Here is a 230,686-nt window from a genome sequence, read left to right on the forward strand (position 1 = left end):
TAAAGCTGATCCAGAGCAAATTGACCTTGAAGTTATTCAGGACTTTATACTTAGCGGCCTGGCGCCGCGCTTTGACGACATGCAGTATGACTTTTTGGAAATTACAGAGCGTTTGGCCGACGGAGATACCTATCTAAAGATAGCTGCTGATGTTGGTATGGGTGTGGGTGTGTTTGTGGTTATGGTGGATGAATACCGGAAGCGGGTCGCGCCGATGGCTGCCAAGTGGGATGAATGGCGCAATGGCCAAGTCAATACAGTGCCGCCGAAAGCTGACGAGTTATTAGAAGGTCAGCCAGATGATCGACAAAATGACGATCAGCAGGAAAACCAAGATGAAACAAATACAGATTCGTCCGAGGAGTCTGGAGAAAATGTATCCGATGATAGTGACAAGTCAGAGGCTGATCAAAATCCTGCTACTGACACAGATTCTGAACCGGTAGTCGATAAGGAGGAACTGGAGGAATACATTTTGAAAGCCCGTCCTACCTTTGAGGATATCCCTGTTGATTTCCCTACATTGCTTCAACAGCGTCGTGAAGAAGGCAAGACGTGGATGCAGATTGCTAAAAGCATCGGTTTGACCAGCGGCCAGATCACTACAAAATGGACGGCTTACAAGAAGAAGGTTGCTAAACAAATGAAAAATGGTGGGGCGGCGTAAGCCGGCCCTTTAATAAAGCAGCGTAGCCCCTCCCTTCACGGGCTACGGCGGCTACCTGCATCTATAAAACGGAACGTACGATCTTATTTCATCCCGAAAGGACGATATCCATGAGTGAATCTATGAAAAATCAGATCCGTGAGAAGCTGGAAAATCTGCTTCCACAGATTAAAAAAGTTACTCACATGATTACTGACGCGGAGGAAAGTTGGACTGACCATTATGACCGGAATGATCCTGACGACCTGTATCTGCGCCGGATGTTTTACAGTATCGGTGATGTGTTGGATGATGCAGGACAGCTTATCAAGCGGACCACTACGCAGGCTGGCCATGAAGGCGTTCTGTACAAACGACCTGATAGCAGATATGGGCTCGGGGATATGTATTTTACGACCGGTCAATCTGTTGAGTTTTACCGCACTGATCCAGATGATGGTGACCGCTGGGAGCCGTCAAGGATAGATCATGACGGCCATGACTATTACCTGGCGGTTGATCGTAATTTACCGCTGGAAGGGCTGCGCGTTCGGATCAAGTACATTCCACGCTGAGAAAGGGTGATATTGATCTTGGCTCAAATAAGAATTGCTGAATTAGATAGAGCCCTCAAGAAAATAGCGGGTAAGCGAGTTGGTGTGTCACCTGAAGAATTTAAAAAGGCAGAATACCTGCTTTCAATAAATCCTCAAATATTAAGAATAGTCAGAGACTATGAGTTTGCTGTAAAGTCTAGCATCTCTCTGAGTAGTTATGAGGGTTCTAAAGGTCATGTTAGGCAAACGAGGGCTACAATCCTTAAATATAAGCGTCCAGAGTGGTACTTCCTATACAAAACGCTCTCTCAAATTATACAGAGTTCCATTAACAACTTAGTTAATCCGTACGAGCGAACCATTTTGGAACTTTTGTATATCAAAGGTACGAGGTACCTTATAGCGCAGTCATATATGGGGAAAGGTTACCGGAATGACATGTACCCAATTAGTGGGAGTACGTTTGCTGAACGCAGAAGGGCAGCGATAAAAAAGATAGCTCATAGCTTCCAAATACTCGGCTTGTTAGATTTGGTTCAAGCTGAATATCGAATTGGAGAACTGTCTAACTTGCAGTTTTTGGAGTTGAGACCAAGTGAGCTTGTATGAGTCAGATTATAGGGGCTTTCCCCTTTGGAGGTGTGAACCTTGGCAAATGTTAACGCCGCGATAGAGTGGCTACTGGATATGCGTTTGGAGCTGGATGATACGATACGACTGCTCGGTTTTGACCCGGAAGCATCGGACCGCCAGCAGGCAGGGACGAACGAGCGTGTGTTGCTTCATTTACAGGATATATACGATGTGTTGGATGCTCCGAGACCAAATGGGGACTACGCGAAGCAATTGGTGCAAGAAACGATGAAAATTGCAAAGGAAGAGATGTAATGCTGTTCTTCTTCGACAAGAATACAAACAACCCCCGCATTCCTTGGCCGGGCTCGCGGGGGTTAATAGCTTCAAACCTTCACCAAATTATAACACGGTGAGGGGAAAGCGATAATGGGGAAGAGAAGGAAAAACAACTTACAATTAACGTTCAATATTCTGCCTGTCGACGAGAAAGCGACCCGCCTTGCGGTGGAGGAATATTTGGAGACGATTCGGCAGTATCGGCAGATTGGTTTTGTTAGGCGTGAGGCTGCTATAACGCAGTGCTATACTTATAGAGAGCATCAATCCACCAATGCGATCAGCAAGCAGACGGAGGACGTTGCCACTTATAACGTAGATAAAGAGGCGGAGCTTCAAGCAAAGGATAAGCTGCTGGAACTGGCGATGAGTAAGCTGTCCAGCGTTCAGCGAGAGGTTATTCAACGGAGCTATTTGGACGACGATGGTGAGTTTGATTATATCATTGCCGGGGAACTGCATATGAGTGATCGTAGGTTAAGAGAGATTAAGCAGACAGCACTGGACACACTTGCCGGAATGCTCCGCTTAACCGTCCTTGTTGAAAACTCAGTTCCAGCAAGCTCAGTTGTGTAAAAAGAGGTTCCGGTTTTTTGCCAGAATCTTGCCGTTTTGTTGCCGTTCGTTAGACTTTTTACGTGATATATTTGTACTGTGGAAATCGGGCGAGAATGAAGCGCACGGCCGCAAAAGGCGGCACATGACCGGGCGTTCCTCTTCTTGCCTTTTCTTTGTTTTCTTTGAATAGGAGATTAGCATCGTATAATATATTAAGAATGAGTTAATAAAATTAATACGAAAGTTAGGTGCTCCTACGTGAAGAAGTTGTTATTTGTAACAGACCTTTACTATCCAGCTAAAGGTAGGAACTATTATGAAGAAGACCTCTACCTCACTTCCCAACTTAGAGAAGAGTTTGATTTGGTAATTTGCCATCCGGAGGATATAGAGAGCTTCGAGGATGTTATCGATTTAATCGTCTTTCGAAATGCAGGCCCTGTTGCAAACTTTAAAGAAAAGTATGAAGCTTTTCGAAAAAGAATAGTGGGCAAGGGATTAAATACTTACAATTCATTTAATGGCAAGGCAGATATGAATGGAAAAGAGTATTTGCTTGAGTTAACAAACGCGAATTTCCCTGTCATACCTACAATAGATTCCATTGAAAATATTAAACATCTACCCAATGTTGAAGACTTCATTGTTAAACCAAAAGATGGTGCCGATTCCATTGGCATGAAGCGTATTTCTCAAGCGGAAGTAACTAATGAAATAGATAATGAGAACCATAGTATACTGGTCCAGCCGTTTATTCCTTTTGAATACGAAGTATCATTTTACTTCATTGACAAGAACTTTCAATATGCAATGAATGCGCCTGATAAAGATAAACGCTGGGATTTGAAAGAATATGCACCTACTGATCAAGACTTGTCCTTTGCTCAAAAATTCATTGATTGGAATAACCTTGATTGTGGTATTCAACGTGTTGATGCATGTCGTACACCTTCGGGAGAACTATTATTAGTTGAATTGGAGGATTTAAATCCTTATCTTTCTCTTTTGGAGTTATCTCCTGAGACACGCGATAATTTTGTTAGTAACATGAAAGATTCATTAAGAAAAGCCTTAAAAGTTTAATGTTTTGATAAGGAGCCTGATAATGGGTTCCTTTTTTGTTGACTGCTATTTGATTGGAAATTGACCGTTTTATGGACTGCTACTGGACTTTTGATGTGGTAAATTTGTACCATGGAAAATCAAATAAGGAACACACCGTAGCTTTTCAGCCTCGGTGATCAGGTCGGCCAATATGCCGGCCTTTTTGGTTTTTCTACAAAACATATTAGGAGGACATGATCATGTCTACTACACAACCACGTTTCGCATTTCTCAGTTCTGACGGCATCCTGCATCTACATGATGAGGAACACGCAGCACAACACGGCAAGCACGTACAAACATCCTGACGGACGACGAGAGTGGCTTTCCGATCGTCGAGAGTCAAGGCGTTGTCTATTATGCACAAGAGGACAAGGCTTACGTTAAAGGCAACAAGAAAGATGGCCAGCTTATCCCAACACTGCCAGTGCTCAAGCAGCTCGCAGCAGAGCTTCTGTAATTCAGCAGTATCCAGAATCACTCCCCGGGTTATTCCGGGGTTTTATGGCACGCGCAGGTGGCAAGGAACCAGTTAACCAGCGGAAACATGAAACAGCCTGGGCAGAACCATTGCGCGGTTCAATTCCGCAGCGTGTCTTCTATTTTTCCATCGATGGGAGCGGTACTGAGAAAGAGTCCGAAAACAGGAAAATGTATGCTTTGCAATGACCCTAATCCGAACCCGGAGAACACAACAATGGGCGCATCCTTTTGTGATACGTGCTGGGAAACCATGAAGTCCGGTGATGAGGATAAACTGGGTGAGAGAATTGCTGGGACGAGTGTTTGATGGAAATAAAGTGTTAGACCGTGAAAATATAGTTCTAGACTGGCAGCGGCGGCGTTAAGCCAACGGGCAGGATGGTAGATAAAATATGTTATTATTGGATTGTGCAAAGCTTATTCCGCCTATTCGAAGGGAGATTAGTAGAAATGCAAAGTGCTCAACAGGTGCTAACAAATTATTTTCAAGCATTAGGAAGCAAACAGATTGATAAAGTGATCGAATTGGTTCATGATGAAGCGAAATTTATTATTCTTAAAAAAGAGCCTTCTAATAAAATTCCTTTATACGGCACATTTCATGGAAAAGAAGGTGTTAGAAATTATTTAAACTTATTAGAAGAAGCAGAACAAATAGAGAGTTTTGTCCTTCACAAACTCATCGGTAATCAGGAAGCAGCGTGTGCATGGGGGAATTTCCGCATCAAGGTCAATGTAACCGGGAAAGTGTTCGAGAGTGATTGGGCAATTATTTGCGAAGTAGAACAGGAGAAGATAAGGTTTTTTCAAATCTTCGAAGATACTGCCGCACTAGAAGAAGCTTTTGATTTAAGAGACTGTTGATATGTTAGTGCACCTACACATCACTATGCTGAGTAATCATACGAAAACGTAGGTTATTGGCCGGCAACATATCGAATTTGGTCAAGTAATGCGCTACGCTAACGAAGAACGTTAGTTGAATGATAACAGCGGCAGTCTAAGACTTTATTTTTACTTAATAGCGAGTAATATCGAGAAAGTGAGTAAAAGCCAGCTTATGATGGTTTAATTGCCCATTTTCCGGTATTGCCCGGTTTTTGTTCTTTGACGGCCATTTTTAGCAATTTGTAAAATGGTCTTATCACTCCTCTCTAGTTACTAAGTACAATGCTTTTATGCAACAGCGTAGCGTTTTGCATCCCGCTTGCGGGAGTAGACCCTATCGCTGTTTCTTTTTTTGGGTTTTAAATAAGCGCCTCAGTTCATTTGGTGCTGTAAATACATAGGCAGATACAAGTCACTCATTTGGGTGGCTTTTTTTATTGCCTTGAAAGGATTTTTGGTTTGAAGAAGAAGCAGAAGAAAGGAATTTTGCTATACATGAAAGGCCCACCAAAACAGCCGAAAAAATGCAAAGGTTGTGTTTGGGGTAGATGGGATGGGGTTAAACAGTTTTGTTCCCGTACCGCATGTGTGAAAAAGGATAAGCTTTCCTGAATGTCGAATTATGGTGTAAAGGGAGGGTGTTTAATGAGGAAATTTAGAAAATTTATAAAAAAAACGCTTATGGTATTAAGTATAGTTCTAGTGGGAGTAGTTCTATACTTTTCAATAGAGTACTTACTGAATATTGTCAAGACACTTGCACCTCAGGTTTTGGCAGCAATAATCGCTGGTATGTTTACTGTTTTTGTAACTGTAATATCTTTAATAATTGCTAAGAGGAGAGAAAACAAGCAGTCAATTGATGAACAACATCGAATTAAGAAAATCCCTATATATGAGGAGTTTCTTCAATTTTGGTTCAAAGTATTATTGCATGGGAAAATCGGTAAACCAGTTACTGAAGAAGAGATGCTAAACTTTTTTACTGAGTTTACTCAAAAATTAATCTTATGGGGTTCTGACGAAGTGATATTGGAGTATGGAGAATTTAGAACCTTCTTTATGAAGTTATCTCAAGCAGAAGGACAAAATTCTAAAGAAGCAACAAAAAGCATTCAAAAATTCGAAAAATTAATAACTGCTATTAGAAAGGATGTTGGTCACAAAAATAGTGGATTTAAAAAAAATGATATTCTGAAATTATTTATAACTGACATAGAAAACCTCAAGTAAGACGCACCCATAGGGGTGCTTTTTCTTTTGCCTTCATGTGACAATATGTGAGCTATTCTGAGCACCCTTTCCGTTACACGGACGAATTGCCAGAAGGAGTGCAGAAGAGAGCAGAGAGAGGGCATACACACGCTCTGACAGCCTATTATCCTGATACCTGAATATCGAAAACCAACTCAACACAAAAGAGCGCTAATTTCATTCTTGACCACCATCATTTATTGTCTGATACTGGAAGATGTTGTGTCAGATATAGATGAGGAGTGGTCAGATGAGAAAGATTTATATTGTATTGATTGCTTTAGGGATTTTTGGAGTGTGGGCAGGTTCAGGATGGGCTATTAATACATGGATAAACGCTAGTTACCGTGGAACGTTTGGAGATATGTTCGGAGCAGTGAATGCACTGTTCTCAGGCCTTGCTTTTGCCGGACTCATTTACACTATTTCAGTCCAGAGAGATGAACTGCAGGAGCAGAAGAAAGCCATAGAAATGCAGACAGAAGAATTAGCGCTCCAAAGGCAAGCCATTGAGATGCAGACAGAAGAATTAAAGATGCAGAGAGAGGAAACAGCGCGGTCTGCAGATCAATTGGAGGGCCAAAAGAACTTATTAAATCTTCAGATGGCGATGAGTGTGGTAAATGATTTGATCCAAACAAAAAATAAGAGACTTGAAGAAATCATTAATTTTTTGCCTAGAGAGAGGCTTAGAGGGTATAATGCAATTTCTGACTTAATAAAAACTAATGGTCACGATGGTTCTTATAAAATTACAGAAGACGAAAATTACTTACAAGGTTATCTCAATACTATATTTTTCATTCTGAAATTCATACAGAGTTATGATTTACAAAATGATCAGAAAGATATGTTAAGTAATTTGGTAATCATGAACTCTACAGATGATGAAGTGAAACTTATATACGTTGCAGTAGCGGAAAATCAACATCGGTTGATGATGCTCAAAGTCCATGGTTTTTACCCAAGGTATAAAAAAATAACTGAATCAGAGACAATGCCATCCTAATGAAGGGTGGCATTTTTAAGAGGTGTTGAAATGGAAATTAGAGTCCTGCCGATAGAACAAATCAACGCAGCAGCATATAACCCACGGGATGACCTTCAGCCTGGTGATCCGGAGTATGAAAAGCTGAAAGCCAGCATCGAATCCTTTGGTTATGTCGAGCCCATCGTCTGGAATGAGCGCACCGGCAACATGGTCGGTGGCCATCAGCGATATAAGATTATGGTTAACGAGCTGGGTCATACGGAGCTGGCTGTAAGTGTTGTTGACCTGGACGAACAGCAGGAAAAGCTTCTCAATCTGGCGCTTAATAAGGTCAGTGGGAACTGGAATGATGAAGCCCTTTATCGATTGCTTGATGATCTGCAGGTGAGTGGAGCTAATCTGGCCCTGTCCGGCTTCGATTTGGAAGAGTTCGAGGATCTGGCGGCAGAGTTTGCTGTGCCACATGATGAATCCTTGGACCTTCCGGTTACCGATGATGACTTTGACGTCCAGCGTGCTCTAGATGAAATCAAGGAACCGGAGACCAGGCGCGGGGATGTGTGGCAGCTTGGTCGGCATCGATTAGTGTGTGGAGATGCGACCAATCCTGATGATGTAGCACTTCTAATGGACGGAGCCAAAGCAGCGCTGGTCGTTACTGATCCGCCTTATAATGTGGCCGTTGAGAGTGTTTCAGAACGATTGGCCGCTGATGGCCGTAGCAGCATAATGAACGACAACATGCCCGCTGAGGACTTCGCGGGCTTTTTGCATGCCGTTTTTTCCAAATATGCAGTGGTGATGCAGCCAACTGCAGCTATATATGTATTCCATCCTTCGTCCTATCAGCGGGAGTTCGAGGATGCGATGAACATAGCCGGCATCGTCGTCCGGACACAATGCATCTGGGTGAAGAATGCTGCCACCTTCGGCTGGGCACAGTACCGTTTCAAACATGAGCCTGTCTTTTATGCTCATATGAAGGGCAAAGCTCCTGCTTGGTACGGTGATCGGACACAGACAACGGTATGGAAGGCTGGCCTACCTGTTGAGGACCCGCTCCCCGAGACAGTATGGGAGGTTTCGAGGGGCGATGTGAACAAGTACGTTCATCCCACCCAAAAGCCTCTTGATCTGTTGGCCATCCCAATCAGGAACAGCAGCCAGCGCGGTGACGAGATCGTTGATTTCTTCGGCGGCAGCGGCTCCACGCTTATGACCTGTGAGCAGATGGACCGGACGTGCCGAACTTTGGAGTTGGACCCTGTGTTTTGTGATGTGATCAAAAAACGATTCTTGGAGAGCACTGGTATTGAGCCAGTCCTGTTGCATCGGGCTGAACCCGTAGCATAGGAAAAAGAAGGACGCGCTAACGTCCCCCCATTCACCCAGGGTATCCCCCGGCTGAGACAGCGGCCCGCCACGCGTGGCATTTTGCGAACATCCGCTGTCTCGCATTCCAGTATATAGGAAAGCCGAGGGATACGACAATGGGAACAGACAACGAACAACAAGATGCATTACTACAGCGTGAGATAGAGATCGTCGAGGGAATCCTCGAATCCAAGGCGCAGTACCGCAAGATTGTTAAGGCTGGCATAGCTCAGTGGGTCAAAGACCTGCAGGCTGGGAATATAAAAATGCAGACGGTACAGGACTTGGATCGTCTGATTGAGTTGGATATTAAGTTGCAAAAAGATGATTTTTAATGCCTAGTTCTCCATGATTGAAAAGTTGCTGATTTTTATTGTTGTTATAAGTATTCTCTAACCTTTATGGTTTTTGTGTATGGTCTTTTAATGTTTCCTCAGCAATTATTAAATGCTTGTTTATAAGTTTTTTTAATTTATCTGACGAGAAGTTGCTAATCTGAGTGATTAGTACGATAGCCAGAACTAGTATAGACATCATAATAACTAAGTCTAATGCTGAACTATAAAAATCCAATAAGATTTTTAGGTCTTTAAACGCAGCGATACTTAGTGTTACCACAATTGTAATAAGGGGTATTAGTGTTGCAACCATTTTGAACAGATCATCGAAATTATTAGTGCTATGGTGCTCTTCTTTCAGTAGTTTCAAATCTAGGTAAACAGTTTTAAAATCCTGAATTGAATCAGTAAGAAGCTGAGTGTAAGCTTTGCTTAATGTCAGCGTCTCGTTTTTGAGTAGTAGATATTGTGTACTAATTATTACTTTACGCAACGGCAATTCAATCTGTTTTTTTAACTTATTGTATTTTTTGATTTCTATAAATAGAGTCAAAAAAAATAAAATCCCGAGTCCAATTACAAAAAATAATGTCTTTTGTTCCATATCAATCATCCTTTTTTTATTTATTTATCGGAAATATTCCCTTATTTTATTAGCTTGAGGTGGTGGTGATAAATGTAGATGGCTAGACAACGTAGTCCCGAGCGGGACAAGGCAAAACAAATGTGGCTGGAGAGCGATGGAGCGATGAAGCTAAAAGACATCGCCGCCGCTCTTTCTGTTGGAGAGACTCAGGTCCGGAAATGGAAGTCACAGGACAAATGGGTAGACGATCTGAATAGTAACGTTACCAATGAATCCAAAAGTAACGTTACCAAACGAGGAGCGCCCAAAGGGAACAAAAATGCTGTCGGCAATCGTGGCGGTGCTCCCCCAGGAAATCAAAACGCTAAAGGGAATAGTGGTGGACCGGGCGGTCCTTTTCGTAATAAAAAGGCTCTCAAGACGGGAATGTATGAAACTATCTTTCTGGATGCCTTGGAGGAAGACGAGCAAGAGCTGTTTGATCAGATTGATACTTCTCCTTTGGCACAGCTCAACGAACAGCTTATTATGCTGTCTATCCAAGAGCGACGGCACATGCGCCGGGTCAAGCAGCTTGAAGCTGGCCTGACCGACGAGGAAAAGAAGATCAAACAGGAGCTACACCAGCGCAAGGACAAAGTTCCTTACACTAGCCCGAAAACAGGGAAGCAGATTAATCTGTCTGTTGAAACTGAAGGAATGAAGGTCACGGAAATTATGACCGTAACTACTTCAAAGCTGGATAAGATTTTAAAGCAGGAAGAAGCACTGGTCAAAACCCGTGATAAAAAGCTTCGGGTCATTAACCTTATTTCCAGCTTGCAGCAAGAGGAAGAAAAGCTGGAGATTGCTCGTGAACGGCTGGAACTGGAGAAATTCAAGACGCGTGGATATGGTGGTTCAGGAGGCGATGAAGGCGGCGAAAACGATGATGATGACGATGGGGATGACGACGAATGGTAATTACTCTTGCTAAGGAGCATCGAAAACGAGCCAAGCGGCGGTTAAAGCAGCGCCCTGAAAAGCTGGCTGAACTGAAAGAGGTTCTGGCTGACTTCGAGCAATTCTGCTGGCGCATGCTCAAAATTAAAACCAAGGACGGCCGCATTATGCCGCTCACGCTCAATGATGCCCAACGGGAATTTGTCCGTGAAGTTTTCGAGCAGATTAGGGCGGGCAAGGCGGTTCGGATCATCATCCTCAAGGCGCGGCAGATGGGATTCTCCACTGTCACAGAAGCCGTTATTTATTACCTCACGTCTTTGCAAGAGGCTAAGAATGCTTTTATCGTCGCTCAGGACTCGCACGCATCCGGTAACTTGTATGATATGTTCCGTTTGTACTATGAAAAAGTGCCGGAAATTATCAAGCCCATGAGTAAACGGAACAATACCAAAAGGTTCACGTTTGAAAATCCATCGGTGAAACCCTATGAACACCGCCTGAATCCGGGCCTTAAATCCAAGATAACCGTTCAGTCAGCAGAGAGCCGGGTTCTTGCTCGTTCGGAGACGATTCATTATCTGCATGCTTCGGAGTTGGCTTTCTGGCCAGCGAGTAAAAAGAAGAAGCATATGTTATCCGTCTTTGCGGCTTTATCCAAAGAGCCGGGGACATTGGGCGTTGTGGAATCTACCGCCAACGGCATGGACGATTTTAAGCAGATGTGGGATGCAGCATGTGAGGGTGAGAACGACTTTACGCCCATGTTCTTCGCTTGGTTCCAAATGCCAGACTATCGTAAGCGGGTACCTCCTGATTTTGTACTGACAACCGAGGAATTGGAGCTAAAAGCCAAGTATAATTTGGACGACGAACAGCTTCAGTGGCGGCGATTTACGATCCGAAACGATTGTAACGGCGACCCGCGTGTATTCCGACAGGAGTATCCATCCGAACCGTTGGAAGCTTTCCTTTTGTCTGGCGAAGGCATATTCGACAACGAGTACATTCAGAGTTTGCTTGAAGTTTTGGGCAAACCAGGAACGCGATATGAGGTTGACCAAGTAAAAGGGAAAGTGATCCGTGCAGACTCAGGCGAGCTGCGCGTTTTTGTCGCGCCCGAAGAAGGCAAACGCTACGTTATTGGGGCGGATACGGCTAAAGGCAAGGCGGGCGGAGACTATGACGCTGCGTATGTTCTGGAGGAACGTACTGGACAAATGTGTGCTGTGCTCTGGGGTAAGTGGGATACGGACTTATACGGAAAGAAGCTGGACACGCTGGGGCGCTATTACAATACGGCTTTGTTGGGCGTAGAGAATAACAATACTGGTGAATCGGTGCTGAACACTCTTTTCAACACATGTCATTATCCACTGCTTTACTTTGCCAAAAAGGGCGACATGGGCTGGAATACGAACAAAGTAACTCGTCCTGTGATGGTGTCTGATTTTAAAGAAGCCATTCGGGATCAGCTTTACCCGATTTACTGTCACCGACTGTATAAGGAGTGTTTAACCTTTATCGATAACAACGGCAAAGCCGAAGCCGATAGCGGCTGTAACGATGACTGTATAATGGCCTATGCCATCGCATTGCAACTACGGCAGGTAGCTGGTAGATGGTTTGACTGGTACGCGAAGAAACAGCAGCGGGCAGAGTCCCGTGATGATTACAACGAGGAAGTGGGGTGGATTTAAACAATGAGTGAAGGGAATGCACAATGGTTTCAGATCAGCAAAGCAGACGACGAACGGCATATACCGTCCAGTGCTCAATTGCCGGATTTATTTGACGATCTGTACGATCTTCACGGTCTGTTACCCTTCGCACTCGGCAATGACCCTGCTTCCTGCAAGCTGCTGGTCAAAAACTCAAATATCATACCGCAATGCATAGAGGCATACAAACGCAATATCGCTGGTTATGGTATTGCCCTGGAGTATTTGCCGGGTGAAAATGACAAAACCGCTCTGGATGATTGGAACAAGGCGGAGAAGTTTCTCGAAACTTGCAATCTGGAAGACACACCGGACGAGATTATAAGTCAGTTGATCGAAGACTTGGAAAGTACGGGAATGGCTCATGTAGAGGTAGCTTGGCCTGTAGGGTCGGAGTTCCCGACTATCTTTCGCATGAATCCCAAGTACGTACGTTGTACCAAGGAAAGTACGAAGGCGACTATCAAGCGTAAACGTCGAATCAGTTCTACGAAACAAGTGGAAGAATTTTCACAGGAGCTTTACACCCGGCGATATGCGATGAAACGTAATACTTCCGTCGTATGGTTTCGCTTATTTGGTACGGAGGCAGAGGAAGGTAGGGAAGGAAATCAGATTATCCCGCTTCGTATCGGTCATGACGGCCCCTATGGGGAGCCACGTTGGTTCGGCAATGCGCCTGGCGTGGTCGGCAGCCGCGAAGCTGAGGAATTGAATGTGAATTACTTTAGCAACGGACGGATGCTGTCCATGCTCCTAACCGTTACCAACGGTAAGCTGACAAAGCAGTCAATGGAGCTACTTAAAAAGGTGAAGGGTTCTGATTCTCAAGGCGGGATTTTGTATCTTGAAGCCAAAGGGGAAGAGACAGGCGGCCCGATGGACGAAAAGGTTGAAAAAGTGCAAATCAAGTTGGACAAGCTCAATGACCTGCTGCAACAAGATGCACTCTTTCTAGAGTATGGAAAGGAAAAGAAAGCTGATATCTTGTCCGCCTTCCGACTGCCTCCAATCTTGGTCGGTCAAAGCTCGGATTACAATAGGGCGACCGCCGATGCAGCTCTACGCTTTGCAGAAGAACAAGTTTTTGAGCCTTACCGCAAGTGGATCATGGCAGAGGTATTCAATAAACGCCTGTTCCCGGCTATGGACATTTTCCGAGTGCGTGCCGTGTTGAGAGGGCCGAAGATTATAGACCCGGCTGATCGCAAGGCAATGCTGGACTTTATCGCTGACCGGGGCATTATGCTGGTGCGGGATCTGATCCCGATTGCCGAGGACGTGCTGGGGACGACCATCGACGAAACCAAGTTCACCGAGGAATATCTGGACACACCGATTGCACAACTTGCAGCCAGTCAGCCCGCATTGCTTGAGTCAGAGCCTGACACCGATACAGACGATTTGCAAGAGCGTGTTGCTACAATTGCTAAACGCTTGTTAAAACAGGCTGACAAGGAGGCGGACTTACATGTGTGAGTCCTGCTGGGCGCTGATCGTCAAAGCTGACGACGATGAATTTCTGAATAGCCTTGAGCTGAGCTATGTTGAGCGTAAGGTGCTGGAAGAACTGTACAAGCAGGGCGAGGATCGCATAACCGAGATTCTGGAGCTTCAAGGTCAAGCCCTGCATGATGCCATTTTAGAACTAAGCGAGGATGCCCTGGGCGATATCGGGGAACTGGGTAAGGTGCTTATCGCTTTGCATACCACGGATGTATTCGCAGAACTGTTTGAGCAAGCCATACAGGAGGCTTTTGAACCGCTGTTTCATTTGGCCGGGGAAACAGAGCTGTCAGCGCTAGACAAGGAAAAGGTCTGGAACACTAGCAACAAGGCTGCTGGCCGTTTTACTAAGAAGCTTAAAAAGTTGGTTCCCGACATGAACAAAGCTTCTACGGATGTGTTGTTGCGTAGCTTCGGCAAAGCCATTGAGGAAGGAGCTACACCTTCAGAGCGGGCTTTGCTTGTACAGGAAGTCAGCGCGCAGGCTGCCAGCGGGGAAGATGGCCCATTTAGTATGCAGCGTGCGCAGCGCGTGTCCAGAACCATGAGCACAGCAGCCGCCAACGGTGGCAAGCTGGAGGGCTGGAAACAGTTGGAGATTGCCAAAGGCAAGAAATGGCGGTCTGCTGCTGGAACACGTACCCGCAAGAGCCATCGCAAGGCCAATGGTCAGGTGGTCCCGCTGGATGAACCGTTTAAAGTCGGTGATAGCAAACTGATGTATCCCGGTGATCCATCCGGGAAGGCAAAGGAGATTGTAAATTGCCGCTGTACGATGCAATTGGTGCTGAACTGATATTAATGAGGGGAGGTGAAAGAGAATATGACCTTTAAATTGAAAGATGCAAAGATTACACATATTTCGCTGGTTGATAAAGGGGCCAACGGCGTTCCATTTGCAATCATCAAAGCTGCCGGGAAAAATGCCATCCAGAAGCAAGTACAGATTGCGAAGGTTGACGATGCCAAGAAGGTTGTAATCGGTGTGGTATATCAGCCGGACGTGGCTGACGCTCATGGGGATCAGATGGATGCGGAAGAAATTGAGAAGGCTGCCCATCTCTTCATGGAGAAACAGCATACTTACAACATCGATAAGCAACATGATTTAGACACTGACAAAGGCTATGTAGTCGAATCCTATATTGCTCCTTGTGACATGGAGATCGGTGAACAAACTATTATTAAAGGCTCCTGGGTGGCCGGGGTAAAGGTAACGGATGACGACACTTGGGATGATATTCAGAAAGGCGAGATTACTGGCTTCTCGATGTGGGGTGTCGGTAAGCGGGAAGAGATCAAAGAAGACGGGGAGGTATCTAAAGGGCTCTTGAGTAAAATCGTTAAAGCGCTCGGTGCAATGGGATTGATTGAGAAAGGCGCAGTCGCTGACAAATACAATAAGAACCGCAAGAACCGCGAATTTTGGGCTGCTCAGGATGCCTTGAACGCGGTTCTTTTTCGTTGGGATAGTTGGGAGAGCGGCATGGAGAGCGAACCTGAATTAATCCGTGAAGCCCTTCAGGACTTTGTGGACATCGCTCAGGAAGTGCTCATTCAAGAAGATATTGTGAAGGCAATCGGTAGCCCACCTGAACAGATCGCCAAGGCTGGAAAGAAGATTTCTGCCGACAATCTGAAACACATTGATGATGCCATTGCTTCATTGACCGAATTAAAAACAAAAACTGCTCCTGCTGAAGAAGCTGAGCCTAAGGAGGACGACGATTTGAACACAGAAGATATTGCAAAGGCTGTACAAGCTGCCGTAGCACCAATTGCCAAACAGGTAGAAGCCCTGTCGACGCAAGTTACTGAATTGAAGAAACAAGAAGGGGCGGAGCCTGAACAGCCAGCGGGAACAGAGCAACCTGCTGAACCACAAGCAAACGCATTGACTGATGCGATTACTAAGGCACTGGCGCCGTTGACCGAGCAAGTTCAAGCGTTGGCTACTGATGTACAAGTTGTAAAGAACAGCCGTGGTGGTTCCGCTCAAGGTGGCTCTGGAGAAGACGAAATTCAAAAATCTGGCGGCGTAAGCTTCGGCGGCCTTCTGTAATCGAAAGGGGAGATAAACATGAGAACAAACGGACAAATTATTAAGTCTACCATCACGACTACGTCGGACCAAACAGCCCTGAACTATGAGCAGGTGGACAAGTTTACCGAAATGGCTTATGAATCTGCGGAGTTTCTAAAGGGAATTCGAACGGTTAACAAGATCAGCTCTAAAGGTACACTTGACAAAATCGGTGTGACTGGCCGTAACTTGCGTAGCAAAAAAGAAAATATTATGGCTGACAATACGCCTACCCCAACATTACCGCAAGTTCCGTATGCCGTAGAGCCCGTTGTTTTGCCATTCGAAATCACCGAGGAATTTATCCGTCAAACCGCTCGTGTACGTGGTCAGAACGGTGAGGATATTATTATGGCGGCCATGACCAAAAACTATGGTGAAAATATGCAGGATATTGGGTTTAACGGAGATACTGCTACACCGAATACTGACCCGGATTATGCTTTCCTAAGTATGAATAACGGTTGGTTAAAGCATGCGAAGACCAAAGGCAATTACATTGATTGGACCACGTTGAAGGACCCTCAGAAAAAGGGTGTACTGTTTGAACTGGAACGTGCGATTCCAACTCGTCTGCGTACTGGTGGTGTATTCAAGTATTTCATGCATCCGAATACCTTTTCTAAGCGGCTTCAGGCTTTGGCCGAGAAGGATACCAGCGCATCCATCCAATTGCAAATTATGGGCGGTGTGAAGAAGGTAAACAGCTATGAGGTTGAGGAAGTAGCCCATATGCCAGAGGGAGCTATCATCTTTACGTACCAACAGAACTTTGTCTTGGTCAATACGTACGATATGCAGATTCGTAAGACGACCGAGGGCAGAGAAGCCATTCTCGCGGACAAGCGTTTCTACGCTATCCATTCCGATTACGATTCTATCTTCGAAGAGCCAGGAGCGGTGGCATACGTCGAAGGGGTGGAATTTTAATGGCCTATATCACATATCGAGGAGAAAACACCTCTTTGATGCTTTACGGCATCCGCTTCCCGGCCAAAGTCCCGGTGCTGGTTGATAGTGAATCTGTTGTTAAAAATTTTCGTGAACGCACGGATTTTGATATCAAGGAAGAAAAGGTTATTCCGCTGGAAGACCTGACCCTCGTCCAGCTTAAAGATAAGGCTAAGGCTGCCGGGATTAAGGGATTTAGCAACATGAATACACAGGATCTGATCACTGCTTTGCGTGGTGGTGGTAAGCCTTCCGATGATACGCCGCCTGCAGGTGATCCACCGAAACTGGAAGGGGCTGACGGTAAGAATGCTGACAGCAGCGGTCCTCCAACAGCGTAGTCGGGTAAGTGCCATACAGGAGGCCACGCTAGATCAGCTTGACCAGTACATTGACGACGCACAGGTACGAATTGAGTTATACTTGCCCGTTCCCTTCCCTGATCCAGTAGACAAACAAATTATGCTTGCTTGGGTAAAGCTGGCGGAGGGACTAGCCCTACAAGACAGTGAGGAATATCTTGCATCTGTGGCGCGTAATTACGCGTCCGAGAGTGATGGAGCTTGGACGTACACTCGGCAGGCTGTAGAAGGTAAGACAACGGGTAATCCCGATGTGGACGCTATCTTGTTTTTGTGGGTCAACAAGCAGCGGACCCAATGACGGAAATGAAGCAAACACGTGCTGAAATGAGCTTGCAAATGCAAGAGATTGGAACGAATGTTGCTCAAGCAGCCCTTCCAGCTTTGAAGGAGTTTAACGCATTACTGGTGCAGAATAAGGACAACATTCAGGCGCTCGGTACGGGGATAACCAGTGCGATAACCGGAGCGACTAGCTTTTATAAAGATCATTTTAAAGCCATAAATACTGCCTTAATGGGGTTGGCTGCTGTACTGGTAGCTAAAAAATTATGGGCCTTTGCACAAGGAGTAAAGAAGTTCAACGATGATCTTTCAACTGCTGCTAAATGGGTAGGAGAGAAGGGAAAAGCAGGGGCAAATGCGACAGGCAGGGGAGTCAAAGCCGGGTGGAATTGGATTCGACGAAAACCTCCTGAACCTCCAACTCCACCACCTGAAGAAACTCCAGCCCAACGAGCTGCCCGGATACGGGAACGAATGGGTGGGCGCGGTGTCAGACGACAGTTGTCTGGGAACCGTAACCCTGCCGATGATCGTCTTGGCGGTTTGCGCTCTGTTACATCTATGACCGTTAATGCGACTAAAGTTTATATTAATGGCTCTGTATCCGGTGGTGGAGACGGTGGAGCTAGTGATGGCGGCGGTGATGATGGCGACCGAGACAGAGATCGCAATCGTAGACGAAACCGTCGTGGAGGGCGTAGGGGAGCAGGAGGCGGTAGACGTCGCATACGTATTAATGGACCTCGTCCTACTCCACCAAATCCACCTAACCCGAACCCAAGCCCAAGGGGATCGCGTGACAATCCTTATCGTATTCGTCGTCCTGCTCCACCAAATCCCCCGCCACCACCGAGTCCGCCTTCTGGCGGAGGCCGCTTGAGAGGCTTCCTGAAAGGAGCAGGTAAAGCGGCAAAAGTTGGGGGCATTGTTGGAACAGTGGCGAGCGTAGCAACAGGCGTATATGACCTCTACCAAGCCTCTAAGGAAAAGGGGGTACGCGAGGCTGTATCTACTCAGGGCGGTGCTATGGTTGGCGGTGTAGCTGGCGGTGCTATTGGCGGTGCTTTTGGGTCTGTTCTTGGTCCGCTTGGCACAATGGCCGGTGCATACATCGGGAATATTGTGGGGGAGAAGATCGGTAAATTTGCGGATGAAAGTGGACTGACTCGTAAAGTTGTGGACGGTGCAGTAGGTATTTTCAATTCTGCTAAGGATACCTGGAGCGGTGTTAAAAACTGGTTTACTGGAGACAAGAAGGAAGAGAAGCCCGGCCCGCCGCCAGAAGCTAAGATTACAATTAACGGGCTTACTGTGCAAAAGCAGCAGCATCTCAAGCAAATTGGAGACGAGGTGCGCAAGAGTATAGTCGATAAAGGTCTTAAAGAGGGACTGAAAACTGTTGCTGAACAGCCAGAAGTCAAGCAACGCCTTAATGCGCTTAAAAATACATTCGGCGCTGTTTGGAAAATGGGTGACAGCAGCAAAGCCCAGAAGAGTATTAAAGATGTAGGAACCGCTTCTAAGAGCAGCGCGGATGAGGTGGCCAAAGGGGCAGCAAAAAATAAACAGAGTTTTAATAGTGTCAGCGCTGCTGCAAAAACAGCCGTGGATAAGACCACGCAATATCTGCTGTCACTTAAAAACGTATCGAGCCAGGGCAATAGCTGGGGAAGTGATCTTATGTCCCATTTTATTGCTGGTATGCGCGGCCAGTTCCCCACGTTGTCTTCCGTTGTCAGTTCCGTTGCAGTAGTCCTTAAAAAGATGAAGGACGCAAAAGACGCTAATTCTGGCGGTGGTGGCACTACACCGAAGCCTAAGCCAAGACCTTATGCTCAAGGCGGATTTATTAATCGCCCTCATGTTGGGCTAGTGGGTGAAGCTGGTCCGGAAATGATAATTCCATTGTCGGCCAGCCGTCGCAGTCGTGGCCGGGAGCTATGGGAACGGGCTGGGATTATTATGGGTGTACGTCCATATGCAAATGGCGGCCAAGTCGGACGGTCAAGCCTGATCGGTGCGTCCAGTATGATGCCGATGGCACAGATGCTTAATCCATCCGTTTCGGCTGCCCCGAAGTCAATAAGCATTGAGAATATCAATATTGATTTCGGCGAACTCGCGAAGGGAATAACCGACTTTGTAGAATTTGCAAAAATGTTTAGTAGTCCGCAAGGTCGAGCGTTGATTCGCAAGGTGGTTGGTGAGGAATTGATTAAAGTATTGGAGAATGGAGGATAAGCGATGCTAGCACTATCGCAAGGCAAGATCCGTCTTACCTTTCCGATCACCCCGGCAGAGATTCAAATAACCGGAGGCAATGAAGTTGAAACCTTCACTGTCATAACTGGTCAGGAACGCACAGGGAAACCCGTCTCGAAGGTGAAACGGGTTTCTTTTTCTGCTATCCTTCCACGCTATTGGGAAGAAATTTGGGAAACGGATAGCAAGCAGACGGTCACGTATAAAACACCAGAAGTAACGTGGAAGCTGCTGGAGCAATGGAAAGGTAAACCCGTTGTACTTAACTTTGAGAATTTGTTTAGCCAAACGATGCTTCTGGAGGGGATGGATCAGACGTACAAGGACGGACAGGGAAATCTTCACGGTAACTATTCATTTGTGGAGTACAAGCCTGTTAAAATCGTCTCTTACTCCAACTCCAAGCAAGTTCTCAAGCCAGGTACGGTTATTACCAAATCGTCCAAAAGCCGCCCAAATACTACGGGCAAAAAGGACAAAAAGAACGATAAGAAAAAAGATGATAAAAAAAAGAAGGCAAAGGATAAAAGCAAAAAGGCCAAGGAAGACCCGAACGCTAGGGGCGCTTTTGACTATACCGGTTCCAAAAAGCGAATATCAGACAAGGTTTCCAAGGCGAAAGGGAAGTGATGCATTATGGACGGCTTTGCTGTTGTATATGGCAAGGAGAACGCCCGGCAGATGCTAACGGATGGCATAGAGGAAGTGTCCTGGTCCTCTGGCCGCGATGAGGTTGCCCGCAGCGCTACGGTGCGGCTTCGCAATGCAAGCAATATTAAGGTAGCTGGTATGCTGATGTGCTTTTCGCAAAAGGTTGGTGGTGCATTATATCATCACAAGAACCAATTTTTTCACGGCCCGATCATCAAATATGAACAAGACGAATTCACAAACGCCTGGGAAATTGAAGCGCGGGAGATCGGCTGGTACTTGTCCAAAAACAAGGGGACCCGACCATACTTAAAGGGTGAAGCTGGAACGGAGCTGCAAAGATACATCAAGAGCACAGGCATTGACTTCCGTTGTCCTGCTCTCGGCTTTAATTTGGACGAGCGTTATGGAACGATGGCCCATTCGGAAATTATCCTCGACGTATTGCAAAAGGCATATGAGCGTAGCGGCTACCGTTATTATGTAGACCTTGTAAGGACGGAAAAGAGCTTTTATCTGCAGGTGATGCGCGAAGGGACCAATACCAAGGTCCCTATTTTTGTTCCCGAGCAAATGACCTCCAGCACCGCAGGATACAGCATCGAGGACACCTATACAGTCGTCACCGCCCAAAAGTGGAAGGATGACAAGATTGCTTCTGCTGTTACCAAAACGGCGTCGGGCGCGGTGAAGGCTATGGGCAGGATGGAAGAGATTATTGAAGTCGGGGAAGACGAAAAACCGGAGATCATTGCCACGCAGCGGCTCAAAGTTTTGTCCGCTGCCAAACAGATCAAGAAGATTACAGTTCGGCACACGGACCATACGTTATCCGGCTTGCGCTCTGGTTGGCTTGTCCTAACTAAGACCGATCATACTTCTAAATGGATTGTCGTCACGGCAGATAGCAGCTACAAGAATGGAACATATACCGTAACGCTGGAATTGGAAAGGAGGCAATAGCGGTGCTGAATGATGCGCTCAAGCTTCTAAAAGAACAAACCAAAGACAGTATCGACGCACGGGACACCGAAAGGGCTACGCTTCTAAGTTGGCCGGGTAGCCCGTCAATAGAGGTGGATGGTGACCCGGCTCCCTATCCAGCGGACAAGCTAGTCTTTGCTGACTATCTGTTGGACCGGGAAGTCAAAGCCGATTTCATAGCTAATGAATATCTGGAGGGCGATGAAGTCAAAGGCAGTGTCACAGGCGTATTGGCTAACGGGGTGGTATACGAGACAGGGGAGCCTTACAAACAGGCCCCACGCAGCTCATTACGTGGCAAGTTGGTTATTCCCAGCCCTTTGCAGGTCGGAGATCGGCTGATTGTCTCCAGGCTGAGCGGACAGCGGTACTACGTCCACGGGAAGGATGTGGGCGCTGTTGGCTGACGATGAAACGTTATTTCCGGATATAGACTTTTCCGCATTGGACGAGGTGGAGCTGACCGAAACCGTAGCATCTGAAACCAAATGGACGTACGTGATCGACTATCGCACGCGGCAGATGGCAACCACCGACGACGGGCGTCCCCAAAAAACGGCTACGTATGGTGAATACCTTGTGCAGACGGCGCTAAAAATCCTGAACACCGAGCGATTTCAATATGTGGTGTATGACGCTGATATCGGTGTCGAACGATCTGAATGGGCCAATTGGGAGGACGTTGAAATAAAACGCGACATTGAGGAAGCTTTGGCAGCTCATACGGAAATCTCTCAAGCTGAGGTATTGTCGATGGAGCGGAACGGCCAGAACATGTATTTGCGAATTAAATTAACCGGGCTGGCCGGAGAAGTAGAATTGGAGGAGGCGATTGAATTGTGAATGTGAAATTAACAGACCTTCCTGCACTGCCACCGATGGCAATTTTGGAGGAAACCCCAGAGGAAGTTTACCGCCGATGGGTCAACCGGGCGATTACATTGGCACAAGAACGCGGTCTACCTCCACCCCCGACGGATCCGGGAGAGTTATTTTATGATCTGTGGTATCCCATCGCTATGGAATACGCTGAACAGCAGGAGTTGTTAACATATGCCTTTCTCCAAGCCTTCCCCATTTGGGCAGACAGTGAGTATTTAGATGGTCACGGATGGTCGGATGGTATGCCTCGGAAGGTGGGGGAGGACGACGACACGTACCGATTGCGAATGCTTGAGCGTGCGTTTACTGAGGAAGGCAGCGGGCGTCGAAAGGACTATGAGACATGGGCAAAGGAGCTGGAGGGCGTTGGCGGTGCTGTTGCCATTGAAAAGGAGCGGCACGATAACAGCATCGATTTGTATCTCACTGACCTTCAAGGACAGCCGATCACGGAAGAGTTCGCCGCTAAAGTTAAGACGGATATGTGGGAAACCAAGCGGATTGCCGGGCATGATCTGGCTGTACATCCTGCCCCAGTATTCACGTTGCAAGTAGCTGCGAAACTAAATACGGTTCTTCCGCTTCCAGAATTGGTGGAGCCCATTAGGAAACGGATAGCCGACTACGCCATTGGCAGAACAAAGCTGGTATTCAACTATGTTGGTGCTGCTCTGCTTGTGAAGGGTGTTGAGGATTACGACAATCTCACGCTTAATGGAGCGGCAGAGGATATTGATGTCCCGGCCACGTCTGTTTTGAATATTGAGGTGACCCTGACATGATACCTCTGCGATACCGGGAAATGCTGCCGCCACACATGTATGAGATCGACATGGCCGAGCGGCATTTTGACGTTATGGAGTTGGAAGTAAACGATCGGGAAAAGTCGATTGACAATCTGGGAAATCAGTTCGTTTTAAAGACTGCTACTTGGGCATTGCCTATTTGGGAGTGGATATATTTCCACCAGGAGCAGATTGGGAACTTAGAACAGCGCCGTGACGCGATACGTCGTAAGCGTTGGGCCAAGCGACCTTTTACACTGCCGGTACTGCGACTGATTGGTGGGAAGTACGGTAATCTATTGGACGTACAAGAGGACTTTCTAAAAAAAACAATTCTATTTGTCTATGCTGTTGATACCCCACTTGATGTAAAAAGTCTGATGGAAGAGTTTGAGTACATTCGGCCTGTCCACATCAATAAGGCTTTGCCCTCAATTCACATTGAATTTCATCATGCACATCAGATCCATTCCCGCATACATTTCCGTTCACGTGTTCGTTTTTTTGGTGGTCGTCCTTGGTATCTGGATGGTGTTGAGTTACTGAGCGGTGCTGCATCCTTGTCTGGATGGACCAATGAGCGTCAGCGATATCGAAACCAGGTGAAGCTCAGGACGCGGCATCAGGAAGAGAATCGACAGGAAAGCGTTGTAAAGGTTCGGCAGAACTATTGGCTGTTGAACGGAAGTGTTCCGCTAGATGGCAGCAGGTTGCTCAGCTCCACAGAGAAAATATCTACAATATAGGAGGTCAATATGGCAGATCAGATTTTAACCATTACAACAGCATACGCTAGGGAGCAGATGGCCCGGGCTCGTGCTGAAGGTAGCACGCTAACGAAGGTTGTCAAAATGGCATTCGGCAGGGGTGGAGTGGACGCAGAAGGCAAGCCGCTACCATTGGATGGTACTGAGCAGGCTTTAAAAGCAGAACTGATTCAAAAGGATATTACCAACTATGAATTCATTGCCCCAGCAACGATCCGCTATATCTGCTCACTGGCTGAAACTGAATTGGCTGGGAAGACGATCAATGAACTGGCGTTGGTTGATTCGGCTGGCAAACTAACGGCCATACGAACCATGACCAACAAAATTAAGGACAGCGACATGGAGTTTATATTTGAAATTGATGATATCTACTAAGGAGGATGAGTCTGATGGCAATAAAACAGCCACGTAGATTTGTTACCACGGATCAAGGGCACGCCGATGTTTTTAATCAACCAATTGATACACTTTATGAAAACGACCAGGCGTTGGCCGCACAGATTGAAAACATTAAAAACGATCCGGCCGGTAATGACATTGCATCCAAGGTGGCACTGGACAATCACATTTCTGATACCAACTTGCATGTAACTGCCGCCAAGCAAGCGACGTGGAATGCGGCAGAGGGAAATGCCAAGAAGTATACAGAGCAGTATGCAGCACCCAAGGCGCATACGCATCCTGCATCGGATCTGCCTTCCGCATCAACACAGGCGCGCGGAATTGTGCAGATTAATACATCGGTAAGCAGCACTTCTACAGATCAGGCAGCCGCGCCGATCGCGGTCAAGACGGCATATGATCGAGCCAATGAAGCATACAGCCGGGCAGACCAAGCTTTTACGCAAGCCGTTGATCTGAAAAATAAAATCGTAGGCGCGATCAACGGCAAGGGAGGAAGCGCCAATACTGATATGACTGCCGATCAAATAGTCGCCTCATTAAACAATATGCCAGTTAAAAAATATGCTAACGGCAATTTAAATCTGTCGATTAGCGGTGAGCCTGATGGGGGACAAACTGCAGCTCTACCAGCCGTCATGACAAGGACATTCCAGCTACCCACAGGATTTAATATAGGTAGGTTGTTCATTCGGGTATCAGCATCCGTCTACGCTATAATTTCGATGAGCAGTGGATGGAATCAGTTTTCGTTGCCGTCAGGACTTATAACGGTAGCGCCGGATGCACAAGGAGACATCAGCAATACAAACGGGAGTATAGCGGTCAGTTTGTCGGGGACCACTGTAACTGTATTTGTCAAGTCTGAAATCTATAGCGGAGCACCTCGCAGATATGAAGCGGGAATATCTTTATGGTGGGCAATCGAATAAGGAGGAGAAAAGGATGACTAAATTTGGAAGACGTATTTTTTATCGGAAAACTACAGGGGAAGTTCTCTTGATTCGTGGAGAAGCGCAGGGGGATGTAATCGAATCAACGGTCGATGATGATTTCGGTTTTTACCCTGAAATAAAAGCTTTGGACAGGGATCAAGTAGGCGTTTTGCAGTTGGAATATGGGCAACACACAGAGGACTTCGCTCTGGCGACTGCTTATCGAGTTGATCCATCTACACATACTATGCTTTTTACTTTTCCTACGGACAAACTCGAGGAACCCGTCCCTGTGCCTCAGCAGCCTTTATCCGATCAAGTGGCAGAGTCGAAACAATCGGATTTGGACAACAAAGAAGCCATAGCCGGGCTTATTCAGATCGTCATGTCACAAGGCGATGTTAAATAGAATCCGTGAATGGATTCTATTTTTTGTATTATGGAAGCTCGTGAAGGGAGGTGATAGCATGAATGAGCAGATTAAAAAAGCTTTTGCGACGACACTTGTACATCTTATCCTTGCTGGCCGACGTGAAATTGAGGACGTGCCAGTAGCATTGCGAGACTTGGTTAAAGCTGACTTGGGCATTACTGAGCCTACGCAAGTGGCTCCAGCAGTTGAACAAACAACGGAACAAGAAGCGTAAGCGGCGTATCCAATCGGATGGGCTATTTTTTTGCCCCCGGTAAGTGGTCGGGGGCTTTATTTTTACAGGTTAGGCAGAGAGTCCTGACCACGGAGACGGGGGAAGCAAGTGGACAAGTCGGAGGTTTATAAATTAATTGCCGCCTTTGGGGGGAGCGCGATAACGTATTTTTTTGGAGGGTGGTCATTTGCTTTAGCTGCGCTCCTTACATTTACAATATTTGATTATGCTACAGGGCTGCTTGCAGCGTGGACGGAGGGCAAAAAAGGAACGGGTCCAGGTCTAAAGAGCAAGATTGGTCTTATCGGTATTTCACGTAAGGTTTTTATCTTTGCAATGGTAGCCGTGGGACATATTGTAGACGGTATTATGGGGGATAGCCATTTGTTTCGAGACACGGTGGCTTACTTCTATTTGGCTAACGAACTACTTTCAATCATCGAAAACGGTGGTAGGATGGGTGCCCCAATTCCACCAGTGATCCGGCAGGCGGTTGAAGTGCTAAAGAGTAAAGGCGGCAACCAAGGAGGGGGTAGTAAGGATGCTGACGTTGGAACAACTAAAGAAAAAATCTGATAAACGCTTGATCGGACTAGATTCGGTTTTCAAGCTTGTTATAGAAAAATTAATTGAGCGATGTTATGCCCGTGGTGTTTGGATTGTGATAACTCAAGGCTTACGAACTTATGCGGAGCAGGATGATTTGTATGCTCAAGGCCGTACGAAGCCGGGGAAAGTGGTCACAGATGCCCGGGGCGGATACAGCAATCATAATTTCGGATTCGCTGCTGATTTTGCATTGTTGCTTCGGGATGGCCGTACGGTGTCCTGGGACACATTGAAAGATGATGATAAGGACTCGCTGCCTGATTGGAGTGAAGTGGTTGAGGAAGCAAAAAAACTCGGGCTTGAGTGGGGTGGCGATTGGCGCAGCTTTAAGGACATGCCTCACCTGCAAATGGTCTTCGGAATCACGACTGCTCAATTCCGGGCAGGTAAGCGTCCGAGCCAGACGCAACTCAACACAACGTTGGCGAAGATTAATTCACTTAAAATGGAGGATGGACCTATGACAGCAGAAGAAAAAGCAGCGTTTAAGGCATTGCAAAACACTGTACAGAAGCAAGCTGACCGTATCAAGACATTGGAGAGAGCAGCTAAACAGCCTAAAGTACCCGCGTGGGCTGAGCAAGCCTGCATCAACGCCAAGGCTGTAGGGGCACTGGACACAGCAAATGACGGTAGCTTTGACTTTTACCGTATGGTCACGATGCTTGACCGAGCCGGAGTATTCAAAAGGGGAGTTGTCGCACAATGACAGATTGGAAACGTAAATTGTCCAGCCGTAAATTTTGGGCGCTGTTGGCCGCACTTATAACAAGCTTACTTACTACATTTGGAGCAAGTAACGACACGGTTATTCAAGTTACTGGCGTGATCGGAGCATTCGGTGCAGTGATTGCTTACATTCTGGCTGAGGCTTATGTGGACGGTAAGTCTACGGGATCTGATAGTCAGGAATAATCCTAAACGTTTAAGATTTCAAAAAGACCCTACTGGCATTTAGCTGGTAGGGTCTTTTTTTGTTTATATCGTTCTATTCGTGTAATCTATGCGGAAAGTTTATATCAGACATTAGTTGCATATTATATTGACAGATGGTTAATTTTGGTGAAAAATGAAGTATGTTTTTAAAAAAAATGGAATATTTATGCGAAGGGTGGCTATGGCATGAAGCATACACCTACGATTCGAGCAGAATTAGACAGATACCTACAACAAGAGGGCATGAGTCTAACGCAATTCGGGCATATAGCAGGCATGAATAGGGGAATAGTAAGTGCTATTGTAACGGGGAATAAGTCTATGTCTGTTAACCAGCTTGACCTAATTACTGAGGCTATGGGTTTGCCGGAAGGTCACTTTTACGACTTGTTCGTGGAAAATTACATCATCGAGCATCCTCCGAATATGAGGCGAATCGAGCCATTTTTGTATCGCTGTGCAGAGTTGGACAAGTTGGATGCGATCCGTCGAGTGGTGGGAGCCATCATGGACAATCTACTATATTCACCCAAGCTATTTGAAATTGCAGAAGAATTGTTGGCGCAGGGACAATATGAGGCTGCACTACTGCTCTATGAGGGTGTGGCTGAAGCGGAGAAATATCAACATTCTGAGCGTTTGGCAGTCTGTCAATATCGTATATTCACGATTCAAGTTGGAGACGATCAAAGCCGTAATCTCAAGGCAGCAACGCTATTTGAACCCTTCGTGGAACGTCTGGATGAAATAGAACAGCTTGATGCGCTGAAGGATTTGGCTAACGTGTACAGGTCTTTGCGTAAATGGGACAAGGTAGAGGAAGTAGCAAAAATAATGAGGACTAAAGCGGAAATTCAATATAATTTGAAACATGAACACAAGAGTCGAGAATGTAATGAATCTACTAAGAAGCTGACTCGTCCTTTGTTTGTATACATTTCCTATGCTGACCTGCTGTGTGCAGGTGTCTACGAGGCCCAAGGCGATTACCACCAAGCTCTACAATATACATACGCCTATGCTGATTTAGATTGGGTTAAAGAGACAGACGAAGATACCCAACACTGGATTGGCTTATTTAAGCACTGGGCAAAAGCTAATATTATTGTCAATAAGCTTTTATCCGGAGATATAAAGGTCCTGCAAGAATATATTGATTACATCGATGCAGCGGAGGATACATCTCAAGAAGATAAGGTCATCCAACTGCTGAATATTATGATAGCGGCTAACCGATATGATATTGATGTTAGTAACATAATTAAACGCTTTGAAGCGGACATTGTATCATTATCGCAACACTCACCAAGTGATATGTATACTCAACAAGTGGTACCAGATTACTTTGCATGGTGTGGTTACGAGTTGGCTCATTATTATTTACATCGAAATTCTTATGATGATGGTTTTAAACATTTGATGTATTCTATGGTAAGTTATCATACACTAAATAATGAGACTTATTTCATAAATTGTATGGGGCTATTTTTACATTTTCGAGAACATGCGACTCCTGAAACCAAAGCGAATTTTTTAAATCTTATTGAAAAGGTGTGGATGAACAATGTTAAAAAAAATGGCACTGATGATCGTCGCGGCTAGCTTTTTGTTAATTGTTACTGTACCTATTCATTCGCATGGCATAGAGCCTCAAGTACAGCATGGAGGGGCTTAAAAGTAGTAGAGCAAATCCCCGCTAACCTTAATTGGTCAGCGGGGATTTTTTTGTTGAAGGTTTTCTACACTGTCCATCGAATAGCTATTTGAGGTGATCAGCATGAACCATACATATAAAGTGTTAAAGTCAGATATAGAACTGTTGTAGTTACGTTAAGTCAGATAAAAATGTATCAGAGTATAGCTTCGCTTTGAAATTTATGGTATATTGTAGTTGGAATTGCGACTAGGCCTCTGATCTTGGTTAAGGGGCAGGTAATGATGAAATTTACTGAAGAATTTATTTTTAAAATGATAAGAACAACTTTTGGAATGTGTAAGTTGATAATTTTGGTTTTGCTAATATTGATTCTTTTTAAGTAGTTGGTTAGTAACATATTGTAATGGACTGAAATAACTTTTTATAACGATTATTTTGAGTTTTGCTATCTTGATTTAACAGAGTACTAGTCGCCTTCCCTTACTTGGGAGGCGATAAGTGCTAAATAAAGTAGTGCACTGAAAAGGCGTCTTCTCACTTCTTGAGAAGACGCCTTTCATGTGTTATCTGCTAATTAAATGAGATAAAGGAGATGAGTTTATTATTCGAGAATGGTCGATAAACTTTTTAGAAGCGAATGGTTATAGTTCTATGGTAATAGTTCTTGTTGACTAATTCACTCAATGTTGTAATAATCTAAGAAGGTAATATAAGTGAAAGGTAGGGAGGTTTTAGAGTTGACCCATTTATCTCAAGATGACTTATTATCTCAAATTAAAGAGATAAGGATTGAACTTGAAAAAAAAGAGTTCAATGTTGAAGGATTTCTTGCTGAATGTAGAGATATAGAGGAGGTGCTTATAGAAAATAGTTTGAGTTCGTCAATTTTGCTAAGTAAGCAATATGAAATCGTGGATTTAAGAAGGAAAATCGTTAAACGTATTAATAAAGGGAAGAAGATTTTTATTTATTCATGGATAGGGTTGATATTTTTATACGGATTTATGATCACGCTATTAAATTTACTCAATCATGATACACGTCTTTTAAATAATCTCCCGATCAAATTTATCTTGTTTATAACTGTCGGAGCAATTGGCGGAATGACGTATACTCTTATTTCGGAATTTAATAAAAATATTAATACTACTTTCGATACTTCATACAGAAATCTCTTGGCAATAATGTTTCCAGTAATTTTTATATGTGTATTTAAGTATAATAATGATGGTTTAGAAGGAATTAATGGTTTGAATTTTTTGTTTTTCGTATGTGGGTTTAGTACAGAGTTTTTATTATCATTCCTAAATAAATTAGTGATTGCAGCTAAGTCCATGTTTAATTTTAATGGTTCCAACGGAAATGGGTGAGAAATCTCGAAGATATTGCATAAAATAGATTCGAAATTGGAGAGTGTTATTACTTGCATAAAATATTACATACAGACACTGACTTTTTGATCGCTGCTTTGTCTGGTTCCCGCGTATATATAGTTTCTCCAATAGATGAGAATATGGTGGAAATTATAGATTACGGAGGACCTGTCGAGAAGTATACACCGGAGTCAATCAAGATCAACGGATCTTATTTTTTCCGTAATCACTTTGAATTTAGAGTAGATGTAAAGAAGGACTCCGCTGGTATGTAACCAGTATGGAGTCCTTTGTTGTTTATTATTTAGTTGAATACTCGCTTACTTCAAATGTGAGTATTTTATTGAATATTACATAGTCCTTACGGCTGCTGAATGGTCCTTTGTTGTTATCATGTTTATCAATGGCATAAGATGCTGTGCCTGATCCTGCTTGTTTTGCTTCATACCAAGAAATGAAAAAGTTTATTTCTTTCATGCTCAAATCGAATTCTTTCTCCAAACCGGTATCCATAGTGACAACCAAGATTGAACGATCACCAGTCGGTTGTTCTGGGTCTGGAGTCGGTGTAGGGTCAGGATCGGGTGTTGTAGGTGGAGTATCAGGGTTAGTATTGTACATCTCAAGAGCCCCAAGAGTAAGGATATTTTGTCCGTTATTTATTGACACATTCAAACGATATTTTTTATACTGTGCCTCGTTATTGAATGTGAATTCTTTCTTTACACCCTGCTCCCAATCACTGTGATCTTTTTGTGTATCAAGAACAGTCCATGAAGTACCATCCCAACCTTCAAAAGTCCAATCTTTTGGAGATTCGGGAGGCGGATATTATTATAGTAAATGATGAACAGGAAGTGCAGTTGATTGAGGGAGCGAGCCTTGAATCATATCAGGAATGCCGCACTATCACACTGACAGTTTTTGATGACGAGGTATTGCGGGGAGTCGTAGCATCGATCGACAAGCCAAGCAGGCGTATCAAGGTTGTCCGAGGTGAAGAAGACTACAGCTTCATTAAATTAGTAGAGATTATTTCTGCAAGTATATAACTAAAAGTGTCCTGGTCTTTAGTGACCGGGGCACTTTTAGTTATATATGCTTTATTCAATTAGTTACATGGATTTCCTAAAATCACCACATTCAAAACAATGTCCCTTCATGGAAAGAGTCTATGGACTCTTGATTCATATTTGTCGATGAGCCTATAAAACTAAGGTTTATAATACTTATTTACTATTTGGTAATCTTCTGAGATAATATTGGGAAATTAAAACAATTAGAAGTATTACTTATTGAAGGGGACCCATCATGAAAATCAGTAACATTCTAACTAAAGATGTTTTTCTTAATGCATTTGAGATATGTAAAGAATATGCAAAAGAAGACTTTATACTGGATATTAATTTTCGATTGCTAAAAGATGTTTTGCTAGAGACGAGTAGAGAAAAAATGAGTCAGTTCTATGATGATTTTATTTCTACAGATGTAATTCTTGCGGTTCCTGAGATGTTTTCTACTGATATTGTTTCAATACCTAAGGGTATGACAGGAGTAAGAGAATACCGTTTTTTTTCAATGTATTCTATGGTCTTATATAACGCAATAGGTTTATTATTTGTAGAATGTACGGATACTAATCTAAGAGACTTGAACTTTAATCAGAAATATATTTACCCATTTTATCCTACAAAATTTCATAAAGATAAGGACAATTGGAAGGCAAGTAGCGATTATAAAGAAGGTTATTCAGATTTTTTATCTACTCTAAATCAACAATTAGTAGTAGGAGATATTGTACTTAGAATAGATATTAGTAAATATTTTGAAGAAATGCAGCACAAAATTTTAATTAAGATCATGCAGGATTATGCATCGCCATCATTATTAACTAAATATAATTTAAATGGTGAATCTAACACTATAACTGGTTTGGATTTCTATTTCGATTCTTTAATGAATAAGACTCAATCTATACCTCAAGGCAGGAAGAACTTTGTATCAGACTATTTGGGATATCTTTATTTGGTACCATTTGATGTTAAAGTAAAAGAACTTGTCAAAAGTAATATTATGAAGTTTAAGAGCATGGTTAGATATGTTGATGATATCTTTATTATCTTTAATAAAACTGAGGAAACGATAAAGAATAAGGAAGTTTTTAAAGAATTACTATCAATTGAACAACGTATAAATAGCTGGTTATTTGATGAATTACAATTGACTACCAATGCAGCAAAAACAGATAGAAAAATCATAAAAAACAGTGAAGAAAGAAGAGGGTTTTTAAGATTCACTCGGAAGACAGTTTCATCCCCTATTTCAAAAAACAAACTTAATTATCAATTGATCTATTTTCAGAATTCGTTAAGAAAATTCAAAATAAAGGAAGCTTTTTCATTTCTTTTAACTGGAGAAGATAGAGAGAATTTAAAAGTTATTTTCGATCCAAAGTTTCAAAACTATCTGTTTCAAAAAGAAAATGTTGATAGAACAAAGCTGATATTAAATGAAATTACATTTGATTTGACAGCTGACTATATTAACATACTTATAGCCCTTTTTTTTATTAGAAGGAAGAAAAAGGGTGGGAACAAATTCACGACACATTTGATTAAATTTATCAAGAAAGATTTAAACTTAAGTGATAGAAGACATATTCATATTTTGTTTACTGCGTTAGCTCAAAACATTGACAAAACAGAAGAGGTGGTAATAAGAAAAAAAATTAAAGCTGATAGTGAAATCTTACGAAGTAATAATTATGGTAAATATTTACTCGCTTTTTTTAAAATCAGAAGAAAAGCTAAGAGAGAACCAAATCTTTTGGGCCAAACTGTCTACGAAAGGATAACTGAGGAGTACATTGTAAGAAAGATTAATAACAATAAGTTTTTCTATGACATAGAAAATCATTATAATAACTTAATTAATGAATTGATTAGAAGTCCATTTAAGGATGAAGAGGCGATAATACAGCAACTCATTTATTATGCCAATAGCATACTGAATCAAAAATGGGATTTGGCTTTTAATTATTTGAACAATTTTTTCCATGAGTTTTGTAAAGTTCAATACGAACTAAAAGATACTGATAATATAAACTCAGTGATTAACAAAACTTCTCATCTTTTAGAACTGAATGAATTAATGACTATTAGAAAATTCTATAACTATAGGAATTTCAACTCTATTTCACACCCAAGCCAGAAGGGAACACCTTCGATAAAAATTTCCGGTAAAATTCTTACAAATTACCATCACACCATTCTTCCGATTGTATTGAAAATTATGAAAAATAGGGAGTAATTCTATAAAAAGTATTTTGTCTTATGAAATGGTATCTGAATTTCAATTTTTATACACAAAAGAATGTAGCATTATTTAAGCAATCTAGTGTGTAAAGACTTCTTCAATAAACTTTTTACATCATCCAAGCTAGATGTCTGAGGAGCCTATGGCGAAAGTTGTCTTATGTCAAAGAATCAAGTTTTTTGGTTGTGGATATCTGCGGGCTTCATGATAATTGAATACTAAAAAAGTGCTCCATTGGCGTTTGCTGATGGAGCTATTTGTTGTTGTTAAGTATATAGCAAATACAAGCATTTAGATGCGGATATTTAGGCATTTACTGCACATAAAAAATCACAAAAAAATCACGCTTTTTATGAAAGAGAATGAATTTGTGCGAATTAAAATGTTGCTCAAAGCGTGGTAGGTTAGTGATTTTGATGTTGTATGAAACCTCTTGCTTGCTAAAGAAATATCAGCATTACAAAGGCTTTTCCGTCATTGATGATATTCGTGACCAGCGGATCGACGGTGTAAGTGGGGGCGTCAGTGGTATGCCGGAAGGTGGGATTCCTGCATCATCAGACTGGCCTTCGGATGGGTATGTATTTGAACAAACATCTGCGCCTACTGCCAATGGTTATGAGAGCGTGTGGATTTTCTATAAAGGTAAAACTATCCATCTTTCGTTCCTTTCCTTCGGATCTGAGCGTGAACTTAAAAGGGTGTGCCAAAATATTTACAAATACAATTACCCGGGACAGCTCTCCGAAGCGAATGGTTATAAGGTCAACGAAATGAAGGATGGGTCACGGGTAGTGGTGGTGCGCCCTCCTTTCTCAGAATCGTGGGCTTTCTTTGTCCGTAAATTCGATATTCAAAGCGCATCGCTGGAACAGTTAATTAAGGGACAGAATGCTGATTTTCCAATCCAGCTACTTTCTTATTTAATGAAAGGCAGCCGGATTACTGCTATTACAGGCGCGCAGGGTTCAGGTAAGACGACGTTGTTAATGGCGATGGTCAAGCATATTTATGCTTCGTATACGCTTCGTGTTCAAGAAATGGCCTTTGAACTGCATCTACGCAGCATTTACAGTCGCCGTAACATTCTTACTTTTCGAGAAACGGACCATATTTCAGGACAACAAGGGCTTGACTTGCAGAAAAAAACAGATGGAACCGTCAATATCCTAGGCGAAGTAGCAAGTGATGAAGTAGCTGCTTGGATGATTCAAATGTCGCAGGTTGCCAGTCTGTTCACCATTTTTACTCATCATGCCAAAACATTTCGTGATCTCGTGTTTTCACTTCGTAATTCATTGCTCAAAACAGGAGTATTTCAGCATGAAGGCATCGCTGAGGAACAGGTAGTTCATGTCATTAACTTTGATGTGCATCTCAAACGTGATGCGGAAGGGCGACGCTACATCGAACGGATCACAGAATGCGTGCCGCGTGACCCGGATCATACGGATGCAGGTTCCAATGCTTCATCGAGCTATAGTTATCGCCACGTTATGGAATATCGGAACGGAAGCTATATACCGATGGAGCCCTTAACTGCCAAAAGTGCAAAAGAAATGTGTGAGCAGATGAATGTAAAGGATGCCAGAGATTTCCGCAGTTTTTTGACCCGCTATTGGGAGGAAGACTATGAGTCTTAAAGAAATTTTATTATGGATTTTACTAATATCAGGTGGGGGCTTTGCGCTTCTATATATAGTTTTGTGGGGGTTGCGTAAGCGCGGTAGTCATGCAGTTCGCAGAGGACGAATTCATTCTGTTCAGGAAGGCCGCAAAGGAAAAGCGGTACTTCAACGTGAGCTGCAAGCATTACTGAATAAGTTGTACACGCTGTGTATGAAAGTCACTTTCTTATCCGGATATATCACGAGTGTACGTAAGCGACTAGCTGGTCAGCATGCCTACGATGAGTACAAGCTTCGCCTACAGACCATGAAGATGACACTGTTCATCTGGGGGGCTTTTGCTTGCAGTGGCGTTGTGCTGGTCATGATGAAGCCAGGAATAGAGTTTGCTATATTGGCCGTTTTATGCGGAGTAGTAATCAACAGTCTTATTTTGGATATGGCCATTAGCCGAATGGAAAAAAGGCTACTTGCACAGATGATCGAATTATTCGCCAATGTACGTCATTATTACCATCAGCACGGTATGGTGGAGGAAGCCATATCCGAAGCGGCCGATTTAGCGGAGGCAGAGGCTGCGAGACACGCACGTCTCATCCATGAGGCGCTAACAGATGTTGATCCGCACGAAGCATTGGAAAGATACTATGAGTCGGCTCCTAATCGATTTTTAAAAGCTTTTGCTGGTATCTCATATATGGTAATGGAGTTTGGTGACCGGGTTGAGGAGGGTGGCTCAATTTATTTGAAGGGGCTCAGCAGTCTCGCACGCGAAATCCAGTTGGAGTTGCTGCGAAGAAATAAACTGGACCATCTGTTAAAAAGTCTAAACGTGATCGCACTGGCACCTGTTTTCTTTACTACCCCAATCGAGACATGGGCGAGATCCAGCTTTCCATCTATGGATGAGTTTTATCAGGGGAAATGGGGTTATATCACGAAATTGTCCGTTTATATTGTGATCATCGTATCTTATTTCCTGTTACAGAAACTGCAACAGACCGATGAGACAGGATATCGTGCGGGTAGAGGCCGGAGGGTTTGGGAGCAGAAGCTATACCGTTTTCCTATCATTCGTAATGTGGTGGATTCTTTAATTCCGCGTCAGCATATGTCTTCTTATTTCCAAATAACCCGCCTATTAAAGGAAAGTGGTGCGGAGGTTAAGCTGGAGTGGCTTTACATACGCAGAATGGCTCTTTTTATCGTAGGAGTGGTGCTCAGTATCAGTACGATATTTTTTTTACATGAAGCTGAGAAAACGCATATCCTTCACGCCCCAGTACAATCAGGTCAAATGTTTGGACGTTTAAGTCCGGTGGAGCAAAAAGAAGCTTTGAAGCAGAGTGAGATTGATCGCAAAATCATGCATTCGCTGAACATGAGGGCGAACAGCACATACGAACAAACGTACGTTGTTTTAGAGCATAATGCTAATGGAACTGCTACTCCTGAACAGCTATCCACAAATACTCGGCGTATCCTCCAAAAGCTGAAAGATTGGAATGATGAATACATCAAGTGGTGGGAAGTGCTGATTAGTTTGATTGTTGGGTATGTAGCCTATCAAATGCCTATGCTTTTATTATATTTGCAACGAAAAATGCGTCGGTTGGATATGAGGCATGAGGTGTATCAATTTCAAACGGTGATTTCCATTTTACGGGTTATGGAACGAATGTCTGTCGAGGAAATATTGGAGTGGCTGAACAGATTTTCAGTTATATTCAAAAGACCTCTGCAAAAATGTTTGCTTCATTATGAACACGGGCCAGAGGCAGCTCTCGACTTGCTAAAAGAAGAGGCACCTTTGCCGGAATTTCAACGTCTAGTGGACAAGCTCCATTTGTCTTTGGGTAAAATTACGATTCGAGAGGCCTTCGATGATTTGGAATCCCATATGTCCTACTATTTCGAACAAAGAAAACAGGAGTATGAAAAAATAATAGACAGCAAGGCTATCTGGGGAAGGATGATTGGTTTTGCCCCGATGTATGGTCTTATCTTTATATATTTAGTGATTCCGTTGATCGGTATGAGCTTTGTTCAAATGGATAAATATTATGAGCAAATACAAAAAATTCAGTAAAAAAGTTCTATTATGACTAATACAAAATAACAAGCTGAGGAGAGAAAAACAATGAATAACGCATCAACAGCTTTAAAGGTAGCCGCTGGGATATTTTTGACCATCGCTCTAATTACGATTGTAGTTATACTTTTTATTTCAGCCCAGGAGGCGACTAAAACGGCACAAAACAATTTTGCTGATATCCAGACCGAATTGTCTCAAGCCTCTTTTACGGTATATGACGGCACAACCATTAGCGGTTCCCAGGTGACCAATGCGCTGCGGAAGTTTCAGGGGAAGGACCAATTCGGCATTCAGATTAAAACCGGTAAAAATATGGCAGGCCAGTGGTACGGTAATGCTCTGAACATTAGCCCAGACAGTGAACAGTATGGCGCCGTGAATGGCGGCAGTGATAAGACTGGGAAAATCACGAATACTCTTAATGAGAAAGAGAATGAATACGTAAATCCAAGTGGCAAATTCAAGGCTGAAATCGTCAAGGACAAATCGAACGTTGTCCGTGGGTTGTTGTTTATCCAGTCCTAAGCACTACAGCAAAGATAATAATCATAAGGGGGATGAGAGTATGTCTGATCACGCTTCAAGCATGCTGCGACTTAGTGTGTCAGTTATTCTGTTCATAACCGCATGTGTAACGGCAGTAGACTTGTCCAGGCAGCTGGATGGTGCACTGGAATTAAGATCACAGCAGGAGGAGCATTCTGAAGGGCGAATAGCCCGTACTACTGGGGTGGGGTTGCCGGAACGGATAAAAGGAACTCAGGTAATGCAGGCAATTCGCATGAACTTACAGGAGGGGATTTCGATTCATGTCGACGGTTCAGATTACGATGCGTATTCTGAATCGTTTGAGCCTGATGTGTCGACCTTGGATGCTTCTTCTTTATATTCCATATACCCACAGCGTAATGGGAATGGTGACATAACATCTGTACGTTTTGAGAAATTGGGGGAAGAATGAAGTGGTTCAAACAATATCTAAGCTGTTGGGGGCGCTGATCGCTGTATTGCTTTTGTACATCGTACCCGCAGCTCAAGCTGCTGAACGGCAGGATGATATATCCGGGTTAAATACATATCATTCAACTGTACGTTTTGTTGATATGGTAAGAACCAAAGGTTACATTACACCGACGATGTATAACGATTTTATGCGTGATCTGGAATTGACAGGCAATACGTACGAAGTTGACTTGGAACATATGCACAAAAAGTATGTACCGGACTATGCAGATGCCGCGAAGCCAGACAGTTTTCTGGGCAATTATGAAACTGTATATGATGGGTACTATAATCCGCAAATCTTGCCTGTACTGTTTCCTGACAATCAGCAGCCAAAATCAGATCAGACACGTCGGTATACCTTGATGGCCGGGGATTATTTTACGGTCCGGTTACATAATACGAATCGGACTCCTGCGGACTTGTACAAATCATGGCTTCTCGGTGGGGCAGATAGCGGCAAGCCGGCAGTTAAAGCTTCTTACGGGGGCATGGTTCTGAATGAAGATTACTGATTTTGCAGTCATATTTATACTTTTGTTTTTGCCCTTTGGTGTAGTTAGTGACTTACGGGTGCAAGATCAGCGTGAAGTGCAGCAGCTAGAAATGAAATATACGTCGGCTCTCCGTACCGCAGTTCAGGATGCAGGGGTTGTGCTCTCACAGAATGAACGTCAGGAACGCGAGGCCGGATACGGATCGGATAAGTTTTTTCGTGTAGATAAAGAAGCAGCGCTGCACACGTTCCTGCACACCCTTTTTCTTAATGTAGACATTGATGGGGATATAGTAGCACAACGTGCATTATTGGATTACATACCAGTCATTGTAATTCTGGATTATGACGGTTTTTATGCGTTCACTTCAGAAGCCTATACAGACGAGCATGGACAAGCTGCTATTGGCCACAAATGGAGCGAAAAAAAGCCATATGCCTATGTTGATTCAGTAGGCAACAGTGTGGGGTTCACCTTGGATAATTATGTGCACGCATACGATGCGCGGAATCACAGGTGGGTGGAGGGCTTTCAAAAGGAACTTCAGGATCAGACCCCTATATCTTTACTGAATAATTCAGAAACTTTTGAGCAAATACGTCGTTCCACCATTGTTCACAGCGTTCAAGAGGATCTAGCGCGAATTATTAATGTCCATAACGAAAAAGCAGCACGTAACGGCATAACTTACTCGTTCACGCTACCGCTCATTCCGCAAGAGGAGTGGTACAACACGGTAGATGATGTGGGTCTGATCGCGTTTATCCAAGGCATTCCGGTCGGAGACAGGTATTACAATAACTATGGATTTGGTGGTGGGAGAGTCGTCAGAAAGCAAGACATTATCGGTGGCATAGAACCAGATACTGGAATGAAATATTTTTATAGAGATTCATGTCCAGCTCCCTTTAAAGCGAGTGAACGTTTTACGGATGAAAAATCTGCAGCAGCTGCGGGTTACTTTGAGTACAAATGCTATAATGGCTTAAAATAATCACCCTCATGGGTGGTTTTTCTTTTTTTAGGCAGATCCATACCAAAAACCTTAAAATTCGCTGTTTTCAATATTCCGATATGGTTGCAGAATGTGCTACAATATAGCTTTGAAAGAAACGAAATGCATATGAAATAAGAACAGTCGGCAACGCCGATGACAATAAGGAGCCAAAAACAGCTTATGAGTTTATTGACTGTAGAAAATGTATCTCACAACTTTGGGGACCGCGCATTATTTAAAAATGTTTCCTTTCGATTGCTTGCGGGGGAACGTGTAGGTTTGGTAGGAGCTAACGGTGTCGGTAAATCGACACTCATGAACATTCTCACTGGAAAATTGCTTAAGGATGAAGGTAAAGTGGAATGGACTCCACGTGTACGTTACGGCTATCTGGATCAGCATACCAAGCTGACACCAGGCAAAACGGTACGTGATGTTTTGAAAGACGCTTTTCTTCCTTTGTTGGAATTGGAAAAGGAAATGATGCAGATTACTGACAAAATGGGGGATGCTTCTCCCGAAGAGTTGGAAGTGCTGCTGGAACAGATGGGTGAAATTCAGGAGCAACTGGATATGGGGGATTTTTACCTCATTGATGTGAAGGTTGAAGAAATGGCGAATGGACTGGGACTCTCGGCCATAGGACTGGATCGGGATGTATCTGCACTTAGCGGCGGGCAACGGACAAAGGTGCTTCTTGCTAAGTTGCTGTTGGAAAAGCCAAATGTCCTGCTGCTGGATGAGCCTACCAACTATTTGGATGTCGAGCATATCGAATGGCTTACGCGCTATTTGAAGGATTATCCCTATGCTTTTATTCTTATTTCACATGATACTGAGTTTATGAATCAGGTCGTTAATGTTATTTACCATCTTGAATTTGCCAAGATGACCCGTTATTCAGCTAACTATGAAAAGTTTCTTGAGATGGCAGATCTGAACAAGGCTCAGCATATTGATGCTTATGAGAAGCAACAGGACTTTATTAAGAAACAGGAAGATTTTATTCAGCGTAATAAGGCGCGTGCATCTACATCAGGCCGAGCAAAGAGCCGTGAAAAGCAGCTTGATCGGATCGAACGTATTGATAAGCCTGAAGAAGCTGCGAAGCCAACCTTTCAATTCAAAGAAGCACGTGCGAGCGGAAAGACGGTATTTGAGGGTATTGATTTTGAGATTGGTTATACGCATGCCCTTTTGCCTAAAATGTCCATGACGATTGAACGTGGTGAAAAGATTGCAATTGTCGGCTACAACGGTGTTGGTAAATCGACATTGCTCAAAACCATTCTGGGAAAAATTCCACCAATCAGTGGAAAAACCTATCAAGGTGATTTTTTGCAGCCCGCTTATTTTGAGCAGGAAGTAAAGGCGGAGAAAATTACACCGATTGACGATGTGTGGAATGAATTCCCGCATTTGAACCAGCATGAAGTACGAGCGCATTTGGCGCGTTGCGGTTTAAAGAATGAGCATATCACGCGTCCGCTATCTGCGCTCAGTGGTGGAGAACAGGCTAAAGTCCGTCTTTGCAAACTGTTAATGCGTGAAAGCAACTGGGTACTGTTCGATGAGCCTACCAACCACTTGGATGTTAAAGCTAAGGATGAGCTGAAACGTGCCTTGAAGGAATACAAAGGGACCGTTTTGCTTGTGTCTCACGAACCGGACTTTTACGAGGATTGGGTAACCAAAACGTGGAATGTGGAAGAGTGGTCAAGTAAAGTTAACTAAAATCAGCTAAATCCAATTCTGCATATTTCACACGAAGTGGGGTTTGCAGAATTAGGAAAATATGCTAAGCTATCTTTAGCTTATACAATAAAATAGTCACACTAGGGGAGCCGCCCATGCGGCTGAGACGGAATAAATGGATTTCGGACCCTTTGCACCTGATCTGGGTTATGCCAGCGTAGGGAAGTGAGCGCCGTACAAACAAGGCAACACCATCTTTATTTTGTTTGTGCGTGGGACGATACACGTATACGGATATCATTGTCCGTTCGATTATTGGACGTTCGTTAAACCACTTCCTTGGGGAAGTGGTTTTTTTACGTTTCGTTCATTTTAAGTTGTTCGAGCTTCCGTAGACGATTCACATATAATCCCCTTTCATTACTGCTGGTAGACGTGGCTGGCTAAGCTTAGATCCTTTAGTCCAATGTGAGGTGAAGACAAAATCGAATTACACGCAATTTCGATGGAAAAGGGCACTTTTGCACAAGCCGCCCAAGTGGCTGCAGTGATTTGTCCGTATGTTCATTATGTACACGCACGTTTAAAACAGAATGGTGCCTCTGCATTGCTTTCTTTGACCCGCAGCATGGTGGAGCAGGAAGTTCCTTTGCAGCAAATTGTAGTAAATGATCGTGTGGATGTAGCCTTACTTACTTTGGTTGGAGCCGTCCAGCTACCAGCTAATGGATTACCTGTAGCGGATGTGAAAAGCCTTCTTCCAAAGGGTACACGCTGTGGAGTATCTGTGCATTCCTTGGAGGAGGCGCAGACTGCCGAGCGGGCAGGAGCGGACTATGTACTTTATGGTCACGTATATGAGACCCATTGTAAGCCCGGTATTGTACCGCGGGGTTTAGCTCAGCTTGAACATATTTGCAGGCTGTCGAACATTCCGGTGATCGCGCTGGGCGGCATACAACCGCACCATATCCCGGAGCTTTATAGGGCCGGAGCAAGCGGTATTGCGGTGATGTCTGGTATATGGGAGGCTGAGTCGCCTGTTGCAGCTGCGATGGAATACAGGCGAATGGCAGATCTTGTAGTTCACAGCCTGTAGCGAAAAAACGAGAGTAGAGGCAAGCTGAAAGCAGAATGGTTTATGGAGAGGAGACACGGGACCAATGCCAAAGATACACACAGAGGCAAGAGCGATAGGACACGCTGAATGCTTGGTCATAGGTGGAGGTGTCATCGGCAGTTCCATTGCTTATCATGTGGCCAAGGAGGGAAGAAGTACGATCATGCTGGAACGATTGATCCCGGGTGAGGGAGCCTCAGGAGCAGCGGTTGGAATGCTGGCAGCGGAAAGTGAAGAGTTCATCGACTCTGAGCTGGCACGATTTGCTCGCATAAGTCGAGACGCATTCCCTGAACTTGTCTGTGATCTGGAGCGTTTGTCGGGTATTTCGGTGGAATTCCGTACAGAAGGATTTGTGACCCCTTTCCGTACGGAAACTGAAGGCCAAAAACGCTGGAAAGCAGCTAAAAGGCGAGAGGATAATTGTCCTATCTGGTGGGATGCGAGGGAATTGGCCCGACGAATTCCAGGTTTGGATGAACAAGCGATCGGGGCAATATATTGTTCAAAGGAGACACAAGTGGCTCCTGTCCAGCTTTGTCGTGCTTATGCAGGTGCTGCTGCGGTGCTGGGGGCAACGGTACGGTCTGGTACGCAGGCAGAGCAACTGGTCATGCAGGATGGTCGAGTTTGCGGTGTTCGAACAGATAGTGGCTTTTTTTCGTGCGATCAGGTCATTATTGCTGGAGGCTTGGATAGCATGAAATTGCTAGCGCAAGTTGGGTTTGAATATCCACTTTATCCGGTCAAGGGAGAAGCGGTAGCGGTCTCCTTGAAGGATCACCCGTTAGAATACACCATTTATGCTGATGATATTTACCTTGTGCCTAAACAGAATAACGAGCTTTGGATTGGGGCAACGAGCCTTCCGCATCAATATGACGAAGAAGTGACCGTAGGAGGCTTAGAGGGGTTGCTGACACGTGCCTCTGCTTGGCTGCCGCGCGTCCGTGAAGCTTCTTTCATACGCACTTGGGCGGGCTTACGTCCGCAGGCCGCATCAGGTCATCCTTTTATAGGCACTGTTCCTGGGGTCGAGGGTGTATATGCTGCCGTCGGGCATTATCGCAACGGTGTCCTGCTGAGCGATGCTACTGGGCGTGCGATAACAGCTATGCTTAACGGAGCAGGTGCGGCTGAACTTGGAATAAGTAGATTTTCTTCTGAGCTCCTCAAGGAGGAAAGCTTATGAAGCTGACGATTAACGGCCAGAGCCTGAGCTTTTCTAATCGGATCACTCATGTGGATCAATTGCTACATGAGCTTGATGTAAAGGTGAAAACCGTAGTGGTAGAGCTGAATCGGCGTATATTGACCCGTGAAGATCATGATGAAGCGGTACTGAAGGATGGAGATTGCCTAGAGATTGTACATTTTGTGGGAGGCGGTTGATCATGTTAACCATTGGAAAAGCATCTTTTACCTCAAGGTTGTTGTTGGGAACAGGAAAATTCTCTGATCTGGATATCCAATCCCAAGCCGTAGAGGCTGCTGAGACGGAAATATTGACGTTTGCTGTGCGGAGATTGAACTTGGAGGAACGGGATAAGCAGCATTTTCTCGATATGCTGGATTTGAGCCGGTATACACTTCTTCCCAACACAGCAGGGGCTACAACAGCAGAGGAGGCGATTCGTATTGCCCAATTGGCAAAAGCCTCCGGCTTGTGCGATATGATTAAGGTGGAAGTCATTGGGGATAGCAAGACACTGCTGCCTGACCCTTTCGAAACGTTGAAAGCTAGTGAAAAGCTGTTAGAAGAAGGCTTTATCGTGCTGCCCTACATATCGGACGATGTGATTCTAGCAAAGAGGCTACAAGAGCTTGGAGTACACGCCGTTATGCCTGGAGCTTCACCGATTGGTACAGGACATGGTTTGCTCAATCCGTTTTCATTAGAGCTAATTATTGAACAGGCGGAGGTTCCGGTTATTGTCGATGCGGGTATTCGCTCACCCGGTGACGCGGCAATGGCGATGCAGTTGGGGGCAGATGCTGTTTTGTTGAACACAGCCGTATCAGGAGCGAAGGACCCAGTAAAAATGGCTGAGGCCATGAAACTGGCTGTTCGTGCTGGAAGATATGGTTTTGAGGCGGGGATGATTCCTGTAAAACGTTATGCTTCAGCAAGCAGTCCGACAGAAGGCATGGTTCAGACATGAAGGTAACTGACAAATCCGATGCAGGAGGAACACATCCAAGTGACCGTTATTCCAGACAGGAAAGATTCACACCCTTTGGACCCACAGGACAACGTCGGCTTGCTTCCTCTCACGTATTAATCATAGGTGTTGGAGCGCTAGGCACAGGTATTGCGGAAACGCTTGTTCGCGGGGGCGTAGGTACAGTGAGCCTCGTAGACCGGGATTATGTGGAATGGAGTAATTTGCAGCGCCAACAGCTTTTTCAGGAAAGTGATGCTGCGCAAAGATGTCCCAAAGCAATAGCTGCTCAGCGAAGATTAAAGGATATTAATTCGGAAGCGGTCATACATGCACATGTACTGGATGTTAGGGTGGAAGAGCTGGAAGAGTTGATCCAGGGGGTAGATCTCATGATGGATGCAACGGATAATTTCGATACCCGACTTCTTATGAACGACATGGCACTAAAGCATCGCATTCCTTGGATTTATGGGGGGTGTGTGGGCAGTTATGGTATAACCTACACCATTTTACCGGGTCAAACGCCTTGTCTTCACTGTCTGCTGGGAACTGTGCCGTTTGGTGGTGAAACCTGCGATACCGCCGGGATTATTCCGCAGGCCGTACAGATGGTCACGGCTAACCAAACTACGGAAGCTTTCAAACTTCTGGGCGGATATCCGGAAGATTTGAGAGGAAAGCTGCTTTCGTTTGATTTGTGGAAAAATGAGTATGTAGCGATAGCAGTAGATAGCGTTAAAAAGGAGAATTGTCCTTCTTGCGGCAACCAACCGACGTATCCCTACTTGTCGGCCTCTCATCGGCAAAAAACAGATGTTTTGTGCGGCAGGGATACCGTTCAAATTAGACCAGCAAACCCAACACTTCTGAATCTTGCAAAAACAGCAGATAGATTTGCTTCTTTGGGAGAGGGAGAAGTAGAGCGGAATTCGTTTTTGGTTTCCTTTAGTACAAGCGAGCATCGCTTGGTTGTTTTTGCAGATGGCAGAGCGTTGATCCATGGGACAAAGGACGTGGCAAAAGCAAGAAGTCTGTATCATCGCTATTTGGGTTAAACCATAAAAGCAGAAAGCCATTCTTTGGAGAATGATTTTCTGCTTTTTAGTTACAATAATATTAATATGCTTTAATGGCTTATAACAAACTTGTTCGTATCCAATATGTAATGCTATGTCCAAACCAGGTGGGTGAAAAGATGAGCCCGTTAATTTTACTTGTAGATGTAAACGAAGCGCCTCCCGTATTTGTTCATCCATTGGAGCAGGCAGGTTATCAGGTGGTACATGTTAGCAATACAACGGATGTAAGCTCTTATGTAGCCCATAATCCTGTGGATTTGCTACTCCTGAACATAGAAGATGAACAGGCGGATACACAAGGCTTGATTCGCATTTTGCAGCAAAACCATCCTCATGTCCCGTTATTTGCAATGACTTCATCAGATGAGGAGGACCATATTGTTTCCTGCTTTGAACAAGGGGCACATGATGTGATCGTTCTGCCCTTTTATCCTAGAGTTTTTCAGGCAAGAGTGGCTAATTTATTGCGAATTTTTGGTATTGAACGTGATGTGACAAGGGCGATCGAAGCGGGTGATTTACATATAGACAATGCAAGCAGAATGGTGAGCAGAGGGGGACAAAAGCTGGAATTAACTCCGAAAGAATTTGATCTTTTGCTTCATCTGGCGATACATCTTAACCAAGTTTGTAGCAGGCAGCAAATTCTGAAGGATGTTTGGAAACATGATTATATCGTTGATACGAACGTGGTAGACGTCTATATCAGACATTTGAGGGTTAAAGTAGATAAAGGGTATAAGTTTAAAATGATCCGTACGGAACGAGGTATTGGCTATTCACTCAGAACACCAACCGTATCAGAATAGCATAAGGCATATAAAAAAGCCGGAACTTTTCGTCCCGGCTCGCATATTTCAAAATGAGTTTCATACTACAGCACGCGGCGTGCTTTAATGTATGTTTTTTTCCAGTTGCTGGAGTTCAAATCGGAGATGGTCACGCCAGGTCCGCCGTAAGTGTGCAAAATTTTACCGCCGCCCATATAGACTGCTACGTGGGTAATGTTACGTCCTGTAGCACGACTACCGCTTGAAAAGAACACTAAGTCACCTTTTTTTAAATTGGACTTGGATACGGCATGTCCGACTTTGGACTGTTGAACAGAAGTACGCGGCAAATTCACTCCGTATTTCTTGAATATGTGCTTCATGAAAGAAGAACAGTCAAAATTACGTGTAGTGCTCGTGGAAGCTCCAAACTTATAAGGAGTTCCCATATATTTTTCACCGTAGTTAATTACTTTTTGGCCTACTGAAGTAGTAGTGGCAGCTTGTGCCGTATTTGTTCCCTCAATTGCAAAAGTACCAAAGCCGATAGTGGCTGCGACCCCTGCTATAATTACCTTTTTTATGATTTTCTGCATATTCATGTTGTAAGTACCTCCAGAAATTGATTTGTGCAATATTTTGCTGAGTTGCTAACTAACTGACAGCGTTGAGTATAACAGTTTTGAAGCCGCCTAATAGTTGGAAAAGAACTCTCAAATGCTTGAGGGACAAGACTTACACAGCGATTATTAAAAAACGATTAAAAATTACAATTTGTAAAAAATATATCGATTCATAGATCTCTATAAACGGAAAAACCCTTGTTAATCAAGGGTTTTGAGTGAAAAAACAATCTAAACAATGGTTACAACAATGTCATAATTAATCCTTGCTTTGAATAACGAGTAGTAGACCGCTTTTGATAGAAATCGTACCTTTTGAAGCCGTTAGCTTATTACTGACAGCACGCGATTGTCCCATTTTGAGGGTGGCATTATGCAGCGGATACATAAATCCTTCCAGTTGTATGCCTGTTACTTCGGCGGTCATAGGAAGCAGCGATGTATATGTATAGCCCATAGGCTGAATCTCAAGCGTTGATCCGGTGAGCTCAATATAATTATGTGCGTCCATAATAGCGCAGCTAATATGATGCTGCATTGCGCGTACCAAAATTTGAACATTAGCCAATGTGTGGTCCATCCGGGTGCCAGTCACACCAAGCATCAGTACATGATCTGCCTGTTCGTCCATAGCGATTTCCAAAGCAAGCTCAGTATCTGTTAAGTCTTTAAGTACTGGATCACATGCAATCATACGTTGGCTTGCTAATTCTACCTTTTCTTTTTCCTCTGGTGTGATCGAATCAAAATCTCCTACAGAGACATGTGGTGTAATACCGTGTTCGATCAGGAAAAGAGCACCTTTATCTGCACCTATAATAAAATCATCGGGTTGTATTTGATGTAAATCTTCTTCATTAAGACGACCGCCTGAAAATACAATCGCTCGTTTTTTTGTCATAATCAACATCCTTTCTTTCTGATACCATCCTATATATACCATCGTTTTTAAGTATACCGCGTTAAATATGGCTTGCACAATTTTGGAGGACACGGCTACAATGAAACAGAAAAAAGGAAGTGTAACGTGTAATAGGAAGGAGAACGAAATGATTAACGTTTTGTTTGTATGTTTGGGCAATATTTGCCGCTCTCCGATGGGGGAGGCGATACTGAGACATAAAGCGCAGGAACGGGGATTGGGTGCAGAAATCGGGGTAGACTCGGCCGGGACAGGCGACTGGCACATCGGAAATCCCCCGCATGAGGGAACACTAAAGCAACTTAAACTGCATGGAATCAGCGAACAAGGCATACAGGCGAGGCAAATAACGGGCCGCGATTTTGAGGCGTTTGATTATATTGTGTGTATGGATGACTCCAATGAACAAAACATGCGTAAGATTGCAGGTGGAGCGGAGGCTGATATTCTAAAATTCATGGATTTGCTCCCTCAAGAAAAATTAAGAGAAGTACCCGACCCATATTTTACAGGGAATTTTGAAGAGACCTATCGATTAATGGACGCAGGGTGCGATGCCTTGCTGGACAAGATCATAGAAGAAAAGCTATAATGTGAACGACAGATGACGGCAATAATTGCCGTTTTTCGTTATACACTTTTGAAAGCGTAACCAAATTATGAAAAAGAGGAAGGAGCTTTATGACCTATTAGGTCAATGCTCTCATTCCCCTTAGTTACCAGGAAGAATATTTACTCAGGCGCGATCCAAAAAATACATTAGCGCGTCAGGCAACTCGTTTTGCCAAAAGCCCCACAAATGTTTGCCATCCTTTTCACGATAAGAAACTTCAGCGTTCCGTTCGCGCAGCAAATCTGCACATTGACGGTTAAGCTCTACAAAGTTGTAAATGCCAGTATCACTCTCAAATGCATCTTCCTGAAGGCCAACCGTCATCCACACCCGCAAATGAGACAGATCTTTCTCGCGGGCGATGATTTCCTGAGAAGCTTCATAGTAAGCACCTGAGAGGCTGATAATGCGGTTGAACAGCTGAGGATACATCAAAGCCAAATGCAGAGACACACTGCCTCCCAGTGAATCCCCCGCCAAAATGCGGGACGCTGCATCTTTTCTTATAGGATACTTTTGCTCTACATAGGGAATAATCTCTTCTGCAAAACAGGCGGTATACGCCTCAAAACGATTGCCAAAGGGAGCATACTCCTGAGTTCTGATTTTGGTATTCACTTCCACTCCTACAATAATGAAGGGTTCGACGCCCTCATCTAAAATGAGGCGGTTGGCGTGAGTTGCAATGCGGCCAAAATTGAAAAATTCTTCTCCGTCCTGACAGTATACGACCGGGTAGCTCAATATTTCATTATAGCCGGGCGGCAAATAAATCCGGAGAGTCCTGGTCTCTCCAAGAAAGCGGCTGTCTACTTCGTCTTTAAGGATGGTTCGTTTTAAATACCGAGAATCCGTCATTTTTCGTCACCTTTCTTGGGTATTATTTTGCATTCGGGATCACAATAAGTTAAGATTACCCTGATTGCAATAGATGTTTAAAATTTCAATCATGTACTAAGCTGTTATAGTAAAAAACATACCCTGTTACACACACAAAAATGTGGCAAACTCAAAAAAAATAACTAAATCTTTGACGCGAGCGATATAACAGGTGTATAATAATCCTATAACAGCGGAACTTGATATTCAAATTTTTTTGTTGAGGTGAAGAAAATGAGCAAGGTTCCTTATGAAGTTTACACAGAGGAAGTTGAGGCGCTGTCCGTACTTTCTCCGGATGGTGAAATTATCAATAAAGATATGTTGCCTAAACTTACAGATGATCAATTGAAAGAAATTATGTATCGAATGGTATTTACACGTACTTGGGATGACCGTGCCGTTAACTTAGGCCGTCAAGGACGTCTCGGTTTCTACGCTCCGGTATCCGGACAAGAAGCAACCATGATTGGTAGCGAATATGCGCTCCAAAAAGAAGACTTTATTGCTCCAGGCTACCGCGATATTCCGCAAATCGTTTGGCATGGCCTGCCATTATACCAAGCTTTCTTGTATTCCCGTGGTCATCAACACGGCGGCCAAGTGCCGGACGGTGTTAATGTACTGATGCCGCAAATCATCATTGGCGCGCAAATTTTGCATGCTATGGGTATTGCTATGGGTTACAAACTGAAAAAGCAAAAACAAGTCGCCATTACATATACAGGTGACGGCGGTTCTTCCGAAGGTGATTTCTACGAAGGCCTGAACTATGCTGGTGTATACAAGTTGCCAGTTATTTTCTTTGTGCAAAACAATGGTTACGCGATCACGACTCCATTCTCAAAACAAACGGCTGCTCTTTCGATCGCTCATAAAGCAGTAGCTGCTGGTATTAAAGGCGTGAAAATTGACGGCATGGACGTGCTTGCAGTTATTAAAGCCGTTCAAGAAGCTGCAGAACGTGGACGTAATGGCGAAGGTGCTACTTTGATTGAAGCCGTAACGTACCGTTTCCGTCCGCATTCCCTTTCTGATGATGCAACAAAATATCGTTCTAAAGAAGAAGAAGGCGAATGGAATGCGAAAGATCCAATTGCCCGCTTTGCGAAATACCTTGAGAAAAAAGGCCTTTGGACTGAAGAAGATACAGCTCGCGTAAAAGAAGAAGCTAAGGCAAAAGTGAACGAAGAGATCAAAAAAGCCGAGAAAACAGAGAAAATGACAATTCCTGGCCTGATTGATAGCATGTTCGAAACAACGCCTAAGCACTTGGAAGAACAAAAAGCTGATTTTAAATAATTGAACTTAAAAGAGACCGGGCGGTAACCCGATCCGGTCTGCTTTTCGATTGACCTGAACTGAAATTGATCTGTCAATGTTTAAGGAGGAAATGAAGCAAATGGCACAAATGAACATGAAAGAAGCGATTCGTGACGCACTGCGCGTAGAGTTGAAACGCGACCCTAACGTCCTGCTTTTCGGTGAAGACGTAGGTCATGTAGGTGGCGTATTCCGCGCTACAGAAGGTCTGCAAAAAGAATTTGGCGAAGAACGTGTATTCGATACTCCGCTGGCGGAATCCGCAATCGGGGGTCTTGCTGTGGGTCTGGGTATTCAAGGCTTCCGCCCTGTAGCTGAAATCCAGTTCGTAGGCTTTATCTTTGAAGCACTCGATCAAATGGCAATTCAAGCATCCCGTATGCGTTACCGTTCCGGTGGATGTTACAATTCTCCAATCGTATTCCGTACACCTTTTGGTGGCGGTGTTAAGGCAGCCGAGCTGCATACAGATTCTTTGGAAGGTCTTCTGGCTCAAACACCTGGTATCAAGGTTGTTGTTCCTTCCAACCCTTACGATGCAAAAGGTCTTATGATCGCGTCTATTCGCGACAATGATCCAGTATTTTTCATGGAGCATTTGAACCTGTATCATGCATTCCGCGCTGAAGTTCCTGAGAATGATTACACAGTTGAACTGGGCAAAGCTAATGTAGTTCGTGAAGGTTCCGATGTGACGATCATTACTTACGGTATGATGGTACACACTTCGATTAAAGCTGCTGATGAGCTGGAAAAAACAAAAGGTATCAAAGTAGAAATCATTGATTTGCGTACCATTAGCCCGATTGACATTGATACCGTTGTTGCTTCTATTCAAAAAACCAATCGTGCCATCGTTGTTCAAGAAGCGCAAAAGAGCTCCGGTGTAGCTGCTGAAGTTATTGCACAAATTAACGAAAAAGCAATCCTGCATCTGGAAGCACCCGTTCTGCGTGTAGCAGGTCCGGATACCGTTTATCCTTTTGCTCAAATTGAAGATACTTGGTTGCCAACGCCAACACGTATCATTGATGCGGTTAATAAAGTATTGGAATTTTAATTAAAGCACACCGTAAATTTGGGAGGTTTTAAACGTGGCTAAATTTGAATATAAATTCCCGGAGCTAGGTGAAGGTCTTCACGAAGGCGAAATCATCAAGATTCACATCAAGCCCGGCGACAAAGTAACAGATGAAGATATCATCATGGAAGTACAAAATGATAAGGCAGTAGTTGAAGTTCCTTGTCCGGTTAATGGTACAGTACAAGAAGTATTTGCCAAAGACGGCGACATCTTTAACGTAGGTCAAGTCGTAGCTGTAATTGATGCAGAAGGTGAACTTCCTGAACAAGAAGATGCACCAGAAGCACCAGCTGCTAGCCCTGAACCAATTGCTGCTGCACAAGGTGGAGCTGCAGGTACAGCTAGATTTGAATATAAATTCCCAGAGCTGGGTGAAGGTCTTCACGAAGGCGAAATCATCAAGATTCACATCAAGCCCGGCGATAAAGTAACAGATGAAGATATCATCATGGAAGTACAGAACGATAAGGCAGTAGTTGAAGTTCCGTGTCCAGTCAATGGTACGGTTCAAGAAGTATTTGCCAAAGACGGCGACATCTTTAATGTAGGTCAAGTTGTGGCTGTAATCGCTGCAGAAGGTGAACTTCCTGAACAAGAAGAAGCACCAGCTGCTGTGAAACAAGAAGAGGATGCTGCAAAAGGCGGAGCTAACACAAAACCAGCTGCAACACCTGCTGCTTCTAACAAAGACGTACTGGCTACACCTAGCGTCCGCAAATTTGCTCGTGAGCAAGGTGTAAACATCGCTCAAGTGAGTGGCTCCGGCAAAAATGGTAAAATCACCAAAGAAGATGTAGAAGCTTTCAAAAATGGTGGAGGTCAAGCGGCTGCACCAGTAGCGAAAGAAGCTGCAAAAGCACAAGAGCCTGCTAAGAAAGAAGCGAAAGCTGCAACACCATCTGCACCAGCAGCAGATCCACGTGCTGAGGAAGAGCGCGTACCATTTAAAGGTATCCGCAAAGCTATTTCCAATGCTATGGTTAAATCGGCTTATACGGCTCCGCACGTTACGATTATGGATGAAGTAGATGTAACTGAATTGGTTGCTTTCCGTACTCGTATCAAACCAATTGCTGAGAAGAAAGGCACAAAAGTAACATACCTGCCATTCATCGTAAAAGCTTTGGTTGCTGCTTCCCGTCAATTCCCGGCTCTGAATGCCACAATCGACGAAGAAGCAAACGAAATTGTCTACAAAAAATACTACAACATCGGTATCGCTACAGATACAGACAACGGCTTGATCGTTCCTGTTATCAAAGATGCTGATCGTAAGAGTATCTGGATGATTGCTGATTCCATTCGTGATCTGGCTGTGCGCGGTCGTGATGGAAAATTGGCTGCGAATGAGATGAGAGGGAGCACAATCTCCATCACTAACATCGGTTCCGCAGGCGGTATGTTCTTTACTCCAATCATTAACTTCCCTGAAGTTGCGATTTTGGGTACTGGCCGCATCAGTGAAAAAGCAGTCGTGAAAAACGGTGAAATTGTAGCTGCTCCAGTAATGGCTCTTTCCTTGAGCTTTGACCACCGTATTATTGACGGTGCAACTGCTCAAAACTTCATGAACTATATCAAACAGCTGCTCGCTAACCCTGAGTTGCTTGTTATGGAGGTGTAATCAATGGTAGTAGGAGACGCTTCTCTGGATATTGACACATTGGTTATCGGTGCGGGTCCTGGCGGCTATGTAGCTGCCATCCGTGCCGCACAATTGGGACAAAGCGTATTGATCGTTGACAAATCTGAGCTGGGCGGTGTCTGTTTGAACCGTGGATGTATTCCATCCAAAGCTTTGATCTCAGCAGCTCATCAATACGAAGCAGCTAAACATGGCGAGTCTTTCGGTATTACGGCTGAGAACGTAAAAGTAGACTTTGCTAAAACACAAGAATTTAAAAACGGTGTTGTTAAGAAAATGACAGGCGGCGTAAGTGGCTTGCTCAAAGGCAACAAAGTTGAAGTTTTTAATGGTGAGTGCATGTTCATCAACGAAAACGAAGCGCGTGTATTCAACGAACATGAATCACCACGTTACCGTTTTAAAAATGCAATTATCGCAACAGGTTCCCGTCCAATCGAACTGAAACCATTCCCATTTGGCGGACGCATTCTGTCTTCTACAGAAGCATTGAACCTGCCTGAAATTCCGAAAAGCCTGATCGTAATCGGTGGTGGATACATTGGTGCAGAGCTTGGACAAATGTACTCCAAATTCGGTTCCAAAGTAACGATTATTGAAGGTATGGATACAGTACTTCCTGGTTTCGACAAAGATATGACTTCAATCGTTGCGAAAAGCATGAAGAAAACTGGCATCGAAATCTTCACTGGCGCTAAAGCGGAAAGTGCAGAGCAAACAGATAAAGACGTAACAGTGAAATTCTCCGTTAACGGCGAAAGCAAAGAAGTAACTGCTGATTATCTGCTTGTAACTGTTGGACGTCGTCCAAACACTGACGGTGAACTGGGTCTGGATCTGATCGGCCTAGAACTGGATGAGCGCGGAATGGTGAAAGTTGACCACCAAGGACGTACTAGCATTCCTCACATCTTTGCAATCGGCGATATCGTAGCTGGTCTTGCTCTGGCGCACAAAGCTTCTTACGAAGGTAAAGTAGCTGCTGAAGCAATCGCAGGCGAGCCGTCTGTAGTTGATTACAAGTGTATGCCGGCTGTCGTTTTCACAGATCCAGAATGCTCCAGTGTAGGCTACACAGAGACACAAGCCAAAGAAAAAGGCTACAATGTTAAAGTTGGCAAGTTCTCTTATGGAGCAAACGGTCGTGCGGTTTCCCTGAATGCTGCTGAAGGTTTTGTGAAAATCGTAGCTGACGCTGACACAGGTCTGGTACTGGGTACGCAAATCGTAGGTCTGGAAGCTTCCAACCTTATTGCTGAGCTGGGTCTGGCGATTGAAATGGGTGCTACACTCGAAGATATCTCCTTGACTATTCATGCTCACCCTACATTGGGCGAAATCGTTATGGAAGCAGCGGAAGTCGTGCTGGGTCATCCGATCCACGCATTGGCACCACGTCGCTAATACCATTTTTCATCATCTCGTTTTTGGTTTTCATACATGACAAAGAGAGGCAAGGAGCGCTATATCTGCGCTCTTTGTCTCTTTTTTTTCAAACTTTAGGATTTTCAGGACTACCATGAAAATTCACACAGTACATGGTCAACGAAGCGCCGTACATGATAAACTAAATATAGATATTGGTGCAGAAAAAGAATTTTAAAGATTAGAATCTGGCGATGCCAGGTTTTTATTCATGCTCAAAGGAGAGGAATAACGTGCGTAACTATTTGGAACTGCTGGAGGATATTTTAGAGAATGGAGTAAAAAAAGAGGATCGTACAGGAACGGGTACACTATCTGTTTTCGGAAGACAACTCCGTTTTGATCTGGCCAAGGGCTTCCCCTTGGTGACCACCAAAAGAGTACATTTGAAATCCGTTATTCATGAGCTGTTATGGTTTTTGCGGGGAGATACCAACATTTCTTATCTCAAGGAGAACGGAGTTACCATTTGGGATGAATGGGCGGATGAGCAGGGCAATCTGGGGCCTGTATATGGATCACAATGGCGCTCGTGGGAAACAACAGATGGACAACATATTGACCAAATTGCGAATGTCATTGAGGCTATTAAAAATAATCCGGATTCACGTCGACACATTGTCAGTGCTTGGAATGTTGCTGAAATCGAATCGATGAAGTTGCCGCCATGTCATTTTGTATTTCAGTTCTATGTAGCTGGAGGGAAGCTTTCCTGTATGCTAACGATGCGTTCTGTGGATACCTTTTTAGGGTTGCCGTTCAATATCGCAAGTTATGCATTGCTAACGCATATGGTTGCACAGCAGTGCGGTTTGGAGCCCGGCGAATTTATTTGGTCAGGCGGCGATGTGCATATTTATTCAAATCATATGCAACAAGTGCATACGCAGTTGGAACGTGATCCTTATCCGTTGCCTCAGCTGAAAATTCTGCGCAAGCCGGATTCGATTTTTGATTATACCTACGACGATTTTGCTTTTGAAAATTACGAGTATCATCCAGGGATTAAGGCGCCTGTCGCCATCTGATTAGAGGAGGTGGAAAAATGGGCATTTCAATGATATGGGCTATGGCACAAAATGGTGTGATTGGCCGGGATAATAAACTTCCCTGGCGCCTCCCTAGAGACATGGTCTTTTTCAAAGAGCAGACGATTAATAAAACGGTACTCATGGGACGCAAGACGTGGGAATCCTTTGGAGGAAAAAGCCTGCCAAACCGACGTAACGTCGTCTTGACTCGAGATCAGCGCTATCAGGCAGAAGGTGCGGAAGTAATTCATTCACTGGAAGAAGGGCTCCAATTAGCAAAGCAGGAGGAGTTAATGGTCATTGGAGGAGCAGAGATTTATTCACTGTTTTGGCCACATGCTGATCGGCTGATTGTGACTCGGATTGAGGAGACTTTTGAAGGCGATACAACCTTCCCTGAGCTGGGTTGGAACGGCTGGAATATAGTCAGTGAGAACCCGGGTATCAAGGATGACAAAAATCCCTATGAGTATCGTTTTGTTGTTTACGAGAGAACAGAATAAGAATAGACTGTATCCGACCCCACTCATTTGAAAAATTAATAAACCATATAAAAAATCCTTTTGGCTGTTGATGCAGAAAGTTGCATAAGTTTTCATCACTTTTACGCTGTATTGTGATACAATAAATCAAATTCAACGAGAACAGACCCTTTCATAATACAAACAGACAAATTCGAATTTGACTTAAATTCTGAATGGATGATCGGGGTTCATAAGCGAAGAGATGGGGGAACGTAACATGTCTACACCAACTGGATTTATGGAATACACACGACAGCTTCCTACAGACCGGGACCCGGCAGAGCGTATAAAGGATTGGGAAGAATTCCATAAGCATATGTCTGAAGAAGAGCTGCGTACCCAAGGGGCGCGTTGTATGGACTGCGGAACTCCTTATTGTCATACGGGGATGGATATCATGGGAGCAACTTTAGGCTGCCCGGTTCATAATCTCATTCCGGAATGGAACAATCTCGTATATCGTGGTTTGTGGAAGGAAGCGCTAGAGCGGCTGCACAAAACGAATAACTTCCCGGAATTCACAGGCCGTGTCTGTCCTGCGCCATGTGAAGGTTCGTGTACAGTCGGCCTGATCGGACAGTCGGTTACAATTAAAACCATTGAGGAAGCTATTATCGAAAAAGGCTTTGAGGAAGGTTGGGTCGTTCCTAATCCGCCAGAAAAGCGTACAGGCAAACGTGTGGCTGTTGTTGGTTCGGGTCCAGCAGGTTTGGCTGCAGCTGCTCAGCTTAACAAAGCAGGGCACAACGTGACTGTGTATGAGCGTGCTGATCGTGTGGGTGGATTATTGATGTATGGAATACCGTCTATGAAATTAGATAAGAAGGTTGTTCAGCGGCGTGTGGATTTGCTGGAGGCTGAAGGTATCCAATTCATCACAAATACGGAGATCGGCAAAGATATCCCTACCGATCAGTTGATTGCTGAATATGATGCGGTTGTACTATGTGGTGGTTCTACGAAGCCAAGAGAATTCAACATTGAAGGTAGCGATTTGAAGGGTGTTCATTATGCGATGGACTATCTGAATGGTACCATCAAAAGTTACTTGGATTCCAACCTGGAAGATGGCAACTATTTGTCCTCCCAAGGTAAGGACGTTATTGTAATCGGTGGTGGTGATACGGGTTCGGACTGTGTAGCTACTTCTTTGCGTCATGGTTGTCGGAGTGTCACTCAATTTGGCACTCACACCAAAGCGCCTATGGAGCGTGACCCGATTGCCAATCCTTGGCCACAATTTCCAAACGTGTATTCTCTCGATTATGCACAGGAAGAAGCGAAGGCGCTGTTCGGAGAAGATCCACGTGAGTTCTCCATCATGACGACCAAATTTGTAGGTGATGAGAACGGTAATTTGAAAGAGCTACACACCATTCAAATTCAACGGATTGTTGATGAAACGGGCCGCAAAATCTATCAACCGATTCCAGGTACGGAGCGCGTATTCCCTGCACAAATTGCTCTTATTGCCATTGGATTTGATGGTCCTGAGCAAACGATTGTAGAACAAATTGGTTTGGAGACGGATCGTCGCTCCAACGTTAAAGCACGTTATGGAAAATATGTTACCAATGTGGATAAGGTTTTTGCAGCAGGCGATATGCGTCGCGGACAAAGTCTTGTCGTGTGGGCTATTAATGAAGGTCGCGAAGCTGCACGAGAGGTTGATAAATACCTCATGGGCGCTACCGTTTTGGTATAATTAAAAATTTTATGTAACGGCTCAGTCAAAGCTCCATCTTCGGATGGGGCTTTATTGTATTTCAAGCTGAGTCTGTCAGAAGCGAAAAATGAATAAATGATTATTAAGCTGTGAAACATTGTGAAATTTATGTTAGATAATATAACTTAAATTTAATTATCTCACCATATATTTCTTATATATATTGATCATAACATAAAAAAGGGTGTTTAGTGTAGCTTTTTTATAGAAAAAAGAATTAATTCACAAGAAAATTAGTTAAAATCCGATGCTTATGTAATATAAATTAACATATACATAACTTTAGTTGACTGTTTAAAATCATGACCTGAGAGAAGCGTGGTATCTATGGTATAATACACGTATATTGTTGAAGCGTTTGACTAAATGAATTTACAAAGGAGCTTTCGTCGGGAGAAGGCTCCTTTTGCATGAGGCCGGGATACCTGTGTTTTCATTAACATTCCATGTATATGTATGATTCATGGAGGAGAAACAGAAGGCCGTCAGGAAGGAATGGAGTATGAATGAAGACGTTGATTATTGCTGAGAAACCAGATATGGGACGGACGATTGCTGCTGTTATGGAGCCGCGGGCTAAAAATAACCGTACCTATTTGGAAGGTGAAAAATACATTGTAACCTGGGCGATCGGACATTTGTTGGGTTTGGCTGAGCCGGATGCATACGATGCTAAGTACAAACGATGGAACATTAAGGATCTTCCCATTATCCCTGATCAGTTCAAAATTGTACCGAATCCGAAAACAAAAGATCAGCTGAAAATGATTGGTGAACTGGCTAAACGCTGCAATGCCATCGTAAATGCTTGTGATGCTGGACGGGAAGGGCAATATATTTTCGCGTTGATTCAACAGCAATTGAAGTTGCATCAGCCAGTTAAACGACTGTGGATTTCAGATTTGACAGCGGAAAGTATTGCGACAGGCTTTGAACGATTGCGAGATGCTTCGGAGTTTGAATTTCTCACTCAAGCTGCGAGGGCACGAAGTGAAGCGGACTGGCTGATCGGAATGAATGCTTCCAGAGCGTTCACAACACGACATAACACACTGCTGTCGGTAGGAAGGGTGCAGACTCCCGTTCTGGCACTGATTCATGACCGAGAAAAGGAAATTGAGGCATTTCAGTCTCAGACCTTTTATGATGTGTGGGCTGAATTTAAGCAAGATCAGATCAAGTACAAAGGTGCGTGGCAGGGGGATCGGTTGACGAAGCCAGAGGAAGCTGAGGCGATCGCTGCGGCCGTTCGCGGAAAAACAGGTAAAATCACCAAATATGATACCAAGCAGACAAAAGAGTATCCTTTTAAATTGTACGATTTAACGCTGCTTCAACGCGAGGCGAATGCCAAGTATGGTTATTCGGCCAAAAAAACACTGGATGTGGCACAAGCGCTTTATGAGCGTCACAAGGTCATTTCCTATCCGCGTACCAATTCTAACTATGTGACAGAGCAAAATATAGACGGCATGCACAAGGCGCTACTGATGCTGGGGACAGGTCCTTATGCTGATCTGGTCCAACAAGCCAACCCGAATTTGGTCCATAAACAGAATAAATCGGTTTGCAATCCATCTCGTGTTGAGGATCACCATGCTATTCTGCCGACGTTAAAAAGGCCGGGAACGCTAAGCAAGGAGGAGCAAAATGTATATGACCTGGTTATTCGCAGGTTTTTGTCACATTTTTTTCCGCCTGCTGAATACAAAATGCATACCGTAATGACACAGGTGGACAAGCATCTGTTTAAAACAAATATCAAAGAGCTTCTTTCCTTGGGATGGAAAGTGGTTTTGAGTAAGGCTGATCAGGATAAAGGTAAAAAGAGCAAATCACCGAAAAAAGAGGATGAAGAGGAAACGGACGAGTGGACGGATAAGAAGTTTGAGATTGATGCGGTTCGTCCCGTTGATTGTGTTCGCGCTGAGATGAAAGAAAAGGCGACTCAGCCCCCTAAAAGCTACACAGAGGGTACATTGCTTAAGGCGATGGAAAGCGCGGGCAAACAGATGGAGAATGAGGAATTGCGTGAGGTCATGAAGGACGCCGGTTTAGGCACACCTGCGACGCGGGCCGCCACAATTGAACGATTGAAAAAGGTTGGCTATATTGAAATGAAGGGCAAAAAGATTCTTATTACGGAAAAGGGAAAGATGGCTATTGACCTGATCCGTCATGCTGGGGTTGATCTATTAGCCTCGCCAGAGATGACTGGTCAATGGGAACGTCGTCTACACCAAATTTCCAAGGGAGAGGCGGCTCAAGAGAAGTTTATGGATAACGTTAAAAGATTTACGTTGTCCATCATTGACAAGGTGAGGCAGCAGCCACCGGCTCCGGCAAATGCCTTTGGCGAGGAAGCAAAGGGGAAACGTGCAGCTGGAAAAGAAGGCGCACGTAATGTACGCGCGAGTGGAGGCACCGCCGCCAAAGGGGGAGGGCCTGCTACATCAGGACGCGGTGGCAGCGCTGGAAGCGCAACGCTGGAGCAGGCAGCAGCACCAGCAAGTCGTGCTGTGGGAACAGCAGGTTCCGCTGCACGCAGCTCTTCCGATGGAGCCTCAGGCATTTCAGTGAGCCAAAGGCAAGCTTTGGGTAGCTGCCCACGCTCTAATTGCAGCGGAAGCATTATAGAAGGCCGCAAAGGGTATGGGTGCAGCCACTACAAGCAGGGCTGTGGCTTTGTCGTCTGGAAGGAATATGCTGGAAAGCAGATTACCGAAACGATGCTCAAATCTCTGTTGACGAAAGGACAGACGCAATTGTTGTCTTTTAAGCGTAAAGATGGATCGACCGTCAAAGCGCGAATTGTTCTGAATGAACCAGGTACAGGACAACTTAGCGTTCGAGAGGAATCCTGAGACAGGATTTAGACACTATTTTGGCTGAATCAAAGGTTGAATAACATTTTAAAAACAAAAAAGGGACCCTATCCGAGGGTCCTTTTTTGTTGATGCAATTGTATGCTTTCGTGGATAACCCGTGGTACTTCCGTTAGCTTCTGTATCGTATACATCACGGAGTTCACGTTTTTTTGCAATTCAACCATATTGTAAATCCATTCCTTAGGCTGCTTGAGATATACAGCATGAATACCTGCGGCAAGGGCTGGAGATACATCAGTGCGCAGAGAATTCCCGATCATCCAGGTGATGCTTCGGTCCAAGCGATTCTTCTGGATGATTTCTTCTAGTGCTTCGACATTTTTATGCTGGCGAATGTAGATGCGGTCATCAAAGTAGGTAGCCAGTTTCATTTGTTCAATCTTTCTTTCTTGAATGATCTGCTCACCGCCAGTATAAAGATGAAGGGAATGCCCTGCTTTTTGGAGGGAGTTCAACGTTTCAACCATGCCTGGATACGGTTCGATTTCCTGTTCGTACACACTTCGGCCAAGAGAGCGAAGCTCCTGCTCTTCCCGAAAATCGAGACGGCGTCCGAATTGTTCCGAGAAAAATTGGTACGTATCTATCAGAGATTGTGGAAAATGCTCGCTGGCAAAGCCCACTTGATGAACTCCAGCCACATCAATTTCGATTTGTTTTTCACGAATCGTATTTTTCGTTAGATTATGAGTTACAAACCATTCCTGAAGCAAATCGAAAAAGTGGTTGAGGATAAGATCAAAATACTTGTTGCAGTGGACTAAGGTGTCATCAAGATCAAATAAAATGTGCTGCTTCGGATACGACATGATGCATACTCCTTCCCAGCCAAAGCTTTAACGCTGCTTTGGTTATAACTAAAAGTACAATTCAAATTACAATCCAATATAGGATTCCAAAAATACCTGTAAATCAGCCGCGCCATCGGGACGGATGCTGAATTTTTCCTTATGATAACGTCCGATGTGAATACGGAGCAGACCAGCCACTCGTAAAATCATCATATCAGACATGAGTGTATCTTCCAAACGGCTCAAATCATGGCGCATATCTTCGAGAGACTTAGGACCTTGAGCTACATAACGCAGAATTCGCAGCCGCTGCGGATCATTGACCGCACGAGTGAGCCGTAGCAGAAGCGTAGGCGGTTCTTCCTCGCTCTCCTCGGGGATATCAACCGGATACTGGATCAGCAATGTGCGGGTATAAAAACAGTATGAATTAATCGGGCGATTATGGACAACCGGAAATAGGACTACTGTATCCAGGTCTTCCATGTGTGGCACGACTAGTCCAGCTGTCGCATACTCAACCAGTGCTTCCGGCTCCATTTTACTCAGTAGCATGCGCTTTTCCGCAGCGTCTTCTTCTGCCAACACACGTAGTTCGCCTTCCAAGGCCCGAAAATAATCACGATCCCACAATTTGAGGAGTGGTGCGTATACCTTACGAATGCGTAAAGATTCTTCAAAGGTTAAAAAAGGGATATGCGGAACGAGCAGCTCAAACATATCTTTATCCGGACCGTGATCCAAAAAAGAGATATAATCAGATATTTCATCCGATTCCGGTCGAAGTAACGCCCAGGCATAGAGTGCGTCATAATCGCTAAAAGGGCAATCCTGAGCTGTAGCAAGCTCAGTACGAACTTCAAGTTGTAGTCGTGCATCCACCTTGTCGATCCATTCATGGCCCAAGTCCATATCTTGGACCCACTTTTTAGTCACATAGGCCATGAAGCTGCCGAGCAATTCATAAATTGGAGAAGTGTCTATTTTAATTTGATAACTCATGGAACCCAATGCCTCCTATTCTGTCTTCTAGCCCAGAGCGGTGAACGTAATTAAGCCCGTCCATAAGCAAAACATGAGCATTTTAATAATTGCTCACTTATTTATTATGGCTTGTTCTGCCAGGGATTGTCCACTATAATATGAAATAGTGCGTTGTGACGTGAATGGGTTCGGATTGAACATACGAGGCTCCTTAACCGAAGGAGTCGGATACATACCAGACAAGCTCTTTCCGTAAAATCGTCATCTCAGATGGCAATTTTTTTCTTCTATTCTTTAATACACTAATTACGCCTGAATTTGTATGTGATTTGCCGGTTTTGCAGGACGGCATGGAATACATAGTGATAAGAATTATTATTGATTATGGAATCAAATGCAAATCATTTCGTAACATTGATTTTAATTATTTTATTTGTTCGATCAGGAGGAGCTAGGATGTCGTCGTCGTTACGGGTTCACTATTTTATTTTAATTGCTGTTATTATTGTTGCCGGATTATGCCAAGGTTTATTATTACCTATTCTGTCTATCTCGTTGGAACAAATGGGAGTTTCATCTTCACTAAACGGAATGAATGCGGCTGCCCTGTATATTGGTTCATTCGCAATGACGTTGGTGGCAGAACGGACATTGGGCTGGTTGGGGTTCAAAAAGCTGATGGCCGGAGGGCTTGTGCTAGTGCTCATTACGCTGCTGCTGTTCCCGCTAATCCCTGATATTCGGGTATGGTTCGTACTGCGTCTGCTAGTAGGTATTGGTGACAGTGCACTGCACTACTCTGCGCAGCTATGGATATTGCTGGTGACTCCAGCAGAGAAGCGAGGCCGCAACATTTCCTTTTATGGTATGTCATACGGTCTGGGGTTTGCTTTAGGACCATTGGGATTATGGCTACTCGATTATGGAATGCTGGTTCCATTCGCTGCGTTGGCCTTATTGTGCTTGCTTGTTTTGCTGTTGGTGTTAATTAAGCTGCCGGACTCCAGACCGGAGAAGCTGGAGTCCGAGGCACGTCCCACTCAAAGATTTCGTCGCAGTTACAGCTGGGCATGGTACGCTCTTTTGCCTGCATTTTTATACGGCTATATGGAAGCGAGCCTGAATAGTAACTTTCCAGTCTATGGCCTACGTATTGGCTTTCATACCGATGAAATCGCCGCCTTGCTGCCGTTCGTCAGTTTGGGAGGGTTAGTGCTGCAGCTGCCGCTAGGGATATTGAGTGACCGTTGGGGACGTAAAAAGGTGCTAATGAGCGTAGGTATAGCAGGGGGAATGACCTTTATGTTTCTACCATGGAGCGGTAATCATTTTATGTTCACTTTGATAATGCTGACTCTAGCAGGTGGTTTAGTAGGCTCCTTTTTCTCCCTCGGTTTGGCCTATGCTGCTGATCTGCTGCCCAAATCATTTTTAGCAGCCGCGAATGTACTGGCATCCTTTCATTTTAATCTGGGAAGTGTGATCGGACCTAATATTAGCGGAGGATTGCTGGACTTTGGAACTCAAGGCAGCATGTTTCTTGTCCTTGGAGGTAGTTACGTTGTTTTCGGATTGTTAGGTCTGTTTTCCAGAAAAAGAGTACCGGCGGTTTAAAACTGCGGTTTGCATGGTATTTGTTTCACATTTACTATAAAATATAAACAGTATTGATGGCACGCAAAGGGGAATCACTTAGATGATTAAAATTCGGAAGCTGACCAAGCAAGTGGGGCCTGAACGGACCCAGCTACTTCGAGGAATTGATGCTGAAATTCATCAGGGCGAATTCATTGCCATAGTAGGGCCGAGTGGAAGCGGCAAAACGACGCTGCTTCGCTGTCTTGCTTTACTTGAGCCATGGGATGAAGGCAGTTTAATTGTAGGTGGCAATGATGTGCTGAAATCCGGGTGGACGGGCAAGATGAAAATAAAGCGGGAATGGGCATACCTGGAGCAAAACCCGCATCTAAATATGAATCGGACCGCTCTTAAAAATGTGCTCATTGGCAGATCTGGCCAAACTCCAATGTGGAGAATGGTGACCGGTATGGTGCGTTCCGACGATTACATGGGAGCGATGGACGTACTGGAGGATCTGGGTTTGCTGGACAAGGCGCATGATAAATGCGACAAGCTCAGCGGTGGCGAGCGGCAGCGGGTAGCGACTGCGCGTGCTCTCGTGCACGGAGCTAAAGTTATTTTAGCTGATGAGCCTGTAAATGGACTTGATCCAGCTTCGGCAGCGCATGTATTGGAGACCTTTCGCAAGCTGTGTTCTGACGAGCGGGTGACGATCATTACTGTATTGCCACTGGAAATGGCTGAACGCTTTGCTTCCCGTATATGGGGGTTGAATGATGGTGAATTGGTGTTTGATATTCAGGGAAGACGATTGACACAAGCAGAAAAGAACAAATTGTGAAGGGGACGGCAAGAGAAGTGAAAATAATGCTGTTGAGAATGGTCACTGGCTGCTGTTCCTTGCTGCTCCTTGCTGGATTTTTAAGCGGCTGTAATGTTATTAGCGATCCCATTTCGCTGATGGAGACACCGACGATGTCTGACGAGAAACAGCAGTTGAACGGTGCAGTGAATACGCAACTAGGGGCGGTACAGCCTTTAAGGCCGAATGACCCAGATGACCCGACGCCAATTCGGACGGGTGATCTGAACAATGATGGCACAGACGAAGCAGTGCTCTTTTATGAAACGCCAGATGAGAGCGTAAAAATACATGGTGCTTTGTTTGAAGATCAGGGCGGAACGTGGGTAAAGAAGCTGACGTTTGATGGGGAAGGCACTGTGCTGGAGTCATTTAAGCTCGTGGATTTAACGAATGATGGAACACTCGATATTGTAGCGGGTTTTTCCAGCGGAGATAGTGGCGATGGCGGAGATCAGAAGGGACTCATCGTGTATTCCTATACCGGAGGAACTCTGGAGAAAATATATGCTACAGGTTATACGGATTTCGTCGTAGATGATTTTAACCATAACAAGATGGACTTGAACGGGGATAATTTGAATGATTTGACGATAATCACGCTGCGACGTAATGAATTCTTTACAGTTAAAACGTTTCAATTCAGTGGGGGAACCTTTAAGGAAATCGGATCGTTGGATTTGGACAGTCAGGTCTTAGGTGTCTATAATGTCGTTGCTGGCAAGGTAGCCGAGGGTAGGCAGGGGATTGTTATAGACACCAAAATTGCCCAGACCACTACCGTTTCCAATGTCATTGTGATGGATCACGGCAAGCTCAGGAAGCTTAATCTTATGGATGTCACCTTCAAGGATGCGACCATCGCCAGTGGTGATGTGGATGGTGACGGTATTCTGGAATTTGGTAATTTGGAGAAGCCAAAAGGTTGGAGTAACAAGCCGCTGGATGAAGTTCCATATTTTGTGTCGTTCTATCAGTGGGACGGGGCGAAAGGGACGATTTTTAAACAGCAGCAGTATCGTGATTCTAATGAACAGGTCTACTTCAGATTACCGAAAGAGCTGCATGGCAAGGTGACGATTGATCCGAAAGTTTCGAAGAAGGACAGCTATTTGCGCTTCATTTTGGATGATACAGACAAAACGATAGCGGAAATTAAATTTTTCTCGTTGTCACAATGGGAGCGAAACAACGAAGGGTATAGCCAACTGTGGCGAACGAATGCGCAGGTCATTGGCATTAAGCGATCCAGTGAGCTGGAACCGCGTAAAACCATAAAAAACAAGATGGGGGAAAGGCAGGTAGAGTAGAGTGAGTAAAGTTTTAATCATGGAAGACGAGGAATCCATTCGCAGTTTTATTGTCATTAACTTGAAACGTAACGGTTTTGAGGTGCTGGAGGCGTCGGAAGGGCATGAGGCTCTAAATATTTTGAACACGGTGCGGGATATTGATATTGCACTGCTTGACGTAATGGTACCCGGTATGGATGGTTTTGAAGTCTGTCGAAGAATCCGGGAAACGAATGAGCGCATCGGTATTATTTTTCTCACAGCGAAGGTACAGGAGCAGGATAAAGTGTATGCCTTGTCTGTAGGGGCCGATGATCATGTGAGCAAGCCTTTTAGCCCGACGGAGCTGATTGCACGTATTCAATCGTTATTGCGTCGGGTGAATGTACATCGTGAAACAGCAGCCAAAGTGTCCTTCCAGTCTGGACCGTTCACGTTAGATTTGATTGCTAAGCAATTTAAGAAGAACGGGCAGCTGATCGAGCTGACACCGACTGAGTTTTCTCTGATTCAATTTTTTCTGGAAAAAGAAAACACGCCGCTCAGCCGAGATGTTCTACTTGATCACGTATGGGGCAAGGAATATATGGGCGATCCGAAAATTGTAGATGTGAATATCCGCCGTCTGCGGCAGAAAATTGAAAACAATCCTTCCGAGCCTGCTTTTTTACAAACAGTGTGGGGACATGGATATAAATGGAAAGGTCAGTCTCAATGATCAAAAAGGGGATTCGCCGACAGATTGTGCTTCACTATTTTTTCGTAGTGTTCTTGGCGCTTCTGTTAGTAGAAGTCATTTTTATGTTTGCACTCCGGTCGTACTATTACGATTCCATTTACAAACATATCGAAAGCCGTATCGAATCGGTAAGTGAATTTGCACCCAAATTCAAAGAGCCGGAACAGTCTTTGCAATCGTATTTGTTAAATACATTTTCTCTGCCCTTCACTGAACTGCAGTTGCTTGATGAACAGGGAAATGTAATTGATAACTCGACGAATTTTGCAGCAGATCTAAGTGTGCAAACAAGTGATGTGACACAAGCATTAGCTGGAGATACGGGCAAATGGATCGGAAAGCAACCGAGTACGGGGCAGCAGGTGATGGCGGTATCTCAAAAACTGGACAATATCGTCGGAGACCAGGTGTATGTTATTCGGTATACGACTTCGCTGGAATTGGTAAATGATAAGCTGTTTACGATTACGCTGTTTTCTCTTGGCATCATGGCAGCTGTACTGGTTATTGTATTTGTGGTCAGTACAGGGCTCGCGAATTCCATTGTTAGACCAATTAATAATATTCGCGATGTATCTGCTCAGATGGCTCAGGGGAGGTTTGATGCACGCATTGAAGGCGATTATCGCTATGAGTTGGGTGAACTGGCTTCGACTCTGAACTATATGGCACAGGAAATTGTCAGAACAAATCAAATCAAGGATGATTTTATATCATCCATATCTCATGAATTGCGTACTCCGCTTACATCTATTAAGGGTTGGAGTGAAACGTTAAATTCTGGCGGTTATGACCCGGAAGAGACGAAAATCGGGATGAAGATTATTTCTAAAGAGACGGATCGACTGATTGGCTTGGTGGAGGAAATCCTCGATTTTTCCAAGCTGGAGCAAAATGCCATGAAGCTTGTGATGGGAACGGTGGATCTACGGGAGCTTTTGCAGGAAATTATGCTGAACGTATGGGCCAAAGCAGAAATGAAGCAGATAAAGCTTCAACTGGATTCGGAGGAAACGGCATATCTCGTCCATGGAGACGGTAACCGTCTGAAACAGGTGTTTTTGAACATTGTGGACAATGCTATCAAGTTTTCGCATGAAAGCTCGATTATTTTCCTGTCTCTACAACGGATTGATGGCAATATCGAGATATCCGTACAGGATACAGGGATTGGAATTAGTGCTGAAAATCTTGCCAGAGTTAGAGATCGCTTTTTCCAGGTAGACCACCAAAACGGTGGTACTGGACTGGGATTGGCAATCTCGCAACAGTTTATCGAGCGCCATCATGGTCAGATGCTCATCAGAAGTGAACTGGGAGCTGGAACTACCATTACGGTTTCATTACCTGCTCTGCAAGCAGAGCAGTCCGTGGAACCATCACAACTTACTGAAGGGCTGATTTAAAAGGCCCATTGTATAGATTTAACTAGAAAAACAGCCAGTCCTCTCAAATCGGAGGGCTGGCTGTTTTTAATTTGGGGGTAACGTTATGAAGTAAAACCTTCGGCACGCAAGCGTGTATTGCGCTCGTAAGCTTCTTTCAGCATACGCGTAGTTTGCGGTCGTACTGCCATTTTACCAAATACCACTTCATTGGGTCCGATAACCATAATTTCGCCCGGATTACCTTTAATGACAGCACCATCACGAATCACAGCACCTTCACCGATAATCGCATGTTCAATATGGACGTTACGTCCAATGCGTGTGTCAGGCATAACGATACTTTCTTTGATGGCTGATCCTTTACCTACCTCGACACCACTAAATACAACGGAGCGTTCTATTCGGCCCTCTACTTGGCAGGAATCATGCAGCAAGCTGCCCAAAGGTTGTGTTTGACGGTTAGGCACCTTTTGTGCGCTCAACCTTGTGCGGCGTTCACGTGTATACATCGGCCAGTCCTTGCGTTGAAGGTCGATAGCACAATCATCCTGTAACAAATCCATGTGTGAATCCCATAGGCTTTTAACGGTGCCTACGTCCTTCCAATAGCCCTGGAATTCATAAACGTACAAGGATTCTTGGTCCGCTAACATTTTAGGGATGATATCTTTACCAAAATCATGACTGGATTGAGCATCCTGTGCGTCTTCTAACAAGTAATTTCTTAAGTAATCCCATTTGAAAAGGTAAATCCCCATAGAGGCCAAATTACTTTCCGGTTTCTCCGGTTTCTCTGCAAATTCTGTGACACGCAGATCTTCATCGGCACTCATAACACCAAAACGGTGTGCTTCATCCCAAGGTACCTCCATGACAGAAATGGTAGCCGCAGCTCCTTTTTCCTTATGGTGGTTCAGCATTTCACGATAATTCATATAGTAAATATGATCACCGGATAATATAAGCACATGCTCCGGATTTTGGCTGTCAATATATTCGATATTCTTATGAATAGCATCTGCCGTTCCTAAGTATTCAGCGTTACCTGTGTTATAAGATGGAAGCAGAGTAATCCCTTTGTCATCTGTTTTTGTAAGACCCCATGGTGTTCCATCCCCGATATGTTCGTGCAAGGATTCTGCCTCATATTGCGTCAGTACACCTACAGTATCAATGTCTGAATTTACGCAGTTACTGAGAGGAAAATCGATGATCCGGTAATGACCGCCAAAAGGTACGGCGGGTTTTGCAATCGTTGAAGTAAGGGGAGCAAGACGGCGTCCCTCTCCGCCTGCCAGCAGCATGGCAATGCATTCTTTATTAAACATTTCGTTTCCCTCCCGGTTTAGTTGTCAGTGTAGTACATACATAAACGGTATGGGGTACTCTTGAAACCATAAGGTATATAAGATTCCCCCAAAACTAAGGTTTATTTTTTTCCTAGTCATTTTTCTGTTCATTGTGGCTAGAATGGGGTAATAACTCAGGTCAGCTTTGACCCAAAAGCAAATACATTACCGATTCATACATTTTTACTTACAAAACATATAAGGGTGGTGACGTGATGACAGACCAAACTCTTCCGCAACAGGCTATTTCATCGGAAGATATTTATTTGTTTCATGAAGGAACGCTTTATCACAGCTACCGATCTTTGGGTTCCCACCTTACTGTGGAGAACGGAGAACAGGGCGTCCGCTTTACGGTCTGGGCTCCTCATGCTCTCCATGTCGGGCTTGCTACAGATCGCAACAACTGGAATGGGGAACAGGATTCCTTATATAGGGTTCCCAAATCCGGTTTTTGGAGTCGTTTTTTTCCGGGGATATCCCAAGGAACTTTTTACAAATACGACATCACGGGTGCAAATGGTGAACGATTTCTGAAAGCAGACCCTTACGCGGTACGTGCTGAAGTGAGACCGGCAACGGCTTCTGTGGTAGCTTCTATAGATGGTTATGCTTGGAACGATGCGATTTGGCGCCGAAAACGTAGAGCACCTTATGGAAAGCCTCTGCACATATACGAGCTTCATCTGGGCACGTGGAAGCAAAAGGAAGATGGTACGTTTTATACATACAGGGAAATAGCTGAGCTTCTTGTGCCTTATGTGACCGATATGGGGTATACACATATTGAGCTGATGCCGCTGAGTGAACATCCGTACGATCTTTCCTGGGGCTACCAGCTCACCGGATATTTTGCACTCACAAGCCGGTATGGAGAACCGCATGATTTTATGTATTTGGTGGATCGTTGCCATCAGGCGGGAATTGGAGTGCTGATGGATTGGGTCCCAGCCCATTTTGCAAAAGATGCTCATGGATTAAGGCTGTTTGACGGATCGCCTCTGTTCGAATACGCGGATCCACTGATTGCGGAAAAGCCCGGCTGGGGAACACTGACGTTTGATTACAGCAAGCCGGAGGTGCGTTCTTTCCTGATATCTAATGCGCTATTCTGGATGGATGTATACCATATTGACGGCCTGCGCGTAGATGCTGTGACGAGTATGCTACGGCTGGATTTTGAAAAGCAGGACGGTCAATATCGTTTTAACTCTAAAGGAGGTATTGAAAATGAGGAGGCTATTGCCTTCCTTCAACAACTAAATGAAACAGTATTCCGCTATTATCCGTATGCTCTGATGATGGCAGAGGAGTCCAGTGCCTGGCCGATGGTGACTTCCCCGGTAAGCGATGGAGGACTCGGTTTTAATTACAAATGGAATATGGGCTGGATGAACGATACGCTTGATTATATCGAAACGGATTTCGATCAGAGGCCGGAGCGCCATAATTTGCTGACATTCCCCATAGCTTATGCGTATAGCGAGAATTTTACACTGCCGTTGTCGCACGATGAGGTTGTTCATGGTAAGAAGTCGCTGCTTGATAAAATGCCAGGTAGCTATGAGCAAAAATTTGCCGGGCTTCGAGCGCTTCTCGGTTACCAAATCACCTCACCGGGCAAAAAGCTCTTATTTATGGGAGGGGAATTCGGCCAATTCATCGAATGGAAGGATGAGGAGCAGCTTGACTGGTTTCTGCTGGATTATGACAGTCACCGTTCGCTGCACGCTTTTACGAAAGCGCTGAATCATTTGTATATTCAGGAAAAGGCGTTATGGGAACTGGATCATTCGTGGGATGGATATCAGTGGATTGAGGCGGAGGACCGTGGGCAGAGCGTAATTACGTATTTGCGTAAAAGTAAAAAGTCAGGAGATACACTAGTTGTGCTTATTAACTTTCAACCTGTGCCCAGAGAGAACTACCGAATTGGGCTGGAAAAGGCCGGAAGTTATATCGAACTGCTGAACAGTGATCATAAGGACTTTGGGGGAAGGGACCAGCTGAATACGGGAATAATACGGACCGCCCCCATCCCTTGCCACGGACAGCTTCACAGCTTAGAGGTGACCATTCCACCCCTGAGCATCGTTATACTCAAGAAAGCGCCTAGGAGGCCTAAAAAAGCAGATTAAACACATAAGGAGGAAGCACATATGAACATTTTGTTTGCGGCAGCAGAAGCACATCCATTTATTAAAACAGGCGGGTTGGCTGATGTCATTGGCGCACTGCCGAAGGCACTTCGTCAGGCGGGGTGCGACGTCCGAATCATTTTACCTAAATATGCGGGGATTCCCGATACTTATAAAAATTCTCTGCGGCCGGTAGCGGTGAAGCAAGTAGCCGTAGGCTGGCGTAATCAATATTGTGGAATAGAGGAACTGACATTAGACGGAATCAAGGTTTATTTTATAGACAATGAGTATTACTTCGGTCGTGACGGTATTTACGGTTATATGGATGATGGCGAACGGTTTTCCTTTTTTAACCGGGCGATTTTAGAAGTGCTGCCTGAACTGAACTTTCGGCCGGATATTTTGCATTGTCATGATTGGCATACGGCAATGGTTCCGCTGCTTCTGAATGCCGATTATCGACATTTGCCCTTCTACAGTGATATTCGCACGGTGTTTACGATACATAATCTGCTGTATCAGGGGGATTTTCCGTATGAGGTCTTAACTGAGCTGCTCAACCTGGATGGGAGCTATTTCACCCCCGAAGGTGTGGAGTATCATGGCAGACTAAATTTTATGAAAGGTGGGCTTACGTACTCGGATCATGTCACGACCGTGAGTCCAACCTATGCAGAGGAGATTCAAACGGAATTTTACGGATATGGGCTGGAGGGTCTGCTTCGTAAATTGGGGGATCAGGGTCGCTTAACGGGGATTGTGAACGGAATTGACACCAAAAGTTACAATCCTGCCACGGACAATCGTATTTATACGAAGTACCGCACGAGTCTGACAAAGAAAAAGGAAAACAAAATTGGCCTGCAGAAGGAGCTGGGTCTGCCGGTGCGGCCAGACGTACCTATGATTGCCATGGTAACCCGGCTTGTAGATATGAAGGGGCTAGATCTGGTAACGAGAGTGCTTGACGAAATCTTGTATTATGATGATATCCAGTTTGTCGTGCTGGGAACAGGGGATCCGGCTTTTGAGCATTGGTTTCGTGAGGCAGCGGGACGCTATCCACTGAAAATGTCGGCGCAGCTCGCTTTTAGCGAACCTCTGTCACGAAAAATATATGCGGCAAGCGATATGTATCTTATGCCATCAAGGTTTGAACCTTGTGGGATCAGCCAACTGCTGGCACTTCGTTATGGAAGTATCCCTATTGTACGAGAAACAGGGGGCCTTAATGATACTGTGCAGGCTTACAATGAATCCACAGGTGAAGGAAACGGATTTAGTTTCACGAACTACAATGCACATGATATGTTGAACACCATTCGTCGTGCTGTTCATTTTTATCGCCAATCTGAGCATTGGTCGAAGCTTACACAGACGGCTTTTGCAGGAGAATATAGTTGGGATGTTTCAGCCGAAGCGTATATGGATATTTACCATTTGCTAACAAAAAAGGACTGAACAGAATAGGAACAACCCAGTCATGTTAATAAAAAAGGGAATCCCTTTAGCCAAGTTTTCTGGCTGAGGAATTCCCTTTTTTGCTATGATCAGTCGCCCCCACCACCACAGCTACTTCCACATGAAGAGCCACTGCTACACGAAGAATGGCTACCAGAATCGCCTGAATCATGATGAGAAGAGTCTCCATGATGAGAACTGTCATGGGAGGAATGATGGTGCGAGTGATGTGTATCCCAGTTTGAACAGCCGCTTGCCGAGCTACAGCCGGATGAGCTAGCTAATACAGCATTACCTATAGCATCCGGGTGCATGTGTATGGCAAATTGTTCAGGTTGATACCATGAATACCACACAACAGCTAATAACAAATAGTCGACCTGTAAATAGTTGACCTTAGGCAATTGCTTACCCTCAGGATCATCCACCGCTTTATTCACCCGCTCGCGCAGATGTTGTACAATCTTATGAACCGCTTGTTGGGCCTGCTGTGAAATAGCTATATTCTCCTGCGTATTCCAGCGGTCACCTGCTGGCTGCGCGGAAGTTGTGAGTTTGTAATAGCGCGAAAGCTCGTCGTTCGGTAATGGATGATTAAAAAAGGTTCCCCACAAACTGGCGCTATAGCGGTTCCAGCCAAAGCATTCCACATACAGCCAGTCAAACCACGCCCGCTCCACAGGCATCGGCTGAGAGCCGCCGTAATGAGGCGCATGGTGAAGCATACGACCAAAAAAAGCTTCCGAGAATTGCTGATATTCGCGGGTAAACATCAACATTTCGTGCCATAATTCATCCACATCACTACTGAACATAGGCACTCGATTCATAATCGTGCATAGCATAAAATATCGTTTTAGCTCATGCCAGCGCCAATCATATTCTTGCTCCGTCAGCTCAGGGTGGGCTTCCATTACACGACTCTTCACGCTATGAGCATAGGAGGCAGGAATGGATTGCTCCAGTAGCTGCATCAGCTCTGTAATCTCTGGATGACGCTCCTGCGCAAGGGACGAAGGGGATGGGGAGCTGAGGAAAAAAGCATTCCGGCGCCGTGTTTTTCTGTTTCCCCGGTTCCTGCGTATTGCACGGAATATAAACCAAAAAATGATGAGGATCACCACAATAAACAACGTCCAAAAACTGCTCATACTATCCATGATGGCTGACTACTCCTTTCTGAAAGAACACGGAATTAAGATTTAGCGTTCGTTATTCAGCAGAGCGAATTCTTTTTTTATCTGTGCTAGCAGTTCAGGATTCGTGATTACATCGCAAGCAGTCCATGCCAAAGTTCTCGCAGCTAGCAGCATTCCTTCCATGGCCCGGTCCTGCATCGCCAAATCACGGAATTCTGGTGTATGCAAGGCATGCTTCTCGTCAATAACTTGAATGTAAGGATGGATAGCAGGGCAATGAAGCGATACATTTCCGATATCCATGGAGCCGTGATCTTCGCCTTCCGTTATATCTTCTTGTGAAATGCCAGCCTGCACCAAATTTGCGGTAAACGCATCGGAAAGTACACGGTTCGTGACCATTTCATCATAAGAAGTCTCATAATTGGAGGTCTCCAAACGACACCCGGCCTGTAAAGCAGCTCCTTCAGCAATTTGAATAACACGGCGAGTCAGCGAGTTCAACTCTTGACGTGTAGCGGCCCTCACATAAAATTGGGCTGAGGCGTAATCAGGAATAATATTGGCTGCTTGCCCACCCTGGTTAATGATCCCATGGATACGCACTGTACTTTTTACTTGTTGACGGAACGCATTGATGCCATTGAACGTTTGAATCACAGCGTCCAGCGCGTTAATGCCTTCGTGCGGGCTGGCAGCCGCGTGGGCAGATTGACCAAAAAATTCGAATTGTACAGCATCAATCGCCAGCGATTTGCCTGATTTTTCGTAACGGTCATAAGGATGCGTCATAAGTGCTATGTCGCAATCATCAAACAACCCGGCAGCGGCCATCGGGACCTTTGCACCGCGTGTTTCTTCGGCAGGTGTGCCATATACCCGTACTTCTCCACCTGTTTCGTCGATGATCGACTTGAGGCCGACGGCAGCACCAATACTCATCATACATATCAGATGGTGCCCACAGGCGTGTCCTAGACCTTTCAGAGCGTCATATTCTGCCAGAAAAGCGACAATCGGTCCGGGTTTTGCAGATTTGTAAGTTGCAATAAAGGCTGTTTCTATGCCCAATACAGGTGCCTGGACCTCAAAACCGTGAAAAACCAGTTCTTCTTTTAAACGGGCAGCGGCCAGAAATTCCTCGTTTCCAAGTTCAGGATTTGCGCCAATAAATAACGAAATGTCCTTAAACCGTGGGGCATGCTGCTCAATGGTCTGTTGAATGGTCTGTTTAAAATCCATGCTGAAAACTCCTTTATATAAGCTGTAATATAGGTACTGCGTTAGGTATGCTGAAATTGTACTATAACATTCATTGCATAATCATGCATATTCATTTATAATGACACAATCTTATTTATTATAAAGAATTTAAGGAGAGAAAAAAAGATTGAAAAAGGCATATCGTTTTACCGCCCTGGTTTTGACGGCGGTTATCTTGCTGTTGACTGGTCTTCCCATGCTCAATGCATACGGAACGGAAGCAAAGCCACAGAAAAAACTTGTTGTGGGCATGAGTGCCGACTTTCCGCCGTATGAGTTTCATAAAGTCATTAACGGTAAGGATACCATTGTTGGGTTCGATGTGGATATCGCCAAGGAAATCGCCAAAGATTTGGATGCGGAGATGGTCCCTGAGGACATGAGTTTTGACTCTTTGCTGCCTGCTCTGCAAAGTGGTCGTGTAGACTTGGTACTGTCCGGTATGACACCAACGGATGAACGCAGAAAGAGTATTGATTTTTCGGATGTATACTATCGCTCCAAGCAAGTCATCATGGTACGCCCAGAGGATAAAGACAAATATCCGACGATGGATGCTTTGAAAGGCGAGAAGATCGGAGCACAAAAGGGAAGTATTCAGGAAGAGATTGCTCAAAAAGTGCCCAATGCCTCTGTAACTTCACTGGATAAAATATCTGACCTGGTACTCCAGCTGCGGACCCAGCGTGTGAACGCTGTCGTGATCGAAGATACGGTTGCTAAAGGATACACGTTAGACGGTACCGTAACCCTTGCCAAGGCTGTGCCTGAGGATGCGGGAGCAGAAACAGCTGTAGGTATCCGTAAAGGGAATGCAGAATTGCTTGCTTCTGTAAATAAAACGTTGGCTCGCCTGAAAGCAGACGGGTCGATTGAGAAGTTTTCCACGGAAGCGAGTGCACTTTCTGCGGATCGTCAGGTTTCTTCTAATAACATTGTAGATATTTTTTGGAAATACCGCAGTTTATATGCTACGGGTATCGGCTACACCTTGTTGCTGTCTGCGCTCGGAGTACTGTTCGGATTCATCATTGGTCTGATCATATCCTTGCTACGTATGAGTGGAGTACGCATCATTGAGTGGTTAGGTACCACTTATGTAGAGATCCTGCGTGGCACACCTATGCTGGTGCAACTCATGATTATTCACTACGGGGTTGCTTTGACGCTGGGTGTCAATTTTACTCCACTCCAGTCTGGTATAATCACATTGTCTCTGAATAGCTCGGCATATCTGGCTGAAATTTTCCGTGCAGGTATCCAGGCGGTAGACCGTGGACAGATGGAGGCTGCCCGTTCATTGGGTATGGGACGGGGCAAAGCTATGCGTCATGTCATTTTGCCGCAAGCGTTTAAATCTATTTTGCCTGCTATCGGTAATGAGTTTATTACGATCATTAAAGAATCATCCATTATTTCGACCATTGGGATGGTGGATATTATGTATCAGGCCCAGGTCATTAAGAACATTACCTACGAAGGATTAAGTCCGTTCGTAATCGCAGCCGCTATTTATTTTGTAATGACATTCAGCTTGTCTAAGCTGCTGGGTTTATGGGAAAGGAAGTTGAGAGCCAGTGATCACCGTTAAACAACTGCGTAAATCGTTCGGCAAGAATGAGATTTTAAAAGGCATTGATATAGATATCGCCAAAGGTGAAGTCGTCGTCATCATCGGTCCCAGCGGTTCGGGGAAGAGTACGTTTTTGCGTTGCATGAATTTGCTAGAACAGCCTACGGACGGGGAGATTTTGTTTGAGGGCGAGCCGATTACAGCTCGTGGTCATAATATTAACGTAACCCGGGAGAAGATGGGGATGGTGTTCCAGCATTTTAATCTGTTCCCGCATAAAACAGTGTTGCAGAACCTGACGCTTGCACCAACGCAGGTTAGAAGACAGTCAGGGAAGGAAGCGGAAAAAATTGCGCTAGAACTCCTGCGTACCGTAGGGCTTGAGGATAAGAAGAATACCTTTCCGAACCAGCTATCCGGAGGTCAGAAGCAACGTATTGCGATTGCGCGTGCTTTGGCCATGCAGCCGCACGTAATGCTGTTCGATGAGCCGACTTCTGCATTGGACCCTGAAATGGTTGGAGAGGTTCTGGATGTAATGAAGAAGCTCGCCGAAGGCGGCATGACCATGGTAATCGTGACGCATGAAATGGGCTTTGCCCGTGAGGTAGGCGATCGAATCATCTTTATGGATAACGGTAAAATTGTAGAGCAAGGTACACCAGAGCAGGTATTTGGTACTCCAAGCCATGATCGCACCCGTGATTTTCTTGCCAAAGTATTGTAAGAAAGTGCTGATATGAGCTATAAAAAAGCCCTCCGTTTGTGATATGATCCCCTCATAGTAGACAGAAAAGAGCAAGCCGACTAATCTGTCTATTATGGAGGGGATTTTTCTATGGGAGTAATAAGAAAAACTTACGATGTGAGCTTCAAGAAAAAGACAGTGGATCTGTACCTCAACAAGGGAATCGGATATAAAAACGTGGCACGAGAAATGGAGATTGACGCTTCGCTGGTTCGCCGATGGGTGAGACACTTCAAAGCCGAGGGAATGAAAGGTCTAGAGGAAAAACGAGGCAAAGCAAAAGGGCCTGGCATCGGCAGACCTCGAACACGCCCCGAAGATCCGGAGGTCAAGCTGAAACGCCTTGAAGCAGAAAATGAAATGCTAAAAAAGCTCTTGCAGATGTGAAAGGAGGAATGGAGGCTGTACCCAAGAGTAAAAAGTTTGCGGTGATCCAAGAATTGCTTAGTAAGGGACATAGCATCGTACTACTATGTGAACTGGCCGGAGTATCCAAAAGCGGCTTTTATAAATGGATAAAGCGAAAGATGTTCGTTTCACAAAAACAGCGGGAAGATGAAACCATGAAGCTAAAAATCATGGCTTGTTACGAGAAATTGAAAGGAATATACGGCTACCGCAGGGTGAAGGTTTGGTTGAATCGAATCTATGGCATACATATAAATCATAAGCGTGTACGGAGACTTATGGGTGAACTAGGAATCAAGGCGATCATTCGTAGGAAGAGACCTTACTACGGCAAGAAAGAAGCCTATGTCATTTCTGGCAATCATCTAAACCGGGAATTTAAGGCCGACCAGTTGAATCAAAAGTGGGTAACAGACATCACTTACCTCATATTCAATGGACAGAGGCTCTACCTTTCCGCGATTCAGGATCTTTTTAACAACGAAATTGTTGCCTACCAGATCAGCCGCAGAAACGATTTGAGCCTGGTGTTGGATACAGTGAAAAAGGCAAGGAAGCGACAGGATGCGCGAGGTGTTCTACTGCATAGCGACCAAGGATTTCAATATACCTCTCGCCAATATACCAACCTGCTCAAGCGATACGGAATACAGGCCAGCATGTCCCGAAAAGGGAACTGCTGGGACAATGCATGTATAGAAAACTTCTTCAGTCATTTTAAAACCGAGTGTTTCTATCTCCACGCCTTCCATTCAGCTCAACAGGTGGAGCATGCTGTTCAAAAGTATATCCATTTCTACAACCATGAACGCTTTCAAGAGAAACTAAACAACCTGACTCCTTATGAATACAGGACTCAGGCTGCTTAATTATTGCTTTTTGATAGCTGTCTACTTGACAGGGTTCACTTCATTGACGGAGGGCTTTTTCTTTTTTTGTCACCATTTCCCCATATTTTCGTAACAAATATCGATTTCTTGGTGACAAAATTGTAACGAGTATAGTATGATGTTCAAGGTTCCCAACATTTTCATGCGGATAAGGTTACAAAATTGTGATATTATGCAGTAAGCCAAAACTTACCGGGACAGCATGCGGTTATGACAAACGCTGAATGCTGGGCCCAAACTATGGGAAGTGCGGGGGACGTAACAACGGCATTCTTTCCGATACGTCATAAGACGATATGGAATATGCCTAGGGGTGAATTGCACAAGCATAGGGCTTCTTCTGAGTCCGAATCCGACAGCTAACTTCGCAGGCATAACAGAGGAGGTACATATCTTTGAAACATCTAAAACATATTGGAAAAACCATGAAATTTGCGGTGCTTGCCGCAGCCATTGCAGGTCTGGCACAGACAGCTGGAGTAGCGGATGCTGCTTCGCTTCATACTGCCAAAGATGGTGATACCTTCTTTTTGCTTGCTCAACGTTATGGAGTATCAGTGGACGAGCTGACGAAGGCGAACCCAAACATTGCCTCCAACAATATATATGCAGGTCTGCAAATTAAGGTACCTGGTGAAAAAAGTGTGAAGGCAGCTTCGGATTCGAAGCCGCAGCTTATTACGGAGAAAGCACCAGTGAATGAGGGGCCAACGATTCAAGCGTGGGGCAAAACATTTAACTATAGCAAAATAGTTGACGTTAAGGCTTCTGCGTATTCTGCCGCAGCCGATGAGAATGGTAAATGGGGAGCAGTGGACTACTACGGCAATCCGCTTAAACTAGGTACAATTGCGGTAGACCCGAACGTCATTCCGATGGGCACGAAAGTGCTGGTTACAGGCTATTCCCACCCAGGTTTGCCGGATCATTCTTTTGTAGCTGTCGCTCGCGATCAGGGCAGCGCCATTACAGGAAAACGGATTGATATCTTTATTCCTGGCAACAAATCATTTGTGAACGACTTTGGATTTCAAAATGTGAAGCTATACGTTATTGATAAATAGCATTGTACGTATATACGGTTTAATTAAACATAATATATACTATGTAAACTTAATGCCTGTATCCTACCATATATAACTAGGTCGGACTCTTATCAGGTCCTATCCGTAAAAAAGGCTGTCTTGACGAGCAGAAAACTTCTGCTGGTAAGACAGCCTTTTTACGTTGCTTTAGCTTGTAGCTCAATCCTAAACATATGGTTATTTCCGTTCCGATGTGTGGAGTAGCCGAGGGACTGTCACAAATTTGTAGCCCTTAGCTTTTAGAGAGTGAATTAGACCCGGCAGAGCTTGGACAGTGCCTTGCAAGTTGGAGCTTTGACCTCCACCTGCGTGCATTAAAATAATAGAGCCAGGCCCGGTAGCTGGGATCACATTGCGCTGAATTTGTGTTTTACTTAGTCCCTTCCAGTCGAGAGAGTCTACATTCCAATTGACAATCATGTAGCCATGACGACGTGCCCATTGGATTTGAGGCTCCGTGATTTCACCGTAGGGTGGACGAATCAACTTGGGGCGAATACCTGCGCTGGCTTGTAAAATACGTTCTGTTTTTGTAATCTGGTTGCGAAAGCGTTCTGGTGTGGCCTTCCTAAAATCCGGATGAGTATAGGAATGGTTTCCTATAGCATGGCCTTCACGGATAATACGGCGTATGATCCCCGGATGCTTTTCCGCACGGTGACCGACGATAAAAAAGGTGGCTTTGATGCCATTGGCGTGTAATACGTCCAAAACCTGCGGCGTATACCTAGAATCGGGCACATCATCAAAGGTTAAGGCAATTTGGCGGGTGTGTGGGCCGCACATTTTAAAAATGTCCGCATGTTTTTTTCGCAGCATTGCTAATGTAGGAGTTGCTCGATCTGTGCTCTGTTGTACAGAAGAAGCAACAGCTGCTTCCTTGGGATGGGGCGTTCCGATGTTGGGAGGCGCATCCGCGTGAACGGGTAAACTTGAAAATGCTAGTAACAGTGCCAAGCATGGCAACACTCCCCTGTACGGCATATGTATCCCCCCTTTCCGTGCAGTGGTACCTAGTGGTGCTCTCGACTATTATGTACCTGTCCTATTAAAAATATGCTGGTTACCAAGTTCGGCTCATCAACGACTGGAAAGAAGTCCACGATGAAACGATTATCAATGAAGATGATGGAGCTAAACGTACATATTCTCTTAAACATGACCGGAAACAGGAGCATTTTCGCAAGTTTTAGCCTTACAACGAATTCGGTATACCGTGACAGCTGGTGTATAATGGGGATGCAATTCATAATTATACAGACATGGAATTGAAGGAAGGATGGATAAAAGTGACCGACTTGTTTACTCCTTATCAATTAAAGGGGCTTTCTTTAAAAAATCGGATTGTTATGCCCCCGATGTGCCAATACAGCGTGGAGGCCAAGGACGGAAATCCAACGGATTGGCATCATGTCCATTATGTGAGCCGGGCAGTAGGAGGCACTGGACTTATTATTGTGGAAATGACAGCGGTCCATCCAGATGGACGTATTACAGATCGTGATTTGGGTATTTGGAGTGACGAACATATTCCTGCATATCGTAAGATTGTAGAGGAAGTCCACAAGTATGGTGCCAAAATTGGCATTCAACTAGGCCACGCTGGACGCAAGGCTGAAGATGCTGAGCAACCTGTGGGTCCGTCCTCGATTCCTTTTAGCGAACGCTTTAAAGAGCCCCACGCCTTAAAGACGGCTGAAGTCAGGGAACTGGTTCAGGCATACAAAGAAGGCGCGCGCCGCGCGGTGGAAGCAGGTTTTGACACGGTCGAGATACATGGCGCTCACGGCTATCTGATCCATCAATTTCATTCCCCTTTAACAAATGCCAGAGAAGATGAATATGGGCAGGATTTGTCACTGTTCGGTGTTGAGGTCATACATGCTGTTAAAGAGGTTCTTCCTGCTGATATGCCTGTGCTTATGCGGATATCCGCCAAAGAATACGTCGAAGATGGATATAATGTGGAATACATAACAGGCGTAGGGGAACGATATCGTGATGCGGGTGTGGACATTTTCCATATCTCTTCTGGTGGTGAGGGTCCGATTGGTTCTGGTGGAGGCCCGTCTGCGCGTGCCGGCTATCAGGTGGATTTGGCTCATACCATCCGTGAAAAGCTGAATGTACCTGTCATTGCGGTTGGCTTACTGGATGATTATGAGGACGCCCGCCGGGTTGTTCAGCAGAAAGAAGCTGATCTGGTAGCAATAGGCCGTGCCATGCTGCGTGATCCCTATTGGGCGCTGCATGCATCGCGGGAGCTAAAAGTACAGGCCGATATCCCAGAGCCTTACTTGCGCGGCTTTTAGATATTTTTGAAACCCTCTTTGCAAAGCTTGCGTAAACATGTGTACAGAGCTTAAAATTTAAGCATTCAACTCTAGGAGGAACTTCACATGTCTATTTTCAAACGATTAAGAGATCTTACGATGTCCAACATTAATGCCATTATCGACAAGGCAGAAGATCCAATTAAAATGACGGATCAATACATTCGTGATATGCAAGAGGACCTGGAAGATGCAGAGAAAGCGGTAGCCGCTCAAATTGCTATTGAAAAGAGATTCAAACAGCAATACGAAGAACAGGCTGCTTTGGTAAAAAAACGCGAAGAACAGGCACATACCGCTGCAAAAGCACAAAATGTAGATCTGGCTCGTCGCGCGCTGGAAGAAAAGAAATCTGCTGAACAAAAAATGAATGAGTTCAAAGCTGGTTACGAACAGAACAAAGCTGCAGCCGATAATCTGCGTGGCAAGCTGGATGAAATGCGTAGACAGCTGACAGAAATGAAAAACAAGCGCGAGACACTGGTTGCCCGTTATAATGCAGCTAAAGCGCAAACTGAAATTAACAAAGCTATGAACGGTTTTAGCTCTGATACGGCAACTGCCGGATTAAAGCGTATGGAAGAAAAAATGCTGCAAGCAGAAGCACGTGCCGAAGCGAGCAACGAAATGTCTTCTAAGGAAAAATCGTTGGATGAGGAGTTCAAAGAGCTGGATAAGAAAAGCGCCGTGGACGATGAGCTTGCCGCTTTGTTGAAGCAATACGAAAATAAATAAGAACATTTTAGCAGTGCCGCCAAGTGTGATTGCTCAGGAAGCGAAGGAGAAACGTTTTCTCCTTCGCTTTTCCCTGCCTGGAGGCGTAAAACATTATATGAAGGTCAAGAAGATGTGGAGGATGGTATGAAATGCATTTTTTAGAAACGATGAAAGCAATGCTTGTATGGACTGGTGCGGGGGCTATTTTGATCTTCGCATTAATGTATGTCGACTCTTTATTTACGAAGTATAAGGATTTTGCCGAAGTGAAGGCTGGAAATATGGCCGTAACGGTACGAATGATTATGAAGTTAGTTGCTCAAGGCTATATCTTGTCAGGCTCTATCGCTACAGCTAATAATTTGCTCGAAGCGCTTGTGTATTCTGTGATCGCCTTTGTCATCCTGCTTGTTTTGGAAGTTATTGTACGTCTGCTGTTGCGGTACTGGGCTCAGTTTGATCTGGATAAAGGTACACAGGAAGGTAAAATTGGTTTCGGTCTGTTTTCAGGAGCGCTGCATCTGGTTGGCGCCTTGATCATTACAGCATGCTTCTAGGCTAAGAAAGGCAGGAATATAACCATGGGTGTGTGGAAACGAATTTCAAATCTATTTGCTAAGCCGGAGCCGCCGAAAGCAGAGAAAAGCATGCTTCACTTAAATCCAGGTGATATCTGTGAAGTGTCGCTTGTCACCTATGAAGTGGTAGGTCGTGTACATAATCGTGCCCGGAATGCCGTTGTTTTGACGCTTCAGGATGGTAATCAAGTCAGTTATCTTCATATTGAGGAACGGGAAACACTGCAATTCGGACTATATCAGGCCATCGACGGCAGACTTGACAACCCCGAGGAAGTGCCGACCATTTTAGAGCTGGATGATACAACGTATCATTTGGAGGAACAGTATTCTGGGCATGTTACCGTCATGGGCCGTGCTCCTTTCCGACAGGGTGGAGAGCAGCATGTGTGGCAGTACCAGTCTGATGATTACCATCTGTTGCGGGTAGAGTGGCAGGACGGTCGCTTTATGCTTTATGAAGGAGAAGAAGTGATTACCGGAGACGTCAAGGTTATTCGGGCAAGCTAGGAGAGGGTTACACATGAGCAAACGCACCTGGCAGTATGCATTAAAGGTCATTGTGGCGCTGAGCTTGTTCGTATCCGTGTTAAGCGGCTGCGGCGCGCCAAGTGTAAAAGATACGTATCCGCTGGAATCGGTTAGCGGCAGCGGAAACTCGACCTCGTATGTATACCGGGCAGCTGGCAAGACAGTCCCGGAAGTAGCAGAGGAATTGAAAGAACAGCGTACACCGGAACAAATGTCACCGCAAAGCAATGAGCGGATGTTTTTGGTATATAGCGATGAGTGGTACCATTTGCAGCAAGATCCAGCTAAGAAGGAAGATACACTCATTGAAATTGACAGTAAAAAGTATGTCGAACAAAATTACAGTTCAAGCTTTCTAAAGGGATACTTAACCGCAACTGTGCTGGATGCTCTGTTTGATTCGTTGCGTGGTTCAGGCTCCTATCGGGGCTACTCCAGCAGAGATGTATACCGACCTTCTCAGGGCCAATATCGTGCTCCTACGGTGCAGGAGAAAAAGGCGATTCCGCCGATTACGGTGGAGCGGAAAGGTTCGGTTACCCGTAGAGGAAAGAACTCGGATTCTAGCGTTGGGTCAAGCGGAAGTTTGTTCGACAGAGGGTCCAGCAGTTCACCGAGCAGAGGCTCGATTTCACGTGACCGGAGCGGCAGCGGCGGTTCCAGCATATTTGATTCGCCGCGTAAATCTTATAGTAAGCCCAAAACACGTAGCGGTTCAGGTAAAATCAGCCGACGAAGTCGACGATGAGGGGTATTGTCAATTTATTTGAAAACAAAAGATTTGCGGAACTGTGGTACTGATGCACAGTTCCTTTTTTTATTTTTAGAGATAATGTTGGTGATCATCTAGCGGCACAGCCAAACCTACACTTTTATGGATATAATAATGTAGAGATAATCATAACTCTGTTTGATTGAAGGGATTGAAAATTAAATGGTACAATCTATTTCTTGGCCAGATCTTTCACAAAGACCATTTAATCTAATGGTGGAACGAAAAATGGAGTGTTCTCCGAATGTTCTGTATCAGGCGTGGACGAAGCAGTTTGACAGTTGGTTTGCAGCCCCAGGATCAGTATTAATGGAGGCTAAAGTGAACACGACCTTCTTTTTCGAAACGCATTTTGAGGGGAAGCGTCATCCACATTACGGAAGATTTCTAAGACTTGAGCAAAACCGACTGATCGAGCTGACTTGGATTACTGGCGAAGGCGGCACCAAGGGAGCTGAAACAGTTCTCACTGTTGAGTTTAAATCTCGCTTTAATGGCACGCATCTTTACTTAACGCATGCAGGTTTTCCAGACGAGAATTCAAGAAACCAACATGAACAGGCTTGGCCGCTTGTACTTGAGCAGCTCGACAAAAGGATGATGCCAGATAGATAAATCAGAAGGTTCCAGCTAAAACTGCAACAAGAGGACGATTTTAAAATCGTTCTTTTTATTTTTTTGATGACAAAAATAAAAATTTACCTTACATAAAAACAAATATTACCAGTTTACTAGATTATTTCATTGCCACATCTATAAGTAAAATATACAATTACAACAGGCGAAATAAGAGGATGGTGTATCTGTGTTATCTGCTTTTTTATATATATTACTTGGTGTATTCGATGCTTTGGCCGCTGTTATTTTGGTCTTAAAGCTTTATATGCTTCCCGTGAGGGAATATCGTAGAAAAATATTATTTTATGCAATTGGCATAGCTTTGTTTTCCTTTCTAATGAGGGAAGTTATAGGCTTGCCTAAATTAGATTTGCCGCTTCAGTATTTGTTAATGGTTATCTTTTTTAGATTTGGTTTAGGGATCAAAACCCATCTAGCAGCTTTTTCTGCTGGTTCTGGTCTAACGGCCTACATTAATTTACAACTTTTTGTATTTCTGTTTGCGTATTTTTTTGGAGTAGCAGAACCAGGTGCTATTAATGATACTTCTGGCTCTTCTATTTACGTTATTCAGTTAACTTCTATTATTATTGCGTGCTTTATTTCTTATATAATGGGAAAATATAACTTTGGTTTCTCGTTTATAATTCAGCCTCCACATGATTTTTTAAGAGCTGAAAATTACTTATCATCCCTAAATAAAATGTTGATTCTAGGTGCTCTTATATCAGCTGTCACCATTTTTATTACTTTGTATATGCTCTATAGCTCAAATACCATAGGATTACTATCCATTTCATTGCTTACTTTCGGCGTGTCGTATTTCTTTTCAGAGAGAGGAGATTATGAGGATGCTAGAAGCGCTATCACGGTACATCGCAACGGAAATAAAAAAAGCTGATCCTGATGGTCCAACAAGTGTAGAAGTGATGGAATATGCGCTTGGTATAAAAATTACCGAAGTGTCTTCGATACTAATGGTTACGGTTATCGCTTGGATGACCGGGCATTTTTGGGGCTCGTTATTAGCTCTAGTAACTATCATGTTTGTAAGAAGATTTTCAGGAGGGGCACACTTCAGCAATCTTACATTTTGTGTCTGTTTTACAACGGCAATATGTGTAACTATACCTCTCGTCTCTTTAAATTTATCAACGATTTTGATTATTAATGCTTGTTCAGTATTTGTGTTTTTAGTTTATGCACCCAATCATTTTATTTATATTCATAAGACCAATAACCACAAATATTATAAAACGGTATGTGTTTTAATTTGTGCGGTGAATTTTTTTGTACAATCCCACATAATATGCTTATCTTTAGCTATTCAAGCATTCAGTATTCTTCCTTTATGGAAAGGAGGTGAACGAAAATGGATAAGAAATTGGCGAGAGCTTTAAGTTTAAGACTGGGAAAATACGCTAACGAATCTACCAAAAACGAAAAAACAGTATTTGGCGCTAAACCGATACCGGCTGAGCTCAAGAAAAAAGAAAAGAACTGATTATGTACAGCGTTACTCTAGACATTATTCTTATACGATCGGGGTAACCGCACAGACTTGCAAGGAAGCTTTTCAGCTATCACGACTTGGTTTTGTGAGATCGAGTCTAACGCATTTGGAGGTACGATTCGAAGAATCTGACTTCACTTGCTCTATGTCTCATAATAAGCTTAAAGCACTTAAAAAGTTATAGAAATGACCCGTAGAATTCACGGGTTATTTTTATTGCCATACATACTTAGACAGCCCCCCGATTTGCCAGATAACGGTTTTAGCGTTATAACAGAAAGAGGGCATTTTAGAAGAACGGAGTGAGATTATGAATCATACATCATTAAACGCAGAAAAATTCCAGCGTAAAGCAGTTCAGGTGGAAGAGGCACAAAGCAGGATAGCTAGCCATGTTAAACAGGGGGAAAGGGAAGACGTAGAGCTGGAGCAGGCGCATGGACGTTATTTGGCGATGGATTTGACCGCACCACACCCGTATCCCCGTTTTCGTCGCTCAGGTATGGACGGTTATGCGATCCTTGGCTCGGACACTGAAGTGTGCTCGTCCGGTCAGGAAATCTGGCTACATGTGATTGATGAAATTCCTTGTGGCACCGTATCGGACAAGCGGGTGGAGACTGGAATGGCTGCCCGCATCATGACAGGAGCGCAATTACCTGAAGGAGCGGACACGGTTGTCATGCTGGAAGCGACACAGCTGCGTGAGGAAAACGGACAGACATATGTCGGCTTGAAGAAGCGTATAGAAGCTGGCAAAAATGTGACACAGATTGGTCATGAGATTCAGGAAGGTCGGCTTTTGCTTAGTAAGGGAACCTGCCTGGGAGCGGGGCACATCTCGGTACTGGCTACTTTTGGAGTACATCGGGTACCTGTTTACAGGAAGCCAAGGGTGGCCGTTTTTTCTACAGGATCGGAATTACTTGCAGTGGATGAGCCGTTACAACCGGGGAAAATTCGAAACAGTAATACATATATGTTGGCTTCTCAAATTAGAGAGGCAGGAGGAGAGCCGTTTATTTTACAAGCCATTCATGATGATTTGAGCCTTGCCCGTACTTCTGTACGTGAAGCGATAGATGCCTATGATATCGTGGTCACGAGTGGAGGAGTATCGGTGGGGGATTTTGATATTATGGGTGATCTGGTACGACAGGAAGATGTGAATATGCTGTTCAACAAGGTTACGATGCGTCCAGGAAGTGTGACCACAGCCGCAGTGATTGACGGCAAGTTGTTATTTGCGCTTTCAGGCAACCCCGGTGCGTGCTTTGTAGGCTGTGAGCTGTTTGTACGGCCGACGATCCAAATGATGTTATCTTCGGCACATCCATATTTACAAACCTGGACGGCGAAGTTAGGCGCAGATTATATGAAGGTAAACAACTATACACGCTTTGTACGCAGCTCTTTGGAGATACGTGGTGGGCAAGTATACGCGATTCCTGCGCGAGTAGATGAATCCAGTGTCATGGTGACCATTAAGGACAGCGACTGTCTGATCGTGATTCCTCCCACAACAGAAGGATTACGCGAAGGTGAAGAGGTGCGTGTACTGGTGTTACAAGGTGGACAGATGACGTGATTACGAAACATCCATTTGTATGTCAAATCGTCGGATTCAAAAATACGGGAAAAACGACCTTTCTCGGAGGATTGATTCGTTATGTGAAGAAGTCAGGTCTACGAGTAGCAGTGATTAAGCATGATGGACATGAATTTGAAATGGATCATGAGGGTACAGATACGTACAAGCACCGACAGGCGGGTGCTGAAGGTATAGCTATTGTTTCGGCTGGAAGAACAGCTATTGTAGAGGAGAATAGTCAACCTGTTACCGGACTGATCCGGCATTTTCAGGCCTATGATTGTGTGTTGCTAGAAGGCTTCAAGCAAGAGGATTATCCGAAGCTGGTCATGGTGCGGGAACAATCGGATGCACAGCTTACCGATAAGCTGACAAATGTACAGGGAGTAGCGGTTTGGGAGCATCAAATGGATTGGGCTCAAGGTTACTACTCAGATGATATGATACAGATATTTCCTGCCGAGGCCAACGGACCCGCAGGCCGCTGGCTACTCGAACAGATTCATAAGCAGATAGAAGGAATGAGGAATGAGCAGGGGTAGACATCAATCGGCTGAGTCGGTTAGAGTCTCTACCCGCCGTTCAATCGCCTGAGACATGGTTTTGTCAGTCAGGTGAGCATACACTTCTGTTGTTTCTGTCGAAGCGTGCCCTAGCTGTTCCTTTGTTTTGTAAATATCATTTTGTAAATAATAGTCAGTAGCAAAGGAATGACGAAGCTTATGCACGGTAAGGTAAGGCTTGCCGAACCGTTTGGCGTACTTGATGATCATTGCCTGAATCGCTCTTTTGGTCATGCGTTTGCCTTCTGTACTGCCGTTAGGACGTGTGACAAAGAGAGCCTTTTCTTTTTTTGGAGCGCGGTAACGGGTATGTCTCAAGGACAAATAAAGTACGAGATCATCTTTGGATTGCTCGCGGAAATACACCGGCGTTTTAAAGGTCTCGTCGTTATTGCCTTTGCGGTACACATATAATAATTTATTGTTTATGTCTAAATCGTCCAGATTCAGATTGACGATTTCAGATACGCGCAGGCCTGAGTTCAAAATGAGGCTGGCGATGCAGGCATCCCGTTCCTTATTTAGTTCATAGGAGTATAATGCCTGCTTGTTATCGGCCAAATCTTGACCATATCCTTCATAAATATAACCGATGAATTCAAGCAGTTCTTCCTCTTCCAGTATTTTACCTTTAAGCTTGGCCGCCGTATCCTTGGGTTTATGTATACGCTTGATTTCGACCTTGGCCATAATGTTGCGTTTGAGCAATGGATAAAAATTTTCATCCTCAGCGATCTGACTTAAATAATGAAAAAGCGAACGCAGAGACGATAGCTTACGTGAAATGGTGATACGGGAGTTGGAGCCTTCGCGCTTAGTAGACAGGAATAATCGAAAGCCTGTAATACTATCCATATGAAGTGTCTCCAACTCTTCCAGTGTAACTTGGGCATTCGTTTCTCCGGTAGACAAGCCTTCCGAGCGAAGCCATGAAAAGAAAGCTTCGTAATCCCGCACATATTCTAGTAATGTGGAAGGGGACAGGTCGGGCAGCTTATAATCCATAAATTGCTGCACATACCATGGTAATCCCGGCATTTTTTCATCTAGTTTGCGCCGGTCGATGATCTTTTGTATATTCACTGGGTTCCACCTCGTCCGGTCATAATATATATGTATTTTAGCATATTTTGAACAGCACTGGATGGGATGTAATTCGAAGTTAAAGAACAGATTGAACCGCCAAGAGAGGTGAAAGTATGGGGTATAATATTAAATCGGAACTGAAGCTGTCTATTAAGAGTGTACCGGAGTCGCAAAAGGACATTATAGTACAGCTCATGCAATTTTATTTATATGATTTTACAGCCTATCTTCGAATTGATGTCACTGAGAAGGGGACATTCCCGGCTTATCCAGACTTGTATCAATATTGGACAAGCGGTGAACAGAAGTTACCTTTTCTGATTTGGAGACAGGATATTCCTGTGGGTTTTGCACTCGTTGACCGAATGTCCAGCAATCGAGAAGCTGACTACTACATGGCTGAGTTCTTTGTACTTCGTCCTTATCGGCATAATGGGGTTGGGACTTGGGCGGCTCATGAGCTGTTTGGACGTTTTAACGGACGTTGGAAGGTGACCCAAATGAGCACGAATAGGCCGGCACAATCCTTTTGGCGTAAGGTGATTGGAAGCTATACGAAAGGTGAGTACAGGGAACAGACACATCCGGTAAGAGGGAATATCAGTCAGTTTTTCAATACCTAAAAAATTCGAAATAGAAAGTCAGTAGTGAAAAAAGAGTCGGGGAGAGTATCCTATCGGCTCTTTTTTGTTGTCAATTCAAGTCTTCTATCCATCTATAGATCATTCCAATTAGAACCTGCATTGACACTATAAAAACGCAGGTATACAGTTATTAACATAATTCATATATATCTGATTGGAATTATCAACAATGAAACGTCGGCTCCAAAAATGCAATGTAATCATAACATCACCCATCAGATCGGAGAGTGTTTTTAGGTGAAACGAACAAGTCGATTTGCAAAAATGGTAGCTTTAACCCTGTCGATGGTGCTGGTCTTATCGGCATGCTCGGGTAATAGCGGGGCCAATTCTACGAATACTGAGGCGAATGCAGCAGGAGGCGGGCAAGCTGCAGAAGGTGGAGATCTTACCTATGCACTGGCAACATCGCCGGATTCACTGGACCCGCATAAGAGTGGATTGGCAGTAGCATCTCGGGTATATCGTGCGATATTCGATAACTTGGTGGTAAAGCTGCCGGACAATACGATTAAGCCTTGGCTGGCAACCGAATGGAGTGTTTCCGAGGATGGCAAAAGCTATACATTCAAGCTGCGCAAGGATGTTAAGTTCCATGACGGAACCCCGTTTAATGCGGAAGCCGTTAAATTTAGCTATGATCGGATTATTGATCCGCAAGCCGTAGTTGGTAATGCCGCTAACTTGCTGGCTCCCTATGAATCCTCACAAGTGATTGACGAATACACGATTAAATTGAATCTGAAACGACCATCGCAGGCATTTTTGAGCAATTTAAGTGTTCCGGCTGTAGCCATTGTTTCGCCGGCAGGAGTTAAAAAATATGGAGATCAATTCGGTAAGCATCCAGTGGGTACAGGCCCCTTTAAGTTTGTAAAATGGGACGAAAATTCAGAGATCAAAATCGAACGTAACCCAGATTACAAATGGGCACCGGAAACTATTGAGAATCAGGGAGCGCCGTATTTGGGCAGCGTGACCTTTAAAATTGTTCCGGAGGAGGCGACCCGGATCGGCAGTGTGCAGAGTGGGCAGGCTTTGGCCGCTGAAACCGTCCCACCGCAGAACATTTTAATGTTGAAGAGTGACCCTAATTTCCAATTGTTGCAGGTCAACACCCTAGGACTGCCATATACGCTGTTCATTAACCAAAAGAAGACACCGTGGAATGAATTGAAGGCGAGGCAGGCATTACAATATGGTATTGATGTGGGGACGATCGTCAAAACGCTGTATCTAGGAACTTATGAACAGGCTTGGTCGCCACTCACTCCAGGTATTTTTGGATATGATAAATCACTGGAAAACGGTTTGCAGCCTGATCTTAACAAGGCCAATCAATTACTGGATGAGTTGGGGTGGGTTAAGGGAACGGATGGTTTCCGGGTGAAGGATGGACAACGTCTGACGCTGCATTATGTAGACGGAACTCCGAACCGTGAAAAACGGAACGACATTGCAGCCATTATTCAGCAGCAGCTGAAGAAAATCGGTGTTGATGTGAAGATTGAAATTACCAAGGATATTGCAACAGTTGTATATACGAACGGAAACTATGATTTCTACGGAAATAGCCAGGTCAATGTGGACCCGAACGCTTTATATGCTTTTTACCACACAGCGGCACCAAATCAGCGGCCTACACTTCCTAACTTCTCCAATCCAGAGGTCGACAAGCTGTTGGAGCAGGGAGCTATTGAACAGGATGATGCCAAGCGGGAGGAGATTTATAAAAAGGTGCAACAGCTAATCCGTGATCAGGCCGTCATCATTCCGATTTATGTTTTCCCTTATACGGTTGGAGCAGACAAGTCAGTGAAGGGTCTCAAATTCGATTTAGTGGGTTATCCGCTCTTTAACGATGTGCGTATTCAAAAATAGTATTGCTAAATAGTTTCTGGGGCCATCCAGACGGGAAGGAGTGTGGGCTATGATCAGAGCAGTTGCAGAAAGACTGGTTACTTCTTTGTTGGTCATTCTGGGTTCCTGTATTTTGGTATTCAGCATTTTGTATTTGCTTCCGGGGGACCCGGTAGATTCGATTCTTGACCCTTCAACGGCCACGCCAGAGATGATCGCCAATTTGCGTCATAAGCTGGGAGTGGATAAGCCTTTTCATGTTCAGTTTTTGAACTATTTCGGAAATCTGCTACAAGGTGATTTTGGAAAATCACTGCTCAATGCTGATCCGGTGCTGCCTAAAATATGGGTCAATCTCCCGCCTACACTGGCGCTGACGCTTGCAGGTTCTGCTATTTCGGTCATTATCGGTGTCCTGCTTGGAGTGCTGTCGGCCATTCACCGGAATAAGCCGATTGATATCATCGCACGAATCGTTGGATTGTTCGGCATTTCTATGCCCACATTCTGGTCAGGCATTCTGCTGTTGCTTATTTTCTCCATTCACTTGGGATGGCTGCCTGCTATGGGCTCGGACGGTTGGAAAACCCTTGTGCTTCCGTCTCTCACTTTGGGCATTGTCGGTGCAGGGTTCATTGTCAGAATGGTGCGTAACAGTATGCTGGAAGTCATTAATGAGCAGTTCATCGTAACGCTCCGTTCCAAGGGTTTGTCTGAGAAGGTTATTATGTATCGCCATGCGCTACGCAATGCGTTGATTCCAGCGATAACGATGATCGGGATGCTGATGGGAGAAATGCTGGCCGGAGCAGTTGTGAGTGAGACGGTATTTTCACGGCAAGGCATTGGGCGTTTAATTGCGGATGCAATTATGGCTAAAGACTTGCCAGTTGTGCAGGGAGTTGTATTGTTCTCTGCCATCATGTATGTGATCGTAAATCTACTGGTGGATATATCGTATACGTTCATTGATCCAAGGGTTAGACGCTCGGCGTAAGCCGGAAGGATTCAGGGAGGAGGAAAACGGTTGAGAGAAACAATGGCTGCCAAAACAATTTGGAAGGAAAGAAAGCTGCGGGTAGCTCGGCAAACTGGAAGGTGGCGGCTCGGTGGAGTGTCGGATGGGTTCGTATATGCGGCAGGACTGATTATTGTGTTCGTAATCGTCTGTGCGGCGTTTCCGCAATGGATTGCTTCTTATGCACCCACAGAAATGTTAAGCGACCATATATTACAAGGACCGAGTGCGTCTCACTGGTTCGGAACGGACTATTTTGGGCGGGATGTATTCAGTCTGGTTGTTCACGGAAGTCGGGATTCTCTGTTTATTGGCTTTATGTCGGTACTCGTCGGCGGTCTGGTGGGTGGAATTATTGGTGCGCTCTCAGGTTACATTGGCGGTACAGTGGATTCGATACTGATGCGATTTATAGATATTTTGATGACTATTCCCGGAATTCTGCTGGCTTTGGCGATTGCGGCGGCTCTTGGTCCAAGCTTGTTCAATATTGTGCTGGCGGTAGCCATATCTGCTGTCCCCGGTTATGCAAGAGTTATGCGAGGTCAAATTATGAGTATAAAAGGACGTTCTTACGTCACTGCTTCGCGTTCCATCGGAGTTACACCTTTCGGCATCTTTTGGCGTCATGTGCTTCCTAATTCCTTGTCCCCTTTGCTCGTGATGGCGACGCTTGGCATCGGTAGCGCTATTTTAGCCGGATCGGGATTAAGCTTTCTGGGACTTGGCACGGTAAAGGAAATTCCGGATTGGGGAACAGTATTGTCTCAAGGACGAGGATATTTGACCGTAGCTTGGTGGATATGTACCTTTCCTGGCCTAGCTATTACGTTGTTTGTGTTGTCAGTCAATATTTTGGGCGACAAGCTGAGAGACCATTTGGACCCGAAAAAGAACGCAAACTAGCATCAGGGAGCCTATTCTAAAGTGCTATAGAAGGAGGGAGTTCGTTTGTCATCATTGCTGGAGATTGAACATTTGTCGGTCGATTTTCACACTAAAAAAGGTTTGCTGCAAGCACTCGACAACGTATCACTGACGATCAGGGCGGGAGAAACGGTCTGCCTCGTCGGTGAATCCGGTAGCGGAAAAACGATTACCTCCAAGGCGATTATGCGGCTAATCGATTATGAGAACGGACGAATTGCCCAAGGACAAATACGGTTGCAGGGCATAGATTTGACCGTTTTGTCACAGCAGGAATTACGCTCACTTCGTGGCAAAAAGATGGCGATGGTATTTCAAGAGCCGATGTCGGCGTTTGATCCGGTGTACACTATCGGGTATCAACTGATAGAAATCATCATGGAGCATGACCGGAAGACACGAAAGCAAGCATGGGCTCATGCGGTTCATTTGCTGAACAGGGTAGGCATTCCTGAACCGGAAATTCGTATGAAGCAATACCCCGGAGAACTGTCCGGTGGGATGCTGCAACGGGCGATGATTGCAATGGCACTTTCATGTGGCCCTGAGCTGCTAATAGCGGATGAACCAACAACGGCGCTGGATGTAACGATTCAGTCACAAATTTTGCAATTGCTTCAGGAATTAAAGACAGAATTCAACATGTCGATTCTGTTGATTACGCATGATTTGGGTATTGCGGCAGAGGTTGCGGATCGAATTGTTGTGATGTATGCCGGTCGAGTTGTGGAGCAAGCAGCAACGGAAGAACTGTTCGAGCTGCCATTGCACCCTTACACTAGAGGGTTACTTCGTTCGGTGGCAACACTGGATACAGATCGCAGCAGCAAGCTGTTTTCGATCCCGGGGGCAATTCCGAGCCTGAGTGCATTGCCTTCCGGCTGCTTGTTTCACCCGCGTTGCCCGCATGCGACGGATCAATGCAAAAACGAAGCGCCACCGCTGGCAGCCAAGGATGAACGCGAGGTAGCTTGCTGGCATTCGGAGCAATTGGCTGCGTCCGGCGATTGGCTTATTGCAGAGCTATCGGTGAAAGGGCAGATCACGGCAGATGCTGTTGCAAAGGCAACCGAAGTAAAGGAAGAATTGACGAACGTATCTGCTGTTGATGGGGCTAAGGTGAGCAGTCATGGCGTACAGGTAAAGAACTCCCCTAAATCCAATGAGACTATCACGGAAACCGTCCAGAACAAGCAGGACTTGTTTAGAGTGGATGGAATTCGCAAGTATTATCCGGTGAAAAAAAGCTTTCCCGGTCGGACTGGTGCTTCGATCCGGGCGGTGGATGATGTATCGTTCTCAATCCGGCAGGGCGAAACCTTTGGATTGGTTGGAGAATCCGGCAGCGGTAAGTCTACTTTAGGCCGGCTGCTGATGCAGCTGGAACGTCCGACCTCAGGGCAGGTATGGTTCCAGGATCGGGAGCTGACACGTTTAGGAAATTCTGAGTTGCGATCCGTTCGCCGTGATATGCAGATGATTTTTCAAGACCCCTACGGATCACTTGATCCACGGTGGAATGTGGGAGATATCATAGGGGAGCCGCTTGCGGTTCATGAAGGGTTGTATGGCAAGGCAAAGCAGGAACGGGTGGAAGAACTCCTGAGCGCTGTTGGATTATCACCTTCGCTGGTTACGCGGTTTCCGCATGAATTTTCGGGAGGACAGCGGCAGCGTATCGGGATAGCCCGTGCCATTGCTCTGCAACCGCAGTTTATTTTAGCGGATGAGGCAGTGTCGGCTTTGGATGTTTCCGTTCAGGCGCAAATTGTCAATCTGCTTCAGGACTTACAGCGTAAGCTGGATACGACCTATTTGTTTATCGCACACGGATTGCACATTGTTCGCCATATTTCAGACCGGATAGGGGTTATGTACTTGGGGAAACTTGTAGAAATTGCGCCAAGTGACGAATTGTTCAGGCATCCTGCTCATCCGTATACCCGGGGGCTTGTTGCCTCGATACCTAACCCAAATCCGAAAAACCGCCGGGAGCTAATTACGGTACAAGGTGAGATTCCTTCGCCTGCGAAGCCTCCATCCGGCTGTCGTTTTCATACCCGCTGTCCACTAGCGACCTCGCGCTGCCGTGAGGAATCGCCTGAGCTGACAGAGATTAGCACAGGACATTATGCCGCTTGTCATTACCCGGCCTAGGTTCAACCCCCTCCTTTGATCTGCTATCGGCATGATAAGAGAGCTACATTCTACAGGCTGTTCATGGTAAGATAAGGATAGAAGTATATAAATTCAATAGGAAAAGAGGGTATTATGCTAGAAAAATGGGTTCAGGAATTAAAAGATGGTGAACAAGAGCTGATTGCGTGGAGAAGACATCTACATCAGCATCCCGAGCTGTCTTTTGAAGAAACGAATACGTCTGCATTTATCGCCGATCATTTGCGCTCTTTTGGTATTGAGGTAAGAACGAATGTGGGTGGAAACGGTGTGCTCGGGTTTTTAGAAGGCGGTCAGCCAGGTAGAACGATTGCATTTCGTGCTGATTTTGATGCACTTCCCATTCAGGATGAAAAGGGTGTGCCTTATAAATCGACCGTTCCGGGTGTTATGCATGCCTGCGGACATGATGGTCACACGGCTGCGTTACTTGGAGTGGCACGCGTGTTGAGCCATAACCGTGAGGCGCTGAAGGGAAAGCTTGTGTTTATTTTTCAACATGCGGAAGAAAAACCGCCTGGCGGAGCCAAGTTTATGATTGAGGATGGCTGTCTGGATGGGGTAGAGGCGGTATATGGTATTCACCTCGCATCTGAAATTCCTTTTGGTAAAATTGGATTAAAGAGTGGACCCGCGATGGCGGCTGTCGACGCGTTTACGATCCAGATCAACGGTAAAGGCGGGCATGGCGCACGACCGCATCAGACGGTGGACTCTATTGTTATCGGCAGTCAAATTGTGAACGGGTTGCAACAGGTGGTTAGTCGCAGGGTGGACCCTATTGAATCAGCAGTGTTAACGATTGGGGTATTTCAAGCTGGAACTGCCTTTAATGTGATTGCAGATAAGGCCAAAATTGAAGGCACCGTACGTACGTTTAATAAGGAAGTGCGTAAGGAAGTCGAGAATGAAATTCGCAGTATCGTCAAGGGGTTGACTGAGGCTTATCATGCCGGATACGAAATTGACTATCTGAATGGCTATCCTTCTTTGGTGAATGCCGAAGCCGAAACGGAACGTGTACGCGAGCTCATCGGCCGACTGTATGGAGCAGACGCTTTTTTGGATTTGAAGCCGGTCATGGGAGCAGAGGATTTTGCTTATTATTTGGAGCAACGACCAGGAGCCTTCATTCATGTGGGTGCACGCAATGAGGATGAACGAACGCATTTTGCTCATCACCATCCTCACTTTGATTTTGATGAGCGGGCATTGCTCGTCTCAGGGCATATTTTTTTAGCTCTGGCGCTTGAATACTTGCAATAATAGGCATATGTTTATGACTGACGACGTATAACGGAAGCTGGAACCGCGCATAGCGCGGTTTTTTGTTGTAAATCAAAGTATTTTGACACCCGTAAAGAATGAAAATTAAGTAATTAATTCACTATATGAAAAAATCATAATAGAATTAAATAAAAGGTATTAACTCTGAAGGAAGTTCAACCCTCTTATTATAAGCTGCGGAGCAGGAGATAAAATTGTATTATCTTGATTTTTCGCACAAGGAAATGGGAAAAAGATGACGAATCTATTGAGCAAGACACCTGTGTAAGCGCTAACAAAACAAGCGTTGCACCGTTTTTATTGGTTGGGGGTGAGTCTGAGAGGACATTTGTCAGAATTGTGAGAAGCAACGATAACGATAGGAACGAATTCAGAATCGGTTGATTACTTTTATCCCAAAATGACTCGCAAATTCAATTGATAATGAAGAAGGAGGTTGAATTCATTGACTAAGGCAAAAAACAGGTTGAGAATTGCTTGTTTGGCGCTTGTGGTAGCGGGTGCTTCCTGGACAGGAATGATAGCACCGGCTCATGCTGCTTCAAGTGACGATTACAGTTGGAAAAGTGTCGTTACGGGTGGAGGTGGTGGTTTTGTACCTGGCATTATTTTTAATGAAACGGAAAAAGACCTAATCTATGCCCGTACAGATATTGGAGGAGCTTACCGCTGGAATGCTGCCAATGAGAGTTGGATTCCGCTGACGGATTCTGTGGGCTGGGAGGATTGGAACAAAAATGGTGTCGATGCACTAGCGACTGATCCTGTTGATCCGAATCGTGTATATATAGCTACAGGTACGTATACTAATTCATGGGATAAACAAAATGGGCAAATTATGCGTTCTACCGACAGGGGCAATACGTGGCAGACAACCAAGCTTCCTTTTAAGGTGGGGGGCAATATGCCGGGGCGTTCAATGGGTGAACGTCTGACGATTGATCCAAATAAGAATAATATTTTGTTCTTTGGAGCTCGAAGTGGTAATGGACTATGGAAAAGCTCTGATTTTGGAGCAACTTGGAGCAAGGTAAGCAGTTTCCCGAATCCAGGGACGTATGTACAGGATCCTTCCAATGAATATACCAGCGACATTGTCGGTTTAGCGTGGATCACCTTTGACAAAAAAAAAGGCTCTTCCAGTAAAGCAACGCAGACGATCTATGTAGGTGTTGCAGATAAAAAGCAAAGTGTCTATCGCAGTACAGATGGCGGGACAACCTGGTCTGCTATAGCGGGACAGCCTACGGGCTATTTGCCACATCACGGTGTGTTATCACCGGACGGTAACCTGTATATTTCGTATAGCGATGGAGCAGGTCCATATGATGGATCAAAGGGTGAACTGTGGAAATTGAATACAGCAAGCGGGCAGTGGACTAACATTAGCCCCATAGGTAGCAGTAGTGCGGACAATCATTTTGGATATGGTGGACTGACGGTGGATGCCCAGAAGCCAGGTACACTCATGGTTGCTACGTTGAATGCCTGGTGGCCGGATGAAACGATTTATCGCAGCACTGACAGTGGTGCAACTTGGAGTCCTATTTGGGAATTCGATGGTTATCCGTCTCGTAAGCTAAAATACAATCTGGATATCAGCGCTGCGCCTTGGTTGACTTTCAATACCAAGCCTGCTCCACCAGAAGTATCACCCAAGCTTGGTTGGATGATCGGAGACCTAGAGATAGATCCGTTTAATTCAGACCATATGCTGTACGGTACGGGAGCTACGATTTATGGTTCTAAAAATCTGACGAATTGGGATAAAGGTGGAAAGCTGGATATCGCTGTAGCCGCTAAAGGGATAGAGGAAACGGCCATTTTAGATCTGGTGAGCCCTCCAGTCGGCGCGCCTTTGGTCAGCGCAGTAGCTGATGTCTCGGGTTTCAAGCATGACGATCTTTTCAAGGTTCCAGCTAATATGCTGGATAATCCAACCTTTACAAGCAGCGAAAGCATTGATTATGCTGAGTTGAATCCTTCTTTTATGGCCCGGGTAGGTAAAGCGGATTACAAAAATGATCCAAATGCCAAATCCATTGGATTTTCCAATGATGGTGGAGCGAAGTGGTATAAGGCAAATAGCGAGCCTTCCGGTACAGCAGGAGGAGGCAGCATTGCCGTTGCGGCAGATGGCAATGGCATGCTGTGGAATACATCGGACAAAGGTGTGTTCTACTCCAAAACTGGCGGCAACTCATGGACAGCAAGTACGGGGATTCCAGCGAATGCAAAGATCGCCTCTGACCGAGTGAATCTTAATAAATATTACGCATTTGCCTCCGGAAAAATATATGTGAGCACCAATGGAGGCGTATCATTTACACCATCAGCGGCAACTGGCTTACCAACAGCAGGCAATGCTGATATTAGTGCTGTACGAGGAGCAGAAGGAGATGTATGGCTCGCCGGGGGTTCTGAGGATGAAGGGCTTTACGGCTTATGGCATTCCAAAGATTCCGGCGCTACGTTCACCAAGCTTTCTAATGTGCAGGAAGCGGATTTTGTAGGCTTTGGTAAGGCAGCGCCAAACCGCACGAATGCAGCGGTTTTTATCGTTGGTAAAATTGATGGCACACGTGGATTTTACCGCTCGGACGATGCTGGCGCAAACTGGGTGCGCATTAATGATGATAAGCATCAATATGCTCGAGTGACCAAAATTATTGGAGATCCTCGGGTTTATGGACGTGCTTATCTGGGAACAAATGGCCGCGGCATTTTGGTGGCAGATCGTCTAGGTGGTGATCAACCGTCTACTGGGCAAGCAAGTATTACACCAACGACTGCAACCTATGGAGTAGATAACGGCAGTACCGAAATTACTGTCAAGCTAACACTTAGCGGTAATACGTTAGAAACGATCAAGCAGGGGAGCCTAGTACTAAACAAGGGTGAGGATTATACGATTAGTGAAGAAACAGTCGTTCTTACCAACAAGTATCTATCAAAACTTCCTAAAGGAGAGACAACGCTTAACTTCCATTTTAGTGCAGGCAATGACGCGTTGTTCACGATTATGATAAAAGGGGATACGCCAGGCGAGCCGGGAACAGACCAGGGCGTTTTGAAGGTGCAAGCCTTCAATGGGAATGTATCTGCCACAAGCAATACAATCAGTTCCAAATTTAAAATAACCAATATGGGAACCTCACCAATTTCCCTAGCAGACGTGACATTGCGTTATTATTACACCATTAATGGGGAGAAAGCACAAAATTTCTTCACGGATTGGTCGAGCGTCGGTACAGGGAATGTGATTGCTAGCTTCAAAACATTATCCAATGCGAAGCCAGGGGCAGATTCTTATGCAGAAATCGGGTTTAAATCGGCTGCGGGTTCTTTAGAGCCCGGTCAAAGTGTGGAGTTGCAAACCCGGATATCCAAAGAGGACTGGAGCAGTTACACACAAACGGATGATTATTCATTTAATCCCACAGCAAACAGCTTACAAGATTCTGCTAAAATAACCGCTTACCTGTCTGGAAGCAAGCAATGGGGAATTGAGCCCTAAACCTTAATAAGGACAATCCTAAGTCAGCCACTCTAATGAGTGAGCTGGCTTTATTTTTGACGATCTTATTGTCCCGCATTCTTTTTTTGGGGAAAAAGCAAAGACAAGTTGAAAACAGCAACTAATAGAGATTCAAATTAAATTATATAATTATTTCACTATATGAAAAAATCATAATAGAAAAAAACTCTTTCTCGCATACAATCTCCACAAAACAAACACACCACTTTAAGTAGAAAAAGAAACACTGACGGGAACATATGTTCTTTTATCTCAAAAAAGAAACGCTCCTGTCCTTAGACAAAAAGCGTCTCTAATCAAATTTTTATATTTATCATACACCTCAAACAAGATGCCGGGATACTGAAATTAACAGTGTCATCGTAATGACATTCACAATTGTAGAAAGTAATACTGTTTGTGCGGCAAAATCGGGTTCATTTTTATATTCTTCCGCCAAAATACTTGTATTAACACCGGTAGGCATACCCGATGCAATGAGTAAGGCTTGAGCGGGAATCCCCTTAAGATCCAGCAGCAAGACGAGCATAAAACCGACTATTGGACCAGCAATCAGGCGTAGTACCATACTGATGTACACGGCTGTCCGGCGCAAGCGAAAGGGATATTGCACAATTTGTGCTCCCAAAGTAAGCAGAGCCACGGCAACCATCGACTGACTAATATAATTCAAAGGTTCAGCCAGTAAATTAGGCAATGGACTATGCAGCAGATTTAGGAGCAAACCTAGCGCAAGCGCATAGGGAACAGGCATTTTTAAAAAATTAATTAATATTTTTCGAGTATTGGCCTTGCCGTTTTGCACAACAAAAGTGCCGTATGTAAATGTGACAAAGCTTTGAAAGGTCATAATCAGAGCTTGAACGGAAATGGCCAACGGGTCACCTTTGAACACCAACTGATTGATTGGCAGACCATAATTTCCTGAATTATCTAGCATTACACTATTTGTAAAAGCTCCACGCATTCCGGGGCTGTATTTCAGAGATCTGGCTACGGTAGTACTGATTACGTACAGAATAGCTATGTACAAGGCATAAAAAAGTGAAACCTCACCCATGAGCATTAAAGAAATTTCTGAGTTATAAAGACCCGTAAACACAACTGCGGGGGTAATATAGTAAAAATTGATTTTAGCTAAGGTATACAAATCCAATCGAAAATAATATTGCATGATACAACCAAAACCGATAAGTACAAAAATAGGTAAAACAACGTCCAAAAGAATGGTGCCGAACATGTCTGTTTCATCTTCTTTCTATTATGCGAATGTAAAGGCTGATTCTTAAAAATGCATGTGTAATTCTCATTATACTGTGTAAATAGGTTAGGCGTATAATAAAATTTTATAGTGGTTTTGGTAATCTGGACTGCAGCTATATTGGTGTCTCACACATTAGATAAGAAAAGATAAAAAATTAGCTTAGAGAAGCCGTTAATACATCTAGGGACATTTGAGCCTGGTCTTTACTATAAGGAGGAATCGCATCATGAGAAACACTTGGACAGCCTTACTAACGTGTATACTGGTCTTGGGATTGGCAGCGGGAACCGCTGAAGCCAAGCAGGGACGCGGAAATGATCAGGAGAACAAACAGGAAGCAAAGACGTCTGTTAAAGACGGGAATGAAAAGAGCGGGGAAGAGCTAATCAATCCCCATGACTCAGACAATGATCAGTCCAAAAAACAAAAGGACAAAACATCCGGGAAAAAGGATGAAAACAGTAAAAAAGACAAACACGCAGAAATCAGAAAAACTGAACCTGTTGCAGTAACAGATGATACGTACGAGGAGTCCAAAGACCATAATGCTCACAAGGGACGCAACGGTTACAAGGGTCTGCTTCACGCGGTAGAAAATACGAAGGATAAGCCGGCAGGAGCGGTTATTGCGAACCTGCTGCTTACGAAATACCCGGAACGTTTGACTCCGGAGCAGGTTGCTGAACTTGAATTGATCCGGAATTCTGGTAAAGCACTGACTGAGGCAGCTAAGCTACTAGCTGAAAACGGAAATGTGACTGATGCCGTTTACATGCAGGAGGAGGCAGTACTGGCTAATGTGTCCGATCTGGAAAGCTACAAAAAGCTGGGTGAATTCTCGAAAAAGGCCGGACGGCCGTCGGGTATGAAGCTGTTCGTGAATGGTGAAAAATACGATGCCAAACCGATTAATCGCAATGGGACCACACTTGTTCCGTTTAGAACAGCTTCCGAAGCTTTGGATGCAAAGGTTTCCTGGGATCCGAAAGAAAAAGCTGTTACTGTCACCCGTAACGGCGTGTCCGTCAAATTATTTGTTAACAGCCCGAAAGCATATATTAACGGTCAGCCGTATTCTATCGAGCAGCCAGCATCCATAGTGGATGGGACGACAATGGTACCTGTAAGGGTAATCGGAGAGGCCTTGGGGACAAATGTTAAATGGGAGCCTGAGAGCCAGTCCGTTGTTGTATACGAGCAGCCAACAACGCCTGCATCAACATCATAACGTGCTGTAAACAAAAAGGGCCCCTGACTAAATGTCAGGCCTTTTTGTTTTACCTTGTAATTAATGATTTCGTATTCTTTTTAATGGTGAGAAGATAGATAGCCTTCATAATACTACCAAGCTATTCGCATTATGTGCTGGTCATGTGTACAATTAAATAGAGAACGCTGAGAAAAGGGAGTGTCATAGATGGATTTAGGATTAACGGGAAAAACAGCCTTTGTTGCAGGTTCCAGTAAAGGACTCGGCAAGGCAAGCGCACGGGAGCTGGCACGCGAGGGTGCGAATGTCGTCATTTCAGGACGGAACGAAGCGGAGCTTCAGCGGACGCAGGCGGAATTACTGGAAACAGCGAGTGGCCGCGTTGAATATGTAGTTTGCGATGTAACAAAACCAGAACATATCTCCCAGGCCATCCGCCGTACAGCTGATTTGTTTGGCACCGTGGATATTTTGGTTAACAATGCGGGTGGGCCTCCTGCCGGTACCTTTGATGATTTTACAGATGAAGTGTGGATGCAGGCCTTTGAACAAAATTTACTTAGTCATATCCGGTTGATCCGTGAGGTGTTACCATATATGAAAAAACAACAAAGCGGTAGGATTTTAAATATTGCTTCTTCCTCAGTTAAGCAGCCAATTCCGGGGTTAATCATTTCAAATACGCTACGTACTGGAGTTGCTGGATTGGCAAAAACATTGTCTCTGGAATTAGCTCCTCATAATATTCTGGTACATACTGTAGCACCGGGGAGAATTGCAACTGATCGCGTGCGTAGCTTGGACGAGCATCGAGCTGAGAAAACCCAGCAAACGACGGATCAGGTTCGCAAACAAGCAGAAGAGGGCATTCCATTGGGACGGTATGGAGAGCCTGAAGAGTTCGGTAAAGTTGTTGCTTTTCTGGCGTCTTCAGCTTCATCCTATTTGACAGGGAGTACCATCCTTGTGGATGGCGGAATGATTAAATCGTTATAAAATAAAGATGCGTGCCAGCCTCAGGTTTAATTGGGTGCTGGCACGCTTTTTTTAAATTTATTTAGGAAGTAGAAAATCTTCATTCACGGCCTGGAAGCTCACAACCCTCATCGGTACATATACCACCTGCATCTTGTTTGGACGAGTTGCCGCTTATCATGGTGAAAGGTGATCGTTCATCCCATGCTTTTTGAAGCGCATCATGAAATACTTCCTCCGGCTGGGCACCAGAAACAGCAAATTTTCGATCAAATACAAAGAATGGCACACCCTGAACACCCAACTTAGCGCCTTCGGCTTCATCAGCTCTAACTTCGTCGGTAAAACGGTCACTGGCTAATATAGCAGCCGCTTCCTTTTGATCCAAACCAACTTCAGTAGCCAGCGCTACCAGCACTTCATGATCCCCTGTATGCTTGCCTTCGATGAAAACAGCTTGGAATAAACGCTCGCTCAGCTCCAGCATTTTGCCTTGTGTTTGAGCCCAAAGTGTTAAGCGGTGAGCATCAAGAGAGTTCGTCGGCACCATGGCATGAATATTATATTCAAGACCCGCAGAGCGTGCGTTTTCGTTCATTCGATCATTCATAGCCTGAGCCTCTTGCAGACTAACCCCATATTTAGCTGATAGTTCTTCATTGATCGTTTTACCACTATCTCTCATAGCACCCGGGTTCAATTCAAAACTCTTGAATGTCAATTGCACCTCATTGCGATGTGGGAATTGCTGTAATACTCGCTCCAAACGGCGTTTGCCGATATAACAGAATGGACACATATAATCAGACCAAACTTCGATATTCATCAGGAAAAAGCCTCCATGTATACGTATTTTATTGAGTAACCGGGAGTGGTGCTCCCCCATTTAGAATGTGTATAAAGGTGGAACTTCATTAGTTACAATATGAATTATAAAGCTAAAGCATTCAACGTGCAAATAATTAATGCTTGTCAAAAAATTAATGCTGTGATATTTTATATGTGTAACCGGTTACACATTGGAGTTGAACCTACACTATGACAACAATTAAAGAAGTCGCCAGCTTTGCAGGTGTTTCCGTAGCGACCGTATCCAGAGTTATTAATGAAACTGGATATGTACATGAGGATACACGGCGAAAGGTAGAGGCTGCTGTGAAGCAGTTAAATTACAAGCCCAATGAAGTTGCACGTTCTTTGTATAAAAAGAAATCCAGATTAATCGGCCTGCTGCTGCCGGATATTACGAACCCTTACTTTCCCTTGTTAGCTCGTGGGGTGGAGGATCGAATGCAGGAAAATGATTTCCGGATTATTTTCGGTAATAGTGATGAAGATCGCCAAAAAGAATTGGATTACATGGATACTTTTGTTCAAAATAATGTCGTTGGTGTTATTTCTTCTACCAATGATCCCGATGCCGATTGTTACGCCAAACTGAAGATCCCGGTCGTTTTTCTCGATCGAACTTCCAGTGACAGCCTCTCCGTATATGCGGATGGAGCCCATGGCGGTTGCTTGGCTGCTCAAGAAATGGTTGCCCGCGGCAGCAAACAAATTACAGTCATGCAGGGCCCTGCACATATTCGTCCAGCACAAGACCGTTTTCGCGGGGCGGTTGAAGAGCTTCAGCAATCCGGAATTGCTTACCATGTGGTCGAGACAACTTCCTTTTCGTTCAAGGAGGCCGAGTCGTGGGCCAAAGAGCTGTTTAGCAAGTATCCAGATACGGACGGAGTTATCGCAAGTAACGATATCGTGGCTACAGCGGTGATGCATGAGGCACATAGATTAGAAAAGAAAATCCCGGATGATGTTCAAATTATCGGGTTTGATGATATACCATTAAGTAGTTTGTTATTCCCGCCTTTGTCAACGATCCGACAACCTGCTTATGAAATGGGCTGGGAAGCAGCAGGGCTACTCATTCAGTTGATTGAGCAGTCGCAAGTAACGAATTCAAGCGTACCTAATCTTCATTCGAAAGTACTTACCTATTCAAGCATACAATTGCCCGTCAAATTTATAGAACGGGAAACGACGAGAAAGGTGGATTATAATGGCTAAAATTTCGATTATCGGAAGCAGTTCTATGGATCTCGTAGTTACTTCGTCCAAACGTCCCGGTGCTGGTGAAACGGTATTGGGTGAAAGCTTTACAACCGTACCCGGAGGTAAAGGAGCTAATCAAGCCGTAGCCGCAGCACGACTCGGAGCGGACGTTACGATGATTGGACGTGTAGGGGATGATCATTTTGGAGAACAGATTTTACGTAATTTTGAAGAAAATCATGTTCATACTGGCTATGTGAAACCGGTTACACATATGGAAAGCGGTACAGCGCATATTGTACTAGCTGAAGGTGATAACAGTATTGTCGTGGTAAAAGCAGCAAATAATGAAGTGACACCCGCCTATGTGGAAGAAGCGCTTGACGTCATTCGAAGTTCGGATATTGTATTAATTCAACAGGAAATACCGTCGGAAACAGTTGTTTATGTAAGCGAAATTTGTGCGAAATACCAGGTACCCTTGTTGCTGAATCCTGCTCCAGCTCGCGAGGTAGATGACAGTGTAATTGCAAATGCGAGCTACATTACGCCTAATGAGCATGAAGCTGCCATAATGTTTAAGGATATGAGTCTTCAAGAAGCGCTACGCAAATATCCCAACAAGCTGTTTGTGACTGAGGGTAGCAACGGTGTACGGTTCTTCGACGGAGAACAGGAAGTCGTGATTCCTACTTATAAAGTAGAAGCCGTTGATACAACAGGTGCAGGAGATACGTTTAACGCTGCTTTTGCAGTGGCATTGGCTGAAGGAAATTCGCTGGCAGACAGTGTGAAATTTGCTAATCGGGCTGCGTCATTGTCTGTTACCAAATTTGGAGCCCAAGGTGGAATGCCAACCCGTCGTGAAGTGGAGGAGCAAATATAATATGAAGAAACATGGAATCCTAAACAGTCATATATCCAAAATACTGTCGGATCTCGGCCACACAGACTATATTGTCGTGGCTGATGCCGGCTTACCTGTTCCTGAAGGCGTTACCAAAATTGATTTGGCCCTTAAATTGGGTGTTCCATCCTTTCAGGACGTCGTTGATGTCATTGCAGCAGATATGGTGATCGAAAAAATAACGCTGGCCGAAGAAATCAAACAAGAAAATGAACAAGCATTACAGTATATTATGCGCAACTTTGCAGGGGAGCAATTAGAACAGCCACAGCTTAATAAGCAGGCAGCCGTCATTGAGTTTTGCCCTCATGAACAATTCAAGGAGCTGACCCGGTATGCGAAGGCGGTCATTCGTACAGGAGAGGCTAAGCCGTTTGCCAATTGTATTTTGCAGGCAGGAGTTCATTTTGGATAAATCAATGTTGAATAAAAAGGAGGGTACAGCATGCAGATTCAAATGAAAGGAATTCACAAAGCCTTTGGAACCAATCAGGTACTGAGTGGTGTTGACTTTGATCTTCGTGAAGGAGAAGTACATGCCCTCATGGGTGAAAATGGTGCAGGCAAATCAACGCTGATGAATATTTTAATCGGACTGCATCGGCGAGATGAGGGAACGATCATCATTGACGGTCAGGAAACCTATTTTGCCGACCCCAAAGAAGCGGAGCAAAAAGGAATTGCTTTTATTCACCAAGAACTGAATGTGTGGCCGGAGATGACCGTGCTGGAAAATCTATTTATCGGCAAGGAAATGACATCCAAGTGGGGCTTACTAGACAGCTCCAAAATGAAAGCGCTAGCAAATGAACAATTCAGCAAGCTTTCGGTAAATCTTCCATTGAACGGTGAAGCAGGCGACTGTTCAGTGGGTCAACAGCAGATGATTGAAATTGCCAAAGCACTCATGACGGATGCTAAAGTTATCGTGATGGATGAGCCGACAGCCGCCTTAACCGAACGGGAAATTCAGAAGTTGTTCGAGGTTATTACTTCCTTGAAAAAAGATGGTGTTTCGATTGTGTATATTTCACATCGGATGGAGGAGATATTCGCGATCTGTGATCGGATTACCATCATGCGTGACGGGAAAACGGTGGATACTCAGGCGATTCCCAATACAAATTTTGATGAAGTTGTACGGAAAATGGTGGGTAGAGAGCTGACTGAACGCTACCCGGTAAGAACGCCTGCTTTGGGAGAAGTGGTGCTGGAGGTCAAAAATGCTTCGCATAAAGGGTTATTTGAAAATGTGAATTTCACTGTACGATCTGGGGAAATTGTAGGTTTTTCAGGCTTGATGGGCTCGGGACGGACCGAGATCATGCGGGCGTTATTTGGACTGGATGCTTTGGATCGTGGTGAGATTCATGTACGTGGAAAAAAAGTATCTATTCGTAAGCCGGATGATGCGGTGAAACTAGGGATTGGCTTCATTACAGAAGACCGAAAAGATGAGGGCTTGGTGCTGGACTTTTCCATCCGGGAAAATATGGTGCTGCCAAATCTGTTCAGCTTTACTTCGAAAGGATTTATTTCAGGTAAAAAAGAGCTAGATTTTGTTAACACTTTAATTAAGCGCTTGCAAATTAAAACCCAATCGGGCGAAACAACGGTTCGCAGTTTGTCAGGTGGTAATCAGCAAAAGGTGGTTATTGCCAAATGGGTAGGTATTGGTCCAAATGTGCTCATTCTTGACGAACCAACGAGAGGTGTGGATGTGGGAGCCAAGCGGGAAATCTACCAGTTGATGAACGAGCTGACCGAACGCGGAGTCGCGATTATCATGGTATCCTCGGAACTCCCTGAGGTACTCGGCATGAGCGATCGTATTGTCGTGGTGCACGAGGGAAAGATTAGCGGAGAGCTGAGCAGGGAAGAAGCCACACAAGAAAATATTATGACGCTAGCTACAGGAGGACAGTAATATGACAACTATGAATGATTCAAAAAGCAGCAAAGGCTTTCAAATGTCACAAATCACACAGAAGCTTGGCCCGTTGTTGGGACTCATTATTTTGGTGATTATCGTATCGGTCTTAAATCCCAGCTTTTTGGAACCGCTTAATATTTTGAATTTATTGCGCCAGGTATCCATTAATGCGTTGATTGCGTTCGGTATGACCTTCGTTATTCTCACAGGCGGAATTGATTTGTCAGTCGGCTCCATATTAGCACTATCCAGTGCGTTTGTCGCAAATATGATGCTGGCCGGGTTCGATCCTATTTTGGCGATTATCATTGGCTGTGCATTGGGTGGCGTGATGGGGATGGTCAACGGCTTGATGATTACGAAAGGTAAAATGGCTCCGTTCATCGCTACACTAGCAACCATGACCATTTTCAGAGGATTAACACTCGTTTATACCAACGGTAACCCTATCACAGGACTCGGAGACAGTCTGGTATTTCAATTGTTCGGTCGTGGCTATCAGTTCGGTATTCCGGTTCCAGCGATTACGATGCTCATTACCTTTGCTGCCCTATGGATCATTTTGCATAAAACACCATTCGGACGTAAAACGTATGCCATTGGTGGTAACGAGAAGGCTTCGATTGTATCTGGTATTAAAGTACCGCGTGTAAAAATTTGGATTTACTCTCTGGCTGGAATGCTTTCCGCATTGGCGGGAGCTATCTTGACCTCACGATTGAACTCGGCGCAACCGACGGCAGGTACTTCTTATGAACTGGACGCCATTGCGGCTGTCGTATTAGGTGGAACAAGCCTCTCTGGAGGACGCGGACGAATCGTAGGTACGTTAATTGGTGTGCTTATCATTGGTACACTAAACAACGGCTTGAACTTGCTGGGGGTTAACTCTTTTTATCAAATGGTAGTAAAAGGGATAGTCATCGCTATTGCTGTACTGATTGACCGTAAAAAATCCGCATAATACACCTAATCTGCGTAGAAGGAGACACATAAATATGAAAAAGCTTACATTAATCATGACTGCCTTGCTGCTCCTGCTCATGACAGGGTGTTCCTTGGAACCGCCCGAATGGGCGAAACCTAAAGCGGCCGCGAACCTGAAGAACATTAAAATCGGCTTGTCGATCTCAACGCTGAACAATCCATTCTTCGTCTCTCTCAAAGACGGAGTTGTGGCAGAGGCCAAAAAACAAGGAATGCAGGTCATTGTTGTGGATGCACAAAATGATTCGGCAAAACAAAGTAATGACGTGGATGATCTGATTCAACAGGGAGTAAACGCGTTACTCATTAATCCGACAGATTCGTCGGCCATCTCCACTGTGGTACAATCAGCGAATGCATTGAACATCCCGGTTATTACACTGGATCGTTCTGCTGACAAAGGAGACGTAAAAGCACTCGTCGCTTCAGACAACGTAGAGGGAGGGCGAATGGCTGCCAGATATGTGATTGACCAAGTTGGAAAAGGTGCCAAGGTGATTGAGCTGGAAGGTGTTCCAGGAGCATCCGCTACCCGTGAACGTGGGAAAGGCTTCCATGAAGTAGCAGATAAGGATCTGAAAGTCATAGCCAAACAATCGGCCGATTTTGATCGGACTAAAGGTTTGAACGTGATGGAAAATCTGCTGCAAGGCAACCCGGACGTTCAGGCTGTATTTGCCCACAATGATGAAATGGCATTGGGTGCCATCGAAGCAATCCAAAGCTCAGGTAAGAACATTCCAGTCATCGGTTTTGACGGTAACGAGGATGCGCTCAAATCTATTAAGGAAGGGAAACTGACAGCCACTGTAGCTCAGCAACCCGAGCTTATTGGACAATTGGCGGTGCAGGCAGCCAAGGATGTACTTCAAGGTAAAAGCGTGAAAACATCAATTCCTGCTAAGCTGGAGTTGGTGGACCAATCGAAATAAAATGGGTACTTGACCCGACATATTAAGCCTTCGGACTGATGCAAAACATACGCATCAGTCCTTTTTTTGACTAATCTACGATGATGATACATACCACATAAATGGAAGTTTTTAATTTTTGTATTGTAAGAAGAGACGGTAAAAGATAGAATAACAATTATATGATAATGAGAATCACTATCATATAATGAATTGTATATATCTAAGGAGGACGTATATTGTGCAACAAAGGTACAGATTAAAATGGGAATCCACGCTTTGTCTTGTGGTTCTTTTGATGGTTGTATTGAGTGCATGTGGAAACGTAACTAGCAACAACCAGACAAACGATAAGACCAGCACTAATGATCCTTCCGGGCAATCCAAAACGGTTGTCATGCGCGAATATACTGATGCCACTGGCAATAAGATCAGTATCCCTGCAAATCCGCAGCGAGTCGTCACGACACAATATTTGGATGCGATGCTGGCTTTAGGTGTTAAGCCAGTAGGGGTTGCTTCTCATTTGTTAGAAGGCGACTATTTAAAAGGAAAGATTGACGGGATTGCTGATATTGGGAACCCGACGAATGTTGAAAAGGTACTGGAGCTACAACCTGACCTGATCATCACAACAGAAGATACCACACCAGAAGTGAAAGAGCAGCTGGAGAAAATTGCTCCAACCGTAGTCGTTTTGTTTGGAGATGGGGATGTATTTAAGCAACTGCGGGATGTCGCAGCCGTGCTGGGTAAGGACAAGGAAGCCGAGCAGTGGATCGCTAGTTTCGACAAAAAGGCTGAAGAAGGTCGAAAGAAGCTGGCTGGAAAATTCAAAAAAGATGAAACGGTTACCATTTATATGACCTACGGTAAGGATGTGCTAAGAGTATATGGAGCGCGAAATGTAGGACATGTCATTTACCGTTCATTGGAATTGAATCCTCCTGAGTACATAAGGCAGAAGTTGGAGAAGGACCCGAAGTTTAACTTTGTATACGATAGCATTTCAATGGAAAAGCTGCCTGAACTGTCAGGAGACCGTATTATTATGCTGGTTTATGATGAAGCGACTAAGGACGGAATGCTTAAGCAAATTGAGCAAAGTGCACTGTGGAGAAATCTCCCGGCTGTCAAGAACCACAAAGTGTATTTCATCAAAGCTGACCCGTGGTTTACCTACTCGCCGCTTGCTATTGACAAATCGCTGGATGAAGCCGTTAACATGTTTTCCATCGATCCTAAATAATTACTCGAAATTAGAAAGGAGAAGTCATGACTATGCTTAAACGTTTTTTTGAATACTACCGTCCTTACCGGACTTTGTTCATCATTGATTTCTCTTGTGCCTTGCTGGCTGCACTGCTGGAGTTGGCTTTTCCGCTTGCAGTCAACCGGGTGGTCGATGATTTGTTGCCCAGCGGGAACTGGAAATGGATTTTATATGCCTGTCTAGCTCTACTCGGTATTTATGTCATAAGTGCTGCGCTGAATTACGTGGTTACCTATTGGGGACACAAGCTGGGCATTAACATCGAATCGGACATGCGTAAAAAGCTGTTTGATCGGGTTCAAAAGCAATCTTTTCGCTTTTTTGACAATAACAAAACAGGGCATCTCGTTTCACGTATGACCAACGATCTGATGGATATTGGGGAAATTGCCCACCACGGCCCCGAAGATTTGTTCATCGCGTTGATGACACTCGGGGGAGCCTTTGGTATCATGCTCGGTATTAACTGGAAGCTGGCTGTACTGACTTTCATCATTGTACCCCTCATGATTTACTTGTCTCTTTATTTCAGCCGTAAAATGTCTGCTGCTTTCCATCGTATGTTTTCTGATATTGCGGATTATAACGCTCGTATTGAAAATAATGTCAGTGGGATTCGCGTTGTTCAAGCGTTCTCCAACGAAGCATATGAAATGGAACGTTTTGCTGAAAATAATGGGCGTTTCCGTAAAACGAAGCTGATCGCGTACCGGATTATGGCCTGGAATTCCTCGATTAGTTTTATACTAATGAAGCTGGTTTCATTGTTTGTGCTTGTGTGTGGAACATGGTTTGTTATCGAAGGACAGATGACCTACGGGGAATTTATCGCATTTGTGATGCTGTCTAATGTATTCCTGGGGCCGATTAAACAAATTAATTCTGTCATCGAAACGTATCCAAAAGGGATTGCCGGCTTCCGACGGTATCTGGATTTGCTGGAAAGTGAATCGGATGTGGAAGATCTGCCAGCAGCCAAGGCGGTTAGCCATCTTAATGGAGATATTCAATTTGCAGGTGTAACGTTTGGTTACGAGAACAAAGACAAGGTATTACGCAAAGTGGACCTATCTATCCATGCGGGTGAAACCGTAGCACTTGTGGGTCCTTCAGGAGCAGGTAAAACGACACTTTGCAGTTTGTTGCCTCGCTTCTACGATGTCGAGGAAGGCAGCATTACCATTGATGGGATGGATATCCGTGAAATGAAGCTGGAATCGCTGCGATCCATGATTGGAATTGTTCAGCAGGATGTATTCCTCTTTGATGGAACAATTCGTGAAAATATCGCTTATGGTAAGCTTGACGCTTCGGAAGAAGAAATCTGGGATGCTGCTCGTCGAGCTCAGATTGAAGACCTTGTTCGCTCATATCCGGATGGTCTGGATACAATGATCGGTGAGCGAGGTGTGAAGCTCTCCGGTGGTCAAAAACAACGTTTGTCTATTGCCCGGATGTTCCTTAAAAATCCGCCAATTCTCATTTTAGATGAAGCAACATCAGCATTGGATACAGAGACAGAAGCCGCGATTCAGCAGGCGCTGACAGAGCTATCCCAGGGCCGTACGACACTCGTTATTGCGCATCGTCTGGCAACGATCAAAAATGCTGACCGCATTATCGTAGTTGCAGATCAAGGGATTGCCGAGCAAGGCAGACATGAAGAGTTATTAGCAGTAAAAGGGGCATATAGCCGCCTGCACCAAGCTCAATATGGAACGTAAATAGGCCGATATGACACCGTAAATAGAGAGAGGAATGAACGGGTTTGACAAAGAAAATGTGGATTGTGATGATGTTTCTGTCAGCCATTTTAGCTCTTACCGCCTGTGGTGGAAACGTAAAGCAACCGGATGAAAAGCAGAATCAAACTTCTAGCGAACAAAAGTCAGAGGAAACGAAAACAGTCAAAACGATACATGGAGATATTAAGATTCCGGTTCACCCTCAGCGGATTATAGTAGATATGTACCAGAATGATTTATTAGCACTAGGAATTAAACCTGTGGGAAGTGTTAAATATTATCTGGATAATCCGTTTTCGAAGGAGCTTGTGCAGGGCATTGCAAGCATTGGAGATCGCGGCAGCGTATCCATTGAAAAAGTATTGGCTCTGGAGCCTGACTTGATTCTGATTGGTTCCAAAGATGCTTCTGAATATGAAAAATATAGTAAAATTGCTCCGACCATTGTAATTCCTTATGGAACGTACAAGAATGTGCATGAGGAACTGACAGCTTTTGGTGAGCTGCTTGGAAAAGAACAGGAAGCCAAAACATGGCTTGCCCAATACGATCAGCGGATGCAGGCTGCACGTGACAAGCTAAAGGGAATTGTTCAGCTTGGAGATACTTTCACCGTAATGGAAGCTTCGGAAAAAGAATACTATGTATATGGTGATAATTTTGGCAGAGGAGGACAGGCGGTATACAGAGGACTGAATTTGACACCTCCACCGCTTGTCCAAAAAGAATTATTAGGTGAGACTCAATGGAAATCGGTGTCAAAAGAAGTCATTAATCAATATACCGGCTCTTATATCTTTCTGACGGTTAACAAGAATTTGAGCAGTTACGAAGGAGACAGCATATGGAAATCACTGAATGCGGTCCGGCAAGGTAAGGTTTTTGAGCTCCAGGAGGATCGATATTGGTACTTTGATCCCATTGCTATTGTAGGGCAAGCTGAAGAAATCGCAGATATGATCGTCCAGCGGAATAAAGAGAACGCCGCACAGAAGTAGTCGCTTCGGTGTTGTTGGCAGCCCTTTGGTATTTATGCCGAAGGGCTTTATTTGTTCACAATAGGGCAGAGCATTAGGCATTCCTCGAAATTTGCTATTGAAGCCGTTGCCACATTAATTTACAATAGTAAAGATTGCATGATAATAATTCTCATTATCAACATCATCTTCAACACAGTTCGTGATAGCTACATACTATTCAACAGTAAGGGTGAACAATAGTTATGAAATTATCAGAATCAACGGATAGCCCCGCTCAAAGTAATCATAACCAGTCGCCGACTCAATTCCACTCGCGACCATGGGCAGCTTCGCTTATCCTGACAGCTGGGCTTGGACTTTTAGCGTTCGGTATCGCGCTATCCCTATCTTTTGGTGCAGCCTCTATTAGGCTGGAAGAGGTATGGAACGCCGTTTTTCATTTTAAACCCGAGTTGCAAAACCATCAAATTATTTGGGAAATCCGTCTACCTCGGATTCTGGGTGGGGTTTTAATCGGAGTTTGCTTTGCCGTAGCAGGTGCAATTATGCAAGGAATGACTCGAAATCCACTTGCTGACTCGGGCTTGCTTGGACTGAACTCGGGAGCCAGCTTGGCGATGGCGATTTGCTTCGCCCTTTTTCCCGGATCTTCCTTTTTACAGTTAATGTTGTATTCCTTTGTTGGTGCAGCTCTGGCTGTTGTGATGGTATATGGTACAAGCTCCATCTCCAAATCAGGTCTTACGCCAGTTCGTCTTGTATTGGCGGGCGCAGCTGTCACGGCATTGCTGTCCGCCTTAGGAGATGCGATCAGTTTGTACTTTAATGTTGGACAGGATTTAGCCTTTTGGTATGCCGGAGGGCTTAGTGGAACCAAGTGGGTTCAGCTCGGTATAGTTTTGCCTTGGGTTGTGGCAGCTTTTATCGGCGCTCTCATGTTGTCGCGCTCTATTACGCTGCTTAGTCTGGGAGACGAAATTGCGTTGAGTCTTGGTCAGCGAACTGGGGTGGTAAAGGTAGTCGGGATGATTCTTGTTCTGATTCTGGCGGGTGCAGCGGTGTCGTTGGTTGGTTCTATAGGTTTCGTGGGATTAATTATTCCCCATATAACCCGCAAGCTGGTTGGCGTCGATTATCGCTGGATTATTCCATGCTCGGCCATTATGGGAGCTTTACTCATTGTGTTTGCCGATCTGGCAGCCCGTATGATTAACGCACCTGAGGAAACGCCGGTGGGCGTACTTATTGCCTTAATTGGGGTTCCGTTCTTCCTTTATCTGGCACGTAAAGAAAGGAGGGCACTGTAAGATGAATAACGTTACGAATGGGGCTATTGCCAAAGCTAGTCATCGTAAAAAAATGCATGATTGGATGGTTGTTGTCATTCTGCTCGTATTGCTCATTGCTGCGTTCACCATAAGTGCGAATACGGGAACCATCCGGCTTTCGCCAATGGAGCTATTTAGAACCTTGTTTGGACAAGGGACTCCACAGCAGGAATTAATCCTATTTGAATTCCGATTGCCACGAATGGTTATTTCCCTTCTAATCGGTGCAGGTCTCGCTGTTTCTGGCTGCATCATGCAGGGGGTTTCGCGTAACGGTCTAGCGGACCCTGGTATTCTGGGGATTAATGCGGGCGCCGGGCTGATGGTCATGCTGTTTGTATTGCTTTTTCCATCTATGCAAACTACGAATTCATTGTTTTTACTTCCCGCTCTTGCGCTGATTGGATCAGGAGCAGCTGCTATTCTGATCTACGCGCTTTCTTACAAGAAAGGCGAAGGCATTTCTCCAACAAGGCTACTGCTGAGCGGAATTGGCGTAGCGGCGGGTATCAGTGCTGCAATGATCATTATGACTCTTAAACTGACACCTGAAAGCTACACGTTTGTAGCTAATTGGTTAGCAGGAAGCATCTGGGGCTCAAACTGGAAATTCGTAATGGCTCTGTTGCCTTGGCTGATTGTATTGCTTCCTTTCGCATATTACAAAGCAAATGTGATGAATGTGCTTAATCTGGGAGATCAGACGGCATCGGGGTTGGGTACACCTATCGAAAAGGAACGTATTCTCCTTCTCGCAGCTGCGGTTGGATTGGCCAGTTCTAGTGTTTCGGTTAGTGGCGGTATCGGCTTTGTCGGTTTGGTGGCTCCACATTTGGCGAGAAAGCTGGTGGGTCCGAAGCATAAAATGCTGCTGGTAACCTGTGCTTTAGTCGGAGCACTCCTGGTACTTGTAGCGGATACGATCACACGATCCTTACCTTTGCAGAAAGAAATACCGACAGGTTTGATTGTAGCCATCATTGGTGCGCCATACTTCTTATATCTGCTGAGTCGCTCCAAAGGGTAACATCACGAAAGGGTACCACCTGTCAATTAAAGGATACACAACAAATAACCTTCAACACCACTAATGAAGTGGGGCTGAAGGTTATTTGTTTTATTTGATTTAGCAGCCTTTCATCTCAACGGGAAGTATTCAAGGCATGAGAGGTTTGATGCAGCTCTCTGATCATTTTATGCAACGTGTAATTTTCCTGACGTGTCACGCCGTGTTGATTTTCCTGAACCAGCAACTGATGGATGTTTCGTTTTAGAATTTCACTTCGACGTTCCAGCATTTCGGTACTCATAAATAAATAAACACTCCCTTTGTCATGAATAAACCTACATTTTTGAAATGAGCATAGGCTGAAAATAAGGTTGCCTTTCGACTTCTTTAAGTATATCGTGCTAGATGAACAAGGGAAAACGGAGCGAGACTGCAAATTACTTTTTCTCATCATCCATGCCGTGTCGACAGCGACTCACCCCATGAGTTCTTAGATATACTTCCTGATGCTGGCGATAACAGGGGATTAGGCGTAAATAACTTCATGTATATAATTTGACTAGCTCATGTTTTGTGATATAAACGGATTTAGTGTATTAATCCATTTAAAATATTTGTCCGTAAGGAGCGTATTGGATATTACTCAGGCTGTCCTGAACAAGTAGGGGCTTAATAGCGAGTTAATACAAGGGATCAATTGTGTATTTGCAGAAAATCAATTTATGCGCTTAAAAGTTAGCTAGGTTTTCTGAAGATCAGCATTTACATACAGAATTTATAGATGAGCCCGACCAGTTAAAGCGAATGTATATGGAATCACTTATCCGTTTGCTGAAAGCTATGGAGGGGAGCTGGCCGAATTACGACTATTCCGCCAGTCCGCACCACTTGCCTTTGAGGCTGAACTTTTCAAGTCGTGTGTTGTACGCCGTAGACGTATACTGGAAGCTATGATCCGAATGAAGCACCGCTCCAGATACGTCTATTTTGTGTGCATTCATAATACCAATTTCTTTATCCCCCGGACCGAAAAGATCCGGAGTGGTGGAGAAATAGCTGCTTTATCATCATTATTTGTATTGTGGATATACCGGTTGAACGGCTACCTGCTCAGGATCATGACCGAAGAACAACAGATTCGGCTTAACCTCCTGCACAATCTGCTGAATGCGGGCGATTGACTGGCGTGCCTGTTCACGGTTAAAGCCGTCAAACGGCACGTCGTTTGCGTAATTCTCCTGCGTGTAGGCAACATCAATCGTCAGCATGACCGGACCCGACTCCTTTGTTGTGACCAGTGCGGACTGATGACCCGGCGAATGACCCGGAGTATAGAACAGTTGCAAACCTGGAATCAGCTCATGATCCCCTTGAAGCAGTCGGTAATTCAAGTCCACTTGCACGCATTCCGGTGGCGCATACTCCAGATTACCGATTGCAGCGTCTGCTTCGGTCTGCTGCACATAAATCGGTGTATTCGGAAAATGCGGATTGCCTCCGGCATGATCCATATGCATATGAGAGATTACGATGGCATGGATATCGTCCGGTTGATAGCCGATCCGATCCAGTGCAGCCACGATACTATCATCGGCTGACATATGGGGAATGAAGCGCCCTTCAAACGGTGTACTTTTAAAATAATTTGGATTGTCGATAAACGAATCCGGCATACCAGTATCAATGAGAATCGGACCGTGATCAGTCTCCAGCAGATACGACCAGATTTGCAGACGCACCAGTTCACCGGGCTGTGCATGATGGTTGAGTGAGGAGCGATCAATATCAAACTGACCGATCGGTAACCAGTACAATTTGTTAATCATACAATCATCCTCCAATCGTAGTTTACATAATAATTATTATGTAGTTATTAATCAGGTTCGACTGACAGAAAGTGATGTTTGCATTTTCGTTTGTAAGATCCGGGTGCTGGAGCCTCATGTTGTCGTTGTAATCTCACTCTTTCGAAAATTAATTTTTAATAGTTTAAATGATAAGGCATGTAGGCGTCCAGCAGAAATTTGCCGTCAGGCAGGCCAGTTCATGCTTTTCCTGTGAACAAGACTGTTTCTACGCTCTGCTCGAAATTTGACCAGAAGCTGGATCACACGGTCATCATCTCGAAAATCGGTGAAATTCTTGGTGATCCACTGCTGCTAGTGGGTGAAAATTACAATCAGCTAACAGGCTATCATATGGAGATGGTGCACGCGCCGGAGGGTGATCTGGATAGCGAGCTGGAAACTGCACATGATATTCATGTTTTGGCCCCTATGGCGATTTTGACTGCTACCGATCGAAAGTAGCGCTCCCAGCTTGCTGATGAAGTAGAGAAGTGGTGCCGCATGCAAGACTATTGGCTATTTAGTTTTGTTTTGGATATGAATGAATTACATTAGGTGAACTTTTCTTGAGCGTGTTTTAATTTGTCTACATTGTGGGATCGACCCCCTCTGACCCTATGCCACCCCGTTTAGTGCTTTGAAATGTCTGCTTGAAGGCGATACTAGGCTGGACAAGAGGGGAGAGCCTTATTTATACTTAAAAAGCGCTAAAAAAACAGCGTATAATATAAATTATACGCTGTTTAGGTTTAAAACGACTTTTAGAATCTCTCCTGCATAAGATGTCGATTGGATTGTCGATAAAAATCAGACGAAAATGATCGTTTTACAGTATATTTCGGAATATGAACTGAATTGGAGGCGAACGGGATGAAAAAAGAGTTGCGACATGTGGAGCTCGATACAACTGAAGAAACTGATGAAATATATAATGAGGAGCTGGAAGCTTTTTTGATCTGGATGAAGGATGCGGGATATACGATACATACGCAAAAAAATTATATGGGGGATGTAAAGCAATTTTTACGCACGTTGCGTGAAAAACCACTCGATCAGGTGAAGAAGATTCATGTTATGTCGTATTTGTCTAAAGCGCGGGAGGGAGGCGCCGGAGATAGTACGCGGAACCGGAAGCATGCAGCGGTGAACAGTTTTTTTAAAGCGCTACAGGAATTTGAGTTATGCAGCACAAATCCGGCAGCGGGAATTAAAAAAGCAAAAACTGAAAAGAATCGTATGCCCGTCTATCTGGATGAAAAGGATATTCATCCGTTTTTGCTCGCGGTGGAGGGGAAATATGCAAATCGTAATATGGCTATTTTTCTGCTGATGGTCTACATGGGATTGCGGGTGGGGGAGGTTCATTCATTGAATGTCTCGGATTACAGCCGAGAAAGACGTACCTTAGATGTGTTCGGTAAAGGACGTAAGTGGCGTACTCTCCCGGTACCGGAAGCCGTATGTGATTTTGTAGAGCATGCGTTGGAGGAAAGATTGACGCCTTGGAGAGGTAAAGAGGATGCGATGTTCGTATCCCAAAAAGGCCGCCGTCTGGCAGTGCGCACCATTCAACAGATCGCTACAGAAACGTTCGAACGATTCCAGCAAGATAAGAGTATAGAACGTAGGGAGGCTTATTCTAGCCATAAGCTGAGACATACATTTGCGACAATGCTATTACGCAAGGGAGCAGATCTGCGTACCGTACAGGAGCTACTGGGGCATTCATCCATTCAGACAACCACAGTATATACACATGTCACTGATCGGGAAAAGGAGAAAGCAATGGATAAGCTGGATATTCAGATACCAATATCAGGATTGTAAGTATAGCATGAAATTTGAGATTATATGAAAAATGAGTTTGCATAATAATAATTATGTAAACTCATTGGACAGAATTACATCCTGACTTGAAAATCACATCAACGGCTTTAGGTCATTACAATCATGAACGTAGTATTCTTTTTCATAGTGTTAGTTTTGTTTTTGATTGATTTGCTCCAACCTGATACTGATTAGCCATCCAATCATTTTGCGCATACGATTCAATTTTGGTTCTTCAACAGCATTCTTCAATAGATTAGCCTCCTTATTTTAGCGATCATCTTATGTTAAGCATGAGAACAATTCAAGATAAGCTGGAAAGCAATAGTGTATTAAAAGTTAGTACGATATTGCCTTGACAAAGGTAATATTTTGCTGCAAAATTAGTAAAACAACTTTATAAAAATGGTTTATAAAGTTATTTTATGATGTTATAAAAAGAAGGTGCTATGTATGGAAAAAGCTAATACAAATTTAATTAAAGAAATAAATCTGAACCTGGTTCGCAAAGTATTGAAGCAGATCAGTAAGACAACAAAACCCCAACTAGCCGCATTGACTGATTTAAGTGTGGTAACTATCAATACCCTTATGCAGGAATTGCTTAATAATGGAGAGATCTTTGAAGATGAAATCGTCCCTTCAAACGGAGGCAGGCATGCGTTAACCTATCGTTTTAATTATGAGTATAGTCTAGCACTGATTATACATATTAATGAAAAACAAGGGACAGATGTAGTGTGTACTACGGTAGTTAATTTAAATGAGGACGTTCTGATGAAAGAAGAGCATCCCTTTCAAATTTTTAATGCTACACAATTTTATTCCACGATTCAAGACATCATTTCTCTCTATCCTTCCATTAAAGTTATTGGAATAGGAATCCCGGGACAATCTGTAAATGGAGAAATTACAGTCAGCAGTCATGAAAGATTAAATGGAATTCGGTTGGCAGAGGATGTGCAAAGCAAATTTGGTTTGCCGGTTATTGTGGAGAATGACGTAAATGCCGCTGTATGTGGTTACGTCTATAGAGAACAAATAGATGAAGATCAATGTGTACTGGCTATTTATTTTCCTGAGAATTCTCCACCAGGAATGGGGATTTATTTGCGAAATGGGGTTTTAAAAGGCAAACATGGATTGGCTGGTGAAATCAAATTCCTTCCGTCGATAGTTTGGGATGAGAGCAAGGGAACGGAAGTTTTCTTCAATAGTATATGTGAAATTATTCAAATATTACAATCTGTATTTGATCCTGATCGAATTGTGATCTATAGAGAGAATATAGAAGAAGTGTCTTTCTTTCATTTTTTAGAATCCTACAAATCTAAGCATAAGATGCCTTTGTACCCTGAGGTTATTCTCTCAGATTTATTTTATGAAGATTTTAAAACAGGGTTGAGAGGCTTAACTCTAAAAGAATTGGAACGTCCAATCATTGTCTTTAAATAATGTATAAAATACTGTACAAGTTAAGAACATCCCCAAACAAAAGCTATTCGAAAGAAAGGAGTTAAGAATTACAGGAGGACTCATTTTGTTGCTTCCTTTTTATGCTGTTCTGTTCAGAACAAGTGAATCGTACATTGAACAAGAGAACTTTGAACGGTTAACCCAAGATTATATCTTAAATCATAAACACCCATGACAAAAATGTGTTTTTCTATAAATTATCACTTGACCTGAAACGCGTTTCATCAGCTAAAGTAAACGTGTAACCTAAAAGAGAAAGCGAGGGCACTCTATGATCTCACTGATTTTACTTTGCTCAGTTATATGGGTTGGTACTTATTGGTGCTTAGCATTATCCGGGCAGCCTAAGGAAGTAAAACCTTACCGCTCCATTGATGATTTTTTCGAATAACTTTGTATGTCCACTTAATAAAGATACTTTTTTTACTTACTTTATTAATATGTTTAATTAAATGGTTTAATAAGTGTACAGGGGATGTAATGCACCTATTAAATGAATGTTTGAAGATTTTAAAAGAGATTTTGATGTTGATCCATGGAAAGAAAATGAAAAGCCGTAAATTAAACTTGACTAATAAAGATCTTTATACATTAAGGGAGGATTTATATATGTTTAAACTGGTAGTAAGTGATCTGGATGGTACTTTTCTGAATAATAGTAGCACTTTCGATGTGGAATTATTCAATCAGGTGTATGGAGAAATGCAAGAAAATAATATTTCCTTTGTAGCCTGTACAGGCAAGCAGTGTGAAAGAGTAGAAGAATTATTTGGAGAGCACGGAAAAGGGATCTGGATCTTAGGGGACAGTGCTACGCGGATTAAAAAGGATGGAGTCGTCGTCAAAGAGTTTACAATTGAACGCAATTTAGCATTACAAGCGATAAGAGATATCGAAAGTTTTTCCAATGATTTCATTATCATAGCATGTACAACGGAAGCAGCATTTGTTCATTCTCATATTCAAGACGAATACTATAAAATTGTGAAAGGCTCGTATAAAGAAGTGATTAAGATTGATTCATTTGATCAAATCAACAGTAGCTTTCTTAAAATAACTGTATATGATCCAGCTGGAGGAAGTTCCTTATTAAGAAAACATGTTGAAAAGACTCTAATGAATCAAATTTATATCGTTGATTCTGAAGCAAATTGGCTGGATATTACAGCACTTCATACCCATAAAGGGGAGACGGTAAGAAAACTCCAAGAGATATTGGGGGTTACTGAGGATGAGACCCTGTCTTTTGGAGATGGTGAAAATGATGTGGAACTTATGAGTATAGCAAAATATAGTTTTGCTATGAAAAACGCATGTGAGAATACTAAAAATGCAGCCAGTTTTATCACTAAATCCAATGAAGAAAACGGTGTCTTATTAACGATAAAAAAAATGATGGATTTACAAAAGCAATAATATTAATTATCGTTATGGAGAGAAGACCCCAAATTGCCTCATGAAAGGACTATACGTAGCATGAAAAATAAAATACTGGTTTTTGATATTGGTGGCTCTTTTATTAAATTTAGTTTGTATTTTCAAGGTGAATTTATGTGCAAGGGGAAAGTAAAAACTCCATTGGACTCACTTGAGAATCTGCTTGTAGCTTTGAAGCAACTTCATAATCAGTTTATGGATGAATGTGAAGGTATAGCCGTCAGCATGCCAGGTATTGTGAATTCGGAAAGCGGTCACATGGTGCATGGCGGTTCATTAAGATATATAAATGATATAAATATGCTTGACGTTTTTAAGAAAGCGTTTCAAAAGCCTGTAGCGATTGAAAATGATGGAAAGTGTGCTGCTCTTGGAGAAGCATGGCGTGGTTCATTACAAGGGATTACCGATGGTGTCGTTCTGGTCGTTGGAACAGGGATGGGCGGTGGAATCATCTCTCAAGGGAAATTGCTGAAGGGCCATCATTTGTCAGCTGGAGAGTTCTCCTTCATTAGAACGAACAACGAAAATGCAGACAATGATGATTATCTGCTTGGTATGCAAGGGAGTAGTTTTGTTTTAACTAAAACCGTTGCGAAAGCCAAAGACCTTCCTGCAGATTCTATGACAGGTGAAAAGATATTCAAGTTCATAGAAGAAGGTGATGACACGGTCCAAACGATTTTTCGAGAATACTGTAGGAACATCGCAACACAAATCATTAATTTGCAATCCATACTTGATCCTGAAAAGTTTGTAATTGGGGGAGGCATATCTGAAAATCCTTTACTGGTTATTACCATTAGGGAAGAGCTAGAAAAGCTTTATAAGGATTCTTTCTATAATTTTGTGCGTGCAGATATTGAACAAAGTAGATTAGGCAATGAAGCGAATTTGCAAGGTGCTATATATAACTACAAACAATCCTATCATCTTGAATGATAACTAAAGTTATATTTCGATGAGTGCGGGATTGAGTATTATAAAACGAGTTTAACATGAACTTTGGATGTCTGATTTATCTTGTCCCTTCCTAGTAAGGAATCAATAAGTTTACATAATATATATTATGTTTTTTATTGTGGTAAAATCTGCAAGTGGATCACTCTTATCAAGTGTCTGCTTGCAGATTCAAGTTTCACTGACCATATAAAAATAACTTATTTTATATTGAGAATATACACATGCGTCTATATTTCATTTTCCGGGGGAGATTCAATCATCACTCCTTCGACATGCTTGCGTCCCAGCAATTTTCGTTTTTTGCGGTTTTCCTTGTTTTCTAAAACAATATCCAGATCATAGTCGTCAGGATACAGTTCAGTAGCAGCGATGTGAAGGACGAGCCTCTTTTTGTTTATGGTTAGCTTCTGTCCTTGGATTAAAATCCCGACATTCCCCCGTTCATCCTCGGTTTTGTATACAATTCCAGTTCGATCAAGGTAGCCTACATAAACACTATCACCAAGGGCAAATGGCTTGGTTTTGAGAGGAATTTCTTGTTTCCCCCGTTTTGTGACTGTACCGTCTAAAGCCGCTTTTTTAGGGAGAGGCTTATTTGCATCATCAGACTTTTCATCATCTACAGAAGGGGGAATAACAAACGATTCCTGTGTTTTCCGAGACGCTCTGCCTGCAGAAATGGCCTCAGAACGCTCGATAATACGTGTCCACATGCCCAGCTTCAAGGCAATTGCATATGCATAGCTTTCTCCGGCCTCTCCAATGCGAAGTCGGTACAATGGTTGCAGCGTTTCGGTATCAAACTCCATACGAGCATTCTGAAATCCCGGTGTGTTTTCAGCAAAATGCTTGATTTCGCTAAAGTGCGTTGTAGCCACTACTGTCGCTCGGCGACGATGGAATTCTTCTAGCAACGCGATAGAAAGGCCAACTCCCTCTCCTGGATCGGTGCCGGATGCCATTTCATCAATCAGAATCAGAGTAGAGTTGCCTGTTGTTTCTAAAATGCTAATCATGTTGCGGATGTGTGCAGAAAAGGTGCTCAAAGCATGTTCAATGCTTTGTCCATCCCCTATGTCAACCACAATTTCCTCGAATACTGCCATTCGGCTGCCATGCAAAACAGGTACCAGTAGCCCAGATTGCACCATTAATGTTAATAGACCGACGCTTTTGAGGGCCATCGTTTTTCCGCCTGTGTTCGGTCCGGTGATGATGAGTGAGGAATATCCTTCACCAATTGAGAAATCAAGCGGCACCATGGTATTGGACATCAACGGGTGACGTGCACCTCGGATGTCTATAATCCCGTCAAGGTTAAGTTCGACAGGGACAGCATCCAGAGTCATGGCGTATTTGGCTTTTGCCAATAAAAAATCCAGTACACCTACCGTCTCTGTATTGATGCTTAGTTCTCGGTTGTATGACTCAGCCATTGCCGTCAGGTCTCCCAGCACTTTCATTTCTTCTTTTGATTCTTCTGCCATGTTCGCGCTCTGATCGAATTGCAGATTCGTGATCTCGGCAGGTTCAACGTAAACCGTTTGACCACTTCCTGATTCATCCAGTACATTTCCTTTCACTTGTTTACGGAATTCTTTTTTGATTGGAAGCACGTAACGGCCATTGCGCTGACTAATCATATTTTCCTGCATAATGGATCGGTGCTGGCTGGCGAGAGAGTCAAGTTTTCTCTTGATACGTTCTTCAGTAACCGCAATTTTTTTGCGAATTTTAGCTAGTTCTTTACTGGCCATATCCGTCACACGTCCCGAATGAATACATCTTTCGATTTCGGATAGAAGTGGCTCCATGCTATACATGGAAGATGCATAAGCGCTGACGGTTGGAGCAGCGTCCGCCTTGGAATGCATATATTTTATGAGTTGAATGCAGCTTCTAATGAATTGGGCCATATGAGAAAAATCGCGCTCGCTGAACATATACCCGGTCCCGAGCAGATGAAGAATGTGCTCCATACCTTCCAACGAAGGAACAGGGACGCTTGCTCCGTGGCGAATGATCTGTAAGGCTTCGTTCGTTTCGTCAAGACGAATCTTAATTGTACGGATATCAGCAATTGGCTGCATAGAAGCAGCGTGACGCTTACCCAGGTAAGAAAAAGCACATTCGGAAACTCTTGTTTTAATTTGGTCATATTCCAAACGCAGCATTGTAGTTTCGTTCATGAATAAATCGCTCCTTTAGTTGTGTAGTGTCAGGATTTTGGAAACCTTGCTGTTAAAATAAAAAAAGGGCGAAGAATGAACAAAACGTTCATTCTCCGCCCTTAAGGAAAGAGGGAATTTATCATCAAATAAGCCTGTTATACAGCTTTTGTAGTTCCGAGTTCCGTATTTCCAAACATTCACGCAACAGCTCTTTGCTAAGCTATTTGGATCGAATGGAAGACGTTTAAAGGGAAGTTACAAAATCTGAAAACAAAAAAACCGCGCTGAACACAGCACGGAATAGGCCTGGATGAAGATAATCCCGAAGGCGATTTATGATATCCGCATGTTCTTAACTAATATCAGGGTAACAACACGGCAACAAACAAACCTGTCCCCGAAGGGTACAAGCGCCTGATGGTACTCCCTGAATATGCAATTGCTTAGTTAAGAACGTTCACCGACATCAAAATCTCTCCCTTAATTGAAGATATAACCATACTATACGATTGGACAGGTGTTGAAGTCAAGGTCGACTTCTTTAATTCGATACAATGGTGATCATAAAAATAACATAATATATATTATCCTGAATTTCGAAAGCCCGTAAGATCAAAGAAGCCAGAGACTCACCGCTCAAAAAACCTGTAAGAATCAGGGTGTATTAACAGGGGGAATATTCCAAAACGGCTTACCGGCACGTAGATTCCCCCTCCCCAGGAGACAGGGCATCTACATTTCCATGTGAAATTTTAGGAGCGCTCATTCCAATAGGTCGATTCGATATTCCATCTGTTTCCAGGTGTGGCGATTGGCGAATGCCTTCGCCAGTTTGAGTACGATGCTTCGACTATGACTCACCAGGATGACCGCACAGTGGAAGAATTGCAGACGTAAAATTATTAATCTTTATTAAAAGAAGCACTTCAAACTGCCCCATGAAAGGACTACATGTAGCATGAAAAACAAGATATTAAATTAGGGCAGTGAGGCCAATTTGCTAGGCGCTATATATAACTACAAGCAAACACATGATCTTGAAGTATGACATTCATTTTATTTTGACGGGTGCATAATTGAGAAAAATAAACCGTTACAAAAAAGCGTGCCTTTAACCCGAGACACGCTTTTTTGTATGAAAACCACTAGTATAGGTGACTTCTATGAAGGATAGGCCCTGTGTGCTCTGTACTTCGTAGTTAAACCTTCAGCTTTGCAAGAATGTCCTCCATCTTCTTCAGCTTACGATAAACAGCGGAGCGATCAATTCCTAGCTGTCTGGCTGCTTCGGCACTATTGCCACCACAGACCTGCAGCATCTGCTGAATGTATCGTCCCTCGGTTAACGCCGTATATTCCTTCAGCCCGCTTAGTTGACTGCGATTGGCCTGAATGAAATGGTCCAATGTGAACCAGTCTGTAACTTGTTCGACCGGCTGCTGCTGGCGCAGCACGGTCTGATCAGTTACGATCAATCGTTCGATGTAATTACGAAGCTCACGCGCATTCCCATGCCATGGCTCGGCTAGCATTCTTTGAAATTCGTCCGCTGGCAATACATACTTTTTATCATATACCTTATTGAAATGAGCAATAAAGCTGGAAATCAGTCCGACAAGATCCAGTCTGCGACTACGTAGCGGCGGGATATGGATCGGAATGACATTGATTCGATAGTACAAGTCCTCGCGAAACAATCCTTTTTTCACCATACTCCATAGATCACGATTGGTAGCAAATATCATCCGGCATTGAATGAGAATGGCTTCGGTGCTCCCCACACGCCGGAATTCACCACGCTCAAGCACATCAAGCAGTTTGGCCTGTATTTCCAGTGGAAGCTCGGCGACCTCATCAAAGAACAAAACGCCTCCTCTGGCCACCTCGAACAAGCCTTGCTTCTCGTCCATTAAGCCGGGCATAGCCCCCTGAACATATCCGAACAGCTCATATTCGAATAATGCGGCTGGAATAGCGGCACTATTAATCGGAATGAAAGGTCCGTTCCACTTTGCGCTCTGGCGGTGAATGTATTTGGCAATTACTGATTTGCCTGTCCCTGATTCGCCCAAAATCAGTACTTTGCTATCGTAAGAAGCGATCTGGTCACACACCTGAATAATTTGCTTCATCGCCAGGCTCTCAGCAATGATCCCGTTATTCTTAAGTACAGAGGCTGAAGTGACTGAACGTTTGCTGTTCTCATACCCATGTGGCAGCGTAGGGGCAGCTATGATGGATAATCCACCTTTATAGTTGTTAGTACTGGTAACAACGAGCTGCACCTCATCTGTACTATCAAGTATTGGAAGAGCAGTGGACTTGAGCTTAAAGCCACGTACAGTGTTGATATACTGGGTTACCTTTTGTTTGGACTGTATTGCTTTCATTGTTATTGATTCCTTGTAGTAGCCGGCTTTCACCAGGTCCTGTACATTGTAGCGCAACAGCTCCTCCAACGGAATGCCGATAGTCAAGGCAGTGAATTCATTGGAGATTAAAATATTACCTTTGGAATCGGTGACAAACAGTGGGGCAGGGGACTGATCGCTCTCATCGGTGGAACGTTTATCTATACGTCGGGTCATGATCGATCAACTCACTTTTGGATTATCGAGGCTATGCTGAAATGATTGTTTCATTTTTATTATATCTGCTTTACGCTACGAACAACAGAGGTTACCCAGATAAAAATTAGCACGCAAATCTAATCAAAAAACGGACCGTTTCCTATTAAATATGGATATGGTCCGTTTTTTTCTTTGTTTACAAGTTATATTATACTGATGCTATCTGCTCACCGGTAATCTGTGTCTGTCCAAGACGATTTAGCAGTGCCTGCGCTTCGCTGAACATTGTCGTAATCATCTGCTCAACTGTCGTAATCTCGTCGCACAGGCCGCATATTTGTCCTGCCATGACCGAACCGCGATCTGTATCACCTTCGAAGACGGCTTTGCGCAGGGAGCCAAGGCTGATCTTCTCCAATTCGTCACGGGAGGCATGCTCTTGCTCCAGCTTGAGGTATTCGGCGATCATGCTGTTCTTGATGCTGCGGACGGGTCCACCGATGCTGCGTCCAGTAACCGTAGTGCTGGTATCGTCGGCGTCAATGACGGCTTGCTTGAAATTGTCATGCGTCGGGCATTCGACGGTGGTGAGGAAGCGCGTTCCGACCTGAACTCCCTGTGCGCCGAGTGCAAAGGCTGCTGCAATTCCGCGTCCATCGGCAATGCCGCCTGCGGCAACGACAGGGATGGATACGTTGCTAACAACCTGTGGAACGAGTGCCATGGTGGTTGTTTCACCGACATGGCCGCCAGCTTCTGTACCTTCGGCCACGAGGGCATGCACGCCGATAGCCTCCATTTTTTTGGCAATCTTGACGGAAGGGATGACGGCGATCACCTTAATGCCATGCTCCTTGAAGATTGGCATATACGGAGCTGGTGTGCCCGCGCCCGTCGTAACAATGTTGACTTTTTCCTCGACGATAACCTCGATCAATTCGGGAATATTATGCATCATCAGCATCAGATTTACGGCAAACGGCTTGTTGGTGGCTGCGCGAACTTTGCGAATTTCTTCACGAAGTACCTCAGCCGACATGCCGCCAGAGCCAATAATGCCCAGCCCGCCAGCATTGGATACAGCACTTACGAGTGGTTCACGGGCAATTTGGGCCATAGCACCTTGGAAAATAGGGTACTGGATACCGAGCAGTTCTGTAATATTCATGGTTAGTTCCTCCAATATAAATTTATAGGTTGTACTATACTTAATACTAAAAATAGTGATTTGCTAATATAGAAACGGATTGATCAAACGTTTTCAACAGCAGCTGGTGCAGGGTTCTTACTATTTTCCAAGGCCTTATACAGGAATGTCAGCGCGAACCCGACCAAGGCAATAACGAGCGCAATGTAAAAGGCGTTGGTGAATATGCCGTTATTGGCGGCAGCTACCGAGTTCGCAATTCGCGGTCCAAAGAATGCGGCACCGGAATAGCCGATAAAGGTTATTCCGTAGTTGACACCATAGTATTTCATGCCAAATTTCTGTCCGACGATTGAAGGGAAGACGCCCATCGTACCACCAAAGCACAGGCCGATGCCAATAATGGCAATAGAAAATCCAACTATGGAGCCGGATAATGCAAGTGTCAGCATCATGGTGGCAATGACCAGATAGATCATCATCAGACAACGCAGATGGCCAATCTTGTCTGATATGGCTCCCCAGAAAATGCGTCCCAGACAGTTGCTAAGCGAATAAAGACTCACGAACAAGGCTGCTATACTGGCCGATAGACCGAACATCGTCTGGCCAATGACGGAAGCATTGGATGTAACCATCATGCCAGATAAAGCGCCGATCAGGAACAGGCAAGCAATGACGTAGAACAGGGGTTGCTTGATCATCTGCCGCCAGTTCAAATTCACGGCAACCGGACGTAAACCTGACGTCTGCGGTGGTGTCCAACCAGCAGGGATATATCCTGCCGGACAAGCTTGAGTAAATAGCCCACCTGCCAAAATGACGATCAGAAAGGAGGTGCCAAGGATCATCATAGTGGTCTGAACTCCTGAGTGGGTAATCATCGCGTTTGCAAGTGGGGCAATGATTACTGTTCCACCGCCATAACCTGCGGTCACGATTCCAGCCGCGAGTCCGCGTTTGTCTGGGAAGAACTTGATAGTGTTACCGATTGTTGCCGCATAGACGACACCTTGTCCAAGACCAGAAATGATGCCATACGTCAGATATAGCATCCAAGGTGCAGTCGCAAGGCCAGTCAAGATGAAGCCAAGTCCAAACATGGTACCGCCAATGAAGATGGCAATTCTGGCACCTCCCCGGTCTACGAGCTTTCCGCCAAGAATCGCCGGAATCGGTGCAATTGCGCCGTTAATCGTAAAGGCCATCATAATTTCAGGCATGCTCACTGCAAGCATTTTACTCAGTGGCAGTGCAAAAATGCTGAAGGCGTAAATGGAGCCGACGCAAATATTGATCAGGGTCGCGGCGATTAGAATGCGCCAGCGATTCAGTTGTACATTTTCCATTTCGTGTTGGTCCTTTCATATGCAGGATCAGTGCGCGTGGGATGAAGCATTACTCCGCAATTCCATAATTCGTGTCTGGTAGTCCGTTTGACAGCTACCGGTATCTCCTGAGCTGTACTATACAGTAGTCAAAGCGTCAGCCTCATGCTTCGCTTGCTCGCTACCCTTGATCGTAATCACGTCATGCAGCTTACCCCAATGTTCACAGAACATGCCGGCGTCCATTTCCTTCAGTTCTGGTGAGATGACAGGCATGAAGTCCATCTGATCGAGAATCTGGGTCTGCAAATCAATGCCAGGCGCGATCTCTGTCAGTGTCATTTTTCCATCTTGCAGCTGGAATACCGCACGTTCCGTCACATAGACGACCCGCTGCTTGACCTTGGTCGCATAAGAGCCACTGAAAGTAATTTGCTGAACCTCCTTCAGGAATTTCTTAGTTTTACCCTCCTGTACAATCCGAAGCTTGCCGTCCTCAACAGCAATTTGCAGGCCTCCTGCTGTGAAAGTTCCGGCAAAGACGAGCTTTTTGGCTGATTGGGAAATGTTGATAAAGCCGCCACAGCCCGTAACACGGGTACCGAACTTGCTGACATTCACATTCCCGGATTCGTCGGTCTGAGCCAGCCCCAGCACGGAGAGATCAATACCACCACCGTCGTAAAAGTCGAACTGGGACACATGATCTACGATGGCCTCAGAGTTGTACGCATGCCCAAAATCCTTGATGCCTGCTGGTACGCCGCCGACTGAGCCTGCTTCGGTTGTCAGAATCAATTGGTCGCTGACGCCTTCCTCTGCCGCAACCGTAGCCACACATACCGGAATACCCACGCCAAGATTCAGAACGGTATTTGGTACTAGCTCAGCTGCGGAGCGACGGGAGATAATTTTACGCTCGTCGAGCGGAATCACTTCCATGGCGTCCATCGGTACCTTCACATGTCCTGCGAAGGCAGGGCTGTATTGTGTGTTTTCAGTCTGGAAATGATTTTGCGGTTCGGAGATAATTAGATGATCGATCAGAATGCCTGGCACTCTAACATCCTTCGGATGCAGGGTCCCGTTCTTGGCCACAGTCTCTACCTGAGCAATTACGATACCGCCAGAATTGCGCACTGCCTGAGCAATCTGTAGAACCTCCATATGCAGGCCTTCCTTTTCCAGCGTCAAATTCCCGTTCTCGTCAGCTATGGTACCGCGGATCAATGCGACCTGAATCGGGAAGCTCTTATAGAACAGCCATTCTTCGCCTTCCAGTTCAATCAGCTTGACGATCTCCTCCGTTGTGCAGGCTGACATTTTGCCGCCTTCCACACGAGGGTCGACGAAGGTCTCCATGCCTATCTTGGTAATGACACCTGGGCGCTTGGCTGCAATTTCACGGAACAGCTGTGTGATTACGCCTTGCGGCAAATTGTAGGCTTCACATTTATTGTCTTCAATTAATTTAGCCATAGCAGGCGAAGCAAGGGCGATCCCGCCGATCCAGCGTTTGATCAGACCTTCATGGCCTAGATGGCTCATTCCCTTGGTCCGGCGGTCGCCGACCGCACTGGCATGAACAACTGTTAGGTTGCGAGGATGACCAGATTCCAAGAATCGTTCTTCGATGGCGATACCCATCTCCTCGGCCCAACAGGAGAGCCCAAAGCCGCTTGCGGCAATGGTGACTCCATCCGGGATAAGTGCTGCTGCTTCACTCGCTGAAATGATTTTGGACATAGAGTGCTCACTCCTTCAATAAAATGGATTGAAATCATATGGATATAAGTACATAGATTAGAAGTTCACATTACGTGCGGGCAAGCTGCCGAGTGTCATGTGCAAGCTAATTGCCGTCATCACGGAATAAGTAGAATAATAGAAAAGCGGATATTCTGTTTATTGTGTGAAAACATTCACTTTCACTCCGGAATGAATTGTGAATATTTTCACTTGAATCATAATGCGTGTTTTTTTTCTCGTCAACCGGGGGCCAACGACTCGGGATAGAGGTGAGGAAGTGTAGCAAAATTGCAAATATGATGAGGGGTGAAAGGTAAGAAAAGCATGCAAATAAGGAAGAAAAATTGTTTATGGCAAGGGGCCTGAGCATAATAGAGCCTTGGAACACGGGATATAAAAGGAACGATGTCTTGTTTCAATAAGAAGAATCAAGGGGAGCCGAGGGAAAGTCTGGGGAAGTTATTATGCGTTAGCAAAAATGCAACACTTTCTTGATCTTGTGAGAATGGACGATGGGCAGAGGAGCCATTAAACCTGAGGGTACTGGGGATATTCAGCAAGTAAGCACTATGTAAGTCCAATACATAACAATTCATATACCCAGGGCGAAGGGAGAATTCTGCATGAACAGTTTAAGGAGTTCATAAATAATGAAAAAAATTTATGTTGTCTGTCGAGGTAGATTTTTTCGCAATTTTGCTACGATATACTTTTTCGGAAATGGAAATACTTGACTGTAGAAACTTGGCATTACTTAGCTATCACAGTCCGTCCCGAGCTAAGAGCTAGGTTTCGAGCCCTGTCCTCGAAGGAAGCAAACGCCTGATAAATGAAAAAGATATTGCTGGCTTGCGCAGGAGGATTTTCTACAAGTATGCTGGTGGAGAGAATGAAAGAGGCGGCTCGTGCACAAAATGTGGAAATTGTAATCGAAGCTTGTAGTGAGAGTAGCATAAGAGAGCATATGCCGGTCAATATTGTTATGCTGGGCCCCCAAATGGGACACGCGGAAGATGACGTGAAGAAAGAAGTGGGCAACGAGATTCCAGTCACTGTAATCAATATGATGAATTATGGAATGATGAATGGAGCGAATGTGCTGAAAACAGCGCTGGATATGATTTAAATCGCCAACTTTATAAAGCGTTATCATTCCTCACATTTAAACCTTTAAGACTACTTATAAGCAGTCTTAAAGGTTTTTTATTTCTGTATCCATAAGTTATGTTCAAGCATCCATATTTTGAAAATTCGATAAATTAAACAACAGAGATTAGATATTGATATGTTAAAACTACAGAATAGAAAATTAATCTCGCAATAAATATTATGTTAACTTAGTAGCGAATGGATGTTATTATCTTTTGGATGAGAATGATAATCATTATAATTGTAATCATGAATGGAACTCGTATACACTACGAATCCAGATAAGGGAGGAAGCGATAACAAGATGAAGATACATAATTCTCCGTCTACATTTAATGATTACTATAACCATATAACCATATAGCCGATTCAAACCTTATAAACGATGAAAATGATCTCACTCAATCGGCATTGAAACATGAGCATATTTATCATATACCCGAATAGTGGGGAAGCGGTGTGCATCGTACACATTTTTTACGTAAAGGCTTCGAGCTTTCGCACAGTAAAATGCTATTTCATGATCCAGTCCAGATTACAAGAAGGTTCGGTACGCCTTATTTAGAGCTAGCGCTGAACATCGACTATTCAGCCGCCTGTTCCGTGGATGGCTTTCATTCAGAGCATAGGTTATCTCCATATCTACGACATGGTTCGATTCTCTTGAAGGTGTTTTGATTTGTCTCACGTTATGGGGTCAGTCTCATCCCCATTAATGCTAGTAGGGTGTTTTTCATTAACAGGAGTGTCCTTATGACAAATGATGAGCATTCCTGGTTTCAAGAAGCAAAAAAAGTATAACCGAGGCAGGGATTTAAGACGTCCTGCAGTGCCCGCCCTTTGGGTATTGGTAAATCAGGACAACAGGGCCATGATGAGGGCTCTGAGGCCTGCGGAAACCAGGAGGAATAACACTGTAAAATTATAGGAAGAATAGGAGCGATTCAATTTTATCTATAGTATAATGGTTACTTCAATATGGGATGAAAACAGGGAAAGAGGAAACGAATGCCTACTATACTGGTTGCTGACGACGATGCGAACATTCGCGAACTCGTCTGTTTATTTCTACGCAACGACGGATTCGTAACAGCCGAAGCCGCAGACGGTAAGGAAGCACTGACCGTCTACGCTACAAGGCATATCGATCTTGTCGTGCTCGATATTATGATGCCGATAATGGATGGTTGGACGTTATGCAAGGAGCTCAGAAGAGCCAATCCTGATCTTCCCTTACTTATGCTGACTGCGAGAGGCGAAACATGGGAGAAAGTGAAAGGTTTCGAACTTGGAACAGATGATTATTTGACGAAACCGTTTGATCCACTAGAATTGACAGTTCGGGTCAGAGCACTGCTGAAACGCTATCGGATTGGCACCACGCAGACGATCCAGTTCGGCAACGTCATCCTTGATCGGCAGACCTATAAGGTGATGAGAGGGACGGAGTCGCTCACGTTGCCGCTCAAGGAGTTCGAATTGCTGTATAAGCTCGCTGGAACACCTGGACAAGTGTATACGCGCGAGCAGTTGATCGATCAAATTTGGGGGATCGATTATACTGGAGATGATCGAACGATAGACGTACATATTAAACGCCTGCGCGAACGGTTCGCGACTACACCCGATTTTCGTATCGAGACGGTGCGTGGGCTTGGCTACCGGCTTGAGGTTTACGAATGATCAGATCCTTATATACACGTGTTGTCCTGACATTTCTGGTCTCCGTCCTAGCGGGGACGATCATTGCTTTTTTTATAACATTTTGGGTGTTTGAAGAGAAATTGAACGAAAATTTGCAAACCACCTTATTTAACTTTGGTCAGGACATTGTCCGGGTTTACGAAACCATTCCGTTACGTGAAGCGGACTTATTTGTAAGTGGAATGAAACAACTCGATTCCTATTATATTCGAATTTTCGATGAAACGGGGCAGTTCCAGTCTTACGGAACGCTTAACGGACAAAATCCTGTTACTGTGACGATGGATCAAGTAAGGAAAGTATTGGATGGAGAAGTTGTTCAAGTTAATCCGAGTGGTGTTTCAACGAACCTCTTGGGACTGAGGTTGAAAACGGAAATGGGAATGAGAGCGATGTTTGTGGAGCCTCTTATGTATCCTTCCGCCTCTTTTGCCCAAAAATGGTTATTTACTTTTTTGACCTATTCGTTGGTAACAGGAAGCCTATTGATTTTGGTTGCTTCTATATTCCTAGTTAGACCGATCAAAAAGCTAACAAAAGCGACCAGACGTGTAGCAGTTGGAGATTTCAACGTCAAGCTGAATATTAAGCAAAAGGGTGAGCTAGGTACTTTGGCTCGCAGCTTTGAAGAAATGATGCATGATCTACAGCAACTTGAGCAGATGCGTAGGGAGTTCGTCACGAATGTGTCGCATGAAGTTCAGTCGCCGCTCACCTCGATATCCGGTTATGCTATAGCACTCAAGCAAGTAGACATAGCAGATAACGAGCGAAGCCGTTATCTCGATATCATTATCGCGGAAGCAGATCGGATGTCCAAGATGAGCGATAGCCTGCTAAAGCTGAGTTTGCTTGAATCGCAGTCACAGCAGATGCGGCAGGACACGTTCAGCCTTGATGAACAGATCAGACGAGTCATCGTCGCGTTCCAGCCGCAATGGTCGGCTCGCAACATCCGTTTCGAGCTCAATTTGAAGACCGTTCGCCTATTGGCGGATCAAGATCAATTAAACCAGGTATGGACGAACATACTCGGTAATAGCATCAAATTTTCCAAGGATGGCGGCGTTATTAACGTCAGCATCAAGCAAGATATCAAAAGCGTAACAGTTCGAATATCCGATACGGGCATTGGTATTTCCCTTGAGGACCAGAAGCGTATATTCGAGCGGTTTTTTAAAGCTGATCGTTCCCACAGTCGAAAATATGGCGGTAGCGGTATGGGACTCGCCATCGTTAAACAGATCGTATCGCTTCATCAAGGCGACATTCGAGTGGAAAGTGAACCCGGCCAAGGAACGGCCGTCATTGTCACCTTGCCAATCACAACGCCACCAGATTAGTTAGATTCATAGGGTATCATTCGGATGATCTAAACCGCATTTTCATGATACAGCATTATGTGCAGCTTCCTTGGACAACGTAGCATTTTTTTGCTTGTTCATACTCCGTTCATATTGTCGTCATAGGGAGTACATCTTCTTTCGTTAAGCTTTCATTAGCGGCTCGTTAAGGTAGCCCAACAAACAGAATGGGGACAGGAGAAGTTAAGCGTGAAACGAAGAGAGGTAATGAAAATGAGGAATGGAACGAGAACAAATAAAGTACGAAGCGTTTTGCTTAAAATAATAGGAACAATAATTATAGCAATCGTGCTTTTTCTAGCCGTTGTCTATACAGTTAATATTATCAGCAGCAAATCAGAGCAAGGAAAAATACAATCCTATGGTCAGTTCGTACCTGTAGATGGGAAAAAAATGAATGTTTTGATTCAAGGAAAAGGCGAAGAGACCGTCGTGTTACTACCAGGTTATGGAACAGCAGCACCAGCACTTGATTTTAAACCGCTAGTAGAAGAGCTATCTCCATTTTACAAAGTCGTCGTTATTGAGCCTTTTGGTTATGGATTAAGTGATCTAACCGAAAAGGAACGAAACACAGAGAATATTGTAAGTGAAATTCATGAAGCTTTACAGAGTCTTAAAATTGACCGATATATTTTAATGGGTCATTCCATTGCAGGCATTTACGGACTGGATTATGTGAACAAATATGAAAACGAAGTGAGTGCTTTTGTAGGGATTGATAGCAGTGTTCCAACACAAGGTGGTATGGATGCTGAATTACCAATAAAAACGTTTAAATTTCTCAAAAAATCAGGTTTAGCCAGATTGGTGATGAAACTAACTGGTGACCCATATGCTGGACTACCCTATGGTGATGAAACAAAAGAACAAATGAGAATTCTTTCTCTCAAAAACATGTATAATTCCAGCACCTCAAACGAAATGGAAAATATTTATCCTAATTTTAAAGCAGCTAAAAATTTAACATTCCCAAAAAATCTGCCTCTTATTTTCTTTATACAAACGAATAATACAGATGTGGAAAGATGGATACCACTACATGAAGAGCAAGTCAAAGATTCTGTTCATGGAAAAGTAACGACACTTGAAGGAGAACATTATTTACACCATACCAAATCAAAGGAAATCGTTGAAAACTTCAGGAACTTTATGAAAGAAATAAAATAAGTGCACTGAAAAAGGTACCTTCCTATTGATGACAACAGGCAGGGGAGCGTATCGTCCAATTGCTGAACGAGCCAGTGATGCCGGGTGACCAGCTGCCTTCGGAAAGACACGACATTAAGCTGAGGCGCATAAGCTTTGGGTATGGTGACCAGCCTATACTGCGGGATGTGAGCATGTTTATGCCATTCCGTTCTTTCACAGCGCTTATAGAGCCTTCTGGTAGCGGAAAAAGTACGGCCTGTATGCACGAATGTGGAAAAGACAGCATGAAGGAAGAGAGTCATAATCTGTATGAAATCATGATACAACATTAAGAAACCCGCCCCCGGAGGAAGCCATATCATATCCCAGGGGCGGTTTCTTGTGCTGTTATTTAGAATCATCGGCTATGACAGCTTGTACGGGCTGCCTGTCACGAAGCAATGGTAACAATAGCATTGCTCCGACCAAAAACAAGCCGGCGCTCACGGTATATACGGTGTTAAGGGAGGATTCGTGTTTGAGTGTTCCCCCGATACTCATACCGACGACCATCATCCCAGAGAATAGTGGAGAGAGGGCACCACCGACGCGACCGATAAAAGCAGCTTCGGCGTTTTTCATCATCATTGTGTTGATACCGATATGAATGCAAGGATAAAATAGGCCACTGAAAACTTGTAGTGCCATGGTCAGCACAATATTATGCGACCATCCGACTCCAAAGGTTGTCAGTGTGCTGACCAAAAGTCCGGCCACCAGCAGCAATTGCGGCTGTACTTTTTTGGCAACCCCCATAATCAGGCCGCCTCCCACCAGCATAGCCGCTCCGTTCGCCATTAACGGCCATTGCAGGAATTCCTTGTTTTGTCCAAGGTTCTCGATGGCGACAAAAACCATTAATGGTTGAATAAGTCCAACCGCCAGCCCGATTACGGTAAATGTTCCCCCAAGCGTGCGAAGTGTGCGGTTATTCCATACATAACGTATTCCTTCTTTAAGCTCTTGAATGAAATGAGTTGGTTGATTATCTATCTCAAGCGCTTGTTCATCTTGTGGAATACGAGTCAGAACAAGCGCCGAGATGAGAAACAATATTCCGGTTATAGACATTGAAGTGAAAATTCCAAAGTGTTGATAAATAAATGTGCCGATAACAGGGCCGATAACCATAAATAATGCCATGAGAGATTGAAAAAGGGCCATCACTCCCTGTAGCTGTTCTGGTGCTACATGCTGCTTAAATATCTTCATCGCAGACGGCTGAGAAAATTGAGATAGAATGGCTGAAAAGAAAGTGGACAGCAAAAGCACCTGCCATGACCCGTACCATAACGCTAACAAGACAATAAAAATAGAAGCCGCGGATAGCAAATCGCAACTAATCATGGTCCGTTTGGGTCGCCAACGGTCCGCGAATGTTCCTCCAATGATAGCGAACAAAAAAATAGGCATGAATTCAGCAACCGAAATGAGCGATACGTATACGGGATCATTATTAGTCAAATCTGTTACATACAACAGTATGGCAAAGTTGCGCACCCAAATGCCCAAATTTAGCAGCGCATTGGAAGCGATAATGGTCCTTATATATGGATTTTTAAACAACAACAAACTCTCCTTTCCTGTTTTCAGGGCGCAACCCCCTTGAAATATCATTTTATATAAACAAAATATATTTTTGTCTATATAATAATAGATAATATAATAAATCAACTACTGATTAGTCAAATGTTTTTTGAAATCATGAAGAAAGTAGAGCATGGAAAATAAAGAGGTCAATGATCCTTAAGGACGTGAATTAGAATAGTGGTAAAAGTACTCACTTTAAACTTGTGAATTGGGAATGATATCTAAATAAAAAAACGATCAACATAATAAATATTATGTTAACTAAAATGTTTATCTAGTAATAGGGATCTGAATCCGATGTACCTTTTAAAATCATAGTGATATAATTACGCGTACATGCCTGAAAAGGAGCGAATGGAACGTAAATGAACTTTCAAGTGGATTTTTTATCTTTTTTTGTAATTCAGGTAGATGGAAAAGAAGGACAGGGTGGTAAGTCCTATAAGCATTACGCTACAATGGACGATTACGATTATGACGAAAGCGATGTTAAAAAATTTCTGGACGGGGAATTTGCTCGTATTAGCAAGCGGAAGGTTGAAAAAAACCCCAGCACAGAGCAGGCACCGACCAAAATCGGCCGCTTTATCGTCGAACCGGAGCATGAATTGAGCAGTAATCCGAATTTCAATATGTTCGCCCGACTGCGGGCAGCAGAGGATAAGGAAGATTTTAAAAATGCTTGTGACGATCTGGTGCGGATGTATCTGGATACGAGCGCAGTACGCGGCGGAGCGCTGATCATTGTACAGGCTACCTTGAATACACACTCGGATGATCCGTTTATTTTTGTGCTTAAATGTGATTTCGAACCTAAAATTGCCAGAATTACTGAAAGCAGTCTGGTGAGTGAGGTCGAAATGGCTATTTCTGCCCGTAATATGAAATCCATCATGTATCCTTACATGCTTGAGGAAGGGATGAACGATGAGTGGGAGCTTAAAATTCACCAGTCTTCGCATGCCCGGTATTTTGAAGATTTTTTGAAATTCGTGACCTATGAGCAGTCCATGCCGGAAATCGTCAATGAGCATGTCATGGGCTTCGTTCAGAACTATGTAGAAACCAAATGGCCGGATGCATCTAATGAGGAAAGACAGCAGGAAGAGCGCGATCTGGAATTGTGGGCGGCTAGCGAAAAACGGGATCTGCAAGGGAAATGGGAACCCCTTCAGGTTGTAGAGGCTGCACAGCATATTGTCGAGCTGAAACCAGAAATTGAAGTTCGTTTCAAACTAGATGATACGGCCGTGCGTGGGCTACTGTCCGACTTTGGCGCCAAACTGCATATCACGAAACTTCATGATAGATATGCACTTATTATTGAAGGTGATGCATTTACGTTTGAAAAGGGATTTTCACCGATTGAGTTGCTCCAACCTGAATCGTTTGAAACGGTGGCTGAGCGGCTAAAAGAGAAACGCCAGCATGAACATGAGGATGTGGATGGCGATACGCCACCTTGGTAATTCGATTGCATAGCAGGACGACAAACTGAACTTTTACATTATAATGACTAAAAAACTGGCCTCTCAACGGAAATTACCGCTGTGGAGGCCAGTTTTGTTTAGTTTTTACGTTCGCAATCTACATATGAACTTTGCTAATTTGATCTTTCAGCTTGTCCGCAGATTGAAGCAACCTTGCACGCTCCTCGTCATTGAGCGGAAGATCCAAAATTTCACGTACCCCATTGTGATCTACAATACTTGGAACACCTAAATATACGTCAGATACTCCGTTATAATCTTCCAGCAAGGTGGACACATTAAGTACAGACCCCTCGTCCCCGAGAATGGCGGCTACGATTCGGTCGAGAGCCAGCCCGATAGCATAAGAAGTTGCGCCTTTAGCATCTATAATTTCATAGGCAGCATTCTTGGTATTTTCAAAAATTTCATTTTTCGTTTCTTCACCCAGTTCCAGTGGAGTTCCAGCTACGTTGGCTGTGCTCCATACAGGTAACTCGGAGTCACCGTGTTCTCCAATAATATGGGCGTGGATGCTTCGTGGATCGATGCCCTTTTGCTTCCCGATCAGATAGCGAAAGCGTGCGCTGTCCAGCAACGTTCCTGATCCAATGACTCTGCTTGAAGGCCAACCACTGCGTTTCCAAGAGATGTAGGAGAGGATGTCCACTGGATTGGTTGCGATCAGCAAAATGCCGTGTGTATTGACCTTGACGATATTATCAATAATACTTTCAAAAATTTCGGCATTACGCTTCAGCAAATCAATGCGCGTTTCTCCCGGCTTTTGTGAAGCCCCTGCTGTAACAATAATGATATCTGCATCACGGCAGTCTTCATAATCACCTGCCCACACTTTGACACCCCCGAGAAAGGGAAGCCCATGATTCATATCGAGCATTTCCCCCTTCGCCTTTTTGACGTTGACATCAATAAAGACAAGTTCTGACATGCGTTGGCGCAGCAGTAGGGTATAGCCGGTTGTTGTACCAACCGCTCCCATGCCGACAATGGCCACTCTACTTCGTTTGTAAGGTTTTAAGCTCATAAAATCCTCATCTCCTTCTCGGGTTGTATACCTTTTCATTTTGGGCTATTTCTTAAAAATTTATCTTTCCAACTTAGTGTACCGTATATATTTACCCACCGCAAAGAATTATGACATTTTTCCTTGACTTCAAAGGCGAGCTCGCTAATAATTAATCGAATGATAAGAACACGCACTAAAGCGTTGCAGCACCGATATTGACGCATGAAATTATGGAAAGAGGATTCGGCATATGGACTTATTTCGAAAAAAAACAGGACTGCTCCCGCATGAGGAAAGCGGATCTACAGGTCACTTAAAGAGAACAATGGGTGCCTTTGATCTCACCATGCTAGGTGTAGGATGTATTATCGGTACCGGGATTTTTGTTATTACTGGCAAGGCAGCAGCAGAAAATGCAGGTCCTGGATTGATGCTCTCCTTTGTTATTGCAGGTATTGCCTGCGTACTAGCAGCCTTGTGCTATGCGGAGCTTTCATCTACAGTTCCCGCAGCTGGGAGCGCTTATGCGTATAGTTATATTGTATTTGGAGAAATTTTGGCCTGGGTCCTGGGGTGGGACCTGATTCTGGAATATGGAGTGGCGGCCGCTTCTGTGAGTAGTGGATGGTCTGCTTACTTCCAAGGCTTGCTGGCTGGATTTGATGTACATTTACCGCTGGCTTTAACCGCAGCCTTCGATTCAACCAAGGGAACCATTATTGATCTACCAGCCGTGTGTATCATTATGCTCATCACATTGTTACTGAGTCTCGGAGCCAAGGAGACGGTCCGATTCAATTTAATAATGGTTTGTGTTAAAGTCGGAGTTGTATTGCTATTTATTGGGATCGGTATTTTTTATGTTAAGCCTGACAACTGGACACCATTTTTGCCTTATGGTTTTTCTGGTGTTTTGAGTGCTGCGGCAATCGTATTTTTTGCTTATCTGGGTTTTGATGCCATCTCAACTGCAGCCGAAGAAGTTCGCAATCCGCAGCGGAATATGCCCATCGGCATTATTTCCTCACTAGCGATCTGCACGGTACTGTATATTGCGGTTTCAGTTGTACTAACAGGAATGGTACCTTATACGCAGTTGGGGGTAAGTGATCCTGTTGCGTTTGCTCTCCGCTTTATTCATCAGGATTTTGTAGCCGGATTGATTTCAGTCGGTGCGATTGCGGGGATGACCACCGTTTTACTGGTGCTGTTGTTTGGTCAAACGCGGTTAATTTTCTCTATGTCACGCGATGGCCTTTTACCCGTTTTTTTATCTAAAATAAATATCAAAACTCAAACACCGATACGAAGCACTTGGCTGGTGGGCAGCATTATCGCATTGGCTAGTGGATTGTTCCCATTACATGCACTGACCAATTTGACGAGTATTGGAACCCTGTTCGCTTTTGCTGTGGTATCGGTAGGGGTTATCGTGCTGCGCAAGAAACGCCCTGATTTGAAAAGAGGCTTTACCGTGCCGTGGGTGCCGTTGCTCCCGCTTTTAAGTGCTTTGGTGTGCATCGGTCTGATGCTTCAGCTTCATATTAGCACCTGGATTGGATTCATTGTGTGGCTCCTGCTTGGATTGCTGATCTATTTCTTCTATGGATACCACAAAAGTTTGTTGAACCGTAAATCTTAATAAATTCTAGTTTAAAAAAGCCGGCATCCTACACTTTTGTGAAGGGTCCGGTTTTTTTTGTCATTACGCGAAAAGTGTCACATAGAGGCGTTTATGGTATAATTCTGTTTCAGATAAGCTTTTGGCACGTGATTACAGCATGCCATCGAGGGAGGATTTTTATATGAAACTGCGCTGGCGTGCGCTCTTGGGGGGAGTACTGCTGCTGACGGGCATTCTACTGACTGCCTGTTCTGCTGAAGCCCCAGAAACGTTAACTAAACCTCCGATTGAGGAACCTGATGACCAGGGTCAGACGATTACTATTAATCCACCAGTGACTCCAAAGGTGGGCGATCCCAACGCCAAATATGTAGTTCAGACGCGAATAGCGGATTTTCATTTAATTGATAACAATAAAGGGTTAGTTTGGGGAGTTACCCATAATGAGCTCCGGCTTTATGATACTCATGATGGCGGAAAGACATGGAATAATATTTCTCCCTCCGAAAACGTTCAATTTCAAGACAAGCTTGAATATGGAAAGGACATCAGTTTCACTGATTCTCGTCACGGTTGGGTTGTCCGTCAAAATTTGGACAAAACAGCAACCGTCATTCTGAGAACAGCAGATGGAGGACAGAGCTGGGATGTTTCAGCGCTTCCAAGCGGGGATCATGTGAGCTCGATTCAATATGTAAATCCAACTACTGGCTGGATCATGGCATATGTAAAACTGAATGAGCAGGATGAACAAAAACTGTTGTATCACACCACTGACGGGGGAGCCACGTGGAATAAAGTTGCGCAAAGTTCTGATATGACATCCAACAAAACAGGCTCAGGTTTACCCGATCGGGGCAGTCTAGCGGGAATGAGCTTTTCTTCCAACAATCAGGGTTTTGTAGCGATCAATCTGGATAGCAGTGTTAAGTTATACAAGACTTCGAATCAAGGGAAAACCTGGACTCCGGTAGCTAACAGAATACAGGGCTGCCCTCAGGCCAAAGCAGAAGCTCAGCAGTCTCTGAAAGGGAGCAGTTCCTCGTATTGGATTCCGGTTCTTTGCTATGGGGCTAACGGCACAAAATATAATGGACTGTTTACAAATGATACAGGGGCCCAATGGAGCGGTGTGCCTTTGGGTCTGAGTAGCAGCATTAATTCTATTATCCCTGGCCGTACGTTTTTAAACGAAAAGGAAGGGTGGATCATAACTGAAACCGGAATGAGCCATACATTGGATGGGGGGAAGACGTGGACAAGCCTCACAGGCAACAAAATACTACCTTTGAAGCTAAAAGACTACCCACGATCGGTCAAGCTCCGTTTCGCTTCTTCTTCGGTGGGTTGGCTCCTTTTGGAACGCCTTGATGACAAGAAGTCACTGCTGCTGAAAACGACGGACGGCGGTGCGAACTGGAGAATTTTATAATCGCTATAAAGCTGATTGCCCTGGGTGTTTTTCCCAGGGCGTTTTATTTTTAAAAAATTTAAATTTTATACGACTATATGTGAAAAAAATCACAAACTAACGAATAAGCCGCTGTTATACTAAACCTGTAAACAACGATAGGAGTGATAATCATGAGAGCGAATCAGGATCATATGTTAACCCAATACTACCTTCAATTTTGTTATACTTGCCAGGATGCCTATGGTTGCACGACTGAAGAGGACTGCAAGCAGTGTGCAGAGCGTTATGCTGAAGACGAAGATCATGAAGTTCTGGATGAAACACAACGTTATCTCCAGCTTGTACATGTGTAAATCGATGCATCATTCTGATATCGCCATATCTTGAGCCTCCCGGATTATTCCGTGGGGGCTCTTGGCGTTCTTGAGAGTTGCTATCAAATTTGGGCAGGAACATACATATACTGTTATAGAAAGCTTAGGTCAGGTCAGGATGCCCGGTAGTTTCCCTGTGGAATGCCTGGCGGAGAGGAGTGCGGTGCATGGGTTTTGAGTCATTATGGATGTTCGATTGGCTGGGCACGGTACTGCCCGTATTTTTCGTTGTCGTGTTGGGTATTGTCGTGTTGTCTGCAGGCAGGGAAGTCATGGAATGGAGTCGGAATAAAAGGCAGCCTGTATTGACGGTCGGTTCCCGAATTACAGCCAGAAGGACACATCTCCAACAGAGGCGGCAGGAGGAACAAGGGACTCGTACCTATACTTTCTATTACGTAACCTTCGAGGTGGAAAGTGGCGACCGGATGGAGTTTAAGGTATCTGGGGAAGAATATGGTCAATGCGCTGAAGGGGATGAGGGACGGCTTACTTTTCAGGGTACAAGGTATATCGGGTTTCAGCGTCTTAATCGCTATAGCTTGGAACAGGTTAAAATGTAGAATTCAGTCTAATGTTCTTGGATTCATTTACAGCCTTCTGCGAGAAACCAGGGTAGGGGGCTGTAGATGTTTCTTGTACAGCACATTTTGGTACATATATACTAGAACAGAGTAGTTCAGAGGAGGAATGATTTGTGTCATTTGAGGGACAAGTTGTTATTGTAACAGGAGCGGCGCATGGCATCGGGAAAGACGTCGCTTTTGCCTACGCTGCTCAGGGTGCCCATGTTGTATTTGCGGACCACAATGAGGAAGAGGGTGCCGCAGCCGCTGCAGCAGCCCGTAACGAGGGCTATCAGGCCATTTTTATTCCTTGTGATGTGCGGAAGGAAGAAGATATTGTAGCGCTAATCCGTGCCACGGAAGAAGAATACGGTACGATTCATACGCTAATTAACAACGCTGGCGTGTCCAAATGGAAATCTCCATATGAGTTAACGATAGCAGAATGGGATGACATTTTGAATACAAACGTACGCAGCTGTTTTATTGCCACTAGGGAAGCGGCTAAGGTAATGAAACGAAACGTAGAAGGTGGCTCTGTGGTCAATATGACCTCTACACGAGCTTTCATGTCAGAGCCGGATACAGAAGCCTACGCGGCATCCAAAGGAGCCATCGCGGCCCTTACGCACGCGATGGCTATATCGCTAGGAAAGGACGGGATTCAGGTCAATTGCATCAGTCCAGGGTGGATTGAAACCGGGGATTATGAGCAACTGCGTGCAGAAGACCATCAACAGCATCCGTCTGGGCGAGTAGGAACCCCTAAAGACATCGCACGGGCCTGTCTGTATTTGACACAACCCGGCAATGATTTTGTAACAGGCACGAATTTGGTAGTAGATGGCGGCATGACACGTAAAATGATTTATGAGCCATAATAAAAGCCTAAATGAGTAGTCCCAATCTTGGGGCTATTTTTTTGTTTTCTGGACTGTCACCCATTGGGCATTTGTACCATACGATAGGGTATGTGATGGAGAAGCGAGGAGGGGACGCGGTGGCTGTAATCAAGACCAACTCAGAGGATGTAAGGACCCTGGCCCGGCTCATGCGGGCTGAGGCCGAAGGCGAAGGAGAGCAGGGAATGCTCATGGTCGGTAATGTTGGGGTGAACCGGATTTTATCCAATTGCCTGGATTTCCAGGGCATACGTATGATGAATGACATGGTGTTTCAAAGCCCCGGCGGGTTTGAGGCTACTCAGAAGGGGTATTTTTATCAGAGGGCCCGTGATCGGGACATTCGACTTGCCCAGCGTGTAATCAATGGGGAGAAAATACGTCCGGCATCCAATGCATTATGGTTTTTCAGACCTGCCGGAGACTGCCCAGATACCTGGTATAGCCAGGTCAATACCGGACGTTTTAAAGCACACTGCTTTTTTAGCCCGACTGTACAGGATTGTCCTAATGTATATTAGACAATTTACAGAATGGCTTGAAGAATTAAATTAAAACCATTTTAGGAGGAATTTACATGATTTCACAGCAAGCTTACCGTCCCGTATCTTATGCTTCCGGCAATGGATATCCCGAATGGCCAAGAGGGATGACTCCAATCGGAACCATGCAGCCTATGACTGGCTTTCCACCTCAAGTAAGTAGTGGCAGCCCTATGACACCAACGGGTACCGTAGTGCAGGTTCAGACTCCGCAATACGAGCAATCATACATCGAAAATATTTTACGCTTGAACTTAGGAAAAACGGGAACTTTTTATATGACCTATGAAAATAACCGGGAATGGAATGCGAAAATATTCAAAGGTATTCTGGAAGCAGCAGGTCGGGACCACATTATTATTAGTGATCCGGCGACGGGCAAACGGACCATTCTACTGATGCTAAACCTGGACTATGCAACATTTGATGAGCCATTGTTGTACCAATATCCCGGCGTCATCGGGAACCCGGGTGCATCCCCGGTTCGCTGATGCCTTCATATATATGAGTCTACATCCTCTGCCAGACGGCAGGGGATGTATTTTGTTTATAATCTTTCTCAAATATAGTAGCTTTCTTGGTGGTAAGCGGCGAAAACGAGAGCTTTATGACCTAAATGATAGGGGGGCTCTTTTTTCTGACATTGCTTGTGGTTTGACTGTATAGAGTATAGTTATATAATTAAATATAAGCTGATGAATGATCTAATCATTTATGCGGATTATGGCTTTGGAAGCCGGAAGGAGTGAACGTGTTGGGAAGTTGACGCTGCTTATGATGTGTTATCGTTCTGTCTATGATGAAACTATCCGAAGGAGGTGCGCCTGTCTGCCGTAATGACGGCTGATGGGGAGCATATTGAGTGACCCTTTACCGAGTATGTTTAACTTATTTATTGTTTTTGCATTAGTACTATTGAATGGTTTTTTTGTATCTGCGGAATTTGCCATGGTGAAGGTCAGAGGCAGCCGTATTGAAACATTGGTGGAAGCGGGCAATAAAAAGGCCGTGTACGCCGCCAATATGTTACACAACTTGGACGCTTATTTGTCTGCCTGCCAGTTGGGTATTACACTAGCATCGTTGGGACTAGGATGGATCGGAGAGCCGGCCATCGCACATTTGATCGAACCTGTATTTACAGCCGCCGGATTAGGAGCGGTATATGTGCACGGTACTGCCGTGGTTATTGCATTTATTGTCATTACGATTCTGCATATTGTGTTGGGTGAATTGGCGCCCAAAACGATAGCTATTCGTAAATCTGAGACCATTACGCTGTATTCAGCCATGCTGATGACTTGGTTTTACAAGTTGATGTATCCATTCATATGGGCGTTGAATGGAATGGCGAACAGCCTGCTGCGTTTATTCCGTCTGGAGCCGGTATCTGAAAATGACGATTCCGCGCATACCGGAGATGAAATACGCATTCTGATGAAAGAAAGCAATAAGAGCGGACTAATTGATAATACGGAATTGGCGCTTGTTGATAATATATTTGATTTTACCGACACGACCGCCAGGGAAATCATGATTCCGCGAACTGAGATGATCTGCTTATACAGTAATGAGTCCACAGAAGAAAATCTCGCGATTGCGACGGAAAGCATGAGAACCCGTTATCCAATCTGCGCCGAAGATAAGGACCATATTATCGGATTTATCCATATTAAGGACCTTCTACGGGCGAACACACTGGATACCCGTACGATGATTCGACCGATTCTTGCTGTCCCTGAATCTACGCAAATTAGTGATCTGCTCAAACGCATGCAGCGCAGCAAGACGCAAATCGCAATTTTGATTGATGAATATGGCGGTACATCGGGTATGGTAACACTGGAAGATATTATGGAAGAAATCGTTGGTGAAATTCAGGATGAGTTCGATCAGGAACGTCCGAGTTGTGAGCAGATTAATGACGAGGAATTTTCCATTGACGGCATGTTATTAATTGATGAAGTGAACGATCGCTTTGGACTGGATCTTGATCATGAGGATTATGATACGGTAGGGGGCTGGCTATACTCACATGTCGAGGTTATTCCCCCACAACCTGGCCAGTCTGTAGTGTTTGAGGGATGTATGTTCACGGTAGAAGAAGTTGAAAACAAGCGGATTTCACGTATTCGGCTGATAAAACAGCCTATCATCGTGGAAGAAGCAGGAGTCTCATAACGGAATAAATCTAGAGAGCGACCTTGAACGATGTGGGGTCGCTTTTTATTTTGTCTTCTTTACAGAATGGACATGAATTGATATGATGTTTGTGTTATTGTCAACCTAATTATATCATATTAGGTTGACAATAAAAAACTTCCTCTACGCTGAAAATATTTTCCATTTACATGATCATTAAATTTTGGGAGGCAAGAAGTATGAATTTACTAAACAAGGTTATAGAATGGGACTCGTTGGCTGAAAAAGCAATACATGGCAGTCGTGTATCGCTGGAAGAAGGCATAGCGGTACTGGAAGCCGACGATGAGGAATTATTACCGATTATGCAAGCTTCATTTCGGGTGCGGCATCATTTTTATGAAAAAAAAGTAAAGCTCAACATGATCATCAATGCCAAAAGTGGTCTATGCCCGGAGGATTGCGGTTATTGCTCACAATCTATCGTATCCACGGCGCCTGTGAGCAAGTATAGTATGTTGGACAAGGAATCACTGTTGGCTGGAGCTAGGGAAGCCGTAGCACGGAGAGCAGGGACCTATTGCATCGTAGCTTCCGGCAAAGGTCCAACAGATCGAGAACTGGATCAGGTGATTGAGGCAGTACAAGAAATTAATAGCACGATGTCGCTCAAAATTTGCGCCTGCTTGGGGATTCTCAAGGGAGATCAGGCACGGCGGTTGGCAGAGGCTGGGGTACATCGATACAATCATAATTTAAATACAAGTAAGGCCAACTATCCCTCGATTACAACCACACATACATACGATCAACGCGTCGAAACTGTGAAAATGGCTCAATCTCACGGAATGTCTCCATGCTCTGGCGTTATTATCGGGATGGGGGAAACGAATGAGGAAATCGCTCAAATGGCTTATGCTTTACGCGAGTTAGATGCTGATTCTATTCCAGTTAACTTCTTGAATCCAGTCCCGGGAACCCCGTTGGAGGGAGCAAAGCGAATATCACCTATCCAAGCTTTGAAGGTGCTGGCACTGTTCCGCTTCATCTGTCCATCCAAAGAAATACGCGTTGCAGGTGGACGAGAGTTGAATTTACGCTCGTTACAACCGCTATGCCTGTATGCAGCGAATTCAATTTTTGTAGGAGATTATTTAACGACAGAAGGCCAAGAGGTCACATTTGATCATCAAATGATTGAAGATCTTGGTTTCGAAATTGAGATGTGTGCCCTTTCAGCCGTATAATAGAAATTGTACAAACTTGGAAGGGAGAGTTAAACGATGAGCGAAAAAGTATTTATTAGTCCAGGTAAATATGTGCAAGGGAAAAATGTGATTGATAAAACAGGTGAGTATGTTAAGCCATTAGGTCATACTGCCTTGGTTATTGCGGACAAGCTGGTTTGGGAGATTGCAGCCGACCGCGTGGTAAAAAGTCTGGAACAGGCTGATATTACGGCGGTTAAAATTGAGTTTCAAGGGGAAGCATCCAAAAATGAAGTCAACCGTATTGCGGATCAGGGACGAAGCGCCCAGGTCGACATTGTCATTGGTGTAGGTGGTGGTAAAACACTGGATACTGCCAAAGCCGTTAATGAACTACTCGGTTCCTCGGTTGTGATTATTCCAACAACCGCTTCTACAGATGCACCCACCAGTGCACTATCCGTTTTGTACACCGATGAGGGTGCATTTGATACGTATTCCTTTTTCAGTAAAAATCCGAGCTTGATTCTGGTGGACACGAAAGTTATTTCTCAAGCACCGCCTTTGTTCCTCTCCTCAGGCATTGCGGATGCTATGGCGACGTGGATTGAAGCCCGTGCGGTCATTGAAGCTCGCGCAACGACAATGGCTGGTGGTTTGCCAACCTTGGCGGCAGAAGCCATTGCGTCCAAGTGTGAGGAAGTTCTTTTCGATTACGGACTGCAGGCTTACGAATCCGTGAAACGCAAAGTCGTCACACCTGCGCTTGAAGCGGTAGTGGAAGCCAATACGTTGCTAAGCGGTTTGGGCTTTGAAAGCGGCGGTTTGGCAGGCGCACATGCGATTCACAATGGTTTTACCGTTCTGGAAGGAGACATTCATCACCTAACACATGGTCAGAAGGTAGCTTTTGGCACCTTAGTCCAGCTTGCTTTGGAAAAAAGACCTTTGTCCGAGGTGGAGCGGTATATTGACTTTTATCTAAAACTCGATCTGCCTGTCACGCTGGAAGACATTAAGCTCCAGGAAGCTTCCCGAGAGGATTTGTACCGGGTAGCTCAGGCTGCTACCAAAGAAGGCGAAACTGCTCACAATCTACCATTTGCTGTCACAGCGGATGATGTGCTTGATGCGATTTTAGCGGCTGACCAGTATTCACTTGCCTACAAGGCTAAAATTGGACATAGAAACTAACCCGATACAAAATAAAGTAGAATCAAAGGTCGCTGATCAGCGGCCTTTTTCCTATTATTTAACTTGCAGCTTATGTTATGATTTTTATGGCCCATAATCAGGAAATGAAGGGAGTATGTTTATGACTCCCCAAAAATTCGAGAGAGGTTTAGCGATGGCAAAATGGAATGTAAAATAGATCTAACATAGCCTATAGGATGAAGCAAGAAGGCTCTCCCGCATGAAGCGGTGAGAGCCTTTTTTGCCGTGTTAGATCGCCCAATTTCCTTTACGGAAGATAGGTTCCTCAGTACCGTCCTCGGTAACGCCGTTGATGTCCATTTCACCTGAACCGATCATAAAGTCGACGTGTGTCAGACTGGAATTCAGGCCGTTGGCAGCCAACTGCTCTTGAGTCATATCCTTGCCGCCTTTAAGGTTAAATGCATAAGCATTACCGATGGCCAAATGGTTAGAGGCATTTTCATCAAACAACGTATTATAAAATAAAATATTTTTATCAGAGATAGGTGACTTATGAGGTACGAGAGCAACCTCACCCAGATAGTGTGAACCTTCATCCATTTCTACGAGATGCTGAAGAGTTTCCAAACCGGTCTCTGCCTGTACATCAACAATACGTCCATTTTCAAAAGTCAGTGAAAAGTTGTCGATGATATTTCCGCTGTAGCTAAGTGGCTTGGTGCTGCTGACCTTACCGTTCACTCCCGTTTTGAGCGGAGCTGTAAACACTTCCTCGGTAGGCATATTGGCTACAAAAGTATGTCCCTGTTGGTTGACGCTTTCAGCTGCTACCCACAGATGATCTTTTGCCAATTCGATGGTGAGGTCTGTGCCTGGAGCCAGATAATGCAGCTTTTTATAGCGTTTGGCATTTAAAATATCAGATTTGCTGGAGAGGGTTTTCAAATGCTCTTTCCACGCCTCCACGGGGTTATCCAGATCCACACGCACGGTGCTGAAAATGGCATCCCACAGTTTATCCATTTGCTCTGAAGCTGGCAGATCAGGGAATACTTTGGCAGCCCATTCTGCAGAAGGGTAAGCAATCAGAGACCAACTGAATTTGTCGGCCATTTGATATTCACGGTATTGACGTAATTCATGTGACCGCACGCGCTGGGCAGCAGTAATTCGACTGGACGGAATTCCTTTAAGCAAATCCGGATTTTCTGCAATGACATGGAGTACAGCTGCACCATTTTCGACCTCTTCAGTCATTTCGGCTGCGTACCATTTGGGAGCAATATTAAAAGTTTCATCAGGAGCTAGTTCATACTGTAATCGAGTAATGGTTTCATCACTCCATTTTACTGTAACCAGCTTGGCTCCGGCAGTATACGCTGATTTGACAATAAGTCTCACGAGTTCGGCGGACAAAATTGGTGCATGCACGATGAGTGTCTGCCCAGGATGAACATTGGCGCCGACCCGAACGGCTAGCTCGGCATATTTTTGCAATTTTTGTTGAAAATCTGACATGTAACTTTCCTCCATTTCACGAAAAGCCTTAAACAAGGCTTGGGTAACTTGCACAGTTTTTTTGCAAATTCCACACATAGCTTATATATTGTACAATGTAACGAAAAGGTTCACAAATCAGTTTTGGTACTATTTAGTGAAAATGAAAGGGCGGATAGATGAATGACAGAGCAAAATTCACCTCAGGAAGTGAAAGAAGTACATATTCAACAAGCACAAATGACAAGAGATGAGAATGGTGCTTATCTGGGCCAAGTGGTATTTGGAGTAGATGGGCAGAGTTCTATATATGAAATCACGTTCCATAGTAAAAGGGGAAAGGAGTGGGATTACAGCCTCCATTTTGCGGGAGAGCCACGGGTAGAGGAAGAGATGCTGCAAATGGATAGCTGGATCGAAGAGAACGATGATTTGTTCGACTATTTGCTAGATACGGCATGGAGCAAATTACCCGAGTAATGTAAACATGGTCTATTTTCGTGACAAGCGGATTATATTAAGCAGTGTCCGCATAATCTGCTGACATGGGGGAAGCCTAAAGGTCGATATTAACAGGAAATTCCATGTGAATAGGAGGGTGAAGCTTTGGCAAATCATCTGTTCACCGAAGGAATGACGGCAAATGAAGAGGCTGCTCCCGATCTCCTGAGCTTACGGACGTTGTTTGTAAATATGTGTTTTATTGGGGAGCCGGGAAGCCGATCCTGGGTGCTGGTGGATACGGGGATGACAGGATTTACAGACTCGATTATACGCCTGGCAGAGGAACGGTTCGCTGGCCCTCCGATCGCTATTGTGCTTACTCATGGTCATTTTGATCATGTAGGTTCGGTTATTGAGCTGGTACAGCATTGGGGTACTCCTGTTTATGCACATCCTTTGGAATTACCTTATTTGACGGGAATGAAGGATTATCAAAAACCTGACCCTAGTGTAGGGGGAGGTTTAATGTCGGGCATTTCCTTCTTATACCCCAATGATGCTATAGATCTCGATGATCGCATCACATCCCTGCCCCATGATGGCAGTGTCCCCGGTGCCCCTGGTTGGAAATGGCTGCATACGCCAGGACATACACCTGGTCATGTATCGCTTTTTCATGAGCGAAGAAGGTTAATGGTGGCCGGTGACGCTTTTATTACGGTGAAACAGGAATCGGCACTGGCCGTTCTTTTACAGGAAAAAGAAATACATGGGCCTCCTGCGTATTTTACAACAGATTGGCGAGCTGCGCAGCGTTCGGTGGAAATGCTGGCCAAGTTAAAGCCTGAGATTGCAGTTACAGGACATGGTCATTACATGCATGGTGCTGAGCTGACAGATCAGCTGGAGCGACTGGCGGGAGATTTTGAGCACATGGCTGTACCCAAACAGGGACGTTATGTGTAGTGATGTGTGAAGGACGATGCCTTGCGGGGCATCGTTTTTTTTGTGGACGTGGAATTTTTTTGCTCAGCATGGTATAGTCAAGCCAAAAGCTAAACGCTTTCATTAAACATCGTCATTTCATCAAGGAGGATTTTTTGATGACACAACAACATGCTGCAATTGGTGATCTTTATTATGGAATACCGGCGATTCGTCTTAAATTTGGACGATATGAAGCGGTTGCCCTGCCGGGAAACGGCGCAAATCTGATTTCTTTTCGTGACAATGAAACGGGATATTCTTTTCTGCGTGAGCCAGATGCTGAGAGCATAGAGGCTTTTAAGCAAAGCCCGTCCGTTTACGGAATTCCTTTCCTGTTCCCTCCGAATCGGTATGAGGATGGAAAATTCCTGTGGAATGGTGTTACATATGAGCTGCCGATAAATGAAGAGGCGACCCACAACCATCTGCACGGCTTTTTACACACTGTTCGGTGGGAGGTTGAGGACTACGGTTCCGGGGAGCAAGGTAGCTATGTGGTAATGAATCAGCATGTAAGGGAAGGACATCCCATGTTCCGCTATTTACCCTTCACCTTTACCATGAAGTTAACGTACAGCCTGGACGAATTTGGCCTGCATCAGCGTTATGTGATCCATAACGAGGGCGATCAACCGATCCCCAACTTATTTGCCTTTCACACCGCGATTCGCGTTCCGTTCGTACCCGATAGCTCGCCTGAGGATTACAAGATTAAGGTCACAATCGGTGAGCGTCGTGAGCTGACGGAACGGTTGTTGGCCACAGGCCAGTTCCAGCCTTTATCTCCGGAAGAGGAACTGCTGAAGACGACGGGAGTTAGTCCTTATTTTGCCTCTATGGATAATCATTACACGGCAGCTCCGCAAAATGGACGCAACTACATGGAACTGACACACAGTAAGACAGGGGCTACCCTCGTATACGATGTAGGTACAGCTTATAAGCATTGGATGATCTGGAATAACAAAGCGAACAAGGAATTCATTTGTCCTGAGCCGCAAATGAACATGATCAATGCACCGAATCGTCCGGACCTACCAGCGGAGGAGATCGGATTGATTGCACTGGCTCCAGGCCATATTTTTGAGACAACCAGCCGTTTGTATTGTATTACACCTAATAAATCGAAATCCTAGCTTTTAATTTATCCTTATAAGCCTGTATCGTGTCCAACGGTGCAGGCTTTATTTGGGTATGTAAAGCACAGGTAAGGGCCAATGGGGAAGGAGGAAGAAAAAGGTTGCAGAATGCCAAGCAGTCATAGTATGATACGAAACAGGAGATGATCAGATGAATTTTCCTTTTCAAGCCGTCAAACGCAAGCAAATCGCCGATGAAGTAGCTGAACAACTGCAACGAAAAATTGCTGCTGGTGAATGGAATGTGGGGACAAAGATTCCAACCGAGCCTGAGCTCATGAAGCTATTCGGAGTCGGGCGATCTACAGTGCGTGAAGCGGTTAGCGTTCTGGTACATGCCGGTCTATTAGAGAAAAAGCAAGGACACGGAACTTTTGTCTGCCAACCGACGACTTCTCAAGAACCATTGGATTACCGTCTAAGCCGTGCTGAAATTATTGAAGTTTATGAAGTGCGGAGTGTGTTGGAACTAGAGATTGCCAGATTGGCTGCATTACGTCGTAATGACGAGGATTTACACTTAATGCGTGCGGCGCTGGACCGTCGTGCTGCAACTTTGGCCGCTGGAGATTTGTCTGGGTACTTAGATGCGGATATCACTTTTCACTTGGCTGTTGCCGGAGCTACACGCAATAAGGTGCTTACAGACGTATATGGCAGCTTTGTAGAGGCCATTCGCAAGGCGTTGAACAATCTCATTACCGATCCAGCGATGCAAAATCATTTTACTTTGCAGCATGAAAAAATATATGAAGCAATCCGGGATCAGGATGGCAAGGCTGCCGAGCTGTATAGCATTCAACATTTGGACGGCACCAAGCTGGAGCTGCAAAAGCATATGGGAAGTTCATAAATTTTTTTACTCTTAAACATCAGATGATCAGACGAATGATAAAACGAATTTTAAGCCTTCTATTCGAACATCTCCTAAATTCAATCCAAAGGTGGTATCTGTATGCGCAAAATATGGGTGTTGGACACAACGTTAAGAGATGGAGAGCAATCACCAGGAGTTAGCTTAACCAGCACAGAAAAGGTGGAAATTGCTCTTCAGCTGCAAAAGTTAGGCGTAGATCGGATTGAGACTGGCTTTCCAGCAACCTCGCCTGGTGAGATTATCAGCATGCAGGAGATTGCTAAACAGGTTACCCAAGCAACACTGGTTGGATTTGCACGCTCTAAAGAACAGGATATTGATGCGGTCAGAGAGGCGCTACAAGGAGCTGAGGACGCCTGTCTTCATTTGTTCCTGGCTACCTCACCCATTCACCGCCAATATAAGCTGCGAATGGATAAAGCGAAAGTATTAGAGACCGCTGCTGCTGCCATTCGTTATGGACGCAAGTATTTCAGCAAGGTAGAATTTTCTGCAGAGGACGCTAGTCGTACCGAGTTGGACTTTATTTGTGAGGTCGTGGATATGGCGATTCGTGCTGGAGCGACAGTCGTCAACTTACCAGATACGGTGGGATATGCCTCGCCGGATCAGTTCGGTGAAATGTTTAGAATTGTAAAACAACAAGTGCCCGGTATCGAAAAAATACAACTTAGCACACATTGTCATGATGATCTTGGTATGGCAACAGCTAACACCCTGGCGGCTATCCGTAATGGTGTAGACCAATTTGAAGGCACCATCAATGGCATCGGTGAGCGAGCCGGAAATACACCTATCGAGGAAGTTGCACTGGCCCTTGACACTAGAACCGAGCTCTATGGTGCACAAACGAGTCTGGTTTTGGAGGAGCTGTATGCCACCAGTCGCCTGGTGAGCAAACGTACGGGGATGTCGGTACCGGGAAACAAGGCCATTGTTGGAGCCAATGCGTTTGCGCACGAGTCTGGTATACATCAGGACGGAATGCTTAAAGAGCGTACAACGTATGAGATCGTGTCCTCTGAGCGTATTGGTCTGAAGACAAGTAAACTTGTATTGGGCAAGCACTCGGGTCGACATGCATTTAAAGAAAAACTGGCGGACATGGGGTTTGAAGCTTTGACGGAGGAACAACTGCAAGAGGCGTTCCGCAAATTCAAGGCCTTGACGGATAAGAAAAAACAGGTGTTGGATGAAGATTTGCTCGTCCTGATGGATGAAAGCCGCAATGCCTCGCCTCAAATTTACACACTGGATTCCATTCAGGTGTCCTACGGCAATCAGTCGGTTCCAGTCGCATCCATTCGGTTGGGTAAACAAGATGGGACAGCAATTGATGAAGTAGCAATGGGTAACGGTTCTGTAGATGCGATTTTCCATGCTATAGACAAGGCCAGTGGTGAAGAGGTGGAGTTGGAGGATTATTCGATCCAATCTGTAACATATGGCAAAGATGCGTTGGGGGAAGTACACGCCATTTTGAGGCAAGGTGAGTACACAGCACTGGGGAGAGGCACAAGTACTGATATTTTGGAAGCTAGCGCCAAAGCTTACATCGATGCGCTGAACAAGCTACTGGGCAGAAAAGAAGTCCATGGCAAAAGAAATATCACCATTAGCTGAACTTAGTGACCCAGGATAGTAGCTGAAATCTCCTTTTGCCTCCTCTGGCCTCATCGTAAAAAAGCGCTTGCAAAATAAATGATAACATTTGAAATTTAATGTATAATAGGCAAGAGAGATCACCATATTTTGTCTGAATTACATAGGCCAAGAGGAGGAAATGAGTTGAACTACCGCATCGAAAAGGATACGTTGGGCGAAATCAAAGTACCGGCAGACCGTCTGTGGGGAGCGCAAACACAGCGCAGCAAGGAAAATTTCCCGATTGGTTCGGAGAAAATGCCATTAGAGGTCATACAGGCGTTCGCGGTGCTTAAAAAGAGCGCGGCGATCAGTAACTATAAGCTGGGTAAGTTATCACAGGAGAAGCAGGATGCCATTATTTATGCAGCGGACGAAATTCTCGCAGGGCGGGTTGATGACCATTTCCCATTGGTTGTATGGCAGACAGGGAGCGGTACGCAGTCCAATATGAATGTGAATGAAGTGATTGCTCATCTGGGAAGCCAATGGTTACAAGAGCAGGGAAAAGATACGAAGCTGCACCCCAATGACGATGTGAACATGTCGCAAAGCTCAAACGATACGTTTCCTACAGCGCTTCATGTAGCGGGTGTCATTGCAGTGGAGGACCGTTTGTTGCCTGCCATCGATAAGCTGAAAGAGACTTTTCAACAGAAGTCAGAGCAATTCAAGGATATTATAAAAATTGGACGAACCCATTTACAAGATGCGACACCGCTTACGCTGGGCCAGGAAATAAGTGGCTGGTATGCCATGCTGGACAAGAGCAAGCGAATTATCATCGACACGGTGCAATATATGAAGGAGCTGGCGATTGGCGGTACAGCGGTGGGAACAGGAATTAATGCTCATCCAGAGTTTGGCTCCCGAACCTCTGCGGAAATTTCCAGTTTCACTGGCAAAACGTTCACTTCCGCACCCAATAAATTTCATGCATTGACCAGCCACGATGAAGTGGTGGCCGTACATGGAGCAGTCAAAGCGCTCGCTGCCGATTTGATGAAAATCGCCAATGATGTTCGTTGGCTGGCAAGTGGTCCGCGTAGCGGCTTGGGGGAAATTACGATCCCTGCTAACGAGCCAGGTAGCTCCATCATGCCCGGTAAGGTGAATCCGACCCAGAGCGAAGCACTGACGATGGTCGTTACGCAAGTAATGGGTAATGATGCAGCTATCGGCTTTGCTGCGAGTCAGGGTAATTTTGAACTGAACGTGTTTAAGCCAGTAATCATATACAATTTTTTACAGTCTGTTCATCTGCTGGCCGATTCCATTATTGCTTTTAATGACAACTGTGCGATCGGCATTGAGCCTGATCTCGCTAAAATTGAGCACAATTTGAATAATTCGCTGATGCTGGTGACAGCATTGAATCCACATATCGGATATGAAAATGCCGCTAAAATCGCCAAACTTGCACATGCAGAAGGACTGTCTCTAAAAGAAGCGGCTCTCCGCAGCGGACTGTTGACTGAAGAACAGTTCGATCAATATGTTGTACCTGCGCATATGATTCATCCTAAAGCCTAAAGCACGACGATGTCTCTGCTTAACCTTATAAAAAATATACAAACCAGCTCATCGAGTGCGATTTAGCACAGACCATGAGCTGGATTTTTTGGTTTTCTCATATATTTTTTTACTTAAGATTAGTATTCTGTGTGATTTGAGGGTATATAGATAGAAGGCGAAAAATTGAACATCCATTTTCAAGATAGGAGAAGCCGTATGGAACAGACAACCCTTATAAATTTGATTGTGCTTTTGCTGTCCAGCTTGCTGCTGGTCGGTGTGCTGACTACCAAATTTTCCAGCCGTTTCGGTATGCCTGCGCTTGTTTTGTTTATTGCCGTAGGTATGGTGCTCAGTCAGTTTATTTATTTTGATAATGCCTTTATCACACAGCTGGTGGGCATTCTCGCGCTCATTGTAATCTTGTTTGAAGGCGGGATGCAGACAAAGTTTGCAGACGTTAAGCCAGTTATTCGACCTGCGTTATCATTATCAACGTTAGGGGTCATCATTACGACCGTAGTCATTGGCGTATGCGCCAAGTTTATTTTAGGCGTAAGCTGGATGGAATCCATGCTGTTTGGCGCTATTGTCGGATCGACGGATGCGGCAGCGGTGTTTTCCGTTCTAGGAGGTAAAAACATCAAAAAACGAATTACCTCGACGCTCGAAGCGGAATCCGGCAGTAATGACCCGATGGCTGTATTTCTCACGGTAACATTGATTGAGCTGATACATCACCCTGAGCAATCCATTTGGATACATATCTTGTTGTTTTTATGGGAAATGGGTTTTGGTTTAATCGTTGGTTTTGTACTTGGACGTATAGGTGTATATGCGATTAATAAAATGAATTTTGATTCATCCGGTTTGTATCCTGTAATGGCGCTGGCATTTGCAGTCTTGACGTATGCGGCGGCATCGTTACTGGAGGCAAGCGGATTGCTGGCGGTTTATGTCATGGCCATTGTCTTGGGAAATTCCGACTTGACCTACAAGCGATCCATTATTCATTTTAACAATGGTTTCGCCTGGATGGTGCAGATTATGATGTTTGTCCTGCTCGGCCTATTGGTCTTTCCTGATCAATTGCTGGGCATTGCGTGGCAAAGCTTGGCGCTCTCCTTCATCCTCATGCTCGTGGCTCGTCCAATAGGCGTGTTCCTAAGCTTGCTTTTTTCCAGGTACTCTGTGCGCGAGAAGACACTGTTATCCTGGGCAGGACTGCGGGGGGCGGTACCTATTGTACTAGCAACCTATCCTTTACTGGATGAGATGGATGTAGGACCCTTGTTTTTTAATGTTGTATTTTTCGTCGTGCTCACCTCTGCGATCATTCAAGGTACAACTATTTCGTGGCTAGCGGTGAAGCTTGGCTTGATGGACCCTAACGAAACATCGTCTCCTTCATTGCTGGAATTAGTTTCTCTGGGGAAAACCACTTCGGAAATCAACCACATTCAGGTACAAAAGGGGATGTCGATAGCGGGCAAAGCGATTCAGGATATACAGTTGCCTGAAGATATTTTATTCACAGCCATAATTCGGGACGAGCAAATTATTGCCCCGAGAGGCACGACGGTGATTGAACCGGGCGATACATTGTATGTGCTTAGTCCCAAACTCAAGCGACAGCAGATGAAAGAACTGTTCATGCTACTCGAACCAAAGGCTGCTCCGTAAAAAGCGTAGAGTACCCTTAATTACAGTCCTTCACATTCATGTGGAGGACTTTTTCCTGTGTTTTTTTTCAGAGTGGATGAATCTGTTAAAAAATTGACACTATCATTCTACAAAATTAGTTTATGATATTGTCGTTAGATGTCGCTGCCTATCGTTACGGATCATTTGATGGGCCATAGTGATGAATAAGATAGAAGTCACCAATAACAGGAGAGATGATGAATGAAACCGGAAGTCTTGCCACAGCGTGCAGCAGCTCGCAGGCAGAAAAATAGAAAAAAGAAACGAAAAGGAAAATTCGGTCGCTTTATGCTGCGGCTTTTTATTGTATTCCTGTTAGCAGGAATAGGGGGCGGTGCGTGGTTGTTCTTAACGCCATCTGGCAAGGATATGCGCTACTTGGCTGCTGATACGCTGATCACGACCCAACATCGTCACTGGGCGAAGTACTTTATCGGTGAAGCAGAGGCAAAAAAACGTGTGGCTGAATATTCGGCCCGTTTTGAAGCGATGGGTGAGGAGAAGGACAGACATACAATCAATCTGCCTGATCTGATACCGACCAAAGTACAACAAACGCCGCTGGTTGAAGTGGAAGAGGTATCGGGCCGCAACTATCATGGCTATGTTATGACGGTGCATGACCCCACTAAAATCCGGCTCGGGGTTCCTGCCAAGGTCGGCCGGGGAGAAAGGGTATCTAGTATGGTCGAACGTTTAGGAGCTGTTGCTGGTGTAAATGGCGGTGGCTTTGCCGACCCCAACTGGAATGGGAATGGTTTTAAACCGATTGGCGTTGTCATTTCCCAGGGTGAGATATTCTACAATGATATGGGTAAAAATGCCTCTGTTCAAATCGTAGGTATTGATAAGCAGGGAAAAATGATAGCCGGTCACTATTCGTTGTCTGAGTTGTCCAAAATGAATGTGCAAGAAGCGGTTACTTTTCAACCACGCCTAATCGTGAATGGGAAAGGTCTGATTCGCAATGCAAGCGAGGGGTGGGGGATTGCTCCCCGTACCGCAATGGGGCAAAGAGCAGACGGGGCCATTATATTTGTGACCATCGACGGTCGTCAGCCTGGGTACAGTATTGGTGCCAACTTGTATGATATGCAAAATATTTTGCTTAAACACGGAGCGGTTATCGGTGCTAATCTGGATGGAGGTTCCTCAACGGTGCTCGTCAAGGATAATGCCATTGTGAACAAGCCTTCTTCTGAATACGGAGAGCGGTATTTGCCGACTGCGTTTCTCGTATTTGAGCATCCAGAGACCGTTAGTATCCCGAACATATGGGAAGGTCTGAATCCTGGAGACATTGACGCAGCCAAAAAGAGATAGATCAGGAATGAACAAGTTCATTAAGTGAACGGAGACTGATGATGAAGCTAAAACGAGCAGGATTTCAGCGATTGTTTGTCGCCTTGTTAATGCTATCCTTACTCTTGACCACAATGCATCAAGCGGTTGCCGAAGCTGCTGAACAGGGTGCCATAGCGTCTCAATCAACGCAGTTCATAGATATTGTTATAAACGGTCAGCCTATAGACAGCAAGGCTAAGCTTCTATTGATCGACGGAAAGCTCATGGTTCCGCTTAAACCTTTCGCCGAAGCTGTGGGTGCAACCTATCACTGGGATGTCAAAAAGAAGCAGGTTACGCTACAAAAGTGGGCAGAACCCTTGGTTCTTAAGGAGCGACCACGTAAGAACCAGCAGCAACTTACCTTTGAGGTTGTAAGTAAACAAGTATATGTACCTCTGAGAGATGTTTCGCTTGAATTAGGTTATACGCTGGAGAAGACAAATACACAGATTCAGGTGCAGCCAGAGATTCATGGTAAATTAAAAGAAGAAATATACGAGGGAGATCTGGCGACAGCGCGTGATGCGTTAACTCGTTTAGGCAGACGTTCTGTCCATCCTTATATCGAAGCACATTTTCCCAATACTGAGCTCCTGTCGAGTGTCTATATGTTCCCTCAAGGTGAAGCATTACGGTATTTTACGGTGAACGGGGATGTGCTGAGCTTGGTTGAAGTGAAGGACGGTTTTCCACTTGTCACCTATCAAGGGTATGTGGGAGCCCCTTTTGATAAAACATTTACAATGGAATATGATCCGCTTGAGCGTTTTTTGAAAAATAAAGCAAAAAATCGGTGGGGAACTTATCCGAAGCTAAATAAGCCGCTGATCTACGAGTTTACTACAGGATGGGGAGACAGCAGCACTACTTATTATGGACGGATTACCACGCTAAATAAAGAAGAACTGCTGGGTACTACGGGTGATCCCGTAACTGGACTCCCTGCTAATACCAAACAAATTATGAAATCCTTCAAGCTGCCGTGGGAATCGCGTACAGATGCCCCAGCAGGCGATGGATAAGTTAAGAGCAGCAATAGTAAGTGAAAATTTAAAAAGCACGTATCGTTGAAGTAAAGATACTTCCGGTACGCGCTTTTTTTGATGGAATTTGTACTTTTGTTGCTTCATGCTTGCGTAAGTATCTATTAAGCGTCATTATCTGCTTCGAGAAATACGGAAATCAGGATACGGGCGTTGTTTTCACCCACGTTTTTGGCATAATGGGGGATAGCTGCCCTCCAGCTAAAGGAATCTCCTGCTTCCAAAGTAGCTGAATCCTCGCCTTGCTCCACGTATACCGTGCCCTCCAAGATAAAATGAATCTCATCCCCCGCATGAGCATGTTCCTCTTCTGTAGATGAGCCTGGCGGCATGTCCACCAGCATCATTTTAACGTTTCCTTGCCCCCCTAAATGATCAACCTGGAGGTTGTTTTTACCATATAACGTTTTACGACGCTCGTCCTTGCGAATCACTTGCATCCGTTCCTCTTCTTTAAGAAGCAGAAAAGCAAGGGGAACCTTAAGCGCATTAGCGATGCTGTCCAATGTTGCGATGGAAGGGGAGGTTTTATTATTTTCTACTTGACTCATAAACCCTTGCGATAGTCCGGTTCGTTCACATATTTGCTGGATGGATAAATTTTTACGTTTACGAGCGGCGCGTATGTTGCATCCTATACCCATAGAGCGTTCCTCCTTTAAGGGAATATAATGTATACTAATTTAATATTTATCATACCAAATAATTTGTTGACAGACTACAGTTTCTTATGATAAATTCACATTACAAAATAATTATTTCTATTACTAATAATTCGAGTTTGATTCACACTAATGTGGTGGTGCGGCAGAGATTCAGACAGTATTATTTTTTTAACCAAATTATTAGTAATATAAATTAATTATTCATATGCACTTGTATGAGTGTAATAAACAAACAGAATGGAGAGATAAACATGAGTTCAGCAAGCAGAAACATTTCTACAATTATGCGGGTGGCGCTGGGAATTTTGTTTTTGGCACACGGAATTGCTAAATTCCAAATGGGGTTGGGTAATGTAGCAGGCTGGTTTTCCAGCATTGGCGTTCCAGGATTTTTAGGTTATGTCGTTGCGGTGATTGAGTTGGTCGGCGGGATTGCATTGATTCTTGGATTGCTCACTCGCTATGTATCTGGGCTTTTGGTTATTGTTTTGATCGGCGCTATTTTCACAGCAAAATTGTCCGGCGGGTTGATGGGGAATGGTCAAGGCGCTGGCTATGAGCTGGATATTGCTTTTATTCTGGTAGCTCTTCATCTGGTATTTGCTCCAACGACTCGATTGTCTCTGGATTCTTTATTCAGCCGTCGTGAGTCAACCAAACAATAATTTTTGATTAGTTTTAGTCCTCCAATCCATGTAGAAAGAGGGAAATCTCATGACAGCACATATTCATGACAACACCAAAATCGGGCAGGTTTCATTAAAGGTTAGTAACTTGGCGCGTTCTATTCAATTTTATACAGAGGTCGTTGGCTTTCAGCTGCTGCGTCAAACGGCGGATACCGCTGAATTGACTGTCGATGGGAAGCATGCGCTACTGATCCTTAATTATATTGAAAATGCAGTTATTCTGCCGCGTCAATCTGCTACTGGGTTATATCACTTTGCTATTCTTCTCCCAAACCGTGTAGCTCTGGGCCTGTCTTTACGTAATCTGCTGGCCCATGAGATTGAAATCGGACAGGGAGACCATGATGTAAGTGAAGCCCTATATATCCATGATCCCGATAATAACGGAATTGAAATCTATGCAGATCGTCCCCGTGATCAATGGAAAAAGGATGCAAATGGATTTTACATTATGGGAACAGATCCTGTGGATGCAGAAGACTTGGTTGCGATTTCCGAAAATCTACCTTGGCAGGGACTACCGCAGGGAACGGTAATCGGGCACGTCCACTTCCATGTGTCTAATTTGCTCAAAGCACAGCAGTTTTATTGCGATGTGCTTGGCTTTGACATTACGTGCCGGTATGGCTCTTCAGCCATGTTCGTTTCCGCAGGTGGTTACCACCACCATATGGGCTTGAATATATGGGCAGGTGAAGGAGCACCACCAGCTCCTGAGAATGCTGCAGGATTGGATTATTTTGAATTGATCGTACCGAATCAGAATGAATTGGATGCCATTGTAACTCGTTTAGAGGCAGCAGGCTATGGAATACAAGAACGCGATGGCGCCAAGTATGTAGCTGATCCGTTCCGCATTCAAATTAAACTGATTAACGGTCAAATCTCGTAACATAGAAGACACGCAACAAAAAAGGGTATTCCTATAAGCCGTAAAGGCTGGGAATACCCTTTTTTTCGTATACTTAGAACAAGCTCCAGTCCAAATCCCGAGACATCTTCTCCAGCAAGTGTACACCGGCTGTACTGTTGCCCATACGGTTCAGAGAAGGTCCAACCAGTCCAATGCCATATCGTCCGGGTACCATCGTCATAATACTGCCTGATACGCCGCTTTTGGCAGGTAGTCCGACTTGAATGGCGAATTCCCCTGAGGCGTCATACATGCCGCATGTCGTCATAAATGTTTTGGCGATCTGTACATAGCGGCGGGGAATCAGCGGTATACCTGTCACCGGATCACGGCCGTTGTAAGCTAGTACAAGTCCCATACGTGCTAAATCTGTACAGTTCAATTTGACAGCACAATGTCTGAAATAAACTTCAAGCACATCCTCCACATGACCTCTTAAAATTCCTTTTTCCATTAGAAAATAAGCAAGGGAACGGTTCAAATGGCCTGTAGCTGATTCTGAATCGTAGACATCCTGATCATATTCCAATGTGTCATTGTGGGTAAGCAGGCGGAAAAATTGGAGAACACGCGCAAATCTCTCTTCTGGACTGTTCCCGCGAATCAGAGAGGAGACTGCGATCGCTCCGGCGTTAATCAGTGGGTTAAACGGAATACCCGGCTCGACCAGTTCTAGCTTTAACATGGAATTAAAACGGTCTCCGGTAGGCTCCATACCCACCTTAGAGAAGACAACGTCCTCACCATTATCCATCAAGGCCAGAATGAGCGTAAATACCTTTGAGATACTTTGCATCGTAAATTGGATTTCCGTATCCCCAGCTACCACAGTTTCACCCGCACCGTTCATTACAACAACACCCAGCGCGTCGGCCGGGGCTTTGGACAGTTCGGGAATATATGCTGCTACCTTGCCATGAATATACTCATGACGGCTTTGTTCTACCCATTCCGGCAGTTTGGTCTGTAATCTCTGCCACTCCGATGTCATTTCTTTTCCTCCAGTCGAGTAACCAATCTGTGGTATTTTATTGTAGAGCAAAAAGTAGCTATATACTTATTTTAAAGAAATTTTCAGTCGAAAAACAAGCTCTGATGTCATTTCTTTTTCTCCAGTTAAATACCCAACCTAATGTAATATCGGGATTATGGTTTATCCTCTGTAATCTTCATTCACTTCATCCAATTGCCTATCCAGAAAACACTTCTAAGTGCCACACATACTCTTTTTTAGCGTTGGCTCATACAAAAGATTCCTATCTTTAAAAAAGTTAATAGGAGAAGGAGATGAAATGGAGTATGTTACACGGTATGTTAGCGGATTACCCGCGGGAGAAAACGATTCATCAATTGTTTGAAGAGCAGGTTGAGCGCACACCGGATCACATAGCGGTTGTATTTGGGGACAAGCACTTGACGTATGCTGATCTGAACAAACAGGCTAATCAACTAGCACATGTTTTGCGGGCTAAAGGTTTAGATAATGACGAGGCTGTCGGAATTATGGTCGAATGTTCATTGGAAATGATCATCGGAATTTTCGGGATTTTAAAAGCTGGGGGAGCCTATGTGCCAATTGATCCTGAATACCCGAAGGAACGTATACGCTATATGCTGACGGATTCTGGTGCAAATCTCCTGCTGACCCGGCTTCCAATCCACCAACAAACAGAGCTCGACAGTGTTGTACTGGATTTGATGGACAAGCGGAACTACGGGAAAGAAACAGGAAATCTCACATCTAATCAAGGTTCCGACACCCTTGCTTGCATTATGTATACGTCTGGCTCAACCGGCGAACCTAAGGGTACCCTGACGATGCACTACAATATTATACGTGTTGTTAAAAAGACGAATTACATCCAATTCTCGACAAAAGATAGGATATTACAAGTGGCCAGTTTTTCGTTCGATGGTTCTACATTTGGTATTTATGGGGCTTTGCTTAACGGAGGCACTCTCGTTTTGAACTCACAAGATCAAACCATGAATGCACGTGAGCTATCAAGCGTCCTACGGACACAACAGATCACGAAATGCTTCGTCACGACAGCACTTTTTAATGCATTGGTGGATGTTGATCCCGATTGCTTTGCAACTATTGAAACCTTGCTATTCGGTGGTGAGAAGGTTTCAGTCAGCCATGTGCGTAAAGCGTTTGCCCGTCTAGGTCCGGGCCGTTTAATTCATGTCTATGGACCGACAGAGAGTACGGTGTTTGCTACTTATTACCCGATTGATCATTTGGACGAAAATGCAAATACCGTACCGATCGGCAAACCAATCAGCAGCACGAAGGTTTACATCTTGGATCAAGAGCAGCATCCTCTGCCGCAGGGAGTTGCAGGTGAACTGTACATCGCTGGCGATGGATTAGTTAAAGGTTATTTGAATCGTCCAGAGCTGACAGAAGAGAGGTTTATTCAGTCTTCATGGGTACCTGGAGGCAGGTTGTATCGAACTGGAGATTGGGTGCAAGAGCAAGCGGACGGAAACATCGAATATATCAGCCGGATTGACGGTCAAGTGAAAATACGGGGTTATCGAATTGAGCCTGGGGAAATAGAGTCGCCTTTATTAAAAATAGATGATGTACAAGAAGCGGCAGTTATTGCCCGTGAAAATGAGGCCGGTCAAAAGCAGCTGGAAGCATACTTTACGGCGACCAAGAAACTGACAGCAGATGAAATTAAAACCGCTCTCTCTATAAAGCTGCCGAATTACATGATTCCATCTTTTTATATACAACTAGAGCAAATGCCATTGACACTGAATGGTAAGCTGGACCGCAAGGCACTGTTGGCCCTTGAAGAGAATATACATGGTGGTGCAGAATATGTGTCTCCGAAGCCGGGACTGGAAACGAAGCTGATGGACATCTGGCAGGATGTATTGGGTGTGCAGCAGTTCAGTGTTTTAGATAGCTTCTTCGACCTCGGTGGGCATTCTATTCATGCGCTTACATTAATGTCGAGAATGGAGCGTGCAGGATATCACGCCACTTTAACAGACATTTACCACTATAAAACGATTCGGGCACTCGCTGATTATCTTCGTTCAACTCAGATAAGTGTTATAGGGTCCCAAAAGCAGCAGGGCATCATAGAAACTACTCAAGAGTTGGTGTCTTGGCTTCACCAAGAAACAGATGGTGTTTACGAGCTGGTGAAATACCAAGTAAGGGATTTTATTCACGAAGTTAGAGATATTCAGGTGCTTTACTACGACACGGCGGCCGACGTAAACCATATCATGCGGATCATGGATGGGAAAATAGCTCAAGAGCTACTGCCTCACTACATTGTACCACTGCATCAAAAAGCTAACATGGCTGATCCATACTGGACCATGGATGAAGAGGAGTTTTTCCAGCGTCTAGGCTTAATAAGCATGGATCTGGATCAGGCGGCAAGTTTACGCAAGCGGCTGGAAGACGATTATTTGAGAAAAGATCAGTGGATTAAAACAGGGCAAGTGGCACAAGAATATCCGCTAAGTGGAATTCAACAAATGCAAATTTCGTTTCATACACCTCCAAGCTTAGGTATATTTAGGCTAGATGAGTGTGTGAATTACGATTTTTTGGATCAGGCTTACGCTCTTTTTATACAAAGTCAAGGATTACTGAGAAGCGTCCCGGTACAAAGAGATGGATGGACTTATTGGTGGGAATACGTACTTCCTAGCGATGGTTTGCCAAAGCTCAACATTATTGACGTGTCGGATTACAATCCATGTGGTCCTATTGCGGACATGATAAATGATTATGTAACGAACACCCGTTTCGCCGTAGAACATACTTTGTTCCACATGTTTGTGCTGAAACGAAACCTGCGTGAACATTATGTCATTACTATTTAGCATCATGCGATATGCGATCGGGTGACATCGGAAGTAGCCGAACGACAGTTGATTGCTTACTACAGGAGTCTGCTTCAAAATCAGCCCCTTCCTAAGGATGAAGTGAAGCCCTATGTGGAGTATGTGAAACAAATCCAAAGTGGACCGAAAGGAATTACGGAACAAGAATTGATATCAGCCTTTAATTTGGAAGCGTTCCAAAAAAGCAAGCAAAACGTTTTCCAAGCACCGAATCTTCGAACGAGCACAGAAGCCTATCTGTTTAACGTAAGCATCCCTGCTGAAAATCCTTCTTTGGAGTTTGCGCTTTCTGTCTATACAAAGGGCTTGCAAACTTATTTAGGTATGGATAAGCTACCATTGTTATTTTTATATGATGGAAGAAGGTACGACGAGGCGGCTTATTATAACACAGCTGGTGAATTTATTGATTTTGTGCCTATGCTGATGGAACTGAAGCAGAATCCAGATGAAATGATGCAGTCTGTCAGAAGCAGACTGGATTTATTAAAGCACCACACAATTAATTTTATGCATCTTCTTACAAGTCCTGATTACAAAGACAAGTGGGAACGGGCCAGAACACTCGTACAGTTTGGAAAGCAGTACGAGCAACTAGACTTGTTCATGTTTAACTATTTAGGAAACAGTGCCAAAGCAGGCTCAAAACACAGCAATTATTATGATGATATTGTCATAAAACAACCAAATCCGCTGCCGATCTATTCACTGTTCAATTGCATTACTTCTTCCTACACGGACGGCCTTATTTTTTCTATACGATGCAGTTACGAGATAGAGGTTAAGGAAGTCAGGGCTGCTTTTTATCAAGCTGCCGGTATGGCATTCCGGATAGGGGAGGTTTAATAAGTGATGGAATCAGCCAATACACCTAATCAGAGTTGTTCTGATAGGCCGCGACGTTACTTGCCTTTATTTTCTCACCATAGTGGAAATGCCGGACAGCCCGAAAGCGATGATCAAGCGCTTTACAAGATTCGTTTGGGGACAAGACAGGTCAAAGCGATTATGGGATTTGTACAGCATCATCAGCTGGGTGTGCCTTCTTTTATAACAGCCATATGGTCCGTACTGCTATCCCATTACGCCAATCAATATGCTCTGCCTGTTTTATATTCCGTGGTATCAGACAAAGAAGGGGAAGAATGTCGTCTGGATTATCCACTACTCATTCATATACAGAAGGAAGATCATCTTCTCTCTTTGATACAAAGGATACAAATGGAATGGAGCCAACAACATAGTAGCGATGAATTGAGAGAGGATTTTTCGCAGCAAACTAAAGTTGATCCTCTATCAGGGGGAAAGAAGGATTTCTTCAATGTGGGTATCGCAGAAATTTATGATAACTTCCCATCTCCAAGTTTAAATATGGTAGAGCTGGCTCCCCTACATGGTATAGATCAGCGAGAAATCGCGCTTTGCTACCGTTATGGCCCGGATGTATTGGAGTGCGCAATACAGTATGATGGCAGTCGTTTTGGAAAAAGGCAAATCGCTAGATTCGCAGGCCATTTCAAAACACTGCTGGCAAATGCACTCCTTCTTCCGGAGAAGAGGGTACTATTTCACGCCATGCTGACCACAAGAGAACGTAGACAGATGCAACAATGGAATGATACGGAACAAGCCTATCCTTTGGATAAAACTGTGGTTCAATTGATCGAGGAGCAGGCTGGCCGAACACCCGATGCAATCGCCTTGGAGTTTGGAGAGCAGAAGCTGACCTATTATGAGTTAAATCACCGGGCAAATCAAATCAGCCGCATGATTTTAGAGTCGTATTCGATACAGGGGCATGGCGTTCTGCCGACCGGCACGCTGATTGCCATCGTCTTGGACAGAAGCGCGGACGTGATCCCATCGATGCTTGGAGTTATGAAAGCGGGCGCTGCTTATCTTCCGGTCGATCCGCAATATCCAGGGGAACGGCTGCGATTTATTTTAGAAGATGCACAGGCCCAAATGATTATAACGCACAGCCAATTAGTAAGTAGGCTGAATCCATATATTTCTCAAATGGGTATGGGAGCACATTCGCTGATTTGTGTGGATGAATGCTTGGTGCAGCAGGACTACTATCCCTACGAAAAGTTGAAGATCAAGGTTAAACAGAATGATCTGGCTTATGTCATCTACACATCCGGTTCTACTGGAAGACCAAAGGGAACACTTATTGAACACGCTGGTCTGGTTACGTTGATCCCTTACCTTGTTGAAAAGTTTGGTATCACCTCAGATTCAAGAGTCATGCAATTCGCCTCCATTAGTTTCGACGCTTCGGTCTACGAATGGATCGGCACGCTATCAGTAGGCGGAACAGTGGTTGTTCTGTCAGACGAGGAACTGCCTCCTTATGCAGACATTTCAGATATTCTTGAAGAGAAAAATATCCACATTGCCATGCTGACGCCATCTGTGCTGCGAACGATGAAACATAGGGAACTGCCAAGGTTGCGGACAATTGTATCTGCTGGAGAACCCTGTACGTCTGATATTGTGGACTATTGGGGAAGAGGAAGACGATTCGTGAACGCTTACGGGCCGACCGAAGTGACGATTATTTGTTCTACTTCTGTCTGCAGACCAGGAAAAGAAATTACGATCGGCAAACCCGTCTATAACAAACGTTTATTCGTTTTGAATCCATTCGGTAGTCCTGTGCCTGTCGGCGTTCCCGGCGAACTATGGGTGGGCGGTATAGGGCTTGCCAGAGGATATTTGAATCGTGAAGAACTGACTCAGGAACGGTTCGTTCACAAAGAGGTTGTAAACAGCAGTGAAAAGCCACCACACAGTGAGCGGTTATATAGAACCGGGGACATTGTGAAATGGACGCCGGGCGGTGAATTGGTATTTATCGGCCGTAGTGATGAACAAATTAAAATCAGAGGGTATCGTATCGAACTGGGTGAAATAGAACATCAGCTCTGCCAACATCCCGACATCGGTCAATGTATCGTTCAAGCCTGGAAAGACGGGTCCTACCATAAACTGGTGGCCTATTATACTGCCGTAGAAGAACTGAAAGAGGCCGATCTGACACAGCACTTAAACTCTGTATTACCAGCTTATACGGTTCCTTCCTATTTTTGTTATCTCGATTCATTTCCAGTAAATACAAACGGAAAAGTCGAACGTGGAGCTCTCCCCGATCCGAGGGGCAACTTATTTATTCAAGCTGATGAAGTTGTGGAAGCAGACGAGGACGGTTTCGAAAAGCGCTTGCTTTGGATTTGGCGGCAGATTTTAAAAAGAGGAGATATCGGGGTTAACGACCATTTTTACGCGGTTGGGGGAGACTCAATTCTTGCCATTCAGGTCGTATCTATGGCCAGGGATCATGGTATCATGCTTACTCCAAGACAAGTTGCGGAGTATCCAACCATTCAGAAATTAGCTACTGTGGTTACTTGGACAGACAATGATCAAAAGGAAGGTCTCAGCGTTGACTTGACAGGCGAATTTGGTTTGACACCGATCCAGCACTGGTTTTTCGAGCAACAGTTTGTAGAGCCGCATTATTTCAACCAATCTCAGCTGTTTGTACTCAGTGATTGTGATGCTGTGAAGCTGGAAACTGCCATTAATCAATTGATTCGATTACATCCAGAGCTTTCAATGGAGATCGTAGTCAAGGAACATGTGTATTCGCAGCGCTACCGAAAGGATGCTTCCATTCAACTGGCTAGCTACACCCTTCAACAAGTCGATTATCCCGAATCCGAAATTTCAAGCATATGTGATACGTGGAACAGACAATTGAATTATGAGACGGGCGCCATGATGTATGCAGGAGTAATTCAAGGTCACCCTGACGGTAAAACCCGTCTGTTTATGACTATACATCATCTAGTCATTGATGGAGTGTCTTGGAGAATATTGGTCCAGGAATTGTATCAATTGTATCAGGGTATAGCGCTGCCTACTGTTTTAAATCCATACAAAAAATGGCATTCTGTATTGATGAGTTATTCTAAACATAAAGATACTTTACGTCATATTGAATATTGGAAAAAAGTGCAGCATCAAACCGCAGCATTTGTGCTGCCAGTAGACCATTCCCCGGCTCGTAAAAAGAGCAGTGAATCTTCGGGATGGGTTACGATGCTTACTCCAGACGATACGGAACTGCTTTTGCACCATTGCTCCCAAGCTTACCATACCGAGATTAACGACCTGCTACTTACAGCCTGGTCCCTGGCGCTCTCCGCTTGGTCTGGGCAGAAGACGATTGCGTTTCGCTTAGAAGGTCATGGACGTGAGCACTTTGTATCGGATATAGATCTGACAAGAACCATCGGTTGGTTTACCTCCATGTTTCCGGTATGCATTCAGATTACGGACAGTTCCCCCTTGGGAGCGACGATTAAATCTGTCAAAGAGCAGTTGCGTTGTATTCCTCACCGCGGCATATCATATGGCGCTTTGAGATACTGCCATCCGAATACAGAAGTCCGTTCCGAGTTATCAGCTTCTGAACCTCAGGCTCTTTTCAATTACTTGGGCCAGTTTGATCAGGGGAATGCGAGCGAATTAAATCAGTGGTTAGGGTTTACAAGTGACGCAGCACAGGATTATAGCTCGCCGCTTAATCATGGAACAAGCCTATTGGAACTCAACTGTTCCATTGTTCATGGCAAGCTGCATTTGTTTATGAAATATAGCAAACGTCACTATGAAGAAGCCACCATTACTCAGTTATTAGATACTTTTATAACACGTTTGCTTGCTATTATCGAACATTGCAGCCGGACTGAACACCAAGAGTTCACACCTAGTGATTTTCCATCAGTGTCACTGGAACAGCATTCGCTCGACCAGATCGTAAAGACATATCATTGGCAATATGGTTTGGATAAAATGATGTACCTAAGTCCCTTACAAGAAGGACTGCTGTTCCATTATTTAGATCATCCTAGTTCCGATCAATACTTTGTGCAGGTTAGTTGGAAATATCATGGCAGGTTAGAGGTAGACCGTTACCGAGAGGCCTGGAACAGCGTCATTGCCGAAAATGATAGCTTGCGGACTTGCTACATTTGGGAGGCGTTGGACAAGCACATACAATGTATTGTCCGAAATGCAGAATGGGATTGGACATTTTTGGATTTTGAAGCAGAGCAACCAGAGCAGCAACAGGAGTGTATCGAACGCTGGATGACAATGGATCGTAATCGCCGTTTTGATCTGAGTCAGCCTGCGTTCCGCATAACACTGATTCAGACCGCTTCGAATGAATGGACGATGATCTGGAGTTACCATCATATTTTGCTGGACGGTTGGAGTCTGCCGCTACTACTGAGTCGGGTTCATGAGCTCTATGCTTGTAGCCTGCAAAAGCGGATACCACAGCGCAGCTTGACCCGCTCTTTTGAAACTTATATTCGTTGGTTAAACAATAAGGATCGCACGGAGGCCGAGTCATTCTGGAAGGCATATTTGGCCGACGTAACGGAGCCAACCCATTTGCCGATAGAAAAGGGCATACTTCCCGATGTACATCAACCGATTGAGAACCAACAGATCGAGACTTTTTGTATCGATTCGAGACGAGCCAAGCGGATCGCTGATTTTGTACAGCAAGCACAAGTTTCGCTAAATACGTTGGTGCAGTTCGCATGGGGCAAAGTGCTACAAGTCTATCAAGATGCGGATACAACCGTATTTGGCATGGTCGTGTCCGGGAGGGGATCGGATCTTGCACAATCGGATCGGGTCACGGGTATGCTGATTAATACGTTGCCTTTGGTCATGCACTGGAATGTGGAGCAAACCATCACTGAATATGTACAAAAGCTGCACCAAACCATTCAGAAACTAAACGACTACAGCTATGTGAGTCTGAACGAACTGAAGAGCTGGTCTGGTATTCAAGGACATATCATGTTTTACGGTATCGTGGCATTTGAAAATTATTTGAACGACTATCGGCAGCCTGAAAATGAATTGAAGATGTCAGCTATGGAGGAACGAGAGAAAACGAATTATCCAATGACGATCACCGTTGCCAATGACGGGGAACAGATCACCATCAAGTTTATGTATGATGCAGATCGACTGAAACAAGAAACGGTTTGCCGACTGGCAGAGCAACTGCTAAATACGGTGCAATATGTGTTGGAATATCCGAATCACACCGTCGGAGACGTTTGCTTTATGAACAAGGATGAATATGATCAAATCGTCTATGACTGGAACAATACGTATACAGCATATCCCAGAGAACGTTCAATTGTTGATTTATTCCAGGAGCAAGCGAAACTACGGCCTATGCAGCCGGCAGTAATTGCGCACAATCAGGTTCTGTCCTACCACACCCTAAACCTCATGTCTCAGCACATTGCCAAGATGTTAACGGATAATGCTGATGATAACAGTCATGGAAAGTTTATCGGGGTTTACTTGTCGCGCTCTCTTGAATTCATTGTCTCCATCCTAGCGATCATGAAAGCGGGATATGCCTATGTTCCCATTGACCCCGATTTTCCGGCAGCAAGAACCCGTGAATTAATTAAGGACGCTGGACTGGGCACCATCATCACCTCACAGGAAGGAGCGGAACGCATCTCGGAAGCCTGTAAGGGAGTCCGTGTAACACTGATTAATACAGAGCATTTTGACCAAAATGAAGTGGTGCAACAAGAAGAGAAGGAGAACATGATTGCTCCCAATGACCTTGCTTATCTAATGTATACATCAGGATCGACAGGAAAACCGAAAGGCGTTATGGTGGAACATCGCAGTGTCATTCGCTTGGTCAAAAACACCTGTTATTTCCCGTTTTCCTCTGATATCAGATTGCTCTATACGGGTTCGCCTGTTTTTGACGCTTCTACGTTTGAAATTTGGGGGACGTTGCTGAACGGAGGACAGCTGTTTGTAGTTTCAAAAGATGATCTTCTAAATATCCATGTGCTGGAGCAGCGGATGAAGGAGTGGAGAATTAATACACTATGGCTAAGTTCCGCACTGTGTAATCACTGGATTGAAGAAAATGAAAAGATATTTGCTGGACTCCAATGGCTGCTCATAGGTGGGGAAATTTTGTCGGTTAAGCATATAAATCGTATCCGGCTTGCCTATCCGGAACTTTCGATTCTCAATGCATACGGCCCTACGGAGAACACCACCTTTTCGACGAGCTACCGGATCGAAAAGCCTTTTGAGCAGAATATTCCTATTGGCAAGCCCATTAGTAACTCAACTTGTTATATTCTGGACAAGTGGGGTCGTGTTCAGCCTGTCGGAGCAATCGGGGAATTATGCGTGGGGGGAGACGGGGTTGCAAGGGGGTACTGGCGGCAAAACCAATTGACACAGCATGCGTTTGTACTGAATCCATATCGCTCTGCCAAAGATGGCGAAAGAGGTACAAATTTAATTCTATACCATACGGGAGATCGGGCGAGATGGCTGCCAGACGGGAATATCGAGTATATCGGACGGGCTGACGATCAGGTAAAACTTCGCGGCTATCGAATCGAACTCGGAGAAGTCGAGTTCCGTCTTAGCAGATATCCTGTAGTGAAAGAATGTCTGGCCTTTGTCCGGGAGGTTCATGGCGATTTGCGGATGATCGCTTACTATACAGCGGAAGAGGAGCAACGAGTGGAGCAGCTTCATACTTTTATGGCTGAAGGTCTTCCATCTTATATGATACCGTTTCGTTATGTTTGGCTGAAATCGTTCCCATTAACGGCTAACGGAAAAATCGATCGCAAAAAGCTTCCTTTACCTGAAATTCATAGTAGTGATAGAGAATCAAATGCTGGATCGAAGACTGAATTGGAACAAACAATAGAAGAAGTTTGGGGTATGGTTCTGAAGCTAGATTACATTGGCAAAAATGAAGACTTTCATACGTTGGGAGGACATTCGCTCCATGCGCTACGCATAGCCAGCCTGCTGCAAAAAAGCGGATATCCGGTTACGGTCAACCAAATATTTCGCGAACAGACGATTGAACGTTTAGCCCTTTCATTAAGTAATGCAATGACAGATACAGCAGCTGTCCTTTGTCCGAAAATGGATATCTCATATATTCAGTCCATAAGAAAAGCATATCCGGATGACGGATTTCCGCTGTCTGCTGTACAAAAACGTTTTTTCCAAAGAGATCTCGTGAATCGTAACATGTTTAATGTACCTTATCTGGCCCGGCTCAAAAATTGTATCCCTATAGAATTACTGAACACGTCGCTTGAGTCACTATTGAACAAACATGAGGCCTTGCGACTATCCTTTGCTCAACTGGATGATGAATGGTATCAGTTTGAGCAGAAAATAAGTATAGAACAGGTGGTCTCTTACGTGGATTTGCACATGGTCTCGGGATCACATGACGCCTACATTTCGGAATACTGCTCGAAAGTGCAGCGTGAATTCGATATCAAGGAAGGACCTTTATGGAAAGTTGTGTTGTTTGACCATTATTGCGAAGAGAGACAACAGGTGATATTACTTCTGTTCCATCATTTAATTTTTGACGGGATTTCCATAAACATTTTTTTAGAAGAGTTGAGACATCTTCTCCTGCCGGGAAAAGGGAATGATCTGGCGTTACATGCGGAGGAGGAGGGAAGCAGTTATCGGGATTGGTGCATAGCGTTGACGCAATATGCGGCAAAAGATCCTTTTCCTAAAGCATCCACTTTCTGGAGTAAGGTTGTGGAAGGCGGCCAATCTTTACAGGTTGACACGGAATCGGAGATACAGCCTCTTCACCGACACATGAGAACCATTACGTATGATTTACTTGAAGGAGAGGAGCATATGCTTCTTCTAAAAGCATTGGCTGTAAAGCATCATACTACACCACTGAGCATCTTACTGACGGCATTGTCACAGGCTTGTTTCCAATTGAAAAAGCAATCAGATTTGCTGCTGCATGTGATGTCTTATCAACGTGAGTCCTTTTTGCCAGGTATCGTGATTGATCGTACAATTGGTTTTTTCGCCGGAGCATATCCCCTTCGAATTCAGATCCCGGAAGGAGAACTGTCCGACAATTGGGAAATGGCACTGGGACATGTCGTACACACGTTGCGGCATATTCCATCTGAAGGCATGGATTACTTTATTTTACGTCATTTGATACAGTATATTTATCCAAATACGGAACCACTAAAGGACGGAACACACATGCTTTTCCATTACCAATCAGAGGAAATGAACGGGATAGCCGATGAGTTGTACGAGCCTTTATCCATTTCTTACGGAAATACGAACGCGGCAGACAATCCCTCTGCTTACAAGCTAAATATAACAGCAGGTCTTAGACGCGATAGATTAAGTTTAACCTGCTATTATAGTTCACTACATTATAAGGATCAGACGATCGCTGAGCTAATACGCTTCATATCCGAACATCTGTGCCAAAGCATCGGTGTTCGCCCATATACCATGATAGGGGAGGGGAGCTTCAGATTATGAAAGTATATGAATTTTGCCCGTTTTTCAATGAAAATCGCATTGCAGATATTAAAATAAAAGAAAATGCCGGCTGGATTGACGAGCTGCACGTGATCGAAGCCAACAAGACGTTCAGCTATTTGGATAAGCCCTGCAACTTTAATCCAGATTATGTTGGTCCCAAGGTGATTCATCATCCATTTCACGCGGATCAACTGTTTCGTGAACCTGAGAAGCACTCATTGTACTTCGATGTGGATAGCTGCGGCGCAGATAACTTTGACCGCTGGTACTGGCGTCTGCTCAGCTATAACAGTGCGTTTCATAATGAGGCTTGCCAAAGAAACAGGAGTACCTCTATCTTACAGGATAAAGTTAAAGACGATGATGTGATCATTTTGGCTGATTTTGATGAGATCATTGACAGTCGGATGGCGGATCGTATTGTTTCGGAAGTGAAGAAACATCAAGTTATTACAATTAAAATGCACTATTCTGTATTCTTCCTGAATCTTTTTTGCCAATCTAATCACGGTGCTCCTCATTGGAGCTACCGCGTGTTCGCCATGACCGGCCGGCACTTCAAAAGTATGCCTTTCTCACCCGACTATCTCAGGAAGAAGGGAATTGCTGAAGCGTTGTATCATGATATTTATTGTCTGGAGGAGCCAGCTGGATTCCATCATTCATGGCTTGAATATCAGAAAACCGCGCTTCCCAAATTACAAGCTTTTGCTGCCAATGTAGAAGATAAAAGTATATTAAATGCAGAGTATATTGATCAATGCTTACATGATAAAAAGCTGTACTATATTGATACCGAACTTTATGTTGATAACTCAAAATCGTTTTTGAGCAGTCTACAGGAACTTGAAACAGATGATCTTTGGTATAAGTAAAGGAAGTTAGGTTAGCTGCCTGAGAAACGCGGTCCACACAAAATCAGGGTTTCTCTTTTGCTTTTTTTCAAGCTATAAGGGGGAGCTACGCCAATTGGGAGGAGTAAAGCGAAAAGAGATCAAATAAAAACTGCCGACGGGATCGGCAGTTTAGATTAAAGACCTTCTGATGTATCAGCTTGATTCATCAGAAGGTTATTTTGCTATGTACTTGAAATCAATAGTAGCTGCTTGAATTCAATGAACTTATGATAGCAGGCAACAGAGCAACAGCCATAATGATATAGATCACAATTACAATAGCGGCCCAAAGAAGGCCTGCTTTAGCATAGTTAGCTTTGCTCGGATTAGTCGAGCCGCTAAATGCCCACACAAACAGCATAATAAGTCCAACTACCGGTATAGCCATCAAAAGTAAACTGATCATCCACTCCTTGAATGATACAGGAGGCGGGTAAACAGGGGCTGGTCTGGATGGTGCTCCTTGCTGATTGTTTTGCGGGTTAAACTGGTTAGACAATTAGATCTTCTCCCTACGTGTTTAGTATGTTGTATTTCCTATATTGACCAAAACATCATACATGATATGACAATAAGCAACAAGTAAAATTCAGTAAACAGTCTAATAGTACTATTCAACAATTGAAAATAGGTCTATACACCCTATTGACGAAGCACTTTTTATATATTATTGTATTGATATTAACATTTTGTTTTTATCAATTGATTCAAATTAAAAATTACATAAAGCATTCGTCACTTTTGAATCAAAAGCGACAAATGACCATATATGAACAGGTAGGTGACGCAAGTGACAGATGGATCGAAACATAATCACAGTGGCTTAACGGAAGAGGAGTTCTTGGCCGCTTATGATGCGAATGAATATGAGCGCCCATCCGTAACGGTAGATATGCTGCTATTTACGGTAATGGATCACCTCCAACAAAATTACCGGAAGCTGCCGGAGAAGACCCTCCAGCTTCTTTTGATCCAAAGAGGGGAGCATCCCTATATAGGGCAATGGGCGTTGCCGGGTGGTTTTGTAGGCATACATGAAAGTCTGGAAGAGGCTGCACGACGCGAGCTTAAAACAGAAACGAATGTGGATCAAATTTATATGGAGCAGCTATATACTTGGGGAGATGTGGCACGTGATCCTCGTATGCGGGTAATCAGCTGCGCTTACATGGCATTGGTGGACCATGATTCCTTGGAGGTACAGGCGGGGGATGATGCCGCTGATGCCCAATGGTTTGAGCTGGATTACAGCGTAGCTCAGGAGACGCGGACGAATCAGCCGGAAGGCTACACATGGGAACAAGACATTGACATCACATTAAAGCATGGGGACATCCATCTGTCAGCCAAAGTAAAAATAACTGAAATTCTTAAGGGAAGAACCATTGAAATCAAGCGAGAAGTGCTGGAGTCACAAGGAATTGCTTTTGATCATGCAAAAATTATTGCGTACGGTATAGAGCGTCTACGCAGCAAAATAGAATACACAGATATCGCGTTTCACCTGATGCCAGTTCTATTTACATTGAGTGAGCTTCAGCAGGTGTATGAAATTATTCTAGGTAAGGAGCTGTTGGCCGCAGCTTTTCGTCGTAAAATAGCTGATCTCGTTGAAGAAACCAATGAGTATAGAAAGGCAGCCGGACATCGTCCGTCCAAGTTATACCGATTTAAGCCTCGATCGCGTTTTATGTAGCATAAGGAATATGAAATGAGGAATCTTCATGGAAAAGTTTACGTTTTTTTATCGCAGTCATTCGCCGTTTTCGCAATGGTATCCTTCTGATTTTGTCGTGGATGGATTGGAGTTTAACTGTGCCGAGCAATATATGATGTTAAAAAAAGCACAGCTTTTTGGGGATGAAGAGGCGGCCCTGAAAATTATGCAAGCCCCTACCCCAAGGGAGCAAAAAGCCCGTGGCCGCAGTGTGCGCGGATTTGACCAGTCCTTGTGGGAGGGCAATTGCCAGCAATTTGTGTATGACGGTAATTACGCCAAGTTTACACAAAATCCGAATTTGCTCAAGCACTTGCTTAAAACGAAAGGAACCACTCTGGTTGAGGCTAGTCCGACCGACACCATTTGGGGTGTAGGCTTAGCTGAGAGCGATGCTCGTATACGGAACCGCAAGCTATGGCGTGGCACGAACTGGCTAGGAGAAATATTGACGAATTTACGTGAGGATGTATTGCAAAAGGAGGAATAGTCACCGTGAAAAATACAATGAATTCCCGGAGCAACCGGGATGCCCGATCGCATATGGCGCAGGAAACACTATCCATTTTGGAACATGGGTATTATACGAATATCAAACAGGTTCAAGTAAATATGACAAAAGAAATAGGAAATGCGGTCACAGACTCGAAGTTATATACACCTTCTCAGCTGATAGCTGTAAAACAAGAGGCAGAGCAAAGAATAAAAAGTATATTGGGGCCTTCTTCCCGCATAGAAGAACAGACGATCATTGCAAAATTGGAAATTACGGGAGAAAGCACGTTACAGGCGGCATACAGACTCCAGGTAGAGGAGAAGCTGACCCACGTGGCGTGTTTGAATTTTGCATCAGCCAATAATCCGGGAGGTGGATTTCTCGGAGGCAGCCAGGCTCAAGAAGAAAGCTTGGCTCGTTCGTCAGCATTGTATCCTTGCATTTCACAAATGGAAGAGATGTATGGACATAATCGGAAGCTGCGGAGCTGTTTTTATTCAGATTATATGATTTATTCGCCTGAAGTTCCGGTATTTCGGAATGATCACGGGACATTGTTGGAGAAGCCGTATCAAGTCGATTTCCTGACCGCACCTGCTGTAAATGCTGGAGTTGTGCGAGAACGGGAACCAGAGCAGGTGAATCGGATTGGTGAAGTGATGCTGGAGCGGATCCGTTACATTCTTGGAATGGCTAAGCAAAACGGCGTAGAACATCTTGTGCTGGGAGCCTATGGTTGCGGAGTATTCCGCAATAAGCCGGAAGAGGTTGCCCTCTGGTTCAAGCAAGTGCTTGTAGATGAAGGATATGGTTTGCTGTTTGAGCGGATTGTTTTTGCAGTGTTGGATCACAAAGCAGACCAACGTACCTTAAACAGCTTTAAAAATGTTCTTTCTTAAAGTAAAGGCAGCGCATTAAATCGTTTACTATAATATCTCATGAAAAAGGAAGGTGCTGAATGAATCCATCTTCGAATATAACCTGGCATGTGTCCGATGTTGATAAGCAAGCGCGTCAGCTTTTGAATGGCCATAAAAGTCCGGTGCTTTGGTTTACGGGGCTGTCAGGTTCGGGAAAATCAACGGTATCCTCCACACTTGAAAAAGCGTTATACGCACGAGGCATACACACGTTTATTTTAGATGGGGATAATGTTCGGCACGGTTTAAATCGGAATCTAGGTTTCCTGCCCGCTGACCGCAAAGAAAATATCCGCCGTATTGCTGAAGTAGCAAAGCTAATGGCACATGCGGGTGTTCTAACGATTTGCGCCACCATTTCCCCTTATCGTGAAGATCGTAAAATGGTAAAGGAGATTTTACAGCAGGAAGGTTGCTATGAGATTTATATACAGTGCAGCTTGGAGGAATGTGAGCGACGCGATCCAAAAGGAATGTACAAGAAAGCGCGTGCCGGAGAAATTCATCATTTTACGGGTATTGATGCTCCCTATGAAGCACCGCTGGAACCCGATCTAATCGCATCGACTGAAGGTCGGGAGGTAATCCAGTCGGTTCAGGATATCTTGGATTTTCTCGATAGGAAGCAGCTGCTTTTATGATCTTATGATGAATTCTACATGAATATTGTCTGAAAGCCTCCATGCCAAAACTTCGAGAAGTGATCAAAGTAATCATTATAGAACATAAAAATTGAAGCATACCTATTAGTAAATTAATACAGTAGTGCATATACGGCAAGCCTTATAGGGCTTGCTTTTTTGTTTATGATTTTAAACTAATTCTAAATCCTAGATTGTAATAATTATAAAAAAGTATTGATTTTTGTTTGTGCACAATTTATAGTGAAAGGCACATAGTCAACCAACAACCAATTCATTCAAGAGGTGATGTCAATCATGAGTAACCAACCAACGAACCTGACTACAAGCTGGGGCGCTCCTGTTGGAGATAATCAAAATTCGATCACAGCAGGCTCACGGGGTCCCGCACTAATTCAGGATGTGCATCTGCTGGAGAAATTGGCGCATTTTAACCGGGAGCGTGTGCCGGAACGTGTCGTTCATGCAAAAGGTGCAGGGGCGCACGGATATTTTGAAGTCACTAATGATTTGTCTGCATATACAAAAGCAAGCTTCTTGTCTGAAGTTGGCAAGCGTACACCGATGTTTATTCGCTTTTCGACTGTGGCTGGTGAGCTGGGCTCGTCCGATACTGTGCGCGACCCGCGTGGTTTTGCGGTGAAGTTTTATACAGAAGAAGGCAACTATGATCTCGTGGGCAATAATACACCTGTGTTTTTTATTCGGGATGCCATTAAATTCCCTGACTTTATTCATACGCAAAAGCGTCATCCCCAAACCCATCTGAAAAACCCGAATGCGGTCTGGGATTTCTGGTCCCTATCTCCTGAATCGCTGCATCAGGTAAGTATCCTTATGTCTGACCGCGGTATTCCAGCTACACTTAGACATATGCATGGTTTCGGTAGTCACACGTTCAAGTGGGTAAATGCCGAAGGGCAGGCAGTATGGGTGAAATATCATTTTAAAACAGAGCAAGGTGTGCAAAATCTTGATGTGGATTTGGCTGCGAAAATTGCTGGTGAAAATCCGGATTATCATACAGAAGATTTGTTTAATGCCATCAAAAAAGGTGATTTTCCTGCATGGAAACTTCATGTGCAGATTATGCCGGTAGAAGATGCAGATACGTATCGCTTTGATCCATTTGATGTGACAAAAGTATGGTCTCAAAAGGATTACCCGCTGATCGAGGTTGGACGCATGGTGCTGGATCGCAATCCTGAGAACTATTTTGCTGAGGTAGAGCAGGCGACATTCTCCCCGGGTTCATTTGTTCCTGGTATTGAGGCATCCCCGGATAAAATGCTGCAAGGACGCCTGTTTGCCTACGGAGATGCACATCGCTACCGTGTAGGTGCAAATCACAATTCGTTGCCGATCAACCGTCCGCATGCGGAAGTACACAACTACCAACGTGATGGTGCATTACGCAGTGACAGCAATGGCGGAGGATCTGTTTATTATGAGCCTAATAGTCTCGGTGGACCCAAAGAATCACCGGCGCATAAAATTGCCCCTTTTGAAGTGTCTGGCGAGGCTCAAAGTGTAGCCTACGATCATCATGATCACTACACACAGCCGGGTGACCTATACCGCTTGCTCAGTGAAGAAGAGCGCGCACGTCTGGTCCGAAACATCGTAAATGCGATGAAGCCCGTAGAAAGTGATGAAATCAAACTACGTCAGATCGGACATTTCTACAAAGCTGATCCTGAATACGGACGCCGTATAGCCGAAGGTTTGGGCTTGACCGTTCCTCAAGGCGAGTAGAGGTATCTGCAAACTCCTAACCTGAAAGCCGTATGAATAAATAATAAAAGGATGTCCCAACACCACGTACATGGTGGATGGGACATCCTTTGTTTTTGAGAGCGATGTAAATCAGGTGCTGCTATATCCTCTGCAAGCGAGGTAAATAGATTACAAGAAACAGTGACCGTCCTAGTGCAAATACGATAAAGGATAGCCAAAGTCCGTGATTCCCATAATGGGGAACGCACCAGAAGAGAGCGATCAAAAAGCAGAGCAATGACATCAGCATCGAATTACGGATCGGATACGTTACCGTCATCCCCGTAAACACACCGTAGAATACCAGTCCCAGCCCGGCTGCCAGCGGAAAGACCACAAGCCATCCATTATAAGAGCCTGTAAGGCTAATCACTGTAGCATTACCCGTAAATAGTGAGATAAGCGGCTCTTTCAGTGCGAGATATAATCCTCCCGTCACTACGCTGGTCACCAGTGTCCAGAACCAGGACAAGTGAATAACCCTTTGCAGCATTTTACGATCCCCGGCACCCCGAGCCTGACCCGTCATGATGCTACTGGCGTTGGCGAACCCGTCAAAAAAGTAAGCCATAATATAATGGATCTGCAACAAAATAGCGTTTGCCGCCAATTGATCGGTTCCAAAGCTTGCACTGCGCGCCGTAAACAGATTAAACATTGTCAGCAGACAGGCTGTGCGAATCATGAGATCAAGGTTTGTTGCCATGACATTTTTCAACTCTGAAGCTCCAAACCAACCTCGCCAATTCATCTGTCCGCTTTGCTTCCATTCTCTCCAAATTGATGAGCGGAACACCAGCACCAGACCCAATACACATGCAAGAACTTCCGCAATCAGAGTAGCGCTTGCTACACCCGTGACATTCCAATGCATGATCTGTGTAAATACAATAGCTAATACCATATTGATCACATTCATCGAAATTTGCAAAAACAATGTAGCCTTCACGCGGGACAAACCCATCAGCCAGCCTAGCAGCACATAGTTCACCAATGTAAGGGGTGCTCCCCAAATACGAAAGTTAAAATAAATCGCTGCCTGCGCCGCCACATCCTGCGCCGGATGAATTAGCTGGAGAGAAGCCAGCAGAATTGGCTTTTGTAACACAACGAATACCGCACCAATGAGTAAAGCAATGGCCAGTGGGCGCATGAGAGCAGCTATGCCCTGGTCGTTATTTTGTGCCCCTGCGGCTTGTGCCGTGAAAGCTGATGTGCTGACTCGCAGAAAACCAAACAACCAATATAAAGTATTGAAAATAAGAGTGCCCACCGCTACACCGCCTAAATACGCGGAATGGCTTAAATGACCGATTACTGCTGTATCCACCGCACCGAGCAGCGGGGTTGTAATCGTCGAAATAATTAAAGGGATAGCTAAAGCAAGATAGGCTCGGTGGGAAGGCAACATGTTGAAAAAACCTCCAGTAATGATTGTGTATAGGGATGGCGATCCGAATGAAATAATGCTTCCTTGGGAAAATGCTCAAGCACACTGCCTTCTTTCATGACCATGATTCGGTCACTCATAAAGTGCACAGCCGCCAGATCATGCGAGATAAACAGATAAGCCAGTCCTAATTCATCCTGCAAATCCTTGAGCAGATTCAAAACGGTGGCTTGTGTAGTCACATCCAAACTTGCTGTTGGCTCGTCCAATACGATAAAATTCGGCTCTGTGCTGATAGCACGTGCGATGGTTACACGCTGCTTTTCCCCACCGCTGAGCTGATGTGGAAACTTGTCCAGATAGCTGGCTGGAAGCTTTACCATCTCAAGCAAATGTTCTGCTATATCCCGACGTTCTGAGGACATACCCACCATAAAGGAAGGAACATAGCACTTAAGCTGGTCCAGCGGCTCCATTAGGGATTGCAGGATGGTTAGTCTGGGGTTCAAAGCCGCAGATGGATGTTGAAATACTGCACCCAGCCTGCTGCGAATCCGTTTTAATTCGCTCCGCTTTAGCCCACGGATAGACTGTCCATCCAGTCTAAGCTCACCTTGATCAAACGGGTCCAATGTCAAAATACAGCGAGCGAGTGTGCTTTTCCCACTGCCGCTTTCCCCGACGATACCCAGACATTCTTGGGGGGAGATCGACAGAGCAACATCTTGCAGCACCGTTTTACCTCCAGCGTAAGCCTTCGTCAAACCGGAGACGGTCACGACAGCATTAGACGTATCTTGCTGCTGAGCGCAGGCGGCTTGATTATTCATGTAAAGCGCTCCTTTCCAATGCGTTCTGTTCTTCAGTGCTGTTGTAAGGCAAACGTGCTGGAGCGCCCGGAGACAGCGGTGGAATAGCCGCCAGTAGACGACGAGTATACGGGTGGGCCGGATGGTTCAGCACCGCTTGCGTTTCACCAGTTTCAACCAGCGAACCTTCGCGCATCACTGCGATTCGATCTGCATACTTGCGTACATGACGCAGGTCGTGAGTGATCCACAAGACGGAAATACCCGTTTCCGCCCGGATTTGGTCAATGAGCTGAAGCACACGATGAGCTGTGAGCGTATCCAGCGCGGTTGTAGGCTCGTCGGCAATAAGCAACTTCGGCTCCAGTAGCAGTGCAGCCGCAATAGCTGCCCGTTGCAATTGACCGCCGCTGAGCTGGAACGGATAGCTGCGGTACACGCGCTCGGCGGGAAGCTGTACGCGCTCCAGCACCTCGATACAGCGCTGTTTGCGCGCCTTGCGATCTTGTTTGCCATGGGCGCGCATCAGCTCGTCCAGTTGGCTGCCCACACGCAGAAAGGGGGTGAAAGCCCCGTGGTAGTCTTGAAAAATGTAAGATATTTCACTACCAAGCAAAGAACGTCTTTGTTTAGCGGATAGATCCAGCAAATTATTGTCCTTCCACGCAATAATTCCTTCCGCTGTAACAGAAGAGGGGAGGAGGCCGCCGATAGCAAATGCCGTCATGCTTTTGCCACTACCGCTTTCGCCGGCTAGAGCACACCATTCCCCCGGACGAACGGCAAGCTTCAGTTGCTCTACAATCGTTTTTACATTTGTCCGAATTGTTAAGCCTTCAATAGTCAGCATGTGCCAGTTCACTCCTCTGTCCGGGTTTTAACATCATAACGGTCGCGCAGTTTGTCTCCAAATACGTTCGCCAGTAGCACTGTTAGCACGACAGCTATCCCTGGAACAAGCATCAGGTGGGGAGCCATTTGAAAATACGCTCGTCCTTCATTCAGCATCGTACCCCATTCAGGAATTGGCGGCTGTGGACCTAAGCCCAAAAAAGATAGGGAGGCAATCATTAAAATGATTTTGCCGATATCCAGCGTAGCCAGCACAAGAACATTCCCAATTGCATGGGGGAGAATATGCCGCATGACAATCCGCAGGGAGGAGGTACCCGCCAGTATGGATAACGAAATGTAATCCTTTTGCTTTTCAGCCAGAACGGTACTACGCACCAGGCGTGCATAACCCACCCATTTTACCGCAGTCACCGCGAAAATAAGATTTACTAAGCCTGGTCCGAGCAAACCGCTCAGTACAATGGCAAAAATATAATCAGGTAATGTCATGAAGGCATCGACCACCCGTTTGAATACACGATCCATCCAGCCTCCAATAAACCCTGAAAGCAGACCAAGAGGGACCCCGACAACCAGCGAAACGGCCAAAATCAATAAACTGGTTCCGACAGTCGTCCGAAGTCCAGCTATCACTCTCGATAGTACATCTCTGCCCAAATGATCTGTTCCCAGCCAGTGTGTAGCGCTGATCGATTGTAGTCGATTCCCCATCTGGATACGATACGGATCTTGCGGAGCAAGAAACGGAACGACTGTAATTGCTGCAAGAATGAGCAGGATGGAGAGCGACACGATCCATGTATTGGACAATCGCGTTCTAGTGAGCTGCCTGTTTTCCGCATGTACGGATTTTATCATGATAAACGTTTCTCCTTCAAAGCGATTTCAGGATTGACCCAACGGTAGGACAGCTCTACCAAAATATTGATACATACAATGAATGCAGCCATAAATACGGTATAGCCCTGAATAATGGGGTAATCCCTTGCGGCAATGGCATCCACAATCCATTTGCCCAGCCCTGGATAGGCGAATAGCACTTCAATCACGACTGTGCCTCCCAGTAGGCTACCTATACTCTCACTGAATACCGTAATGAGTGGAACTAGACTGTGACGGAACATATGTCTGAAAAAAATGCGGATGGGGCTGATTCCACGCGCTTGCGCCGCTTTGATAAAGTCTTGCCCCGAGCTTTCAATCAGACTTGCGCGGATCATTCGTACATAAACGGCCGCCATTGCCAATCCCAAGGTAAGAGAAGGCAGTACCAAATGAAAAGCGGTTCCTTCACCCATAGACGGCAAAATGCGCAATTTAACTGCAAACCATTCGATAAACAAAAGCCCCAGCCAAAAGCTGGGAATCGAGGAGCCAATTAAGGCAAACACACGACTGGCTCTGTCAATCCAGCGGTTACGGTAGAGCGCCGCCATCGTTCCCAACGGGAGAGCTATCAGCAGCATAATGAACAGAGACCCTCCGATCAGCAGCAGTGTATAAGGCAGTTTTTCCATAAACTCTGTGAATACTGGACGATGGGTTAAATAAGATTGTCCAAAATCAAACTGAAGCAACTGAACCAACCACTTACCATATTGCACAGGTAATGGTTGATCCAGCCCCAGTTGGCTGCGCATATCCATAATTTGCTGATTGGACACAGCTACATCGTCGACTCGGAGAATGCTCCGGACGGGATCGCCCGGAACAAGCTTAAGCAGACAGAAGCTCACAAAGGAAAGAATAAGAAAGAACAAAACCAGTTCAAGAAACTTTTTGGCGATGGATTTAAACATGCTAGTTCACATCCAGGTCCTGGGTCAGCAAGTAGTATTCACTTTGGCTAGTTACCCAGTTATGTACGTAATCGCGATAGGCCACTACGTTGTTTGGATGGACCAGAAAGGATTGCAGATTTTCTTGGTCAATCAGCGTGACAGCCTTCAGCGCCAGCTTGTTGCGTTCTTCCTCATTCACGGTTGTGTTCAGCTGTGAAATCATACCCGTGAGTTCCGGTACATGCACACGCCCATAATTCAGTGCTCCGTCAGGCATGTAAGCCGCATTCAGAAAATAGCTTGCATCGCCGCGCGGGGCTGTAATGCTACTATAAGTCGCTAAATCCCAATCCTGATGAGCGGCAAGATATTCGTCAATATTATCAACCTGACGGATATCAATCGTAATGCCAAGTTCTTTAGCGTTAGCCTGAATCAGCTGAGAGATGAGTGGAAGCTCCGCTCTCGACTGGTAAGTTAGCAATGTAAGATGAAGCGGCTTGCCGTCGGGGTTCGCAACTTTTCCGTTCTGTACTGTATATCCAGCTTGCTTGAAGCCTTCTCGGGCAGCATTCAAATCAAACTGTTTCGTAATATATTCCGGTGAAAAAGGAAAGTTGGGCAAGAACGGGCCTTGAGCAGGGGTTCCCTGACCAGACATGATACCACTGGCGATCTCATCCCGGTTAATCAGGTTATCAAATGCTTTACGTACAGCCGTCTTTTTCAGATCGTTATTGTTCATATTGTAAATAAGCTGATGCGTTCGCAAACTAGGAAGTGAGTCAACCTTTACGGTAGAATCAGCTTTCAATAGCTCCAGACTTTCAATTGGCGGGCGATACACAATATCAGCAGTTTTGGCTTGAAAAGCAAGCTGACGTGCATTGGCGTCTTCGTTAAACATGAATTTAGCATGTTTCAACTTTACTTCACCGTTCCAATATTGTTCATTGCGATCTAAATTCAGTTCACTTCCAGCACGGAAACTGGCAACCTTGAACGGTCCCGTTCCTGATGGGAGGTCACCTGTAGCTGTTGTGTCTATAATAGCCGTATTCGGATGAACCAGCTCGGACACAAATTCCGGGAAAGGCTTGTCTGTCGTAATGGTCAAAATCTGTCCATCCGCATGAATATCACGGATATGTAGCGCATTTTTGACCGATGGATTGAGCTTTAGCGCTCTTTCCAAGGAGGCTTTGACAGCAGCGGCATTGACGACTTTACCGCTGTGGAAGTTCACACCTGGTCGGATGTTGAAGGTCCAGTGCTGTCCGTCCTTGCTGTCCCATTTGTCTGCAAGCCAAGCTTCCAGCTTAAGATCCTTGTTCACTTTGATCAGTGTTTCACTTACTCCAGCACGAACAGCTGTGTAATTTACATCTGAATGAGGATCTATAGAAGGGCTTTGCACATTGAACAATAAGGTGACACTTTTATCTTGTGGTGCAGCAGATGGAGAGGGTGAAGCTGACGGAGATGAAGCGCAGGCTACCATCATCACCGCAATTACCGCAGGTATAAATAGTTTAAAATACAAACGCTTAAACAACAGAGAGTCCTCCTTAATAGTAATCGTAATTTTTACGCTTTAATTCATAAATCATATCGTAACCAAATGAAGGAGCTTTGTAAATATGTAATTGATGAATGTGTATGTAAATTCATATGAAAAAAGGCTGCATAACCAATAGTGAGATGGTTAGCAGCCTCTAAGTGTATTTAGATATTTTTATTTGGAGTGGCAAAAAAAATTATGAATTAATGCATGGGTGCTTTGGCAGTGCCATGTTCAACATGAACTCTGCGGATGAAAAACGCAAGGATCAAACCGACCACACTAATGATCATCGCAAAGAAAAATGAATTTTGTGATCCGATTGTCATGGCATTGGCCATTTCATTTACCGATTCAGGCATACTGGATTGGCTCAAATAGCTGTCCATGCCTTTCGAGAGAATGCTTACTGCTACGGCTGTACCGATAGCACCAGCAACTTGTTGGAGCGTGCTCATAATGGCCGTTCCGTCTGGGTATAGATCCATAGGGAGCTGGTTAAGGCCGTTTGTCTGAGCTGGCATCATAATCATGGAAATGCCGATCATCAAGCAACTATGAAGCACAATAATCAGTACGAGAGTTGAAGTTGTTGTAATGCCGGACAGGAAAAACAAAACAGCGGCCACGATCACAAGGCCTGGAATAACAAGCCATTTGGGACCAAATTTATCGAATAGGGAGCCCATAATGGGAGACAAGAGACCGTTGATAATCCCACCAGGCAGAAGTACCAAACCTGCTGTTAGAGCAGACAGAGCCAGCCCTTTTTGCAAAAAGAGTGGAAGAATCAGCATCGTAGAAAGGATCGTCATCATACATAGGAACACCATAATAACGCCGATAACGAACATTGGATATTTAAACACACGCAAATTCAACATTGGCTGCTTCATTTTCAATTGACGTACAGAGAACAGTATCAACGATACCAGACCGACGATCACAGGAAGCAGAACCATCGGGCTAGCCCAACCTTCGCCACCTTCTCCAGATTTACTGAAACCAAACACGACACCGCCGAAACCAATGGAAGACAGGAGGATAGATAAAAAATCAATTTTGGGCTTGGTCGTTTTTGAAACGTTTTGCATAAATAAAATACCGCAAATCAGCGAGAGAACCAAAAACGGAAGAGAAATCCAAAAGATCCAATGCCAAGACAGATTTTGCAGTACCAGACCTGCAATGGTAGGTCCCACCGCAGGTGCAAACATAATTACCAATCCGATGATTCCCATAGCCGCGCCTCTCTTTTCAGCCGGGAAAATGATCAAGATGGTGTTAAACATCAACGGCAATAACAGCGCTGTACCAATGGCCTGAAGAATACGAGCGATCAATAGCACTGAAAAAGTAGGTGAAAGTGCAGCAACGAGGCAACCAGCTATTGAGAACAGCAACGATGTAACAAACAGCTGTCTTGTCGTAAAGGTTTGAATCAGCAATCCCGATACAGGTACTAAAATACCGAGTGTCAGCAGATAAGCGGTCGTCAGCCATTGGGCTGTTGCAGTTGTAATATGCAAAATCTGCATCAAATCATTCAGTGCAATGTTAAGTGCCGTTTCACTGAACATCCCAATAAAGCCACTAAGGAGCAGGGCAATCATAATAGGTAGCACCTTGAACGTTTTGGGTTCAGACGGTGAACTCGTTTGACTCTTTGTACTCATGTTGTTTTTGTTCCTCCAATAAATTAATGGGTATTGAATTATAACGATCGGTCTATATATAATAAACATGTTGTTATTTTTTTGTCAAAGGAATTATAAATAATATATAATGAAGGATGCTGTATATGGCTGCTAAACCCGAATCATACGAGAATATCGTACAAACCGCATCGAAGCTCTTTTTTCATCAGGGGTATCACGCGACCGGACTGAATCAGATTCTTGCGGAGAGTGGATCACCGAAGGGCTCACTTTATTATTATTTTCCGCGTGGTAAAGAAGAATTAGCTTTGGAGTGCATAAGAAGAGGGAATGAATTTATTAAGCAAAAATTAAAACGTACACTGGACGAAAACGATAATCCTGTACTAGCCATTCAGAATTTTATTCGCAATACAGCTGAGGAGGCAGACCGTACCGGCTTTAACGACTTCATGCCGATTGGCTTCTGGGCTGCTGCGGAAACTTCCTGTATTAGCGAATCGCTACGTCATGCTTGTGTGAATACATTTGCAGATTGGCAACGCATTTATATGGAGCGTCTTCAGAAATCGGGATGGACAGAGGAAAAGGCACACAGTCTGGCGGTACTTATCATTTCGATGCTCGAAGGTGCATTAATTTTGGCTGTTACGCAACAGAGCAGTGCTCCTATTTATAATATCGTGGATTACATTCCACAGTTGGTCAAATAATCCTGTCTCTTCGATTTTCAATCGCTCCTAATGAGCTCCAACAAGCAACTTTAAAAAGCCGATGTTCTCGTTTTTGAGAACTTGGCTTTTTAGTGTATCTGAGACGTAATTTTACTCACATTACCAGCACCAAATGATGAAAAGTATGGTAAAATGGAATGAATTTGATTTTGATTTTGCACGAAAGGAAGGGTGATAGCAAATGGCAAAAGCGAAGGTAGCCAAACGGCCTACTCGGGATGAATTTGTACTGGAGGAAATCGGGAATCAGCTTGTAGAAGCACAACGTGAGCAATCCGAAATCGTATTGACCGTATGGGGACGCCAAGAAACAACCCGCGGACAGATCGTTAAAATGGACCCGAGAACGGGAAAGGTTCATGTGGAGAGTAATGGAGAAACAGAAAAAGTTCCTTTCATGGATATTATGAGTGTAAATTACCCGAGAGATTAGTTGTTGTGATTACATAAATATAGCAGAAAGGGACGAAAAGAATGACAAAGTTAGGGTCTCCCTTACTGCTGTGGGAAAGTAACAATTTACAATTCGCGTATACAAAAACAACCGAGTGGTTTAGAGCCATCGGTTGTTTTTTGTATGCTGCTGCATGAGTGGGAAGAGAAAGCCGCGTTATTGTATTGGCACTTTCCCTTGTACATGCTTATGTAGCTTTTATCGGGCTGGTATGACTGGCACGTGCTTCGGCTTTCTTAAGCACCTTACGATCAAAAATGAAGGGGCCAAACGGCAACAGCGATGCAATCAAGGCTGCAAGACTTTGCAGTAGCGTTATTTTCCGCAAAATCAGCATGACCACAGTAGCTATGACATAAGCCACGAACAGTACCCCATGGATCATACCCACCCAGCTTACCATTTGCGGCATTCCAGCTGCATATTTAAGCGGCATAGCGATACACACAAGCAGCAGATATGAAATCGCTTCAATATTACCAATGACACCAAACATCTTAAAGGTATTTTTGAACATAATACACCTCCTTCTCCTATTGCTTAAAATTTAATATATCCTATAATGCAATGTTATTAAACGGTAGAAAGTTACGATATATCGAATATTTACAGCTGAACCCCAAGGTTATGTCAGAGCTTTCACATGACTGAAGTATCTCCATCAATGCTTCATTTTGCTGATTCCAGCGTCCTACAGATTATCGTTCCCGGAAACTTTAATCGTAATTTCGTTTACCTTGTCAAAGTGATGAAATTGAAGCAAACAATAGGCATAGAAAGATGGCTTGGAGTAAGAAAAAACACTAAGCAGATCAAGTTCGAAGGCTTAGTATATGCTGTTTGCGCGACCCTATCAGTAAAAATGCTAGTGTGAAGCCTAAACATTTTGTATGCAAATTCCGATAACAGTTAAATGAACGTGTGTACATTATAGTGTGAATTTCAAAAGCTGGATGGCAGCAGAAGGGTTTGTAAGCTTAACTTATTAGTTTTGACAAATAAAATTTCCATACTGGTATCAAGGAGAGCATAGATCATGAATAAAAAACGTTTGCGTCAATGGATGGCTCCGTTCGCAACGGCTACACTGATTTTGAATACGGGATATGGCATTTTGGCACCCGATGCAGTGGCTAGCGCGTTGCCGACTGAGAGGCATAACTCAAATCTGACAGGACTGAATACAGCACAGTTACATACCAAATTAGCAACCGCTCAAGGTCGTAATGTGCCTGTTACTTCAGGCACGAAAGTGACTACGTTAACAAAAGGTTATAGTCAGAATACCTATCTTAACCAAATGCTAAAAGTAATGTCGAGTCAAATGGTTACTGCGAATATCGCACCGGCAGAGGTCGGCAATCTGACAGCGGTTCCTACAGATACAACAAAAGTAAATTTGTCCTGGACCAATCCGTCGGACATTAATTTTGACCACATAAAAGTGGTAAATGTCACTAACGATGTATATGTAGATAACATTCGAAGTAACTCTTATATGATGAGCGGTTTACAGCCGAACACGACATATACCTTTCGCGTGAAAACGGTGAATAAGAGTGGAGATGAATCTCTAGGTACGACAATACAGGCTAAAACGGCTTCCGTTGATGGTCCTGTGGATAAGACACCCCCAGGAGAGGTAAGCGGGCTGACAGCTACGAATGTAGGATATAACGCTTTTACCGTAAATTACATATTGCCTAAGGATGCTGACCTGAGCCAAGCGATCATCTATTTAAATGGTAAGGAAGTGCAGCGAACTACAGGGACGTCCTATACGTTCAGTGGATTGATTGCTTCCACAAACTATACAGTACTGGTCAAGACTATTGACAAATCCGGCAACATATCTGGAGGAATCAGTATTCCGGTTACGACCTCAGCGCTCACCGTTGATACCGTGCCCGAAGTGACAGGAGCTACAGTGACATCAGTTAATAACTATAGCGTCACTGTTTCCTGGACGAGACCCAGCGGAATTAGTACAGTCAGTCTGTATAAGGACGGGCAACTGGTAACCGATTCATCAGGAACATCCTATACATTCAACAATCTTTCTTCAGGGCAGGCCTATTCGTTCACGATTAGGTCCAAGCGAAGCACAGGTGCATTGTCCTCCGGTGTGAGACTGACTGCCACAACGGACAGTACGTCCTCCAATTCGTCAGAAGTGTCCAATCTTGAAGTAGATAGCAAAAGTGACACCTGGATCAAAATCACCTACGATATGCCGAGTAAAGCCGACAAGGTGAAGATATATGTTGATGGAGATTATAAGGGAACTACAAGCTCTGAGTCCTATAAAATCACGGATTTGCGAGAAGGACGCTGGTATGAGATTAAGGTCGTAACTGTCAATAGTAATGGAAGAGAATCTAGCGGTGTAAAGATATCAGAACGCACGAATTCGGATGGTTACTATTCTTCTTCGTCATCTAGTTCATCGAATTATGAGAAAGCGAGAGATTTGATGCGAATTGCAGAAAACAGTCTGAATGCCTCGGACTGGCGTTCTGCCAGAGATGCAATCAGTGATCTGCCGAGCGGAACCCGTAAAAGCGATTTGCTGGATCGGTTAGAAGCTATTCGCAATAGAGCGATTGGTACCAGTAGTTCATCATCCGGGACGAGTTCTACAACAACAACTTCTGGTACAACGTCCTCATACCCTAACAATGCGGTTTCCTCATATTCAACTTCGTTCACCCTGACACCAGGAGCTAAATCAGCTTATGTCGATGGTCGTGCTACGACGATGGCTCAGGCTCCGCGAATCATAAATGGGGCGACGATGGTCCCGCTGCGCTTTATTAGTGAACGGATAGGTTACGAGGTAAATTATGAAAAGGCGACCAAAAAGATCATTCTGACTCGACCTACAGACGGCAAACAAGTAGTGCTTCAAGTCAAGAATTCGACCCTTGCCGTATATGAGTTAAACAACTCCCGGAGTTATTCGACGAACATCACAGCTCCGGTAATTGTTAACGGCTACACGCTGGTTCCATTACGAGTGATTAGCGAGCTTTCGGGGTATCAGGTGAACTATAATACTGCATCCAAACAAATTACGATTACAAAATAAATACTTCTGCAAGAAAGGGTTCTAAAGTTTTCACTTTAGAACCCTTTCTGTGTATTAGGAAGTGTATGTAGAACAATGACAATCTGTTACTCTGTAAACAAGTTATTTTGATTGAAAAGAATATCGAGTTGCTTAAGCTCGCCACTTGTTAGTCGAACACCCAGAGTTTGAAGATTGGACTCGATTTGATCAGACTTGGTTGCACCTGGAATAATTAGATCAACGGCTGGACGCGTTAATAGCCAAGCTAGCGCAATCTGTGCAGGATCTACACCCTTGTCTTTCGCGAATACTTTGAATCGATCCACGCGTTCCAAATTCGCGAGAAATGCTTCTTTTTGAAATAAAGGATTATTCATTCGTGAAGTATCATTAAATACATCATCCTTCTTATATTTACCGGCCAACAGACCTGATGCGAGCGGGAAAAAAGGAATCAGTGAAATTTCGTGCTCTAGACAATAAGGAATAACGTCGGCTTCTGCATGACGGACCAGTAGTGAGTACTCAGCTTGAAGAACATCCAAGTGCTTATCAGCATTAAAAGCCTTAAGCTGCTCAAAGCTTAAATTTGAAGCGCCAATGGCTTTGATTTTCCCTGACTTCTTCAGCTCTGCAAGTGTGTCAGCAGCTTCAGCCAGCGGGGTACGGCTGTCGGGAAAATGAAGAAAGAAAATGTCAACATAGTCTGTCTGTAATCTCATCAGGCTGTCATCCACAGCCTTACGTAATGCAGCTGGACTGTTGTCGACTTCCAGATGGCCTTGATTAAATTGCGGGTTAGAAGAAGCTTTAGTAGAGATTACAAGATGTTCCCGGCCACCATGTTCCCGGATGGCTTCACCGATTAACTCCTCAGAGTGGCCCATTCCATACAGAAATGCGGTATCAATGAAATTGATTCCTTTTGCAAGGGCAGTTCTAATTAATTGTCGGCTTAGAGTATCATCGACTTTTGGATACATCATTGAATTACCTACCACACCTGCTCCAAAACCAAGTTTAAATGCTTTTAATCCTGTTTTTCCTATTGCTATTGTATTGTTCATGTTTATAAGCTCCCTTTTGTATGATGTGGAATCCTTGGAGGGAATCTAATGCACATCTTACAACCTGGTGTAAACACTAGGTCAAGCAGAGCAATTCAGTTTTAAAAAAAGATTAAGTTTGGGTCTCAAGCGGCAAAAACTTTTGGCCAAATTTTTGCCCGGTTTGCAATTTCAATTCAATCATATCCTTAATTTCCTGAAGTTCTTGCAGCTGCTGATCTATCTTTTTTTGGTAATTGTAAAGCCTATCATACCATTCATTATTTGATATGTTGCTCTCATCTAATTGAAGCTGGATAATAGGTTTTAACTCCTTCAGCGACATTCCGGCTTTTTTTAAACACTTGATCATTAGAAGTGCCTCTTTGTGTGAATTGTTATATATCCTGTGCCCATTATTTTTGCGGGCCACGGGAGGAAGAAGACCCATTTTCTCATAGTACCGTAAGGTATCCTCACTGATTTGGAATTGATCCATAAGTTCTTTCATTTTAAAATTTGTTGTCATCTCTCGTCACCTTCGTAAGGGAATCTTTAACGCTTAATGAATGTATTAATTATAATACATGGAGTTAACACGAGGTCAAATGCTGATCTACATATTACTGTATATTCGAACAGGCATTAAAACGAAATTCATGCGGAGTAAATCCACATCGTTCCTTGGAGATTCGATAGAAATACTTCATATCATGAATCCCGACTTCAAGTGCGATCGTTTGAACGCTCCAACTAGTATCTAGTAGTAAGCTACAACTCTCGTGAATACGAATATCCTGTAGCATTGTTGTATAGGTCATTCCGCTAGCTTTTTTAAATTTGCGTTGAAATTGACGTGAACTAATGTTTCCCGGTGCTTTGATTGCTGCATTGCTTGGGTTGGTAGGTGGGAAAATTCGGATGCAAAGGGCAATCGCTTTGTATTCTCGTTGGCATTCCTGTTCCAAGTCATGGCATACCTTATATTAGGTATTTTTATGGACGCGGTTCCTGCCGTGATTACGATTATCTTAATTCTAGCGAATACTGGATTAACATTTGCTCAGATTACAATGGCAAACACCATTTCTCGAACATTAAGTGGTAATCAAACCGGAGCTGGTATGGGTATCTATATGATGGGAAGCTTTATGGCAGGGGCTATCGGAACGTCTATTCTTGGTTCCGTACTTGATCAAAGAGCATAAAGCAAAATTATGTTCAGCTTTTTTTGATTTTGGGCAATTGGATTATAGGCTTTGCTATTTTTTATTTTACAGTTTTTCGTAAGGAAGTATCACCGTTCAGCAGCACATATAGTAATCCAATAACCTTATAATAATCGCCAGGCTGTGCCAGGAGTATTTTCATTCCGATGGCAAAATGATAAAACGCTACGGACCTTCATATGTCAGTAGCGTTTTAAATTGTTTCAATAACAAACGAGGAAGAGGTGTGTGCCTTATGAATCGAACCAAGCCTAAGAGCAATTTATTTATTTCGGTAATTTTCTCATTATGTCGCTAATGAACTGACGGAATCTCAATGCTTACCTGTCCGCCGCCTGTCTGGGTGGAGTTGGTGATGATCAGCTTTCCGCCATGTAGATTGACAATGGATTTTGTTATATACAGCCCCATACCGTAATGTCCATTTATTCTTCTGGACGAGTCACCCATATAGAACTGCTCGGCGGCCTGTTTGAGGCCTTCCGGAGAGAAGCCTGGGCCTTCGTCTAAGATGCTGAACCGAATGCAGTCTTCCACAGACTCTATGGTCAGCTGGATCTCGCTATATTCAGGCGCCTGATCTACCGCATTAGAAGCAACATTCATAATGGCTCGCTCAAGTAGAACTGGGTCTGCATACAGTGTCTTAGGGAGGTTATATGCAGCGAATGCTACAGATATTTTTTTAACAGCAGCCAAGGCCAATATCTGATCTTTCACTTTCGTTAAATAGAAGTCAGCATCCATCGTTTCCGCCCGCAGGGTGACAAGCGTTTCCGCTTTTGAAATTTCAATAAGAGTCTTAATATACTGCTCCATCTGCCTGGTGCTTTCCGATATATAATCCGTATAGTTCTTTTGCTCTTCGGACTGATTGGTCTCGGACAGTAGCTCTATGTTTCCACGAACGATAGTGAGTGGTGTTTTGACATCGTGTGCTAGGGCGGATATTTGCTCGCGGCGAGATCTTTCCAGATTCCACTGTTTCTGAAGCGAAGTCTTTAAAGTTTCTTTCATTTTATCCATGGAATGCAGCACCTGATCGATCTCCATCACGCCACTGAATTCGATTGAGAAGTCCAGATCCTGTGCTTGAATTTGTTTGGTGGCCTGCTGCAACCCACTCATCTTACGTGCCAGCTTTCGTCCGAAGGAGGAAGCCAGCAAGGCACCTCCCCCCAGAAAGGCGATACAGAACACGGCAAAAAAGGGCAATTCCGCGTTCGGCAGGTATTGACGCAGGATAGGAAGTTCAAACTGAGCCGAGACAGAATAGCGCATCACAGTAACTTTATCATTATGTGAGACTTTTACATAGTTATAGGGAAATTGATAAGCAGTATCGTTCTGCTGCGTAACACTCCAAGCAGTTTGAGCCTGCTTTTCAGAAAGGTTTCCCTCATTGAGGCGGCCTTCCGAAGTGAATGATGCGTATTTATACAGTTTCTGCCGAGAATCCGGCTGTAGGGTCTTGCCAGCTTCAATGATTGTCTTGTCCTCCCGCACCTGATTCTCAGCATAGTTCGCGGGGAGAATGGTCCCACAAGACATCAGGACATAGAAGATGAGAACCAGGAACAGAGCGAGCGCAATCGTCCCGATACAGAACATAACTAAATAACCCAGAAAAATGGTTCGTAGTTTGGTTGTCTTGCATGCTTGCTGTACTTTGGTTACTTCCATCGGTACCCGATCCCCCAAACCGTCTCCACTGGCGAAACCTCTACTTTGCCAAGCTTGGCTCGGATATTTTTAATATGCTCCACGATGGTGGCGGAATCGCTGTCCCCATCCAAGCCGAAGACAGCTTCGTAAATCTGCTCTTTAGGGAACACCTGTCCCCAGTTCAGGGCTAGAAACTTACATATCTCATATTCGCTTTTGGTAAACGGTACTACAACATTCTGAACGGTGATTTCCTTGCCGGACAGATTAAAATGAACTTCCCCAATGCAGAATACATTACGCCGTTCACGATTCTCCCGTCTGAGATGGGCGTTGATTCTTGCGCGCAACTCTCCAGCACCAAACGGCTTGACAATATAATCGTCGGCCCCTTCCCCAAGCCCTGACATCACATCGTTCTCCATGGATTTTGCGGTGAGGAACAGGATCGGGCAGTCTATTTTGCTGCGAATTTCCCGACAGAGTGTGAACCCGTTCATGGTAGGCATCATCACGTCAAGCAGGATGAGGTCAAAGGCTCCAAGCTGCATGGTGAGAACCTGTGGGGAGTCGGAGACCACCGTGACAACATGGCCATCTTTCTGCAAAATATTTTGAAGGAGTGCCAAAACGGCGGGTTCATCATCAACGGCCAACAAGTTTGCCATGCTTAATTCACTTCCCTTGCTTTCTTTACTCTAGTCTTTATTCCGACGAATTGTGTCCTTCCCAACGACAAATCCATAATCCTAATAATACCATGATGACTACGGTCCCTACTACGCAATATCTGACTCCCGAATCAAGCCGTATAGCTTCAGGAATAGATACTGCTGAGTTTATACCGTATTGCACCCAGATCGTGATGAATCGGGCAGTCCAAGCAGAGGGGATGAATATCCAATTATGATCACCCAGCCCTGTAAGAAGCAAAGCGGACAATAGACTCTCCATAATGCCTAGACCGATGGAAGCTCCCTTGCCGAACCGCAAACTAATGAAAAAATGCAGAAAATAGAGGAATACACTGGACATAAACAGAATGCAGGCAGCCAACACATAAAACTTCAAGCCATACGGTGACTCTCTCATAAGATATATATAGCCAGCCCCAAAGCCACCGGAGGCAAGCAGCACACTGCCAAATCCCAAGATCAGGAGCAGGCTGAGCTTGCTCAGGAAAGGCAGCAGCTTCACTGGCGAGATCAATAGCTGCTGGAAATTGCCAGCGACTGCCTCCTGCTCAACAGCAATGGAGCAGACAATACCAATCATGGTAGGAAGAACCACGGCCAAGACCTGCAAATAGCCGTCCACCTTTGAAATCGGTGAATACGGAGTAAAGGAATAATAGGCTAGAAAGATTGCTATGCCTAAAAGCGGCACAAACAGCTGCACAAGCAGTAAGGGCTGCCTTCTAAGTTTAAGCACATCGGATTTCAGATAGCGGAAAAAAGAAATCATCTTATTTATCCTCCCGCTTGCGGAAGGATATCGCCGTCAGTATCGACAGAATTATAAACAGGCAGATTGTGATCACTAGGCCGGGCACAATCACGCCTTTATCCAAAAGCGGATCTCCTGAAGGAACGGCAAGCCCATTAGGTAGTACTTTAATGACGGCGCACATTAATCGGGCTGGAATAGCATAAGGGACCGCCCACCACACAGAGGACGTAGCGAACAAAATGGTGCAGGATACGTTGCCCAGCATATTAATAATTAGAGTGGCAAACATGCCTATTCGGTCCGTCAGGAACAGGCAAAGTGGAACTTGCCACAAAAAGGTGATGAAGAGGATTAGAGTTGCGGCAACGCTTCCTGCTAGTGTCACAGAAGTTGAGAATACGAATCCGCCAAGAGTTATCCCTATAAATAGGACAATAAAGGAAACCATTAAGAGTCTTACGCAAACCCCGATTTTACCGTACCATACCTGAGCCAAATCTACAGCCATGCCGAGGACAGCACGGCATTTCAGCTTCTTGCCATCCTTTTGGATCACTCCTGAGCACATTAAGGTGAGGGCACCTGGCAGCAGCATGAAATACCACCAATTGTAGCTGGCGCTTTGGAGCATACGTCCTCCCATGAGTACGGTACACAGAAGAAGAGTAGCGATGGGGGCAAGCCAGACCAACTTTTTTGTGAAGGTACGCTTTAATTTTAGATGTTCGGCGGCTATATATTGCTGCATTCTACTCATCTCCTTTTCGGTATTCCTGTGCAATCTGCATGAACAACGATTCCAGGCTTTGTCCTGGAGTGACCGCCTCTTGATAAGCTAATACGCCGCCCGCAATGATACCGACATGGTCAACGATTTGTTCGACTTCGGATAAAATATGGCTGGAAAGAATTACGGTAATTCCTTGCTTCGGGAAGGAGCGAATCAACTCGCGTTGCTCCTGAATACCAATGGGGTCTAGTCCGTTGGTTGGTTCATCTAAGATCAATAGCTTGGGATGATTGAGGAGAGCAATGGCAATGCCCAGCCGCTGTTTCATACCCATCGAGAACTGGCCCGAGCGCTTTTTCCCGGTATGGGTCAAATCAACAATGTTCAGCACTTCATCAATCTGCGAATCAGGCAATCCCAGCAACGTTGTACGAACTTTGAGGTTCTCTCTAGCTGTCAAATTTTCATAGAGTGGAGGGGATTCGATTAGTGCGCCGATCTGAGCAAGATCTTTTCGGGACCAGGGTTTTCCTTGAAATAAAATCTCACCGGATGTCGGGCGTAGCATACCGGTTAACATTTTCAAGGTGGTTGATTTTCCAGCCCCATTTGGGCCAAGTAGTCCATAGACGGAATTCTCCTGAATAGACAGTGTGACGTTGTTCACCGCCTGTTGTCGTCCGAAGGTTTTGCAGAGATTTTTAGTCTGTAAAATAATGTTATCCATATCAGTTCATCCTTTTCATTTGTTCTGACAACTACTTTAAAGATCAATTCTAAGAACTTTATAAGGATTTAAAATATTAATTTCAAACTTTATGCATTCATGCACTATTCGCTATAATGGATACAGTGATTTAGGAAAGGGATGTAATCATGAAGAAGGTCATCGTAATCGGATCAGGAATTCTGGGGGCATCGACAGCATTCCATCTAGCAAAAATGGGTGCTAATGTCATTATTGTAGATCGTAAAGATAAAGGACAGGCTACTGATGCCGCTGCTGGCATTATCTGTCCCTGGCTATCACAGCGACGCAATCAGGCTTGGTACCAACTAGCCAAAGCGGGAGCGCGTTTTTACCCTGGGTTGATTGAAGAACTCAAAAGCGAGGGAGAAACAGAAACTGGCTATGCTCAAGTGGGGGCTCTCAGTATTCATGATGATTTGGAGAAAATCAAAAAAATGGAGGAGCGGGCACACTTACGACAAGCGGATGCACCGGAAATCGGTGAAATTACCCGGCTAAATGAAAAAGAAACCCATGAACGGTTTCCTTTGTTAGTAGAAGGTTATCATTCTGTTCATATTAGCGGTGCCGCCCGAATAGATGGGCGTGCGCTGCGGGATGCGTTGGTCCGATCAGCACAAAAAAACGGGGCGGTCCTTATACAAGGAAATGCTACGCTTCAATATGAGTCCGACCATGTAACGGGAGTAGTGGTCGGTGCACAAAGCTTCTCGTCTGACAAGGTCATTGTTTGTGCAGGTGCATGGGCAAATCAACTACTGTTGCCTTTGGGCATTCATTTTAAGGTTAGTTATCAAAAAGCACAAATTATGCATTTGCAGGTTTCTAATAGGCAAGACACAGGCACTTGGCCTGTAGTCATACCGCCTTCTGATCAATATCTGCTGGCTTTTGATAAACAGAAGATCGTAATAGGGGCGACTCACGAAAATGAAATCGAAGGTTACGATACGAGAGTAACAGCAGGTGGGATGCAGGAAATTCTGGATAAAGGTTTAGAATTGGCCCCTGATTTAGCAAACAGCACTTTTCAGGAGGTAAGAGTTGGTTTCCGTCCTTTTACACCCGGTTTTCTACCAGTGATCGGAGCTGTTCCAGGCTGGGATGGTCTTATAGCGGCAAATGGGCTTGGAGCATCCGGGTTGACCATGGGCCCCTTTATTGGAAATCAGCTGGCAAAGTTGGCACTTGGAATGAATTTAGATATCGATATCAATGATTATGATATTCGAAAAGCAATAGATGAAAGTTGATTCTTGACCGGAGAAATGAAGTCGCCACAATGGCGGCTTTTTTAGCGATATAAGTTCTTTTTCTCAACTTTAAGTGAACTTATATCGCTAGCTGAAAAGGGCAATTACAGGTTTCCATTTTAAAGATTAGATAACCATCTAACCGTTGAGTAGTTTATAGAGATTGACTCGTATTAATGTTCAAAACTCCGCTACGTAAGAACAAGATAAGTGACATACTAAAACAAACCACAGTAAACAGGCTAACGGAAATAAAACCACCAGAGTGTGCATATAGCATTCCCGCTGTGAAAGAGCCAACCGCCGTACCACAATACATAGAAGAATTGGCAAGTGATGAAATTGTTCCTCGTGCTGTAGCAGACAGGGTTTGAAGCAAACTCATCATAAGTGGAAAAATCATTCCAAGGATGAGGAAGATCAGGAAATATGTAATTTCGACATAAGTTACGCTAGGTAAATATGGAAGAAGTAAATAAAGCAGGCCGATGAAGATTATTCCATATTTCAAAGAGTGTCTAGCACCTACTTTATTAACTAGGCTACTACCAAATAAGCTGCTGATCGTATTTCCTAAACCAAGGAACAGAATTACCGTACCAATACTTGCAACATTGAGACTGAATTTATCGGAAAGCCATGTGCCAATAAAAGAGAAAGCAGCAAAATTTCCGAGTTGGAATAGGAGATAGGCAAGAAAAGCGATCTTAGGTGTTGATCCGCGTAGTAATGAACGATATCTACTCCCAATAGAGGAAGCCTTATGCTTCTGTAGAGAAGCAGGTAAGGAGGGCAAGAGAACAGCAGTCAAAATAACGATCAAGAAGGTGCAGCAACCAGTTATAATAAAAGGTGTTTGCCACCCTGTGGTAGCGAGATAGCTGCCGATGGGCACACCCAGCATTTGGGAAACGGCCAATCCTGCGGTAGCAACCCCCATGGCTTTTAATACTTTATGTGGTTGAACCAGCTGAGGAATGGCAGCCCAAACTTGAGGCGACGCGAAAGCGGCGCTAATCCCAGCCAATAAGCGAAAAGCAAACATGGTCCAAAAATCCGTGGCAAAGCCGCAAAGTAAAGTAAAGATACCAAAACCAAGCAAGCCGAACAGTAGTACTTTTTTTCGATTCCATTCATCTGACAAAGGTCCTGCAATTAAGGCAAACACAGCATAACCTAAAGCATAGGCCGAAACGATCCAGCCTGATTGCTCGATAGAAATGCCGAAACTTTCACGAAGAATAGGTAAAAGAGGCGATACAATGAACGTATCTGTGCCGATGAAAAACATGATAAAGAAAAACAAGGTGATAATTTTATTCAAAACTAATTCCTCCATTTGTTCTATTGTTCGATAATTTTCGAACATTAGAAATATAACATTGCAATATGTTATAATGCAACTATAATTCTTTATTCAGGTAGGTGAACGGATCTTGAGAACACTGTATCATCCTAGCGTTAATGAAATTACTCTATCTACAGTTTTATATGCCCTGAGTGACCCGATTCGGCTTAATATCATCAAGATTTTGGACGAAAAGGGGGAGCAATCCTGTAGCTCGATAGATATTTCGGCCCCAAAGTCAACCTTGTCCCATCACTTTAAGGCTCTTCGGGAATCAGGAGTCATCCATACAAGAATAGAGGGTACCCAACGCTTTATTTCAATCCGGTACGACGATGTGAATTTACGATTTCCGGGATTGCTAGCGGCTGTACTGATGGGCTTGAAGCAATAAAATAAAGGTCTAGTTAGCATGATGCTGACTAGACCTTTATAGACGGAGGTAACGATAGAAAATCATAAGTTTCCGCTTATTTTGTAGTTAGAGGAAGAACAATTACTCTATACGTCATTCATCATGTCATTGAGATGCGAATTCTCCAACGATTGTGTTGTGGTTTGCATGTTTTTCAAGTAGTCGATTTTATAGATACAGGAGTAAATCACATTTAATACATAGTCAAAGGCAATTTGCGACGAAAATGTACCAATCTTGGCATGTTTTACTTCGTCATTAGGCACTTGGATACAGATATTACTGAGTTTGGCCAATTCATTTTGATTGGTTGCTGTAATTGTGATAAAAGGGATATTTTCATGTGTAAAATGCCTTGCTGCTTTTAAAAAAATCGGCGACTTTCCGTGGTAAGTTAAAAAAACAGCGCAATCCTGTGTCGTAAGATTAGCCGTATGGTAAGCCCACTCAGACAGCTCCGTGGCTATAACCACATACTTGTTTATTTTTACTAATTTATTTTGGAAACTTTTCGCACGGATTTGTGAATCACCTAACGCATATATAAAGATTCTTTTCGCTTGATCCAGCAGTAGGGCTGTTTGCGACAATAAATCATCATCCAAGAATGTAAAGTTTTTTTCAATCGTTTCTTTCATTAATTCTGCAATTTCTTTCGCTACTTGAAGTGGGGATTCATCAAAACCGAAAGGATAGTTGGGGTCTACATTGGAAATGTTCTGGGTATTCTGCTGAAATTCCCGGGCAAGTTTGATTATAAACTCCTTGAAGCCCGATAGCCCAAGTTTATGTGTTAATCGATTAATCGCAGAATGCGAAGTATATGTTGCCTTTGCAAGCTCCTGAATATTTAAGTGCAAGATACTTTCCTTATGAAGCAAAATATAGGATGCAATGCTTTTTTCGTTTGGTGTAAAGTTTTGCATTTCGGATAATTGCATCAGTATTTTCAACAGGTTCACTCCGGTTCAATTGAAATAACGTTTGATAAAGGATATAAAATAAACATTTTGTTTAAAAACAACCCGCTATGTTGACAAAAAATCGGTTGAATGTACCATTTTGGCGGCAAATCCTTTACGATCAACATTCTTCTTCTATAATAAATGAAAAAGAGCCTAAGGGGGAAATAATATGCTTACCATCGGTTATATTGGAAATGGGAAAAGCACGAACCGTTATCATCTTCCTTTTTCATTGAACAGAGCTGATTTGAAAGTGAAGACGATATACGCACGTAATCCAGATAAAGGGGAGTGGAAAAAAATCCCTGACGTGCTGTATACAGATAATATTGAATCTCTAATGAACGATAAGGAGATTCAGTTGATTGTTATTTGTACACCTGTAGAATCCCACTACGACTATGCGAAAATGGCGCTTGACCACGGGAAAAATGTACTTGTTGAGAAACCTTTTATGTTAACCAAAGAAGAAGCCATGTCGATCTTCCAATATGCTAAAGAGAAAAATCTGGTTATACAATGCTATCAGAATAGACGTTACGACTCGGATTTCCTCACTACCCAGAAGGTTATTGAATCAGGAAAACTTGGAGATTTGCTGGAAGTGGAGATGCATTACGATTATTATCGCCCTGAGATCACGAATTCCACTTCTCATTTTTCTAAATATAACAGTTACCTATATGGACATGGCGTTCATACCATTGACCAGGTTCTTTCCTATTTTGGGAAGCCGGACACAATCCATAACGATGTTCGTCAATTGCTGGGTGCTGGGAGAATGAATGATTACTTTGATCTGGATTTTTATTATCCCTCGCTCAAGGTATCCATCAAATCCAGCTTTTTTCGCTTAAAAGAGCGGCCGAGTTTTGTTGTATACGGCAAAAAAGGCGTTTTTATAAAGCAAACGAAGGATCGTCAGGAGGAGCATCTGAAATTATACTATCTGCCTAAGGGACACGCCGATTTCGGCATCGACCTGCCCGAGCATTACGGCATCTTAACATATCTGGATGATAAAGGCGAGTATCATGAAGAAAAAGTCGTTTCTGAAAAGGGAGACTATGCTCGAGTGTATGACGATATTTATCAGTCGATCGTATTTGGTAAAGAAAAAGTGATTAAAGACGAAGAAACCATAATTTGTATGGAAATACTTGAAAAAGGTATAGAGGAGTGCAACTAAAATGAAGTTGGGAATTGTCGGAGCAGGGATGATCGTAGGGGATCTATTGAGCTTTATTCAGGAAATCCCAACTATTTTATTAAAGGGCATTTGTTCTAGACCTAGCCACCAGGAGAAATTACTGGATTTGAAAAATAAATATGGAATATCTCAGATTTATTCGGATTACAGTGAGATGCTGATGAACCGTGATGTGGATACAGTTTATATCGGGTTGCCTAATCATCTTCATTATTCATATGCCAAAGAAGCATTATTGAGTGGTAAACATGTCATTTGTGAGAAGCCGTTTACTTCCAATTTGCAAGAATTTCTAGAGCTAAAAGAAATTGCTCAGCAAAGAAAACTGGTATTGGTGGAAGCCATAACGAATCAATATTTGAAAAATTATTTGTCAATGAAGGAGTATCTACCTAAACTTGGTGAGATCAAAATAGTTGAATGCAACTATTCTCAATACTCATCTCGATATGAAGCTTTCAAAGCGGGAATAATCCAGCCTGCATTTAATCCGGAGATGTCTGGTGGAGCCTTGATGGATATTAATTTATATAATATTCATTTTGTTGTTGGATTCTTCGGGAGCCCTAAGAAAGTGGAGTATTGGGCGAACATGGAGCGTGGAATTGATACTTCAGGTATGCTGCTGCTTGATTACGGTGATTTCAAGTGTGTCTGCATAGGTTCAAAAGATAGTACGGCCCCCAATGCCGTGAACATTCAAGGCAATAAGGGCTATATACACATGGCAAGTTCGGCTAATATATGCAACTGCTTTGATTACACTGCGAATAAGGAAACGCCAATTCGGGTCGACTTAAAAGATCATCCGCATCGAATGTATGACGAATTCGTTGAGTTTGACCGTATCATCGAGGAAAAAGATTTGGAAAAAGCCTCGGATATGCTTGAACATAGCGAGAAGGTCATGAATGTCATTGAGAAAGCCAAGCAGTCCGCCAATCTTGTATTTGGCCCTGATAAACACGATCTATAATACTTTTAGTTCAGTTAACGAACTGAATGTTAAAGAAGCAACCCTAGCGGGTTGCTTCTGACTCGCTGATTTGAGAGTAGCAGACATAGTAGCCTGCTACTCTTTTTTCATCAGATTCACAATTTCCGGTCCAACAGCATGCCTATTTGCTCTGCCATCTCGACAGGAGGGAGAGGTTTATCATTCAAAAACCACCACTCCATAATCCCTACCACAGCGGACGCTGCATAACGGACAACCACCTCTTCGTTTAGTCCCCGATTTCTTGCTTCATTCATGTCGACCTCTTCCCGAAGTTCATCGATCATAAATTCAAGAAACTGAGTGTGGAAGTAAGGTGCGCCTTTGCTCACCAGCATCGTGGAGAAAAATAAATAGTTAGCCTCAAAATATTCAAACCAAACAATTTCGGCCTCTGTAAAGCTCAAATGAGCCGATTCAATACATAATCTTCGAAGTTCATTGATGTGTGCGGCAATCAGCTTATCCAGCAAATCATATTTGTCCACGTAATGAAGATAGATGGTTCCCCGGCTTACATTCGCTTTGTCGGATAGATCCTGAATCGTAATATGGTCGAAACTCTTTTCGGCCATCAACTCCGTTAATGCTTTTTTCAAGGCTTCCTGTGTTTTGAGTATTCTCCTGTCCACTTTCACTGTGTTCAACCCCTAAACTTCTAAATGATAATTGACTGTTTTAACTTATATGTCTATTAATGAACAAATTAAGCGTATTTAACAATTGCAAGCATTCTGTATCAGCTTATAATAATAGACACAAGTTCAATAATGTATCTCTTTCAATTATAGATGCATTTATATGAAGGATCAATGCAAATGAAAGAAGAGGAGATATCACATGTCAGATACTCAAAAACTTACGGCTGCACAGCGAACGATTGGGGACTTCTCACCAAAGATCGTCGAGCTGACCAACAAGGTGCTGTTTGGGGACGTTTGGGAACACAAAGAGCTGGCCCCACGCGACCGCAGCCTCATTACCGTACCAAGCTTGATCACCGGAGGGAATTCCGAATAACTGGGCTTTCATTTGAGTAAAGCCAAAGACAACGGCCTGACGGAAGAGGAACTGATCGAAGTCATTACCCATCTTGCCTTTTATGCGGGCTGGCCGAAGGCGATGTCCGCTATTACAGTGGTGGCCAAAGAACTATTCGCAAAAGAAAACTAAGTCTCAAAGCAAACATTTTATATCCAATCTCAGAATCTCAATTAAGCAATTCAAATTAGAAAGGATGTTCATTCTCTATGTCCAACATTCAAGATAAAGTCGTTATTATTACAGGTGCTTCCAGCGGAATCGGAGAGGCAACGGCCAAAGAGCTGGCATCTAAAGGTGCGAAGCTTGTGCTGGCGGCTCGCCGTGAAGACCGTTTACAAAAGCTGCAAGAAGAAGTTGAACAAAGCGAGGGGACAGCCATCTACAAAGTAACCGACGTGACATCGCATGAACAAGTGGAGGAGTTGGTTTCGTATGCACTTCAAGAGTTTGGGAAAATCGACGTACTTATCAATAATGCCGGAGTCATGCCGCAATCGTTTCTCTTTAAGAAGAAAATTAATGAATGGGATATGATGATTGATATTAATATCAAGGGCCTCTTGTACGGGATTGCTGCTGTTCTGCCTACGATGCGGGAACAGAAATCTGGCCATATCATTAATCTGTCTTCTATTGCCGGACATAATGTCTACCCCGGCGGCACTGTATATTGCGCGACCAAACATGCCGTAAGGGCGATTACGGAAGGTTTACGTCAAGAAGAGGCGATCTGTGGTACCCAGATTCGTACAACGAATATCTCTCCAGGAGCTGTCAGCACTGAATTGACGGAGGGAATCACGGATGCAGAGTTAAAACAAACCTACGATGAGTTATATCAAGGAGCGATTAAAGCGGAAAGTATCGCACGTGCGATTGCTTTTGCGATTGAAGAGCCAGGAGATGTTGCGATCAATGAAATGATTATTCGCCCTACCACACAACAGGCGTAAGTCAACAGCAGGAGGAATGACGATGAATTATCGTACAGTAGGAAAAACAGGAATCAAGGTTTCAAATTTATGTTTTGGCACGATGTCCTTCGGCGGAAATGCCGATGAAGAAACATCCAAAAAAATGTTCAACCGCTCCCGCGAAGCTGGCATTAACTTTTTCGATACAGCAAACGTGTACAGCCAGGGTCGCTCCGAAGAAATTCTGGGCGAGTGCATCGAGGATTGTCGGGATGAGATTATACTGAGCACCAAAGTTTTCTATCCGATGGGACAGGACGTGAATGCTAGGGGGCTTTCCCGCCGTCATATCATGCTTGAAGTGGAAAACAGTCTGCGACGCCTGAAGACGGACCGCATCGACTTCTACTTCGTGCATATGTTCGACGAAAATACGCCAATGGAGGAGACGCTTCGTGCACTCGACGATCTCCAAGCGCAGGGTAAAATCCTTTACCCAGCGGTGAGCAACTGGTCGGCCTGGCAGATTGCCAAAGCGCTCGGCATCTCTGCCAAGGAGGAGCTGGCACGCTTTGAATTGATCCAGCCGATGTACAACTTGATCAAACGTCAGGCTGAGGTAGAAATCCTGCCTCTTGCCGTTTCCGAGCAGATTGGGGTCATTTCGTACAGCCCTCTGGGAGCCGGGATTCTTACGGGCAAATACGGAACGAACAAACGACCGGAGCAAGGACGGCTGGTCGAAGAGCAGCGGTATACGGACCGCTATGCGGATGAAATGAATTTTACCGTCGCCGACCGCTTTACTGCACATGCAGCAGAACGAGGCGTGAAGCCCTCGACGCTTGCGGTAGCCTGGGCGATATCCAATCCAGAGATGACTCCAGAGTGGCGCGATGAGATTTCCAGACTTTCGGTGACTCCCGCGCCTGCTACAGACCGGGGTGAGACGCTGCTGCCGAATTGGGCCTAGTCATTCATGACCTGGTCATATTTTTCCTTCAATCGCTTGATGTCCGCTCTCGGAGGAGCACCGAACGTGCGGGAGTATTCACGGCTGAATTGGGAAGAGCTCTCGTAACCAACTCTGAAAGCGACGTCTGCGGCGTCCGCCGATTCAGCCAATAAGATGCGGCGAGCTTCCTGAAGTCTCAGCTGTTTTTGGAACTGAATTGGGCTCATGGCGGTTACCTCTTTAAAATGCCGATGGAACGAAGAAACACTCATGCTGGCGGTGTCTGCAAGATCTTCGATCCGAAAAGACTGGTCCCAATTTCGGACAATATGGTCGATAGCTTCCCGGATCCGATAGGTGCTGCTTCCTTCGACTGCAATCTGAGCCAATTCGACTCCATAGGGCCCCTGCAGCAGCCTGTACAGAATCTCCCTCGTGTAAAGCGGGGCCAGAAATGGGATTTCTCCTGGGGTGTCCAGCAGACGGGCAAGCCTGAGCACGGCGTCCTGAATGGACGATTCCATCCGGCCGACGAACAGGGCACGCTTGGCATTATCTTTTGACGTGACCTTAATATCACAATCGTTCAGCACTTCAAGGATCTGGTTCTGTGTAAATTCGAGCTTGAGACTCAGGTAAGGAGAGTCAGCAGACGCTTTTATAATTTGACCGATCACAGGAAGATTCATGGAAGCGATCAGATAATTGGACGGTCCATATTCAAATCTCTCCTGTGCCAGCAAAATTTCTTTCAGACCTTGAACGACAACACAAAAAGAAGGCTTGTAAACCCGATACGCGGGCTCAGTTATGCTGGAATGCTGATAGAAAAATAGGGAAGGGATCGCCGTTTCCTTGGTGCTATTCTGAAGCGAGTGACGCTCGATTAATCCGGTAAGCTCCTGTTGCTGTTGAATAAGGTTCTCGGGCATTCAAATCCTCCTTGCAGGTTTGTCTGGTCCCATTATAAGACTTATCCGCCTGTAGCAACAGTAGCCGTAATAGGATTGGGCAATCATTTAAGACGAATGAGATATCGCTTCGCTTTTTCTGTTCGGCATAATAAGACTAAGTTCACAGAATCAAGCAAGGGGGAGAACAATGTAACAGCTAAGCGGATGGAGTGACAGATGCCTCTAAACTACCGTAAGCATAACAACATTATTATAAGAACAAGTTAAAAAAAGGGAGGAGATGAATTATTTGAATCGTTGGTTTAGGAACTTATTGGTTCAAAGGCTTATCACATTAATAGAGTTTGAAGAACATGAATTTTTCAAAAAATTATATAATAGTTCTCTTGATAGGATAGTAAGCCAATCAACTAATGAAAAATAATAACATTTATAATACCAACTCTCTAACTAGATAAAGATAGATCATATTAAGAAAGGAAGATGTATGATGGAAAAGCGTAAATTGGGAAATAGCGGTCTGGAAGTTTCCGCAATCGGACTTGGATGTATGGGAATGAGTTACGGTTATGGGCCGGCTTCGGACCAAAAGGAAATGATCTCGGTCATTCGGGAAGCGGTCGAGCGCGGCGTGACTTTCTTTGATACCGCCGAAGTATACGGGCCCTACACGAATGAAGAACTCTTGGGCGAAGCTCTTCTTCCTGTTCGAGATCAAGTCGTGATTGCCACGAAGTTCGGCTTCAATATCCAGGATGGCAAGCAGTACGGAATGAACAGTCGCCCTGAGCATATCAAGAAAGTTGCCGAAGAATCGCTTAGTCGGCTCAAGATTGAAGCCATCGACCTGTACTATCAGCACCGAGTCGATCCAAATGTGCCGATCGAAGAGGTAGCGGGAGCCGTGCAAGATCTGATCCGGGAAGGAAAGGTGAAGCACTGGGGATTGTCTGAAGCAGGAGTGAAGACCATTCGTCGTGCACACGCGGTTCAGCCACTCACTGCAATTCAGAGTGAATATTCCCTGTGGTGGAGACGCCCCGAAGAGGAACTCCTCCCTGCCCTAGAGGAGCTCGGTATTGGCTTCGTTCCGTTCAGTCCTTTGGGGAAGGGATACCTAACGGGGAGTTTTAACGCGAATACGACATTCAATCATGGCGACTTGCGCAGCGTTCTTCCACGTTTTACTCCAGAAGCACTGGAGGCCAATCAGGTGCTGGTCGATCTGCTTAAAGAGATGGCTGAGCAGTTAAAAGCAACGCCAGCCCAAATCGCACTCGCCTGGCTGCTAGCTCAGAAGTCGTGGATCGTTCCGATCCCGGGCACACGGAAATTAAGCCGTCTGGAAGAAAATCTAGGCGCAGTGGACATTGAGCTCACATCCGAAGATGTGCGTAATATTAACAGCGCAGCCTCGCAGATCACTTTGATGGGCGCCAGATATACGGAGGAGCTGGAGAAGAGAACGGGTCTTTGATCTAATTCTTAAAGTCATAATCCAAGATGAGGAGATCTCTTTTGTTAAAGTAAATAATTGAGATGAAAAATCGTATTTCTCCGCAATATTAAAATCCTGTCCCGTCTTATGAGGCGGGGTGAGTGTAAGTCCAATGTTCATTAACTCGCTGTCGGTAAAACGTTGGCCCAGTTCTTCCACAAAATATACTGCCATTTCGTCCAGTCCAACCAGCTTTAGCCGTAAACAAACTTCATTCGGGCGTGATAGCAGCTGGTACCAACCGACGAGAGCATGCTCACGTTTTGCATCAATGGCCATCCAGGCAGTCTCATTTTTTTCAAAGGGACTTAGCAGACGATAAAAGGTTCCCTGTGTAATTAATCGTCGGTGACGTTTATACACTTTTATTTGTTCTTTGATTACTTTGCACTCTTCTTCTGACAAAGCCCATGGATCAAGTTCATAACCGAATACACCAAAGTAGGCGGCATTGGATATGGTTTGCAACGGTGCGGTTCTGCCTACCTGGTGGTTCGGGATGCTTGACACATGAGCACCCATGCTGCTAAGCGGATAGGCCATGGAAGTGCCATACTGAATCTTCAGACGTCCTATAGCCTCACTATGTCGTTTGTCCATGTTTGGGGAGCATAATAAAGCATCCCTGGATCAAACCGTCCCCCACCGGAAGCACAGGACTCAAACAAAATCTCAGGGTGTTCGGTAACGAAAAGAGCTTATCCATCTTTCGAGCACGCTTTTTGGGATTGACAGAGGTATGGTTGCATGAGAAAATGTACGCGCGTACATAAAATGATTTGGAGGTGGGTAATATCGTTTCGCGCAAGGAAGTAGCAGAACTTTCCGGCGTGTCTGAAGCGACGGTATCCCGGGTCTTAAATGCAGTAGGTCCTATCAAAGAGGATACCCGGAGAAGGGTTCTGGACGCAGCTAATCAGCTTGGATATGTTCCCAGTGCGCTGGCCCGTAACTTCGCCCGAAGCAAGAGTGGCCATCTTGGTGTAGTTATGCCTTATGTCCCGAAGGCGCACCTGTTCTCAGCCTATTTTTTCTCTGAGATGCTGAGCGGTATCGGAAACAAGGCCAGAGACAGCGGGTTCGATCTGCTTCTATTGTTCCGGAAGCCGGGGGAACGGATTGATTACAGTAGTCTTTTCCGCCAGCAAAGGATCGATACCTGTATCATCCTTGGAGCCAGGGATGACCACGATGAGGTGGAAGCTCTAAAGAGACTTCAGGAAGAAGGGCGTCCGTTCTGCGTCATGAATCACCATTTTGAAGGGCAATCGTTCTGTGAAGTGGATGCAGATCATGTAGAAGGCAGCCGAACGGCTGTAAGTCACCTCATCGAGCAGGGATACAAACGGATTGCCTTTCTCAACGGCCCGGATATCTATTCCAATAGTACTGAGCGAATGAAGGGTTACCGTACCGCGCTTCAGGAGGCCGGTATTGAATATGACCACGATCTGCTTCTGGAAGGTAACTACAGCCGTCGAAGCGGGCTCGAAGCCTCAGCTACAATAGCAGACAAATTGATTGATATTGATGCCGTATTTACGGCGAACGACCGGATGGCCCTTGGGGTAATGCAGGGTCTCCGTGAGCGCGGACTGCCAGTTGACCGGTTCCCAGCGTTTGTAGGCTATGACGATTCGGATGCGGCTGAGATGGCTGTTCCGCCACTAAGCAGTGTCCGCGTTCCTTTTTATGAGATGGGACAGCTTGCAGCCTCGAAGCTTATACCCGATTCTCTGAACCTTATTCCAGCCCTGGAACTGACCGGGTCCGAATCGATAAGAGAACTCCTGTCCACAGAGCTGATTATCAGGGCGTCATCCATTCGTCCATAACACCAATCGTCAAAAACTCGTTGAAACTCAGACCCATAAGGAGGATCACGACATGTCTAATCGTCTTCGTATTGGAATGGTTGGCTACAAATTTATGGGCAAGGCTCACAGCAACGCTTACCGTAGTCTACCCATGTTCTTCCCAGATGCCCCACTGCAGCCAGAGATGTCCGTTATCTGTGGACGCAATGCGCAGGGGGTTCAGGCGGCTGCCCGCCAGTTCGGCTGGACCGAAAGTGTTACGGATTGGCGTGATCTAGTGAAACGTAACGATATTGATCTCATTGATATTAACGCCCCGAGTAATGCCCATAAGGAAATTGTCGTTGAGGCTGCCCTCCATGGCAAGCATCTGTTCTGTGAGAAGCCGCTTGCGCTCTCGCTGGCGGATTCCCGTGACATGCTGCAGGTAGCAGAGGAAGCAGGGGTCAGACATATGGTAGGCTTCAACTACCGCTTTTCTCCGGCTGTCCAGCTGGCAAAGCAGCTAGTCGAGAGCGGTCGCCTAGGCAAAATTTATCATTTCCGGGCCTTCTTCCTTCAAGACTGGATCATGGACCCGTCCTTCCCGCTGGTATGGCGACTGCAAAAAGAAGTGGCCGGTTCTGGCTCTCATGGTGATCTTGGCGCCCATCTGATTGATCTCGCTCGCTTCTTGGTCGGCGAGTTCCATGAAGTGATCGGCATGAGCGAGACATTCATCAAACAGCGCCCGTTGGCTTTGGAGATGAGCGGGTTGAGCTCCAAAAGGAGCGCAGAGGCAAATGCACCGATGGGAGAAGTGACCGTCGATGATGCCACGCTGTTCCTGGCACGCTTCGCCGGAGGTGCGCTGGGCAGCTTCGAGGCCACACGTTTTGCTGCCGGACATCGGAGCACAAATTCATTCGAGATCAACGGTAGCCTAGGCAGCGTGCGGTTTGACTTTGAACGAATGAACGAACTGGAAGTGTATTTCATACAGGATGAGGAGGACGTTCAGGGCTTTCGCCGCGTACTCGCCACCGATCCGGCACATAAGTACTCCGAAGCCTGGTGGCCTGCAGGACATACAATTGGATTCGAGCATACCTTCACCCACGAGATGCTTGAGATGTTGAGTGCCATCTCCGAAGGGCGGCAACCTTCGCCGAACTTCCACGACGGTGTCGCTTGTCAGGCTGTGCTTGAAGCGGTAGAACGATCCATAGAGGAACGACGTTGGGTATCCATTGAAGAAATGTAGTATAACAATACATTCCGAAAGGTGAGTGGTTACAGATGCGCAAGGCACTGATTGTATGGGGTGGATGGAACGGACATGAGCCGGAGCAGGTGGCGGCCATTTTTGAACGCATTTTGAAGGAAGAGCAGTTCGAGGTGGAGGTGTCTAATACCCTTGAAGCCTACCAAGATGCAGAGAAACTGCTTGACCTGGACTTAATCGTTCCAATGTGGACCATGGGACAGATTGAGCAGGAACTAGTCAATAATGTCTCAGCAGCCGTTCAAAGCGGCGTAGGTCTCACAGGCTGCCATGGCGGCATGTGTGATGCGTTCCGGAACAACGTGGACTGGCAGTTCATGACAGGCGGGCAATGGGTTGCGCATCCCGGCAATGACGGGGTAGAGTACATGGTGAACATGAAGCGAGGCTCCAGCCCACTTCTAGACCACATTGAGGATTTCCAGGTCAAAAGCGAGCAGTATTACCTCCACGTAGACCCGGCAGTTGAAGTGCTGGCAACCACACGCTTCCCGGTCGTACCAGGTCCCCATTCAGCCAATGGGCCGGTGGATATGCCTGTTGTATGGACGAAGCGCTGGGGGAACGGACGCGTCTTCTACAATTCGCTGGGCCATCACGCAGATATCATAGATATGCCTCAAGTGACCGAGATGATGCGCAGCGGGTTTCTGTGGGCAGCCGCAGGCAAACAGGCGGTGGCCACCCAGGGCAGCTCTCTGGCAGATGCTTATACAGGCATGACAGACAACCAGCAGCGTTAGCGTGGACCGGATGAATTGGTAGTACCTCTGGCAAAGAGTTTGACCACCTGAACTCACCATGGTCAGAAAGGGACAGAGCACAGAAGGAGAACAGACAACACGGACGGTATTACTGTTAGGCATGTGCCCTTATGCAATGATGTCCTAATTGAATTCGTATTGCCAGTCTCCATTTGATTGATACATTGATGATTTGTAATTTTACAAATATTTAACAATCAGAATAAATGGGCTTGTTTACAAGCCCCGTTCAGCGACAGAATAGTATCCGATGAAATAAAAGAATGCCATTATCCATTTTTTCTGAAGAAGAAGGGAGTTCAGGCATGAACAAAATGAAAGTAGGCATTATCGGGTGTGGTAAAATTAGCGGAATTTACATGGAAAATTGCCATCGTTTCGACATTCTAGAGCTGTACGCAGTAGCGGATCTGGACCAAGGTCGGGCAGAGGAGCAGGCGGTAGCGTTTAACGTTCCGAATGTATATTCGGTAGATGAGATTTTGGCTGATCCGGAGATCGAACTCATTATTAATTTGACCATTCCGGGCGTTCACGCCGACGTTTGTCTCAGAGCTCTTGAGGCAGGCAAGCATGTTTATGTGGAGAAGCCACTTGCCGTCACCCGTGAGCAGGGGCAGGCTGTCTTGGATCTTGCTCATCAAAAGGGACTGCTTGTCGGCTGCGCACCGGAGACCTTCTTCGGTTCCGGTATACAGACGTCATTGAAGCTGATTGAAGACGGAGTCATTGGGAGTCCGGTAGCCGCTACGGCTTTCATGATGAGCCGTGGACATGAACATTGGCATCCTGATCCTGAATTTTATTATGCAGTCGGCGGCGGTCCAATGTTTGATATGGGCCCCTATTATTTGACGGCTCTGGTGCAATTGCTGGGTCCGATTGCTACCATTTCGGGCATGACAAGCAAGGCGATGGATCAACGAATGATTACAAGCGAGAAAAAGAGAGGCCAGACCATCCCGGTCGATATACCGACCCATGTGGCCGGATTGCTGCGCTTCAAGCAGGGGGCTGTCGGCACGCTGATTACCAGCTTTGACATCTTTGGTGGAAGCACTCTGCCACCTATCGAGGTATACGGCACTCATGGCACGCTACAGGTACCAGACCCGAACACGTTCGGAGGGCCAATTCGCTATAGGGTGCTAGGCGAGCAAGAATGGATAGAGGTACCGCTGCTGCCGGGTTACCAGGAGAACACACGGGGCATCGGTGTTGCCGATATGGCCTATGCTATCCGCAGCGGACGGCCTCACCGCGCCAGTGGTGAATTGGCCTATCATGTGCTGGAGGCGATGTGGGCGTTCCACGATTCCTCCGATCAGCAGACCTTCTATCCAATGCAAAGCACATGTCTGCGTCCGGCGGCTTTACCGGAAAACCTGCCTTTGTACACGTTAGATACGTAAACAAATGTCAGCCTAGTGCTAGTCGGCAGCATTCAAAAATTACAAGACTGGAGGGTATGTCCCAAAAGTCAGTTTTTATTTTTTTACATTCCGCTTTGAATGTTCATTTCTATTGAAAAGAAGACTCCAGCTCCGTTTTGACCGCGGCTTTGGAGTCTTCTTAGTTCACTTTTCGGAAAATTTGACAGATAAAGAAGTTGTGGAAGTCCTTTCAATAAAGAATTATAGAGCAAAGACTAAGAGAGGAAAGACTAAGCAAAGTAACCGTGGACCTGATCTTAATTTCGGTCATAAAATCATTCTTTACCGATCGTTCTAAATATGTTATATTATTGCCGTGGGAGGAGTACACGGATAAGAAGCCAAGAGTTATGAGGAGTGGTGTGAGATCTTGCAGTGGCGCTCTTCTACGCATATTAGAATGATCGTTCTCATTATAACAGATAGAGAAGGGATGGATTGAACATGGAATATCGTGTATTAGGAAATACAGGCCTTAAAGTAAGCAGTTTTGTATTAGGTACAGGTACTTTTGGTTTTTGGGGAAACAATACGGAGAAAGAAGCTGCAATCATACTGGATGAAGCTTTGGCAGGAGGCATTAACCTAATCGATACAGCGGATGTCTATTCAAGTGGTCAATCCGAAGAAATTCTGGGTCACATCCTAAAAGGACGCAGGCAGGATGTTATTCTGGCCACGAAAGGCGGAATGCCCATGGGCAGTGGGATCAATCAATCCGGTAACTCGAAATATTGGATTAAGCGTGCAGTAGAGGATAGTTTGAGAAGGTTGCAAACGGATTATATCGATTTGTATCAACTACATCAGCCGGATCTCCATACCGATATTGAAGAGAGTCTTGACGCACTTACGGACTTGGTTCGTGAAGGGAAGATTCGCTACATTGGTACATCCAATTTTCAGGCATGGCAAGTGACCGAAGCACAATGGACTAGCGAACGCAAAAATACCGCACACTTTATATCCGAGCAAGCCCCGTATTCCATTTTGAATCGAAGCATCGAATTCGATCTGCTTGCTGCAACCGCAAAATACGGAATGGGCGTACTTGTTTGGAGCCCACTTTCGGGTGGCTTACTGACGGGGAAATATCGTTTAGGAGCAGCCGTTGCCCCGGATTCAAGAGCAGCCACCTTCGCTGGACGCTTAAAATCTGTTGTTGACCCTGATCGAGAAGAAAATCGAACCAAATTTGAAGCCATTGCTAAGCTCCAAACCCTTGCAGATGAAGCAGGATTAAGTTTGCCTCATCTTGCCATGGCATTTACACAAGCTCATTCGTCAATTACTTCTGCTATAGTGGGGGCAAGAACAATTGAGCAACTACGTGAAACGTTAAAAGGCAGTGACATCCGATTAAGCACTGATATCCTGGATGCGATAGATGCTATCGTTCCGCCAGGAGTAACCCTGGATGCCCTGGAAAAAGGCTGGACGCCTGATTGGTTACAAGCAGACAAACGAAGAATCTTGGGTTAAATATATAAGACAGACCTCATAACTGTAATGTATGCACTTTCTTTAAACCTAGTTTGCCGATCCTTCACTAAATTGTATAATGATTATTCGAGGTGATGACGATGGCAAGATCAAAAGAATTTGAAGTTAATGAAGTATTAGATAAAGCAATACACCTGTTCTGGGCACAAGGATATGAGAAAACCTCAATGCAAGATTTGGTTGAGTTTATGGGTATTCACCGAAGAAGTATCTATGATACCTTTGGGGATAAGCATGCCTTATTTATGAAAGCTCTCGAACGATATGAAACGAAGCAGACCAGCAAAATGAGGTTTCTGATTGAAAAACAAAAACCGATTAAAGAATTAATTCGTGAGTTGTTTGAGGCGACAGTAAGAAATGAAGGAGAACCTCTAGGGTGTTTTCTCGTGAATTCAGGCGTGGAACTCGGCGTGTTGGATCCTGAAGTTGCATCCTTAGTTGATGAGAGTTATTCGCGAACTGAGGAACTCTTGACTAACCTTGTTCTAAAGGGGCAACAATCGGGTGAGTTCAAGGCTGACTTTGATCCTGTAGTTATTTCTCATTATTTAATGAATGCGTGGTTGGGGCTACGTACGTTGGTTAAGACAACAACGGATCAGCAAAAATTAAAGAATATTATTGATATGACACTGTCTGCTTTAGATTAAAAGTGGAATACAGCATGGCAGGCAAAAGGAGTCACCTAAATGGAAGTTTGTTTCCGTGATACAAGTTCTTGTTCTCTAACGGAAGAAAGAACTTGTATCTTTTGCCTCAAACAAGTCAAGGAATACAGCTCTAAATTTAAAATTCTTAGCCACAAAAAAATTCTTTACTGTTCGTTCTAAAATTGATATGCTAATAGCAAGTTAGATCTAACTGTTTTTTTACTCCAATAAGAATGATCGTTCTAAAATCGTCTTTAAAACTCATTTATACTAATCTGCATGTTATGAAGGAGAGAATATTATGAAGTATACAGTTATTACAGGAGCAAGCTCAGGGATTGGATATGAAACGGCATTGGGCTTTGCTACACGTGGCAAAAACTTAATTTTGGTAGCTAGAAGATTGAATAAATTAGAAGAACTCAAATCAGCAATTAAGGATATTGATCCTACTGTAAATGTTATTGTTCATACAAGTGATCTGTCTGTTACAGATCAGGCCTACACACTATATAACAATTTAAAGGAATACCAAATTGAGACCTGGATTAACAATGCGGGGCTCGGTGAAGCTTCTTTTGTAGCAGAACAGAATTTAGATAAAGTTGAAACTATGTTACGTGTTAACATCGAATCCTTGACGATCCTTTCTACACTATATGTGCGAGATTATGCTGATGTAGAAGGAACTCAGTTAATTAACGTCTCATCCGCACTCGGATATGCCATTGCTGTTGGGAGTGTTGCTTATTCTGCATCTAAATATTACGTTAGTGCCTTCACAGAAGGGCTTGCAAAAGAACTAGAAATTAAAGGTGCAAAACTAAAAGCTAAGGTTTTAGCACCAGCTATAACAGAAACGGAATTCGTTAAGAAATCATTAGATACTGAAGAATTTGATTACAAAGCAAGCATGCCTAAGTACCACACTGCCAAACAAATGGCGGGCTTCATGGTGGATCTTTATGATAGCAACGAGGTGGTAGGGATTGTAGACCAGAACTATGATTTCAATCTGAGAGGAAAAATATACAATATAATTTCAGAATTTTAAATTTAATTCATATATTGGATTTGACTTACCTTCATGTCATGCATCTTGGGAATGAAAAGCTGCTCAAGACATTCGCTCAATCTGGGACGAATCTATTGTTAGTCAATCGTGCTGAACGAGCTCTGGAAGATCTTAGCGTTATACTATCCCCAAATTAGTAAAAGAAGAGGATGAATGATGAGAGCAGCACAAATACAGAAATATTCAAAAATAATCCAAGTGGAAATAAATGATGTTAACATACCACAGATCAATAACCATGAGGTACTTGTCAAAGTAAAGGCTGCAGGTGTAAATCCACTGGATATTCTTAATCTGAATGGCAGTGTTCGGATGATTGCCAACTATAAGTTGCCATTAACTTTAGGGAATGAACTATCCGGCATTATTGAAGCCGTTGGTGATGATGTTTTGAATTTTAAGGTTGGTGACCCTGTTTATACGAGGTTGCCGCTTAATAAAATCGGTGCTTTTGCTGAGTATGCGGCTGTAAATGAAGATGCTTTATCCATCATGCCTGAAAATCTATCTTTTATTGAAGCTGCTGCGGTACCCCTTACTGCCTTGACTGCTTATCAAGCATTGCACGATGTACTCCATGCTCAGCCGAATAGAAAGCTATTCATTCCTGGAGGAACCGGAGGATTTGGCGCTATGGCAATCCCCATTGCCAAATCAATGGGATTATATGTTATTACAAGTGGAAGTGAAAGAGGCAGATCACGTACACTGTCGGTCGGGGCTGATCAATTCATAAATTATAAGGCAGAGAATTATGCTAACATACTGTCCGATATCGATTATGTGATCGACACCTTGGGTGCCAAAGAGATCAAAGCTGAACTGGGCATTTTAAAACGACAAGGGAAATTGGTATCATTGAAAGCCGGACCTAATTATCGCTTTGCGGTTGACAATCATTTTCCGTTGTGGAAAAAAGCAGTGTTTGGTCTAGTGGGTGCTCGCTTAGATTCTTTAGCACGTAAAAATCAAAATGAATATCGCTTTTTATTTGTGCAAGCCAATGGAAGTCAATTACAAGAAATCACTAAACTTGTTGAAAAAGAGAATATAAAGCCCTCTATAGATTCAACTTATACGTTTGGTGACATTAACAAGGCGCTGATTAAAGTGTCGATGGGCCACTCCCAAGGCAAAGTGATTGTGACCTTCTAAAGTAAGCACATCTAATATTATAGACGCCGTTACGAGATGACCTAAATAAACGATTATTGCTGGAAACGTAACAACAGGTGAAGCGACACGGGATTTGATACTACTTTGTGAATCCAAAAAAGGGAAGAAGAACAGATACTTAGTCATGTGGATGTTGATTATTTAAAGAATTGGTTCTCATTAATGCAATCCCCCTGACCAAAGTTTCTGGCAGGGGGATTGCATTAATGTAAGTTCTAGTTCACATACTTCTCTATCGTGCTTCGGACTGCACCAGGACCTGCCAGCATCTCATGAAACATGGCTTCAATCTTGTCGCCCAGACCAATCTCATATAATCGGACACCGAACAGTTTGTCATCCTCGAGTAGGCAGCGAACCTCGGAGGTTTGATCGCCCAGCTTCGTATTTTGCAAATATCCCTGTAATGTATCCAGTAACGGGTCCGGACTGAGTGTGAAGGGTGCTCCTTGATCATCCACTCCCAGCAAATAGCGACACCAGATCGCAATGGTCAAGGGAATAGCAGTCAAGTTCGCAGGATCAAGTCCATCTGTGCTAGCATAAGACTTTATGGTTTCACCAAAACGGATGCTCATCTTTTGAGATGTATCTGTGGCAATCCGCTGAGGCGTATCAGGAATATGGGGATT

At 44.5% G+C, this 230,686-nt stretch carries 211 protein-coding genes, 4 pseudogenes and 2 riboswitches (2 of these 217 running past the window's edge); of the genes and pseudogenes, 165 read left to right on the forward strand and 50 right to left on the reverse strand.

Features of this window, described 5'->3' with window-relative positions:
- The 11 genes from ACQW03_RS23525 to ACQW03_RS23575 all read left to right on the forward strand — a co-directional run.
- Positions 1-667, forward strand: the 3' portion of a protein-coding gene (locus tag ACQW03_RS23525; RefSeq protein ID WP_441952011.1) for a hypothetical protein. 311 nt of this gene lie to the left of the window's left edge; the window shows 667 of its 978 coding nt (coding positions 312-978); its start codon lies beyond the left edge, outside the window; it ends in the stop codon at positions 665-667.
- 110 nt (positions 668-777) lie between these two features.
- Positions 778-1,221: a DUF5348 domain-containing protein gene (locus ACQW03_RS23530; protein ID WP_441952013.1), complete on the forward strand. Its 444-nt coding sequence runs from the start codon at positions 778-780 to the stop codon at positions 1,219-1,221.
- Positions 1,222-1,239: 18 nt separating this feature from the next.
- On the forward strand, positions 1,240-1,812 hold the full coding sequence (locus tag ACQW03_RS23535; protein WP_441952015.1) for a hypothetical protein: 573 nt from the start codon (positions 1,240-1,242) through the stop codon (positions 1,810-1,812).
- Between the two features lie 39 nt (positions 1,813-1,851).
- On the forward strand, positions 1,852-2,091 hold the full coding sequence (locus ACQW03_RS23540; RefSeq protein WP_441952017.1) for a hypothetical protein: 240 nt from the start codon (positions 1,852-1,854) through the stop codon (positions 2,089-2,091).
- Between the two features lie 114 nt (positions 2,092-2,205).
- On the forward strand, positions 2,206-2,691 hold the full coding sequence (locus tag ACQW03_RS23545; RefSeq protein WP_441952019.1) for an ArpU family phage packaging/lysis transcriptional regulator: 486 nt from the start codon (positions 2,206-2,208) through the stop codon (positions 2,689-2,691).
- 240 nt (positions 2,692-2,931) lie between these two features.
- Positions 2,932-3,756, forward strand: a complete 825-nt coding sequence (locus ACQW03_RS23550) for a hypothetical protein (protein ID WP_441952021.1) — start codon at positions 2,932-2,934, stop codon at positions 3,754-3,756.
- A 954-nt stretch (positions 3,757-4,710) separates the two neighbouring features.
- Complete coding sequence (locus ACQW03_RS23555) at positions 4,711-5,124, forward strand: nuclear transport factor 2 family protein (RefSeq protein ID WP_250267708.1); 414 nt, start codon at positions 4,711-4,713, stop codon at positions 5,122-5,124.
- Between the two features lie 669 nt (positions 5,125-5,793).
- On the forward strand, positions 5,794-6,381 hold the full coding sequence (locus tag ACQW03_RS23560) for a hypothetical protein (RefSeq protein ID WP_220029636.1): 588 nt from the start codon (positions 5,794-5,796) through the stop codon (positions 6,379-6,381).
- 271 nt (positions 6,382-6,652) lie between these two features.
- Positions 6,653-7,411, forward strand: coding sequence for a hypothetical protein (locus tag ACQW03_RS23565; protein WP_220029635.1), 759 nt, complete (start codon positions 6,653-6,655; stop codon positions 7,409-7,411).
- 30 nt (positions 7,412-7,441) lie between these two features.
- Positions 7,442-8,746 (forward strand): site-specific DNA-methyltransferase, encoded by a 1,305-nt coding sequence (locus tag ACQW03_RS23570; protein ID WP_220029634.1) that lies wholly within the window; start codon positions 7,442-7,444, stop codon positions 8,744-8,746.
- Between the two features lie 137 nt (positions 8,747-8,883).
- Positions 8,884-9,102 carry a hypothetical protein gene (locus ACQW03_RS23575; RefSeq protein ID WP_220029633.1) on the forward strand — a complete coding sequence of 73 codons (219 nt, stop codon included), beginning with the start codon at positions 8,884-8,886 and terminating at the stop codon, positions 9,100-9,102.
- Positions 9,103-9,166: 64 nt separating this feature from the next.
- On the opposite strand, the gene ACQW03_RS23580 is transcribed toward ACQW03_RS23575, so the two are convergent.
- Positions 9,167-9,709, reverse strand: a complete 543-nt coding sequence (locus ACQW03_RS23580) for a hypothetical protein (RefSeq protein WP_220029632.1) — start codon at positions 9,707-9,709, stop codon at positions 9,167-9,169.
- Between the two features lie 78 nt (positions 9,710-9,787).
- Between ACQW03_RS23580 and ACQW03_RS23585 the strand changes: the two genes are divergently transcribed.
- The 25 genes from ACQW03_RS23585 (at position 9,788) to ACQW03_RS23705 (ending at position 30,709) form a co-directional block, all read left to right on the forward strand.
- Positions 9,788-10,654, forward strand: coding sequence for a phage terminase small subunit-related protein (locus ACQW03_RS23585; RefSeq protein WP_220029631.1), 867 nt, complete (start codon positions 9,788-9,790; stop codon positions 10,652-10,654).
- Positions 10,648-12,333, forward strand: coding sequence for a DNA packaging protein (locus tag ACQW03_RS23590; protein ID WP_220029630.1), 1,686 nt, complete (start codon positions 10,648-10,650; stop codon positions 12,331-12,333). The genes ACQW03_RS23585 and ACQW03_RS23590 overlap by 7 nt, the downstream gene beginning before the upstream one ends.
- A 3-nt stretch (positions 12,334-12,336) precedes the next feature.
- Positions 12,337-13,833 (forward strand): phage portal protein, encoded by a 1,497-nt coding sequence (locus ACQW03_RS23595; protein ID WP_220029629.1) that lies wholly within the window; start codon positions 12,337-12,339, stop codon positions 13,831-13,833.
- Positions 13,826-14,656, forward strand: a complete 831-nt coding sequence (locus ACQW03_RS23600; RefSeq protein ID WP_441952026.1) for a phage minor head protein — start codon at positions 13,826-13,828, stop codon at positions 14,654-14,656. The genes ACQW03_RS23595 and ACQW03_RS23600 overlap by 8 nt, the downstream gene beginning before the upstream one ends.
- A 27-nt stretch (positions 14,657-14,683) precedes the next feature.
- On the forward strand, positions 14,684-15,922 hold the full coding sequence (locus tag ACQW03_RS23605; RefSeq protein WP_441952028.1) for an XkdF-like putative serine protease domain-containing protein: 1,239 nt from the start codon (positions 14,684-14,686) through the stop codon (positions 15,920-15,922).
- Positions 15,923-15,940: 18 nt separating this feature from the next.
- Positions 15,941-16,873: a major capsid protein gene (locus tag ACQW03_RS23610; RefSeq protein ID WP_441952030.1), complete on the forward strand. Its 933-nt coding sequence runs from the start codon at positions 15,941-15,943 to the stop codon at positions 16,871-16,873.
- Positions 16,873-17,235, forward strand: coding sequence for a Rho termination factor N-terminal domain-containing protein (locus ACQW03_RS23615; RefSeq protein ID WP_441952032.1), 363 nt, complete (start codon positions 16,873-16,875; stop codon positions 17,233-17,235). Before ACQW03_RS23610 ends, ACQW03_RS23615 begins: the two co-directional genes overlap by 1 nt.
- Positions 17,204-17,557: a hypothetical protein gene (locus ACQW03_RS23620; RefSeq protein WP_441952034.1), complete on the forward strand. Its 354-nt coding sequence runs from the start codon at positions 17,204-17,206 to the stop codon at positions 17,555-17,557. Before ACQW03_RS23615 ends, ACQW03_RS23620 begins: the two co-directional genes overlap by 32 nt.
- Positions 17,554-19,782, forward strand: coding sequence for a hypothetical protein (locus tag ACQW03_RS23625; protein WP_441952036.1), 2,229 nt, complete (start codon positions 17,554-17,556; stop codon positions 19,780-19,782). Before ACQW03_RS23620 ends, ACQW03_RS23625 begins: the two co-directional genes overlap by 4 nt.
- 3 nt (positions 19,783-19,785) lie before the next feature.
- Positions 19,786-20,433: a hypothetical protein gene (locus ACQW03_RS23630; protein ID WP_075153661.1), complete on the forward strand. Its 648-nt coding sequence runs from the start codon at positions 19,786-19,788 to the stop codon at positions 20,431-20,433.
- Positions 20,434-20,439: 6 nt separating this feature from the next.
- Complete coding sequence (locus ACQW03_RS23635; RefSeq protein ID WP_441952038.1) at positions 20,440-21,417, forward strand: XkdQ/YqbQ family protein; 978 nt, start codon at positions 20,440-20,442, stop codon at positions 21,415-21,417.
- 2 nt (positions 21,418-21,419) lie between these two features.
- On the forward strand, positions 21,420-21,845 hold the full coding sequence (locus ACQW03_RS23640) for a hypothetical protein (protein WP_441952040.1): 426 nt from the start codon (positions 21,420-21,422) through the stop codon (positions 21,843-21,845).
- Positions 21,838-22,281: a DUF2634 domain-containing protein gene (locus tag ACQW03_RS23645; RefSeq protein WP_441952042.1), complete on the forward strand. Its 444-nt coding sequence runs from the start codon at positions 21,838-21,840 to the stop codon at positions 22,279-22,281. The genes ACQW03_RS23640 and ACQW03_RS23645 overlap by 8 nt, the downstream gene beginning before the upstream one ends.
- A complete protein-coding gene (locus tag ACQW03_RS23650; RefSeq protein WP_441952044.1) occupies positions 22,278-23,102 on the forward strand; it encodes a baseplate J/gp47 family protein in 825 nt (274 codons plus the stop codon). The genes ACQW03_RS23645 and ACQW03_RS23650 overlap by 4 nt, the downstream gene beginning before the upstream one ends.
- Entirely contained in the window at positions 23,099-23,851 is a 753-nt protein-coding gene (locus tag ACQW03_RS23655; protein ID WP_441952046.1) for a putative phage tail protein, read from the forward strand. The genes ACQW03_RS23650 and ACQW03_RS23655 overlap by 4 nt, the downstream gene beginning before the upstream one ends.
- 9 nt (positions 23,852-23,860) lie before the next feature.
- Entirely contained in the window at positions 23,861-24,250 is a 390-nt protein-coding gene (locus tag ACQW03_RS23660; RefSeq protein WP_441952048.1) for a phage tail-collar fiber domain-containing protein, read from the forward strand.
- A gap of 14 nt (positions 24,251-24,264) precedes the next feature.
- The gene (locus ACQW03_RS23665) at positions 24,265-25,209 is read left to right on the forward strand and encodes a phage tail protein (protein ID WP_441952050.1); all 945 of its coding nucleotides are present in this window, start codon (positions 24,265-24,267) and stop codon (positions 25,207-25,209) included.
- Positions 25,210-25,222: 13 nt separating this feature from the next.
- The gene (locus ACQW03_RS23670; protein ID WP_441952052.1) at positions 25,223-25,621 is read left to right on the forward strand and encodes a hypothetical protein; all 399 of its coding nucleotides are present in this window, start codon (positions 25,223-25,225) and stop codon (positions 25,619-25,621) included.
- Between the two features lie 58 nt (positions 25,622-25,679).
- Positions 25,680-25,859, forward strand: coding sequence for a CD1375 family protein (locus ACQW03_RS23675; protein ID WP_241113322.1), 180 nt, complete (start codon positions 25,680-25,682; stop codon positions 25,857-25,859).
- A 108-nt stretch (positions 25,860-25,967) separates the two neighbouring features.
- The gene (locus ACQW03_RS23680) at positions 25,968-26,435 is read left to right on the forward strand and encodes a phage holin family protein (RefSeq protein ID WP_220029609.1); all 468 of its coding nucleotides are present in this window, start codon (positions 25,968-25,970) and stop codon (positions 26,433-26,435) included.
- On the forward strand, positions 26,401-27,177 hold the full coding sequence (locus ACQW03_RS23685; protein ID WP_441952055.1) for a M15 family metallopeptidase: 777 nt from the start codon (positions 26,401-26,403) through the stop codon (positions 27,175-27,177). Before ACQW03_RS23680 ends, ACQW03_RS23685 begins: the two co-directional genes overlap by 35 nt.
- Positions 27,174-27,383: a hypothetical protein gene (locus ACQW03_RS23690; RefSeq protein ID WP_441952056.1), complete on the forward strand. Its 210-nt coding sequence runs from the start codon at positions 27,174-27,176 to the stop codon at positions 27,381-27,383. Before ACQW03_RS23685 ends, ACQW03_RS23690 begins: the two co-directional genes overlap by 4 nt.
- Before the next feature lie 207 nt (positions 27,384-27,590).
- Entirely contained in the window at positions 27,591-29,006 is a 1,416-nt protein-coding gene (locus ACQW03_RS23695) for a transcriptional regulator (protein WP_441952058.1), read from the forward strand.
- 768 nt (positions 29,007-29,774) lie between these two features.
- Positions 29,775-30,431, forward strand: coding sequence for a hypothetical protein (locus ACQW03_RS23700; RefSeq protein ID WP_441952060.1), 657 nt, complete (start codon positions 29,775-29,777; stop codon positions 30,429-30,431).
- A gap of 53 nt (positions 30,432-30,484) precedes the next feature.
- Positions 30,485-30,709 carry a hypothetical protein gene (locus tag ACQW03_RS23705; RefSeq protein WP_441952062.1) on the forward strand — a complete coding sequence of 75 codons (225 nt, stop codon included), beginning with the start codon at positions 30,485-30,487 and terminating at the stop codon, positions 30,707-30,709.
- Positions 30,710-30,734: 25 nt separating this feature from the next.
- On the opposite strand, the pseudogene ACQW03_RS23710 reads toward ACQW03_RS23705, so the two are convergent.
- Positions 30,735-30,980: pseudogene (locus ACQW03_RS23710) on the reverse strand (ran-binding protein 10); the annotation flags it as partial.
- Between the two features lie 227 nt (positions 30,981-31,207).
- Between ACQW03_RS23710 and ACQW03_RS23715 the strand changes: the two are divergent.
- From ACQW03_RS23715 to ACQW03_RS23785, 15 genes and pseudogenes are all read left to right on the forward strand, one after another.
- On the forward strand, positions 31,208-31,486 hold the full coding sequence (locus ACQW03_RS23715) for a hypothetical protein (RefSeq protein ID WP_441952064.1): 279 nt from the start codon (positions 31,208-31,210) through the stop codon (positions 31,484-31,486).
- Between the two features lie 259 nt (positions 31,487-31,745).
- Positions 31,746-33,743: a hypothetical protein gene (locus tag ACQW03_RS23720; RefSeq protein WP_441952066.1), complete on the forward strand. Its 1,998-nt coding sequence runs from the start codon at positions 31,746-31,748 to the stop codon at positions 33,741-33,743.
- Between the two features lie 455 nt (positions 33,744-34,198).
- Positions 34,199-35,392, forward strand: a pseudogene (locus ACQW03_RS23725) (pilus assembly protein CpaF); the annotation flags it as partial.
- Positions 35,382-37,466, forward strand: a complete 2,085-nt coding sequence (locus ACQW03_RS23730; protein ID WP_441952068.1) for a hypothetical protein — start codon at positions 35,382-35,384, stop codon at positions 37,464-37,466. The pseudogene ACQW03_RS23725 and the gene ACQW03_RS23730, both read left to right, overlap by 11 nt.
- Positions 37,467-37,517: 51 nt before the next feature.
- Positions 37,518-37,997 carry a hypothetical protein gene (locus ACQW03_RS23735; RefSeq protein WP_029517430.1) on the forward strand — a complete coding sequence of 160 codons (480 nt, stop codon included), beginning with the start codon at positions 37,518-37,520 and terminating at the stop codon, positions 37,995-37,997.
- A 40-nt stretch (positions 37,998-38,037) separates the two neighbouring features.
- Complete coding sequence (locus ACQW03_RS23740) at positions 38,038-38,433, forward strand: hypothetical protein (RefSeq protein WP_441952070.1); 396 nt, start codon at positions 38,038-38,040, stop codon at positions 38,431-38,433.
- A gap of 1 nt (position 38,434) precedes the next feature.
- Positions 38,435-38,989: a hypothetical protein gene (locus ACQW03_RS23745; RefSeq protein ID WP_220029599.1), complete on the forward strand. Its 555-nt coding sequence runs from the start codon at positions 38,435-38,437 to the stop codon at positions 38,987-38,989.
- Entirely contained in the window at positions 38,976-39,965 is a 990-nt protein-coding gene (locus tag ACQW03_RS23750; RefSeq protein WP_441952072.1) for a hypothetical protein, read from the forward strand. Before ACQW03_RS23745 ends, ACQW03_RS23750 begins: the two co-directional genes overlap by 14 nt.
- A gap of 183 nt (positions 39,966-40,148) precedes the next feature.
- Entirely contained in the window at positions 40,149-41,702 is a 1,554-nt protein-coding gene (locus ACQW03_RS23755) for an ABC-F family ATP-binding cassette domain-containing protein (protein WP_023988981.1), read from the forward strand.
- Positions 41,703-41,795: 93 nt separating this feature from the next.
- Positions 41,796-41,904: riboswitch (TPP riboswitch) on the forward strand.
- 264 nt (positions 41,905-42,168) lie between these two features.
- Positions 42,169-42,762, forward strand: a complete 594-nt coding sequence (locus ACQW03_RS23760; RefSeq protein WP_441952075.1) for a thiamine phosphate synthase — start codon at positions 42,169-42,171, stop codon at positions 42,760-42,762.
- A gap of 64 nt (positions 42,763-42,826) precedes the next feature.
- Positions 42,827-43,975, forward strand: a complete 1,149-nt coding sequence (thiO, locus tag ACQW03_RS23765) for a glycine oxidase ThiO (protein ID WP_441952077.1) — start codon at positions 42,827-42,829, stop codon at positions 43,973-43,975.
- Entirely contained in the window at positions 43,972-44,175 is a 204-nt protein-coding gene (gene thiS, locus ACQW03_RS23770) for a sulfur carrier protein ThiS (protein WP_441952079.1), read from the forward strand. The genes thiO and thiS overlap by 4 nt, the downstream gene beginning before the upstream one ends.
- A gap of 2 nt (positions 44,176-44,177) precedes the next feature.
- On the forward strand, positions 44,178-44,945 hold the full coding sequence (locus ACQW03_RS23775; protein ID WP_220029595.1) for a thiazole synthase: 768 nt from the start codon (positions 44,178-44,180) through the stop codon (positions 44,943-44,945).
- Positions 44,942-46,003 carry a ThiF family adenylyltransferase gene (locus ACQW03_RS23780; RefSeq protein ID WP_441952082.1) on the forward strand — a complete coding sequence of 354 codons (1,062 nt, stop codon included), beginning with the start codon at positions 44,942-44,944 and terminating at the stop codon, positions 46,001-46,003. Before ACQW03_RS23775 ends, ACQW03_RS23780 begins: the two co-directional genes overlap by 4 nt.
- Before the next feature lie 140 nt (positions 46,004-46,143).
- On the forward strand, positions 46,144-46,836 hold the full coding sequence (locus tag ACQW03_RS23785) for a response regulator transcription factor (protein WP_441952084.1): 693 nt from the start codon (positions 46,144-46,146) through the stop codon (positions 46,834-46,836).
- A gap of 65 nt (positions 46,837-46,901) precedes the next feature.
- On the opposite strand, the gene ACQW03_RS23790 is transcribed toward ACQW03_RS23785, so the two are convergent.
- Positions 46,902-47,399, reverse strand: a complete 498-nt coding sequence (locus ACQW03_RS23790) for a C40 family peptidase (RefSeq protein ID WP_071641108.1) — start codon at positions 47,397-47,399, stop codon at positions 46,902-46,904.
- A gap of 280 nt (positions 47,400-47,679) precedes the next feature.
- Positions 47,680-48,321, reverse strand: coding sequence for a thiamine diphosphokinase (locus ACQW03_RS23795; protein WP_071641106.1), 642 nt, complete (start codon positions 48,319-48,321; stop codon positions 47,680-47,682).
- A gap of 148 nt (positions 48,322-48,469) precedes the next feature.
- Here ACQW03_RS23795 and ACQW03_RS23800 point away from each other — a divergent pair, with 148 nt between their 5' ends.
- A complete protein-coding gene (locus ACQW03_RS23800; RefSeq protein WP_076293708.1) occupies positions 48,470-48,934 on the forward strand; it encodes a low molecular weight protein-tyrosine-phosphatase in 465 nt (154 codons plus the stop codon).
- Between the two features lie 144 nt (positions 48,935-49,078).
- On the opposite strand, the gene ACQW03_RS23805 is transcribed toward ACQW03_RS23800, so the two are convergent.
- Positions 49,079-49,813, reverse strand: coding sequence for an alpha/beta hydrolase (locus ACQW03_RS23805; protein ID WP_025724149.1), 735 nt, complete (start codon positions 49,811-49,813; stop codon positions 49,079-49,081).
- A 255-nt stretch (positions 49,814-50,068) separates the two neighbouring features.
- Here ACQW03_RS23805 and pdhA point away from each other — a divergent pair, with 255 nt between their 5' ends.
- The 8 genes from pdhA (at position 50,069) to ACQW03_RS23845 (ending at position 61,456) form a co-directional block, all read left to right on the forward strand.
- A complete protein-coding gene (pdhA, locus tag ACQW03_RS23810; RefSeq protein WP_013310511.1) occupies positions 50,069-51,136 on the forward strand; it encodes a pyruvate dehydrogenase (acetyl-transferring) E1 component subunit alpha in 1,068 nt (355 codons plus the stop codon).
- A gap of 100 nt (positions 51,137-51,236) precedes the next feature.
- Positions 51,237-52,217, forward strand: coding sequence for an alpha-ketoacid dehydrogenase subunit beta (locus ACQW03_RS23815; RefSeq protein WP_441952088.1), 981 nt, complete (start codon positions 51,237-51,239; stop codon positions 52,215-52,217).
- 34 nt (positions 52,218-52,251) lie between these two features.
- Entirely contained in the window at positions 52,252-53,865 is a 1,614-nt protein-coding gene (locus ACQW03_RS23820) for a 2-oxo acid dehydrogenase subunit E2 (protein WP_220029591.1), read from the forward strand.
- 3 nt (positions 53,866-53,868) lie between these two features.
- Positions 53,869-55,290 (forward strand): dihydrolipoyl dehydrogenase, encoded by a 1,422-nt coding sequence (gene lpdA / locus ACQW03_RS23825; protein ID WP_023988970.1) that lies wholly within the window; start codon positions 53,869-53,871, stop codon positions 55,288-55,290.
- A 254-nt stretch (positions 55,291-55,544) separates the two neighbouring features.
- Positions 55,545-56,339, forward strand: a complete 795-nt coding sequence (gene thyA / locus ACQW03_RS23830; RefSeq protein ID WP_013310507.1) for a thymidylate synthase — start codon at positions 55,545-55,547, stop codon at positions 56,337-56,339.
- Between the two features lie 17 nt (positions 56,340-56,356).
- Complete coding sequence (locus ACQW03_RS23835; RefSeq protein ID WP_441952091.1) at positions 56,357-56,845, forward strand: dihydrofolate reductase; 489 nt, start codon at positions 56,357-56,359, stop codon at positions 56,843-56,845.
- 238 nt (positions 56,846-57,083) lie between these two features.
- Complete coding sequence (locus ACQW03_RS23840; RefSeq protein ID WP_071641101.1) at positions 57,084-58,571, forward strand: glutamate synthase subunit beta; 1,488 nt, start codon at positions 57,084-57,086, stop codon at positions 58,569-58,571.
- Between the two features lie 527 nt (positions 58,572-59,098).
- The gene (locus ACQW03_RS23845) at positions 59,099-61,456 is read left to right on the forward strand and encodes a DNA topoisomerase 3 (RefSeq protein ID WP_441952094.1); all 2,358 of its coding nucleotides are present in this window, start codon (positions 59,099-59,101) and stop codon (positions 61,454-61,456) included.
- 68 nt (positions 61,457-61,524) lie between these two features.
- Here the strand turns inward: ACQW03_RS23845 and ACQW03_RS23850 are convergent, their stop codons facing one another.
- Together ACQW03_RS23850 and ACQW03_RS23855 are read right to left on the reverse strand one after the other, a co-directional pair.
- The gene (locus tag ACQW03_RS23850; protein ID WP_441952096.1) at positions 61,525-62,289 is read right to left on the reverse strand and encodes an HAD family hydrolase; all 765 of its coding nucleotides are present in this window, start codon (positions 62,287-62,289) and stop codon (positions 61,525-61,527) included.
- 66 nt (positions 62,290-62,355) lie between these two features.
- Positions 62,356-63,273 (reverse strand): ArsR family transcriptional regulator, encoded by a 918-nt coding sequence (locus ACQW03_RS23855; protein WP_441952098.1) that lies wholly within the window; start codon positions 63,271-63,273, stop codon positions 62,356-62,358.
- Between the two features lie 438 nt (positions 63,274-63,711).
- On the opposite strand from ACQW03_RS23855, the gene ACQW03_RS23860 reads away from it, so the two are divergent.
- The 5 genes from ACQW03_RS23860 to ACQW03_RS23880 all read left to right on the forward strand — a co-directional run bounded on the left by ACQW03_RS23860 (position 63,712) and on the right by ACQW03_RS23880 (position 69,135).
- Entirely contained in the window at positions 63,712-64,869 is a 1,158-nt protein-coding gene (locus tag ACQW03_RS23860; RefSeq protein WP_076293610.1) for an MFS transporter, read from the forward strand.
- A gap of 82 nt (positions 64,870-64,951) precedes the next feature.
- Positions 64,952-65,677: a phosphonate ABC transporter ATP-binding protein gene (locus ACQW03_RS23865; protein ID WP_023988962.1), complete on the forward strand. Its 726-nt coding sequence runs from the start codon at positions 64,952-64,954 to the stop codon at positions 65,675-65,677.
- Complete coding sequence (locus tag ACQW03_RS23870; RefSeq protein WP_071641093.1) at positions 65,674-67,008, forward strand: hypothetical protein; 1,335 nt, start codon at positions 65,674-65,676, stop codon at positions 67,006-67,008. The genes ACQW03_RS23865 and ACQW03_RS23870 overlap by 4 nt, the downstream gene beginning before the upstream one ends.
- A 1-nt stretch (position 67,009) precedes the next feature.
- Positions 67,010-67,708 carry a response regulator transcription factor gene (locus ACQW03_RS23875; RefSeq protein WP_007432526.1) on the forward strand — a complete coding sequence of 233 codons (699 nt, stop codon included), beginning with the start codon at positions 67,010-67,012 and terminating at the stop codon, positions 67,706-67,708.
- On the forward strand, positions 67,705-69,135 hold the full coding sequence (locus ACQW03_RS23880; RefSeq protein ID WP_071641091.1) for a sensor histidine kinase: 1,431 nt from the start codon (positions 67,705-67,707) through the stop codon (positions 69,133-69,135). The genes ACQW03_RS23875 and ACQW03_RS23880 overlap by 4 nt, the downstream gene beginning before the upstream one ends.
- An 83-nt stretch (positions 69,136-69,218) precedes the next feature.
- On the opposite strand, the gene ACQW03_RS23885 is transcribed toward ACQW03_RS23880, so the two are convergent.
- The gene (locus ACQW03_RS23885) at positions 69,219-70,445 is read right to left on the reverse strand and encodes a glucose-1-phosphate adenylyltransferase (protein WP_025722655.1); all 1,227 of its coding nucleotides are present in this window, start codon (positions 70,443-70,445) and stop codon (positions 69,219-69,221) included.
- A gap of 236 nt (positions 70,446-70,681) precedes the next feature.
- Here ACQW03_RS23885 and glgB point away from each other — a divergent pair, with 236 nt between their 5' ends.
- Together glgB and glgA are read left to right on the forward strand one after the other, a co-directional pair.
- Positions 70,682-72,604, forward strand: coding sequence for a 1,4-alpha-glucan branching protein GlgB (glgB, locus tag ACQW03_RS23890; protein WP_220025218.1), 1,923 nt, complete (start codon positions 70,682-70,684; stop codon positions 72,602-72,604).
- Between the two features lie 21 nt (positions 72,605-72,625).
- Positions 72,626-74,068, forward strand: a complete 1,443-nt coding sequence (gene glgA, locus ACQW03_RS23895) for a glycogen synthase GlgA (RefSeq protein WP_220029587.1) — start codon at positions 72,626-72,628, stop codon at positions 74,066-74,068.
- 89 nt (positions 74,069-74,157) lie between these two features.
- Here glgA and ACQW03_RS23900 read toward each other — a convergent pair whose 3' ends face one another.
- Together ACQW03_RS23900 and ACQW03_RS23905 are read right to left on the reverse strand one after the other, a co-directional pair.
- Entirely contained in the window at positions 74,158-75,228 is a 1,071-nt protein-coding gene (locus ACQW03_RS23900; protein ID WP_441952103.1) for a hypothetical protein, read from the reverse strand.
- Positions 75,229-75,270: 42 nt separating this feature from the next.
- On the reverse strand, positions 75,271-76,449 hold the full coding sequence (locus tag ACQW03_RS23905; protein WP_441952105.1) for a M20 family metallopeptidase: 1,179 nt from the start codon (positions 76,447-76,449) through the stop codon (positions 75,271-75,273).
- A gap of 148 nt (positions 76,450-76,597) precedes the next feature.
- Between ACQW03_RS23905 and ACQW03_RS23910 the strand changes: the two genes are divergently transcribed.
- The 5 genes from ACQW03_RS23910 to ACQW03_RS23930 all read left to right on the forward strand — a co-directional run bounded on the left by ACQW03_RS23910 (position 76,598) and on the right by ACQW03_RS23930 (position 81,153).
- Positions 76,598-78,061 carry an ABC transporter substrate-binding protein/permease gene (locus ACQW03_RS23910; protein WP_023988953.1) on the forward strand — a complete coding sequence of 488 codons (1,464 nt, stop codon included), beginning with the start codon at positions 76,598-76,600 and terminating at the stop codon, positions 78,059-78,061.
- The gene (locus ACQW03_RS23915) at positions 78,048-78,770 is read left to right on the forward strand and encodes an amino acid ABC transporter ATP-binding protein (RefSeq protein WP_441952108.1); all 723 of its coding nucleotides are present in this window, start codon (positions 78,048-78,050) and stop codon (positions 78,768-78,770) included. Before ACQW03_RS23910 ends, ACQW03_RS23915 begins: the two co-directional genes overlap by 14 nt.
- A gap of 111 nt (positions 78,771-78,881) precedes the next feature.
- Complete coding sequence (locus tag ACQW03_RS23920; protein ID WP_220025382.1) at positions 78,882-79,178, forward strand: transposase; 297 nt, start codon at positions 78,882-78,884, stop codon at positions 79,176-79,178.
- Between the two features lie 8 nt (positions 79,179-79,186).
- The gene (locus tag ACQW03_RS23925) at positions 79,187-80,068 is read left to right on the forward strand and encodes an IS3 family transposase (protein WP_322176492.1); all 882 of its coding nucleotides are present in this window, start codon (positions 79,187-79,189) and stop codon (positions 80,066-80,068) included.
- A 241-nt stretch (positions 80,069-80,309) separates the two neighbouring features.
- Positions 80,310-80,478, forward strand: a riboswitch (cyclic di-AMP (ydaO/yuaA leader).
- Positions 80,479-80,484: 6 nt separating this feature from the next.
- Positions 80,485-81,153 carry a 3D domain-containing protein gene (locus ACQW03_RS23930; protein ID WP_441952110.1) on the forward strand — a complete coding sequence of 223 codons (669 nt, stop codon included), beginning with the start codon at positions 80,485-80,487 and terminating at the stop codon, positions 81,151-81,153.
- A 198-nt stretch (positions 81,154-81,351) separates the two neighbouring features.
- Here ACQW03_RS23930 and ACQW03_RS23935 read toward each other — a convergent pair whose 3' ends face one another.
- The gene (locus ACQW03_RS23935; RefSeq protein WP_441952112.1) at positions 81,352-82,158 is read right to left on the reverse strand and encodes a polysaccharide deacetylase family protein; all 807 of its coding nucleotides are present in this window, start codon (positions 82,156-82,158) and stop codon (positions 81,352-81,354) included.
- 305 nt (positions 82,159-82,463) lie between these two features.
- On the opposite strand from ACQW03_RS23935, the gene ACQW03_RS23940 reads away from it, so the two are divergent.
- The 11 genes from ACQW03_RS23940 to mobB all read left to right on the forward strand — a co-directional run bounded on the left by ACQW03_RS23940 (position 82,464) and on the right by mobB (position 90,369).
- Positions 82,464-83,486: an NADH:flavin oxidoreductase/NADH oxidase gene (locus ACQW03_RS23940; protein ID WP_023988950.1), complete on the forward strand. Its 1,023-nt coding sequence runs from the start codon at positions 82,464-82,466 to the stop codon at positions 83,484-83,486.
- An 87-nt stretch (positions 83,487-83,573) separates the two neighbouring features.
- Positions 83,574-84,242, forward strand: a complete 669-nt coding sequence (locus ACQW03_RS23945; RefSeq protein WP_013310486.1) for a PspA/IM30 family protein — start codon at positions 83,574-83,576, stop codon at positions 84,240-84,242.
- A gap of 131 nt (positions 84,243-84,373) precedes the next feature.
- Complete coding sequence (locus ACQW03_RS23950; protein ID WP_013310484.1) at positions 84,374-84,781, forward strand: DUF350 domain-containing protein; 408 nt, start codon at positions 84,374-84,376, stop codon at positions 84,779-84,781.
- A 24-nt stretch (positions 84,782-84,805) separates the two neighbouring features.
- Positions 84,806-85,312: a DUF4178 domain-containing protein gene (locus ACQW03_RS23955; RefSeq protein ID WP_007432513.1), complete on the forward strand. Its 507-nt coding sequence runs from the start codon at positions 84,806-84,808 to the stop codon at positions 85,310-85,312.
- A 13-nt stretch (positions 85,313-85,325) separates the two neighbouring features.
- Positions 85,326-86,081, forward strand: a complete 756-nt coding sequence (locus ACQW03_RS23960; RefSeq protein WP_025722664.1) for a DUF4247 domain-containing protein — start codon at positions 85,326-85,328, stop codon at positions 86,079-86,081.
- 186 nt (positions 86,082-86,267) lie between these two features.
- Positions 86,268-86,720, forward strand: a complete 453-nt coding sequence (locus ACQW03_RS23965; protein ID WP_441952115.1) for an SRPBCC family protein — start codon at positions 86,268-86,270, stop codon at positions 86,718-86,720.
- A 190-nt stretch (positions 86,721-86,910) separates the two neighbouring features.
- Positions 86,911-87,624, forward strand: coding sequence for a hypothetical protein (locus tag ACQW03_RS23970; RefSeq protein WP_071641072.1), 714 nt, complete (start codon positions 86,911-86,913; stop codon positions 87,622-87,624).
- Positions 87,575-88,123 carry an accessory gene regulator ArgB-like protein gene (locus tag ACQW03_RS23975; protein ID WP_441952118.1) on the forward strand — a complete coding sequence of 183 codons (549 nt, stop codon included), beginning with the start codon at positions 87,575-87,577 and terminating at the stop codon, positions 88,121-88,123. Before ACQW03_RS23970 ends, ACQW03_RS23975 begins: the two co-directional genes overlap by 50 nt.
- Positions 88,096-88,227 carry a hypothetical protein gene (locus ACQW03_RS23980; protein ID WP_256703320.1) on the forward strand — a complete coding sequence of 44 codons (132 nt, stop codon included), beginning with the start codon at positions 88,096-88,098 and terminating at the stop codon, positions 88,225-88,227. Before ACQW03_RS23975 ends, ACQW03_RS23980 begins: the two co-directional genes overlap by 28 nt.
- A gap of 319 nt (positions 88,228-88,546) precedes the next feature.
- A complete protein-coding gene (locus ACQW03_RS23985; RefSeq protein ID WP_071641068.1) occupies positions 88,547-89,824 on the forward strand; it encodes a molybdopterin molybdotransferase MoeA in 1,278 nt (425 codons plus the stop codon).
- Positions 89,821-90,369, forward strand: coding sequence for a molybdopterin-guanine dinucleotide biosynthesis protein B (mobB, locus tag ACQW03_RS23990; RefSeq protein ID WP_441952120.1), 549 nt, complete (start codon positions 89,821-89,823; stop codon positions 90,367-90,369). Before ACQW03_RS23985 ends, mobB begins: the two co-directional genes overlap by 4 nt.
- Before the next feature lie 3 nt (positions 90,370-90,372).
- Here the strand turns inward: mobB and xerS are convergent, their stop codons facing one another.
- The gene (gene xerS, locus ACQW03_RS23995; protein ID WP_013310478.1) at positions 90,373-91,473 is read right to left on the reverse strand and encodes a tyrosine recombinase XerS; all 1,101 of its coding nucleotides are present in this window, start codon (positions 91,471-91,473) and stop codon (positions 90,373-90,375) included.
- A gap of 116 nt (positions 91,474-91,589) precedes the next feature.
- Here xerS and ACQW03_RS24000 point away from each other — a divergent pair, with 116 nt between their 5' ends.
- From ACQW03_RS24000 to ACQW03_RS24030, 7 genes are all read left to right on the forward strand, one after another.
- Entirely contained in the window at positions 91,590-92,099 is a 510-nt protein-coding gene (locus ACQW03_RS24000; RefSeq protein ID WP_023988942.1) for a GNAT family N-acetyltransferase, read from the forward strand.
- A gap of 285 nt (positions 92,100-92,384) precedes the next feature.
- A complete protein-coding gene (locus ACQW03_RS24005; protein ID WP_441952470.1) occupies positions 92,385-94,001 on the forward strand; it encodes an ABC transporter substrate-binding protein in 1,617 nt (538 codons plus the stop codon).
- A 49-nt stretch (positions 94,002-94,050) separates the two neighbouring features.
- On the forward strand, positions 94,051-94,977 hold the full coding sequence (locus ACQW03_RS24010; RefSeq protein ID WP_220025208.1) for an ABC transporter permease: 927 nt from the start codon (positions 94,051-94,053) through the stop codon (positions 94,975-94,977).
- A gap of 30 nt (positions 94,978-95,007) precedes the next feature.
- Positions 95,008-95,904, forward strand: coding sequence for an ABC transporter permease (locus ACQW03_RS24015; protein ID WP_220025207.1), 897 nt, complete (start codon positions 95,008-95,010; stop codon positions 95,902-95,904).
- Between the two features lie 45 nt (positions 95,905-95,949).
- Positions 95,950-98,082: an ABC transporter ATP-binding protein gene (locus ACQW03_RS24020; protein ID WP_220025206.1), complete on the forward strand. Its 2,133-nt coding sequence runs from the start codon at positions 95,950-95,952 to the stop codon at positions 98,080-98,082.
- A gap of 114 nt (positions 98,083-98,196) precedes the next feature.
- The gene (locus ACQW03_RS24025; RefSeq protein WP_441952124.1) at positions 98,197-99,369 is read left to right on the forward strand and encodes a M20 metallopeptidase family protein; all 1,173 of its coding nucleotides are present in this window, start codon (positions 98,197-98,199) and stop codon (positions 99,367-99,369) included.
- A gap of 466 nt (positions 99,370-99,835) precedes the next feature.
- A complete protein-coding gene (locus ACQW03_RS24030; RefSeq protein ID WP_441952126.1) occupies positions 99,836-102,907 on the forward strand; it encodes a cellulose binding domain-containing protein in 3,072 nt (1,023 codons plus the stop codon).
- A gap of 343 nt (positions 102,908-103,250) precedes the next feature.
- Here the strand turns inward: ACQW03_RS24030 and ACQW03_RS24035 are convergent, their stop codons facing one another.
- Positions 103,251-104,168, reverse strand: a complete 918-nt coding sequence (locus ACQW03_RS24035) for an AEC family transporter (protein WP_071641047.1) — start codon at positions 104,166-104,168, stop codon at positions 103,251-103,253.
- 250 nt (positions 104,169-104,418) lie between these two features.
- Between ACQW03_RS24035 and ACQW03_RS24040 the strand changes: the two genes are divergently transcribed.
- Both ACQW03_RS24040 and ACQW03_RS24045 read left to right on the forward strand, forming a co-directional pair.
- Entirely contained in the window at positions 104,419-105,420 is a 1,002-nt protein-coding gene (locus tag ACQW03_RS24040; RefSeq protein ID WP_076293628.1) for a copper amine oxidase N-terminal domain-containing protein, read from the forward strand.
- A gap of 189 nt (positions 105,421-105,609) precedes the next feature.
- Positions 105,610-106,398, forward strand: a complete 789-nt coding sequence (locus tag ACQW03_RS24045) for an SDR family oxidoreductase (protein ID WP_023988932.1) — start codon at positions 105,610-105,612, stop codon at positions 106,396-106,398.
- A 79-nt stretch (positions 106,399-106,477) separates the two neighbouring features.
- Here ACQW03_RS24045 and ACQW03_RS24050 read toward each other — a convergent pair whose 3' ends face one another.
- Positions 106,478-107,203, reverse strand: coding sequence for a DsbA family oxidoreductase (locus ACQW03_RS24050; protein ID WP_441952129.1), 726 nt, complete (start codon positions 107,201-107,203; stop codon positions 106,478-106,480).
- A gap of 212 nt (positions 107,204-107,415) precedes the next feature.
- Between ACQW03_RS24050 and ACQW03_RS24055 the strand changes: the two genes are divergently transcribed.
- The 11 genes from ACQW03_RS24055 to ACQW03_RS24105 all read left to right on the forward strand — a co-directional run bounded on the left by ACQW03_RS24055 (position 107,416) and on the right by ACQW03_RS24105 (position 119,520).
- Complete coding sequence (locus ACQW03_RS24055; protein ID WP_071641041.1) at positions 107,416-108,444, forward strand: LacI family DNA-binding transcriptional regulator; 1,029 nt, start codon at positions 107,416-107,418, stop codon at positions 108,442-108,444.
- Positions 108,437-109,315, forward strand: coding sequence for a ribokinase (rbsK, locus tag ACQW03_RS24060; protein ID WP_076293630.1), 879 nt, complete (start codon positions 108,437-108,439; stop codon positions 109,313-109,315). The genes ACQW03_RS24055 and rbsK overlap by 8 nt, the downstream gene beginning before the upstream one ends.
- Before the next feature lies 1 nt (position 109,316).
- The gene (gene rbsD / locus ACQW03_RS24065; RefSeq protein WP_076293631.1) at positions 109,317-109,751 is read left to right on the forward strand and encodes a D-ribose pyranase; all 435 of its coding nucleotides are present in this window, start codon (positions 109,317-109,319) and stop codon (positions 109,749-109,751) included.
- A 30-nt stretch (positions 109,752-109,781) separates the two neighbouring features.
- A complete protein-coding gene (locus ACQW03_RS24070) occupies positions 109,782-111,263 on the forward strand; it encodes a sugar ABC transporter ATP-binding protein (protein WP_071641035.1) in 1,482 nt (493 codons plus the stop codon).
- A 1-nt stretch (position 111,264) separates the two neighbouring features.
- Positions 111,265-112,233 (forward strand): ABC transporter permease subunit, encoded by a 969-nt coding sequence (locus tag ACQW03_RS24075; RefSeq protein ID WP_441952133.1) that lies wholly within the window; start codon positions 111,265-111,267, stop codon positions 112,231-112,233.
- 34 nt (positions 112,234-112,267) lie between these two features.
- Complete coding sequence (gene rbsB / locus ACQW03_RS24080) at positions 112,268-113,188, forward strand: ribose ABC transporter substrate-binding protein RbsB (protein ID WP_441952135.1); 921 nt, start codon at positions 112,268-112,270, stop codon at positions 113,186-113,188.
- A 220-nt stretch (positions 113,189-113,408) separates the two neighbouring features.
- Complete coding sequence (locus tag ACQW03_RS24085) at positions 113,409-114,416, forward strand: ABC transporter substrate-binding protein (RefSeq protein ID WP_071641033.1); 1,008 nt, start codon at positions 113,409-113,411, stop codon at positions 114,414-114,416.
- Between the two features lie 32 nt (positions 114,417-114,448).
- Positions 114,449-116,164 (forward strand): ABC transporter ATP-binding protein, encoded by a 1,716-nt coding sequence (locus tag ACQW03_RS24090; RefSeq protein WP_071641031.1) that lies wholly within the window; start codon positions 114,449-114,451, stop codon positions 116,162-116,164.
- Between the two features lie 56 nt (positions 116,165-116,220).
- Positions 116,221-117,183 carry an ABC transporter substrate-binding protein gene (locus ACQW03_RS24095; protein WP_441952472.1) on the forward strand — a complete coding sequence of 321 codons (963 nt, stop codon included), beginning with the start codon at positions 116,221-116,223 and terminating at the stop codon, positions 117,181-117,183.
- A gap of 224 nt (positions 117,184-117,407) precedes the next feature.
- Positions 117,408-118,472: a FecCD family ABC transporter permease gene (locus tag ACQW03_RS24100; protein WP_441952138.1), complete on the forward strand. Its 1,065-nt coding sequence runs from the start codon at positions 117,408-117,410 to the stop codon at positions 118,470-118,472.
- Position 118,473: 1 nt separating this feature from the next.
- Positions 118,474-119,520, forward strand: coding sequence for a FecCD family ABC transporter permease (locus ACQW03_RS24105; RefSeq protein WP_441952140.1), 1,047 nt, complete (start codon positions 118,474-118,476; stop codon positions 119,518-119,520).
- Between the two features lie 115 nt (positions 119,521-119,635).
- On the opposite strand, the gene ACQW03_RS24110 is transcribed toward ACQW03_RS24105, so the two are convergent.
- The 3 genes from ACQW03_RS24110 to aiiA all read right to left on the reverse strand — a co-directional run bounded on the left by ACQW03_RS24110 (position 119,636) and on the right by aiiA (position 121,328).
- Positions 119,636-119,803 (reverse strand): hypothetical protein, encoded by a 168-nt coding sequence (locus ACQW03_RS24110; protein WP_007432475.1) that lies wholly within the window; start codon positions 119,801-119,803, stop codon positions 119,636-119,638.
- A 565-nt stretch (positions 119,804-120,368) separates the two neighbouring features.
- Positions 120,369-120,503 carry a hypothetical protein gene (locus tag ACQW03_RS24115; protein ID WP_256703322.1) on the reverse strand — a complete coding sequence of 45 codons (135 nt, stop codon included), beginning with the start codon at positions 120,501-120,503 and terminating at the stop codon, positions 120,369-120,371.
- A 69-nt stretch (positions 120,504-120,572) separates the two neighbouring features.
- A complete protein-coding gene (gene aiiA / locus ACQW03_RS24120) occupies positions 120,573-121,328 on the reverse strand; it encodes a quorum-quenching N-acyl homoserine lactonase AiiA (RefSeq protein WP_441952143.1) in 756 nt (251 codons plus the stop codon).
- Positions 121,329-121,526: 198 nt separating this feature from the next.
- On the opposite strand from aiiA, the gene ACQW03_RS24125 reads away from it, so the two are divergent.
- The 5 genes from ACQW03_RS24125 to ACQW03_RS24145 all read left to right on the forward strand — a co-directional run bounded on the left by ACQW03_RS24125 (position 121,527) and on the right by ACQW03_RS24145 (position 127,031).
- Positions 121,527-121,811, forward strand: a complete 285-nt coding sequence (locus ACQW03_RS24125; RefSeq protein ID WP_441952145.1) for a hypothetical protein — start codon at positions 121,527-121,529, stop codon at positions 121,809-121,811.
- Positions 121,812-122,219: 408 nt separating this feature from the next.
- On the forward strand, positions 122,220-123,176 hold the full coding sequence (locus ACQW03_RS24130; RefSeq protein WP_220025193.1) for a tyrosine-type recombinase/integrase: 957 nt from the start codon (positions 122,220-122,222) through the stop codon (positions 123,174-123,176).
- Between the two features lie 453 nt (positions 123,177-123,629).
- Entirely contained in the window at positions 123,630-124,631 is a 1,002-nt protein-coding gene (locus ACQW03_RS24135; protein WP_441952147.1) for an ROK family protein, read from the forward strand.
- Positions 124,632-125,261: 630 nt separating this feature from the next.
- Positions 125,262-126,068: an HAD-IIB family hydrolase gene (locus tag ACQW03_RS24140; RefSeq protein ID WP_441952149.1), complete on the forward strand. Its 807-nt coding sequence runs from the start codon at positions 125,262-125,264 to the stop codon at positions 126,066-126,068.
- Between the two features lie 60 nt (positions 126,069-126,128).
- Positions 126,129-127,031, forward strand: a complete 903-nt coding sequence (locus ACQW03_RS24145) for an ROK family protein (protein WP_441952151.1) — start codon at positions 126,129-126,131, stop codon at positions 127,029-127,031.
- A 248-nt stretch (positions 127,032-127,279) separates the two neighbouring features.
- Here ACQW03_RS24145 and ACQW03_RS24150 read toward each other — a convergent pair whose 3' ends face one another.
- The 5 genes from ACQW03_RS24150 to ACQW03_RS24170 form a co-directional block, all read right to left on the reverse strand.
- A complete protein-coding gene (locus ACQW03_RS24150) occupies positions 127,280-129,241 on the reverse strand; it encodes an endonuclease MutS2 (protein WP_441952153.1) in 1,962 nt (653 codons plus the stop codon).
- 1,181 nt (positions 129,242-130,422) lie between these two features.
- Positions 130,423-131,811 carry a sigma-54 interaction domain-containing protein gene (locus ACQW03_RS24155; RefSeq protein WP_071641015.1) on the reverse strand — a complete coding sequence of 463 codons (1,389 nt, stop codon included), beginning with the start codon at positions 131,809-131,811 and terminating at the stop codon, positions 130,423-130,425.
- A 190-nt stretch (positions 131,812-132,001) separates the two neighbouring features.
- Entirely contained in the window at positions 132,002-132,961 is a 960-nt protein-coding gene (locus tag ACQW03_RS24160; protein WP_023988901.1) for a DUF561 domain-containing protein, read from the reverse strand.
- A gap of 83 nt (positions 132,962-133,044) precedes the next feature.
- On the reverse strand, positions 133,045-134,289 hold the full coding sequence (locus ACQW03_RS24165) for an L-lactate MFS transporter (RefSeq protein WP_071641014.1): 1,245 nt from the start codon (positions 134,287-134,289) through the stop codon (positions 133,045-133,047).
- A gap of 117 nt (positions 134,290-134,406) precedes the next feature.
- Complete coding sequence (locus tag ACQW03_RS24170; RefSeq protein ID WP_076293642.1) at positions 134,407-136,014, reverse strand: acyl CoA:acetate/3-ketoacid CoA transferase; 1,608 nt, start codon at positions 136,012-136,014, stop codon at positions 134,407-134,409.
- A gap of 832 nt (positions 136,015-136,846) precedes the next feature.
- Between ACQW03_RS24170 and ACQW03_RS24175 the strand changes: the two genes are divergently transcribed.
- The 5 genes and pseudogenes from ACQW03_RS24175 to ACQW03_RS24195 all read left to right on the forward strand — a co-directional run.
- Positions 136,847-137,143, forward strand: a complete 297-nt coding sequence (locus tag ACQW03_RS24175) for a PTS sugar transporter subunit IIB (RefSeq protein ID WP_023988898.1) — start codon at positions 136,847-136,849, stop codon at positions 137,141-137,143.
- Positions 137,144-138,174: 1,031 nt separating this feature from the next.
- Positions 138,175-138,849, forward strand: coding sequence for a response regulator transcription factor (locus tag ACQW03_RS24180; RefSeq protein ID WP_028541655.1), 675 nt, complete (start codon positions 138,175-138,177; stop codon positions 138,847-138,849).
- Positions 138,846-140,213: a sensor histidine kinase gene (locus ACQW03_RS24185; protein ID WP_441952157.1), complete on the forward strand. Its 1,368-nt coding sequence runs from the start codon at positions 138,846-138,848 to the stop codon at positions 140,211-140,213. The genes ACQW03_RS24180 and ACQW03_RS24185 overlap by 4 nt, the downstream gene beginning before the upstream one ends.
- Before the next feature lie 228 nt (positions 140,214-140,441).
- Positions 140,442-141,404, forward strand: coding sequence for an alpha/beta fold hydrolase (locus ACQW03_RS24190; protein ID WP_441952474.1), 963 nt, complete (start codon positions 140,442-140,444; stop codon positions 141,402-141,404).
- Positions 141,405-141,436: 32 nt separating this feature from the next.
- Positions 141,437-141,640 (forward strand): annotated as a pseudogene (locus tag ACQW03_RS24195) (ABC transporter ATP-binding protein); the annotation flags it as partial.
- 133 nt (positions 141,641-141,773) lie between these two features.
- Here the strand turns inward: ACQW03_RS24195 and ACQW03_RS24200 are convergent.
- Positions 141,774-142,991: an MFS transporter gene (locus ACQW03_RS24200; RefSeq protein WP_220029568.1), complete on the reverse strand. Its 1,218-nt coding sequence runs from the start codon at positions 142,989-142,991 to the stop codon at positions 141,774-141,776.
- A gap of 389 nt (positions 142,992-143,380) precedes the next feature.
- Here ACQW03_RS24200 and ACQW03_RS24205 point away from each other — a divergent pair, with 389 nt between their 5' ends.
- Positions 143,381-144,484 carry a DUF3900 domain-containing protein gene (locus ACQW03_RS24205; protein WP_071641004.1) on the forward strand — a complete coding sequence of 368 codons (1,104 nt, stop codon included), beginning with the start codon at positions 143,381-143,383 and terminating at the stop codon, positions 144,482-144,484.
- Positions 144,485-144,602: 118 nt separating this feature from the next.
- Here the strand turns inward: ACQW03_RS24205 and ACQW03_RS24210 are convergent, their stop codons facing one another.
- Positions 144,603-145,532, reverse strand: coding sequence for an L-lactate dehydrogenase (locus ACQW03_RS24210; protein ID WP_013310450.1), 930 nt, complete (start codon positions 145,530-145,532; stop codon positions 144,603-144,605).
- 232 nt (positions 145,533-145,764) lie between these two features.
- Between ACQW03_RS24210 and ACQW03_RS24215 the strand changes: the two genes are divergently transcribed.
- The 10 genes from ACQW03_RS24215 to ACQW03_RS24260 all read left to right on the forward strand — a co-directional run bounded on the left by ACQW03_RS24215 (position 145,765) and on the right by ACQW03_RS24260 (position 155,480).
- Positions 145,765-147,156: an amino acid permease gene (locus ACQW03_RS24215; protein WP_220029567.1), complete on the forward strand. Its 1,392-nt coding sequence runs from the start codon at positions 145,765-145,767 to the stop codon at positions 147,154-147,156.
- A gap of 163 nt (positions 147,157-147,319) precedes the next feature.
- Entirely contained in the window at positions 147,320-148,570 is a 1,251-nt protein-coding gene (locus ACQW03_RS24220; protein ID WP_071641000.1) for a WD40/YVTN/BNR-like repeat-containing protein, read from the forward strand.
- 152 nt (positions 148,571-148,722) lie between these two features.
- A complete protein-coding gene (locus ACQW03_RS24225) occupies positions 148,723-148,905 on the forward strand; it encodes a hypothetical protein (RefSeq protein WP_025720704.1) in 183 nt (60 codons plus the stop codon).
- Between the two features lie 188 nt (positions 148,906-149,093).
- Positions 149,094-149,489: a DUF2500 domain-containing protein gene (locus ACQW03_RS24230; protein ID WP_013371386.1), complete on the forward strand. Its 396-nt coding sequence runs from the start codon at positions 149,094-149,096 to the stop codon at positions 149,487-149,489.
- 134 nt (positions 149,490-149,623) lie between these two features.
- Positions 149,624-150,373 (forward strand): SDR family NAD(P)-dependent oxidoreductase, encoded by a 750-nt coding sequence (locus tag ACQW03_RS24235; protein ID WP_076293649.1) that lies wholly within the window; start codon positions 149,624-149,626, stop codon positions 150,371-150,373.
- Between the two features lie 119 nt (positions 150,374-150,492).
- On the forward strand, positions 150,493-150,915 hold the full coding sequence (locus ACQW03_RS24240) for a cell wall hydrolase (protein WP_071640994.1): 423 nt from the start codon (positions 150,493-150,495) through the stop codon (positions 150,913-150,915).
- Between the two features lie 56 nt (positions 150,916-150,971).
- On the forward strand, positions 150,972-151,427 hold the full coding sequence (gene gerQ / locus ACQW03_RS24245) for a spore coat protein GerQ (RefSeq protein ID WP_023988884.1): 456 nt from the start codon (positions 150,972-150,974) through the stop codon (positions 151,425-151,427).
- 388 nt (positions 151,428-151,815) lie between these two features.
- Positions 151,816-153,117: a hemolysin family protein gene (locus ACQW03_RS24250; protein WP_179085934.1), complete on the forward strand. Its 1,302-nt coding sequence runs from the start codon at positions 151,816-151,818 to the stop codon at positions 153,115-153,117.
- Positions 153,118-153,317: 200 nt separating this feature from the next.
- Positions 153,318-154,325: a biotin synthase BioB gene (bioB, locus tag ACQW03_RS24255; RefSeq protein ID WP_076293650.1), complete on the forward strand. Its 1,008-nt coding sequence runs from the start codon at positions 153,318-153,320 to the stop codon at positions 154,323-154,325.
- Positions 154,326-154,361: 36 nt separating this feature from the next.
- Positions 154,362-155,480, forward strand: coding sequence for a glycerol dehydrogenase (locus ACQW03_RS24260; RefSeq protein ID WP_076293651.1), 1,119 nt, complete (start codon positions 154,362-154,364; stop codon positions 155,478-155,480).
- Positions 155,481-155,729: 249 nt separating this feature from the next.
- Here the strand turns inward: ACQW03_RS24260 and ACQW03_RS24265 are convergent, their stop codons facing one another.
- On the reverse strand, positions 155,730-156,962 hold the full coding sequence (locus ACQW03_RS24265; protein WP_025722749.1) for an aminopeptidase: 1,233 nt from the start codon (positions 156,960-156,962) through the stop codon (positions 155,730-155,732).
- A gap of 162 nt (positions 156,963-157,124) precedes the next feature.
- Between ACQW03_RS24265 and ACQW03_RS24270 the strand changes: the two genes are divergently transcribed.
- The 9 genes from ACQW03_RS24270 (at position 157,125) to ACQW03_RS24310 (ending at position 167,620) form a co-directional block, all read left to right on the forward strand.
- Positions 157,125-157,421, forward strand: coding sequence for a hypothetical protein (locus ACQW03_RS24270; RefSeq protein WP_076293652.1), 297 nt, complete (start codon positions 157,125-157,127; stop codon positions 157,419-157,421).
- A 126-nt stretch (positions 157,422-157,547) separates the two neighbouring features.
- Complete coding sequence (locus ACQW03_RS24275) at positions 157,548-158,351, forward strand: MBL fold metallo-hydrolase (RefSeq protein WP_220029562.1); 804 nt, start codon at positions 157,548-157,550, stop codon at positions 158,349-158,351.
- Positions 158,352-158,488: 137 nt separating this feature from the next.
- Positions 158,489-159,508: an aldose 1-epimerase gene (locus tag ACQW03_RS24280; RefSeq protein ID WP_071640981.1), complete on the forward strand. Its 1,020-nt coding sequence runs from the start codon at positions 158,489-158,491 to the stop codon at positions 159,506-159,508.
- Between the two features lie 154 nt (positions 159,509-159,662).
- Entirely contained in the window at positions 159,663-160,364 is a 702-nt protein-coding gene (locus ACQW03_RS24285; protein WP_023988876.1) for a FadR/GntR family transcriptional regulator, read from the forward strand.
- Positions 160,365-160,466: 102 nt separating this feature from the next.
- Complete coding sequence (locus ACQW03_RS24290) at positions 160,467-162,011, forward strand: 2-isopropylmalate synthase (RefSeq protein ID WP_441952166.1); 1,545 nt, start codon at positions 160,467-160,469, stop codon at positions 162,009-162,011.
- 165 nt (positions 162,012-162,176) lie between these two features.
- Positions 162,177-163,565 (forward strand): class II fumarate hydratase, encoded by a 1,389-nt coding sequence (fumC, locus tag ACQW03_RS24295; RefSeq protein ID WP_071640977.1) that lies wholly within the window; start codon positions 162,177-162,179, stop codon positions 163,563-163,565.
- Positions 163,566-163,763: 198 nt separating this feature from the next.
- Positions 163,764-165,230: a potassium/proton antiporter gene (locus ACQW03_RS24300; protein WP_220029560.1), complete on the forward strand. Its 1,467-nt coding sequence runs from the start codon at positions 163,764-163,766 to the stop codon at positions 165,228-165,230.
- 222 nt (positions 165,231-165,452) lie between these two features.
- On the forward strand, positions 165,453-166,574 hold the full coding sequence (locus ACQW03_RS24305) for a phosphodiester glycosidase family protein (protein ID WP_076293655.1): 1,122 nt from the start codon (positions 165,453-165,455) through the stop codon (positions 166,572-166,574).
- Positions 166,575-166,612: 38 nt separating this feature from the next.
- Complete coding sequence (locus tag ACQW03_RS24310) at positions 166,613-167,620, forward strand: stalk domain-containing protein (protein WP_441952169.1); 1,008 nt, start codon at positions 166,613-166,615, stop codon at positions 167,618-167,620.
- 125 nt (positions 167,621-167,745) lie between these two features.
- Here ACQW03_RS24310 and ACQW03_RS24315 read toward each other — a convergent pair whose 3' ends face one another.
- On the reverse strand, positions 167,746-168,285 hold the full coding sequence (locus tag ACQW03_RS24315) for a helix-turn-helix domain-containing protein (RefSeq protein ID WP_013310428.1): 540 nt from the start codon (positions 168,283-168,285) through the stop codon (positions 167,746-167,748).
- A gap of 272 nt (positions 168,286-168,557) precedes the next feature.
- Here ACQW03_RS24315 and ACQW03_RS24320 point away from each other — a divergent pair, with 272 nt between their 5' ends.
- Together ACQW03_RS24320 and ACQW03_RS24325 are read left to right on the forward strand one after the other, a co-directional pair.
- Positions 168,558-168,971, forward strand: a complete 414-nt coding sequence (locus tag ACQW03_RS24320) for a DoxX family protein (RefSeq protein WP_071640969.1) — start codon at positions 168,558-168,560, stop codon at positions 168,969-168,971.
- 49 nt (positions 168,972-169,020) lie between these two features.
- Positions 169,021-169,887 (forward strand): VOC family protein, encoded by an 867-nt coding sequence (locus ACQW03_RS24325; RefSeq protein WP_441952172.1) that lies wholly within the window; start codon positions 169,021-169,023, stop codon positions 169,885-169,887.
- Between the two features lie 73 nt (positions 169,888-169,960).
- Here the strand turns inward: ACQW03_RS24325 and glsA are convergent, their stop codons facing one another.
- Positions 169,961-170,899, reverse strand: coding sequence for a glutaminase A (gene glsA, locus ACQW03_RS24330; RefSeq protein WP_061828299.1), 939 nt, complete (start codon positions 170,897-170,899; stop codon positions 169,961-169,963).
- Positions 170,900-171,195: 296 nt separating this feature from the next.
- Between glsA and ACQW03_RS24335 the strand changes: the two genes are divergently transcribed.
- Genes ACQW03_RS24335 through ACQW03_RS24350 form a run of 4 tightly spaced genes read left to right on the forward strand, consistent with a single transcriptional unit; the run spans position 171,196 to position 184,103 of the window.
- On the forward strand, positions 171,196-173,769 hold the full coding sequence (locus tag ACQW03_RS24335; protein ID WP_441952174.1) for an amino acid adenylation domain-containing protein: 2,574 nt from the start codon (positions 171,196-171,198) through the stop codon (positions 173,767-173,769).
- A 21-nt stretch (positions 173,770-173,790) separates the two neighbouring features.
- Positions 173,791-174,636 carry a hypothetical protein gene (locus ACQW03_RS24340; RefSeq protein ID WP_441952176.1) on the forward strand — a complete coding sequence of 282 codons (846 nt, stop codon included), beginning with the start codon at positions 173,791-173,793 and terminating at the stop codon, positions 174,634-174,636.
- 6 nt (positions 174,637-174,642) lie between these two features.
- Entirely contained in the window at positions 174,643-183,225 is an 8,583-nt protein-coding gene (locus tag ACQW03_RS24345) for an amino acid adenylation domain-containing protein (protein WP_441952476.1), read from the forward strand.
- Positions 183,222-184,103, forward strand: coding sequence for a hypothetical protein (locus tag ACQW03_RS24350; RefSeq protein WP_220029558.1), 882 nt, complete (start codon positions 183,222-183,224; stop codon positions 184,101-184,103). Before ACQW03_RS24345 ends, ACQW03_RS24350 begins: the two co-directional genes overlap by 4 nt.
- Before the next feature lie 217 nt (positions 184,104-184,320).
- Here ACQW03_RS24350 and ACQW03_RS24355 read toward each other — a convergent pair whose 3' ends face one another.
- On the reverse strand, positions 184,321-184,623 hold the full coding sequence (locus ACQW03_RS24355; protein ID WP_181127204.1) for a hypothetical protein: 303 nt from the start codon (positions 184,621-184,623) through the stop codon (positions 184,321-184,323).
- Between the two features lie 291 nt (positions 184,624-184,914).
- Here ACQW03_RS24355 and ACQW03_RS24360 point away from each other — a divergent pair, with 291 nt between their 5' ends.
- The 5 genes from ACQW03_RS24360 (at position 184,915) to katA (ending at position 189,653) form a co-directional block, all read left to right on the forward strand.
- Complete coding sequence (locus ACQW03_RS24360) at positions 184,915-185,820, forward strand: NUDIX hydrolase (protein ID WP_441952179.1); 906 nt, start codon at positions 184,915-184,917, stop codon at positions 185,818-185,820.
- A gap of 28 nt (positions 185,821-185,848) precedes the next feature.
- Positions 185,849-186,331: an NADAR family protein gene (locus ACQW03_RS24365; protein WP_104494645.1), complete on the forward strand. Its 483-nt coding sequence runs from the start codon at positions 185,849-185,851 to the stop codon at positions 186,329-186,331.
- A gap of 5 nt (positions 186,332-186,336) precedes the next feature.
- Positions 186,337-187,236 carry a TIGR02452 family protein gene (locus ACQW03_RS24370; RefSeq protein ID WP_441952181.1) on the forward strand — a complete coding sequence of 300 codons (900 nt, stop codon included), beginning with the start codon at positions 186,337-186,339 and terminating at the stop codon, positions 187,234-187,236.
- A gap of 59 nt (positions 187,237-187,295) precedes the next feature.
- A complete protein-coding gene (gene cysC / locus ACQW03_RS24375; RefSeq protein WP_220025151.1) occupies positions 187,296-187,898 on the forward strand; it encodes an adenylyl-sulfate kinase in 603 nt (200 codons plus the stop codon).
- Between the two features lie 297 nt (positions 187,899-188,195).
- The gene (gene katA, locus ACQW03_RS24380; RefSeq protein WP_441952184.1) at positions 188,196-189,653 is read left to right on the forward strand and encodes a catalase KatA; all 1,458 of its coding nucleotides are present in this window, start codon (positions 188,196-188,198) and stop codon (positions 189,651-189,653) included.
- 121 nt (positions 189,654-189,774) lie between these two features.
- On the opposite strand, the gene ACQW03_RS24385 is transcribed toward katA, so the two are convergent.
- The 7 genes from ACQW03_RS24385 to ACQW03_RS24415 all read right to left on the reverse strand — a co-directional run bounded on the left by ACQW03_RS24385 (position 189,775) and on the right by ACQW03_RS24415 (position 197,746).
- Positions 189,775-191,085 (reverse strand): MATE family efflux transporter, encoded by a 1,311-nt coding sequence (locus ACQW03_RS24385; RefSeq protein ID WP_441952186.1) that lies wholly within the window; start codon positions 191,083-191,085, stop codon positions 189,775-189,777.
- The gene (locus ACQW03_RS24390; RefSeq protein ID WP_220025148.1) at positions 191,052-191,894 is read right to left on the reverse strand and encodes an ABC transporter ATP-binding protein; all 843 of its coding nucleotides are present in this window, start codon (positions 191,892-191,894) and stop codon (positions 191,052-191,054) included. The genes ACQW03_RS24385 and ACQW03_RS24390 overlap by 34 nt, the downstream gene beginning before the upstream one ends.
- The gene (locus ACQW03_RS24395) at positions 191,887-192,723 is read right to left on the reverse strand and encodes an ABC transporter ATP-binding protein (protein ID WP_220025147.1); all 837 of its coding nucleotides are present in this window, start codon (positions 192,721-192,723) and stop codon (positions 191,887-191,889) included. Before ACQW03_RS24395 ends, ACQW03_RS24390 begins: the two co-directional genes overlap by 8 nt.
- Before the next feature lie 8 nt (positions 192,724-192,731).
- On the reverse strand, positions 192,732-193,586 hold the full coding sequence (gene nikC, locus ACQW03_RS24400; protein ID WP_071640943.1) for a nickel transporter permease: 855 nt from the start codon (positions 193,584-193,586) through the stop codon (positions 192,732-192,734).
- Positions 193,583-194,527, reverse strand: a complete 945-nt coding sequence (gene nikB, locus ACQW03_RS24405; RefSeq protein ID WP_441952189.1) for a nickel ABC transporter permease — start codon at positions 194,525-194,527, stop codon at positions 193,583-193,585. The genes nikC and nikB overlap by 4 nt, the downstream gene beginning before the upstream one ends.
- A gap of 1 nt (position 194,528) precedes the next feature.
- Complete coding sequence (gene nikA / locus ACQW03_RS24410; RefSeq protein WP_441952191.1) at positions 194,529-196,064, reverse strand: nickel ABC transporter substrate-binding protein; 1,536 nt, start codon at positions 196,062-196,064, stop codon at positions 194,529-194,531.
- A 209-nt stretch (positions 196,065-196,273) separates the two neighbouring features.
- A complete protein-coding gene (locus ACQW03_RS24415; protein ID WP_071640939.1) occupies positions 196,274-197,746 on the reverse strand; it encodes a DHA2 family efflux MFS transporter permease subunit in 1,473 nt (490 codons plus the stop codon).
- A gap of 125 nt (positions 197,747-197,871) precedes the next feature.
- Here ACQW03_RS24415 and ACQW03_RS24420 point away from each other — a divergent pair, with 125 nt between their 5' ends.
- Complete coding sequence (locus ACQW03_RS24420; RefSeq protein WP_071640937.1) at positions 197,872-198,441, forward strand: TetR/AcrR family transcriptional regulator; 570 nt, start codon at positions 197,872-197,874, stop codon at positions 198,439-198,441.
- A 202-nt stretch (positions 198,442-198,643) separates the two neighbouring features.
- Positions 198,644-198,895: a YolD-like family protein gene (locus ACQW03_RS24425; RefSeq protein WP_023988845.1), complete on the forward strand. Its 252-nt coding sequence runs from the start codon at positions 198,644-198,646 to the stop codon at positions 198,893-198,895.
- Between the two features lie 208 nt (positions 198,896-199,103).
- Here the strand turns inward: ACQW03_RS24425 and ACQW03_RS24430 are convergent, their stop codons facing one another.
- A complete protein-coding gene (locus ACQW03_RS24430; protein WP_071640935.1) occupies positions 199,104-199,433 on the reverse strand; it encodes a DUF3817 domain-containing protein in 330 nt (109 codons plus the stop codon).
- Between the two features lie 519 nt (positions 199,434-199,952).
- Between ACQW03_RS24430 and ACQW03_RS24435 the strand changes: the two genes are divergently transcribed.
- Positions 199,953-202,004, forward strand: coding sequence for a stalk domain-containing protein (locus tag ACQW03_RS24435; RefSeq protein WP_441952195.1), 2,052 nt, complete (start codon positions 199,953-199,955; stop codon positions 202,002-202,004).
- Positions 202,005-202,090: 86 nt separating this feature from the next.
- Here ACQW03_RS24435 and ACQW03_RS24440 read toward each other — a convergent pair whose 3' ends face one another.
- The 3 genes from ACQW03_RS24440 to ACQW03_RS24450 form a co-directional block, all read right to left on the reverse strand.
- The gene (locus ACQW03_RS24440; RefSeq protein WP_076293660.1) at positions 202,091-203,053 is read right to left on the reverse strand and encodes an aldo/keto reductase; all 963 of its coding nucleotides are present in this window, start codon (positions 203,051-203,053) and stop codon (positions 202,091-202,093) included.
- A 112-nt stretch (positions 203,054-203,165) separates the two neighbouring features.
- Positions 203,166-203,561, reverse strand: coding sequence for a MerR family transcriptional regulator (locus tag ACQW03_RS24445; protein ID WP_076293661.1), 396 nt, complete (start codon positions 203,559-203,561; stop codon positions 203,166-203,168).
- Positions 203,562-203,655: 94 nt separating this feature from the next.
- Positions 203,656-203,853 carry a helix-turn-helix domain-containing protein gene (locus tag ACQW03_RS24450; protein WP_256703328.1) on the reverse strand — a complete coding sequence of 66 codons (198 nt, stop codon included), beginning with the start codon at positions 203,851-203,853 and terminating at the stop codon, positions 203,656-203,658.
- A 177-nt stretch (positions 203,854-204,030) separates the two neighbouring features.
- On the opposite strand from ACQW03_RS24450, the gene ACQW03_RS24455 reads away from it, so the two are divergent.
- Positions 204,031-204,240, forward strand: coding sequence for a hypothetical protein (locus ACQW03_RS24455; protein ID WP_256703324.1), 210 nt, complete (start codon positions 204,031-204,033; stop codon positions 204,238-204,240).
- Between the two features lie 315 nt (positions 204,241-204,555).
- Here ACQW03_RS24455 and ACQW03_RS24460 read toward each other — a convergent pair whose 3' ends face one another.
- From ACQW03_RS24460 to ACQW03_RS24480, 5 genes are read right to left on the reverse strand one after another with little or no spacing between them, the layout of a single operon-like run.
- Positions 204,556-205,944 carry a HAMP domain-containing sensor histidine kinase gene (locus ACQW03_RS24460; RefSeq protein ID WP_441952198.1) on the reverse strand — a complete coding sequence of 463 codons (1,389 nt, stop codon included), beginning with the start codon at positions 205,942-205,944 and terminating at the stop codon, positions 204,556-204,558.
- The gene (locus ACQW03_RS24465) at positions 205,935-206,594 is read right to left on the reverse strand and encodes a response regulator transcription factor (protein WP_076293663.1); all 660 of its coding nucleotides are present in this window, start codon (positions 206,592-206,594) and stop codon (positions 205,935-205,937) included. Before ACQW03_RS24465 ends, ACQW03_RS24460 begins: the two co-directional genes overlap by 10 nt.
- Positions 206,595-206,631: 37 nt before the next feature.
- Positions 206,632-207,390: a lantibiotic immunity ABC transporter MutG family permease subunit gene (locus ACQW03_RS24470; RefSeq protein WP_068938791.1), complete on the reverse strand. Its 759-nt coding sequence runs from the start codon at positions 207,388-207,390 to the stop codon at positions 206,632-206,634.
- A 1-nt stretch (position 207,391) separates the two neighbouring features.
- Positions 207,392-208,123 (reverse strand): lantibiotic immunity ABC transporter MutE/EpiE family permease subunit, encoded by a 732-nt coding sequence (locus ACQW03_RS24475; protein ID WP_076293665.1) that lies wholly within the window; start codon positions 208,121-208,123, stop codon positions 207,392-207,394.
- Between the two features lies 1 nt (position 208,124).
- Complete coding sequence (locus tag ACQW03_RS24480) at positions 208,125-208,832, reverse strand: lantibiotic protection ABC transporter ATP-binding protein (RefSeq protein WP_068938799.1); 708 nt, start codon at positions 208,830-208,832, stop codon at positions 208,125-208,127.
- A 149-nt stretch (positions 208,833-208,981) separates the two neighbouring features.
- Between ACQW03_RS24480 and ACQW03_RS24485 the strand changes: the two genes are divergently transcribed.
- Positions 208,982-210,109, forward strand: coding sequence for an NAD(P)/FAD-dependent oxidoreductase (locus ACQW03_RS24485; RefSeq protein ID WP_220029546.1), 1,128 nt, complete (start codon positions 208,982-208,984; stop codon positions 210,107-210,109).
- A gap of 154 nt (positions 210,110-210,263) precedes the next feature.
- Here the strand turns inward: ACQW03_RS24485 and ACQW03_RS24490 are convergent, their stop codons facing one another.
- Positions 210,264-211,433, reverse strand: a complete 1,170-nt coding sequence (locus ACQW03_RS24490; protein WP_076293666.1) for an MFS transporter — start codon at positions 211,431-211,433, stop codon at positions 210,264-210,266.
- A gap of 112 nt (positions 211,434-211,545) precedes the next feature.
- Between ACQW03_RS24490 and ACQW03_RS24495 the strand changes: the two genes are divergently transcribed.
- Positions 211,546-211,851: an ArsR/SmtB family transcription factor gene (locus ACQW03_RS24495; protein ID WP_068938804.1), complete on the forward strand. Its 306-nt coding sequence runs from the start codon at positions 211,546-211,548 to the stop codon at positions 211,849-211,851.
- A gap of 107 nt (positions 211,852-211,958) precedes the next feature.
- Here ACQW03_RS24495 and ACQW03_RS24500 read toward each other — a convergent pair whose 3' ends face one another.
- Entirely contained in the window at positions 211,959-212,825 is an 867-nt protein-coding gene (locus ACQW03_RS24500) for a MurR/RpiR family transcriptional regulator (RefSeq protein WP_076293667.1), read from the reverse strand.
- Positions 212,826-213,006: 181 nt separating this feature from the next.
- On the opposite strand from ACQW03_RS24500, the gene ACQW03_RS24505 reads away from it, so the two are divergent.
- Together ACQW03_RS24505 and ACQW03_RS24510 are read left to right on the forward strand one after the other, a co-directional pair.
- Complete coding sequence (locus ACQW03_RS24505; protein WP_441952203.1) at positions 213,007-214,026, forward strand: Gfo/Idh/MocA family oxidoreductase; 1,020 nt, start codon at positions 213,007-213,009, stop codon at positions 214,024-214,026.
- Between the two features lies 1 nt (position 214,027).
- Positions 214,028-215,023, forward strand: coding sequence for a Gfo/Idh/MocA family protein (locus ACQW03_RS24510; protein ID WP_076293669.1), 996 nt, complete (start codon positions 214,028-214,030; stop codon positions 215,021-215,023).
- A gap of 116 nt (positions 215,024-215,139) precedes the next feature.
- Here the strand turns inward: ACQW03_RS24510 and ACQW03_RS24515 are convergent, their stop codons facing one another.
- Positions 215,140-215,682 (reverse strand): TetR/AcrR family transcriptional regulator, encoded by a 543-nt coding sequence (locus tag ACQW03_RS24515; protein WP_179085929.1) that lies wholly within the window; start codon positions 215,680-215,682, stop codon positions 215,140-215,142.
- Positions 215,683-215,884: 202 nt separating this feature from the next.
- Here ACQW03_RS24515 and ACQW03_RS24520 point away from each other — a divergent pair, with 202 nt between their 5' ends.
- The 4 genes from ACQW03_RS24520 (at position 215,885) to ACQW03_RS24535 (ending at position 217,975) form a co-directional block, all read left to right on the forward strand.
- Entirely contained in the window at positions 215,885-216,064 is a 180-nt protein-coding gene (locus ACQW03_RS24520; RefSeq protein ID WP_305954432.1) for a carboxymuconolactone decarboxylase family protein, read from the forward strand.
- A 12-nt stretch (positions 216,065-216,076) separates the two neighbouring features.
- A complete protein-coding gene (locus tag ACQW03_RS24525; RefSeq protein ID WP_258382968.1) occupies positions 216,077-216,217 on the forward strand; it encodes a carboxymuconolactone decarboxylase family protein in 141 nt (46 codons plus the stop codon).
- Between the two features lie 77 nt (positions 216,218-216,294).
- Positions 216,295-217,041 (forward strand): SDR family oxidoreductase, encoded by a 747-nt coding sequence (locus ACQW03_RS24530; RefSeq protein WP_441952206.1) that lies wholly within the window; start codon positions 216,295-216,297, stop codon positions 217,039-217,041.
- A 22-nt stretch (positions 217,042-217,063) separates the two neighbouring features.
- Positions 217,064-217,975 carry an aldo/keto reductase gene (locus ACQW03_RS24535; RefSeq protein ID WP_441952208.1) on the forward strand — a complete coding sequence of 304 codons (912 nt, stop codon included), beginning with the start codon at positions 217,064-217,066 and terminating at the stop codon, positions 217,973-217,975.
- Here the strand turns inward: ACQW03_RS24535 and ACQW03_RS24540 are convergent.
- Positions 217,972-218,889 carry an AraC family transcriptional regulator gene (locus ACQW03_RS24540; protein ID WP_071640920.1) on the reverse strand — a complete coding sequence of 306 codons (918 nt, stop codon included), beginning with the start codon at positions 218,887-218,889 and terminating at the stop codon, positions 217,972-217,974. The two genes, ACQW03_RS24535 and ACQW03_RS24540, sit on opposite strands and share 4 nt — an antisense overlap.
- A 472-nt stretch (positions 218,890-219,361) precedes the next feature.
- On the opposite strand from ACQW03_RS24540, the gene ACQW03_RS24545 reads away from it, so the two are divergent.
- Positions 219,362-220,348, forward strand: coding sequence for an aldo/keto reductase (locus ACQW03_RS24545; protein WP_071640917.1), 987 nt, complete (start codon positions 219,362-219,364; stop codon positions 220,346-220,348).
- A 105-nt stretch (positions 220,349-220,453) separates the two neighbouring features.
- Here the strand turns inward: ACQW03_RS24545 and ACQW03_RS24550 are convergent.
- Positions 220,454-221,037: pseudogene (locus ACQW03_RS24550) on the reverse strand (alpha-galactosidase); the annotation flags it as partial.
- 111 nt (positions 221,038-221,148) lie between these two features.
- Here ACQW03_RS24550 and ACQW03_RS24555 point away from each other — a divergent pair.
- From ACQW03_RS24555 to ACQW03_RS24590, 8 genes are all read left to right on the forward strand, one after another.
- Positions 221,149-222,204 (forward strand): LacI family DNA-binding transcriptional regulator, encoded by a 1,056-nt coding sequence (locus ACQW03_RS24555; RefSeq protein ID WP_441952210.1) that lies wholly within the window; start codon positions 221,149-221,151, stop codon positions 222,202-222,204.
- A 52-nt stretch (positions 222,205-222,256) separates the two neighbouring features.
- The gene (locus ACQW03_RS24560) at positions 222,257-223,429 is read left to right on the forward strand and encodes a Gfo/Idh/MocA family protein (RefSeq protein ID WP_071640915.1); all 1,173 of its coding nucleotides are present in this window, start codon (positions 222,257-222,259) and stop codon (positions 223,427-223,429) included.
- Positions 223,430-223,464: 35 nt separating this feature from the next.
- On the forward strand, positions 223,465-224,193 hold the full coding sequence (locus ACQW03_RS24565; protein WP_441952212.1) for a ThuA domain-containing protein: 729 nt from the start codon (positions 223,465-223,467) through the stop codon (positions 224,191-224,193).
- Between the two features lie 326 nt (positions 224,194-224,519).
- Positions 224,520-225,626, forward strand: coding sequence for a Gfo/Idh/MocA family protein (locus ACQW03_RS24570; RefSeq protein WP_071640911.1), 1,107 nt, complete (start codon positions 224,520-224,522; stop codon positions 225,624-225,626).
- A 465-nt stretch (positions 225,627-226,091) separates the two neighbouring features.
- The gene (locus ACQW03_RS24575; protein WP_071640909.1) at positions 226,092-227,129 is read left to right on the forward strand and encodes an aldo/keto reductase; all 1,038 of its coding nucleotides are present in this window, start codon (positions 226,092-226,094) and stop codon (positions 227,127-227,129) included.
- Positions 227,130-227,230: 101 nt separating this feature from the next.
- A complete protein-coding gene (locus ACQW03_RS24580; RefSeq protein ID WP_071640907.1) occupies positions 227,231-227,803 on the forward strand; it encodes a TetR/AcrR family transcriptional regulator in 573 nt (190 codons plus the stop codon).
- 301 nt (positions 227,804-228,104) lie between these two features.
- On the forward strand, positions 228,105-228,857 hold the full coding sequence (locus ACQW03_RS24585; RefSeq protein ID WP_441952216.1) for an SDR family NAD(P)-dependent oxidoreductase: 753 nt from the start codon (positions 228,105-228,107) through the stop codon (positions 228,855-228,857).
- Positions 228,858-229,034: 177 nt separating this feature from the next.
- On the forward strand, positions 229,035-230,033 hold the full coding sequence (locus ACQW03_RS24590) for an NADP-dependent oxidoreductase (protein ID WP_441952479.1): 999 nt from the start codon (positions 229,035-229,037) through the stop codon (positions 230,031-230,033).
- Between the two features lie 236 nt (positions 230,034-230,269).
- Here ACQW03_RS24590 and ACQW03_RS24595 read toward each other — a convergent pair whose 3' ends face one another.
- On the reverse strand, positions 230,270-230,686 hold the 3' end of the coding sequence (locus ACQW03_RS24595; protein WP_441952218.1) for a mannitol dehydrogenase family protein. Its footprint extends 1,191 nt past the window's final position; 417 of the gene's 1,608 nt are visible here — the last part of the coding sequence; its start codon lies beyond the right edge, outside the window; the stop codon is at positions 230,270-230,272.

Origin of the sequence: Paenibacillus sp. DRB1-1, from assembly GCF_052119485.1 — a bacterium.
Classification (GTDB): Bacteria; Bacillota; Bacilli; order Paenibacillales; family Paenibacillaceae; genus Paenibacillus; species Paenibacillus polymyxa_B.

Coding starts and splice junctions, on each gene's coding strand:
- ACQW03_RS23530 (WP_441952013.1), top strand. CDS start 778: ATGAGTGAATCTATGAAAAATCAGATCCGTGAGAAGCTGGAAAATCTG.
- ACQW03_RS23545 (WP_441952019.1), top strand. CDS start 2,206: ATGGGGAAGAGAAGGAAAAACAACTTACAATTAACGTTCAATATTCTG.
- ACQW03_RS23555 (WP_250267708.1), top strand. CDS start 4,711: ATGCAAAGTGCTCAACAGGTGCTAACAAATTATTTTCAAGCATTAGGA.
- ACQW03_RS23560 (WP_220029636.1), top strand. CDS start 5,794: ATGAGGAAATTTAGAAAATTTATAAAAAAAACGCTTATGGTATTAAGT.
- ACQW03_RS23565 (WP_220029635.1), top strand. CDS start 6,653: ATGAGAAAGATTTATATTGTATTGATTGCTTTAGGGATTTTTGGAGTG.
- ACQW03_RS23570 (WP_220029634.1), top strand. CDS start 7,442: ATGGAAATTAGAGTCCTGCCGATAGAACAAATCAACGCAGCAGCATAT.
- ACQW03_RS23575 (WP_220029633.1), top strand. CDS start 8,884: ATGGGAACAGACAACGAACAACAAGATGCATTACTACAGCGTGAGATA.
- ACQW03_RS23580 (WP_220029632.1), bottom strand. CDS start 9,709: ATGGAACAAAAGACATTATTTTTTGTAATTGGACTCGGGATTTTATTT.
- ACQW03_RS23585 (WP_220029631.1), top strand. CDS start 9,788: ATGGCTAGACAACGTAGTCCCGAGCGGGACAAGGCAAAACAAATGTGG.
- ACQW03_RS23590 (WP_220029630.1), top strand. CDS start 10,648: ATGGTAATTACTCTTGCTAAGGAGCATCGAAAACGAGCCAAGCGGCGG.
- ACQW03_RS23595 (WP_220029629.1), top strand. CDS start 12,337: ATGAGTGAAGGGAATGCACAATGGTTTCAGATCAGCAAAGCAGACGAC.
- ACQW03_RS23600 (WP_441952026.1), top strand. CDS start 13,826: ATGTGTGAGTCCTGCTGGGCGCTGATCGTCAAAGCTGACGACGATGAA.
- ACQW03_RS23605 (WP_441952028.1), top strand. CDS start 14,684: ATGACCTTTAAATTGAAAGATGCAAAGATTACACATATTTCGCTGGTT.
- ACQW03_RS23610 (WP_441952030.1), top strand. CDS start 15,941: ATGAGAACAAACGGACAAATTATTAAGTCTACCATCACGACTACGTCG.
- ACQW03_RS23615 (WP_441952032.1), top strand. CDS start 16,873: ATGGCCTATATCACATATCGAGGAGAAAACACCTCTTTGATGCTTTAC.
- ACQW03_RS23620 (WP_441952034.1), top strand. CDS start 17,204: ATGCTGACAGCAGCGGTCCTCCAACAGCGTAGTCGGGTAAGTGCCATA.
- ACQW03_RS23625 (WP_441952036.1), top strand. CDS start 17,554: ATGACGGAAATGAAGCAAACACGTGCTGAAATGAGCTTGCAAATGCAA.
- ACQW03_RS23630 (WP_075153661.1), top strand. CDS start 19,786: ATGCTAGCACTATCGCAAGGCAAGATCCGTCTTACCTTTCCGATCACC.
- ACQW03_RS23635 (WP_441952038.1), top strand. CDS start 20,440: ATGGACGGCTTTGCTGTTGTATATGGCAAGGAGAACGCCCGGCAGATG.
- ACQW03_RS23655 (WP_441952046.1), top strand. CDS start 23,099: ATGATACCTCTGCGATACCGGGAAATGCTGCCGCCACACATGTATGAG.
- ACQW03_RS23660 (WP_441952048.1), top strand. CDS start 23,861: ATGGCAGATCAGATTTTAACCATTACAACAGCATACGCTAGGGAGCAG.
- ACQW03_RS23665 (WP_441952050.1), top strand. CDS start 24,265: ATGGCAATAAAACAGCCACGTAGATTTGTTACCACGGATCAAGGGCAC.
- ACQW03_RS23670 (WP_441952052.1), top strand. CDS start 25,223: ATGACTAAATTTGGAAGACGTATTTTTTATCGGAAAACTACAGGGGAA.
- ACQW03_RS23675 (WP_241113322.1), top strand. CDS start 25,680: ATGAATGAGCAGATTAAAAAAGCTTTTGCGACGACACTTGTACATCTT.
- ACQW03_RS23685 (WP_441952055.1), top strand. CDS start 26,401: ATGCTGACGTTGGAACAACTAAAGAAAAAATCTGATAAACGCTTGATC.
- ACQW03_RS23690 (WP_441952056.1), top strand. CDS start 27,174: ATGACAGATTGGAAACGTAAATTGTCCAGCCGTAAATTTTGGGCGCTG.
- ACQW03_RS23695 (WP_441952058.1), top strand. CDS start 27,591: ATGAAGCATACACCTACGATTCGAGCAGAATTAGACAGATACCTACAA.
- ACQW03_RS23715 (WP_441952064.1), top strand. CDS start 31,208: ATGAAGTACCATCCCAACCTTCAAAAGTCCAATCTTTTGGAGATTCGG.
- ACQW03_RS23720 (WP_441952066.1), top strand. CDS start 31,746: ATGAAAATCAGTAACATTCTAACTAAAGATGTTTTTCTTAATGCATTT.
- ACQW03_RS23730 (WP_441952068.1), top strand. CDS start 35,382: ATGAGTCTTAAAGAAATTTTATTATGGATTTTACTAATATCAGGTGGG.
- ACQW03_RS23735 (WP_029517430.1), top strand. CDS start 37,518: ATGAATAACGCATCAACAGCTTTAAAGGTAGCCGCTGGGATATTTTTG.
- ACQW03_RS23740 (WP_441952070.1), top strand. CDS start 38,038: ATGTCTGATCACGCTTCAAGCATGCTGCGACTTAGTGTGTCAGTTATT.
- ACQW03_RS23750 (WP_441952072.1), top strand. CDS start 38,976: ATGAAGATTACTGATTTTGCAGTCATATTTATACTTTTGTTTTTGCCC.
- ACQW03_RS23755 (WP_023988981.1), top strand. CDS start 40,149: ATGAGTTTATTGACTGTAGAAAATGTATCTCACAACTTTGGGGACCGC.
- ACQW03_RS23760 (WP_441952075.1), top strand. CDS start 42,169: ATGGAAAAGGGCACTTTTGCACAAGCCGCCCAAGTGGCTGCAGTGATT.
- thiO (WP_441952077.1), top strand. CDS start 42,827: ATGCCAAAGATACACACAGAGGCAAGAGCGATAGGACACGCTGAATGC.
- thiS (WP_441952079.1), top strand. CDS start 43,972: ATGAAGCTGACGATTAACGGCCAGAGCCTGAGCTTTTCTAATCGGATC.
- ACQW03_RS23775 (WP_220029595.1), top strand. CDS start 44,178: ATGTTAACCATTGGAAAAGCATCTTTTACCTCAAGGTTGTTGTTGGGA.
- ACQW03_RS23780 (WP_441952082.1), top strand. CDS start 44,942: ATGAAGGTAACTGACAAATCCGATGCAGGAGGAACACATCCAAGTGAC.
- ACQW03_RS23785 (WP_441952084.1), top strand. CDS start 46,144: ATGAGCCCGTTAATTTTACTTGTAGATGTAAACGAAGCGCCTCCCGTA.
- ACQW03_RS23790 (WP_071641108.1), bottom strand. CDS start 47,399: ATGAATATGCAGAAAATCATAAAAAAGGTAATTATAGCAGGGGTCGCA.
- ACQW03_RS23795 (WP_071641106.1), bottom strand. CDS start 48,321: ATGACAAAAAAACGAGCGATTGTATTTTCAGGCGGTCGTCTTAATGAA.
- ACQW03_RS23800 (WP_076293708.1), top strand. CDS start 48,470: ATGATTAACGTTTTGTTTGTATGTTTGGGCAATATTTGCCGCTCTCCG.
- ACQW03_RS23805 (WP_025724149.1), bottom strand. CDS start 49,813: ATGACGGATTCTCGGTATTTAAAACGAACCATCCTTAAAGACGAAGTA.
- pdhA (WP_013310511.1), top strand. CDS start 50,069: ATGAGCAAGGTTCCTTATGAAGTTTACACAGAGGAAGTTGAGGCGCTG.
- ACQW03_RS23815 (WP_441952088.1), top strand. CDS start 51,237: ATGGCACAAATGAACATGAAAGAAGCGATTCGTGACGCACTGCGCGTA.
- lpdA (WP_023988970.1), top strand. CDS start 53,869: ATGGTAGTAGGAGACGCTTCTCTGGATATTGACACATTGGTTATCGGT.
- ACQW03_RS23835 (WP_441952091.1), top strand. CDS start 56,357: ATGGGCATTTCAATGATATGGGCTATGGCACAAAATGGTGTGATTGGC.
- ACQW03_RS23840 (WP_071641101.1), top strand. CDS start 57,084: ATGTCTACACCAACTGGATTTATGGAATACACACGACAGCTTCCTACA.
- ACQW03_RS23845 (WP_441952094.1), top strand. CDS start 59,099: ATGAAGACGTTGATTATTGCTGAGAAACCAGATATGGGACGGACGATT.
- ACQW03_RS23850 (WP_441952096.1), bottom strand. CDS start 62,289: ATGTCGTATCCGAAGCAGCACATTTTATTTGATCTTGATGACACCTTA.
- ACQW03_RS23855 (WP_441952098.1), bottom strand. CDS start 63,273: ATGAGTTATCAAATTAAAATAGACACTTCTCCAATTTATGAATTGCTC.
- ACQW03_RS23860 (WP_076293610.1), top strand. CDS start 63,712: ATGTCGTCGTCGTTACGGGTTCACTATTTTATTTTAATTGCTGTTATT.
- ACQW03_RS23865 (WP_023988962.1), top strand. CDS start 64,952: ATGATTAAAATTCGGAAGCTGACCAAGCAAGTGGGGCCTGAACGGACC.
- ACQW03_RS23880 (WP_071641091.1), top strand. CDS start 67,705: ATGATCAAAAAGGGGATTCGCCGACAGATTGTGCTTCACTATTTTTTC.
- ACQW03_RS23885 (WP_025722655.1), bottom strand. CDS start 70,445: ATGTTTAATAAAGAATGCATTGCCATGCTGCTGGCAGGCGGAGAGGGA.
- glgB (WP_220025218.1), top strand. CDS start 70,682: ATGACAGACCAAACTCTTCCGCAACAGGCTATTTCATCGGAAGATATT.
- glgA (WP_220029587.1), top strand. CDS start 72,626: ATGAACATTTTGTTTGCGGCAGCAGAAGCACATCCATTTATTAAAACA.
- ACQW03_RS23900 (WP_441952103.1), bottom strand. CDS start 75,228: ATGGATAGTATGAGCAGTTTTTGGACGTTGTTTATTGTGGTGATCCTC.
- ACQW03_RS23905 (WP_441952105.1), bottom strand. CDS start 76,449: ATGGATTTTAAACAGACCATTCAACAGACCATTGAGCAGCATGCCCCA.
- ACQW03_RS23920 (WP_220025382.1), top strand. CDS start 78,882: ATGGGAGTAATAAGAAAAACTTACGATGTGAGCTTCAAGAAAAAGACA.
- ACQW03_RS23925 (WP_322176492.1), top strand. CDS start 79,187: ATGGAGGCTGTACCCAAGAGTAAAAAGTTTGCGGTGATCCAAGAATTG.
- ACQW03_RS23935 (WP_441952112.1), bottom strand. CDS start 82,158: ATGCCGTACAGGGGAGTGTTGCCATGCTTGGCACTGTTACTAGCATTT.
- ACQW03_RS23945 (WP_013310486.1), top strand. CDS start 83,574: ATGTCTATTTTCAAACGATTAAGAGATCTTACGATGTCCAACATTAAT.
- ACQW03_RS23950 (WP_013310484.1), top strand. CDS start 84,374: ATGCATTTTTTAGAAACGATGAAAGCAATGCTTGTATGGACTGGTGCG.
- ACQW03_RS23955 (WP_007432513.1), top strand. CDS start 84,806: ATGGGTGTGTGGAAACGAATTTCAAATCTATTTGCTAAGCCGGAGCCG.
- ACQW03_RS23960 (WP_025722664.1), top strand. CDS start 85,326: ATGAGCAAACGCACCTGGCAGTATGCATTAAAGGTCATTGTGGCGCTG.
- ACQW03_RS23965 (WP_441952115.1), top strand. CDS start 86,268: ATGGTACAATCTATTTCTTGGCCAGATCTTTCACAAAGACCATTTAAT.
- ACQW03_RS23975 (WP_441952118.1), top strand. CDS start 87,575: ATGCTAGAAGCGCTATCACGGTACATCGCAACGGAAATAAAAAAAGCT.
- ACQW03_RS23980 (WP_256703320.1), top strand. CDS start 88,096: ATGGATAAGAAATTGGCGAGAGCTTTAAGTTTAAGACTGGGAAAATAC.
- ACQW03_RS23985 (WP_071641068.1), top strand. CDS start 88,547: ATGAATCATACATCATTAAACGCAGAAAAATTCCAGCGTAAAGCAGTT.
- ACQW03_RS24000 (WP_023988942.1), top strand. CDS start 91,590: ATGGGGTATAATATTAAATCGGAACTGAAGCTGTCTATTAAGAGTGTA.
- ACQW03_RS24005 (WP_441952470.1), top strand. CDS start 92,385: ATGGTAGCTTTAACCCTGTCGATGGTGCTGGTCTTATCGGCATGCTCG.
- ACQW03_RS24010 (WP_220025208.1), top strand. CDS start 94,051: ATGATCAGAGCAGTTGCAGAAAGACTGGTTACTTCTTTGTTGGTCATT.
- ACQW03_RS24025 (WP_441952124.1), top strand. CDS start 98,197: ATGCTAGAAAAATGGGTTCAGGAATTAAAAGATGGTGAACAAGAGCTG.
- ACQW03_RS24035 (WP_071641047.1), bottom strand. CDS start 104,168: ATGTTCGGCACCATTCTTTTGGACGTTGTTTTACCTATTTTTGTACTT.
- ACQW03_RS24040 (WP_076293628.1), top strand. CDS start 104,419: ATGAGAAACACTTGGACAGCCTTACTAACGTGTATACTGGTCTTGGGA.
- ACQW03_RS24045 (WP_023988932.1), top strand. CDS start 105,610: ATGGATTTAGGATTAACGGGAAAAACAGCCTTTGTTGCAGGTTCCAGT.
- ACQW03_RS24050 (WP_441952129.1), bottom strand. CDS start 107,203: ATGAATATCGAAGTTTGGTCTGATTATATGTGTCCATTCTGTTATATC.
- ACQW03_RS24055 (WP_071641041.1), top strand. CDS start 107,416: ATGACAACAATTAAAGAAGTCGCCAGCTTTGCAGGTGTTTCCGTAGCG.
- rbsK (WP_076293630.1), top strand. CDS start 108,437: ATGGCTAAAATTTCGATTATCGGAAGCAGTTCTATGGATCTCGTAGTT.
- rbsD (WP_076293631.1), top strand. CDS start 109,317: ATGAAGAAACATGGAATCCTAAACAGTCATATATCCAAAATACTGTCG.
- ACQW03_RS24070 (WP_071641035.1), top strand. CDS start 109,782: ATGCAGATTCAAATGAAAGGAATTCACAAAGCCTTTGGAACCAATCAG.
- ACQW03_RS24075 (WP_441952133.1), top strand. CDS start 111,265: ATGACAACTATGAATGATTCAAAAAGCAGCAAAGGCTTTCAAATGTCA.
- rbsB (WP_441952135.1), top strand. CDS start 112,268: ATGAAAAAGCTTACATTAATCATGACTGCCTTGCTGCTCCTGCTCATG.
- ACQW03_RS24090 (WP_071641031.1), top strand. CDS start 114,449: ATGCTTAAACGTTTTTTTGAATACTACCGTCCTTACCGGACTTTGTTC.
- ACQW03_RS24095 (WP_441952472.1), top strand. CDS start 116,221: ATGTGGATTGTGATGATGTTTCTGTCAGCCATTTTAGCTCTTACCGCC.
- ACQW03_RS24100 (WP_441952138.1), top strand. CDS start 117,408: ATGAAATTATCAGAATCAACGGATAGCCCCGCTCAAAGTAATCATAAC.
- ACQW03_RS24105 (WP_441952140.1), top strand. CDS start 118,474: ATGAATAACGTTACGAATGGGGCTATTGCCAAAGCTAGTCATCGTAAA.
- ACQW03_RS24110 (WP_007432475.1), bottom strand. CDS start 119,803: ATGAGTACCGAAATGCTGGAACGTCGAAGTGAAATTCTAAAACGAAAC.
- ACQW03_RS24115 (WP_256703322.1), bottom strand. CDS start 120,503: ATGAATGCACACAAAATAGACGTATCTGGAGCGGTGCTTCATTCGGAT.
- aiiA (WP_441952143.1), bottom strand. CDS start 121,328: ATGATTAACAAATTGTACTGGTTACCGATCGGTCAGTTTGATATTGAT.
- ACQW03_RS24130 (WP_220025193.1), top strand. CDS start 122,220: ATGAAAAAAGAGTTGCGACATGTGGAGCTCGATACAACTGAAGAAACT.
- ACQW03_RS24135 (WP_441952147.1), top strand. CDS start 123,630: ATGGAAAAAGCTAATACAAATTTAATTAAAGAAATAAATCTGAACCTG.
- ACQW03_RS24140 (WP_441952149.1), top strand. CDS start 125,262: ATGTTTAAACTGGTAGTAAGTGATCTGGATGGTACTTTTCTGAATAAT.
- ACQW03_RS24145 (WP_441952151.1), top strand. CDS start 126,129: ATGAAAAATAAAATACTGGTTTTTGATATTGGTGGCTCTTTTATTAAA.
- ACQW03_RS24150 (WP_441952153.1), bottom strand. CDS start 129,241: ATGAACGAAACTACAATGCTGCGTTTGGAATATGACCAAATTAAAACA.
- ACQW03_RS24155 (WP_071641015.1), bottom strand. CDS start 131,811: ATGACCCGACGTATAGATAAACGTTCCACCGATGAGAGCGATCAGTCC.
- ACQW03_RS24160 (WP_023988901.1), bottom strand. CDS start 132,961: ATGAATATTACAGAACTGCTCGGTATCCAGTACCCTATTTTCCAAGGT.
- ACQW03_RS24165 (WP_071641014.1), bottom strand. CDS start 134,289: ATGGAAAATGTACAACTGAATCGCTGGCGCATTCTAATCGCCGCGACC.
- ACQW03_RS24170 (WP_076293642.1), bottom strand. CDS start 136,014: ATGTCCAAAATCATTTCAGCGAGTGAAGCAGCAGCACTTATCCCGGAT.
- ACQW03_RS24175 (WP_023988898.1), top strand. CDS start 136,847: ATGAAAAAGATATTGCTGGCTTGCGCAGGAGGATTTTCTACAAGTATG.
- ACQW03_RS24180 (WP_028541655.1), top strand. CDS start 138,175: ATGCCTACTATACTGGTTGCTGACGACGATGCGAACATTCGCGAACTC.
- ACQW03_RS24185 (WP_441952157.1), top strand. CDS start 138,846: ATGATCAGATCCTTATATACACGTGTTGTCCTGACATTTCTGGTCTCC.
- ACQW03_RS24190 (WP_441952474.1), top strand. CDS start 140,442: ATGAAAATGAGGAATGGAACGAGAACAAATAAAGTACGAAGCGTTTTG.
- ACQW03_RS24205 (WP_071641004.1), top strand. CDS start 143,381: ATGAACTTTCAAGTGGATTTTTTATCTTTTTTTGTAATTCAGGTAGAT.
- ACQW03_RS24210 (WP_013310450.1), bottom strand. CDS start 145,532: ATGAGCTTAAAACCTTACAAACGAAGTAGAGTGGCCATTGTCGGCATG.
- ACQW03_RS24215 (WP_220029567.1), top strand. CDS start 145,765: ATGGACTTATTTCGAAAAAAAACAGGACTGCTCCCGCATGAGGAAAGC.
- ACQW03_RS24220 (WP_071641000.1), top strand. CDS start 147,320: ATGAAACTGCGCTGGCGTGCGCTCTTGGGGGGAGTACTGCTGCTGACG.
- ACQW03_RS24225 (WP_025720704.1), top strand. CDS start 148,723: ATGAGAGCGAATCAGGATCATATGTTAACCCAATACTACCTTCAATTT.
- ACQW03_RS24230 (WP_013371386.1), top strand. CDS start 149,094: ATGGGTTTTGAGTCATTATGGATGTTCGATTGGCTGGGCACGGTACTG.
- gerQ (WP_023988884.1), top strand. CDS start 150,972: ATGATTTCACAGCAAGCTTACCGTCCCGTATCTTATGCTTCCGGCAAT.
- ACQW03_RS24250 (WP_179085934.1), top strand. CDS start 151,816: ATGTTTAACTTATTTATTGTTTTTGCATTAGTACTATTGAATGGTTTT.
- bioB (WP_076293650.1), top strand. CDS start 153,318: ATGAATTTACTAAACAAGGTTATAGAATGGGACTCGTTGGCTGAAAAA.
- ACQW03_RS24260 (WP_076293651.1), top strand. CDS start 154,362: ATGAGCGAAAAAGTATTTATTAGTCCAGGTAAATATGTGCAAGGGAAA.
- ACQW03_RS24265 (WP_025722749.1), bottom strand. CDS start 156,962: ATGTCAGATTTTCAACAAAAATTGCAAAAATATGCCGAGCTAGCCGTT.
- ACQW03_RS24270 (WP_076293652.1), top strand. CDS start 157,125: ATGACAGAGCAAAATTCACCTCAGGAAGTGAAAGAAGTACATATTCAA.
- ACQW03_RS24280 (WP_071640981.1), top strand. CDS start 158,489: ATGACACAACAACATGCTGCAATTGGTGATCTTTATTATGGAATACCG.
- ACQW03_RS24285 (WP_023988876.1), top strand. CDS start 159,663: ATGAATTTTCCTTTTCAAGCCGTCAAACGCAAGCAAATCGCCGATGAA.
- ACQW03_RS24290 (WP_441952166.1), top strand. CDS start 160,467: ATGCGCAAAATATGGGTGTTGGACACAACGTTAAGAGATGGAGAGCAA.
- ACQW03_RS24300 (WP_220029560.1), top strand. CDS start 163,764: ATGGAACAGACAACCCTTATAAATTTGATTGTGCTTTTGCTGTCCAGC.
- ACQW03_RS24305 (WP_076293655.1), top strand. CDS start 165,453: ATGAAACCGGAAGTCTTGCCACAGCGTGCAGCAGCTCGCAGGCAGAAA.
- ACQW03_RS24310 (WP_441952169.1), top strand. CDS start 166,613: ATGATGAAGCTAAAACGAGCAGGATTTCAGCGATTGTTTGTCGCCTTG.
- ACQW03_RS24315 (WP_013310428.1), bottom strand. CDS start 168,285: ATGGGTATAGGATGCAACATACGCGCCGCTCGTAAACGTAAAAATTTA.
- ACQW03_RS24320 (WP_071640969.1), top strand. CDS start 168,558: ATGAGTTCAGCAAGCAGAAACATTTCTACAATTATGCGGGTGGCGCTG.
- ACQW03_RS24325 (WP_441952172.1), top strand. CDS start 169,021: ATGACAGCACATATTCATGACAACACCAAAATCGGGCAGGTTTCATTA.
- glsA (WP_061828299.1), bottom strand. CDS start 170,899: ATGACATCGGAGTGGCAGAGATTACAGACCAAACTGCCGGAATGGGTA.
- ACQW03_RS24335 (WP_441952174.1), top strand. CDS start 171,196: ATGAAATGGAGTATGTTACACGGTATGTTAGCGGATTACCCGCGGGAG.
- ACQW03_RS24345 (WP_441952476.1), top strand. CDS start 174,643: ATGGAATCAGCCAATACACCTAATCAGAGTTGTTCTGATAGGCCGCGA.
- ACQW03_RS24350 (WP_220029558.1), top strand. CDS start 183,222: ATGAAAGTATATGAATTTTGCCCGTTTTTCAATGAAAATCGCATTGCA.
- ACQW03_RS24365 (WP_104494645.1), top strand. CDS start 185,849: ATGGAAAAGTTTACGTTTTTTTATCGCAGTCATTCGCCGTTTTCGCAA.
- cysC (WP_220025151.1), top strand. CDS start 187,296: ATGAATCCATCTTCGAATATAACCTGGCATGTGTCCGATGTTGATAAG.
- katA (WP_441952184.1), top strand. CDS start 188,196: ATGAGTAACCAACCAACGAACCTGACTACAAGCTGGGGCGCTCCTGTT.
- ACQW03_RS24385 (WP_441952186.1), bottom strand. CDS start 191,085: ATGTTGCCTTCCCACCGAGCCTATCTTGCTTTAGCTATCCCTTTAATT.
- ACQW03_RS24390 (WP_220025148.1), bottom strand. CDS start 191,894: ATGAATAATCAAGCCGCCTGCGCTCAGCAGCAAGATACGTCTAATGCT.
- ACQW03_RS24395 (WP_220025147.1), bottom strand. CDS start 192,723: ATGCTGACTATTGAAGGCTTAACAATTCGGACAAATGTAAAAACGATT.
- nikC (WP_071640943.1), bottom strand. CDS start 193,586: ATGATAAAATCCGTACATGCGGAAAACAGGCAGCTCACTAGAACGCGA.
- nikB (WP_441952189.1), bottom strand. CDS start 194,527: ATGTTTAAATCCATCGCCAAAAAGTTTCTTGAACTGGTTTTGTTCTTT.
- ACQW03_RS24415 (WP_071640939.1), bottom strand. CDS start 197,746: ATGAGTACAAAGAGTCAAACGAGTTCACCGTCTGAACCCAAAACGTTC.
- ACQW03_RS24420 (WP_071640937.1), top strand. CDS start 197,872: ATGGCTGCTAAACCCGAATCATACGAGAATATCGTACAAACCGCATCG.
- ACQW03_RS24425 (WP_023988845.1), top strand. CDS start 198,644: ATGGCAAAAGCGAAGGTAGCCAAACGGCCTACTCGGGATGAATTTGTA.
- ACQW03_RS24430 (WP_071640935.1), bottom strand. CDS start 199,433: ATGTTCAAAAATACCTTTAAGATGTTTGGTGTCATTGGTAATATTGAA.
- ACQW03_RS24435 (WP_441952195.1), top strand. CDS start 199,953: ATGAATAAAAAACGTTTGCGTCAATGGATGGCTCCGTTCGCAACGGCT.
- ACQW03_RS24440 (WP_076293660.1), bottom strand. CDS start 203,053: ATGAACAATACAATAGCAATAGGAAAAACAGGATTAAAAGCATTTAAA.
- ACQW03_RS24445 (WP_076293661.1), bottom strand. CDS start 203,561: ATGACAACAAATTTTAAAATGAAAGAACTTATGGATCAATTCCAAATC.
- ACQW03_RS24450 (WP_256703328.1), bottom strand. CDS start 203,853: ATGACCTATACAACAATGCTACAGGATATTCGTATTCACGAGAGTTGT.
- ACQW03_RS24455 (WP_256703324.1), top strand. CDS start 204,031: ATGGACGCGGTTCCTGCCGTGATTACGATTATCTTAATTCTAGCGAAT.
- ACQW03_RS24460 (WP_441952198.1), bottom strand. CDS start 205,944: ATGGAAGTAACCAAAGTACAGCAAGCATGCAAGACAACCAAACTACGA.
- ACQW03_RS24465 (WP_076293663.1), bottom strand. CDS start 206,594: ATGGCAAACTTGTTGGCCGTTGATGATGAACCCGCCGTTTTGGCACTC.
- ACQW03_RS24470 (WP_068938791.1), bottom strand. CDS start 207,390: ATGATTTCTTTTTTCCGCTATCTGAAATCCGATGTGCTTAAACTTAGA.
- ACQW03_RS24475 (WP_076293665.1), bottom strand. CDS start 208,123: ATGCAGCAATATATAGCCGCCGAACATCTAAAATTAAAGCGTACCTTC.
- ACQW03_RS24480 (WP_068938799.1), bottom strand. CDS start 208,832: ATGGATAACATTATTTTACAGACTAAAAATCTCTGCAAAACCTTCGGA.
- ACQW03_RS24485 (WP_220029546.1), top strand. CDS start 208,982: ATGAAGAAGGTCATCGTAATCGGATCAGGAATTCTGGGGGCATCGACA.
- ACQW03_RS24505 (WP_441952203.1), top strand. CDS start 213,007: ATGCTTACCATCGGTTATATTGGAAATGGGAAAAGCACGAACCGTTAT.
- ACQW03_RS24510 (WP_076293669.1), top strand. CDS start 214,028: ATGAAGTTGGGAATTGTCGGAGCAGGGATGATCGTAGGGGATCTATTG.
- ACQW03_RS24520 (WP_305954432.1), top strand. CDS start 215,885: ATGTCAGATACTCAAAAACTTACGGCTGCACAGCGAACGATTGGGGAC.
- ACQW03_RS24530 (WP_441952206.1), top strand. CDS start 216,295: ATGTCCAACATTCAAGATAAAGTCGTTATTATTACAGGTGCTTCCAGC.
- ACQW03_RS24535 (WP_441952208.1), top strand. CDS start 217,064: ATGAATTATCGTACAGTAGGAAAAACAGGAATCAAGGTTTCAAATTTA.
- ACQW03_RS24540 (WP_071640920.1), bottom strand. CDS start 218,889: ATGCCCGAGAACCTTATTCAACAGCAACAGGAGCTTACCGGATTAATC.
- ACQW03_RS24545 (WP_071640917.1), top strand. CDS start 219,362: ATGGAAAAGCGTAAATTGGGAAATAGCGGTCTGGAAGTTTCCGCAATC.
- ACQW03_RS24560 (WP_071640915.1), top strand. CDS start 222,257: ATGTCTAATCGTCTTCGTATTGGAATGGTTGGCTACAAATTTATGGGC.
- ACQW03_RS24565 (WP_441952212.1), top strand. CDS start 223,465: ATGCGCAAGGCACTGATTGTATGGGGTGGATGGAACGGACATGAGCCG.
- ACQW03_RS24570 (WP_071640911.1), top strand. CDS start 224,520: ATGAACAAAATGAAAGTAGGCATTATCGGGTGTGGTAAAATTAGCGGA.
- ACQW03_RS24575 (WP_071640909.1), top strand. CDS start 226,092: ATGGAATATCGTGTATTAGGAAATACAGGCCTTAAAGTAAGCAGTTTT.
- ACQW03_RS24580 (WP_071640907.1), top strand. CDS start 227,231: ATGGCAAGATCAAAAGAATTTGAAGTTAATGAAGTATTAGATAAAGCA.
- ACQW03_RS24585 (WP_441952216.1), top strand. CDS start 228,105: ATGAAGTATACAGTTATTACAGGAGCAAGCTCAGGGATTGGATATGAA.
- ACQW03_RS24590 (WP_441952479.1), top strand. CDS start 229,035: ATGAGAGCAGCACAAATACAGAAATATTCAAAAATAATCCAAGTGGAA.